Source organism: Halostagnicola kamekurae, from assembly GCF_900116205.1.
Taxonomy (GTDB): Archaea; Halobacteriota; Halobacteria; order Halobacteriales; family Natrialbaceae; genus Halostagnicola; species Halostagnicola kamekurae.
This window is the reverse complement of the sequence record NZ_FOZS01000001.1, coordinates 1120630-1344926: the sequence shown is the minus strand read 5'-3', so window position 1 is coordinate 1344926 and position 224297 is coordinate 1120630. Positions and strand designations below refer to the sequence as shown.

The window sequence follows — 224297 nt, the reverse complement described above, 5'->3', positions numbered from 1 at the left end:
CGACGGCCGTCGACATGATGCCAAGACTGTTCGGGCCGACCACGTTGAGGTCGTACTCCTCGGCGATCTCGCGAAGTTCCCGCTCGCGTCGCGCGCCCTCCGACCCGGTCTCGGAGAACCCCGCCGTGATGACGACGACGTTTTCGATTCCCGTCTCGCCGATCTCTCGCAGCGTCTCGAGGACGACCGGCGGCGGAACGACGACGACCGCCAGGTCGACGGCGGGGGCGCGCTCGAGGTCCGGATAGCACTCGTGTCCGAGGACGGTCTCCCGGTTCGGATTCACCGGAACGACCTCGCCCGCAAACCCCGTCGAGAGGTTCTCGAGGATCGCCCGGCCGACCGCGCCCTCCCGATCGGTCGCGCCGACGACGGCGACGGAATCGGGTTCGAACAGTTCGGATAGCCTTCCCATCACGACACCGTTTCACGACGAGCGAGTTAAACGTGGGTGGCAGTTCCCGGACGGGAGAAGTGCCGTCAGTGCGTCGAAATCGCCGAGGCGGAGCCGCTCGAGCCGAATACCGCGACGAGGTAGACGGCGATCGCCGTGATGACGATCGATCCGCCTGGCGGGAGGCCCTGGTTGATCGCGATCGCGTAGCCCCCGAGCACCGAAAGCTGGCCGAAAAGAACCGAGAGGAACAGCGTCTCTTTGAAACTGTGTGCGATCTGGGAGGCTCCGGCGACCGGTATGACCAACATCGCGGCGACGAGGATGACCCCGAGGATCTGCATGGCACCGACGACGACGACCGCCGTGAGCACGATCAAGAGCGTGTTGTACCAGGTGACGTTGAGTCGAGCGACGCGAGCGGCCTGTTCGTCGAACGTGATAAACAGCAGCTGCTTGTACGTGACGGCGACGACGCCGACCACGAGCAGACTGAGCGCGGCCATCAACCGCGAGCCGCCGACCGTCACGTAGGACGCGCTTCCGAACAGGTACTCCTCGATGCTCACGCCCGACAGCCCGCGACCGTAACTGATGAGGAGGGTGCCGACGGCGAAACTCCCGGTGAGCATGATCGCGATGGGGACGTCGCCGTACGCGTTCGTCCGCTCGGTCAGCCACTGGACCCCGAGCGCCCCGAGGATGCCGACGACGAGCGCGACGACGAGCAACGAGCCGTCCCAGCCGGTCGTCGCGCTGAACAGCAGGCCGAAAGCGACGCCGGCGAAGGCCGTGTGCGCGAGCGTCTCGCCGATCAGCGCCATCTCCCGGTGGACCAGATACGTGCCGACCAGCGGCGCGACGATCCCCACGAAGACGGCCGTCGCGATCGATCGCCACATGAACGAGTAGCTGAATACGTTCGTTCCCAGATAGAAGTCCATCCACATCCCGGCGATGATGAACTGCTCGTACAACCAGCCCGTGGCGGCGTAGCCCCGAAGCCACTCGAGGCCAACGAACACGAGCATGGCAACCGCGAGGAGCGCGGTCGCTCCGATTCCGACGAGTTCGGTAGCGCGTCTGAGATTCATTAGTGGTGGTGGTGTACGACCTGTCCCGACGTCCCGTACGCCTCGGTCAGAGCGTCGCTCTCGACGAACGATTCGGTGTCTCCGTGGTGGTAGAGCTCCTGATTGATACAGGCGATGTGATCCGCGCGGTCCGTGACGACGCCGATGTCGTGTTCGATCAACACGATCGTGATCCCCGATTCGTTCAGGGACTCGAGGAGTCGGTAGAACTCGTCTCGAGACTCGGCGTCGACGCCGACGGTGGGTTCGTCGAGCGCGAGCAGATCGGCCTCGGAGGCGAGCGCGCGAGCGATAAAGGCCCGCTGGCGCTGTCCGCCCGAGAGCTGATTGACCTGTTTGTCTGCGAGTTCTGAAATATCGACCGTCTCCAGCGCGTCGTCGACGGCGTCGTGATCGGCGTCGCTCAGCGGCGCGTGACCGGCGTGGGGAAATCGACCCATGGTCACGGCCTCGCGGACGGTCACCGGCATCGTGCCGCCGCGACTGGTCGCCTGCTGGGAGACGTAGCCGATCCGCTCGCCGTCGGCGAACTCCGAGACGGGTTCGCCGAACAGTTCGATGGTTCCCTCGTCGGGCGCGTGCAACCCGAGCATGAGGTGCAACAGCGTCGTCTTCCCGGATCCGTTGGGTCCGATGAGCCCGAGGAAGTCACCCTTCGAAATCGTCAGGGAGACGTCTCTGATCGCGACGGTGTCGCCGTAGGCGAACGAAACGTTCTCGATATCGACGACCGGACTCACGGATAGTTCACCCCGTACTCGGACGCGAAGGCGTTTATGTCTTCCATATTCCGTCGACTCACTCCGCTCCCAGCGCTCGTTTCAGCGAGGGAATGTTCACCGACTCCATCTGTTCGACCCACCCGTAGCCTGCCTCGTCCCACTCTTCGGTGTTCCCCTCGAGCGGTGTCAGGGGCGCGGAGTCGGTCGCGTCGGTTTCCTCGAGCAGTACGTCGACCATGGTGGGGACGTCCTCGCCCGGGTCCTGCGTCTCGAAGGGGTCGTACAGGATCGTCTCGATGTCGTGTTCTTCGACGACTTCGATCAGTTCGGAAATGTCGTCGCTGCTTTGAACCTCGTCGGGCGAGATCCCGGCCGGAGTCCGAAGCTCGAACCCGTATCGGCGTTCGAGATACCGGTAGGAGTCGTGGCCCGCGAAGACGGCGACGGTCCGGTCCGCTGCGTCGGTAAGCTCGTGCAGTTTCTCGTCGACCGCCGCGAGTTCCTCGCGGTAGGCCGCCGCGTTCGCGTCGTAGGTGTCGGCGTTGTCGGGGTCGGCGTCTGCGAGCCCCTCGGCGATCGTTTCGACGATGTCCTGTGCGATGACCGGGTCGAGCCAGACGTGCGGATCCGCGTTCTCCGGGGCCGTCGTCTCCTCGAGTTCCTCGACGACCGAAACGGTCGGCGGCTCCTCGCTCGTTTCCCAGACCGTCTCGCCGTCGGCGACGAGTTCGAACGCGACCCGGGCTTGCGCCGTTTCACTTCCGGCGAGTACCACGTGGTCCCCGTACGAATCGATCTCGAGGGCGTCGCTCGCTTCGCCGGCGAAATCGGCCGCGATCTGGAACTGCTCGTCGGTGCCGAGCGGGAGAACGCGGCCCTCGTCGTCTTCGAAGACCGCAGTAATCGCGACCTCGTCGCCGACTGGAACGTTCGGAACGCCGCCGTGCCAGTGACCCTCGTGCCAGGAGCCGACTTCCTCGCCCGTTCGATACTCGAAGAGCGTCATCCTCGCGATGTCGACGGCCGCCGCGTCGAAGTCGTGGGAAGCCGGGTCGGCGTCCGCGTCTGTTTCGGTCTCGATCGGCAACAGGTGATTCTCGAGACCGTCCATGCAGTCAATCAGCGTGATGGTGTCGTAGTTCCGCTCGAACTCCGCGGCGAACTCGCTCGCCCACGGGAACTGCTCGGTATCGAGGTAGACGAAGACTCGAGAGCTCGCGATGTCCCGCTGGAGGTCGCTTGGCGGCTCCCATCCGTGGCCCATCTGACCCGTGTCGACGGCGTTCTCGAACTCCATGGCGTCGCCCGAGACGTGGCGCGCCCAGTCCCAGAGCGGAAAGAACGCGGCGTATCCGCCCGATGCGTTGCTCTGTTCTGGTTCGCTGAGACAGCCCGCACCGGTGGCGAGTGCGAGCGATCCCATCCCCACTCGCAGCGCAGAGCGGCGTGAAAGATTCATACGAGTACCTTCGAGCAGACGAATAAAAAGGTTATTATATCCAAGATAGATGTTAATAACTCGTAGCACTTAATGGAGGTTAGTTAGTAACAATCGACGGCTGGCGACTGCTCGTCGACTCCTCCGCCACACACGCATCCTCGTCACACCGCCGTTGCTCGTCTGTGGGCCGTTCATTTCCATCGGTCGACTCGCGGAAACCGACGGCCGTCGCGAACTGCACCGCAAAAGCGTTACGACTCCAGCGATACGGACACCTGAACGCCGTCACGTCGCCGGTAGACGGGCTCTGGAGTTCGAGAAACCGAAAACGCGTCGAACCGGATCAGGATTCGCCCCGGCTCGACTGTCGCTCGACAGAGCGGGCCGCGACTCGTGAGGACGACGTACGGTGGGCTGGCGACCGGCGTCGCCGGAAGCTCGTAGCCCGCCGCTTCGACCGCGTCGGACAGTACGACCGGAAGCCGCTCGAGTATCCCCGCCGACTCGAGCGCCGATTGCATCGGCTCTACGACGTGACGACGGTCCGCCACAGAGTCGTCGTCCCACGATTCCGACACCGCGTCCGCACAGTAATCGATCCCGTCGACGATCGACTCGTGCTCTCGTTGGACGCGGCGCCGACACGCGCGAACCGGATGTGACACGAGCGACACTCCGGTATCGACGTCCATAGCTGTCCCGACTCGCGAGCGCGCTTGGCGCGCGCCTGTCACGCGGAAGGTGCTGTCCGATTCGGGACCCCGTCCGGCCGATCAGATGACCAGAACGACGGACGCCAGTGCACCGCCTACCAGAAGAACGCCGCTGGCGGCCGCGACGCGGTTTTTGAAGCGCCGGTTCGAAGCCGTTCTCACCAGCAGCGCCTTCACGACGATACTCGAGACCGTCGCCAACAGAATCGCGATCGAGGCCTCCGTCGTGCCGAGTTGGCCGCCGCGGTACAACACGACGGCAGAGGTCGTCGCGCCGGCGCTCGAGACGAGCCCGCTGGCGACGGCGGTGACGTAGAAGCCGACGGTCCCGAGCCAGACTTCGGCCAGCGACCCGAGCACGAGCACCGCGAGAAAGACCGCGCCGAATGCGAGCGCGTTCTTCATCGAAAACGGACTGACGAGGTCTATCTCGGGCGATTCGGACCAGTCCGCCGAGACGGCGGCGACGGCCACCGCGACTGCGATGACCGCGCCGAGCGGAACGAGGGCCTCCACGAGGACGTCGACGCCGCCGCCCAGCGTAAACGCGAGGGCGATCGCGAGGTTCCGGACGGCCATGGCCGCGTCCGCAAGGATGATCGCCGCAACCGCGTAGGAGGCCGCCTCGGGCCGCTGGTTGACGTGGTCGAGCATCGTGCCGACGACGGCGGTCGAGGCCGCCAGCCCGCCGAAAAAGCCGGTGACCGCGATGCCGCGCCCGCCGTACGTCGAGACGATCGCGTAGTTGACGATCCCGATTCCCGCGACGGCGACGACCATCAGCCAGATCACCTTCGGTTCGATCGGGATGGCGATCGAACCGATAGTGAGCGTCTCTTCGGCGGGCAAGAGTGGATAGATGACGAACGCGAGGATCGCGAACTCCGTCGTCGATCGCATCTCCTCGCGGGAGAGTCCCCACGCGAACTCATGGAGCTCTCGCTTGAGCACCAACAACAGGGTCGAGAGGACGGCGACGGTGACGCCCTCGAGAACGAAACCGGCTGCGACGACCGATCCGACGCCGTAGGCGACGAGCATCGAGACCGACGTGGTCAGTGAGAGGCCGGCGTCTTCGTCCTCGTCGAGGAGGCCCTTGACGGCGAGCATGATCCCCTGAACGATGACCAGCAGTCCGCCGAGGACGATCACCCCATCGCCGATTTCGGTCTCCAACACGAGGATCGTAAAGACCGCTGCGAGGAGACTGATCAGCGAGAATGTCCTGATTCCGGCCGGCCGTTTCGACCACTCGCGCTCGAGACCGAGAAAGAGCCCGAGCGCGCCGGCGAGGGCGATCCGAACGACCGTCTCCTCGAGCGGTGCCTCGACGACCTGTAGCGTCGCTCCGTTCACCTGCCGCTATTGTCCGTAGAAGTAAATAAACAAATTGCTCATCCCAATTGTCGCAGGCGACCGCCGTGAGGAAATCTTCGGGCGACGAGCGTTCTCTCCACCCTGACGAGTCGGCGTCGACGCGAAGCCAGGGTCGACGCGCCACCGGACGTCAAAACAGGCGGACCGACCCCGTCCTAGAGTTCGACGTACTGTCCTTCCCACTCCCGGCGCGCCTCGAGTTCGCGCTGCCCGCGGCGAGTGAGCGTGTAGAAGTTGGTTCGCCGATCGCGGCGTCCCTTTTCGACGAGTCCCTTGTCGACGAGGGTATCGAGGTTCGGGTACAGTCGCCCGTGGTGAATCTCCTTTTCGTAGTACTGCTCGAGTTCCTCCTTGATGGCCAGTCCGTGCGGTTCCTCCTCGCCAGCGATGACGTAGAGCAGGTCACGCTGAAATCCTGTCAGGTCGTACATTGGGTAAGTACCGGTCGTACTTACTGTCGAAATTTAATAAACATGTCGGGTTGTTTCGATCAAATTCGCCCAGTTTTCGTGTGAGCTACAGTAAACGAGGAAATCCGTACGTATTGTGCTGATGAGGGGTTTCCCGAGCGAACACACATAACGCGTGGTTCATGTTTAGCTTTCAGGTGCTTTCGAAGAGCACAATTCTCCCGGTACGGATTCGACTCGACGGTCGCGATATCGGCCGTTCGATCGGCGCTGAAGTAACTATCGAAACTGAGTGTCGCCGCGTAAACAGGAAAGCAGACCGCGTGACGGAAAAATGTCACGCGGTTGCTTGCCGCCCTGAATTGGTCCCCGCTGACGCTTCGGCCCTCCAAGCGAAGCGTCAACTGGAAAAATTGCCCGGGAGAACTTAAAGGTACCGACAATGGATCGAATCTCAATATGTCAAGCGCAATTTCCGATGGATTCAGATGTGTTCTTCTTCGAGGACCCACCCGAGCGCGCGCTTGTAGTACGTGAACATCCGCTCGACGCCGTCGTGGTTCATCTCGTCGCTCTCGAGTTGCTCCTCGAGGAACTCGTACTGCTCGCGGATCTCTTGTTCGTCTCGCATACGGGGTCGTTCCCGGTGAAGACGCAAAAAGACCGGTACAAGAAGCGACACTCGCACACGTCCTTTTCGAAGCCAGTCGGATCCAGTAGCGGATTCCGTCGGTTGGATCACGCTGGTCGACTCGACGAGTCGGTGGACCTTTTGACGTCCCGACCGAACTCGAGACTATGAAGATTCGGGGCGAGCGCGAATGCACCGAGTGTGGGACCCGCTGGTCGTACTACGAAACGGGGAACGTGAGCTGTCCACACTGTGGGACGCTCCGGAGCGTCGGCCTCGACGAACGAACCGAACACACGGACCTGCAGATCGAGTTCGATCTGACGCCGGTTCGAAACGCCGTCGAGGACAGCGCGACCGACGACCTCGCAAAGCGGTGTCGGGAGCGCTCCCGGGAGTACGTCCGCCAACGCGGATTCATCAACGGGGGCGACCTGCGCGAACTCGACGATACGTATCTCGCGGCCGCCGAACTAGTGCACGTCGCCGACGTCGTCGCGCGCGAACGGCAGCTCGCAGAGCGCGACGAACTCTACTTTCTCACGCTACTCGAAGTCGCAGATCAGGGGCGACGCCCGCCCGCATCGGAGGTTCCGAACTCGCTTCGCTCGGCTCGCGGAATTGCCGTCGCCAACGCCGTTCGAGACTACCGACGCGATATCCGAACATGGAGCGAGGAACGGACGCTCACGACCAACCAACAACGCGCCCTCGAGACGCTCGGGGACCACGTCACGCGAATCCGCATGCTCGAGGGAGATATTCGACCGGAAACCGCCGAGACCCTCGTTCGTGCGACTCGCGAACTCGCGGCGGCTCTGCAGGGCGAAACGGAAGCGATCGAGCGCGCGACCCAACAGCTCGAGGCGCTCGAGTTCGAGTAAATCGACCGTTCGAGTTCCGACACTCCCAGTGTGACCGCGATTTTAGGGGAGATCGACGTCGATTCCCTGCTGGGCGCTCGCGGCGTTGACGGTGTTGTGCAGAAGCATCGCGCGCGTCATCGGGCCGACCCCGCCCGGGACCGGGGTGATGGCGCTGGCCTTCGATTTCGCGCTCTCGAAGTCGACGTCGCCGACGAGCTCGTAGCCCTTCTCGTTGTCGGCGTCGACGCGAGAGATGCCGACGTCGATCACGACCGCGCCGTCGGCGAGCATCGACGCGTCGACGAGTTCGGTGACGCCGGATGCGGCGATCACGATGTCCGCCGTTCGCGTCTTCGCCTCGAGGTCTTCCGTTCGGGAGTGACAGACCGTCACCGTCGCGTTGCCGCCGTCGGCTTTCTGCATGAGCAGGTTCGCCATCGGTTTGCCGACGATGTTCGACCGGCCGATGATGGTCACGTCCGCGCCCTCCGTCTCGACGTCGTAGGCCTCGAGCAGCTTCTGGATCCCGTGGGGGGTACACGGTTTGAATCGGGGCTGGCCGGCGACGAGCCGACCGACGTTTTCGGGATGGAAGGCGTCGGCGTCCTTGGCCGGATCGATCCGGCGAAGCACTTCCCTGTAGTCGATGTGATCCGGGACCGGCTCCTGGACGATGTAGCCGTGGACGGACGGATCGTCGTTGAGATCCTCGATCGCGTCGTAGAGTTCGCTCGCGGGCGCGTCCCCGTCGATCTCGACGTGGGTGCCGTCGATGCCGACCTCCTCGCAGTCGCGCTGTTTCATGTTCACGTACGTCTGACTCGCGGGGTCGTCGCCCATCAGGACGGTCGCGAGCCCCGGCCGCGTCCCGGCGTCGGCGAGCGTTTCGATCGCGTCGGTCAGTCCATCGCGGATCTCGCTCGCAACGGCGTTTCCATCGATGATCTCGGTCATCACTCGAGATGCCGTGAGCGAGCGTAATCAACGCTCGGGTTTGTGCCTATTTTCCCGCCCGAACGACCGGGTATATGCACGTTCGTGGTCACTATCGGCGAACCGACGCTTTCCCTACGTCGAGCCGGCTTCGGAGACCTCCCACTCTGCGGTCTCTCGCTCGTCGGTGACGATAGCATCGTAGGTCCGGTCGTACTCGTCGTATCTGGTATCGGGATCCTCGAGCGCGGCGAGGAGGCGCTTTGCCTGTCGGTTGTGAGTCAGTCGCGCGGCTTCGAGGACCGACGCGTCGTCGGTCGAAAGCTGTGGCTCGAGTCGTGCAGCCCACTCGTCGTCGGGCACGATACAGATGCCGCGGTCGTCTACCGCAACTGGTGGGTATTCGCCGACCGCATCGGCTTCGCCGACGAGGCGTTGCCGGCTGAGTTCCTCGAGCACGCTCGAGAGGGCGTCGAAAGTGGCGTTCGTCTCGTCGACGACCGCCTCGAGTACCTCGGCGTCGATCGGCGCGTCGACGGTCTCCGGCCGCGGGGACGGGTCGTCGTCTCGCTCGTTCGCGATGGTTTCCTCGGCCACGGGGTCGCTCTCGTCGGCAACGCCCTGCAGCGGTTCGGCGCGATAGGGTTCGCCGTCGTCGAACCGAAACGGGACGAAGCCGATCGTTTCGGCGATGGAGATCGCATCGAACAGCAGCGGCCGATCGGCGTCGTAGCTCTCGAGGTCGAGACCCAGTCCCTCGGGTGGGTCGGCTCCCACTAGCGGATCGGGAACCGGCGCCGAGACGTCCCCGTCGCGGTCACGGAGTCGACGAGGATACGGCGCGTCATCGGCCTGTGCGTCGACGATCGCGGTACACACCAGCATCGGCTCGTCCTCGTACTCGTCGACGTCCCAGTCGATCCGGTCACCGCTCGAGGCCCCCATGTGCTCTGCGACCGGCGTCATCTCGAGCGCCAGCGTCGAGTCGGTCGACTCCTCGGCGCGTCGAAGCTCGAGCAATCGATCGTCGTCGAGGATGGTTCCGGTCGGGCGCGTGGACATAAACGGCGGTACGTCGAGCCGGCTGAAAAGCCGCGTGCCGGCGAGTGACAGGCGTGATAGCGCACCAAAAATCATATCACCAGACGAGTCAATGTGAGAACATGCTTTCCGAGGGCGGCCCCGAGATGACGCGACGGGGCGCAATTGTTTCAGGCTGCTTGTTGGTCGGGATCAGCGGCTGTAGCTCCCTCCCGACGTCTATCGGAAACTCCAACCTGCCCGGCGCTGACGGGTTCACCGCGGGAACAGTTCCCGCTGAAAGCGACCCACTCTTGCTGGTCCTTCCCGACGAAATGCAACCTGACTCCGCTCCGACAGCACTCGCGGTGGAGCTCCTCGAGACGCCGTCGTTTGCGGAACTGCCCTCCGGATTCGCCGGTCTCGTCGCTGGACAACCATCGGAGGTCGCTTCCGCGGTCGGAAAAGTAGCCGTGCTGGGATCAAACACAGAGTCCGGAAGCGCTGGCGTCGTCTGGGCCGAGTGGGCGGAAGACGAGCTCCTGGCGCTCCTCGAGCAATCCGGCCAAGACGCGACCGAAGCCGAGACGGCAGACGGACGGACCATTTACGAGGCCGGTGGCCAGAGCGCGGTGGTCCTCGGCGAGCACGTCTTCGCAATCGGGACGGACGATCTCGTTCGCTCTGTCGTCGACGTTTGGCACGGCGATGGCGACCCCGTTTCGGACGCCGTGTTGGGACCGTTCGAACGCACCGCTCGAGATTCGCCGATCCGGTTCGCGACGACCGGGCTCGCGTTCCACGATAGCTCGACACCGCCACGGAGGCCGGCATACGACCCGGTTACGAACACGTCGGTTTCGATCACCAGCGAAGATGGCGACGCGACCGTCGACATCGCATATCAGGTCGACTCGACCGACGCCGCCGAGTCGCTCGCCGATGCCCTACGCACGGACCTCGGCCTCGAGACTGCAGCGGACGCGATCGATCCCGTTCTTCCGCGGGGGATCCGCAACGACCTGACAGTCGATCGAACGTCGACGGTCGTATCGGTTCGATACCAGCATTCAGCCGAGGCAGTGGCTGAGTACGGTAACGATATCCTCACGACGCTAGAAGCGATAACCGGGAAACAGTAGGCGACTACGAGCGACCGAACAAGCTCGTGTAGAGTGGGATCTCTTACTCGTCTTCGTACAGCGGGTTCTCCGCACACAGCGTTTCGACTTCCTCGCGGACCTCCTCGAGAACGTTCTGGTCGTCCGGACTCTCGACGACGCGGGCGATCAGATCGCCGACGGTTCGGCAGTCGTCCTCGTCGAAGCCGCGGGTGGTCAGCGCGGGCGTGCCGGCGCGGATGCCCGAGGGGTCGAACGCCGAGCGCGTCTCGCCGGGTACCGTGTTCCCGTTGAGGACGATGCCCGCGGCCTCGAGGGCCTCTTCGGCGGTGCCACCCGAGGTGTCGGGGTGGCTCTCACGGAGGTCGACGAGCACGAGGTGGTTGTCGGTGCCGCCGGAGACGAGCGAGAAGCCGTTGTCGGCGAGGCTCTCGCCCAGCGCCTTCGCGTTGGCGACCGTTTGCTCTGCGTAGTCTTCGAACTCGGGCTCGAGGGCTTCCTTGAAGCCGACGGCCTTGCCGGCGATGTTGTGCATGAGGGGGCCGCCCTGTCCGCCGGGGAACACCGCCGAGTCGATGCCGTCCGCGTACTCCTCGCGCGTCATGACGATGCCGCCGCGACCGGAGCGGATCGTCTTGTGGGTCGATCCGGTGACGAAATCAGCGATGCCGACCGGCGAGTCGTGGACGCCGGCGGCGACGAGGCCCGTGATGTGAGCGATGTCCGCGAGGTGGTAGGCGTCGACCGCGTCGGCAGCCTCCTGAATGCGCTCCCACTCGATCTCGCGGGGGTACGCGGAGTAACCCGAGACGATGATGTCGGGTTCGAATTCCTCGGCCTGCTCGGCCAGTCCCTCGTAGTCGAGATAGCCGGTGTCGGGGTCGACCTCGTACTGCTCGACGTCGTAGAGTTGGCCCACGAAGTTCGCCGGGTGGCCGTGACTGAGGTGGCCGCCGTGGGTCAGATCGAGCGAGAGGATCTTATCACCGGGCTCGAGCATTGCGAAGTAGACGGCCTGGTTGGCCTGCGTGCCCGAGTGGGGCTGGACGTTGACGTGCTCGGCGCCGAAGAGTTCCGTCGCGCGGTCGATTGCGTGCTGTTCTACCTCGTCGGCGTACTCGCAGCCGCCATAGTAGCGTTCGCCGGGGTATCCCTCGGCGTACTTGTTCGTCAGGGCGCTGCCCTGCGCGTCGAGGACCGCCTTGCTGACGTGGTTCTCGCTCGCGATCATTTGAAGCGACGACCGCTGCCGATCGACCTCGTTCTCGAGGGCGTCGGCCACGGCGGGATCGACTGCCCGGACGTGGTCGTGTTCCATAGTAAATCCCGTGATTGGATGCTCCATAAGTGTACCTTTCCTCGGCAAGTGAGGTCGCTGCCGGGTTCCCGGTACCACGGTAGGTGCTGACAAATGAACGTATTCTGTTAACTCGATACAACTAAATTAACCGAATAACATTCAACGAATTGATGCTGCGGTGGGACGCCGTCGACGACGGGCTTCGAGTGACAGACGCCGACAACGCGACGATCGTCGTCGAAGGAGAGGCCCTCGAAATCGCGGACTCGAGTCCCGGAATCAACAGACCCGTCGACGAAACGGTGGTCGTCACGGCCGAGCAGCTCCGACTACCACACGCCGTCGTCTACGCCTCGAATCTCAGTTCCGGGACCCAACACGAACTCGATCCGCACGGCGAACCACTCTCGCTCGCGCCGGGCGAATACATCGTCGATATCGACACGCGAATTAAGACGTATCTTCGGTTCTCGGGTGCGGCCACGATTCACCGGACCGACGACATCGAAACGGTCGTCGTTTCGTTCCCGGAGCGGTCGCGACTCGTCCTCGGATTTCGGAGCCGACACGAAATCCCGGCCGACACGATCACGATACCGGACTCACCGAGCGGCCTCGCGAGCGCGATAAGCCACCTCCACGTCTCTCAGAAGACCACCAGCCCCGATCGATCCTACCCGTCCCTTCGCGGCCATCCGCCTCGAATCGAGACGGGCCAGACGCTCGAGATCCCGTCGACGGTCACGAGCAGAGCGACCGAATCCGGGATCACCATCACCGTGCCGCCGCGGTACGAGGACCTGTTCGTCGTCGCTCCGCTGGCGTACTATCTCCAGGCATCCGTCGAGACGAGTGCGCACGAACCCGCGCGACTCTCCCTTGAGGGCCACGACGTGTCAGTGCCGTTGCCGTCGATGCCCGCTCTCGAGGGCGAGGTCGAGCAGTTGCTCCGCAAAGTGTTCTTCCTCGATTGTCTGGTTCGAAACGCCGGTCCGTTCAGCACGTCCCTCTCCGAGTTGGACGTGCTCGAGGCCCTCGAGATCGACAGCGACCGCCTGTACGCGGGGACGATTCGAGAGCGACTCGCGAGCTATCTCGAGATCCCCTACGAAACGATCGAACACCGGCTCCCCGACTGGCACCTCTCGACGTACGTCGAGGCCGGGCCGGACACCGTCGAGACGCTGCCGTTCCTGCTCGATCGGATGAGTCTGATCTCGATGCCCAAGTGGTCCGAACTGTGCGAACAGGAACTCGTCGAGCGATCGCTCGACGATTTCTACCGGAGCGGAACTGCCGATACTCGATCCGGTGGACAGATTCCGTCCATCGACATCGTCAAGCCGGAACTACAGAGCGGATGCGTCCACGGCTGGATCGCCGACGGCGTCCCGATCGATGTCTTCAAGTCGATGCCAGAGGCCTACCAAAACCGCCTTCAGTACCTCGAGCGCTGGAGCGACGCATCGTCGATCGCCGTCGTGTTGAACGATCCCGAGATGGCCGGCGAACACGAATCGGTGGCGAAGATCTACCGGGAGCGTGCGGACGCACTCCCCATCGAACTCTCCGTCGAGGAGTCGCTCACGACCGGCGAGCTCGCTCGCGTCTTCGAGGCCGAACACGATTTCGTCCACTTCATCGGCCACTGCGAAACGGACGGCCTGTGCTGTCCGGACGGCACGTTTTCGACGAGTACGATCGAGACCTGTAACGCGCAGACGTTTTTCCTGAACGCGTGTGGCTCGTTTTACGAGGGGCTCGAACTCGTCGAGAACGGTAGCGTCGCCGGCGCGGTGACGCTTCAGAAGGTGTTGAACGACCACGCCGTCAAAGTCGGCTCGATGTTCGCGACGTTGCTCGTACACGGGTTCAGCATCGAACGCGCCATGGACCTCGCGCGACGCCGTATCATGATGGGGAAAGACTACGCGGTCGTCGGCGACGGCACCCACTCGCTCTCGCAGGGAGAACAGCAGTACCCGACGACCATCACGATGGAGCTGGTCGACGACGAGCAGTACCTCCTCTCTATCGAGTGTTATTCGACCGGGGACACCGGTTCGTACTACTTTCCGCACGCGGACGGAAACGACAACGCCTACCTCTGTGGATCCCCGTCGAGGCTCCTGCTCTCGGCGGACGAACTCCCTGCCTTTCTCTCGGAAGCGAACGCGTCGGTGATCTACGACGGGGACGTCTACTGGTCCGAACAACTATCAGAAAATCTGGATGAAACGTGATTACGGTCCGCCGTAGGTACTCACTCGCTTTGCCTGCAGCGTCGATAGCGTGTCCGGAAACATACCGTCGGTTACGTCCGTTTTTCTACCACGACCGATGCGACGCAGATCATGTATAACACCCATACAGCTAGCAGTATCCGTTCCTTGTATATAGTAATTACCATTACTATCTTTACCTCCAATCAGTATAGCTGGTGACCGGCCAGGAGTTTCAGTCGCCGTATGGGTGGGGGGTGCCAAGCTAGGACCGATATGTGTTTGTACCTTATCATTCCGTTGTCGACGAGGACTGGTCTTCAGGTTTCTCTCTCATTTAAGACTATTTCGGGTAGAACGAAGCACTGACCGATAAAAATTACCAATATTTGGTTGAGAGTGTAACTTATCCTGTGCGAACGGCCAACAAAATTAAGTATGGCGCATCCTTTTACTTCGGTACACAGATGGCCTCGAATTTACTCAATCATCAGATTGACGATATCCTCAGAAGCGTTCTCGAGGATGCGAGTGGAGACGTTTATATGGTGAACCCATCGCGGGACGCGATCGAAGAGTTCGTCTCGGTCGCGACCGACTTCGACGGTTCGGTGCCATCGGTCAAGATGCTCGCCAACGAACAGACGCTCAAGGAGGTCATGGGCGACTTCATCATCGCGTCGAACGCCGCCGACCTCATCAGCGACGGTGCCCTCGCGCTCCGGACGCTCGGCGAGACCCCGGAAAATTCCCTCTGTCTCACGGGAGACCGCGTCATCGCCGTCGTCCACGCCGGCGACCGCGTCGGGGGGCTTGTCACCGACGACGAGGAATTCGTCGAGGAAACGTTCTCGGCCTACGAAACCCGCTGGGAGAACGCCGACCAGTTCAAGCTCCGGACGCCGCCGATCACCGACGTTCGCGAAACGCTCTCCGAGGAGATCAGCCCCGAAGCCGAAGCGGACTTCACCGCGATTTTGAACTCCCTCGAGACGGCTCGCGGCGACGGCGACGGGCTCGACGAGGTGACGATTTCACTCGTCGTCGCCGCCAAAAACGAGGCGCTGCTGTACGACATCAGCAAGTGGGGCGAGGACGTGGGCATCGCATCGAAGGCGACGTTCTCGCGCACCAAGACGAAACTCGAGGATATGGGCCTCATCGACACCGAAAAGGTCCCGATCGACGTCGGTCGACCGCGCCTCCGTCTGAAGATCGGCGACGACCGGCTCCGAGAGGCGGACAACGGCCAGATCGCGACCGTCACCCAGTCGATCCTCAACTAGTACCGTTCCCGCGTCGATTGCCGGATATTTTCGACGATCAGCATCGACTCTACAGCTTCTCGGGTTCGCGCGGCCATTAGCCACGTCTACACGGGCGACCGACCCAATTGATCGGCCCGTTTTTGATCAAGGAGGTCCAAGGGGCCGTATGACCGACCGTGACGAGGACCTCGCGGACGCCGTCCGCGAACTCGCCGAGACCATCGACGAGCTCCGCGCCGAGCTCGAGCCGCGGCGTCGTCGCCCGCCGTTGCGTCCGCCGACGCCGCGCGAGTTGCTCCGCGTCGCAGACGACATCGCGATCCCGGCGGCCCTGGCCGTGTTGAAGGCGAACGTCCGCGCGCTCGAGGCCTTCCAGCGCGGGATCGAGCTCGTTCGAACGGAACGGGAAGCACGAGAGCGGACCAAGACGGCCGCGAAGTCGACCGAAAGACGCGCGAAGAAACTCCGGGAGACGACCGTCTCGCAACTCGATACGGTTCTTTCTGAGCTGCAACGCGGCGTCTCCGAGGGCTCGGTTCCGGCCGACGAACGCGTCGCCGACCTGCTCGAGGAAGCTCGGACCCTCCGCGACGACGTGGACCGTCGACTGCAGGAGGTCGCCGAACGAACCGAGGCGAACGAAGCGCACTCGATCGAGATCGACGGCGAAGACGGTGAGTCGGACGCCGCTGGTGAGGTCGACGTCGACGCCGTCGACGAGTCGAACGTCGACGTGGACGCCGAACTCGAGACGCTCAAAGACCAGTTCGGCGACGACGATGACGACCAGTCGGCCGAGAACGACGGCGACGAACCGCCGACCGACGATGGGGACGCTGACGACGCAGACGGCTAAGGAAAGTTTGCGACGCGAGTAGTGAAAGTGACGCCTATCGGCGGGGGAGAAGCGAAGCTTACGGCTTTACACCGGCTCGAACCGGTACCCGTCCCACGCCTGGCTCTCGGGCTCTCTGATCCCCGCACCGGGTTCTCGGAGTTCGTCGACGTAGACAGGCTCGACTTCGTCGCCCGTCTCGAGGTCGTCGCTGGTGGCCTGCCCGATCGCTCGGACCGGCTCGCCGTCGACGTCGAACTCGACGATGGCGAGCGTGTTCGGTTCGCGGACGCCGGGCGGCGTCGCCGTGCTCGTCGTCCACGTGATCACCTCGGCGGTGTACTCGCTCAGGTCGATCGTCTCGACCGGCTCGCTGCCGTCCGGGCCGACCGGGTGGCCGGGGTAGCTGATCGATCCGTCTTCGTAGCGATAGGCTTCCATGGTCATGCTGCAGCCTCCATGATGGTCGTGATGACGCAGTTTCCGAACCCGCCGACGTTACAGCACAGGCCCACGTCCGCGTCGACCTGTCGCGGTCCCGCCTCGCCCATGAGCTGTTCGTAGATTTCGACGCCCTGTGCGACGCCGCTGGCTCCCAGCGGATGGCCTTTCGATTTCAACCCGCCGGAGGTGTTGATCGGCAACTCGCCGTCCCGATCCGTGTACCCCTCCTCGACTAACTTCCAGGCCTCGCCCTGCTCTGCGAAGCCGAGTCCCTCCATCTGGAGGAACTCGAGGATCGTGAACATGTCGTGTAACTCCGCGACGTCGACGTCGTCCGGCTCGCGGTCGGCCATTTCGAATGCACCGTCGCCGCTCTCGACGACGCCGCCCATTATCGTCGGATCCGGCCGTTCGTGGACGACGTGGGTGTCAGTCGCGCCGTCGATCCCCGAGATCACGACGTAGTCGTCCGTGTACTCCGCCGCCACCGACTCCGGACAGAGCATCAGCGCGGCGCTGCCGTCGGTGATCGGGCAGAAGTCGTAGAGCCGAAGCGGGTCGGCGACGATCGGCGACTCGAGGATCGTCTCGAGGTCGACTTCCTTCTGGAACTGGGCGTTCGGATTGTCGACGCCGTTCTTGTGGTTTTTCGCCGCGACTTTGCCGAGACTCTCTCGGGGCGCGTCGAAGCGCTCGAGGTAGTGTCGCGCGGTGAGCCCGGCGAAAGAGGGGAGCGTGACCCCGTGTTTGTACTCACAGGGATGCGTGAGCGACGCGATGACGTCCGTCGCCTCGGCGGTGGTGCGGTGTGTCATTTTCTCCCCGCCGACGAGCAGCGTCATGTCGCTCGCGCCGCTTGCGACAGAGCGCCACGCCGCGTAGATCCCCGCGCCGCCGCTCGAGCTCGTCTGATCGACTCGTTCGGTGTAGGCCGGCACCGCGCCCAGGTCGTGGACGAGGGCGTTGACGACGCCCGTCTGCCCTTCGAACTCGCCGCTTGCCATGTTCGAGACGTACAGGTGATCGACGTCCGTGGGGTCGACCGCCGCGTCCTCGAGACACGCACTGCCGGCCTCGGCGAGCAGCTCGCGGATCCACTCGTCCCGCTGGCCGAACTGGGTCATCGAGGCCCCGATGATTGCAACTCGTTCCATACCGTGACAATCACGGGAAGTCGGTTTATATCGTTGGGTTGTGGGTCGATCCGCGAGAAGGAGATCGCGTTCGAAGGCTGGTCAGGCCGAGGCCGCCTCGAGTTCGCTCGCCCGCGAGCGCGCCTGCGAGATCACCATCGGTCGCGCTTCGAACGAGAGGAGAACGTCCTCGTCGCCGTAGGTGACGTCCTCGACGTTCGCGTTGTCGTGGATCCACGAGACCAGGCTCATCGTGTCGTCGGTCATCGGCAACACGAGCCGCTCGCGCTCCCAGTCGGGGAGTTCCCGATCGATCCGCTCGAGCAGTTCGTCCACGTTCGTTCCCTCGCGGGCGCTGACGGTGACCGGGTTCGGCGCGAGCGCCGAGAGGGCGGCGGCCTTCTCCTCGAGTTCCGCCTCGCTCACGGCGTCGATCTTGTTGAGAACGGTGACGATCGGCGCCTCGTTACGTTCGTAGAGCGTGTCGTGGCAGGTGACGAGTTTCTCGTGTATCTCGTCGATCGGTTCGCTGACGTCGACGACGAGCAAGACGAGATCGGCCCGGTAGACCGAATCGAGCGTCGACTTGAACGACTCGACCAGCCAGTGAGGGAGGTCGCTGATGAAACCGACCGTATCCGTCACGAGGACGTCTCGTGGCTCGAGGGCCGCCCGTCGTGTCGTCGTTCCGAGCGTCGTAAAGAGCCGATCCTGAGACTCGGCCGTCGAATCGAGATCCGGGTGGAGTTCCTCGTTCTCGTCGACGTCCAGGTCGTCCGCGAGTTGGCGGAGCAACGTCGATTTCCCCGCGTTCGTATAGCCAGCGAGTGCGACGAGGTCGAAGCCGGAGGCCCGACGGCGCTCGCGTCGGTGCTGTTCGGTCTGCTCGATCTGCTCGAGTTCGTCCCTGATCCGACTGATCTGGGCTTTGATGTCCTGTTCGCGGCTCTCGTCGTACTCGCCAAGCCCCATGAACCCGGGGTGTTCGTCCCGCTTTGCCAGACTCGTCTTGGCCTCCGCACGCGGGAGTTCGTATCGAAGCTCGGCGAGTTCGACCTGCAGTTGGGCCTTCCGGGTCTGCGCTCGCTGGCCGAAGATCTCGAGGATCAGCGTGAATCGATCGAGGATCTCGACCCCTTCGGGGAGCAACTTCCCCAGATTGTACATCTGATACGGACCGAGCCGATTGTCGAAGATGACCGTCTTCGCGTCGGTCGCTTCGGCCTCCGCCGCGAGTTCGTGGGCTTTCCCCTCGCCGAGTTGTAACGCGGCGTCGGCCGTTCGAGACTGCGTTATCTCCCCGACGACGTCGTACCCCGCGGCCCGCGCGAGGTCTCGTATCTCCGTCGTGTCCGGCGTTCCCGAATCGATCCGCTTTGCGATAAGTGCCTTCATGCGAGTAGGTGTGTCCCCTCCGAGCGGTCGTGGGTCGATATCGCGGGCGCTCGTCGCGCTCGAGCGGTGGTCCAGAACCGCGACTGGCGCTCGGGACGACTAGAGATGCCCGCCGGTCACCCCGATTGACGCTGTGGGAGTCATACGCTTCCCTACGGGTCCAACCGCCTTGAATCCCGTGGCGTCTCCCGAGGCACCGAGCGCTCTCTCTTCGGGCGTGCGAGCCACTGCCTCCATCAGTCGGTCGGTTCCGTCAGCGTATTTATCAACTGTCAACCACTCACAGCGTGCTGATACTCGAGACGCGAACACGCGGACAGTCGTCGCATCTCGAATGTCACGTACCACAACTGCTTTGATCACCGGCCCCTTCGGATCGATCGATGGTGGAAATCGATCCGACGTCGATGGGGTTCGAGTTCGCCGCGAGCGCCGTTCTCGGCGGGCTGATCGGCTTCGCGGTCAAGACCGTCGCGAAACTCGTCGCGGTTATCGTCGGCGTCGAACTCGTCATCTTTCGATACCTCGAGTCCAACGGCGTCGTGACCGTCGACTGGGACCGACTCAGCGCCGGCCTACTCGAGACACAGGAACGAGCACAAGAAGGGGCCGACTGGATCGAATCGATCGTCTCGACGACCACCGTGGGCGTCGGGTTCGCGAGCGGCTTTCTGCTGGGCTACTACCGTGCGTAGTCGGCCGTACTAGAAGGAAGTCTGCCGTACTCGTGTCCTCGAGCCGTTATCGCGTGCGGAGATCGTCTTTGTCCTTGACGACCTGCGTTTCCGCTTCGCCGCTCGTGTTCTCGTTGACGACGTCGTAGAAGTCGTTTTGCAGGCCCGCGGGGAACGTCACGACGCCGATCCACGACCCGTCGGGTTGCCACTCTTCGCTCTCGAGGTCGCCGTACTGGCGAATCTTCGCCTGCGCGCTGCCCGCGTACTCTGCCGGGATCTGGACGGCGATCGAAACCTCCTCGAACCGGATCGGAATCACCGGCCGCAGCGCGTCGAGCGCGTCGTCGACCTGTTCGCTCACCGGTTCCATCGGATCGACGGTGAACCCGGCTTCCTCGAGCGCGCTCTCGATGCGCTCGGGCGGGTGCGGCGCGTCGTCCATCTGCGGGTTGATGGCGTTTCGCGCGATCGTCGTGATGAGTTGTTTCCGTTTCTGTTCTTGCATCTCGCGGCGCTGCTCGGCCGTGATCTGGATCTCCCCTCTCTCGATCACTTCCGGAATGATCTCGAGCGGATCCGTCGTGTCGAACACTTTTTCGAGATCGTTTTCGGCGGGCCGGTCGCCGCTCGAGGCGTCTTCGAACACGTCTTCGGCGGCGATGTGGTCTTCCAGGTCGTCGTCGAACTCGCCGCGTTTGATCTCGAGTGCCGCATCGGGGTCGACAAGCACTTCGAACCGCGCCCCGTGTGACTCGAGTCGCGCCGTCACCGCCTCGTCGAGTGATATCATACCAGTGCTTACCTCCGGCCGAGTAAAAGAGCTTTTGTCGTCGGCGACGGTTTCCTGTCCGTCGATTTCGACGGTGTGGCTCTCAGGGTTCGGACGAGCCACGACGCCACGCGATCGGTTCGATGACTCGAGGTCCGGTACAACCTCCGCTCGAGGCGATGTCAACACTATCCTTTCTCGTTAACTGATGGGCGGTGTCGCACGAAAACGAAAATCGAGCGGCTACGTTACTCGTCGTCTGCTTCGTCGGCGTCTTCCTCGCCGAGGAGGTCGTTCTCCTCGAGGTGGGTCTCGATCTGGTCGAGACCAAACTGCTCGAAGGACTCTGATTCGGCGTCGACGGTCGCGAGGCCGACTTCGGACGGCAGGAGGCTCCCGTCGTTGACCGACGCGAGCGCGTCGAGCGCGAGCGAGATGCCGCCGTCGAGATCCGCTTCGGGGTCGTAGTTCTCCTCGAGGTAGTTCTGGAGTTCGCCACGGTCTGCACCGACCGCGAGCGCCTTCCACTCGTAGGGCGTCCCGGATGGGTCCGTCTCGAACAGGCGCGGTTCGCCGTTCTCGATACCGCCGACGATGAGCGCAACGCCGAACGGCCGCGCACCGCCGACCTGGGTGTACTGCTGGATGTGATCGGTGACGTTCTTGGTCAGCGTTTCGACGCCCACGGGCTCGCCGTAGCGCAGGTGGTTGACCTGGGCCTGGCGACGGGCGAAGTCGATCAGCTGTCGCGCGTCGGCGACGTGGCCCGCGCTCGCGATGCCGATATGATCGTCCGCCTTGTGGATCTTTTCGACGCTCGAGTCCTCGAGAAGCGGGGACGGGATCCGCTTGTCGACCGCGAGCACGACGCCGTTTTCCGTTCGAATGCCGATACTCGCCGTTCCGCGTTTGACCGCCTCGCGGGCGTACTCGACCTGGTAGAGTCGGCCGTCGGGCGAGAAGATCGTGATGCCTCGGTCGTACGCCTGCTGTTGGGCTTGTCCCTGCATAGTATCACACTAAATCGAGGTCTGTCGCGCCGACGAACGCGTCGTCGAGCCGGATGTCCGCGGCAGCGTTTCGTCCGACTGCGACTCGCTCAGCGTTCTCAAACACGACGTTTCTCTCTGCCGGGACTTGCCCGCGTTTACCTAAAAACTTTTCTTCAGCGGCACGGATCGTGCCACTGATCCCAGTGACGCGAATACCGACGGGAAACCCGTCGATGCGGTCGATACAGGCGAGCGCCGCTCTCGCCGGCTCCGTCTCCCCGCGGCGAACTTTGACGACCGATTCGCCGATCCCGTCGCCGAACTCGAACCTGACGACGGAGAGTTCGGCGTCCGCGCTCCCCGGATCGCCGAGGAGATTCTGCCCCGCATACCAGAGGTCGCGCTGGAACGCCCGTCGATCGATCGTCGCGTCGGGCCAGGTCTCGAGTTCGACCGCGAGATAGCGCCACCGTGGCCTGAGGTGTTTCGGCAGGTGTTTCATCTGTCGTTCGCAGGTGCCGTTCGCGCCGATTCCGGGCGCTCGGCGACGAGGACGCCGACCTGTCCGTGGACTCGCTCGACCGCGGTCAGGGAGAATCCGGCGTCGGTCAGCGCGTCGGCGAGGGTACCGACGGTCGCCGGATCGTCGACCTCGGGCGAGTAGAACGGTTCGTCGGGGTCGCGCTCGTCGAAGACCATCACGTCGCCGAGGACGAACCGACGAGGCTCGAGGGAAGCGATAACCTCGATCGCCTCCCGCTTTTCCGCGTCCCCGAGGTGGTGCATCGCGAAGTTCGACGCGACGATATCGACCGGCCCGTCGTACTCCGGCTCTCGAAAGGAGCCGCTCGCGAACGAGACGTTCTCGACGCCCCGCTCGTCGGCGTTCGCGTGCGCCTGCTCGAGCATTCCCTCGCTAATATCCCGGCCCACGACCCGCTCGGCGTCGGGTGCGAGCGCGAGTGCGATCGCGCCCGTCCCGGTCGCGAGATCGAGGACGACGTCGTCGGAATCCGGAGCGGCGTGCTCGACGACGAGCTCCGCACAGGCCTTGTACTCTGGCGATTTGTCGTCGTCGTACTCGCTCGCGATCTCGTCGAAGCGCGCGGCGTGTTCGTCAAGACTCTTCTTCATAGTGTCCACGTTCGACCCCCGGCTCAATGAACGAATCGGACTGGATCGTTCGGTTGCGCTCGGCGAGCGCCCGCCACTCCTCGAGACCCGCCTCGATCCACGCCCCGGAGACGCCGAGTTGCTCGCCCAGCGCACGCAGCTCTCGCGGCGCGCGGAACTCGAGGTGCGACGCGGGGTCGGCGCTGACGACGTAGGGCGCGTCGTAGTAGTCGACGAGTTCGCGTAGCTTCCGAAGCGACTGGATGGTTCGGACGCGTCGACCGCCGCTCTTTCGGAGGACGGCACCGAGATTGAACTCGAGTCTGACGCCGTTCTCGACGGCGGCCTTGACGAGCACGTGATTGACGTCGCCGCCTCCGGCGACCGGGTGAGCGAGCACGTCGACCTTCTCGTTTTCGACGGCGAACCGATTCATCTCGTTCGTGCCGCCGTGGATCGCGAGGAGGGTTTTCGAGGGCCGATAGTGGCCGACCGAGCCGCTCGCCTGATCCGGCGAGTCGGCTCTGATCTCGATGCCGTCGACCACGTCGATACCGTACTCGGCCTCGATGCGGTCGGCGTCGTACTCCGCGCTCGAGTCGTCGTGATTTCGGACGACCACGCCCTCGAACCCGTACGCTCTCGCGGTCTGTGCCACTCGAGCGACGGTGCTCGGGCCGTCGGGTCGCGCGTGGGCGCCCTCGTACATACGCAGGCTCAGCAGCGGCGAAAACTTGGAAGTTGCGTTTACGGGCGGCAGTCGCAGGTGTCGCGTCGGAGGGGTGGCCAAACACGAAGAACTTCGTCCGATTACGTCGAGGGGCCTCACGCGGTGAGCAGCGCCACGCCCCCGCCGCCGACGATGGCCAGGCCGCCGAGACCGAAACAGACGATCCAGAACGGCACGCGCTCGACGACCCGCAGTAGGAGCCCGATCGTCGCGTAGCCGACCACCGCGCTCGTGAGGACGGCGACGGCCGCCATCTCGAGGCCGATGCCCGGAATCCCGCCTTCGGTGACGTAGGTTAATACGCCCGCGGCGATCCCCGCGGGGATCGAAAGCAGGAAGGAGAGTCGGAACGCCGAGGGTGCCCGATAGGAGCGAAAGAGAAGCGTACTCGTCGTGACGCCCGACCGCGAGACGCCGGGGAGGATCGAGAACCCCTGTATCCCGCCGACGATCACGGCGTCCCGGAGCGTGGGTTCCGTTCGATCGGCGAATTCCACCGATTTCGAGGCCAGTTCCAACGCGCCGGTGGCTACGAGGAGAACGCCGATAGCGGCGATGAACAGACCGCCGCTGAGTTCGCTCGCGACGTCGATCGCGAGGAAGTAAATCGGCAGGCCGATCGCCCCCGTCGCGAGGGTCGCGACGATGACGAACGTCGTCACCGCGTTCTGACCGGTAAACGCCGTTCGCGGTCGCCACCGGGGCACGGCCTCGAGGCTTTCGCCGATCTCTCCGCGGTAGTAAACCGCGGCCGAGAGCGTCGTTCCGAACTGCAGGAACAGCGCGAGTTGCAGGGCGTGATCCGGCGCGACGTCGAACAGCGTGAGAAACAGCGAGAGGTTGCCCTGCGAGGAGATCGGCAGCCACTCGACGACTCCCTGGACGATCCCGGCGAGAATAGCGATCAGGAGGTCCCAGTAACCGGTCATTCGACGGTCACGCTCTTTGCGAGGGTCCGCTGTTCGTCGATCGACCGCCCCATTTCGTGGGCCGACCTGTGTGCGACGAGCTGCAACTGGACGTTCGCGAGGACGGCGGTGCGTTCGGCGAAGACGTGCTCGAGGATCGGTTTCGTCGCGGCGGGCAACATGAATTTCGGCCGATGTCTGGTCAGGGACCGAAGGCGCACGGCCTCGCCCGCGGCCAGCCCGATCGCGGATCGAACGCTCATTGGTTCGGTTGGATGAGCGCCTCTGGTGTATGTCTACTGGTTGAACGCACTGGCCAAACGGATCGTGCCACACGCGTCGAGTCACCCACCGATCGAGTGGGCCCGCTCCGAGTCGGTGCGTTTTCCCTCGCGGAGGCCCCAGTGTCGCGTATGATCGACGCGAACACGCCGGTTCTGGACAATCACATGCACCTGGACCCGGATCACGGACGGGGCATCGACGCCGTCGAGGACTTCGCCCGACTCGGCGGGACGCACCTCCTCGTCGTCAACAAACCCTCGTGGCATCTCGGCGTCGAAGCGGAGAACGGCGAGGACTTCCGCTCGGTCTTCGAGCGCACGCTCGAGGTCGTCGAAGCCGCCTCGGACGTGCTCGACGGGCGGGCGTGGCCGGTCCTCGGCGTTCATCCGGGCCTCGTCTCGCGGCTCGTCGACGAACGCGGGTACGCGACCGAGGACGCCCGCGACGTCATGCAGGGCGGACTCGACGTCGCGGCCGAGTACGTCGCGTCGGGCGATGCCCTGGCGCTGAAATCCGGTCGTCCGCACTACGAGGTCGACGACGCCGTCTGGGCGGCCTCGAACGAGGTCATGCGACACGCCTTCGATCACGGCGCCTCCCTCGAGTGTGCGGTCCAGCTACACACCGAGGCGAGCGAGTCGATGCCGGACGTCGCCGCGTGGGCTGAAGACGCCGGACTGCCGGCCCACCGCGTCGTCAAACACTACGCCGCGGGCCGACTCGAGGGGCCGACACCGAGCGTGATGAGCGAGAAAGACCGGCTCGAGACCGCGGCCGAACGCGGCGAACCGTTCCTGATGGAGACGGATTTCGTCGACGATCCCGACCGACCGGGCGCGGTGCTGGGTCCCAAGACCGTCCCCCGACGCGTCCGCTGGCTCCGAGAGGAGGGACACGAGGAGGCGGTTCGGATCGCCCACGTCGAGACGCCCGAGCGCGTCTACGACATCGATACGGTTGCGACGCTCTCGGACGCGTAGGTTTCGACCCCCGGGGACGCCTAACGCCTCGAGCCGTCCGAAATCGGCATCGAAACGGTTCCGCGCACTGACCCATGTAGAGAAAGGCATTTCAAGCGGCCGGTGTAGGTGTGAGTATGAGCAATCCCCCGACGGAGTTCTATTCAGCGGAACGATGGCAAAACTGGATCGGTCGCATTCAGGACGAGGAGATCGATCCGGAAGACGAGGATTCGGCGCGCCTGCTGTTGAATCTGCAAGACGACACGGCGATCGCCGTCGCGAAAATCGTCGCGGCCTACGACGACGGGGAGATCGATCAGGAGACCGCACTCGAGGAGATTCAGGACGTCCGCGACATCGTCCTCTCGGAGGTCGACCTGGCGGACGAGGAGAAACTGATCCTCGTCGACGGCGTCCAGACGAGTCTCGTCTGCGTCTTCTTCGCCGCCGAGGAGTACATCGCGGACGGCCCGGCCGAGGACGGCACCGTCGACGATTACGTCGGCGCTGCGGCCGACGCCGAATCCGAGGAGGACCTCGACGCGGCGCTGGGCTACGCGGCGCAGGCCGGGACGCTGATCATCGACGGTGAGGAACTCGACATGACGATGGCCGAAGAGCTCGAGTACGGCCTCGTCACCGAGTGGATCAACGGGCTGGACAGCTTACAGAGCGCGATGAGCGACCCCGAGGTCGTCGAAGAGGACGAGTGACGGCCGCCGCCGTCTGAGTCCGACTCGCCCGCCTCGAACGACGGGCACGGGGATGATTCTCCGCGGAACAGCTCGCAACTGCATCGTAACGAGGCCGAGTGCCGACAGTCGGCCTCGAGCGGTCGGGCCATCCAAGCGGCAGCTGATAGGTCCGACAATGGAACCGCCACACTCCTCCCAGCGGTGACCGGGACGGCCCGTCGGAAACCTTCGATTCGTATGGGATTCGTGACACCCCACAAATGCTTTAGGGACCCCATCGCGTACGTGGATTCATGTACGTCCGAGACGCGAAAAACAGGGAAGAGGTCTGGCTTCTCGATCAGATCGAGTCGATGGGGCTCGACGAAACATCGTTTCGCTCTCGAGACTACGTCGTCGCGGTCGACGAGGAGTCGGGATCGAAAGCGGGGTTCGCCCGGATCCGCGTGCACAAAATCGACGAGAGCGCCGACGACGGGCGGACTGAGTGCTGTGAACTCACGAGTATCGGCGTACTCGAGAACTGGCGCGGCCAGGGCGTCGGCGCGCACATCATCGAACGGCTAGTCGAGTACGCGGGCGACGACGGATTCGAAACGGTCTACGCGCTGACGAGCGAATCGGACTACCTGCGGCAGTTCGGCTTCGAGCGGATCGACGAGAGCGCGCTTCCGGAACCGCTGGTCGACAGACTCGCACAGAAGCGCGATGGCATCGATCCGGACGCGGTCCCGCTCGCGCTCGCCGTCGAATCGTTCGACCTTCCGGACCGGCTCAGGGAGGCGTTCAAGCGAGCGAGCGAACACGACGGATCGACGGAGTCAAGTACCGAGTCGCCAGAGGATTTCGGTATCGATTCGGAGTCGGCCACCTACAAGTATGACACAGGACGATGACACTCGACGGCGGATCCCCCGTCGCATCCGGGCGATTAGTCCGGATCGAATCGGGGCCGGCAATAGACGCACATTTATCAACTTTCAAGCCCCACCCGGGCGTCGATATTCATAATGTTCGATCCTGACGATCTCGAGACGATCCGCGAGGAGCGCGACGCGTGGGAGGAGTCGACCGTCGAGCCCGTGGTCGAGCGATTCGGGGAACGAAAGGAGACGTTCACGACCGACACGGGCGGGCAGGAGGTCGATCGACTCTACACGCCCGCGGACGTCGCCGACCTCGATTATCAGGAGGACCTCGGCTATCCGGGCGAGCCGCCGTACACGCGCGGCGTCTACTCGACTGGCCACCGGGGACGCCTCTGGACGATGCGACAGTACGCGGGCTTCTCGACCCCGGAAGACACCAACGAGCGCTATCACTACCTGCTCGATCAGGGACAGACCGGCCTGTCGATGGCCTTCGACCTGCCGACGCAGATGGGCTACGACTCGGACGCCGCCATGGCCGCGGGAGAGGTCGGCAAAGCCGGCGTCGCGATCGATTCGCTCGACGATATGCTCACCGTCTTCGACGGGATTCCGCTCGACGAAGTGAGCACCTCGATGACGATCAACGCGCCCGCGTCCGTCCTGCTGGCGATGTACATCGCGGTCGGCGACCAGCAGGGCGTCGATCGCTCGGAACTCCGGGGGACGATCCAGAACGACCTGCTCAAGGAGTACATCGCCCGAAACACCTACATCTACCCGCCGGAGCCGTCGATGCGGATCATCACTGACATCTTCGAGTTCTGCGCCGCCGAGACGCCGAAGTTCAACACCATCTCCATCTCGGGGTATCACATCCGCGAAGCGGGTGCGACCGCCGCCCAAGAACTCGCGTTCACGCTCGGCGACGGCCTCGAGTACGTCGAGGCGGCCATCGACGCCGGCCTCGACGTTGACGACTTCGCGCCACAACTGTCCTTTTTCTTCAACGGCCACAACAACATCTTCGAGGAGGTGGCGAAGTTCCGGGCCGCTCGGCGCATGTGGCACGACATCATGGACGAGCGGTTCGATCCCGACGATCCGAAGTCCAAACAGCTCAAGTTCCACACCCAGACCGCGGGCTCGATGCTCACCGCCCAGCAGATCGAGAACAACGTCGTTCGGGTCGCCTACCAGGCGCTCGCTGCGGTTCTGGGCGGCACCCAGAGCCTCCACACGAACGGGAAAGACGAGGCGCTTGCGCTGCCGACCGAAGAGTCCGTTCGCACCGCGTTGCGAACCCAGCAGATTCTCGCCCACGAGTCGGGGGCGGCCGATACGATCGATCCGCTTGCCGGCAGTTACTACGTCGAATCGCTCACCGATGAGGTCGAATCCGAGGCCTACGACATCCTAGAGGAGGTCGACGAACGCGGCGGGATGCTCGAGGCGGTCGAACAGCAGTGGGTCCAGCGCCAGATTCAGGACACGGCGTTCGACCGACAGCGCGAAATCGAGGAGAAAGAGCGGATCATCGTCGGCGTCAACGAGTTCGAGGTCGACGAAGAGCCAGCGATGGACGTCGAGGAAGTGACCGAGGAAGACGAGCGCCGGAAGGTCGAGGGCCTCGAGGCGACCCGCGCCGACCGAGACGAAGCCGCGGTCGAGGAGACGCTCGAGGCACTTCGTGGGGCGGCAAACGGCGACGAGAACATCATGCCGTACATCATCGACGCCGTCAAGGCCTACGCCACCGTCGGCGAGATCTGTAACGTCATGCGCGAGGAGTTCGGCGAGTACCAGGCCGCCGGCGCAGTCTAACAGTCTAAGGTACACTGGCAACTGTCGGAACCACGACCCGAACCTGCATTCGAAATGACGGATTATCTATTGTTGCCGGTTGTGTGAAACCAGACAAGAACGCTCGCCGGTCGATACCGTGCTCTAATGGGACAGATCAGTCATTCTTCGGCGCATCAGAAAGTTAGGATGGCCAGTAGAATTATTCTCGGTTAATTGCGATAGTACAATATGCGGGCGTTCATTGACAGAGTGTGCAGATTTCTAACAGAACTCATGGCGGACGAACAGAAACGGAATCCGGTTCCCGACGGCGGGACGGGAGCGATACCTTCTGCGGGAGACGAAGCCGTTCTCGAGGGAGCGATCGATGCGAGCGTACTGCTCGGGGAGGTACTCGAAAACTTAAACGAGTCAGCTATCATCGCCGACGCGGACGGTGTTATCACGCACTGCAACCACAACGCGTGTGACCTCTTCGGGGTGAGCAGCGAGCGGGCCGTCGGCTCACGTATGAACGAACTACACGAGACGACCCAATCGCTGGCCGAGGAGGTTCTCGAGAGCGGACAAGCCGTCCGCCAGCGAGAGACGGAATTGCAGATCGGCGACGAACGGGTTCCCATCAGGCGGTCGGGAATGCCCTTCGAACGTGACGACGGCACGATCATCGGTGCGATAGTACTCGACCACGACATGACCGAACTCGCGAGAGAACGCGAGCGAACGTCCTGTCTCGTCTCCTACCAAGCCCAAGTGATGAGCAATCTCCGCAACGACCTCGAACGCTTTTCGCAGGGCGATTTAACGATCGACCCGTCGGTTCCCGAACCGGATGGCGATTTCGAAGAGATCCGCGAGGTGTACGACGAGTTTACTGAACTGAACGCCTACCTCGACACCGCCGTCGAAAACGTCCGGGGAGTGCTCGAGCAGCTCACGGAGCTTGCAAACGACCTCGAGGGTGACAGCCAAACGCTGAGTGCGAACGCCGAGGAGGTCTCGAGTTCCGTCGAGGAAATCACCGCCTCAAGCGAAGAAATGACCGATGGGACCGGCGATCTCGCGAGACAAGTCGAACGAGTCGACGGAGCCGTCACCGATCTGTCGGCGTCGATCGAGGAAATCACCGCGACGACACACGAAATAGACACCCAATCAGAAAAGGCGACTAAGTTGGCTCGCGACGGGATGACAGACGCCACTGCGGCTATCGATGACATTCGGTCCGCGGTCGATGCATCGGAAGCGATTGTCAACGAGATTTCGACGCTCGAAAAGCGGATGAGCGAAATCGAACGAATCCTCGATGTCATTACGGACATCGCCGACCAGACGAATCTGCTGGCGGTAAACGCCTCGATCGAAGCGGCAACCGCAGGTGAAAGCGGCGAAGGATTCGCCGTCGTCGCCGACGAAATCAAACAGCTCGCCGAGGAATCACAGGACTCCGCTGCCGAAATCGAGTCGATCGTGACGGACGCGCAGACACAAACGTCCACGCTCGCGGACTCGATCGACGCCGCAAACGGAAAGATCAAAAATGGCGCTGACGCGGTGGAAACCGTCGTCGATCGGGTAGAAACCATCGAATCCGTCATCGAAGAAACGAGCCAAGGTGCGAAAGAGATTAGCTCCGCCGTCGAGAGTCAGGCGGAAAACGTCGACGACGTTAGCGCGCTAACGGGTGATACTGCCGCACTCGGGGAGGAAATTTCCGCTTCGGTTCAACAGATTACCGCCGGGGTCGAACAGCAGTCGGCGGCAATGGAAGACGTTGCGTCGATGGCTGAACGACTCAGCGCGACGAGCGAAACTCTCTACGAACGCCTCGACCGGTTTCAACTCGCGGCCGACGAAAGTGCGAACCTCGACCGTATCGACGAGGCAGACGTCGAAGCCGTGAACTGAGCGCGTCTCCCGAATCCATATCCGTTCGGTCGGGACATTGACTGTTACCGAGAGTCAACTACTCTTCTATCTCTTCGTCCGCCTGCACCTCGGCGTCTTCATCGGCCGCCGTTTCGTCCTCGTCTTCGTCCGCTTGCTCGTCTTCTCCTTCGTCGTCGAACGTCGCGCTCGTCGCCGGTTCGAACTCCTCGATCGGTTCCCACTCTTCGTCCTCGCCCGACCGGCGACGACGCAGCAACTCGAGTCCGACGACGCCGACGATCAGGAGTCCGACCCGTAGCAGTCGACTCGAACCTCCCGTCTCGTCGGTTTCCATCTCGGCCATCGGCTCGCCCGAATCCTCGACCGCCTCCTCGAGCGCGTCGGGTGTCTCGACGTCCTCGAGCGGCGTGTCGTCGGTGTCTAACTCGCCGCTGCCGAGGAGGTAGCCGATCGCGACGCCGAGTCCAAGCAGGCCGCCCGCCAGCGGGAGCGCCCGTCCGCCCATCGATCCGGACCCCTCGGATTCCTCGACGGCCTCGAGGATCGGCTCTCGCATCGGCGACTGCATTCCTCTGCTCACGGCTTCCTTGACCAGCAGCGTCGACAACGTGTCGTCTCCGTGTTCCATTTCTGGCATGATCTGGGCGACGAGAGCGCCGTTGATAGTTCTGTCCAACGTTCCGATCGAGTCACAGAGCGCGACGAACGGTAGCGATCCCGTACTCGAGTCCCGACGCGAATAACCGTCTCTTACTCGCACAGAAAGCGCGCGTATATCGCCGCTTCGGGCACTTACCTGTTCGAATTTTCAACTGGTCGAGCGTTCATCTACCCGGGTGTCCGACTGCTCGAGTGTACGAACCGGACCGCTCAGTCCTCGCGGAGTGTGTGGCAGTGACGACAGCGCGCCTCGTAGGATTCGGCCGCGCCGACGAGGATCGTCGGATCGTCGACGTGTGCCGGTTCGCCGTCGACGAGTCGCTGGTTCCGCGTCGCGGGCTCGCCACAGACCGCACAGATCGCGCGGAACTTCTCGACGTACTCGGCGACGGCGACCATGTGCGGAAGCGGGTCGAACGGCTCACCGCGGAACGTCTGGTCGGTGCCGCTGACGATCACCCGCCGACCGTCGGCCGCGAGTCGCTCGCAGACGTCGACCAGCGAGTTCGAAAAGAAGTTCGCCTCGTCGAACGCGACTACCTCCTCCCCGTTGCACGCCGCGAACACGGCCTCGAGATCGGTTTCGGGGTCGATCGGCGTCGCGTCCCAGCTGCGGCCGTCGTGAGAGCCGATCGTGGTCTCGCCGTATCGGTCGTCGATGGCGGGGGTGAAGGCGACGACCTCCTGTCCGGCGATCTCGGCGCGGCGCAACCGACGCAGGAGTTCCTCGGTTTTGCCCGAGAACATGCTCCCCGTGATTACCTCGATCCAGCCGCCGTTCGTGATCGCGTGCATCGGTTTCAAGGGGGTAAGCCGTCGTTAAATGGGTTGTTCTTCACGCCATCCGGACGGTGCTGTCGTTTGTACTGCTCAGCGAGTAATAATGATGCCATAACGAAACCCCAACTATCCGAAACCGAAGACAGCAATGAGCGTCATCAGTCACCCCGAGGCCCTCGGCCGCACGGCGAGACGGCGGGTGCGCTGGATGACCGCCGCGGCGTGTTCGACCGCGATCGAGGCCCTCGCCGTCGGCGCGTGGTTTCTGCTCGTCGTCCTCGAAACGCGAACCGCCGCGACGGCGCTCGTCGGCGTCGGGATTCTCTTCTGCGGATCGGTGCTTCGAGCGTCGATTTTTCGCGCGACGACGAGCGAACGCGGCGACGTCCTCAAGCCGAGTCGACTCTGTACCGCGGTCTTCGTCACCGCCGGCTGGGTGTGCTGGTTGCTCGTGGCGGAGTCGATCGGCGGGGCTCGCGGCGTTCTCGCCGCGGGGATCGTTCTCGTCGGCGCGGTACTCGCTCGATTCACACTCGAGCGGCGAGTCTTCGACGGAAAACGATCGGACCGCGGGAGGTCAGTCGTCTGGTGTCAGTTCGTCCCCGCGGTGCTCGTCGCCGCCGGCGCGAGCGCGTTGCTCTCGTCGGTCTGGTTCGTCGACTGGTCGATTGCCTCACCGCCGATCTCGCTCGTCTCGAGCCGGTTCGTCCTCCACGTCGAGGCCGCCCAGATCGGGTTCGCGCTGTTCGGACTCATCACGTTTCTGGCCTACCAACAGCGGTTTCGGACCGCGCTCGAGACGTGACCGCATCGTCACCGGTCTCGGTCGTAGCACGAACTCTAGACAAACGTCCGTCACTCCCGAAGTCCGACAGTTCATGTTCCTTCGCGGAGTCTGTGAAGATAGATAATGTCCGAATCGTCCGATACCGAACCGTCGGATACCGAGCCGTCCGGGGCCTCACTTTCCTATCGGAAAATCCTCGAGCGCGAGATGGAAAGCGCGCTCAAGGAGATCAACCGGCCGCCGAAAGGGGTCTTTCTCTCGGGGCTGTCCGCGGGGCTCAACCTGAGTTTCGGCGCGATGCTCATGGCGATGGTGCTGACCTATTCCGGCGGGTTCGAGTCGCGGCTCGTCCAGCAGGCGGCACTCGGCGGCGTGTCCTCGATCGCGTTCCTGTTCGTCGTCATCGGGCAAACGGAGCTTTTCACCGCCCACTCGACGATGGCGATCCTTCCAGTGCTCGACGGGAGAGCGACGTTCCAGGAACTCGGTCGCGTCTGGGGAGTCACGTACGCCTCGAACCTCGTCGGATGCGCGTTGTTCGCCGGACTCATCACGCTCGTCGGGCCAGCGCTCGGAATTTTCGACGCGAGCGCGTTCGGGACGTTAGCGACCGCACTGGTCCCCTATCCGGGGTGGGTCATCTTCGCGAGCGCGGTGATCGCCGGCTGGCTCATGGGGCTGGTCACGTGGCTGTCGGCGGCCAGTCGGGACACCGTCAGCCGGATCCTGTTCGTGCTCATCGTCACGGCCGTGATCGGGTTCGGCCCCTTCCACCACAGCATTCTCGGCACGACGGAGGTTCTCACGGCGATCCTCCTGGGACAGGGCGTCTCGATCGGCCAGTTCGCGCACTTTCTCACCTGGACGACGATCGGCAACATCGTCGGCGGGGCCGTGTTCGTCGGACTGTTAAATTACGGTCACGTCGCGCTGGCCGGCGAAAAACAGGACGTCGATTTCGAGGCGGCAAATCGGAACGAGTGATCGGACAAGCCAACGCGAAAACGATCGGGGTGAAATAGTTCAGCCAGTCTGAACCGGCCTATCGAAGGCGAACGATCGTTCGATCGCTCCGTTTCTCGACTTGGACGAGACCGTCGTCAGAAAGATCAGAAAGGAGGCCCCGAAGCCACTCCCGCCCGTGCTCGCCGTCGGGCGCGTAGTCGACGCGAATTCGATGGCCGAGCGTGTCGAGCTCCATCTCGTCGTGCTCGTCGAGGAGTCGAATCACGCGTCCTCGGAACTGTCGGCGGCTCCCCTCGAAACTCGGCTGGGTGGGAACGTCGGGAGCCGTGAAGTCGCCGGTCTGATAGGCGTGACACCACTCGCGCCACGGACACCCGGCCTCGTCACAGCGGGGCGTCTTTTCACACGCGACGCCACCGAGTTCCATGATGGCGTTGTTCCAGACCCTCGAGCGGCCGTCGGGCATGAGTCGGTTTGCGGCCGTTTCGAACGCATCGTCGTCGTCTGGGATATCGAACGCGCGGTAGACGACCCGCTTTACGTTGGTATCGACGACGGCGTCGCCGGCGTTGAACGCGAAACTCGAGACCGCGTTGGCGGTGTAGGGTCCGACACCCATCAGTTCCTCGAGTTCGTCGGGCGTCTCGGGAAACTCGCCGTCGTACTCGGCTTCGACCTGCTGGGCGGCCTCGTGGAGGTACTTCGCCCGGTTGTTGTACCCGAGGCTGTGAGACGTCCAGAAGCCGACGACAGCGGATCGATCCGCTGCGGCCAGATCCGCTGTCGTCGGCCAGCGTTCGAGAAACGCCTCCCAGGCCTCAACGACGCGACCGAGTTGGGTCTGCTGGCTCATCACCTCGCTGACGAGGATCTCGTAGGCGTCGTCGGTCTCGCGCCACGGGAACGAACGGTGGTCGTCCGCGTACCACTCGATCAGCGCCGTTCGGACGGCCTCGAGGTCCTCCGGAAGCGTCCACGCCGTCTGGCGACCCTGCTCGGCTGGCGCGTCTGTCATCGCCGGGAGTTAGGGAAGCGACGGTTTAGGCGTGGTGATCCGCGAGACCGCTGCGATGTCGGACGAGCACGAAAGCCCTATACGACCGACTCGAGTCCACCAGTATGTGACTCTCGACGACCTCAACGACGAGATTACGGAATCGTACTCGAGTCTGGGCGACGAACTCGAGGTGGCGCTAGACCGGGAGACGAGAAACGAACTTGCGCTGCTCGAGACCGCCATGGAGCCCGAATCGACGGACGAACTCGTCCGACGCGCGGTCCACATGCTCTTTCAGACGACGGTCGAATCCGGGAACCTCGATTTTCACCTGCGCTCCGGATTCGACGTCACCTACGACGAGTACCTCTCGGGGATGACCTTCGACGAGATGACCGGTGCCGACAACTATCCGTCGATGGACGACGAGCGCCGGTACCAGTTCTGAAACCAGTCAGCAACCGTTCGGTAGTCACGCGGCCGCGTGAGAGTACGCCCACCCGATCGACCGTCGCGGTAGCGTTGGAGCGACCGTCACGACAGCGTCGACTCGAGGAGACCGATCCGCTCGGCATTCCCGAAGTAGGCGGGAGTGTGCTCGTGGAGTGTTTCCGGCGTGCGGTCGAGGATCGATTTTTGACCGGTCGAGGACTGGCCGCCTGCGGCTTCGACGATGTACGCGATCGGGTTCGCTTCGTACTGGAGTCGAAGGTCCCCGCTCGGACTCGTGGTTCGCTCGGGGTAGCCGACCACGCCACCGTCGACGAGTAAATGGTTGATGTCCGCAACCATCGCTCCCGTGTACCGAAGTTTGTGCTTCCGATGGAACTCGCTCCAGCAGTCTCGGACGGCCTCCGGCCACTCGTTCGTCGAGCCGGCGAACCCGCAGATGTCGCCCTCGTCGGGGATGGCCACGGGACTCGAGTCCACGATACGTCCGTCGTCGACGACGTGTCGCGTGACCGTCCCGTCGACTGCGACCGTTATCGTCGTGTACGGTCCGTAGAGGAGCACCATGCTGGCGACGAGATCGCGACCGCTGGCCGGAAGCGGCCCGTCGTAAATCCCAACGACGGTTCCGACGATGTTGTTCGATCGGAGATTCGACGACCCGTCGAGCGGATCGATGGCGACGCTAAACCCGTCGCCGACGTCTTCGACGGCCTCGCGTTCTTCGCTCGCGTACGCACCGACCGCCTCGAGGGCGCTCACCCGCTCGCGAAAGAGCCGGTCGATCTCCCGGTCGGCGGCCGACTGAACGTCGCCACTCGGGTTTTCCGTCGCCGTCTTTCCGCGGGCCGTACGCAATTTCTCACGGACGTCGGGGACGCTCGAGACGAGCGCATCGACGATCGGGTCTACCGCCGTCATCGATTACACCCGCTCGTCGCGGCTTCCGTCGGCTCGCGGTCCGCTCCGTCGATACGTAACGCCCGCTGCGTTCGTCTCGAGTTCGGCGGCCAGCTGGCCACTCACGAGAATAGCCTCCGGAGCCGGGCGAAGAGCCCTTTCGATGGGTCGCCGCCGAGCTGTTTGGTGTCGGCATCGGTATCGGTCTCTCGAGCCGACGTCGTCTCTTCGTTCTCCGCTGCCGTCCCAGCGCCATCGCCCGTCTCCGAACCGGCGTCGCGGTCGCTCGCTTCGACGGTGCCCGTCTCGCCGCCCTCGGCGAGTTGCACTGCGTCCTCGATCAGTCCCTCGGCGTCGTTGACCCCGTCCTTGACGGTTCCCTCGACGACGGGCTTGTGATCGAAACGGTCCTGATTGACGGCCGTGTCCGCGGCGATGATAACGGCATCGGCGTCGTCGATATCGTCGGCCGTAAGCTCGTTTTCGGCACCCATCGCGCCCTGGACCTCGACTTGGATGTCGTGGCCTTGCTCGCGGGCGGTGGTCTCTATGTTCTCTGCTGCCATCTGGCTGTGTGCGATACCTGTCGGACAGGACGTAATTGCGACGAGTTTCATTGGTCGGTGTTGCGTTGGATTCGGTCGATAACGTGCTCTCTGGTCGGTGCCTCGAGCGCCCGAGAGGCGTACTCCGTCGCCGTCTCGGTTTCGATCGATCGGACGGTCGCTTTGACGTCTGGAACGGTGACCGCGCTCATACTGAGCTCGTCGAGTCCGAGACCGACGAGGAGTTCGGTCAGATCCGGGTCCCCGGCCATCTCCCCGCACATGCCGACCCACGCATCGTTTTCGTGGGCGGCCTCGATCGTTCGGGCGATGGCCCGCAAGACGGCCGGTCGACGCGGATCTCGGAGCTCCGCGACGCGTTCGTTTTCGCGCGCTGCGGCCATAACGTACTGGGTGAGATCGTTCGTTCCGATGCTGAGGAACTCGACCCGTTCGGCAAGCTCCGGCGCGGCGAAGACGGCGCCGGGGGTTTCGATCATCACGCCGAGTTCGGGGATCGAATAGTCGACTCCCTCCGCCTCGAGCGTCTCCGCGACCGCCTCGACTGTCTCGAGTGCGGCGTCGAGTTCCTCGGGCGTCGCGACGACTGGGAACATAACCGACAGCTGTCCGTCACCATCCGCAGCTGCTCGAAACAGCGCTCGAAGCTGCGTCTCGAACAGGTCGGCGTCGGGACCGAGCGAGCGTCGGATCCCCCGCTCCCCGAGGAAGGGATTCTCCTCGTCGGGCAGGTTGAGGTAGGGAATCTGCTTGTCGCCGCCGATGTCGAGCGTCCGGACGACGACGCGACCGTCGGGGAACGTCTCGAGGGCGTCCGTATACGCTTCGTACTGCTCTGTCTCGTCCGGTGCCTGCTCGCGGTCGAGAAATAGGAACTCCGTGCGGTAGAGACCGATACCGTCGGCCCCACGCGCCTTCGCGCCCTCGAGTTCGGCGGGCTGGCCGACGTTCGCGGCGACTTCGACGGCGGTCCCGTCGGCGGTCGTTACCGGGTCTTCGTGGATCGTCTCCTCGTGGGTGGTCCGTGCCGTCTCCCGGCGCTTGTCGCTCGGATCGACGACGAGTTCGCCGGCGTCGCCGTCGACGACGACCGTCGCGTCGCTTTCGACGTCGCGGAGGTCGTCACCGACGCCGACGACGGCCGGAAGCGCCAGCGACCGGGCGAAGATCGCCGCGTGCGAGGTCCGTCCGCCCGTGGCGGTGGCGAACCCGGCGACGCGATCTGGATCGAGCTGTGCCGTGTCGCTCGGCGTGAGCCGATCGGCGAGCACGACCGACCCCTCGGGAAGGCTGCCGAGATCGACTCGATCGCCGTCGGTGAGCAGCCTGACGAGCCGATCGCGAACGTCGCGCAGGTCGTCCGCTCGCTCGGCCATCCGGCCGTCCATTCCCTCGAACTGTTCGATCGGGTCGGCGAACGCCCGCGTTACCGCGTTCTCGGCCGGGAGTCCGTCGTCGGTCGCGCGCTCGACGCCGTCTTCGATCTGCGGGTCCGCGAGGAACTGCAAGTGGGCATCGAAGACCTCGGCTTCCTGCTCGCCGACGCGTTCTTCGGTCCGTTCCCGTTCGGCCTCGAGTTCGTCTCGAGCCATCTCGCGTGCGTCTTCGAACCGTTCGCGCTCGCTCTCCGGATCGACGGAAACGGAATCCGGGTCCGGAAGGTCGGTCGATGTACTGTACCAGACGACCGTCCCGACGCCGGATCGTGGCGTCGCCCCCGTTCCAGTGAGTGTGCGTTCCGGCATCGATCTAACTGTCTGCATCTGCGATCTCGTCCTCTGGTGTGGTCAGAACGCGCTCGAGGGCATCGAGCGTCGTTTCTTCGTCCGGTCCGTCCGCGACGAGTCGGACTTCTTCGCCAGCTTCGGCACCGAGGCTGGTGACCGCGATCATGCTTCCGGCGGCGATGAGGTCGTCCTCGTCGGCGAGGCCGACCTGCACGTCCGACTCGTGATCGTTCACCGTTTCGACGAATTTCGCGGCCGGTCGCGCGTGCAATCCGGCCTCGGGAACGATTGTCACGGTTCGTTCTGCGCTCATGCGATCGCCTCCGTGAGGACTGCCTGTACGTCTTCGGGTGTCTCCGCGGCGTACAGCTCATCGCGCGTCTCGTCGTGCATGAGCGCTCGAGAGAGCGTACTCAGGATCGAGAGGTGTTCGTCCGCGCCGGATTCGGGGACAAGAATCATGAAGATGAGACGGGCGGGTTCGCCGTCCATCGAGCCGAAGTCGACGCCCTCCTCCGAGCGGGTAAACGCCACGGACGGCTCGCTGACGGCTTCGGTCTGGGCGTGGGGGATCCCGATACCCATGCCGACGCCGGTCGTCGTCTCCTCCTCGCGAGCCAGTAGCGCCTCGAGGGCCGTCTCGCGGTCGTCGACCCGGTCCGCCTCGACGAGCAGGTCCAGGAGGTATTCGATGCAGTCTCGTTTGTCGGCGGGCGGCGACTCGAGCGAGATGTGTTCGGTGGGGGCGAGCGTCTCGATTCTATCTTCGGAGAGTGTTTCAGTCATGGTGAATGCGTGTTGTCTAGCGGTGAGCGGTTGTTAAACGTAGGGCGATCAGTCGTTCGTCTGGGCCGCCTGTGCGGTCGGGCCCGTTTCGGCATCGACGTCGGCGACCGTTTTCTCGAAGTCCGGTTTGATAGCCGTTGCGACGGTCGCGGTCACTATCGTGCCGAGTGCGATACACCCGAGGAAGACGAGCGCTTTGCTCGAAAGCAGGAACACGAAGATGCCGCCGTGGGGCGCGGGCATGGTCACGCCGAGCCAGAGCGCGGTCGCACCGGCGGTCGCGCTCCCGATCATACAACTCGGGATGACGCGGAGCGGATCGGCCGCGGCGTAGGGAATCGCACCCTCGGTGATGAACGCGAGACCGAGGGGCACCGCCGCTTTGGCGTTCTCGTACATCTCGGCGGAGTACTTCTGGGGGGCGATGAAGTTAGAGAGCGCCAGACCGAGCGGCGGCGTCATGCCGGCGATCATCACGGCGGCCATCGGTCCGAAAATCTGGTCGCCGACGAGCGCGGTGGCGAACACGTACGCGACTTTGTTGATGGGGCCGCCCATATCGGCCGCCATCATCGCACCCAGAACCGCCCCGAGCAGGAGCGCGTTCGCTCCAGTCATAGAGCCGAGGACCGTCGTCAACGTGTCGTCGACGATCGCGATCGGAACCCCGAGTCCGACGACCACGAGCGGTGCCAGAAGCGCGGTCGTTAACACCGGGATAATCAATACCGGCATCATGGGTTCGACGACGGACGGCACCGACCAGCCCTTGATCCACCGAGCGACGTACCCGGCCAGAAGCCCCGCGATCAGTGCGCCGAGGAATCCGGCGGAGGCACCGTCCGCGGTGAAGCCGACGAGCGAGCCGGCGGCCCCGATGATCGCTGTTTGCTGGACCGCCCACGACAGGATGAACCCTGGTGCCAGTCCTGGCCGATCGGCGATCGCGTAGGCGATGTACGCCCCCAGAATGGGGACCATCATCGTCAGACCGAGTCCGCCGATTTCACCCAGATACCACGGAAGCGTTCCCGTCGATTGGAAGACCGTCTCCGTCGTTGCTCCCGCGCCGGGCAAGGTAACGCCGAGAACGCTATCGGGAAGCTCGGCGACGGCGTACGCCAGCGCAGTGAATATTCCCCCGATCGTGACGAACGGAATCATGAACGACACGCCGGTCATCACGTCCTCTTTGACCGTGGTGACGTGCGACCGGAGTGCGGTTTCTGCTTTGTCTGCTGATGGCATGGTCTATATAACCTCTGTATTAATCAATATAATCTTCGAATACGATTGTTTCTGGATATAAAATCCGGATAAAACACTAGCGCGTTCACGAAGTTTATCGAACTGCCTACCGAAAATCGGCTTCGAATGTGTGTTAGATTCAGCATGTAGTCGGAGTCCGAACTCGAGCATCGATCGATCAGAGTCGAGCACGCGAACATCGATGGAGTCCATTCGATCATAACTGATCGTGAACTATCTGGAGCGGTCGGCCGACGCCGAAACGGCGACGCGATCGGTCGTCCCGGCGAGTTCGTCGAGCGGCGGAATATCGGTTCCGGGAACCGAAACGACCCGCGAAGCGACTGCAACGCCGGTTCGTAACGCTTCCCGGTCCGTCGCTCCACCATCCAGCGCAGCCAGAACGCCCGCCAGCAGCGAATCGCCGGCACCGACCGTGTCGACGACCTCGGTCTCGAGCGCTCCCGCGTGGATGCGCTCTTCCGGGGTCGACATGATCGCGCCGTCTGCACCCAGAGACGCGATAACCCGGTCGTACCCCATTCGACGAAGCGTCTCGACCGCGTCGTAACAGTCCTCGAGCGAGTTCACCGGGCGGCCGGTCGCCGTCGCGAGTTCCTCGCGATTGGGTTTACACAGCGCGTACGATGCCTCGAGCGCTTCGAGTATTGATCCGCCGACGTCGACGACGGTCTCCCAGTCGCTAGCGCGGGCGATTCGATCGATCGCGTCGGGGCCGAGACCCGGCGGCAGACTGCCGCCGACGACCACGGTGTCGGGTGCGTTTCGCTCGATCGTCTCGAGGAGTTCGTCGATTGCGTCCGCCGAAACCCGCGGTCCGTCGTGGTTTATCTTGAACTCCGCGTCGTCGGTCAGGATCGTCGTATTGAGCCTGGTTCGACCGTCGATTTCGACGAAATCGCCCTCTATTTCCCCCGCAGACAACCGATCGCGAACGAACCGACCGAGGAAGTCGCCGACGACGCCCGTCGCGACCGTCTCGGTCTCGAGTTCGGCGAGATATTTCGAGACGTTGATCCCCTTTCCGCCGGGATCGACGCGAGCGGCGTTCGCCCGTGCGACCCGGTCGGCCTCGGGGAAGTCGTCGACGGTCAGCGTGTGATCGACCGCCGGGTTGAGCGTCACCGTCAGAATCACTGCTCGACCTCCTCGATTACCTCTACGTCGGCGGCGTCGAACGGTTCGTGCTGTTCGTCGGTCAGCTTCGCGTCGGTGATAAACACGTCGATATCCTCGACCTCGGCGAATTTCACGAAACTCTGTTTGCCGAGTTTCGACCCGTCCGAGACGAGGACGACCCGTCCCGCGTTCTCGATCATGAGCGACTTGAGCCGGGCTTCGTCCTCGTTTGGCGTCATCAATCCCTCGGGTGGTTTGATCGCGTTCGTCCCCAGGAACAACACGTCGAAATTCGTGCGTTCCATGAACCGCTCCGCGCTCGGCCCGGTGAGCGCTCGCGTCTCGTGGCGAAGCGATCCGCCGGTGAGTTTCACGTCCTTGGCCTGTTCGCCGAGCTCGAGGGCGAGAACGGGCGAGTTGGTGACCGCGAGGAACGACCTGTTCTCGGGGGCGTTCTTGGCCACCTGCATCGTCGTCGAGCCAGCGTCGAAGAACACGACCTGATTCTCGGTGATTTCCTCGGCGGCTCGCTCGCCGATTCGCATCTTCCCGTCGAGGTTCTGGACTTCCTTTTGCCCGTAGGTCTGTTCGTTCCCGACGGTCGTTACCGGCACCGCACCGCCGTGTGAGCGCTCGATTAACTTCCGGTCTTCTAAGTCGCTTAAGTCACGGCGAATCGTCGCCTTCGAACAGTCCATCTCCGCGGCGAGATCGCCGACTGAACATTCGCCCTCTTCGGACACCAACTCGACGATCTCGCGTTTTCTGACTGCGGGGAGCATAGCTGTCTGTCTGCTCCCAACTACTGCGGATGCGTTCATATTTCTATCTGATTGTGTTCGTTTCTGCTCGAGTGCTTTTGGCGGGCGATACGAGAGTTGTGAGTGCCGTTCGCGCGATAGATCGCTCGAGCGGCCATCACTCGGCAAGCGCCTCGTCGGCCGTTGCCTCTTCGAAGACGACCGCCTCGAGCGCGTCGAGAATCTGTTCGGGATTTTCGCGTTGCCAGACGTTGCGACCGACCGCCAGGCCGCTCGCGCCCGCGTTCATCGCCGTCTCGACCAGCGAGAGGAACTCGTAGTCGTCGGTCTTGGAGCCGCCGCTCAACACGACGTTGACGTCGCCGGCCGCCGCCACCGCGTCGGCCATCGCCCGGCCGCTGCGCGGGTACTTCACCTTCGCGATGTCAGCGCCGAGCTCGAGTGCGATTCGAGTCGCGTACGAGATGACCGACGGTTTGCGGTGTTCTTTGAGCGCCTGTCCGCGCGGGTACGACCACATGGCGACCGGTACGTCGTGTTCGCGAGCCTGCTCCTGAACGTCCCGGAACTCCTCGAACATCTCCGGTTCGCGGTTGGTCCCCGGATACACGGTGTAGCCAACCGCGTCGGCACCGAGCTCGAGCGCGTAGTCCACCGAGCACGTCTGGGGCGAGTACGGTTCGCCCATCCAGAGACCGCTCGTCCCGTTGAGCTTCGCGAGCAAATTCACGTCGTCCTCGTAGGACGGGTAGTACGTCTCCGCCAACCCCTTCTGTACGGCGAACCCGGTTACGGCGTCGTGGGTCGCGAGTTCGAAGACCGATCGGGGATCAAGCCGTTCCGGAACCTCGTCGAACGCGGTCGGCCCGTGCTCAAGTCCGTGGTCGTGGGCGAGAATGATCGATTTGCCGTTCCGTACGAGCGGTGAGTCGGTAAGCTGTCGCATTCAATCATAAATGAGTAGACATAGTGGCTAAGTAGTACCGTTTGTGATTGTTTTCTATTGTTATATATGCAATTAATAGTGTGACAAACAATAGCTCTCGAACGCGGGAGTCACACTCGCGACTCGTTGTCGACTCGAAGTTCCCTTCGGGTCCTTCACCACCGACCGAAAGAATGTGAAAACGGGACTCCAGGCGTTCGTCGCTACTCGAGCGAAACCGAATCGGCGCGGCTCAGTCGTCGATTGGCGCCGCGGCCGAAAGCTCCTCGTCGATGTCGGCTTCGGCCATCTTCTCCACGAGTGCGTCGATCACGTCCTCGCGTTTGCCCTTGACGAACTTGATCGAACCGACGACGAGGTGACCGCCGCCGGAGACGCCCGCACCCGGCACTTCCTCCTCGAGTTCCGAGACCATCACGGGAATGTCGAGGCGGACGCCGTCGCTGCGCAGGACGGCGAAGTCCGGGCCGTAACCGACCGTGATGACGGGGTCGCCCGTCTCCTCTATCTTCCGGTCGTGAATCTCGCCCGTCGTCTTCCCGGGGGCTGGGTAGGTAAACCGGTGGGCGTAGTTCTCGACATCGATCCGGTAGAGGTGCGCGCCGTTCGCGAGGTCCTCGTGCTCGAGGTGGGACATCGCGGCCTCGAGTTGCTCGTCGACTTCGGTGCGAGCGCGGTCGGAGAAGAACTCGACGAGTTCGCGGTGACGGGCCTCGTCGTCGCAGTCGATCTGGAGGAGATCGGTGATCAACTGGTCGCCCGAGTTGTAGCGAAGCCAGAACGCGGCGTAGTCGAGCGCCTCGCTCAGGTCCTGCAATCGCTGCTCGTCGTAGCCTTCCTCGTCTGCGAGCGCGAGGTAGTCGTCCATCGCGTCGGCTTTCGACCGATCCGAGAGGCCGGCGACGGCCGGGATGTGTCGCAGTTCGTCGGTCAGTTCGGGGAAGATCATCCGCGCGAGTTCCACACAGAGCATGCCCGTCGTGATCCGGTAATCCTCGTCGTGGAGGTACGGATTGACGTGAGCGTCGAGCAGTCCTTCGACCGCGTCGGGATCCGGATGGTGGTGATCGATAGCGACGATCGGAATGTCGTAGTGGGCGAGCGTCTCGTAGGCCGGAACGTCCTCGGCCGTCGAGCCGTTGTCGAGCATCAACAGGAGCGGCAACTGTTGGCCGTGTTTCTCCCGATCCTCGAGCGCGAAGTTCAGGTCTCGCGTCGCGTCTTCCATCTCGTAGAACGGCGCTTTCGCCGGCAGGCGCTTGATGAGGTGCTGGGATGCGTCGTCGTCCTCGTGAACCTCGGCGATGAAGCGCTCGAGTGCGATCTGGACGGGAACGGCGGCACACATCCCGTCGCCGTCGGCGTGGTGGCGAACGCGGATCGGACGGCCCTCGAGAACCGTTCGGCGAAGCCGCGTGGCGACTTCTTCGAGGTTCGGGCGAAGTTTCTCGAACGCGGGCCAGTCGATGAGCGGTTCGACGTCGTGTGGCTGGGCGCGCTCCTCGAGGGCGGCCTCGAGTCGCTCTCGCGCTTCGGCTTCGATCTCGCCGTCGAGTTTCGTGAGCCCATCGACTTCGATCTGGACGGTCCCCTCGTGGCGCTCCGGACTGCCGGTGACGCGAACGACGTCGCCGACCTCGATCGACGGATAGGCGCGGACGCCAGCTTCCTCGAACGCGGCACAGGGGACGACGCCGTACTCGTCGCTCACGTGGAAAATCGTCGGGCCGCCGGTCTGTTTGACCTGCACGACCTCGCCCTCGAGGTGGATCTGGTCGCCGACGTTCGCCTCGAGTCGGTTGGTGCCGGTGAGCGCGTAATCGTGTTCGACCGTCTCGAGCGTGTAGCTCTCGGTGTCGGACGGTTCGAACGCGAGGTCGCCGTTGTCGCGTACGCTCTCGAGTTCGACGACGAGTTCGTCGCCGACCCCGTAGGTGCCGTCGAGGACGGACTCGTGGACGAGTCCCGAGACGGAGTCGGAGACGTCGACGAACACGCCGTACTCGACGATACCGTTGATTTCGGCGAGATACGAGCGTCCCTCTTCGAGATCATCAGCGGTGCAATCGGCAGCAAGATCATATACGACGGAATCTCCGTCGTCGTCGCCGGGGCCCCCGGCAGACTCACGTGTCATCTTGCCCCGGTATTTGAGATGGGCGCGTATAACCCTTGTCAAGACGCGAGACGAACCGCAGTCCGGTCGAACGGCGACTTGATGCGGACTCGAGTTCGACTCGAAATCATCCCGATCGAACGACCGGGGGCGGATGCAAGCCGGTAGTCACCGTCGCTGTGCGTCGACGGTGGCGACGGCCGCGAGGTTGACGATGTCGGTGACTTCGTCGTCGCGCTGGAGGACGTGAACCGGTTTGTCCATGCCGACGAGCATCGGGCCGATCGCCTCCGCACCGCCGAGTCGCTGGAGCAGCTTGTAACAAATGTTACCCGCCTCCAGGTTCGGGAAGACGAGCACGTTAGCCGGCTCCTCTAGGTCGGAGAACTCGTAGGTGTCTGTCAGCATGTCTTCGACGACCGCGGTGTCGGCCTGCATCTCGCCGTCGACGGGGAAGTCGACCGCCGGATCCTCCGAGAGCAGTTCGGCGGCGCGACGCGGTTTGCGCGTCCCGTCGTTGTCTACGCTCCCGAAGTCCGAGTACGAGAGCAACGCCGCGCGGGGTTCGACGTTGAACCGCCGAGCGAGCGCCGCCGTGTGTTTCGTTACCTCGGCCAGCACCGCCTCGTCCGGGTTCTGGTTGACCGTCGCGTCGGCGACGAAGATCACGCGGTTCTTGAACGCCAGCAGGTAGACGCCGGCCGCATAGTCGGCGTCCTCGGCGGTGCCGATGACCTGCAGCGGCGGGCGAAGCGCCGACGGGTAGTGGTGGGTCAGTCCCGTCAACATCGCGTCGGCGTCGCCGCTCTCGACCATCGCGGAGGCGAAGTAGTTGCTCTCTCGAATCATCTCCTCGGCCTCGGTGCGGGTGACGCCCTTTCGCTTTCGGTCGTCGTACAGCGTTTCGACGTAGCGATCGTACGATCCAGTGGTCGGATCGGCCACGTCGGGATCGAACTCGAGACCGAGTTCCTCGACGATCGATCCGATCTCGTCCTCGTCGCCGATCAACACGGGATCGGCGATCCCGCGGTCTGCGATCTGGAAGGCCGCTCGAACGATCTTCTCGTGGTCGCCCTCAGCGAGGGCGAGCCGCTGTGGCTCGTTCTGGGCCTTGTTGAGCACGATCCGCATCATCTCGCGGGACTTTCCGAGTCGCGCCTCGAGTCGCTCGACGTACGCCTCGAGATCGATGTCGGTTCGAGCAGCGCCGGTTTCCATCGCGGCCCCGGCGACGGCGGGTGCGACCTCGAAGAGTACCCGCGGATCGAGCGGTTTCGGGATGATGTACTCGGGACCGAACTGGAGCGGCTGGTCGCCGTAGGCCTTGCGGACGGCGTCGGGAACGTCGCGTCTCGCCAGGTCGGCGAGCGCCTCGGCTGCGGCGACTTTCATCGCTTCGTTGACCTGCCTCGCTCGCACGTCGAGCGCGCCCCGGAAGATGAACGGGAAGCCGAGGACGTTGTTGACCTGATTCGGGTAGTCCGACCGGCCCGTGGCCATGATGACGGTGTCGTCTCGGGCGGCCTTCGCTCGCTCGTAGCCGATTTCGGGGTCGGGGTTGGCCATCGCGAAGAGGATCGGATCGTCGGCCATCGAGCGGACCATCTCCTGTGAGACGATCCCGCCCGCCGAGAGGCCGACGAAGACGTCGGCGTCGACCATCGCGTCGGCCAGTTCCTCGCCCGAGCGATCGGACGCGAACTCGCGGTTGTACGGATTTAGATCGCCCGCTTCCGCCCGTTCGGTCGTGAGTATCCCGTCGATATCGCACATCGTGATATTCGCGCGGTCGATCCCGAGCGAGACGAAGAACCGGGCGGTCGCCACCGCCGCCGCGCCCGCGCCCGCGAAGGTGACCTCGAGATCGGAGAGATCCTTCTCGACGAGTTCGACGGCGTTCAACAGCGCGGCCCCGCTGATGATCGCGGTCCCGTGCTGGTCGTCGTGAAACACCGGCACGTCCATCCGCTCGCGAAGCCGCTCCTCGATGCGAAAACACTCCGGCGCGGCGATGTCCTCGAGATTGACGCCGCCGAAGGTCGGCTCCATGGCCGCGACCGCATCGACGAACGCGTCCGGGTCCTCGAGGTCGAGTTCGACGTCGAACACGTCGATATCGGCGAAGCGCTTGAAGAGCACGCCCTTTCCCTCCATGACCGGTTTCGACGCCTGCGCGCCGATGTCGCCCAGGCCGAGCACGGCGGAGCCGTTCGAGACCACGCCGACGAGGTTCTCCTTTGCGGTGTACCGATAGGCGTCGTCGGCGTTCGTCGCTATTTCGCGACACGGCCCCGCAACGCCCGGCGAGTACGCCAGCGAGAGATCGCGCTGGGTGTTCGTCGGTTTCGTCGTTCGAATTTCGATCTTTCCGGGCGGGTCGTCGCTGTGATAGTCGAGGGCGTCCTCTTCGAGTCCCATGGATAGCCGTTTGTCAGGGCGAATTTAAAGTATTGATCTACAATGGATGTAGAATGTGTATATTCGACACGGTTTCCGAAACAAGCTACGCAATCGGCTGTCCGTTTGCAGCCGTTCGGTCGTGTGAGCGTGTCGAGCCGCTTGAGAGGGCACACACAGCCATTCGGCGAGGAAGCGAAGCGGTTCGCCGGGAAACGGACCCCTTCGTGCTCCATTCGGAACGTTTAGCAACCGCAAGGCCGGATAGGCGTGTATGGGGCTGTTCGACGCGCTGTTTCGCTCGAGCGAGGTCCTCGGAATCGCCGAGGAAACGCTCGAGTTCGCACTCGAGTCCTCGGCGGAGACCCATCCCAACGAGTACATGGGCTTTCTCCGCGGGACCGAGGCGAGCGCGCTCGGACTCGAGCGAGACGGGCTCGTCATCACCGACGTGCTCGTCGTTCCGGGGACCGAGACCAACAGCGTCAGCGCGACCGTTCGAACGAACATGATTCCGAACGACGTCAAGGCGCTCGGGAGTATCCACTCCCACCCGAACGGCGTCGTTCGACCGAGCGACGCCGACCTCGAGACGTTCGGCCGCGGCAGCGTCCACGTCATCATCGGCGCGCCGTATCAGCGCTCGGACTGGCGGGCGTTCGATTCGCAGGGAAAACCGACGCAGTTGAACGTCCTCGAGGTCGAGCTACCCGACGCCGAGGAGTTCTTCGATTTCACACAGGCCGACATCGACGAGGATCTGCAATGGGAGTGATTCGCACCGACGCGCCGACGGCGGACGTATCGAAGCCGAACCGACGCCTCGAGCGATCGAACCGTCCCCGAACGAGACCGGGAGGCGAACGATGACGCGGAGCGACGCGGACGAGGGTGTCAGATCCGCTCCCCAGACGGTGGTCGCGCAAGGGACCTTCGACATCCTTCACCCCGGACACGTCCACTATCTGGAGCAAGCGGCGGCGATGGGCGAGCGACTCGTCGTCATCGTCGCCAGAAAGAGCAACGTCGACCACAAGGAACGGCCGATCTGCAGCGCTCGCCAGCGTCGCGACGTCGTCGACGCACTCGAGGTGGTCGACGAGGCGATCCTCGGCCACGAAGAAGACATCTTCGTCCCGATCGAGGAACTCGAACCGGACGTAATCGCGCTCGGTCACGACCAGCACCACGACGACGAGGCGATCGAAGCCGAACTCGCGCGACGGGGCATTACCTGCGAAGTCGAACGGGCCGATCCCCGAGAGCCGGCCCACGACGACGAACTCCTCTCGACGCGGCTGATCGTCGACCGGATCCTCAAGCGTCGCGGCTGATCGTCGACCGGGTTCGTACGGAAGCGCGAATCCGCGAGCGGACGCCGTTTCTTGCACCGGCCGCCGTCCGACCGTCAGTTGCGAGACACGACCGGCGGCGGGAGCCGGAGCGAGTCGATCGAGTGACCGGTTTCCACGAAGTGTTCGATCGCCTCCCTCGAGGCCTCCGCTTCGGTGTAGTCCATGGCGTCGCTGACGTGCCACTCGCACTGGAGACAGTATTTAGACATGACGTGTACTGGAGACTCCGTTCTAGAGGCTCGAAAACCCGCTGCCAGAATTCGAAAGTCCAACCGGTCGAGGCCTATCGGCGACTCGTCGCCGGGGCGTCCGATCACCAGTCGTCCTCGTCGAGCCACTGGTCCGGCGTCGGCACGAACTCGTCGGAACCGTCGTCATCGTCGGTGCCATCCGTTCCGCGATAGGTGTAGACGCGGCCGTCTCTCTCCTCGGCGACTCGCGCCTCGAGATACGACTGGGCGGCGCGCCTCGAGAGCGCGCCCATCTCGATGGCGTCCGCGAGGACGGTCTTCGTGGCGCGAAACCAGACCGGAAGCGTCCGACCGTCGTCGGCAGACGGCACCTCGACGATGGCTCCCCGGCCCTGCTGGCGGCCGTCCCCCCACTCGAGCCAGCAGACGCGGTAGGATCTGACCTCGAAGTCCGTCGAGACCAGATAGAGCGCCTCGTACGCGCAGGGATCGAGATAACCCGTGAGGACGCGCTCGAGCGCGACCGAGTCGGCGAGCACCGCCGAATCGACGGTGCCCGATCCCAGCGGCGCGTCGGCGTCGATCCGAGCTGCCACCTCGAGGTCGGCCGCGCCCCAGTGACTGTAACGGAGGTCGTAGAGGTGGTCGGGCCGTCGGTAGGCGACGAGCGCTCTATGTCCCATTCGCCTCGGGAAGCGCGTGTGGATACTCCGAATCGATGCGAACAATCGGTCGTTCGTGGGGCTCCATCACCGGGCTTGGTGCCGCCACCCTACTTGAACGTCAGGACGAGGTTAGCCGCGCAGCGATCCGCTCGGCTTCGTCCGCGATTCCGCCTCGGTTCGGTGCCGAGATGCGTTCTCGACTCGCGTCTTGAGCGCGCGGTTCATCGCCCGAAATCCGCGTTCGATTCCGTCCCGATCCAGCAGTACCGGGACGAGCGCGCCCCGAAACGTCTCGCGCTGGAGCAGCCGCGTCCGTCGCCCGTCGTCGAGGGCCTCGAGCCTGAACTCGTGGTAGCCGTCGAATACGAAGGGAACGCCCAGCTCTCCGCGCCACGCGAGCCGTCGGTTCGTCTCGACGGCGACGACCTCGGGCGTGAACGTCATCGCGCGCCCGCCGGGCGGCCGAACGGTAACCACCAGGCGTTCGCCTTCGACCGGGAGCCCCACTACCGAGCGGACGAACGGATTCCAGGCGGGATAGCTATCGAACGCGAGGAGGGTCTCCCAGACGGCCGCTCGAGGCGCGTCGATCTCCTCGAAAGCCTCGACAGTTATCATGGTGCTCTCTACCACTCGAGAGGCAATGCGCCTGTCGCCCCGGCAGACGCCGCCCCGAGTTCTTTCTCACTCGAAGTCGACGACACCGTATGACAGCTATCGCGATCACGGGCGCGTCGGGACGCGTCGGCCGGGAAGCGATCCGAGCGTTTCCCGACGACGCGCTGACGCTGTTTTCCCACAGCGAGAGCGACGACCTCGAGACGACGACGCTCGAGATCGAAGACCGGGCGGCGTTCGCGGCGGGGCTGGCCGACGAGGACGTGTTGATTCACCTCGCCGCGAACGCCGATCCGCGGGCCGAGTGGGACGAGGTTTCGGGACCGAACGTCGAGGGCGTCTACAACGCCTTCGAGGCGGCCGCGGAGAACGGGCTCGAGCGCGTCGTCTTCGCGAGTTCGAACCACGCCGTCAACATGGGAAACACCGTCTCGCCGATCCGCCCGGAGTCGACCGTCGGGAATCCGACCGCAATCCGACCGGACGACCCGCCGGCCCCCGACACCTACTACGGCGTGACGAAAGTGCTCGGCGAAGCGATGGGCGAGTACTACGCCGACCGGACTGGGATAGAGGTCGTCAGCCTCCGAATCGGCTGGCTCCTCAGCCGCGAGGAGTTGCGCGCCGAGTGTGCCGACCGCGACGGCGCGGGCGAGCGCTACGCGCGTGCGATGTGGCTCAGTCCCGAGGACTGTCGGCGCGTCCTCCGGCGTGCGGCGACGTGTACGCTCGAGGCGTCGCCGGTGGTCGCACACGGCATCTCGCGGAACGCGGATCGATTCCTCTCGCTGACAGAAACGATGCTCGCGCTCGGTTACCGTCCGCGAGACGACTCGAGCGACGTGCTAGACGATGAACCCGACGATCGGGCCGGTCTCGAAACCGGCTAGGCGAGCGATCGCCCCTCGTCTTCGAAAAGGGGATTACTGTGGGTCCGCAAGCGACACGTATGGCTACCGACGTGTCCGAATCGACGGGCTACGGACCGAACTTCGAGATGTCGACGCTCGGCTACATCGTCGCCGTGTTGATCGCGATTTTGTTGTTGCCGTTGTTGCCCGTGGTCGTCGTCGGGTACGTCCTCTACCGGGTGTTGTCTACGGACGACGACGAACGATCGCGGCGCGGCTGGAAACGGAATTTCGGCGGCGCGGGCGATAGCTCCTGAAGCGAGGCTCTGGCCGATTTCGACAGTTTTCCGTCGTTTACCTCGAGTGGGGTCGCGTTCTGTCCCGCTCGCGGAGACTCTGCGGCAGTCGGTGGTGGGGACACCAACAGCTAACAGGACAGAACCACGTAGATACGATCGTTCATGACTGACGTAATCGTCGTCGGCGGCGGCCCCGCCGGACTGAGCGCAGCGATGTTCACACAGAAAAACGGCCTCGAGACGACCGTGTTCGACACCGACGGGACGTGGATGCACAAGGCCCACCTGTTCAACTACCTCGGGCTCGGCTCGGAGGACGGGACGGCGTTCATGGCGACGGCCCGCCGTCAGGTCGAAAGCTACGGCGTCGACCTCCGGCAGGGCGAGGAAGTGACCGACGTCTCCGAGACCGACGACGGGTTCGCGGTCGAGACCGAAGACGACTCGTTCGAGTCGGACTACGTCGTCCTCGCGACGGGAGCCAACCGCGAGCTCGCCGATTCGCTCGGCGTGGCGTTCGACGGCGACGTGGTCGACGTCGATATCACGATGGAGACGAGCGTCGAAGACGCCTACGCGACAGGAGCGATGGGACGCGCCGAGGAGTGGCAGGCGGTTATCTCCGCGGGCGACGGCGCGGCGGCAGCCCTGAATATTCTTACGAAGGAGAAGGGCGAACACTACCACGACTTCGACGTGCCCGCCGACGCCGACGCCGCGTTCGGTGGCATGGTCGACGACGAGTAGGATAGCTGGCGACGAGTAGAACGGCTGACGACGGTAGGTTTCGGGCGGCTACTTGATCCTGAACGGATTGTCGTCGCCCGTCCCGTCGGACTCTTCTTCATCGCGTTCCGCGTCGTCCTCGTAGGGTTTTCGCGCCGTGAGCGTGATCGTCGCCTCGGGATCGTTCGAGTCCTCCCACGGGCTGTCGTAGGCCGACAGTTCGACGTCGGTGACGTCCCAGCCCTCCTCGCGGAGCAGCGCGACCAACCGGGCCTGATCCTCGAGCATGTCCTCGTTCATGGCGAGTCCTACAGTTCGTTCCGGGGTATGTCTTGTGTCGAACTCGATCCGCTAGTTCGTCGCGTCCGGCTCGACGCCCTCGACGGCGTCGCCGTTCTCGTCGTGACCGATCGTGACGGCTTCCTCGACGAGCGAGCGATGCGCCCGCCGGAGCCGCTCGGAGAGCGCCTGATGGGAGATGTCGAGTTCGTCGGAGAGCGACTCCATGTCTGTATCCCGCGGGATCTCGTAGTAACCGCCCTCGAGCGCCGAGACGAGCGTTTCGTACTGAGCGTCGGTCAGGCCGTAGCGCCCCTCTCGGCCCTCCTCGAGTTGGTGGATCTTCTGGATGTCGAGCGAGAATCCCTGCTCGCGCGCGAAGTCGTATGTGTTCGCCAGCGACTCCCGTTCGGGAAAGAGCACGCGAAACTGCCACCACTGACCCTCGCTTGCCGCCTGTAGGACCGTCGCCTTCTCCTCGGTCAGGATGTGGACGATCACGGTCACGTCGTCGATCCAGTTGAGCCGGTAGAGCCGTTCCTCGTCGAGATCGGTGAGGAGGTCGGCCTCGTCGACGCTCGGATCGTCTTCGAGGAGGGCATCGATATTCGCCATCGACGATTCGTCCCCGGAGATCCAGAGGTAGGGCATGACGCTATCGGGACCGTGGGCGACGACGCGTTCGATCTCGACGGAGATGTCGTCGACCGACTCGAGGGTTTCCCGAAGCGCGAACTCGTCGGTCGGAATCGTTAGTTCCGCAATCGTACTCATACGCTGAACTACGCGGACCATACTCAAGAAAGACTCCCCTAGGTGCGATCGCTACCGCCCGTCTGACGTAACTGGTTTAGGTTACGATACCCGCTATTTCCCGGCGTCTTTAAGCGGATCCGTCTGCAACGTGTGAACATGCTCACCGACGAGTTCGGACGCGACGTGACGGGGGTTCGCGTCTCGCTCACCGATCGGTGTAACTTCGACTGCGTCTACTGTCACAACGAGGGACTCGGCGACACCCGCGGACCGATGGACCCGCAGGACGACGAGATGGGGACCGACGACGTGGTCCGCTTTCTCGAGGTCGCCGCGGAGTTCGACGTAGACGCGGTGAAGTTCACCGGCGGCGAACCGATGCTCCGGCAGGACTTAGAGGAGATCATCGCTCGAACGCCCGATTCGATGGAAGTCTCGCTGACGACGAACGGAACTTTCCTTCCCGGTCGCGCGCCCGACCTCGTCGAGGCGGGCCTCGAGCGGGTCAACGTCTCGCAGGACGCCCTCGACCCAGAGGACTTCGCGGCGGTCACCAAAAGCGGCGCCTACGAACGAGTGCTCGAGGGCGTCGACGCGGCGCTCGAAGCCGGACTTGACCCCGTCAAGCTCAACATGGTCGTCTTCGAGCACACGGCGGGCTACGTGCCAGGAATGGTCGACCACGTCGCCGAAAACGAGGGCCTCCAGCTCCAGCTCATCGAGTACATGCCGGAGTTGACCGGCAATCCGGAGTGGGCGATCGATATCGAACGAGTCCACGACTGGCTCGCAGAACGGGCCGACGAGATCGAACACCGGGAGATGCACGACCGAAAGCGCTACTGGATCGCCGCCGATGACGCGGGTGCCGAAACCGATGACGCGGGCGACGAAACGTCGAACGAGTCGGAAACCGGCCGCGGCATGGTCGAGATCGTCGACCCCGTCGAAAACCCGACGTTCTGTGCGAACTGCCACCGAGTACGGGTCACTCACGACGGCTATCTCAAGGGCTGTCTCAACCGCAACGACGACCTCAAACCGATGGGAGAGATGTCCAAACCCGAGATCCGCGACGCGTTTCGCGACGTCGTCGAACAGCGGGTCCCCTACTACGGCGAGTACATGGTCCGGAACGACGACGGCCACTGGGTGGTAAACGAGAGCTACCTCGAGGACGGTCCCGACACCTCGGCGGCCGAGAACTAACGACGACGGGAGCTAGAACTCTCCGTCCACTCGCCGCCATCGCGACTCGAGCCCAGCGCGACCACGAGAGCGGCCCCCGCAAGGACGAACAACACGACCGCCGCGATCGGCTGGCCGCCGGCCGCGAAGACGTAGACGCCGTAGCCGAGCGTCGCCGCGACGAGACCGATCAAGAGACTCGAGAGGACGTGGACGCCCTCGAGGCGCGCCGTCTCGGCCTCTCTGCCGAGCTGTTCGCCGAGGTCCGTCGCGTCGTGGCCGAGGTCCCACGCGAGGACCGTTCCGATCGTCGCGAGGACGGTCAACTCGACCGATTCTCCCTGTAATCCACCGGCGACGACGCCGGCGAAGATTGCCAGCGAGCCGACGTCGATAGCGTCTCGGTTGCCCCATGCGAGTCCGAGCGCGAGCACCGCCAGGCCGACGACGCCGATTCCGAAGCCGTATATCGACCCCATCGTCGCGGCCAGTACGGCGACGATCGCACCGCCGATAGCGACCGCCCGCGAAACCGCCGTGGGCCGTCGGGTGACGTCGCTCATCTGATATCACCCGCGTCGACGCGAGCGAAGGCGTCGTCGATCGACTCTCCGGCCGCCCAGTCGACGACTGGAACCCCGGCGCGTTGCAGGTCGAACTGCCGGATGCGTCTCGCGACGCCCGCCAGTTGCTGGGCGGTCGTTCGATCCGTCGTTGGATCCGGCGAAACGACCGTCACCGGGTAGCCGCGTGCCTCCAGTTTCTGGGCGATCTCGAGGCTCCCCGCGTCACACAGTGGCGAGAAAAAGAGGATCTGCGTTTCCGCGGAGAATCGCCGACGGAGCGTTCGAAGCTGACCGAACCACTGTGTCCCGCGTTTGGGCGCTACGGCGGAAAACTGCGAGTGGGTCGCGAGCAGCCGTTCGAACTCGACGCGGTGGTGTCGCCCCGCCGCCGGAGCGAGCCAGCAGGGCTCCTGTTTCGAGGAGGCCCCCTCCTCGGCCGTCGATCGTCCGGGGCCTATCGCGGCGAGTCCGACGGTGTCGCCGTTCTCGAGGAGCGTCGCCGCGGTTCGTCCCGCAGCGGCGACCGATCGATCGACGGCGTGTCGGTCGTCCGGTGACGGCGCGAGATAGGCGTCGATCCTGGTGTCGAGCAGGAGAACGACTCGTGCCGCCCGCTCCTCGTGGAACTCCAGGGTCGCGAGTTCGCCCGTTCGGGCGTGGCGGTTCCAGTCGATCCGGTTGAGCGGATCGTTGCGCCGGTACTCCCGAACCGAGTGGAACGCGGTTCCGGTGCCACCGTCGGTCGTCTGGAGGCGACCCGCGAACGACGCCGCCGTCGCCCGAAGCGGGACGGGCGCAGCGATCGGACGCAAGACGGGTGCGGAGACGATCGACGTTTCCTCGCCGACGTAGACCTGCCGCTCGTTCGCTCGCGACGGGTCGCGCGTGAGCACGAGCGCGGGATCGAACTCGTGAGTGCCGCGACGAGCGGTGACGGTGTACTCGAGCGCGACCGACTCGTTCGGTCGCAACGCGGTTCCGATCCGGGCCGTGCCGTCGGTGACGGTCAGCCCCGGCGGCACGCCGTCGACGAGTCTGAGATCGGGGAGCAACCGATCGGTCTCGTTGGTGACCGTCAGGCTCACGTCCACTTCGTCGCCGGGTTCGGGTGACTCGTTCGACACCGTTCGGTCGAGAGCGATCCGCGGGACCGGGGGGTCGAACGCGCGAGCGAAGCCAGCGTATCCGACGCCGACGACGCCCGCGAGAACGACCGCCGGGGACTCGGCGAGAGTGCCGATACCGACCGCGAGAAGCGCGACGGCCCCGACGCCGGTCCAGTACCCGGTCGAACGCTCGCGAGCGTGTTCGGTTCCGCGAACGCGTTTGCTCGTCGTCCGCGGATCCCGGTCAGTTTGCGTGGTATCGGTTTCCTCGTACTTCGGTAGCGAATTTGGGTCGGAACCGGTCGATCCGTCGCCGTACCCGATACGTGCGATGCTCGCACCGGTCCGTCGAATCCCGTTCCGAAACGTCGTCTCGCGATTGAGCGCGGCCGAGAGGCGTCGCCGGACCGAACTCGAGGGCGGGTCGACCGATTCGGAGAGGAACGCCGCCGCCCGCCGGTCGTCGGTCCACTCGCCCGTCTCGAGTCGATCCTGCGCCTCCTCGACGGGCCGCCCTTCGAAGCGCGTGAGCACGGCGACGACGGCGGTCCGAAGCCCGTCGACGAACCGTCGACTGTGGGCGGTGTAGATCCCTTGGGTCTCTCGAAGTTGCCCGATCGCGTCCGCGAGCGACGACCCGGGGGCGGGTACGCGATAGGTGCGTTCGGGATCCGGCGTCCCGGTCTGTTCTCTGTTACCCCGACGTCTCGAGAGCGTCGTAACGGCCCCGAGCAACAGGCCGCAGGCGACCGTGACGAGAGTCCCGTGTCCGACCCCGAGGCCGATAGCCCCGGTCAGCACGGCGACGCCGCCGAGAAAACTGAGAAGGCCCAGAGCGAGCCATCCGGTGCGCACGCTCATCAGGTACCACCTCCGGTCTGCCCGTCAGTGCCTCCATCCACGTGGTCGGTGCTCCCATCTCCATCGTCGGCGTACTCGGTTTCGATCTCGCGGAGGACGGCGACGGCACGCGCTTCCATTTCGGCCGTCGTCTCGACGCCGCCGTAGCGGACGGCTTCGAACAGCCGAGTCAGGTCTTTGACGTGCTCGCGGGCGAGACCGGCGTCGATCGCCGCGTCGGCGAACTCGCCCGGCGTGCTGGTCTCCGGGCGATCGACCTCGAGAAGCTCGGTCATCTCCTCCCAGGCCCGGTACACCTCGTTGTCGACGTCGTCGTCGGCCGCCTCGATCCGCGTCGCAGCGCGACCGGCCGCTTCGCCGACGGCCGCGCGTTCGATATCGTCCTCGAGGCCGGACTCCTCGCTCGCAGCGAGTTCGTCGCCGTCGGACCGCCGGTTGGTGAGCACGAGCGCGCCGGCGAAGATCGCGGTGATGACCGCCAGCACACCCACCAGCGGTCCGATCGAAATCGGAGTGCGCTCTCTCTCTCCCTGACCTGGATTTCCTCCGCCCTGGCCCGGTTGTGACCCGGCGCTGCGGTTCGGCGGCTCGAGGTTCGGGTCCCCGCCGAGCTCCATGAACAGCCACACCAAAAGGACGAGAACGCCAACGACCGCGATCACTGCTGCGACCATCCCGAGGAGCTCCCGCCGATGAAAGAGCAAGTACCAAGCGATGGCAATCGCGACGACGATGAGGAGCGCATACACGAGGTACTCGAAGAACTCCGGGACGCTTTCTCCACCTCCCGATTGGAATCCCGATTGCCCACCTACACCGGAACCGCCATCTTCACCCCCGCCGGATCCACCGGTGCCGCCCGTTTCCAGCGGTGATCGGATCGTGGCAGCAACCAGTCCGATCGAGACGATAGCGGCGAGGGCGGCACCGATTCGGAGGGCGAGGTCGTTTCGGGACACCTGTTGGTCCGCGTTTTTCACGGATCACAATAAGTTCAATCGGTTCACAATTGCTCGTAGCCGCGTTGATGGGTTCAGCGACGAGACGGGTCGAATTGGCCGATCCACGAGGCGGTCGCGAAATTCCTTTCGTTGCCCTTAAGTACTCGACGGGGGTAGCTTTCGATGCGATACGTGTAGGGGACCGATCCCCGAGTCCAGACGGGCGACGATAACAGACACGGTGTCGTGGTAGCCAAGCGGCCCAAGGCGCATGGTTGCTAACCATGTGGCGTCAAGCCTCCGGGGTTCAAATCCCCGCCACGACGTCGGATTCACAGTACTGGCGCGCTTGCGTCAGCCTTCCGTGCGCGCACGAAAGACAGAGATACACGACATATGAGCGAGGAAGAACCACAAGAACAAGAAGAGGATGAAGACCTTCAGTACTTCGTCCGCATCGGTCAGACCGACCTCGACGGGACGAAATCCGTCGAACGGTCGCTGTCCGAACTGAACGGCGTCGGTCGTCGGACCGCGCGTATCATCGCGGAGGAAGCTGAAGTCGACCGCACCGCAACCTTCGGTCGACTGGACGAAGACGTCATCGACGAGGTCGTCGAGGTCGTCGAGAACTACGCCGACGAAGTCCCTGACTGGCTCGCGAACCGCCAGAACGACTTCTACACCGGCGAAACCACTCACGAGATCGGTAACGACCTCCAGTTGACCCGACAGCAAGACATCAACCGGATGAAGATGATCGACTCCTACAAGGGCGTCCGCCACAAGCGCGGCCAGAAGGTTCGCGGACAGCGAACCAAGTCCACCGGTCGTACCGAGGGGACGATCGGCGTCAACGTCGAGGAGATCCGGGAAGAACAGGCGGAGGAAGCCGCCGCCGAGGAGGATGACGAATAATGCCACTCGGAACGGACACCAAAAACTACGAGACGCCGAACCATCCCTACCAGGGCGAGCGCATCGCAAGCGAGCACTCGCTGCTCGATCGCTACGGCCTGACGAACAAAGAAGAGCTCTGGCGTGCACAGTCCCAGCTTCGCTCCTACCGGCGCGAGGCCCGTGACCTGCTCGCACAGTCACAGGACGAGGCGGCAGTCGCCCGACGAACCGAGGAGTTCCTCGGCCGACTCGCCCGCGTCGGCTACCTCGACGAGGCCGACGAACTCGGCGACGTCCTCTCCTTAGAGATCGAGGACGTTCTCGAGCGTCGTCTTCAAACCATCGTCTACCGGAACGGACTGGCGAACACGCCACAGCAGGCCCGTCAGTTCATCAGTCACGGCCACGTCGTCGTCGGCGACCGTCGACACACGATACCGTCGTACGTCGTCGACGTCGACGAGGAAGACGACGTCGAATTCGACGAGAACAGTCCACTCGCGGACGAACTCCACCCAGAACGAGCGGAGGAACAATAAATGGCAGACGACGATAAATGGGGCGTTGCCCACGTACACGCATCGTTCAACAACACCATCATGACCGTGACAGACCTCACGGGCGCGGAGACGATCGCGAAGTCCTCCGGCGGGACCGCGGTCAAGCAAAACCGCGACGAAGCGTCTCCCTACGCCGCCATGCAGATGGCAGAAGGGGTAGCCGAAGAGGTCAAAGCAGCCGGCATCACAGGTCTTCACGTCCGCGTGCGCGGCCCCGGTGGCAACTTGCAGAAGTCACCCGGTCCCGGCGCCCAGGCGACGATTCGCGCGCTCGCCCGCTCCGGCATCGAGATCGGTCGCATCGAGGACGTCACGCCGATCCCACACGACGGATCGCGTGCCCCGAAAGGAAAGGGCGGATACTAGACCATGACCGCAGAGTACGACGTCGAGTTCGTCGAAACCGGGGATCGAAAGGCTCGATTCCTCGTCCGCGGGGTCACCCCCGCGTTCGCGAACGGCCTCCGTCGAGCGATGGTCGCCGACGTGCCGACGATGGCCATCGACGAGGTCCGCTTTATCGAGAACTCGTCGGTGATGTTCGACGAACAGCTCGCGCTTCGACTCGGGCTCGTCCCGCTTACGACTCCGCCCGAAGGCGAGTTCGTCGACGGCGACACCGTCACGCTCTCGATCGACGTCGAGGGACCGCGAACGGCGTACTCGGGCGATCTCGTCTCGAGTGACAGCCTCGTCCAGCCGGCCGAGGACAACGTTCCGATCATCGACCTCAAAGACGACCAGCGTCTCGAGGCCGAGGCCGACGCCGTCGTCGAGCGCGGGAAAGACCACGCCAAACATCAGGGCGGCGTGGCCGTCGGCTACCGCCATCTCCAGCGCGTCACCGTCGACGGCGACCTCCCCGAGTTCGAGGACGAACAGTCCCGGATCGTTCGCGGCGTCATCGAGGACGACGGCGAACTGATCCCGACCAGCGAGTTCGACGACGACCTGTCGAACCGGTATCCCGGCAAGGAAGTGACCGTCGAAGACGTGCCGAACGCCTTCGTCTTCCACGTCGAGACCGACGGATCGTTCACCGTCGCCGAACTCGTCACGCGAGCCGTCGACACGCTCGAGGCCCGCGCGACGGAACTCGAAGAAGCAGTACAGCTATAATCAACGGATGACACTACCCCAACCCCCCGCAACCCAGATGATGGCCGCCGCCGCCGGCTACGAGAGCGGCGCGCCGACAGTCACGCGAACCGAAAGGGGTTTGAAGGGGCGAGGGGTAGACGGAAGTGCGGGCAGGGATAGCCAAGTCAGGCCAACGGCGCAGCGTTCAGGGCGCTGTCTCGTAGGAGTCCGCAGGTTCAAATCCTGCTCCCTGCATCACTTCTCCGCGACTCTCACGTCGAGAGTCGCACCTTTGCAGCATTTGGAGGACACCAATGAGTAGTAAAACCAATCCGAGGCTCAACGATCTTATCGCCGAGCTGAAGTCCGCCTCGCGAAGCGCGGACGCAGACGTCTGGCGTGATATCGCGGACCGTCTCGAGAAACCCCGTCGGAGTCACGCGGAAGTGAACCTGGGGCGCATCGAGCGGTACGCGCGAGAAGAAGAGACCGTCGTCGTTCCCGGCAAGGTGCTGGGTTCGGGCGCACTCCAGAAGAACGTCACCGTCGCCGCCGTCGACTTCTCGTCGTCGGCAGAGACGAAAATCGACCAGGTCGGCGAGCCAGTACCGCTCGAGCAAGTGCTCGAAGAGAACCCAGAAGGAAGCGACGTCCGGGTGATCGCATGAGCTACGCAGAGTTCGATGCGGACGTCGTCGTCGACGCTCGAGACTGCATCCTCGGTCGCGTGGCCAGCCAGGTCGCACAGCGCGCACTGGACGGCGAGACGGTCGCCGTGGTCAACGCCGAAGATGCGGTCATCACCGGCGACAGAGACGACGTTATCGACACCTACCGGACGCGAACGCAGCTCAGTTCCGATCAGGGGCCGGCATACCCACGCCGTCCCGACATGATTTTCAAGCGGTCCATCCGCGGGATGTTGCCGCACAAGAAACCACGCGGCCGCGAGGCGTTCGAAGGCGTCCGCGTCTACGTCGGCAACCCCTACGAGAACGACGACGACCGCGAGGCCGAGATCCTCGAGGACACGTCGCTCGATCGGCTCTCGAACATCCGTTTCGTTCACCTTCACGAAGTCGCAGAACAGTTAGGTGCTAACGTCACATGGTAACGAACACAAGTGGTAAGAAGAAGACCGCGGTCGCTCGGGCGACCGTTCAAGACGGCGAAGGTCGCGTCAGAATCAACTCCCAGCCGGTCGAGCTGGTCGAGCCGGAGATGTCCCGGCTCAAGATGCTCGAACCGTTCCGCATCGCCGGCGACGACCTCCGGGACGGAGTCGATATCGACGTTCGCGTCGAGGGTGGCGGCATCAGCGGGCAGGCAGACGCCGTCCGAACCGCCATCGCTCGCGGGATCGTCCAGCACGCAAACGACGCCGAACTCCGAGACGCCTACATGGAGTTCGATCGGTCGTTGCTCGTCAACGACGTTCGCCAGTCCGAACCCAAAAAGTGGGGCGGCCCGGGCGCTCGGGCGCGCTACCAGAAGTCCTACCGCTAAGGTGATTCAGATATGATGGTACCGGTCCGGTGTTTCACGTGTGGTAACGTCGTCGCCGAACACTGGGAAGAATTCGACGAACGAGCGAACGAGGGAGACGAGGATCCGGAAGCAGTGCTCGACGAACTCGGTGTCGAGCGCTACTGCTGTCGGCGCATGCTCGTCTCACACCGCGACCTCGTCGACGTCGTCTCACCATACCAGTAATGCAACAGCAACACCACAACCGATACGAGAAGGCACGAATTCTCGGCGCTCGAGCACTGCAGGTGTCGTATGGAGCGCCCGTTCTGATCGACACCGACCAGACCGAGCCGATTCTCGTCGCCGCCGAAGAGTACGACGCCGACGCACTGCCGTTTACGGTCAAACGAGGGAAGCAATGACGCTCATCACCGACGTTCGCCTCCGACGGATCCTCGACTCGCGGGGGAACCCGACCGTCGAGGCCGACGTGCTGACCGAAAGCGGCGGGTTCGGTCGCGCCGCAGCTCCATCGGGGGCAAGTACGGGCGAGTACGAAGCGATCGAGCGCCCGGCCAGCGAGGCGATCGCTGCGGCGCGCGAACACGCCGTGCCGCGACTCGTCGGTGAGGTCTACGCGGGGAACCAGCGCGAAGTCGACGGCGCGCTCCGCGCGGCCGACGGAACGGACGACTTCTCGAAGATCGGTGCGAACAGCGCCGTCGCCATCTCGATGGCCGCGGCGAAAGCGGGGGCCGACGTGCTCGGCGCGCCGCTGTTCCAGCATCTCGGCGGGACCTTTCGGGGCCGGGACTTCCCGACGCCGCTCGGGAACGTCGTCGGCGGCGGCGAACACGCCGCCGACGCGACCGACATCCAGGAGTTCCTCTCCGCACCCGTCGGCGCGCCGAGCGTCGCCGACGCCGTCTTCGCGAACGCGGCCGTCCACGCGAAGGTATCGGACCTGCTGGCGGAACGCGGCGTCGCCTGCGGCAAGGGCGACGAGGGCGCGTGGGCACCGTCGATCGACGACGACGAGGCGTTCGAACTCGTCGACGAGGCCGTCTCTGCCGTCTCCGAGGAAGTCGGCTTCGAGATCGGTTTCGGACTCGACGTCGCCGCCGCGGAGATGTACGACGACGAAGCCGGCGTCTACGAGTACAGCGATACGACCTGTACGACCGACGAGCAGATCGAGTACATCGCGACGCTCGTCGACGAATACGATCTCGTCTACGTCGAGGATCCGCTCGACGAGAACGACTACGGGGCGTTCGCCGAGCTGACCGACAGGGTCGGAGACAAGACGCTCGTCTGCGGTGACGATCTGTTCGTCACCAACACCGAGCGACTCGCCACCGGCATCGACCGCGGCGCGGCAAACAGCATCCTGATCAAGCCGAACCAGATCGGGACGCTCACCGACGCCTTCGACGCGATCGAACTCGCGACCGAGCACGGCTACGATTCGGTCGTTTCCCACCGGTCGGGCGAGACCGAAGACGCGACGATTGCACACCTCGCCGTCGCGACCGACGCCCCGTTCATCAAGACGGGTGCCGTCGGCGGCGAGCGAACCGCAAAGTTAAACGAGCTTATCAGAATCGCAGACGACGCGACATGACTGACAACGACGCACAACAGGAAGGGCTCGACGCCGCCGAGGAGGAGATCGACGAGGAGCCGGCCGAAGGGGCCGGTCCCGCCGCCGATCCCGCCGACGACGTCGAGCCAGCAGACGAACAGTCCGCCGACGCCGACGAACCGGCCGAGGCCGAACCAGACGAGGACGCGGGACCGACCCTCGACGACGACGTGATGTCCGACGAGGAAGCGGACCTGCTCATCCCCGTCGAGGACTACCTCGGTGCCGGTGTCCATATCGGTACCCAGCAAAAGACCGCGGACATGGAGCGGTTCATCCACCGCGTCCGGACCGACGGCCTGTACGTCCTCGACGTCTCGAAGACCGACGGCCGCATTCGGACGGCCGCGGACTTCCTCTCGAACTACGACGCCGAGCAGATCCTGGTCACCTCGAGTCGCCAGTACGGTCGGTTCCCGGCGGAGAAGTTCGCCGAGGCCGTCGGCGCTCGAGCGCGAACGGGCCGATTCATCCCGGGGACGCTCACCAACCCGAAGTACGACGGCTACATCGAACCCGACGTCGTCGTCGTCACGGACCCGATCGGTGACGCCCAGGCCGTCAAAGAGGCCATCACCGTCGGGATTCCCGTCATCGCGATGTGTGACTCGAACAACCAGACCAGTAACGTCGACCTCGTCGTTCCGACGAACAACAAGGGTCGAAAGGCCCTCTCAGTCGTCTACTGGCTGCTCGCGAACGAAGTCCTCGACAAGCGCGGCGCCGAGCCGTCGTACTCACTCGAGGACTTCGAGAGTATGGTCTGATTCGACGCGAATTTTCTCGTTTCGGTTCCGATCCGGAGAGCGCCGCCAGCGGTCGCAACTCGCACTCGAGAGAACGATTTCCTCGATACGCGGTTAGCTTTAGCCCGAGGCGATTTCGACGAGTTCGTGCAGTCGGGCGGCGGCGTCGGTCGCCGTCGCGCCGAAGACGAACGTGATCGGCTCGATGCCGAACGCGCCGCGGTGGTATGCGACGCGGGGAACGCCACTCGCTTCGGCGAAGCGCGTCTCGAGGCGATCCGCCCGCTCCTCGTAACTGGCGTCGAACTCGAGCGGATCGTATCCGAGTTCGCTCGCGGCCTCGAGTAAGCGGTCGTCTGTCGCGATGTTGATCGCGCCGCGGATTTCCGGATCGACCGTGTTCGCTGCGAGCACGGCCGTCGCGACGTGGCTCGAGGCGCCGAACTCGGGATTGGCCGGCACCTCGACGCGCCCGCTCATCGAGTAGATTCGGCCGGGAATCGCGGCGACGTCGGTTTCGTCGCTCGCGTCCGGGAGGGCCATTCCGACGTTGGTTCCGACGTTCGGAACGTACTCGGCCATACCGGAAATGGTTGCGAGCGTGCGCGCGGCCGATCGGACGTCCGCGAGGACCTCGCGTTCGGCCCGAACGTCCGTGTCGAGCCCGCGAACGCAGAGGTCACAGCCGAGTCCCTGCAGTTCGGGCATCTCCTCCTCGTGAAGTTCGCAGATGGGGCCTCGATCCTCGAGGCGCTGGATCAACGCGAGGAGTTCGGCGAGGGCGTCGTAGCCGTCCATCTCGCCGGTGTGGATGCCCTCGGCGAGTCGGTCGACCGTCGCCACCGTATCCGGATCGGTCCGGAACCGTTCCTCGCCGCTCGCCTCCCCGGCGACGTACTTGCTGATCGCGGCCTGGGTGACGCTCAGTTCGATCGCGATCTCGTTCTGGGTCATCCCACGTTCGGAGAGCCGTCTCGCGAGCATCGCCCTGACCGTCGGAAGGAATCGGTCGACGACGAGTTCGCTCGGCAGGACCAGCGACATGTTCTCGGTGGTTGTGCCGTCAGTGCCATAAATTCGACTACACTGCGCGAACCGAACGCACCGTCGAGTCGAGCATTCCAGTCGGATCGGACACCGTGCTCGAGCCGAACACGTCGTCCGGATCGATGAACCAGCGAACCCGCGCGAAACAACGAAAGACATACCCGTCGAGACTCGACAGTGAACGTATGAGACAGTACCTCTTCACATTCGAAGAAGAGCACCTCCCGCCCGCGGTGATGTTGGCCGTTGGTCTGCTGTTCGCGATTTTCGCGGCCGGGATCGTCTACCAGCTGCTCGCTGCGCTCGTTCTCTAAATCGGACCCGACAGTATCGGTCCGCGTGACAGTGTTGGTCAGTTACACAGAATCTCCGGAAGACAGGTATTAAGCCGAGAGACACGAATCTGTCGATAATGGCACTCTCGAGCGCTCCCGGGAAGGTGTACCTCTTCGGGGAGCACGCGGTCGTCTACGGGGAGCCCGCAGTTCCCTGTGCGATCGAACAGCGCGCACGCGTCGGCGTCGAGCGCCGCGACGACGAGAAGATTCGAGTCAACGCGGAGGATCTCAGCCTCGACGGGTTTACCGTCGAGTACGGCGGACGGACCGAGGACGAACCTGATATCGACGTCTCCGAGTCGCTGCTGGCGGCCGCGACGGGCTACGTCGACGAAGCAATTGCGCAGGTCCGGGCCGTGACCGGCGAGGAGGACGTCGGCTTCGACGTCACCATCGAGAGCGATATCCCGCTCGGGGCGGGTCTGGGCTCCTCGGCCGCCGTCGCCGTCGCCGCGATCGACGCCGGAACGCGCGAACTCGGGACGACCCTCGAGGTCGAGGAGATCGCAGATCGCGCGTTCAGAACCGAGTACGAGGTTCAGGACGGACAGGCATCGAGAGCGGACACGTTCTGTTCGGCGACCGGCGGCGCGGTCAGGGTCGAGGGCGACGACTGCCGGACGATCGACGCGCCCGACCTGCCGATCGTGATCGGCTTCGACGGCGGCGCGGGCGACACCGGACAGCTCGTCTCAGACGTGCGCGACCTGCGCGAGGAGTACGAGTTCGCGGCGAACACCGTCGAATCGATCGGAAACATTGTCCGGAACGGCGAGCAGGCGCTGGCCGATGGAGACGTCGAAGAACTCGGTCGGTTGATGAACTTCAATCACGGTTTGCTCTCGGCGCTCGGCGTCTCGTCTCGGTCGCTCGACGCGATGGTCTGGGCGGCCCGGGACGCAGATGCATACGGCGCGAAACTGACGGGTTCGGGCGGCGGCGGCTGTATCGTCGCGCTCGACCCGAGCGAAGCGACCGAAACGGCGCTGAAGTTCACGCCCGGCTGTGAGGACGCGTTCCGGGCGGAACTCGCCGACGAAGGGGTGTGTCGGCTCGAATGAGCGCGACGATCCTGAAACTCGGCGGCAGCGTCATCACCGACAAGGAACGACCGGAAACCCTCGACGGACCGGCCCTCGAGCGGTCGGCGGCCGCGGTCGCTTCTGCACTCGAGGGGGGGTCGCTCACGGACGGGCTGGTCGTCGTTCACGGCGGCGGCAGCTTCGGCCACCACCACGCGAGCGAACACGGGGTCACGACGACCGAGGGGACAGACGAGATCGAGGCGGTGGTCGACATCCACGGCGCGATGGAGACGCTCAATCAGTTCGTCCTCTCCCGACTCCACGCACAGGACGTGCCCGCCGTTCCCGTCCATCCGTTTTCGACTGCCTCCCGAGACGAGACGGGCGCGCTCTCGCTGCCGACCGCACAGATCGAGGCGATGCTCGAGGCGGGGTTCGTCCCGGTACTCTACGGCGACATCATCGCGACAGCGGGGGCGGGAGTGACGATCATCAGCGGCGACGAACTGGTCACGGAACTCGCTCGAGCGCTCGGCGCGGACCGCGTCGGACTCTGTTCGACCGTTCCTGGCGTGCTCGACGACGACGGCGCCGTCGTCGATCGGATCACGTCGTTCGAAGACGTCGACGCGATCCTCGGCGAGAGCGAGGCGACGGACGTGACCGGCGGCATGGCGGGAAAGGTCCGGACGCTGCTCGAACTCGAGGCTCCCGCCTCGATTTTCGGGCTCGAGTCGATCGACTCGTTTCTGGCCGGCCAGAGAGTCGGAACGTCCATCGAGTGAGCGTCGTTCTTTTCCCGCCCATGGGAGATCGTGACAGTCGCCGAAACAGCCACTGACAGCGAGATATTCCAACCCACTGCGTTTTTAACACCCCGGCGTGTACAGTGAGATACCGAAACCCGCGGGCAAGTGCGTTCGCGACTCACGGCGATCGTGGGTTCGAACGGAGGAAACGACCTCCGCGAGCGCATAGCGGGATGGCCGACGTGCTGTAAGACGCCGGGGCCGAGAAAACAGGAGTCCGCGGACCGTTTCGTTGAGAGTCCACGCGGCTTTCAGTGCTACAACCATGGAAATCGAAATTGCAACTATTGGCGGTTACGAAGAAGTCGGACGGCAGATGACTGCCGTTCGCGCCGGAAACGACGTCGTCATCTTCGACATGGGTCTGAACCTCTCGAAGGTTCTCATCCACGACAACGTCGAAACCGAACGGATGCACAGCCTCGATCTGATCGACATGGGAGCGATCCCCGACGATCGGATCATGTCCGAACTCGAGGGCGACGTCCAGGCGATCGTCCCGACACACGGCCACCTCGACCACATCGGTGCCATCTCGAAGCTGGCTCACCGATACAACGCGCCGGTCGTCGCGACGCCGTTTACGATCGAACTGGTCAAACAGCAGATCGAAGGCGAACAGAAGTTCGGCGTCGAGAACGACCTCGTCAAGATGAGCGCCGGCGAGACGATGACCATCGGCGACGAGGGCGTCGAACTCGAATTCGTCAACGTGACCCACTCGATCATCGACGCGATCAACCCGGTCCTCCACACGCCCGAGGGCGCGATCGTCTACGGCCTCGACAAGCGCATGGACCACACGCCGGTCGTGGGCGACCCGATCGACATGAAGCGGTTCCGAGAGATCGGCCGCGAAGGCGAAGGCGTTCTCTGTTACATCGAGGACTGTACCAACGCGAACAAGAAGGGGAGAACGCCCTCCGAGAACGTCGCGCGCGAACACCTCCGCGACGTCCTCTACAGCATGGAGGACTACGACGGCGGAATCGTAGCGACGACGTTCTCGAGTCACATTTCGCGCGTGACCAGCCTCGTCGAGTTCGCCAAGGACATCGGACGTCAGCCGGTCTTGCTGGGCCGGTCGATGGAGAAGTACTCCGGAACCGCAGAGCGACTCGACTTCGTCGACTTCCCGGACGATCTGGGCATGTTCGGCCACCGCAAGTCAGTCGATCGGACGTTCAAACGGATCATGAACGAAGGCAAGGAGAACTTCCTCCCCGTCGTGACCGGCCACCAGGGCGAACCGCGTGCGATGCTCACCCGTATGGCCCGGGGCGAAACGCCGTACGAACTGGACGACGGCGACAAAGTCGTCTTCTCCGCTCGGGTTATCCCGGAGCCGACGAACGAGGGCCAGCGGTATCAGGCCGAACGCCTGCTCGGTATGCAGGGCGCGCGAATCTACGACGAGATCCACGTGTCCGGCCACCTCAACCAGGAAGGTCACTACACGATGCTCGACGCGCTCGAGCCACAGAACATCATCCCGGCCCACCAGGACCTCAAGGGACTGTCGGGCTACGTCAACCTCTGCCAGGGCGAAGGCTACAAGCTCGGACGTGATCTGCACGTCTCGAGCAACGGAAACCTCATCCAGCTAGTCGATTGATATGACCACTTCAGAGGCGAGAGAACAAGCCGTGCTCGAGGGCGTTCGCAAGCGCCGAGAACGGGTCAACGAGGCGATCCCCGACGAGTTGCCGATTCAGCGTCCCGAACGCCTCTACGAGGCGTCGCGGTACTTGCTCGACGCCGGCGGCAAGCGGCTCCGTCCCGCTGTGTTGCTGACGGCTGCGGAAGCGCTCGCGGACGTCGAGCCGCTGTCGACGCCCTACCGAGAGTTTCCGACGCTGACCGACGGCACCGTCGACATGATGGCCGCCGCGGTGAGCGTCGAAGTGATCCAGTCGTTCACGCTGATCCACGACGACATCATGGACGACGACGACCTCCGTCGCGGCGTCCCGGCCGTCCACAAGGAGTACGACACCGAGACGGCGATTCTCGCCGGCGACACGCTCTACTCGAAGGCGTTCGAGATCATGCTTGAGGCGGGCGCCGAACCGGACGCCATCGTCGAAGCCCTCGACATCCTCGCGACGACCTGTACGAAGATCTGCGAGGGCCAATCGCTCGACGTCACCTTCGAACAGCGCCGAGACGTCACACCCGAGGAGTACCTCGAGATGGTCGAACAGAAGACCGCGGTGTTGTACGCGGCGTCGGCGTGCCTTCCGGCGGTGTTGATGGGTGCCGACGAAGACACCGTCGACGCGCTGTACGGCTACGGACTCGACATCGGCCGCGCGTTCCAGATCCAGGACGACGTTCTCGATCTGACGGTCCCGAGCGATAAACTCGGGAAACAGCGAGGCAGCGACCTCGTCGAGAGCAAACAAACGCTGATAACCGTCCACGCGCGCGAGCGCGGCGTCAATGTCGAGGAACTGCTCGAGTCGGTCACGGTCGAAACCGTCACTGAAGCCGAAATCGACGACGCGGTTTCGGAACTCGAGTCGGTCGGGTCGATCTCGTACGCCAACGAGACGGCTCGAGACCTCGTCATGCAGGGGAAGAATCGATTGGACGTTCTCGCGGACAACGAGGCGCGCCAGCAGCTGTGTGAGCTGGCCGACTACCTCATCGAACGCGGTTACTGACCGAGTCGAGTGTCGGTTTCACCGCGGTCGCTTTACTGACCGGAATCGATACGCCTCGAGCGGCCGGACCGACACCGCGACAGTTTTGGGTCGGCGCGAACACCCTCTCCTCATGGACGACGATCTGCGCGAACGCGTCGAGCGCGAAGCCGAAAAACACGCGCTCTTGAACGCGGTGAAACACGAGAGCGACGCGAACGTCGGGGCGGTGATGGGGCCGCTGATGGGCGAGAACCCGGCGTTTCGAGAGCACGCCGACGCGATTCCCGGCGTGGTCGGCGGCGTCGTCAGCGAGGTGAACGGGCTCGGACACGACGAGCGACGGGCGCGTCTGGAGACGCTGGCACCCGAGCAGTTAGCCGAGATCGAGGCCGAAGACGAGGGCGAGGACCACCCGCTCGGGGACTTGCCGAACGTCTCCGAGTACGACGAGGTTCGGATGCGCTGTGCGCCGAATCCGAACGGCCCGTGGCACATGGGCCACGCGCGAATGCCGGCGGTCATCGGGACCTACAAGGAACGATACGACGGCTGGTTCTGCGTTCGCTTCGACGACACCGATCCCGAAACCAAGCGTCCGGACCTCGACGCCTACGACGCCATTCTCGAGGACACCGAGTACCTCGGGTTCGAACCCGACGCGACGTTCAAGGCCAGCGACCGCCTCGAGATCTACTACGACCACGCGCGGAAACTCATCGAGATGGGCGGGGCCTACACCTGTTCGTGCTCCGGCGAGGAGTTCAGCGAGCTGAAAAACGACGGCGAGGCCTGCCCGCACCGAGACAAGGACGCCGAGACGGTCCTCGACGAGTTCGAAGACATGATCGCGGGCGTCTACGACAGCGGCGAGATGGTCCTCCGGGTCAAGACCGATATCGAACACAAGAACCCGGCGCTCCGGGACTGGGTCGCGTTCCGGATCATCGACACCCCACATCCGCGCGAGGAAGCCGCGGAGTTTCGCTGCTGGCCGATGCTCGACTTCCAGTCGGGTATCGACGACCACATCGTCGACATCACCCACATCATCCGCGGGATCGACCTGCAGGATTCGGCCAAACGCCAGCGCTTCGTCTACGAGTACTTCGGCTGGGAGTACCCCGAGGTCGTCCACTGGGGTCACGTCAACGTCGATGAGTACGATTGCAAGATGAGCACGTCGACGATCAAATCGCTGATCGAAGCGGGCGAACTCGACGGGTGGGACGATCCCCGAGCGCCGACGCTGCGAAGTCTGCGCCGGCGGGGAATCCGCGGCGAGGCGATCACCGAGGCGATGGTCCAGTTGGGAACGTCCACGAGCGACGTCGACCTCGCGATGAGTTCGGTGTACGCGGCGAACCGGGATCGGATCGACGAGGAGACCGATCGGCGCTTTCTCGTCCGCGAGGGCAATCAGGTCCCGCTCGGTGGTAGTCCGCCCGATGAGGGCAACCCACCGTTGCACCCGAACCACGAGGAACGCGGGGTTCGCGAGATTCCGGTCGGCGATAGCGTCCTGCTCGAGCCCGACGATCTCCCGGAACCCGAAGAGCGCATCTGGCTGAAAGGGCTCGGCTGCTTCCAGTACACTCGCGGAACGCTCCAGTACACGGGCGAAGATATCGACGTGGTGCGAGAGGGCGACGTCGACGTGATCCACTGGGTGCCGGCGGCCGAGAGCGTTCCGGTGCGCATGCGGACCATCGACGGGGACGTGACCGGCCGCGCGGAACCCGCGGTCGCCGACCTCGAGTCCGACGAGATGGTCCAGTTCGAACGGATCGGATTCGCGCGGATCGACCGCCACGACGAAGAGGAAACGGTGGCCTACTACGCACACCCGTAGTCCGGATAGATTACGCCGTTTCGTCGCTCATTTTGGCCGTACCGCCGCTCGTCGGTCGTTGCGTGATTTACGTGTACCACCTATCGTTTCGGTTTTCGATACTATTCGAGCGTCTCGTCTACGTCGTCTGGTAACGGGTCCGGAACGATTCCCTCTTCCTGGGCGAGCACTCGAGCGTGCGGTGCGCAGACGGCCCGATTTTCGTCCCAGGGGATGTGCAGGAGAACCGCGGCGATCTGATCGCACCCGTCTTCGGAACAGATCATACAGTGAAGTGAAACTATCACATATTTAGTTTTTCCCCGGGCAGGTCTCGGGCGTTCGTTCGCGTCGTCTGAGCGGATTCGGTCGCTGGGTCCGATTCAAAAGAGGACGACCGCGACCGCGAACCCGAGCAGGACCGACGCCGTGAGCAGGACCTGTACCGCCGTCGAGGCGAGGACGCCAACCGTCGCGTACGACGCGGAGCGAACGCTTCGGTCGAACGCGCCGTCGCGGACGAACTCGAGGACGAAGACGGTGCCAAAGAGACCGGCCAGCAGGCCGATGGGGCCGGTGACGACCATCAACAGAATCCCCGCGATCGCGGCGATCGCGGTCGTCTGCCAGGACGCGCCGCCGGCTCGAGCGGCGATCGCCCCGCCGACGAGTTCCGCGACGACGGCGAGCAGCGCCAACGCCGCGAGCACGGCGAGCGCCAGCACGCCCGGTTCGGTAAAGCCCGAGTGCCACCAGTACACGAAGAGTCCGACCAGCGAGAGCGTCCCGCCCGGGAGGAGCGGGACGACCGTTCCGACGACGCCGCCGATCAGCAGCGCGACCGCGAGCAGCGAGACGACATCGACCATACAGAATGCGGGCGGGGAGTCCCCAAATTACTACCGCCTCGGACAGATTCGGTACGTCGCGGGGTAGCTGAACCGATCGCGGGGTTCGACTCGCTGAATCGCTCGTGACGGCCTGTTAGCTGAATCGGTCGCGTACCTCGAGTGCGGGGTCGGTTCCGTACGCTTCGACGAGTGGGACCAACGCGTCCCCGAGCGCCCGTCGACACTGGCCCGCAGAGTGGTACTCGAGCAGTTCGGCGACCGATTCCCACGCTCGGCCCTGCAAGACGCGGGCGACGAGAAGCCGCTCGTCCGCCGCAGCGAGATCCGTCGGCGTCGAATCCCCCACGAGGCCGCGACAGACGACCTCGCGAAACGGGCCGGGATCGACGTCGAACCGGCCCGGCCCGTACGCGGCTCCGGCGACGACTCGCCACTCGTGGTCGGAGAGCGCGAGCGACGGCGATGCGTCGACCGTCCGGAGGACGGCCCGGATCACGTCCGGGTCGACGTCGGCGAGCGAATCCGAGACGAACGCCGGCAGGCGACGGATGAACCGGGCTGCGTGTCTGTCAGCGAGTTCGCGCCCGCGCTCGCTCGTCGGCGCGAGCATGAACGTCGAGTGCTCGCCGCTCGCGGCGTTTTTCGTCGTCGAAACGTGGACCGCCCCGAATCCGTTGTCGCCCCAGAACTCGAGCAGGCCCGGGGTCGCACCGAAGGCGGTTCCGAGCCAGTCGACTTCCTCGCCAAATTCCTCGCGAATCCGCTCGAGGAGCGCCGAGCCGAGTCCGCGCGAACGCGCGGCGTGGTGGGTCGCGATGCGAACCACCCGGAGTCCGGACGGTTCGCCAGCGTCTTCGTCGCGGAGTTGGCTGGCGAGAACGTCCGGGAGAAGGTTGCCGCGAACCCGGCCCCCCTCGTACATCTCCGCTCGAGTCTCGCGTGCGAGCCCGCCCTCGCTTGCGAGCAGGGCGACGCTGACGACGTGGCCCTCGACTGTCAGCGCCCGCGCCGTGAGGTTCGGCGCGTCGAGCAAGCGAGCCAGATCGTTCGGCTCCGTGCGATAGTGGGCCTGCACGAGGAGTCCGAACGCCTCCCGAAGCAGGGATTCGTCGGCCAACAGCGCCGACGGCTCGAGCGCCCGATATCGCGCGCGATCCGGCGTCGCGTCGTCGACGAGCGGTGCGACCGGCGGTCGGGCGTCGAGGCCGAGCGCGCGAAACGACCAGACCTCGAGCGGGTCGCCGGCGGCGTAGCGGATCGGATCGGTCATCGATCGGTTGACCACCTCGTGACTGGCCTCCTCGAGTCGGTCCCGGAAGCGAACCGAAAAGCCCCGTCCCGCGCCTTCGTAGCCGTGTATCGTGGTCGCGAAGGCGACGCGGTCGGTCTCGAGAAACCCCTCGAGGGTCGACACCGGCAGCGCGGCCGCTTCGTCCACGATGACGATGTCAGGGTCCAATGCCGCCGCTCGATCCGAGCACTCGCCGCCGGTACGTATCGTCCGGACGGCGGCGTCCGGATCGCGGAACCGCACTCGGCCGCCCGCGCTCGTTCGAACGTCGAGCCCGTCTCGAGTCGCGTCGACTGCCGGTTCGGAGTCCGGTTGCTCACGCTCGAGCGAGTCGATGATCTCCCGCGTGCGAGCGAACAGTTCCGTCGCGTTTCTGGCGGCCGGTGCGGTGACGAGCACGTCGGAACCCTCGAGCGCGAAACACCCGGCGGCGATCCCCGCCGCGCTGGATTTTCCCCGGCCGCGGTTCGCCTCGAGGACGACGGCCCGATCGGGTTCGAACAGCGACTCCATGGCGGCAACCGCATCGGCCTGGTCGCCGGTCAGGCAGGCCTCGTAGGCGGCGGTCGGAAAGCGCATCGGCGACTCCGTGCTCGCTCGGCGCTCGAGTGGCGTGGCTGGCTCCGAGGTCCTTAGCTGGAGCGGTGCCGGCTCGACGAGACCGTCGTCGACGATCGTCTCGCTATCCGCATCGACGATCGCGATACCTCGGTGGGCCCGAAGCGTCTCGGCCACCCGGCCGACGAACCGGCCGGTCACGTCCGCGAGCGAGGCGGGCGGTACGGCCATCGACTCCGAAAACCGGCCCCGTCGATCCGGCCACTCCTCGAGCGGCGGGGTGAGCAGGACCAACAGTCCGCCCCCGTCTACGGCACCGACGACCATTCCGAGCGCGTTCGGCTGGAGGTCCGCGTGCGCGTCGAGGACGAGCAGCTCGCGGGTCGTCCCGAGGAGCTCGTCCGCGCCCGTCTGCTCGACCTGTTCGCACCGGAGTCGGTCGTCGGGACCGACGAGGGTCGTCTCGGTGATCCCCACCGACAGCGCGTCGAGCACCGACTCGAGCAGGTCGTAGCCTCGCTCGCGCTCACCGGCGATGACGAGCGCCCGGCGCTCGTTCGTCGCAGCGGCCTCCCGACGGAGGGCGAGAGCGAGAGAGACGAGATCCATACCTCTCGAGTGGTCGCCGCGAGTGTAAAAGGTCTCGACCGCAGATCGGTAGCGTCGCCCGGCACCTGCTTGCGAGTGGCTGGCACGGCGTCGTTCGTTTGGACACGCTTTTAAGGGGGGCTACGCTACTGATGCGTACACCCTACGCGGGGTTGATGATGCTCCTAGCCCCACAGGACTTTTGCCGGATCGACCGGCCCGGGTTGTGGGTATCGGAATAGGTCCGACACTCCAACAGCGACCCAGCGCCCGGATGGCAGGGGAGCGAGAGCCCGCGCGTAGGAGAGGTGAACAACCAATGGCAGTCTACGTAACAACAGAAATCCCAGCCGACCTCGCAGACGACGCCCTCGAGGCGCTCGAGGTCGCACGAGACACAGGCCGTGTAAAGAAAGGAACGAACGAAACCACCAAAGCGATCGAGCGCGGCAACGCCGACCTCGTCTACGTCGCGGAGGACGTCAGCCCCGAAGAGATCGTGATGCATCTCCCGGAACTCGCAGAGGAGAAGGGCATTCCCGTCGTCTTCGTCGAAACCCAGGACGACGTCGGACACGCCGCCGGCCTCGAGGTCGGCTCGGCCGCTGCGGCGATCGTCGACGCCGGCGAGGCCGGAGACGACGTCGAGGACATCGCCGGGAAGATCGAGGATCTGGACTGAGGTGACCCAAGATGAGTGCTGAAGAGGGAGAAAGCGGCTCGACGCCCGCCGAAGTTATCGAAGTCGTCGGCAAGACCGGAATGCATGGCGAGGCCATGCAGGTCAAGTGCCGAATCAAGGAGGGCGAGAATCAAGGTCGCATCATCACCCGAAACTGCCTCGGACCGGTCCGCGAAGGAGACGTACTCCAGCTCCGCGAGACCGCCCGCGAGGCCGACTCGATTGGAGGACAGTAACAATGGTCGAGAAACGAACCTGCGATTACACCGGCGAAGAGATCGAGCCCGGAACGGGCATCATGTACGTTCGCAACGACGGCAGCGTACTCCACTTCGTCGACTCGAAAGCGGAGAAAAATTACAAGCTCGGTCGCGAACCGCGCGACCTCGAGTGGACGGAGGAAGGCCGAAGCGGGAAGGGGTCTGCCCAACCCGAGACGACCACCGAGGACTCCGAGACGACCGCGGACGACGAAGCGCCCTTCGACGACGAATTCGAGGAAGCCGAAGTCGTCGACGAGGACGATACCGAGTCAGACGATTCGGATACGGACTCCGACGAGGAGTCCCTCGAAGACGACGCGGACGCTGAAGACGACGAGGACGACCAATGAGCGACCACGAACGCACCTTCGTGATGGTCAAGCCGGACGCGTTCGCTCGAGGCCTCGTCGGCAACGTCGTCTCCCGACTCGAGGACCGCGGTCTCAAACTCGTCGGGATCAAGGTCATCAACATGCCCGAAGAGCGCGCCGAAGAACACTACGCCGAGCACACGGACAAGCCGTTTTTCGACGATCTCATCGAATTCATCACGGCCGGTCCGGTCGTCCCGATGGTCTGGGAAGGCCAGGACGCGACGCGACAGGTCCGCCAGATGATCGGCGATACGGATCCGCTCGAAGCTGACCCGGGTACCATTCGCGGTGACTTCGCACTCGACCTCGGCCGGAACGTCGTTCACGCGGCCGACCACGAGGACGAGGGCGCGAACGAACGCGAGATCGCGATCCACTTCGACGACGAAGAACTGATCGATTACGATCAGCACGACGCGAACTGGCTCTACGAGTAACGCGTCGGTCGAACGACTCGAGTTTTTGAACGTCGTTCAAATAATTACAACTGCTGACAACTCACCTTGAGTTCACAGACTGTCAGGTACGACACTGGTGGGAAGTTATATTGGCTATACTGCGGTCACAGGCGGTAGCTGGCGACGGATCGTATCGAGAGAAAACCTCAAACAACAGATGTGTAATATTACCGAAGGGCGTAACATCTAATGTGTCCCCTGCAATAGGGGCTAGTGGTGGTTTCGAATGGTAACGTACGGTAGGTGGTCACTGGATGGGTAAAACAGAGCGTGAATCAACAGCGATGCGAGCGACATCGTCTCCGTCGCTCGATCTGGTGTTCAACCTGCTTTCGGTCCGCAGGCGACGATACGCGCTGTACTATCTCGCAGAGCAAACCGATGGCATCACGACGTTCGACAAACTCGTCGACGACGTACTCGCTCGAGAGGCAGGTTCCGAAAACCGGGACGAACACAGACAGCAGATCCAGACCTCTTTACAGCACGTTCATCTACCTCGCCTCGAGGACGCGGGGATTTTAGAGTACGATGCCCGGAGCGATACTGTTCGCTACTGGCAACAGCCGACGCTCGAGGAGTGGCTCGAACACGCACGGCACAAGGAATTTATCGACTAAATCGATCGAGTGCGCTCGACTCAACACTCGAGTGGACGACCTATCGTACTGTCGAGGTATTCGTTCGGTGCCTGAAAGTTTTAACAGCGCATTCGTGGTGAACGCACGTGGGAGTGAGCGCCTGTACGCCCGAGATCACGACGTTCGTGATCCGTGGTATCATTTCACTCCTTAAAGCTTAACAGGTTAGCGACCGAGAAACAACGTAGAGGTGACCAACGATGACTGATCACGAACTTCCACCGCTTCCGTACGATTACGACGCGTTAGAACCGGCACTCTCCGAGCAGGTGCTTACGTGGCACCACGACACCCACCACCAGGGATACGTCAACGGCCTCAACAGCGCCGAGGAAACCCTCGCCGAGAACCGCGAGAACGGCGACTTCGATTCGACGCCCGGTGCGCTCAGCAACGTCACGCACAACGGCTGTGGCCACTATCTCCACACGCTGTTCTGGGAGAACATGGCCCCCGACGGCGGCGGCGAGCCCTCGGGCGACCTCGCCGACCGCATCGAAGAAGACTTCGGCTCCTACGAGGCCTGGAAAGGCGAGTTCGAAGCGGCGGCGGGTGCCGCAGGCGGCTGGGCGCTGCTGGTATACGACCCGGTCTCGAAACAGCTTCGCAACATCGCCGTTGACAAGCACGATCAGGGCGCGCTCTGGGGATCGCACCCGATTCTCGCACTCGACGTCTGGGAACACTCCTACTACTACGACTACGGCCCAGACCGCGGAAGCTTCATCGACAGCTTCTTCGACGTCGTCAACTGGGACAAAGCGGCCGAGGAGTACCAGACCTGCCTCGACCACTTCGAATAGACCGACACGCTCCATTTTTCGCCGCGAGAGCGGTTTCTTGATCGATAGTCGTCGACAGTCTGCGAGTTGTGGCCGACCGTGTTGTCCACCGACCGAAACCAGACGGTTTACCCGCGGGTCCACCCTACCCTCTTCCATGCCCGTTCCGAAATCCGAATTCGACAGCTTGCCACCGTGTGATTTCTACACGCCGGCCGAACTGCTCGAGACGGACCGGATGTACACCGTCTACGAGATCGCCCGACTCCTACAGGGACTCGAGCCGGACGCGGACATCGATCGGGAGACCGAGGACATCCTGCTCGACTGGGCGATTCCGTGGGTGATGACTAACGCAGACGATCTCGTGGTCGCCGAACCGCGCGACGAGGACGAGCCGGGCTACTACGGACTGAAAGAGTGATCTCGCCGGATTAACGAAGCCCGATCCACTGGTAGCGATATGGCACGATCGATACGACGATCGCGCGTCGCTTTGCCGCCCGTCTCAGTCACGTTTCCGTTCGTCTCGAACCGAATCGAACCGTCGAGCGCGTGCGAGGGGAGGCGAGAGCCGTGAACGTTCTCGTCGCCGGCGGGGACCGCGTCGACGCCGGCAAGACCACGTTCTCGATGGGGCTGCTCGAGCGAACCGGTGCGCTCGGGTACAAACCGCGCGCGGCGAACGACTACTGGTTCGACCACGACGACTGTCTCGAGGCGCTTTCCCAGGGACGACTCTACGGCAAGGACGCGGCGAAGCTTTCCGGCGCGGAGCGAGCCGAGAGGGCTCCGGAGGCGATCAACCCGGTCCACAGGCTCTGGCAGCCCTCGGCCGACGACTCGGCCGGCATGTTGGGCCGTCGCGACCGCGAATTCGTCGTCGATCGGGTTGCTCACCCCGACGGCGACGAGCCGCTGTACGTTCACAACGGAACCGTCGAAGTTCCGGAACTCGTCGCGGAATCGCTGCCGCTCGAGGACGCGGTGACAGTCGACTCGCTCGCGGAGTTGAACGATCTGATGGAAGGGGAGTATCTCCCGGCGTTTCGTGCGCTCTCGGAGGAGATCGCGGCAACCGAGTTGGCCGTCGTCGAATCTTACGGCGACGTCGCTCGTCCGCTCGAGTCCTTAGTGGAGGACACGGTCTCGGCGGCCGTGGTCGTCGAACCGGGACGCGTCCGGATCTACGACGGCGGTCGATTCTGTCGGGCCTGTTCGGTTGCCGGCTCGAGTTCGGGCGCTGGAACGCTCGAAACGCGGGTTCCAGACGTCGTCGATTCGATCGAGCCGATCGCGACGGCGTCGTTACCGCCGCTTTCCGGCGAGGATCGCACCGATCCGACGGCCGTCGCCGAGGCCTACGAGTCCGCGTATGCGGCGCTGCTCGAGGCGGTCTAACTCTGCGGTGGGTCCTCGGCGTCGTTGAGCGCCTCCTGTGCCGACAGGTCTACGGAGCCGTAAGGGTTCGTCGCCACGCGCTGGCCGTGTCCCGCGTACATGACCTGCAAGTCCTTCTCGATCATATCGAGGACGTCGTGGATGCTCAGAACGAGCTCCTGGTGGTCTCCCTCGGGGAGATCGGTCCGGCCGTAGCTTCCGTGCTCGAAGATCAGATCGCCGGCGAAGAGAACGCCGGGTTCGCGGGCGTACAGACAGAGGTGGTCGTCCTTGTGTCCCGGCGTGTGCATCGCGACGTACTCGTGATCGCCGAGGACGACGGTCTCCTCGTCCGCGATTTCGTTGTCGACGCCCTCGACCGACGTATCGAATCCCCATGCTTCGACGTCGAAGGCATCCTTCACTGCCTCGAGGTTCGCGACGTGGTCTTTGTGCGTGTGTGTGAGGACGACGGCGTCGATGTCGTCGACGTGAGCCTCGATCTCGGAGACGACGTCGAAGTTCGCACCCGCGTCGACCAACACGGTCCGGTCGCCGGTCACCAGGAATACGTTGCTCGTGAACGCGTGAACGTCTTCGGCGAGGTTCTCGATCATACCGACCCTACGGGACCGGTCACTTTGTGCGTGTCGACATCGGTGAATCTCCCGTTCGTGCACGAACTCGCCGAGACGGACGGAGCGAGGCGTGTCGATCGGCTCGAGTCGGCGTGAGCGTGGTTTCAAGATCGACCGGCCAGGAGCGGATGAATACTGATCAATTGCTGTGAGCGTCCGTAAGTCACTTCACAAGGACTTTTAGCACTGGCACGTAGTAGTAGACGAATGACGCGGTCGCTCCTGGTTGGACTTCTCGTCCTCGTCCTCGTCCTCGGGACTCTTAGTGGCTCGGCGCTTGCGAGTGAGGCGGTCACTTCGACGCCGAGCAGCGACATCGCTCCGGCGGTCGACGAACAGCCGACCGAACCCAGCATCGAACCGGCTGGGACGAGTCAGGAGTTCGATGACGTCACGTTCGAGATAACGATCCACGAGAACGGAAGCGCCACCTGGACGTTCCAGTACGAACGCGTCCTCGAAAACGAGAGCAACGTAGAGACCAACGAGTCTGAGAATTTCCGAGAGTGGGCCGACGACTTCGAATCAGGGGAGACCGAACTCTACGAGAGCTTTCAATACCAGGCCGAGAGCCTGACCGAGTCGGGCGCCGAACGCTCAGGACGAGACGCATCGGCGACCAACTTCCATCGAGAGGCCTACGTCGAACAGGCAGGCATCAACAATATGGGCAACGAAACCGGCGTCGTAGAGATGTCGTTCGTCTGGAACGGGTTCGCGGAGGTCGAACGGGACGGCACAGTTCGCGCCGGAGACGTGTTCGACGAGTGGCCCCTCCTCGAGAACCAGCTCCTTACCGTCTCGGCCGACGACCCGCTCGTGTTCCAGTCGGTCCACGAAGGGGGCGAATACAACGGCGAAACGCTCGCTAACGCAAACAGCGTTACCTGGTCAGGCCAAATGAAGTTCCTCCCCGGCGAGCCACATATCGTCCTCGAGAACACCGAGCGCTCGAGTGCGACGGGGCCGGCCGGCGTGCTAGACTGGTTGGGATCGAGCGGGACCGGTTCGCTGCTGATACTCGCCTTGATTATCGCCGGACTGATCGGAGCGGGGACGCTCGCTCGATCGCGGGATATGACCCGTTCCGACGAGTCTACAGCCGAGGCCGACTCGAGTCGGTCGGAGGGAGCGCCGACGGCCACACAATCCGATGCGAACGAGGTTCAGGAGGCGGCGCTTTTGACCGACGAGGATCGCGTCGTCTCGATGATCGAGGACAACGGCGGGCGAATGAAACAGGTCGATATCGTCGAGGAAACTGGCTGGTCGAAATCGAAAGTTAGCATGCTCCTCTCGGAGATGGAAGACGAGGGAACGATCAGCAAACTCCGCGTCGGCCGCGAGAACATCATCAGCCTCGAGGGCCACGAACCCGAGGCGACGAAATCCCCGTTCGACGAGTAGGTTCGTGTGCCATCGGTGGCCACCCCGCCGTCGAAACGGAATGCTTAAACGACAGTCGGCGGTACAAACGAATGCGCTCCGATGGTGTAGTCCGGCCAATCATATTGCCCTCTCACGGCAATGACCTGGGTTCGAATCCCAGTCGGAGCACTCCTTTCCCGACGCCTTCTTGTGGTTTTGGTCTGCGGAGGTCACCAATGTTCGACTCAACGCTCAGGCCAGTAGATTCGAAGGATTCACATACAGCTACGTCGTCTTGCGGTTTTCAGGTTTTGCCGGGCTATGCGATTCACAGGACTCACACGGCATTCCGGTTCTGTCGGGTGATTCCAGAATTTGCCCATCATTAGCGGATTCGCAGGGCTATACCCAAAACCGCACGACGGAGGCGCGAGAATGATCGACCTCGATGATTACCCGATTGTCACTGAAGATTCGGAGTCGTACCTGACAAACGGCAGCTGCTCGACTACCGCTCCGAGCGCGAAGAGTGATTAGAGTGGCTGCTGATGTTTGGGAAGAAACCGGTCGAGGCTGTCGGGTACGCACCGGGGACCGTGATACCTCGCTGCTACCACATGGATCGGTTCTATCGCTACGTCTGGGATCTCGAAAGCGGTTGTACGGGCTCTGTTGAAATTCTATTGGTTTGATATTTTCCCCGCTGAAACCGAACCCAGAGGTGTCAATCCCGTCGTTGGTCGGAAGAAGCGTGACTGAGAGGTTGAGAAGAACCCGCCAAACAGCCATATCGAACCGGTTGAACGACTCACACAACGTCGAAGGAGACGGGGAGTTCCTCAAGAGCGAGAGCGTTGCGATCCGAGGCGTCTCGATACGTTCGTCGAGAAGAGTCCGGTACGTTGTATTCTTCCGCACCTGGAGGCAGAGCAAGACGATGTGTTGATGGAGTGTATACCGCCGTTTCGAGAATTTCGAAGAGTAGCGAGCGACAGCTTGCTGAGACAAGTGATACGTCCGCTCAACAAACCGGAGTAACCGAGACTTCGGGAGCGCTTCCATCTGGTTAGACCACCGGGACAACTTGTAACTCTCTGAGGATTTCAACAGAGCTATTATCGATACAAAAGCGCCAGTAGCACGGCACAGAGGCCAGTCACGGTTACGAGTCCACGTGCTATCAGAATATCTCCTGTGTCCGCTCCTGCGATGTTCGCGACTGAAACTGCCAGGAATACTCCTGTCGTCAGAAGCCCGATCCCGAGAGCGAGTAAGCGCATCTTCGGGGCGTCATTTCGTTTGAAGCCGCGATAGGCCAGCACTGCGACGAACAGACCGATGAGTGCGGTCAATCCTCGCGAGAGCCAGGCAATACTGCCGGGCGAGAGAACCTCTGTACCCAGAGACACAGGTATCACTGGGACCCACCTCCGTAGATCGTCCAGAGGATGATTCCTAACCCGGTAAGCTCACTCCCGCTCACGAGTACAGACCGGCCGGCTGTACCCACGCCCGTGAGAGTCGGCAGTCCGACTCGGAGGAGTTCCGGAACGGTCGTGAGCAGAACCAGGCCGAGCGCGAGATACAGCATTCCTGGGTGTCCTGGCCCCCGACGATAGCCGCGAATGAGTACGAGGGCGATTCCGACAGAGAGACTGATCGACAGCAGCGTCAGGAGAACGACGGTGGCTACCATCACCGGGTCCGACGATGGCGAACGTAGTTGTAACAATACGTCCAGCATTCAGGACAACCCCTCGAACAGGTCCGTGAATCTGTCGGCCGGATTCGTCGCGGATCTCGTCACGGCCACTTCGTACGCACCATTTTCGAACGTGACTGATACTTCGTCTACGGTCGCCACGTATCGTTTGTAGTGGTGGCCATCTGGGTCGATCATCTGTTTTTCAGCCACGAGATCGGCCTCCTGTAACCGTTCGAGGCGTCGGTACGCTGTCGGATCGGACATGTCACAGGTTGTGCAGAGTTCGGAGGCAGACATCGGTTCTGTGGTGAGTTCGGCGAGGATGGCTCGCGCGTACTCGTCGTCGAGCAACGCGAGGAGTTCATCGTCGCCGTCCTCGTCCATACTGTCTCCCTGAGAGTGGTTGCAAATAAAAACCCCTCCCGACTTCTGGACCGGAAGCCGATACTGGGGTGCTACTATGATGCCAGCTCTCCAGTTGAGTATGCCCTCGACAGAGACCCAAGGCAAGCCTACGTGGCGCGTCCGGTACTGGCTTACCTGGCCGGTTTGGAACCACGACGATCAACGACTTCGGGCCCCGCTCCGGGCGCTGTTACCCCTCATCCTGACGTTTCTGGCTCTCGCGGTCATCCAGACGGCGGTTCGAGCCCGGTTCGAGCATCCAATCCGCGAGTTGCTTGAGTTGAGCGGCTTGATAGTCGTTCTCTCGGGGGGACTCCTCGTCGCCACGAGGCTCCTCGATCGACGTCCGGCCGTCGATTACGGTCTGTCGTTCGACCGCGATTGGTGGAAAGCGGTCGCCGTTGGGTGCGTGACGGGCCTCGCAGTCAACGCCGGGGCTCTCGTGGTGTCCCTTCAGACTGGCTGGGTTTCCGTGACAGGATTCGCCGAAGCCCCCGGTGTTCTCCCGTTCGTTCCGGCAGTGATCATCACGTTCGCGTATATCGCTGTCGCAGCAATCTGGGAAGAATTCATCTTCCGAGCGACCATGTTGAAGAACCTCGCAGAAGGCGGAGCAGGATATGTTGGCCGGAAGCCAGCCGTACTTCTGGCCGTCCTCCTCAGCACGCTCATCTTCGCGACACTACACGGCGGGAAGGTAACTCACATCAGTCAGTATGGGTACTATGTGATCTCTGGTCTCGTGCTCGGGAGCGTATACGTGCTCTCCGGCGATCTCGCACTTCCTATCAGCTTTCACGTGTTCTACAACTTCTCACAGGGATTCCTCGGTCTCGGAGTCTCCCAAGTCACGCCCGAACTCGTCGTTCTCGAGATCGTCGGCTCCGACATATGGATCGGCGAACAGGGACTCGTCCACGTCATCTTTGCCCTTCTCGGTGGCCTATTACTTCTCGCGTACATCCGCTTGCGAGACGGACAGTTACAAATCGACGAACGTGTGACACAGTGGAATCCACTCACTGAGCAGTAGGACGACAGTAGGGTGCGGTTCTTCGAAGTGTTCGAGAGGCAATCGGATTCACGAATCGGACTCCCAACAGAGTGGTTCGAACAGCAATTGCGTCTCCTTCCTCAAGAGCGAGTATGTCCTCAAGCGTGATGGTCTGTGTCGATTCCTTGGAAACTGTTCGCGATCGTCGTCTGGTTTATCCGGTCATTCGTAGTTTGCTTTCTTTGGTGCTCTCATAGTGGCGAGTATCCCCGAACCGATTGACACCGTTCCGTATCGGAGGAACGAGATGAGAATACCGCCAACCAGTAATACCCCTCCACTACCCAGTTGCAACTGGGCAAGTCCGATCGCCTGAACTCCCTGACCGACGCCACTAAACCACTCTATAGCTTCGGCCAGCAAGCCGCTATTTGAGCCAGGAAGTAGTTCCAGTACAAATTCTGATACGTATCCGAACGCTCCAGCAATAACCACTTGCGCCAGCTCCGGTGTAATGAGGAGTGCCGCCAACAACGCGCCGCGCAGCACAGACCGTTTCCCTTCCCTTGTCTCGCTCCTTCCTTTGTGCCGCGATGGTGGTGGTACTCGTCCTTATCTCGCACATGATCAGTGCAGTTCGTGGGTTTCGAACCGTCGTACTGCCCTGCGATAGGCGCGTCGAGCTACAAGTAGTCCAGCGACAATCAACAGCCCGCCGAATCCACCCCGGAAGGCAGTGAGCGGGAATCCCTGAATCGCCGCGCCAGCGTCGTTCAACGACGACGTGAAGGTGGTGAGTACGCCGCCGTTGGCGACTAATCCGAGAATGAATCCCGGAACGTACCCGATCCCAGAGAGCGCCAGCCGCACCAACTCCGGTGCTGCCACGAGTCCAACCAGTGCCGCGCCGGGGAGCCACATCAACACAACGTGAAGCACACCCGCGAGCAACCGGGGTGGTCGGACTCCGTCGCTGTTGCCGATGCGGATGGCGCTGTAGCGCGGGAACCACATCCCGACGATCGGTGCGAGCGTCGCCCCGACGACGGTGAGGAAGCAGCCGATCAGCGTCAGCGCTATCGCCGCCAGTGGTCCGTACCCTCCTATGAGTGCCGTCACAAGCGTGACGACGCTGACGACGGGCGCGAACAGCAGACTCGGGGCGATGAGTCCGCGGACGAACGCCTGACCCGAAACAGCAGTTAGAGTTGTCGGCAGGACGGCCCCCTCGTCGCCGAACGGGTTGAGACCGAACGCCGCGCCGGCGGTCCACCCCAGCAACACAGCGCTGGCTGGTCCCAGTATTGCGAGCGAGCCGGACCCCTGTAGCATCATATTCACTAATGCTGAGCCGCCACCGAATACCGGGATCAGCAGGAAGTTTAACCGCTGAGGTTCCCGACGGGCTCGCAACAGAAACCATTCAGCAACGTGACGGGTTGGACCGGTGATGAACGGTACGCCGAGGGGGGTAACGGCTTGCTTGAGGGATCGCTGATCGCCCTCCGTGCGGGTAGAGACGGAGGTTTTGCCAGCGTCCGAAACAGTGACCGACTCGCCAAACCAAAACGAGGTGGCAATACGCTCGGAAAGCCAGATTCCACTGATGATAACTACGCTAACCGCGACCACTCCCCCGAGAGCGTGTGTCGATGACCAGCCGATGGACGTGCCAACCACCAGCAAGTCTGCGAGCCACCCAATCGGAATCACTCCGAGTGTGGTTGGACTGATCGAGATCGGTAGTTGACGTGCTTGGAACAGGAAGTAGGTGCCGAAGAACAGCATTGCGACCGTTCCGCCCAGCACACCCTTGTGACGAGCAACGAACGGCACGGTGGCCACAAGCCATGCGGCACAATACCCCAGCAGGCGACCGACCGTGACCGCGCTGGCGATGTACAGACTGCCGACCAGCGGGACTGCCAGAAGGGTTAGTGGTGCACTGAAGGTGTACGCCCCGGCAATGGTGAGGAGAAGGCCAACCGGGAACACATACGTCAGCACTCGCAGGCTCTCGGCGACGATGCCTCCGACGACAGCAGTTCTCGGTGAGACGGTCGTCAGCACGAACGCATCGGCGACTGGTTTACTGTGCGCCGTCGTCGTCCGCTGGGCGAGCATGAATACACCGAATACCCAGAGCATGGCGAGCGTGCCTCTAACGAGCCGATTTATCGAGAACTCTAGATCCGCTCCCCGGAGTTCCGGAACGAACAGGATCGAAAATACCGTTAGCAGGAGCGTCATGAAACCTGCACCGCCAGCCAGCAAGATCAGCCGACCAGTGTCTTCCCGAATCGCTCGGACAGACCGCTGATAGTCGAACCGGCCCATCCGAATGGCATGTCCGAGCCAGCCCGACTCAGCCATCGGTATTCTCCTCAACGACCCTCTGGTTAGCGGTATTGGCGGCGCTGGCCTCACTGTCGGACTCTCCTGCGGTGTCGCGCTCGTCGGTCGTGAGCTCGAGGAAAGCATCCTCCAGCGAGCGCGTCTCACCAGTCTCTGCGCGGCGTTCGAGATCAGCGGGCGACCCTTCGGCGACCAACTCACCGTCGTAGAGGATGCCCACGGTGTCGGCAATCTCCTCGACGACGGGAAGGATGTGCGTCGAGAGGAAGACCGTCGTCCCCGCATTGGCGAGATCCGTAATCATCTCTCGGAGCGTCCGCGCAGCGCGTGGATCCAGCCCGGATGTGGGTTCGTCGAGGAAGACGACGTCGGGTTCGTGGAGGATGGCCTGGATGTAGGCGGTCTTCTGGCGCATTCCTTTCGAGTACTCCGCGATCCGCGTGTTGGCATCTGCCGTAAGATCCAGTTCGTCGAGGAGTCTATCAATTCGTTCTCGTGTCGCCTCCGCAGGGAGATCGCGGAGGCCAGCGGCGTATTCAAGCTGTTCGTAGGCCGTCGCGTGGTCGTACAGCGGCGGTTCCTCGGGCAGGTACCCGATGTGCGTGCGGAGGCCGTCCCGATCCGTGATCGAGATGCCGGCGACAGAGCCAGTCCCACTGGTCGGACGCGTGAGACCGGTAAGCATCCGCATCGTCGTGGTTTTCCCCGCGCCGTTCGGGCCGAGGAAGCCGTAGACGACACCCTCCGGAATCGAGAGAGTTAGGTCGTCAACGGCGAGTGTGTTTCCGTAGCGTTTCGTCAGTTCGGTCGTGTCGATGGCAGTCATGGTGGAATCGGTCTGGGTGTTAGTTGCGGATGAACAGCGAGTAGAGGATACAGCCAAGGCCGCAGATTTCGAGGAGCCGACTCGCTACCGGGAGGTAGAACGTATAGAGGCGTGGGCCGAGCCCGAGCGAGTTGCCGAGTGATGCTCCTAGTATAGAGAGCGCGAAGGGGGCGAGTGTAAGGAGGGCGAGGCCAATGGCTAAGAATAGGATCCGCTGGCTGTCATTGCGTCGATACCCTCGGAAGGCCTGGAAGACGATGTAGAGCGCCAACATCATCGCAATCAGCGTGACGGCGAGGTGGATGAGATAATCCGTGTATGCTTGCGCCACTCCAAACTGTAGCAGCATGGTTAGATGTCCTCCCACATGTCGGTGAAGCGATCCGCCACGTCATCCGCGGGGGTCTCTTCGACGTCGACGTGTAGTTCACCGTCATCGAGTTCGACGGTGAGTCGGTCAAGTCGTGCCTCATAGACACTGTAGTGGTGGCCATCCTCGACAACTTCCGTCCGTTCGGCGAGGAGCCCACACTCAATGAGGCGGTCAGCGCGTCGGTAGACGGTTGGGAGGGAGGCGTCACATTCCTCGCTGAGGGTTTTGGCGGACATCGGTTGGGTACTCGTTGCAGTGAGGATTGCCCGCGCGTACTCATCGTCGAGGAGCGCAAAGACCTCGTTCGGAGAGCAGTCCTCACCCACGTGTATCGGTCTTCTTGGAGTGAGGTAAAATACGTATTCGATTTTCTGGGCTGGAAAAACGGCGACCACCTATACGGATATCTCACTCATTGAGTGAATTTTCGCTCATCAGGTCCACTGATCACGGCTCTCCAAGCCTCTCGAACAGTTATCTGTATCTAGCGTGGATGGTCGTCTCTCTCATCGATAACATGACGAATATCCGTCTGTACAGTGGTTGGTAATTTGGTTCCTTTATTCAAAACGAGGTCTGAACTGAATCGCTCAATTTAGCAAGTACACGTGCGTGTGTATCACTTGTCCCGCGCGACGTAGCGATTATGAAGCGACCACGGAATATCAAGTACTATCACCAGCACAACCGCAACTCCGAGTCCCGTAAAGAAATCATCAGTAAGACGAAGCGCAATGAAGATAGCAACGATACTCCCAACGAGCCTCGTCACTCGGCTCGGATTCAAATTGAGGTCGTCGAACTGCATCGTTTCGTCAGGCCGGTGTTTCGACCACTTACATCACGACGAGTGAGTGTCTCGGATTGCAGCCGGGTCGGCTAAAGTCGAGATACCCTAATGAGAGTGGAATAAACAGTCAGGACGCGACGACGATGACCCCTCGAAGTCGGGCGGTTAGATTACCCACCCGGTCAAGAGGTTGTACAACTGCGAGAGAACCAACAGTCCGACGGGAATCCAGACCGCGATTGCGGCCCCACGGGATGACAGGTTACGTGCGTGTTTCGTGGCATGCATCCAGATGATACCCTGCCAAATCAGGAGTGCGATGGCGATCAGTACGGCGATCCGAACAGCCGTCTGACTTTGGATCGCCGTCTGAAAGCTTACCAGTGCTTCGGTGAACTCGGCAGCGTTCTCTGAATTGAGGTTTTGCGGGAGGTCAGGGACACTGACGTTTTGAAGCGCAATGAACTGGGCGATAGCGGAGATGATTCCTGCGAAGATCGCGGGGGCGAATCCCCATCCGTTCAGCTTGAACGTATCGCCGAGTGAGCCCTCCCCGCCGACCACGATTGAGAGGAGGTAGAATACGAGCGCAAAGATGACCCATGCGAAGAACTGTCCGAAGAATCCGAAAATCACACTTCCTGCGAGGCTGAGGGAGGCAAGCGGAGGTGCGCCCGTGGCCACGAATTCCCGATAGGTGAGAAGTGGGGCGAGAACGCTGGCAATGGCGGCGAGGAAGACGATACCGAGTGGCCAAAGGAGACCGGGGTTTTCGGCTCGTTTGCGGAACGATTCGTCCGGATCGGTAATGACGTTGGTGAGTGACATTGTGTTATTGTTGGATGGTGTGTCGTTCATACGATGGCGTTTCTATCTTCGAAGTGATACTGATTGTTAGAGGTCGGTTGAGTTGAATCGGTAGTATCCAAGCATAAGTGGGACAACGATCCACGCAGCAAGGATCACGAACCCGAACGAGGGGGCGAGATAGAACGGCACGTCGCCCCCAGCACCGGCAAGTGGCCCGCTCGTGAGATCGGGGATCAATACGTGGAGCACGTTCGAGTATGCGGCTGTCGGATCGAGCTGGACGAAAAACTGTGCCCACTCGGGTTGAGTCGCCATATCCAGCGTCAGAGGCGTGTACTCGTTGAGGATAAACCGAACGAGTGTCGGGATGAGGCTCCAGATCACCGGGAAGATGAACAGGCTGGTAAGCGCGCCCGCGCCGACGAGCGAAAGGGTCGAGGAACGCGTCGCCGCCGAGAAGCTAACTGCGAGGGATACGAACGTTAACGCGAGCGCGAGCGACGCCAGCACGAACAGGACATAGCTGCCGAACGAGAGGGACCCGGACAGCACCACGACGACGCCAGCGGCGATGAGAAACCCGACGATGGCGGAGACGAAGACAACTCCCGTCCGTCCGAGCACTTTCCCGAGAACAACGTCGCGGCGGGTATGTGGTAGCGAGAGCAGTAGCGCGATACTGCCACTTTCGCGCTCGGAAACGATTGACTTGTAGCCGACGATCAACCCGATTAATGGGATGAAAAACACAGTCAGCCCGGAGAGGAAGTTGATGAGCGCAAGCGAAGAGACCTGTTCTCCGCCACCACTGCCACCGATCGCGCCGAGCGCGATGTAGACGTAGGCTGCACCGGCTGTAAAGACGACGAATACCGCGGTCAACCCGAGCAGCATCCACGACCGGATCGCGTCTTGAAAATCCTTCTGTGCGATTGTGATCGCACTCATGGGCGGCCCGCCGTGTCCTCGTCAGTTGATCCATCGGCCCCGGTAGCCGACTGGACGGTCGCACCATCGGATTGATTATTTCCGTCTCTCGACTGGTCGGCTTCATCCGCTGGTCGATGGTGCCCATCGGTGGTGTACGACGCGAACAGGTCTTCGAGTGAGGCGCTCTCCGTCGTGAAGTTCTCAACTGACACCCCAGCATCCTCGATGGTGTCCAACACTACCGTCTTCGAGGAATCCTCGCACGACACCGTGATCGTGGTGCCCTCGGCACTCGCCTCCGAAACCTCCACGAGCGTGCGTACCTCGTCGAGAACTCCATCAGCCACTCGATCAACCTCAACCACCAAGGTCGCCTCGGTGCTCGTCGTATCGCGGAGCCCCTCAATGGTGTCCTGAGCGACGAGTTCGCCCTCAAGCAATATGCCTACCCGGTCACAGACCGCCTCAACCTGACTGAGGATGTGCGAGGAGAAAAACACTGTCGCGCCGCGATCGCGCTCTGCACGGATGATTTCGCGCATCTCGCGCGCACCGTTAGGATCGAGTCCCGTTGAGGGCTCGTCGAGGATCAGCAAGTCTGGTTTGCCAACCAGCGCCATCCCGAGGACAAGCCGCTGAGCCATTCCCTTCGAGTAGCCGCCCGCCTTTCGGTCGATCGCGTCGGCTATTCCGACTCTCTCGGCAAGTGCGTCGGGGTCGTCATCGCTTTTCTTCGACTTGATGGTGAAGTTGAGGTGCTGGCGGCCGGTCAGCCGGTCGTAGACGTCGAACCCCTCGGGGAGCACGCCCACGCGCTCGCGGATGCGCTTGCTTTCGGCCTGTGCGTCGTGGCCGAGAACTTCAGTGTCTCCGGACGTTGGTCTGGCAAAATCAAGTAAGATATTGATTGTTGTTGACTTTCCGGCCCCGTTTGGTCCCAGAAAGCCGTAGATCTCGCCTTCTTCGACCGTAAGGTCGAATCCCTGAAGCGCGGTTACACCCCCGTACTGCTTCGTCAGGTTCGTGAGTTCGATGGCGGACATGGCTACGCACCCACCTCTGGATTCTGAAAGCAGCAGCCTCGCATTAGTGCCCGTTGCGGCGGCTGATTTACGTGTTCAGTGTTCGGCTGCCGTAGACGGGGGGAAGTGCGGAACGTTCGTACTGGACTACAACAGCCCACATATGTGCAGAGGGCTGATGGTATCGTGTATCCATTCAGTTTCATACACTCAACCGGACAAACCCAGAGACATTAAACGGATGATCCAATTTTCCGAGCCAGAAAAACGGCATGTACCGATACGGCGAGCCAAAGCATCAAGCCAACTGCCGCTCAGCAATCCTACTGTCATAACCCTCAAATCCTTCGAACAGTCATCGGTACAGAGCATGGATAGTCGGTGTTTCCCATCGAAATCATGGCGATTAAGACAGCCCTTTGCGTGACTACCACTATGACCCTCCGCGTTCGTACGGCACTCAAGAACGGCCTTCGCCGGGCGTTTACCCGGAACGGTCTCCTTCTGGTGGGTGTCTACCTCGTCGTCAATTTGCTTCAGGGCGGGCTCGTCTACGCTGTCACAACAACGGTGGTTCCGCTTGGACCGCCGACGATTCCAGGAGAAACCGGTGGCGTCAGCCCGACGCCTGGGTCACAGTTACCGGCGCTTGTGTCCCTCCAAGCGGCACTGCTGGTGTCATTCACAGGTGGGTTGCTCACGATCCCGATTCAAGTGATCGCCCACCGGACGTTCGTCAGTGAGTGGACAGACCAGATCCCTGACGAGTTCATCTTCCATCGATTAGGCTGGACGACGCTCAACAGTTTCGTCGGGAGCTGGCTGGTTTCACTATCATTTCTCATCGTCGCTGGGCTCTGCGTGGGCGTCGGCTTCTGGGGGCTCTTTTCGGTCGCTGTCCCGTCAACAACTGCGTTTTTACTCGGTGACTGGCTGGGCCGGCTTCTCTTAGCCGTATTCGGCCTTGTACTTCTCGTGCCGAGCGTGCTCCTCGGCGTGAGCCTAATTTTCGTCGGTCAGGAGATTGCGGTCCGGGACAAGAACGTTATCAGTGCGCTCGCCAGCAGCTGGCGACTCACGCGAGGCCACCGTCTTCGACTCCTCATGTTGGCGGTGCTCCCAATGATTTTACAGTTGGTTGTGTCGTATGGTCTCTTCGCGGTGCTTCCGCCACTCCCGGCGCAGTTCATCGCACTCATAGAAACGGGAGTCGTTAATCTCGTTGTGCTCGCAATCATGGCACGGGCGTACGTACAGACCGAAGATGACGATGGCGGACCGTCTCAGCAAACCGGCGTACTGAGCGATGTTCTGTTGGGACCAAGTTAGGCTGACTACTCTGACGAGTGAACCCCCTCGAGGTCGAGTGATTCGAGACGCCAAAGGCGTCTCGTCATCATGGAAGACCGATGGTCTGCCAACCGACTCAGAGACATTCGGCCTGCTCCGCTTGTAGAGACGGCTTTCGAAGACTCCAACTTGGAATGTGAACTCGGCAGGAACAGTCGAAGGCGTCGCTGTCCATCGGTTCCCCGTTCTTAACTGAATACGAATAGAGCAGTAACAGATGTAGGAATCCTAGTTTTGAGGCGTGAACAAGAGGTTCCAAATATAGTCAGAAAGTGTTATACCTAGATATCCCCCGACAACGATTACGACAAATGGCGTGAAAGCGCCGGAGATGGTCTCAACCCCAAACAAATTCAGACCTACAAGGTCTACAGCGATTGCGAGTGCAGCTAACACGATCAGTTCTACGAGTAATCGGGGGCGAACCAAGGAGTTCGTTGCAGACATATAAGTCAACTATTGTATCTACTGACAATAAGTAAGTGAGGCAATTTTCTGACCCGGAAAATCAATGAGGGGCACTCATACTACTAGGTATCCGATGAGATAATAACCAACAGAATGACGACTGACCGACGACCACAGGATTACGCTCAGTGTCGCGATCGTCGCTTATCGCGAGAGTTGATCAAACTCTATTCAAGTACGCTCTTCGGAAGCAGGTTGTTGGTTGAGTAGAGCTGGCGCTGGAGAAGCGTAGCGGGCAAGGGTGACGCTGCCGCGTCACCCGAATGCAATGTTCCCATTTGAATTGCTGAGATCAGAGGCGAGCGCCGCGAACCTGCTCCAGCAGGTTCTCTGGCGCAACGGGCTCTACTGCCCGCGCTGACGGTCTGAGTCAATGATCAAACACGGCAGCTATCGAGAGCATCAGCGGTATCTCTGTAAGGATTGCGACCGCACGCGATTTCACTCGTTCAGCGGCCTACGCGTACTATGGTGACGTGCATACAGAGCTCTGTACGGACTTCCTCATTAAATCTGTTACCTGTCCTGGACACGGCGAGCTCATCACCACCGAGGGTATTGGCAAAGCAGAATTCGTCTCGTTTCTCGATGAGGCAGAATAACCGCGTTAGTCCTGGAGGTCCGCGACGGTGCGTCCGAGCTCCTGGGCGTGTTCGCTCTGGCTTACGTCGTACCGCTCTTCTATTGATCGGAGTCGTTCTTGGAACGTCGTTGTTGGGCCTCCAGTTGCGTCTACTGTAAATAAAGCAGTTCCCGCATAAGAACCATTTCCCAGTCGTTCAAGCGAGAACAAGTCGTCGCTCGGTTGTGTTGAGAAAGAGCATCCAGAGTCCGCTTCTCTACTCAACGAAGTGATGGAGTTTGTATTCAGATCAGATTAGATTCTGTGTACGTCTACCGGCCTATGATCCGCTTTTCTCAAACTATATTTCAAGACGCATTTATCACTGATGCGATTTAGAGTCTATGAACGCTGAGCCGCTATGAGGTCAACAAGTGGCGCAGAGATTCAACGAAAGAGTCTGTCGACCCGTGAGTCGCAGACATTGTCACGGCTCGCCGGGAGGTGCCCTTGCTCTCTTCGATTCCACAGCGACAACTGAGCAGTGTCAACAATCTCCTACAGAAGAGCGTATGGTATAATATATTACAGCAACACGTGTAAGGTTCCGATCTCTCTCAGGGAAAGCTGAAGGTGTTTCTTGAGTTCCTGAGTAGTAGGTGTCAGCATTGCGTACAAAATATGGGGGCGGATGTTGTTCTCTGTCGTTCTATGCGATCGAAATTGCTGCACCGGCGAAAAATACGGCGGCAGCGAATCCAAGAACAGCCACAGAAGGCCGGTTGCGCCCCACCGCATCTCGTTTGAACGTGTCCCATTCAAGTAGAATCCCGAGACCGATAACGATAGCAGCACAACCACCAATGAAACCGGGGACCGACCACAGCGAAAGTCCGTTTTGAACGATCGTGCCGGCTGATTGGAACGCGAGCAAAATTCCTGTGATCAATGGCGCAGCTCCAACTGTCTTTTTAGAGGGCATACAATAAGAACTTCAAAACACAGACACATAATGCTTTCTATTAGACATTAAAGCCGATCTGCTTGATACACAGTCCTACCTAACGGCCGTTTCAGTGGGAAAGCTGTCGAACCAATAGGATTTCAACAGAGTCGGATTCAGACCTACGTCACTCCGGAGCAACGTCCCCCTATCGCTCGTACGAAGAATATATGCCACCTTCGAGAATCTTTAGAGATGAATGTCCCCGTCATTCCACCGCTCTGTCCCATTAGTATGGCGATTCGAGTTCATTGGCGCACTCGATTCTCTCCCGATCACGGTTCTCGTAAACTGGCTTCCGAATTCCGAGGCAAACATTACGGGCGACATCATGATATTCGGTGCGTTCATCGGAGAGGTGATCGCCACAATCCGTTCGACAGATCCAGATGCCGCTGGCCTTCGTGCAGGTCTTCTCGGTGGGATCCTCGGCATACTCACACCGTTCGTCATGGCGGATAATCCCGCTATCGAGACAATGGTCACTTGGCGTCATCGTCCAGATTGGTGATTTTCGGCAGAGTAGTGCTTGTTCTCGTCGCTCTGTTCGGTCTGGTATACGGTCGAATCGGGGGTTGGGTAGTAACCACGGTCACTACCTGATGAACAGCAATCTCATCGGTACAATAGTAGGTTGACTGTTCATCGCCCACTCTGTATCGAAAATTGAAAAATCTTAGTGAGATATGGTGTCAATCGTACCTCATTCGGTGTCATTTCCGAGAGCTACTCCCAAAGCATGACTCACCATACCCCGTTATATTTCAGAAGTGATATTTATTCTTGATTGTGATACAGGTGACCTATGGAAATTGCACAAGCCGTCCTAGATTTAGACTTAGATTCTAATAAGGCGAGAAGTTATAGAAGCGGATTCACAGCGCCTCTACTTACTGGCTTTCTTGTGCTCTGATATCAGTACTGGACTATCGGTGAGTTAGCAATTGAGACAACGGATATTTTCTTTTCCGCTCGTTCGCATTCATACTATCACAATTCATCTACACTCGCGGTCAGTGAATTGTCTATACTGACTGTAGGGGGTGCACCCCCAGCATAATAGAGGAGTTCACAGAGCCAGAGCTGTTTGTGTTGCTCACCCCTCATTCGTCTCCTCGGCTACATCATCAACTGTATCTGGCCGAGCGACCATTACCACACCGAGCACTGCCAGTAGAACTCCCGAAATATACGTGTCAGCTTCAGCGCCGCTTCCAACACGAAACACGAGCCATTCAAGAACTACGAAACTACCGCCGACTAGAATAGCTACCCCACCCATAGCCCTTGTCGAAATATCCACATATGGCGATACGAGGAGTGCACTCATATATAGGAAGAATACCCCAAACGTAGCGAGCAATTCGTTCGAAAACGGATTTTCTGTAAGCACGATAAGGATTCCCGCAGTAACTGCGCCGACGAAGAATAGTAACACGCCAGCTTTCGGATTCTGAAGGTTCGGACTCACGATCCGGTAGCCAAACAACAGACACAGAACCACCACTCCACCGACTGCCCGAAGCATCTCGGTGAACGAAGTAGCGTCGATAAGCGTCCGAAGAAACATTCCCATGATAATGATCGAAATCAGTACTCCAGCCACAAGTTGTGACGTGTCCAGCGGTTCCCAAGGCGGCCATTCCACGGTACTGGACAGGTAACAAACAAATGCTAAAAATAGTTTTGACTCAACCAACCAGATAGCAGATTAGTGCATAGAGAGCACCCGAACCCCAGCTCTGTGGAGCACTCCTTTGGTCGAGTCTCTTCATATATTACGCGATCATAAGGAATCATTATGAAGTTGAATACTATTTGTGATAGTCGGGACTACCTTGTCCGAAAATGCCGACTTCCTCCCGAAAGTCGACGACGGACCCGGAGTTATCATTTGCTGAGTGTTTTCCGCTCCGTTGCAGTCCGTAGTGACTACTACTCCCACGACAGATGTACAATCCACGATGTTTACGATTCAACCTCGTGTCATCATCGCATCGTGAACTGGTCTTCGACGTGTCCTACTCGTTCTTCTTCAGGACCGCAACATAGCATGCCCCCGTGACAAATATTTGTGGTGGTATGTCTTTCTCAGATGGTTCGGCACGGAACGTTAGAAATACGTCGGTGAGTTGATCGATAGTTTTAACAAGAGATGTAAACCATGTTTTACTGTAAAGGAGTGTTTACACCGAGTGATTGACCGACTACGAATGCTGCCGTACCCTGAATTAAGCCACCAAATCAGCCTGCCGCCCTCCATCAGCGGCGCAACACAACGATAATGAGAGTGACCGAATCATGACCGATCACGCGATCATCGCGGACGGACTGACGAAACAATACGGTACCGAACATGCCGTTGATGACCTTTCCCTTTCTATCCCACAGGGAACCGTCTACGGATTCCTCGGTCCGAATGGAGCCGGGAAAACCACGACGATGCGAATGCTTGTCACACTCACCGAACCAACAGCCGGTACTGCACAGATTGCTGGCGTTCCGATTACAGATCGCCCCCGCATAACGCAGCGAATCGGTTACCTCCCAGCGGAGCCACCAGTCTTCGACGAATTAACCGCCTGGGAACAACTCCGCCACGTCGCACGCCTCCACGGTATCCCCGACGACGAGGCTGACAGACGAATTGAAACACTGCTCGATCGCTTCGGTCTGCTCGCTGACGCCGACAAACGCATCGAATCCTACTCCACTGGGATGACCAAGAAAGTCGGGATCATCGCAGCGTTGTTTCACGACCCGGATGTGGTGTTCCTCGACGAGCCGACGAGTGGCCTCGATCCCCGTGCCGCACGTACCGTTCGGGACACGATCGCTGACCTTGTCACCCGCGAGATGACGATTTTCCTGTCGACACACATCCTCCCAATTGTCGATGAGCTCGCAGACACCATCGGCGTCATCAACGACGGGACGCTCGTCGCAGAAGCCCCACCCGCGGAGCTCAAATTTCGGGCAGACGAGTCACCTGATCTCGAAACCGCCTTCTTGGAGGTCACTTCCGAACGGGACACGACGGACTCTGAACGGTCACAGGCGACCGACAGCGATGCCACCGGCTCGGAGGAGCAGCCACATGTCTGAAGAATCCTCAGATCTCTCAGAGCCGTCGTCATCAACGACAGTCAGAACCGGCAGTCATGGATCGCGCCAACACAGTTCGTTCACAGGCGTTTTCCCGTCTTCAAGTCGGAGCCGGGAGATCGCCCGAATCGAGTTACTTCGTGGCTACCGGTGGGTGAGACATCAGGACTTCTGGCTTGTCTTCACCGCCCTCATGGGTATTATGAGTGCATTCTTCCTCTTGCAAACGTTCGATGCTGCCCGATCTGTCGGTTTGGCGCTCGCTGCTGGCGAGGGACTTCCAGCGTGGCTCGTGACCGCGACGAGTGTCCTCTGGGTGTTCCTAACGATCCTGCTCGTTGGTGATGGATTCGGGAGCAACGGCAACCTCGATAATGACGGACAGTATCTCACGATTCGCCCGGCAGCCGACGTCGCCGGGGGGCTGTTGCTCGCAGCCGCCGCCAAGTTCTCGGTGTACACGATCGGACTCGGGCTTGCTGCTGGCGCAGGACTGGTCGCCGGGACTGGCTCGATTCTCCCGCTGCTGGGTATCACCGCCGCAGCGATCGGGATCCCAGCTACGGCCGCAGCGATCGGCTACCCGATCGGGTTCGCGCTCAAAGGATTCGTTCGTCGCTCGGAAAACCTCGGCCAACTTACGACCGTTCTCGGCGTCGTACTCGGCATTGCGTACGTCACACTTTCTGTCACCGGAGAGTTGTTGACTGTCGTTGAGCGACTGGAGCCAGTCTTACAGTCCCCGCCGGTCGCGTGGTTCGGACACCTCGCGTTTGTGACGACACCGAACGCCGGCGTCGATCTGACCGGCCCGCTTTTCCTGCTCGGACTCATGCCAGTCCTCGTTATTGGCGGAACGGTGCTTGCGGTTCCAGCGGCCCGATACGCGTGGCTGGCTGATACCGCTCGGACGAGTACTGGTGAGGGGACGAAACTGCCGTCCGCGCCGGATTCACGTGTCGATGCGGTACTTGCCGTTGTCTGCCGAGCGCCCGCGACACGTGGCATCGCTAGTACGACACTTCATCGAGCGGTCCGCTCGCCGTTCCAGTTCGTGTTCGTTGCGCCGCCGCTGGTGGCCGCGATCGTCTTCATTGAGGGGGCTGTGACAACCGGTTCGGTTCCCTGGTACGTGCCGTGGTTCGTCGTGTGGTATGGTGCATGGGTTGCCGGGGCCGTGTTGCCGCTGAATCCGCTGGGGAATCAGGGTTCAACACTCCCGACGCTGCTGACGGCTCCGACACGCGGCCGACATGTCGTTCACGGGAACGTCACCGCGGCAGCACTCGCCGGTGTCCCCCTGACAGCAGTGGTGGCACTCGCTGCAGGCTATCTCGCTGGCAGTTCTCCGCCTGTGTTGGGTGCGCTCGGAGTTGCGAGTGTCGTCGCAGTCACTGGAAGTGCGATAGTGGCGACCGGCATCGGGTCCGCATTCCCACGCTTTGACACGGTTAGTTTCGATGGTTCTCGACAAGCGGTGCCGCCAAGCAAACGTGCATACAGTCTCTTTTCGGTGACGTTGAGTCTGATTGTGATCGCCGTTGCGTTCGTCGCTGATGAGACTGCGCGCGCAGTTGGTGTGGTACTCCTCACGCGGTGGCTTCCCTTCGGACTCGACATCGGTGTCGAAACACTGGCAATCCTCAGTAGGGCTGTACTCGTTGGTGGTATTGTCGGAATCGCCGCCGCGTATCGGGTTGCGATTCACCGCATCGAGACCTATGAAATTTAGTGAGGGCCTGTTTGATGGAATTCTCGGCGAGCGAGCGGGTTCCTTGATTCGTCATAAAAGCCCTCTCACAGTGTTGATAATAGCAAATCCTATGATAAATAGGTCGATAAATCGGTATGCAAACGGACCGTTCACGAATAGCTACCGAACAATCAAATTTTTTATCTTTATGTGGGTAGTTTAAGCTATGGAACTCCGTGACTTGGTTGTTACTCATCTTCTGAAGGCAGTAGGCGCATCGGCCATAATATTGCTCTTCAACATCTATACTGAGGGAATGACTACTCCGATACGACTCGGCACCGAATTTCTACTCCCTATCCTTGCAATCTTTGTCGGTTTTATAGTTTTCAGTTCTGTTAAGATCGATCATCTGGCCAAATGAGTTAACCCTGATTGAGAGTGTTATAGGGACGACAGTGATGAAACCGAGACCACAGGTGAGGGACAATATCCGGATGCTGCTGTTCCGCTGGTATCCCTGATAGGCGTGGAAGACAATGAACAGCGTCAATCCGAGAGCGATAAGGGATGCAGAGAGCAGTAGCAAATAATCGGACGACGGCTGTGTTTCGGCCGTCTGGATCACGAACATCATAATCCCTCCCCACATATCAGTAAAGTGATTAGTGAGGTCGCCAGTTGCCTTCTCTGAGACCGTTATCTCAAATCCCTCAGCAGTGAGTAACGGTAAGTTCATCCAATCATGCTTCGTATAGACTATAGTGATTTTCATCAGGTTGTGGGACGCGTCGTTCAGCGAGAAGTCCGCATTCAAGTAGTCATTCTGTCCGTCGGTAGACAAGAACCACAGAAACAATACTGACCGAGAAATCACTCGTCAGGTCTTCTTTGAGACGTACCCTGAACGACTGGTTGTCGGATATGTATCTACGTAGGTAACTGGATAGAAATTTATCCGCATTCGCTGACTCAGTGAATCAGCATGCTTCTGTAGGACCTGTTGTGATTATCTGTCACTAATTGCTTATTTCAATAATATATAGTTAATAGATTATAAATTCACTCGAAAGAATGTTATTTCTGGAGACTATCTGGCGATTTTGTTCTCGTTAGCTGCCAGAAGCAGTTTTTCAAAATGGCAGTGTGAGCAGCTGAGTGGCGAATCCGATGGCTACTTTCCGGCGACGGGGTGTTCACCAATAATCTGCTTCACAAGAGCGTGTATTAGAGTCGTTATTCATCGGCTGGTTCGGCCGTTCGCTTGGCCACGAAGTTGTCTTCGGGACCCTATCTTTCACTCAGGAACATACTGATTGAAGCGGCGGACAGCGGTCTGGTACAAGAGATAGGAGCAGAGGACTCCACCGAGAAGTAGGAATCCCCCACCGGCGAGTTGCAGTTGGCCGGGATCAACTGCCTGAATACGCTCTCCAATCGTCCGGAATGTTTCAGCGGCCGTTGCTAGTAGTCCGTCAGCAGAACCGCTGAGGAGTTCAAAGAGAACAGTAGGAACAAGGCCGAAGACGCCGGCAAGGACCGCTCGGGCGGTGCGTGGTGCAACAACGAGCGCAGCTAGTAACGCACCAGGAAGGGCAGTGAGGAGTGCATGGACGGCAACTGCAGTCATTCGTGGTGGCAGTACATCTTGACTTTGGCCGACACGAATCGCGCTGAACCGAGGAAATACCATGCCGATTGCCGGGGCAACCGTGGTGGCAATACACGTGAGGTAGACGCTCAGGACGACTAATCCGAACTGTTCACCAATCGTATAGGGTGAAAGAACTCCTGCAAGACCAGTCACGAGCAGAATAATTGGGAGACTGAACACCAATCCGGGTATGATGAGGCCACGGACGTACTGTGTCCCTGACACAGCTGTGAGTGTTACCGGGAGGACGGACCCCTCGTCACCAAGCGGGTTCATTGCAAAGAGCGAACCAGCAATCCAAGGGAGGGCAACAGCGCTCAGCGGGGCAGCTATCGTGCCAATTGAGCCGGATTGTACGGCTGTATTGACAAGCGGACTTCCGATTGCGAATACGGGGATAAAGAGAAACATCAACCGGTTCGGGTCACGGCGCGTCCGCATGATCGCCCATTCTGCGACGCGGCGAACTGGTGTCGAAACAAATTGCGGAATAGTGAGCGGCGCGACAGCATCTGCAAGTGTATCACGGGTTCGTGGCCGGGTGGTTTTGTTCCCAGTAGTCTGGTCAGGGAGGGGTTGGTCACCTGCTGTCTGCGGATCCACCGGTTCAATAAACCAGAACGCGACCGTTGCGCGTTCGATGAGAAGGCCACCACTGACAAGTAGTGCTGCGCTTCCGGCGAGGACACCGACGGCTCGAATAGTCGAGCCGACAAACGGCGTTCCCACGACCGCAAGATCAGCGAGCCATCCGAGTGGGAACCACGCGAGCGCGGCTTGGCTCAGACCACCAACCTGTGGGTAGAGAAAGAGGAAGTACCCGCCCATTGCAAGCAGTGTCGCGGCCGTTCCAAGTATCGTTTTATGCCGGGCGACGAACGGCGACGTCGCAACGAGCAACGCAATCGCGTATCCCACCAACGACCCTGTGACGACAACGGTCGCAGCGAAGAGAACAGCCACGACCGGGAGCAGAAGGACACTTACGGGAGATCCCAGTAGAGCCACACTCACGCCAGTGAGTACAAGGATGGAAATGGCAGTGTGGGCGAGAAGTCGCAGCATCTCTGCGATGAGCAATCCGAAGGCAGCAGTTCGTGCTGAGACTGTCGTCAGCATCAGCGGTTCCGCGTCAATGCGTGGTCGTGCTGAAACGACACGCTGAGCGATGAGATAGACACCGAACAACCAGAACAGCGCGATCATACCGCGAGCCATATCTGGAACGGCAACCCCACTGATCTCGCGTATCGCATCGGCGAACAGGTAGACAACTGCCAGCGTGATGAGTGACGGAACTATCGTTCCGAGTGCCATCAACGCAAACCGAACTTTATCATGCCACAGTGCGCGTACAGACCGGCGGAATTCGAACACGCCGATACGCAGCGCATGTCGTGGCCAGTTTGATTCAGCCATCGGTTGCCCTCTCATCGGCGGCGGGATCAGTACTCGTCAGTTCCAAAAACACGTCTTCAAGTGTTTGTGTCTCGCCGGTTTCTGCGCGTTGTGTGAGTGTCTCTGGAGCGTCTTCAGCAACGAGTTGTCCGTCGTAGAGGATGCCGACTGTATCTGCGACTTCTTCAACGACAGGGAGAATGTGCGTTGAGAGAAACACAGTCGTTCCCGAATCAGCGAGATCCGTAATCAGTTCTCGAATCGTGCGAGCCGCGCGTGGATCCAGTCCGGACGTCGGTTCGTCTAAGAAAACGACATCTGGTTCGTGAAGGACGGCCTGGATATACGCGGTTTTCTGCCGCATCCCTTTCGAGTAATCCGCGATTCGTGTCCCGGCATCAGCCGTGAGATCGAGCTCATCAAGTAATGTATCGATGCGCTCTCGGGTCGTCTCTGCGGGTAAATCACGGAGTCCAGCGACGTATTCGAGTTGTTCGTATGCGGTGGCATGTTCGTATAGTGGTGGTTCCTCAGGGAGGTATCCGATGTGAGATCTCAGTCCGTCCCGATCTGTGATCGGAACGTCAGTGACAGATCCGGTACCACTCGTTGGTTGAGTGAGACCGGTGAGCAGTCGCATTGTCGTCGTTTTTCCTGCGCCGTTCGGCCCAAGAAACCCGTAGACGATGCCCTCTGGAATCGAGAGGTCTAAGCGATCGACTGCGAGTGTCTCACTATACCGTTTCGTCAACTCATTCGTTTCAATTCCAACCATTGGTTGTTATTTTTGAATGCTTGAGGAGTATCGTGGTTATTAGATCTGACTGCCACCACCGGAACCTCCGAAACGGTTGCCGAAGCCTCCCGTGGACGGTGGTTTGTCACCGCTAACACCACTGAAGTCCATATCGTCGAAGAACTCTGGTGCCGTACTCTCGGTCGCATAGACATCCAGTGCTGTTTTTGCGACACCGCTGAGTGCTTTGCCGATCAACAGGCCGAAGATGAACGCGGTGCCACCGATCAGAACAGTTGCTGGCAGTTGGATTGCTCCCATGCCAGCAGGCACGACAAATGTGAGGACGCCGAGAACAAGGCCGAGAAGTGCCAAGAGGAACGAGAACATGTCGATCGTGTCCATTGCTCCGAGCGACTCGCCCCATGTATCTTTGAACGTGCTTGCACTCTCTGAGAGCATTCCCCGAAGCGAGGGATTGCGGAAGACGATCACTGGAACGACGAAGTAGGTCATCACGCTCCACGCCACGGCGAAAACGCCTGCAATGATTTGCGCAACAAGATTTCCTTCCGATTCGATCATTCGGATGAAGACGCCGATGATCGCGGCGATGAGCGACCAGATTATGAGTGGCAGTTTTCGTTGCCACGCGACGGCAAGCGCTCTGCGAATTGATGGTTCCTCGCCCTCGAAGACAGTTCGTGTCGCGGCGACCAATGCCGCGGTGAAAAACGACGCGATGAACGTTTCCACGAGATAGGCAACGAACAACGCACCGTACACTACCACTCCGGGTTCCTGGAAGAACGAGTCCGTAACGTACAGACTCCCGAACAGCGTTACGAGGAACGCGATCCCCGAGAGTCCGCCGACGAGCGGGAATATCAACAGTTTTGGATGAACTCTGAGTGCGTGGCTACTTCGGCGTACCATACCGAATCCGGTTTTGAGGCGACTAAACAATCCCATAGTGAGTTGTTACCGACAGGTAGTTAGTAGGATACTCCTCACTGTCCTGATTCGTGAGTTCGTCGGCAGTGGTTGTGGTCGTCATCATAACTATTTCACTCTCAACAGAGTTGTGGAGGATCATTGGTTGTAACGTCTCTATTGACACTATAGCGGATTTATTGGGCATATCGGACATCCGGGGAATCAGGCATCTGGGTGTATACATCCCTTTTATATCCTGTGTTAAAACTGTCGATGAAGCCATTTCCCCGCTGTTCATGCCCATTACTCTCTTTCGAGTCCTGTGGTTTAATGGTCCGACTCTGGTTCGAATATGTCTTCAATACTGCAGTCGAAGTGGCCAGCCAACTTGAATGCGAGTTCCAGTGACGGGTCGTATCGGTTTCGCTCGATCGCATTGATCGTCTGACGGGTGACATCGACAGCTTCGGCGAGTTCGCCTTGGCTGAGCCCTTCATCCTCGCGCCGGTTGGTAAGGTTGTTCTGCATAGGTTAGATACGCCGTTTAGCAATTCCGAAGCACACACCGTACGACAGGAAGAGCGCGGAGAATGTGAGGATCACACCTGAGACGACACCAGTGATTTCTAGATGATTCCCAGCTTCGAGGACATATAGGGCTGGTAGAATACTTAGTCCAAGAACCATCGTGATTCCAATCAAGATACCACTGGCACGGTTGTGTAACTCCCAGTCCCGCTCATCTTGGAGTGTCGCCTCACTCCACATTGGTGCAAGAACGGCAATTCCGCCGGCAGCCCATGCCCCAAGCATGTAAACGAGAGCCCCAGCAAAGTGTTGATTGAGTACAATCCCGGCGAGTAAGCCGAGGATCGCTACCCCGCCAATTCCGTATACGAGCCCCCGATACCGTTGGCGAGTGAGTTTTGAGTTTGTGTTGGTGGCCGTCATAGCGTAACTCTCGCCAGGTGGTAAAGTATGTTTTACACTAAGTATTAAAACTGGCGATCATTCCCTTGTGAGACTATCTCTGGAGCAAATCGGCGGTTTGTGCGGCTGATCGGCCGTCAAAACACTTTATGATCGAACACTCAATTTTAAAACTAGTTCATATTATAAACCAAAGAAGAGTGGGTAGCTTACATGAAAGCAGTATCAGGCTGATTCCGTCCCTTTGGCTCTGTTGAAATCTATTTGAGCGACAACATTCAGAGGGGACATCAAATCAGCCGCCCTACAGCTACGCGTTCTCAACGGTCGGTCAGCCAAAATATTTCTTCAATTGAAACACCAAAGTGATCAGCGAGTTTCAGAGCCAATTCTAAACTCGGATTATACTTACCTGTCCCAATAGAGTTAATTGTCTGACAGGAAACACCCATCTCAATTGCTAGCTCCTCTTGCGTGAGATCGTGCTTCGCACGGTAGACCTTCAGTTCATTTTTGACTGACATCTACAACCCATAGAAGTGATAGTACGCTAATAATACGAGATAAACTACAAAACCGCAGATGAGGGTAACTGGCCACGCAAGCTCGAGTCCTCCCCATTGTGTAATTTAATCGGTGATGACTTCGGGGAGGAACATGGCGAACGCGGCATACAGTGACAGTATAAGTACCATTAACCAGAATGCGTGGCCTTGTTTAGACGAAGTAAGCCACCAAATTGTTTGCGTTGGCAATGTTCCGAACCCAGCATTCAGCAGATCTACGTAGCGGTCAAGAGGTCGCCCAATTAGACTGCATCGCGTTCGATTTTGATATGCTCGACATACGTCTCTACGACGTTCTGGATGATGACTTCTCCTGCATCGGTAGTTGCCTTCGTCGGATCGCCAAGAACACCGTTTTCGGTAATCGTCTTGAATCCCTCGCTCAGTAGCCTAGCTGCCGAGATCTCTCCTTCGGGGCCGGACTCAATGTTTTCCGTCCTGACGAGGCCTTCGTCGATGGCTAATACCATTGCCGTCTCGGCAGCTCCGGCGTGGATTACATCCTGATTGTACTCAATGCCCGCTTCGCTAAGCCCCTCGTTCAGTAATTGCATATGTTCGTCAAGATTGGCAAGTGCAATCACCGTGGCGTCGAGTTCACGGGCGATGTCAGGAACCACAGTCTTGACCGGCCCGAAGTTCCCACCGTGGGTCGGGACCAAGACGATATGCTTGAAGTCATGTTTGTCAAGGGAACGGCAATACGACCGGATCACGTCCATCAGCGTCTCGGGTGGAACAGTGATCGTGCCGGGGAACTCCATGTGATGGCCTGAACATCCGGGGCGAATTGTAGGGGCGGCGACGGCATCGCCCAGCTCTGTCGCAATGCGGCGTGCAAGCTCGTCCCCGTCCAGCGTATCCATATTCAACGGCAAATGTGGACCATGCTGTTCAATCGACCCGACGGCCACGATTGCTGTCCGTGTTCCGTTTTCGATGGCAGATTTGACCTCCGGCCATACCATCTCCTCAAGGCATACTGCTTCACCAGAAGGCATGTGTTAGCAACTATCTTGTCGGAACAAAGAACGTTGTGAATATGTGCTATCAGACCACACGGGAACTACCTACAGCCTCTATACCAACCGAACTCAAGAAGCAAGTTCGACATTTCTCACAGCCGCTTTCAGTACGAGATCACGGAATTGCCCGAACCACGTCCGTGCTCGGAGCGTGTCGCCGAATCGCTGCTTGAGTGCAAAAAATACTGCCTCAATGTTTGACCGTTGGTGATAGGTATCGCCATTTTGGCGGGCGTTGTGCGCCATATCTAGCGGGAAGAACTCTCGATGTTTGATTAATGGCCGAACGTCAATCTCCCGGAGTTCTTCTCGCAGATCGACCCAGTCATACCCTTTGTCACCGGTAATGGTCTGTAGTTGGTCGAGTTTCGTGTGAATACCTGTCGCCCGACGTGGGTATCATGCCGCTGCTTCATTGAACAGTGTATATCCAAGACAATACTGGTTTCGCAGTCTACCAACGCTGTCGTCTTGACCGATCTCAAGGTGTAGTCTGTCCGGTTTGCGTAGTGACGGCTAACCGAGTGGTGGTCGAAGCCAGTAGCACCGATAGCCTACACGTTTTCGGCATCATGAAGATCAGCAGAGAGTCGCAGGAAAGTTCGCCAGACCGCCATCTTGAGCTGCTGTTTCCGTGTGCAGACGGTCGTGAAGTCCGGTAATTCGCTCGGTTCAAGATTCAGTTTCTCTACGACCCCATGCATCTCGTGGAGAACGTCGAGGAGCCGTCGATATGGAGGGTCAGGGTATTCGCGGAGTCCATGGATCACAACGATTACCCAGTCAGCGTAGCCACCATCACCTTTCTTGACCGCTGGTGCAGGATCGCCAGACTGAGGGTGACTGACGGGAGAATTCGAATTGGCTGTTTTTGTGTCTATCTGTGTCGGAGTCGAGCACTGTCCGTTCAAGTTGCTGAGTCGCGGCAGTTCAGTGGATCGACGGGGACTCCGATCGATGAGAGTCCGAACTCACTAATCGCCGTAGTGCACCATGATCAGCGCTTAACTTAACACGACCCACTCCACGCGACCGACACGATTTCGTCGTCGATATCGTCCTTCGCCTCGACCGCGTCGCGGAGGGCGGTAATCCCGAACCCGGCTCAGTCGCGTACTGATCCACGAGTTGGTCCGTGAGCGCAATCCGCCGGCATTCTTCGGCCTCAAAGAGCTCGTCGCCGTCAAACGTGAAATGAACATCGTAGTGACGGACTCGTCTATGCCGGAGGGGATCTGAAAGCGGCGGTTACGCATCCGCCGCTGCCGACCGACGACCACCCGTCACGGTCGCTCTCCTGAGCTGGCGAGACGATTGGTTTACTGTCGTTGTATAACACGCGCTGACGGACGCTCGAAAAGAATCTGATGGGCGGGACGGCACCGACACACTACTCGTCGGCATCAGCTGACGGCGTGGTTGTCTCCCTACCACCGACTGACGGGGCTCTCGCATCGTCACCGTCTGGAGGCACGTTAGTCCCGTCGTCGGGTTCGAGACCTGGAACCGTGACCGTAACGTTCCCGTTCGTTCCCATGGCAGTTGCGCCGGCGACGAACGACTGGTTGCCGCCGAACACGACGACAGTCTCCGGAGCCACGCGAGCATGTCGAAGGTGCGTACCGGTTCGGTTCTCCAGCGTCGGCTCCAGATCCGAAAGGGCTGCGTCAAATTCGTCGGCCTCGCCCGGCGCGTCCCAGCGCACTGTCCACGCGAGCGAGACGTTCCCGGTTCCGCCCTCGAACGTGGCGACGCGAGCATTGCCCCACCCAGTCGCGGCGGCGTCGACGCGCCCAGGGGACAGCCCCTCGGCCAGCCAGGTCCGAAGCGACAATTCCCCGGTCGGAAAGCCGACCAACGCGGGCGACTCCCGGTGGTTGAAGGCCTTCGACTCGTCGACAGTCACCGACAACGGCGCGACCGGTTCGGCCGCCGGCGTCATGCCGTGGACGAGTTGTTCGGTCGTGTTCGGTGCTGTCTTCAAGGCCATGGAGAGCGCCGACGGCCCGTCGATTCGCTGACCGAAGTATTGTCCGCCGTAGTAGTAGTCGCCGTTGACGAGCTTTCGCATCCCCCGCGTCTGCTCGTAGACGCACTTGCGAAACTCAACCGGTCGATTGCCGCTCCAACGCACGTCGTGACGCTGGGCATAGGTGTCGGCGACAAACACGGCGCTCCCCTCGCTCATTGCCTGGCTGATGTGCAGGTTGTCGACGGCCGTCGCGTTCTGGAATCCCTCGACACGGTTCTGGAGGGTGTGAGCGTACTCGTGGGCCAGAACGAGTTCGACCGTCGACGCCGAGAGATTCTCGCCCGTCACCGGATTGACTGGCGAGATTGTCACCGCTCCATCGGTGGCATAGGCGCTGGTAATGGCGCCACACGCCTGGACCGACCGCGTCGTGTTAGCGAACCCGAGTGCCTGCCGGACTGGCGACGGCGATAGGCCAACCGAACTCGATCGGTTCATGCGCTCAACCCTAACGTCGGGTGCCGACGCATTCGTGTCCATCAGTCGCTCGACACGCTGGTAGATCTGCGTAGCGTCGACGGATAGAGACCCGTTGACGGTCACCTGTCTGCTCTCGCCAATTCCATCGTCGTGGGGCGTTTTTCCTGCTGGCGTCGACGATTCCGTGCTGGGATCGTCAGTAGTCGGGTCGCCAGTCGGGGTTGACGGCCCAGATGGGGCGGAACAGCCAGCGAGTACCACCGCGACTGCTAGGACGACAACTGCGATTGGAGGGCGACGGACCATAACAAACCTGAGTCAGATCTGGCCGCCACCCGAGTCACCCAACCGATCCCCGAGAGTCCGCGCGGATTCCGAGTTCTCACCGGCAATCTCACTGAAATTCATGTCGTCGAAGTACTCCGGCGCGGTGCTTTCGGTCGCGTAGACGTACAGCGCGGTCTTGGCGACGCCGCTGAGAGCTTTCCCGATCAGAAGCCCGAAGACAAAGGCAGAGCCACCGATCAGCACGGTCGCCAGCAGCTGGATGCCCGTGCCGCCGGTCAGGACGAACGTGAGGATGCCGAGCCCAAGGCCGACGAGTGCCAGAAGGAGCGAGAAGATATCGATCGTTGCCATCGCGCCAACTGACTCCCCCCACGTGTCTTTGAACGTGGTTGCACTCTCTTTCAGCATCTCCGTGGCCGAGGGGTCGCGGAAAACGATGACGGGGACGACGAAGTAGGTCATCACGCTCCACGCGGCCGCGAAGATGGCCGCGGCGATTTGGGCCCCGATTCCCTCTTCGGACTGGATGAGTCGGATGATAACGCCGACGGTTGCGGCTACGAGCGACCAGATCACCAGCGGAAGTTTTCGCTGCCACGCGGTGCCTAGCGCCTTACGGATCGACGGCTCCTCACCATGGAAGACGGTGCGCGTCGCCGAGACGAGCGCCGCCGTGAAGAACGACGCGACGAACGTTTCGACGAAGTAGGCGACGAACAATGCACCGTATAGTATCATCCCGGGCTCCTGGACGGACTCCGTGAGGTACAGACTTCCGAATAGCGTTGCGATGAACGCGATACCGGAGAGTCCGCCGATGAGCGGGAACACCAATAGTTTTGGATGGGATCTGAGCACGCGGCCGCTCCGGCGTGCCATGCCGAACCCAATTTTGAGACGACTGAATACTCCCATTGTACAACAGCATTCCGAGCGGATGATATTAATGGCTTTGATCATACTATATCCATACACCAGGAACCTGTATTTCCTGTAGACGGCAGTTTTATGGGTTGGAGAATACTATATCGATATACAGATGCCAACCTCAGGTGCTTCACTCTTAACTGAAAAACAACGCGAACGGGTCCAGCGTGGATTCGACGGATACGACGATGACGCCAAACGGTCGCGCGACCGCCAACAAATTCGAGATCGCATCGCACGGGGTGTAATTGATTTTCAGCGATTACAAGAGGCTGGATATAGTGACAAGGAACTCAAACTGGTTTTTGGGGAGGTGCGTGCTGACGATAATCTGGCACAGGGATTGATTGATATGGCCGTATTTCACCGACGTGCAGTCTACCGTTCTCATCTGGATTACGATGCAGTCATGAAGCAGGCCGATGCTAAAACATCTATAGCTGATCAACCACACCAGGAACGATCGCCTCTGGGTTACGACCACTCTCCTCACTTATCCTCTGGCTCACCGGGTAGCCGCCTTGAAGGGAATGGTCCTGATAATCACGAAGAGAACAATTCCCAGCAAGACATTGAGGACCAGTCAGGCAGCCAATCTGCTGGTGCTGATGACCAGCCTCCACATGCTGTTGGAGAGCCAATCACGCGGTTGCAGTTCCTGAGTACGATGATCGGACTTGGGTATCTTGTCCTTGCAACGACGCTTACAATCCCACTCCCAGCGATTATTCTTGGCGGTTTCGTTGTGTTCACTTTCGTCCTGTTCTCATTTGTATGGCCAGCCGGTGGCTGGTTTCAAAAAGTAGCTGGTTCAGCGCCAACTACAGCCACTGATCATGAGGAGTCGGGGTGAACGCTAATGGGACTTCTTTCCCGAGTTCGAACGGGTTTTACACTCACTCGCCGCAGCTTCTCGGTTACACGACATAATCCGACACTTGCCGTGTATCCATTACTAATGCTCATCACAGTTGCCGTTGCCACAGCAGCACTATTCTATGCCCTAGTGGCGAGCCTTGGTTTCGGTGTTGAGCACGGGATTGTCAACCTAGATCAATCTGATCGGCTTGTTAACGCTCTGTTGATAGCTGGACTATTTATGTTTTATCTCGTCCTCACGTTCATCTCCACATTCTTCTCGACAGCGTTAGTTCACGCAAGCCATGACGCATTCGCTGGAAGACAACCGGACACATATCGAAGTCTAATATTAGCGAAAGAATCAGTCGGTTCGATTTTTGTCTGGTCAGTAGTGTCCGCAACGATTGGCGTCGTTCTCCAACTGGTTGGCCGTCGAATTCAAATCACGTCGCTGCTCTTTTCGATGGCATGGGCAGCAATGACATTCTTCATCGTCCCGGTAATCGCCCTCGAACAACCCTCGATAAGAGGAATGCTTACACGAAGTGGAGCGGCCTTCAAAGATGCCTGGGGCGAAAGTGCGGTCGGCGCAACCGGAATCGGGATGGTTCAGGGAGTAATTGTCCTGATCGGCGGACTTGTCGCGGTGAGCGTCTCGGTTACGACTGGAAACAGCCAGCTAGTTCTGACAATAGGAGCTATAACGATGATTATGATGCTTCTCCTTGGATCAACTGTTGGCGGGATCGTCAAGACTGCCCTGTATCTGCACGCCAACGAAGGTGAGTTGCCTGGTGAATTTGCGGGGATAAATCCTGACGAATTGGTCACGGAAACCAATCAGTCGCCGACTTCGAACTTCGAAACGGATTTGAAATCTGATCAACTGTAGGCATGCACTTTTCAGAAATTATTTGAGACGATATGGAGCCATCATTTAGACGCGACTCACTCATTTTTATTATTACATATGTAACAGGCCTCATAGCTGTCGGCGCTCTTGGAGCAGTTTTGTTCGAACGCACTCCCTCCGTGTTTCTTCGTAATTTATTCACTGACCCTATCTGGCTATTCAACTGTGTGTTACTGATAGTCATCTGGTTTTTGATGTATCCAAAACTCCGAAGAAGCCACGAGAGACGAACCAGCTAATTCACCGCTGCACCAGTAACTACTTGACATGTACTTATCGTGAATTTAATGGCTGACTCTGAATAAAGAAACCACATTATCAACTACTGTTAATGAATATCATTTCAATATAGGGCCGTGGTGAATCGCCAGACGTAGCTTGATTTGACGGGTTCAGAGACTGCTTGATGTTGTGGATGATACACATCAGAATGAAATTCACCGTATCAGGATCGCGCACGCACGGCGTTGCCGAGCGTGCGCTTAATAGTCGAGAAGACGGTCTCACACATCGCTCGTTGGTGGTAGCGAGGCCCATCGATCACGCGCACAACGCGCGGATCTATGGGCCGGAACTCTCGATGCTTGATCAGCAGTCTCACGCCATCTTCACGGAGTTTGTCGCGTAACTCCATCCAATCGTAGCCTTTGTCCGCAGCGAGGCTGCCGAGATCGCCCGCGTTGCGGCGGGCGACATGCCAGCCGAGCTGTGTGTCGTGGCGTTTCTCTGTCGTACAGTGAACGTCCAGAATGGCTTGGGTTTCTGTACCGACGAGAGCTGTTGCTTTGAGCGTCTGAACCCGGTAATTCGTTCGACGGCAGTAGTGTTTGCTCGCGTTTTCGCGGTCGAAGAACGTCGCGTCGATGGCGGCGTGACCGCTCGGTTCGTGCAACTGCGCCGACAAGCACAGCAGCACTCGCCAGAGTGCTGCCTTGATTCTGTCAAACCACTTGACTAGCGTGGAGTGGTCGGGGAGTTCGGCCTTGAAGCGGCCGATCTCCCCGAGAATATGTGGCTTCTCGTTCAGCAAATCTAACGCTTCTCGGTAGGACTTCTCAAGTAAACCCGCAGACAATGCAGCGATACGACGGCGTAGTCGGCGACTTCGCCTCGACCACCAACAGCATTCAACGATCATTTTGAGGAAGACAAACCGGCATATCTCGGAGTTCGGGCACCGGAAAATAGCGAGATGATGTGTCAGTGTAGATTACGGAAAGCGAGACGACATCGATGGAACTGGTCGTAAACGTTGATCTCGACGAAGGTTCCGTTGTGTTGGTTGAAGAGGTCCTCACTGCCGATACGGTACAGAAAATCGATCTCAACGCAACCTCGGTCACGGTCGATGAGGATGACTCCGAGATCGACTTCGAGTCTGGCAATAAAACAGCAGATACCGGAACCGATGACCCGATAGAAATTGCCAGCGATGAATTGTCGGTAACGAATCTGAACGAGACTGAGTATACGATATCGGTGGCAAGCGAGAGCGAATTCTAGCGAGCCAGTTACGGAACGAGTACACGTTCCCCTGTTTCCCTCAATTCTTTTTTGCCGCGTCGATGCGCAGGTCGAGAAAACTGAACTGAAGTTGCTGCTGGTAGCCGGTCGTTCACCGTCCAAAATCCGAAAGACTCTCGCCGACGCGAAAGCCGATCGGCTCGTCGACTTCTCCAGAACCGAGTGCAGCTGCGAGCATTAGTTCGTCGGGGTCATCGATGGTCACCGTCTCGCTGGCCTGTGCTTGCCCGTCAATCTCAGTGCCGTCTACCCTGACAGTCGCCTCGTAGTCTCCCGCCCCATCCCACACATCGTCGTACGTTGCGACCGACTGTCCATCGTCCTCGGAGCTAGTTCCGTCATCATTCTCTGAGGAAATGAGATCGAACGTGCCATCGAGTACAGTCTCACCAGCAGGGCTCTCGATCGTAATCGAACCGGCGATTTTCCGATTCGTTTCGTTGAACACGTTGACCTCCTCGAGCAGTTGATCCCCGATAAAGTCCACGACAGTCGTGCAACCCGCTGTCGCAGCCAGCACCGTGGCACCGCTTGTAGCGAGAAACGTTCGTCTCGATCGGGACCCATCGCCCGGATTCTGCGTAGTCATGGAAAGCTATCTGAAATCCTGGAGCGAAAATAGTAAACGTTCGTGGCAGTTCTCTCGGTGAGAAACGCCGATACCCAACCGAGAGAGCGTTGTACAGACTGACTCTAGTTCCCTTCGATAGCGTCGATAACCATTGCAGCAACCACGACTGGCTCTCGAGGGACCGAGCTTGCATCATCGATGTCCACGTCGTAACGATCCTTCATCGAAAGCTGCCCCGATATCGTTCCAACGTGGTCGCCAGTTGCATCAGTGATCTCGTAGTGGTGTGGGATCAAATTACCTAATAGTCCAGTCCGGAATAGCCCGACGAACTTTCGGGACGTGATCTCCGCCAGCTTGGTGTCGATGTCCACGTCGCAGATTTTCCAAGTCGCTCCCGTTATCTGCTCGAGTATTGAGTACTCGTGCTTGAGGACGACGATGTCGTCCCCACTCTGGGCGTCCGTGAGGACGTACTCACCCTCGTAGTCACGAATCTGTTGTGCTTTGACGGTGAAGACCTCCATTCCATCCGCATTGACGAATGGGAACTCGTCTTTGAGCGCGAACGTCTTTTGCTTTCCCTTGAGAACGGTGTTCCCATCGTCGTCGAACGCACGGTACTTGTTTCGAACCAGATTTTGTTCGACAGTGTAGTGGTCGTCAGATAGATCGAGCCCGCCGATATCGTACTCTCCACATGGCATAAACGACTAATACGAACATGGCAGGAAAAATTCGATGGCGATGTCTCTGTTCCCGAAACAGCATCGTTCTCACCACGATACAGAGGGGAATATCCCTCCAGAATCGTATTCTTCTGGGTGGGTGTTTCCATGGCTGAGATCCCGGCTTCGGATCTATTTCATTAGCCTCCGTTCGACCGAGTATGGAGAAAGCCAAGACGAAAATCGCGAGCATCGTCGTCGCCGCAACCGTAATCGGATACGCGCTCTACCGGCTTCGATCAACCTCCCGCTGATACCAATGGCCACGAATGCGACCTCCGACGACGAAAGCCACTATCTGGCGATTGCAGATAAGTCTCTGCCAGTCGCAATCGTACTCGGAATCATACTTTCGCCGGTCGCGTACTACTACGTTGGCCGGACAAAACTGGCCGTGATTAACTTCTTCACGCTCAACTATCTGATGTTGGGGCTCCTACTCGTCCCGATTCACGTCTACAAGATCATTTCCGGCGCACGGAGCCGGGAGGGTGGAAAGCCCGCTGGCTCGAGCCTTTAGTATACCCACCGTGGCATCCACATCAGACTAACACTATCCGAAAACCGCCAGTCTCATTCCCCGTTATCGGTCGGGTATGAATCAGATGCGGCGGCCTGCGGTTCTCCGAGGTCGCGATCCGAGGCGTTCGGTTGGTCTGCCCGTACAGATGGATCGTCACAACGCTTCCCGTCGGGTCCTTGTCAACTGGACATGAGTTCGCCGCCCAGTTGCGTGACGGCCCAATTAACAAACCAGAGTCCGATACCGGTTCCGTGTTCGAGTTGCGTTTCCGCTCCGGAGTCGAGTATTGCTCGCTTGCGACCCGGGATTCTCGGGCCCTCGTCTGCGACAACGAGTTCGGTGCCGTCGAGACGACGATAGGTAGTCACCTGATGGACAGCAACGGAGGACGTTTCGATTGCTCCTCGATGACGTGGGGTATCGCTCGTGGCCAGTACTTTCGAAGACGAGAGTGAGTCGGTCGGGTCACAGTCGAATCCGTGAGGTATCTTCTACTGGCGATAGCACTCAGTCCTGAAGTTTATGTTGTATGCTCACTCTTGCCACTGTATGGGGACTCTTGACGATGTGTTCGTTGTCGACGCCGTTTCCCACGCGTACAACCAGGCCGAATCGAACTTCCGCGTTCCGAGGTATGCGGAGCAAGTCGCAGACATCGGGATCGGACTCGAGGACGCGATGCCCGAACAATACAAACGGACGCCGGAGACGTTTCTGAGCGATTGGCCGGTCGAATACACCGAGGACGTGCTGTTCCGGGAGAGCCAGACGGATTTCTCGGTGTTTCATCCGCAATCGATTACGGTCTTTCACGACGGGTTGACGGCCCTCGAGAAAGCACAAGCGTTCGTCGAGCGCAACCCGACGCGGGGCGCTGCCCTGGGAAGCATCGACGCGGTGGGACTCGACGACCCACAAGCCGAACTGACACGACAGGTCGAAGCGTTCGACCCCCACGGCGTGAAAGTCTACCCCTCCTACTGGGAGGAAAGTGGGACCCACCACAAGTTCACGATGGACGACCCGGAGGTGGCGTTTCCGCTGTGGGAACACGTCGCCGATCTCGGGCTCGACGTCGTCGCCGTCCACAAGGCGATGCCCTTCGGCGCGGTTCCGATGGACTCCTACGAGGTCGGCGACGTCGAGGAGGCCGCAGCGAGCTTTCCCGATCTCACCTTCGAAATCGTCCACGGCGGCCTGACGTTCGCTCGAGAGACCGGCTGGCAGATCGCGCGGTTCCCGAACGTCTACGTCAATCTCGAGTTGACCCTCGCGGAGGCGGTGACGACGCCGAAGACGTTCGCGGAGACGATGCAGGATCTCCTCTACGCCGGCGGCAAACGCGCGATCGACAAGATCATCTGGGGAACCGGCGCGCCGCACTTTCATCCACAGCTGTTGCTCGAGCGATTCTGGGAATTCGACTTCCCGGAGATGGAGAGCCTCAGCGGGAGTTTCACCATCACGCAGGCGGACAAACGAAAGATCCTCGGCGAGAACTTCGCTGACGCGCACGGGTTCGATCTCGACGAACTCGAGGCGCGGACGACCGACGACGAGTACAGCGACGCGGCGTTGGTCGAGGAGCCGTGGTCGACCACCGGATTCGAGGTGGCGTCGCCATGACGACGGTTCGTGCGGTACGGGAATCGCTTCGGGAGATCGTCGACCCGTGCAGCGCCGCGACCGGATCGAATCTCGATATCGTCGAGATGGGACTGGTGAAGTCCATCGACGTGTCCGGGAGTCGCGTGCAGGTTTCGATGCGGCTGACGACGCCGGCCTGTCACATGGTCCCGTACTTTTTCGAGGAGGTCGAGGGCCGGGTCGGTGGGCTTCCCGGGGTCGAATCGGTCGAACTCGAGACCGACGGCGGGTTCGAGTGGTCCGAGGAAATGCTCTCCGAAACGGCGAAACGGAAGCGACAGGCGGTGCTAGACGAGCAGGAAGCGCGATATCGAAAGGAACAGCTTGCAGTGAAGAGTGACGACTAGCCGTCTCGAGAGGTCACTTTAATCGGATTCAGCCGCGCGTACTCACTTGAGGGCGGTTATCTCGCCGTCGACGGTCACCGTGTCGAAATCGAGGACGATGGGCGTTCCGATCGCGAGTTGTCTCCCCCGAAAGCTCGTCCCGGTCTCGGTTTCCGTCGTCGCCAATTCGACCGTCAGCGTCACGTCCATATTTCGGGGATGCTCTCGCTCGTAAATATTGCCGCCGTCGCTCTCGAGGACGACGGTCGCCGGTTCGCTCTCGACCGACTGGAGCGTCGCGACCGTCTCGCCGCGAACGGTTTCGGACATCCCCTCCTCGAGTCCGTCTGCAACCGCGGGAGTAACGTTTCGGAGTTCGACTTCGGCGTCGGTCGTGGTTTCTTCGGGCGCGAGCGCGTCTTCGTCCGAGTCGAGGGCAGTTACCGTCCCGCTCGTGGCGTACGTGCCCAGATCGAGTCGGAGTTCGCTCCCGAGCGTGAGCGGGGTACCGTCGACAAGAAACGCAGTTCGTTCGCCGTCATCTTCGGGGGCCACCCCCTCGAGTACGACGCGAACCGTCACGTCCGCCGAGGCGTTCGTTTGGTCTCCGGTTGGGGGGATAACGGAGACGTCCGTCACCGTCACGTTCGCCGCTGCCCCCTCGGAGTCCCAGCCCCGGGCGAGGGCGGTATCGCCCTCGCTGAGGTGCTCGACGACGTAGTCCGGTTGGTCACCGAGTTCGACGGTCGCGTATCTCGTTTCCGGTTCGTCGAGATCCGCCGATACATTTGCCGATCCGCTGCCATTTACGACGAGCGCGACCCCCGCGACGAGCACGGCGAGCAACACGAGAGCGACGAGCGCGTCGACGACGTTGACGACGCCGAAGAGATCGCCGTCGTCGTCGATCAGTGGCATCTGTTACTCGAGCGACCGTTCGTTCGAGGCCGTCTCGCCGACCGACTGGACCGCGCGAATCGTTCGTTTTGAGACTGGAGATCGTCTCCGCTGGAGCGGGTGAGCGGGCACATAGGGCGTGAAACGAGATCGACCACTATAATTAGCAAACGCCTACGGATGGGCTCGAGCGGCAGTACATCGACTTCGCCGTCGACGGTTCCCTTCACAACCGGCGTTCTCGCGATCGCGGGTATCTGAAAACTGGCGATGGCATTCGCCGCGGAACTCACCAAGAAGTGAAGCCTCGGGGGACAAGCCCCGAGGTGCTTCACCTGATTCAACGCACCCATCGAAAATACACTGCCTTCCTCCTCCGGTTTTTCTCGATTTGGCAGTGCCGGCGAGAAAACTCACTGACAGAACGTCGGATCGTCACCACTCTATCGGACCGAGGCCTGAGAAGGGGGGCGTGAATCGCGTAAGCCCAATACAGACCAAAACGGGGCGATGGCCCAGTGAATATCAGATATTAAGGCCGACTAACAGTCTCGTTTGTATTCGGTTCACGAATTACATTAACTGATGTCGATTCCCATCAAACATCATTCCAATCCGTGATATCTGTGACCGTCCTATCCGCGAGGTCGATATCGACAGTGTATTTCAGATCGTGTGGCGAATCTTCTCCAGGGTGTCGAATGCGCACGACAGCACGATCCTCAACGTAGCTGGGGCTACGACCAATGATTACTGACTCGTCGCTGTGGTCGTCGGTGGTGTTCACAATAGTCATATTACTGCTTGCGGTGGTATCCTTTGTCTCGTTGACTCCAATGACGGTATCGTAAGACTGGACACTGGAAGCAGAAAGGTTCAGTTTCTGAACTGGCTCGACTGAGAGTTCATACCGATCCATTTCCTCGAGTGCTTCGTTCACTGTTTCATTGGTCATCGCAATCGTCCGTGCCCGCTTGCGCTCTTTTTCATCCAGCGGTTGATCTTCTTTCGTTTGGATTGTGTACTGGCCGGAATCAGTCTCTTCGACCGTTATCTTACTCACGTTCGAGAGGTCATCCACGACGGTTTCTTGTATGTCATCTGATGTGAATGTGATGTTGTCATCGGATACGACAAATTCAGCAGGCGTGCCAGTGCTCGAGAGTGGTCCGGTCATACCGAGTGTGGTCCCGATCCCTGCTAATCCGACACCAATCACGGCAAGCCCGACCAGAACGAGCATGCGCGAGCGGATGACTTCATTCATGGTGTACTATTTAGGTGAAACATCTCATCAACACTGGGGTGGAACGCGTTTGAAACTAGTTGGAAACGCGTTTCACGGCAGTTTTAAGGCCAAATACGGCCGTGTAGATCGATGGACATAAAATCCCGGTGGCGCATGATTTCCCTATGAATTTCCGAGCCCTCCAACATACCCATCTGCTGGCAGCGGTTTTGTTTCTTGCTGCCATCCTTGTTTTAGCCATTCAACTGATCACTCCATCTCCGGTCATGGTCTCACTTGGAGGAGATGGTACACAGACGACGACTGTCGGCGAGTACTTCACCTACCGTGAAGTGGCCGTCATCGCGACCGCCGCTTTCGCCTGTGGTAGCAGTGGCACGTATCTTATCATTCATAACCAAGCACACGTGCTTACCCAGCAGAATCAGGATCAAACACACTCACCCGTCGAGATAACTAGCGGCGTCGCAGCCCCAACAGAGCAATCCAACCATACGGTTAATCCACCAGCAGACGAAGAGCGGTGGGAAAAGACACTCGAAACACTTTCAAATAATCAAGAGATCATCTACGAATTACTGATCGAGGCTGACGGGGAGTTGGCACAACGGAACCTCGTAGAGGAGACTGATCTCTCGAAGGCAACTGTCAGTCGCACTCTTGACAAACTAGAACACCGGGAGCTCGTAGAGCGAAAGCGGAGCGGCATGGGGAATACGATTCATTTGCAGTGACTAACTCTACCCAGAAACTGGCGGAAATGGCTTTCAAACCCGTTGCAAACTACTTTCGAACCTATTACAATTAATGAATATATGGTCTTTCAGACAAGGTGTGAGCAAGGCGAATCGGGGCGCCATGGCCGTGGGTCCTCCTGACCAGTAGATATCGGCCCTCCCGTCTCGGTTCGCCACGCACAAATCAAAACCATGCGAAATAACATACTCACGCTCGTGGTGGCGGGACTACTTGCTTTCGGTGCAAGCGGTGTCGTCGCTGCGTCGGTTTCCCCAGGTCCGCAGATGATGGATGCCAATCCTTCGTCCGTGGACGAGGTATTGCCTGAAAATCACACAAGTGAAGTTATCGACCCCCATGACAGACTGAGCGAACAAGAAGTGAAGGATGCTCAGCAACTCGCATGGGCGAATGAGAACGTGACCAGCTACTTTGAGGACAGCGCTTCGGTTCACTTCCAAGTTGAGGCACTTGGAGATGAACTTCAGGTGTATGTCGCACCACAAGAGACTGCAGCACCACGAGTCATGGCTGTCATTGAGATGGACTCGCAGTCGGTAGTCACTGTCGAACAACTCCAGAACGTCAAAACAGCTGACGACGTGCGAACGGCAAAACCGTCATCAGGCGACTTGGTGATCTCTGACGGACCGTCAGAGTTCATCTCCTCCGGAGAGTTCAACAAGACGCAGTACTTCGCAGAAAACACGACAGAAACGGAAAGCGGGGAGTCGGCCACGTTCGTGTCCTCTGGAGAGCTTAGTAGTACACAGATCTCCACAGAGAACATGACCGTACTTGAAAACGGAGAGGACATCACGTTTGTCTCAGAGGATGAGATGAACTCTCAAGAGGTGTCGTCGGAGACCATCAAGGAGGGGTTCTCTAACGAAGAGTAAGGCAAAGCCAATCCCCCCTGATATCCGTTCGTTTTCTTATCCCACTAGGAACTCTCAGTACCTCACAAAGCGTCTATGCCACTTGGACTGAAGCCACAGTTTCATCCTGACCGGTAGTGATTGACGGTAGTTCTGACCAAAGATCGGACAGAGCCGTCGCTGTCGGCGGCGGTCAGCCGCCGCCGCGACAGCGTTGCCACTCGCAGGAAGGATGGCCCAATCGGTCATTAGCGGTGGAACCGATCGTCCGGTGGCCGATTTGCAGGGACGGCCCGACGTACCGCGAGGGCAGTCCATGCTGCCTGGCACAGCATCTTGATGAACTCCTTGAACGACCACGACCAGAGGTGACGCCCACCACGGCGGGGCGTCGCCACGTATTCCCACTGCAGATACCGCCGAGCGTTCTGTACCAGCAAACTCACAACGACGTACAACAGCCGAACCACCGGATTTGCATTGTTGTCGTTGCAATGCTTTGCTCGGAGAGCCGGTACGTCGCCTCGATACCGAAGCATTTCGTATTGTAGTTCACGGCCTGAAATCTGGGCCTCTCTCGAGGGAGCGGGACTCAACGAGGACAAGCCTGACTGTGGACGCCGGGTGTCTCCACTGGAGGTATCTCGTTGTCTTGAGTCTCCCCGGAGACATCGACGTCGGATCATCGATTTCGAAACCACACTGCGATTTCCTGCTGAAATCGATCGATCCACTCGAGATCGTCCTGCACGACATCGTACACCAGATCGTGATCGACATCACCGTATCGGGGCGCGAGATGGGTTCGAAATCCGACTGCCTCCGCGAGCTTCGAGCCGGTTTCAGTGGAAATGATCTCGACGTCGACCAGCGCTTCGGTTTCTTCGCGAGAGGTCTCGGTAGTGCCGAGGTCCTCTGTCGGTCGGATGTGGCTCGCCAGATCGATACAGGACTGCATCGCGTTCATAAGTGACCGCTCAACAGCACACTGGAGCACGATATCGTCGAGATACGCAGATTTGGATACATCTCGCATCTCCTTGCATTCGTTCGTGTACTGGTTGATCAACTCGAGTCGATCGACGACGACGTTTTCGTCGACCAGCAGACGTTGCCCTCGGCAAGTCGATCGATGAATTCGCGGCACTGTCGATCGCGTTGCTCGCTCTCAGCATCGACTTGGCGTTCGAGTCGTCGTTCATCCACCTTTCATTGCACCGTCGCCGTACAGGAGGACCCCTTCCCGGAGTGCATTCAGTGCAACAGTGTCCGGGATCGTCTCGGGATCACTGACATCCACGAACGGCTCGGCGTACGACTGGAGCGTACTATCGATTCGATTCCGCTGTCGAAATCGCTCGCGTCTCGAGCACTCGTCGGCGAATCACACGCACACGTCGAAATCCGACGACGCAGTTTCCGATCCGGTTGTATATGAACCGAACGCCACGGCGTATCGAACATCGGTCTCCGCGAGCACCGACCGCATTCCTTCGAGGTCGATGCTATCAGGAAATGTCGCAGTTGAGACGCGAGCGTCGTCTCGCATAGTTTCAGATACACGGTGGATTAACTTATAGTATCAGCCGCCGCTCGAGGAGCGACAGCTTCGACTGCACCTCTCAATTTGGTCTGGTGGTTCTCCGAAAGTTGGAATTGCAATAGGTACTACCCACCTGATCCAGACCGGCATTTACCGTCCATTTTCTAGATACTCTCGGACTTCACGGAGATATTGTACGAACCACTTGAGTTCGTTCTGGAGGTGGTGGTATAGACGGCGTCATCGATATCCTCACCGTAGTTGTGTGCGAGAATATTTCGAAACCCAGCTGCTTTCTGCATTTGCTCACTGGTTCGCTGTGACAACATGCCGCTTGCTTCGAGTTGGCTGAATCGTCCCGCGTTTGTCTCGGCCATGGGTTCGTCGATGGACGTAATCAGAATAGCTGCGATATCGAGGCACGCTTCGATTGCCGTCTGGAACTCTCGTTCGACGATCGCTCGCTGTTCTCGACTGTGTCGATACGTCCTTTCGTCGAGAGATTGCTTTCTTGCTAAGACTGTCATCGACTCTTGAACGTACTCTGTTTTCTGTAAAATACGCGCCTCGTCTTCGTCTGAGACCGTCACGCTACGTTTGCCTCGAGTTGCTCGAGTATCGAGTCGAACCGTCGCATTCGATCTTCGTGTGTTTCCTCATCAGTGGTCACTTCCTGCTCGAGTTCGTCGAAGAGCTGTTCAATCTGGTCTTTCTCACCGACGAGGACGGTTCCGGTCTGAAGCGCAGAGAGTCCAATATCGGGTCGAATCGACTCGAAATCTGCGACGTCCACCGCATCCATTTCGAGTGCTTTGGTTAATTCGACGACGAGGTCGATTCGCAACTCGAGTCGTTCCTGTGGAGATCGATCACCATCGAAAGCCACTGCAACGTCGATATCACTTTCCGGTGTCTCTATCCCTCTTGCAGAGGATCCGAAGAGAACAGCAAATTCGACTGGATACCCTCGACAACCTGCTTGACACCCTCTCACTGGACGACTCGAAGCGGGCGTCGAGTTCATTTTCGGGTAGGTATACGTTGGGACCGAGGGTGTCATAGACCCCTTCTCACGGTGTTGGTTTCGAGCAATTCCAAGCGAAATACCTACTCAGTAGGTTTGCGTCCTGACCGTTGGCGGCTCTGTCAGAAACGGTTACTGTTCAGCGCCGCGTGCGAGATACAGGGCACGTATCTCGACTGAACGGTCGAGAAGAAACCGGTCCCCTCGTGATAGTCGTACGTGAGAGATGACCTGCTGTATGAGATCTCGAACGGCGACCAGATCCTGTCAATCCCGTCCGATAACAGCGTTCACGGCTACCGAATTAGCGAGATCGTCGGACGGCATGAGGGGGACGCGGGCGGCGCTGACCTGATTTCGATCTCGACATCGGCCTATGGTGGCGATGTGTCCGATTGTCGTGTCACTTTTATCGGCTCAAATGTGGGAAGCGGACTCACCGTAGAGGCCCCGAACGGCTCCAAAATCAAAAACAACCACTTCGAGAATACCAGTGGTGTCAACGCGACTGGGACTGAAACTAACACGATCGTCAAAGACAACACGTCGTGAATCGCTCACTGCTGACCTACCATATATTACACCAACTGGTTTTACATTACGGAAACGATACATGCAGATATGACTTTCACAGACAACAGTCAGGTTACAGCGGTCAAGTTCGTTCATGATGATACATGGGACTCCATAAAGGCGACATATGTTCGTGGATCTGCGTTTTACGATGGGCAATACAAGTCCTCAGAGGAGATAGCAAAATTACTCTCAGACACCACATCAACCGCTGACCTACGCTCCGTGCTCGACCAGCTCAATGGTCATTTCGCGTTCGTCCATGAGATGGAAGGGGAGATCATCGCAGCAGTCGATCACCTCTCCAGTACTCCACTGTTTTATGCTCTCCACGATGGCAAAGTCTACCTCAGCGATTCAGCGCAGTGGATTCATACACAACTGTCATGCGGATATGACGCGACTGCAGTGACAGAGTATCTTTTCACAGGATATGTAACTGGCCAAGATACACTAAGTACAGGTGTTAATCAACTAAGGGCGGGTGAATGGGTCGTCTTCGATAACACTGGCACGCCGACTATCAACCGCCAAGAGAAATACCATACGCTGACTCTTGGAGATGGGGGTCGGAATCCAACATTCGAGGAAATTGATGGTGTCCTGATTTCGGCCTTCCGACGGTTCGTACGGGCCCTTGATGGCCGAACGGCACTTGTCTCGCTCTCTGGCGGTTACGACTCGCGCTTGATTGCGCTGATGCTCTCGAGGCTCGAATATGATAATGTTATCCTTTATACCCATGACCTGCCGTCAGGGTCGCCAACCGACGTCCAAATAGCTCAGGAGATCGTAGACAAACTCAACTACGACCATATCACGATATCGCCAACTCACAACGACTTCCGAGACTTTGCCACATCGGATGAGTGGGAGGAATTTTGCACGGAGGTGGATTATTTATCAAGTATTCCTAATATTCATGAGACGGTTGTCCTTCAGATATTACAGTCGCATTCCATCGTGCCAGACGATGCGGTGGACGTTCGTGGTCACTTGCCGATCCCGCACGGCGGCCCTTCTTTCCCCCCGCATCTCACAAATTCAGGCACGATGTCCAAATCGCAATTCCAAACAGAAATTTGGGAGTCACATTACGGAATGTGGAGTGACAACGCTATCAGCGAGAGCATGACGGACCACCTCGAAAATCGAATCATCGATGCTATCCCAACAGCCGCCTACAAGGATACACGCGAAGAGCCGGGCGAGGTTGTGGCAGAAGCACTCTCGGCATGGTACTCACAAGAGAGGACGGCGAAATATCTGGTATTCGATCACGAGTACGACTATCTCGGTTTTGATCGCTGGTTCCCACTGTGGGACCGCGAGTATCTTGACCTCCTAAAAGATGTAGAGTTGAGCGAATTGATTGACAAGCGTATTCACAAGAGATATGTCTCCAGACTGAGCGCAGACATACTCGGGAAAGACTATCCAGACTTCAATTCTGCCTCGTCACTCGCAAACGAACCATCATTTGCATCAATCATTCTGTCATCGCTGGCAAGCGGGATGGGATACCTTCCGGAGACAGCAAAGACTGCGATCCGGGAGATGTACCATGGCGTAAGGACATCTGGGATATATGACCTGTATGAGACAGACCCACGCTACGGCCTTGTTTCCGAACAGAGATTCGACGACTTCAAGCTACGCCGGGCAAGCCCGGAGACTTTCGCGTCATTATATCTATACTATGATGGGAAACTCGATATAGAGAAGGATACTGATCTGAATAGGGTGTCACCAGAATAGTTCCGCCAGATCCTCCATACCCCATACTGACCTGTAGTTGCCGCTGCTAGTGTCGCAGAAGGGAAAAACCCACTACAGAATTGAAACAATGCAACCCGTCCACGAAGCCAGTGCTCGGTGTTCCATACGAGGTTCTTGTATCTTCGACGAAAACGACGAGCAAGTCCCTGTGTGGATTACCAGAATTGAGGCGAGGATGCCCTTTCCTCAAGGATTGAGTAACGCGAGCGAGTAGGGAGGGATGAATCGCCGCACCAAACCATCAATTAGACGTGAAGGGGATGTTGGAGCAGTCACACAACGCTCGTAACAAGCAGTACGCGACGTGGCGACAGTTCCTCACTCTCTTCGAGTATAAAGGTGAATTGTACGGACGCTCTTGTGGCGGAGACTGTTGATACAGCTTCCCGTCGTCGGCTCGAGTCAAAATCTGTCCGGCAGAGCCACGAGATGTAAGCTCTCGATCTATTGTACTCGCCGCAGAATCGCAGGACTGCTCCGCATCAACAACGCGCTACACAAGAGCGTTGTACGGACCTCATGTCGGGAAAGTCGAACCAGAAGATACGAGAAAAGAGTGCGCGTCGTGTGGGTTTGAAGCAGACCGGGATGCGAATGCGGCGATGAACGTTCTGCAACACGGGATCCTAACCACAACATTTACTGGCGAAACCCTCATCGTGATCCTACTTACTGCTGTTGTCCCCTCACTACCTGACTCGATCAACTGGTGGCTTGAGTGGGGGTGACTGACTGATAGCGTTTCCCATCGTACGATTTTCGCTGGAAGTGTACTTGGCGTTTACTCACACATAATTCTCGACTCGATACTGTATACTGACGCCCATTCACTCTTTCCACTCGCCCGGAACCCGCTTTTGGTGGATGGGGTAAAATTCATCCCCGTCTACGCCGGCTGCACCCTCGCTGGTATTCTCGGGATCATCTCTTTTGCTGTGAAATACTGGTCCAAAAGCTAACTCCAAGATTGTTCAGAAAGATCCTGAGCTAGAAGTTGATCTTTAAGAGTATGGGTTCTCCTAGTGGGGTGATTGCCACCACTCGACGCAGGTTCCCCTCGTTGCGCGCCGGCCACACGCGCCCGGCAACCTCTGTTCGTCTCAGGAGTTTGCGTTTCATATGACCTCCTGAACCTCACTCTTTGAATCCTACAGCCCGTTTGACAGCCAGTCATACGGCGGCAGAGATGAGGACTGTCTCGAGTTCTCCCACAATCACCATCGAGCGTCGTGAATCGTTCTGGGTTCAGCGCAGACCTTATTCAGCGGAACAACGAATCGATTTGTGCACACCTGTAGTGTGCAAACCGTTCGTTGTACTGGTCCCTGACTCAACGTCCACCGGCTCATCTCGAGCGAAAGCATCAGTGGACAGCTGTTGTCCACGGAGACAGCACTCGAGTGCGTCTCTCAGTCTAACCGCCGACGACCGCTCGAGGAACGGACCCACGACTAGCGAACCCACGCGAACACCCGCCCGCAGCCGCGTTCTGGATTGGGACCTGAGATCTGGGTCTCTCTCGAGGGGTTCGGTCTCGGCGTGGACAGGCCTAGCCGTGGACGCCGGGTGTCCCCGGTGGGGTCGTCTCGTCGTCTCGAGTCTCACCGGGAACGTCGGCGTCGGCGGGGAGCACCAGCCGCCGTTCGGTGTACTCGAGGCCGTTCTTTCGCTCGGTTTTCCTGTGCACTGCGAGGCGGTGTTTCGAGAGCTCGAGTATCGCGTCGATCGTCCGGGAGACGAGTTTCTTCGCGTAGGCCTCGCTCGTGCCGGGCTCCCGTCTTCGGATCCAGTGTCTGAGATCGCTGGCCGTGATGTACTCGGCGACGGACTTACAGCCGCGCTCCCAAGGGTCGTCGCCGACGGCGTCGTCGGTGCGCGCCCGCCAGAGCTTCGCGGCGAGTCTCGAGGGGAGCGAACTCGTCGTCGACCGACGCATGTCTTCGTCCATCCTGGCGAGTTGCTGGATCGGGAGCAGGTCGGCGTAGGCCAGCGAGACGTGGCCGTCCGCGAGCGGGTCGGCGTGCTCGGGGAGGCGATAGTAGGCCGCGTCGTCGTCTTTGGTGACCCGCTCGAGTCGGTCGCCGGGGACCTCGAGTTCGTGGACGTCGACGGTCTCGGCCCGGAGGTGTGCGCCCTTCTCGAGTTCGCGGGCCTGGAGCTCTGCGATGCGTTCTTTGTTGGCCCCGGCCTTGTTCAGCGCTGCGTCGACGGCACTCTCGTAGTGTGCGGGGCGCAGGCCTCGTGGTGGTCCGCGCAGGTCTCGAGGCGGTTGTCGTAGCTCTCGAGCCGATCATCGTAGTCCTCGAGTCGATCATCACACTCCTCGAGTCGGCCTTCGCAGGTCTCGAGTCGGCCTTCGAGGGACTGGACTCGCTCCGTCAGTCGGTCGCGTTCGCGCTCGAGATCGTCGACCCGATCGGTGGCGGCCTCAAGCGCCGACGCGAGGGTGTCGACGCGCTCCGTGAGGGCGGCCACGCGGTCGTCACTCATCGGGCTCACCTTCCGCGTCGTCGGCGTCGGGCTCTGGGTCGTTCTCGGGGCTCGGGATCGTCGCCTCGGGGCCAGCGACCAGCAGCAGGGTTCGGTTGGTCTCCGCGCGGATCTCGCGGAGCCGCCTGCGGACTGTTCGTCGTTCGGCCGGCTCGAGATGCTCGAGGGCCTGTGAGCGCGTGGTCTCGCGGAGGAGGATCGTCGCGAGGTGGTCGACGGTCTCGAGGCGCTCGCGAAACAATCGCGTCGCGTGGGTCGATGCGTCCTGCCGGTCGGGGCTTTCATTACCCCGTGGATCGTCGTTTGACATGGCTTCCGTAGTGTGGTTACGGGAGCTTTTCGCGGACCGGTGCGGCAACACCGGTCCGCTATTCCGAACTGGTGAGCGATGGGTTCGAATAGTAGCTTCCGTACAGTTACCCAACAGATTCCATCCACTTATAGACTAGCGGATTTACGCTATTTTTGGATACAATATGGACTATGATATCACAAAACCAAACCAAGTTAATGCGCGTCGGTGGGACAACTGCTTCGAATGCGCCCCCGGCCAGAGTGGATGTCGTTGAAAGACGGGCTCATCCTCGAGTTCCTCGCGGAACACGACCTCGAGCTTCCAGCGAAGCCACTTTATCGAAACCTCAACCGCCACGGTCACGAGATCGGCTACTCGACGGTTCGCCAGCGGTTGGGAATCCTCGAGGAACACGGCCTGATCGAGAAAGTCGACGAGGGCGGCTACTATGCGATCAGCTCGAGCGGAGCGGACTACCTAGCGGGCGATCTCGACGTTTCGGAACTCGAGTCACAGGATTAGCTTCTGTTGTCGGTGGGCCAGTCTCGAGTGTCTCTGCTCGAGAGATAATTTTCACGCCGAAACAGTAATTATATGACACTACAGCACGTTGGCCCGAACGGAAGCCAGAATAGCAGAGGTGGGCGTTTCCGTTGAAATGCCCCGGGTGTGTGCGCACCCGAGACGTGGCTTCCAACCCGGAAATGGATTGGTTGCCATGATTGGATATCTTCTCCGCGGGCTTAAACATCCCGTCCGACAGATGAATCGAATTCGAACGAATCGTGTTTGCTTTTCGGTGGAGAGAGGTGACTCTCTATGACCAGTGCAGCGGCTGAACCGCTCGTCATGGAGATCGTGGACACGCTCGAGGAACACGGCCTTGCTCGAGACGCCTATCAGCTCGGGACTGAATTCGATCCCGAAGCGCTCGAGCGGCTGCTCGAGTCTGCTAGTAGTGAAGTTGCGGTTCGGCTCGAGGTTCAAGGGATTCCGCTACTGGTGACGCCTACGGAAACTCGGGTGGTCGGTGATGAGTGATGACAGTGAATCTGAATGCCCGTTCCCACCGTGTCCCTACTGCGGTGAGCCCGTCGTGATGGTCACTAGTCGCGGGCCAACCGAACACACCGCCAGTCCCTGTGGCTGTCGGGTTGGTGGGAATCTGCTCGAGTAGGGGTTCGAGCAAACATACATGCAGTCAAGATTTTTGACTACATTAGAGAGGGTGTCATAGAACGAGCAGCACACCAAAGAGCAGGGTGAACGCTGAGGTGGTATGTGTTCAGCGACCCTGTAAGATGACCCCTCGGTAGAGTCGTTCTTCAGTGTCGCGGAGACAGAAACGCTTAGCGTTGTTTGAGTACCTTTTCTTCGAGTTTCTCGAAAAGTTCGACGTGTTCACCCTGTCTGGGCCGGGGCGAACACGAGACCACGAACCATCAGAGTTGATGCCTGGGTACCTTCATTGCTACTACCACGACATCTACGGGATCGTCTCGTTGAACGAGAGCTTCAGAACACGGTCGTTTGGCTGAGCTGGAGGTTCGATCGACCGCCGTCGAGAGACGCGATCGATCGCTTTATCACTGACCTCGAACACGTCGTCGACGAAGTCTTCGACCGGTTCGTCGAGCAGGTACGGCGGGCGGCCTGCTCGACTTGACATACTGCATTGATTCAACCGATGTGAGGGCGATGCCCGCTGATCTAGATGCATCGAAGTGTTATGATCCAACCAACGACGAGTACTACTACGGCTACGCTGCATTATCGTCTCGACCGGGCAAAAGATCCCGATCACAGCGGAGTTCTCCGAGAGTAAGCAAGCGCCAAAGGAGACGGCGATGCGCGTCACACGTGACACGCTCGCCGTCGCAAAGCCAATCTGGATGGTTGGTGGCAGCGCCTACGACGCGCTCGACTCGCACGACCACCTGTTGACCGCAGTGGTCGTGCGAGTCGCTCCGTACAACGCGCGAAACACCGACGACTCGAAAGACATCGAGTACAGGTTCGAAGACCGTACCACCGAACACAGCGAGGACGGCAGCTGAAGCAATCGACGCTGGATGAGACGTATAATCACCGCACAGGAGTCGAACGAACCAACGAATCAGTCAAGGACTGCGGCCTCGGGAGAACGCACGCTCGAGGCCGCGTCCACGCACGAGCGCAGGTGTTCCTCGCTCTTTGCCTTCGCCTCGTCGTCGCTATCACCAACTACGAACGAGGAGACAATCCGGGAAGTACGATCATCACGGTGCGAGAAGAGTTCTATAACACCCTCAGCGTGTTTAACGGAGACGAGCGGAATGTTTTCCACTATTGTATACAACTCGGACGGCGGGATTGGTTTCTCCCTGGTAGGAATCTCAATCCAAATAGTAATTGACGGTTCGTTCGAGGCCCTCTTCGAACGAGTATTCCGGTTCCCAGCCGAGTGTTTCGATCTTCTTAGTTTCAAGTGCATAGCGTTGGTCATGGCCGGCGCGGTCGTTCACGAATTCAATCAAATCATCGTCCGCGCCGACGGTGTCCAGAATCGCCTCGGTGACTTTGAGATTCGTCTTTTCCGCATGACTCCCGATATTATAGATCTCTCCAACTTTACCCTTCCTGAGGACCAGATCGAGTGCTCGGCAGTTATCCTCGACGTAGATCCATTCACGGACGTTCGATCCGTCGCCGTATACGGGAAGGTTCTCACCGGTGGCGGCGTTCTGGATGAATTTCGGGATAAGTTTCTCGGGATGCTGACGGGGACCGAAGTTGTTGCACGTCCGTGTGATGATGACAGGGAGGTCGTGTGTCGTCTGGAAGCTCTGTGCTAGGAGGTCCGCACCCGCTTTCGTTGCTGAGTAAGGATTTCGGGGATTGAGTGGGTCGTCCTCGGAGAACTTCCCGTCAAGAATTTGCCCGTACACCTCGTCAGTTGAGATCTGGAGGAAGCGCTGGATATCTGCTTCGTTGGCGGCATCGAGGAGGGTCTGGGTTCCCTGGACGTTCGTCGTGACGAAGGGTTTCGCGCCTTCGATTGACCGGTCTACGTGTGACTCCGCCGCGAAGTTGACGATTGCATCGACGTCAGAAACAAGCTCCGTGACGAGATCGCGGTCACAGATGTCACCTTCGACGAACTTGTGGCGTGAGTCGTCGAGAACACTAGCAAGGTTGTCCTTCGAGCCCGCGTACGTCAACGCGTCTAGTGTGATCACTTCGTCATCCTCGTGTTGGTTGAGAAGATAATGGACGAAGTTTGACCCGATGAACCCAGCACCGCCAGTGACGAGAATTCGCATGTTATAACCATATTCGAAGTACCTATTTACATTACTGTCGGAACACTACAGTATGCAACTCCTCGTCGTCGGTTCGAACGGTCTCCTTGGCAGTAACGTCGTACGTGAAGGTCAGCAACGCGGGTGGAACGTCCGTGGAACCTACCACTCAACGCGACCGGCGTTCGACATTCCACTCACGCAGTTCGATCTCCGAGAATACGACTCGTTTGACGACATCCTCACCGAACATGATCCAGACGTGGTCGTCAACTGTGCCGCGATGACGGATGTCGATGGCTGTGAAATAAACCCGGAACAAGCCCATATACTCAACGGCGACGCACCGTGTGGGCTAGCCGCTCACTGCAATGCACACGGTGTTGAAATCGTACACATCTCAACGGACTACGTCTTCGATGGGACGAGAAGTGAACCGTACAGTGAGTTGGCGGAGACGAATCCGGTACAGGTGTACGGCGAGTCGAAGTTAGCGGGGGAACAAGCAGTTACCGAGGAAACGACGGACGCGCTCGTGGCCCGACTCTCATTCGTTTGGGGCATTCATCGAAGTAGTGGGAATCTCACGGGGTTTCCGGTATGGGTTCGTGAACGACTCCGGTCGGGCGAGGATATTCCATTGTTTACGGATCAGTGGGTGACGCCGACGCGTGCCGGCCAGGCAGCCGAAACGCTGCTTGATCTGATCGAGGAGGACGCCACTGGTCTCTTCCATATCGTATGTTCGTCTTGTGTTACCCCCTACAAGTTCGGGGAGGTGATTGCCAATCTCGTCAGTAATAGCGAGGAATTGATCAGTGAGGGGTCGATAGACGATGTCGAACGAACCGCGACACGACCTACGTACAGTTGTCTCGATGTCGGAAATGTGGAGTCAGAGCTTGACCGTCCACAACCGACGTTACGCGAGAATATCGAAACTGTCCGGGATTTGTTACATTAGATCTGGTAGCGTTCTCTGTTTCTGAGGAAGTATTCGCGTTCATCCTCAGGAAGATCCTCGAATCGAAGAACTTCCTGACAACCGAGTCCTGGACACTTCATTACACGGTCATCTTCAAGTTCGTTCGCTGCAACGACGGTGCCACAGGCCGGACAGGTAATCGTGATGATGCGCATTGTTAGAGTTTAACTTGGGAATTCTCACCGACGACGAGGCGGTGCCCTTCTGGAAGGAGACCATCCGCGCTCTCGATATTGGCGTTGCGCCCGAGTAGACTATCGACAATACGAACGTTGGCGGTAATTTCAGAATCGCCGATGACAACGCTGTTCTCGATGTGAACATCCTCCAGCGTGGAGTTCGCACCAATCGACGTGTACGGGCCGACATATGTTCCGCTCTTGATCGTGGTGTGCTCCGCGATGGACACCGGACCACGAACGACAGCACCTCCTTCGATGACCGAAGAGTCTGCAAGTTCGATGCGGCCGTCGGTCTCCGCACCGTCCTCGACGACGCCTGCTGTATTCAATTCGAGATCTTCGAGGACGAGACGGTTCGCTTCCAGAAGGTCCTCAGGTTTTCCGGTGTCTTTCCACCAGCCCGTAACGATATGGGAGTCGATTTCGGAGCCAGCACCTAGGAGGGATTGGATGGCGTCAGTGATTTCGAGTTCACCACGCCACGACGGTTCTAAGTCTTCGATAGCGTCGAAGACAGCAGGCGAGAATACGTACATCCCGATGAGCGCAAGATTCGTCGGCGGGTTATCGGGCTTCTCAATGAGTTCGGTGACGCTTCCTTGTTCATCGACGTCGGCGATGCCGAACGCCTGGGGGTTCCCTACTTCTTGCAATGCGATCCCCGCACCGTAGTTACCGGCCTCGAAGCTCTCGACGAGCTCAGTGATACCGGACTTGAGGATGTTGTCCCCGAGGTACATCACGAAGTCGTCTTCGCCCACGAATTCTCTGGCGCACCCTGCCGCGTGTGCAAGTCCGAGTGGGTTTCCTTGAATGATGTACGTGATGTCAACACCGTATTCGGAGCCATCACCGAGGAGTTCCTGTATCTCGTCTCGTCCTTTGTTACCGAGTACGACGCCAATTTCGGTAATTCCTGCTTCTTTGAGATCCTCGATCGCATACTCTAGAACAGGTTTATTTGCAACTGGAACGAGCTGCTTTGGGCCGGTATGTGTGATCGGGCGTAGTCGTGATCCAGTACCTCCTGAGAGAAGAACGCCTTTCATTGTTAGTGAGGCTGTTCGTCCCAATTTATAGGGATTTTGTCCGTGTCCGGTGGAAGGCGCTCCTCGTCGGGATCCTCGTAGTCGTAGAGGTTCGTCGGGAAATTAATGAGGATTGCCTGCTCGTTTCCGACGACTTTGAACCCGTGCCAGCAGTCACCCGGAATCCGGACAACCTTCTGGTTATGCTCGCCGATGACGAATTTATTGACTTCTCCCTGCGTGGGTGAGTCCTCCCGGTCGTCGTAGATTCCGACTTTAATACGCCCCATCGGACAAACGAAGTGGTCTATCTGACCGCGCGTATGCCGATGCCACGCCCGGATTACGCCAGGATAGGACAGAGAGTAGTAGGACATCGCCGGCTTCGGATCGTATTTTCCCCAGTCCTCACGGAAAATTTCGACGAGATGACCGCGTTCGTCTGCATTCACCTGTAGGTTTCGGGATTTAACACCTTGAATCGACGCCATGAATAACAGATACTCCGAAGTAGTTAAAAAGTATTTGCTTCGTAGGACCGCTAGACGGAGCTGGATTCCGGCGTTTTCACTCATTCGACCGATAATCAGAAATTGATAGACTGCGGTCGATTCTACGAATATCTTACCGTTCGACGAAGATTGTAGACGGCACATTTGAGATCATCTCTCGGAATTCGAGGTGCCAACTTCGCGCATGCTCGGCTCCGCCGTGCGTGCGCTTGATCAACGAGAGACGGTTTCAACCATCCAGCGACGGTTGTACCAGTGGCTACTCATTCGAGCGTTGTGAGCACGGTCCAGTGATGAGTAGATACGATGCTTAGTCAGGTGACGGATGCGATGGACGCGAAGATCGTCATGGAACGGTTTCCCATCGTAGCCTCGATCAGGAGCCAGGGACCGCAGGTCGCTCGGCGCAACGCCGAGGACCTGCGGGCCGATCTTCGCGTCGTGTTTCTTCGTAGTTGTACAGTGGACGTCGAAGAGGTACAACGTCTTCACGTCCACGCGAGCCGTGACTTTGAACGAACGCGGTAGTGTGCTCGCTGGGCATAATGACGTGAGTACTCGTCGCGGTCGAATCCAGTCGAGTCGATTGCAGCGTGGCCAGTGCGTTTCTCGGCAGATTCGCCGAGAAATGCACGATAGGTCTTCATCGAGATGATCTCGAACCAGTCACGAAGCACGGTGAAGTGAGGCAGCCGCGTCAAACCGAGATCGTCGAGGATGCCGGGCATTTCGCTCAGGAGATCGGTCGTCTGGCGGTAGGACTTTCCGAACTCGATTCGGAGAGCTTGGAGTGTGAGCATGGCCCACTCGGCGATGCCGTGCGTACGCGAGCGTGGTTTCGTGAGTTCCGAGAAATCGTCCTAAAATATGTCGTTCACAACATCAAGCGAGCTGAGACACCATGAAATCAACCGCTATATGGCGATTCACAAGAGCCGTTCAGTCCGACGCTTCAGAAGTGACGGCCCGAGATGGCGACCCGATTGAAGTGTGGGGCGGTGTCTTCTGCGACGCCGCCACTAACTCGACGGTACAGAACGACCACGTGCAACGGTTCCACGGCCTTCGCGATGCCCAGCCAACGCTATTAGAGAGTATCGAGGAGGCTGTATATCCTGATGACGGGAGCGGGTCGAACTCGGCGGGATGGTACATCACTACCGATGGCGAGGGCTCTTGGACTGGTCTTTAGTGACCAGCGTTTACGAAGCCGTTTTCTCGCTATGCAGGCCGAAAACAATCAATGCCAGTCACAGCCACAACCATGCTACTCCACGCTCTTCTCCTCGTTCTCAACTTCGCTATCAACCACCTGATTACGGATTGCCTGAAGTGGTCCCCCGATAACATATACTCCAGCAAATATTAATAGGTAATACGGCCAGATCACGCGATTAAAGTCATACCCATAGAACGAAATTGCGAGCGGGAACACAAACAGACTATAGAACGCAATCATATACGGATTCCCCCGCTTCACCTGTGCGAAGACAAGCCCATACACGAGCCCGATCACAACAGGGACCACAACCAGTCCGAGCGGGCCAAAATCAAGATACGGGATTGCTAGCATACTTTTCGCAACCCCCTTCGGGACGCCACATTGGTATTCAAGCGTGTTCGACAATCCGAGCTTTTGCAGGATTCTATTAAACGGATAAAGAGCTGTTGCGTCGAACACAGAATCCGTGCACCGTCCAAGTGGTCGAATAGACTTATCAAACGTCGTTATTGGGATGGTGAAATAGAACAGTATCCCTGAGAGAGGCCCACCATCTAATTTGTTCAGCACTGACCCCATTAATACGAAACCCCCGCCGAAGATCGCGACGAGAGAGACGACTGGTTTCACACCAACCCGATAACCGTCGAGGATTGTCTTCCGGTAATAAATTGCAGTTGTAAGAGCGAGCAAACAAAGCAACAACTTCGTCCGTGCAAGCGTGAATCCAACGCTCATTAGCCAGAATCCGGCAAAGACAGCGTACTGGCGAGCTCTAAACCCGCGCACAATCATCATCAGGACACCAACATGCAAGAACGGTAGTAGATAGCTCGCCGTCCCTAGGTCCACGTGCTGCTTCGTCCGGCCAGCCCGGATATTATAGAGGACTCCTCTAGGGCCGGATTGAGCGATCTCGTATGTATTGATTGCGCCAAGCACGAATCCGAGGAGTCCGAGCGACAAAAATACGGCGATTATTCGCGGGTCGAACCACGCACGGTGAGTATTTTCACCGTGGAACTTGATGACGTTGCTGGTGTGCTTCGTGAGAGTGTACCCAAGGAGAAACAGGAATGTAAAAAGCAACCATATCACCTCCGTCTCAGGTCTCACCCCGGCAGATGTTCCAACCGCGGTCACCAATGGCGCAATCATCGCCCCCGCAAGCACGTTTGCTGGATTCAGTATATTATCACGGATAACCGAATGGGAAAAGACGACCGCATACGCGACTAGCGTAACCAGTAGTAATAGGTCAATGAATGCGGTGTCCGGGTCCACATTCAATTTTTGACGTGAGATCTCATATTTGTTACGAATTCATTCCGTCCATGAACACAACAAAAGAACACGCCTGGTCGAGACTCAAACCCGCGAGGGCTTTGCTCTTACCGTTCAGTCTGACGCGCCATATATCACGGTCGGGGAGGGGGCAGAGGACGTGGTTGTTGAGTGGCCGACCGCCCGCGAAGGCGCGCTCGATAGTTTCCTTGGCGACTCTGAGTCGCGAACGGTTATTAACAGCGAGGGGGTGAACGCGGGCGATCCCTCGTCAACAGGCCAGTGGAACGGCCAAAGCGAGCTTGCGTACCAAGCGGGGGTGGCTATTCATGACACGGAAAACGAGGAGTTATACCGTAGACTTCCGCAGGGATGGGCGGACGATTGGCTCCAACTCAGCGGGACGTTCAAGTAGCTGATTTTTCCGAGTTTGCAGTGAAGGCGTAGCCGGCGAGAATCGCAGTGACTATGCTCCGGCCTTCAACGCCGAAGATCGTATTATTTTGGAAGAGTTGTAGAATGATCACGGTACTTAATAATCCAAGCATCACTGGCAACAACTGTGCCCACCTCAAAGCTGCTACAAACAACCCCACATACGCGAGAGCACCGCCAACGCCAAGCATCGCAAAAACCCTGAAGAAAGAGTTATCAAATGAGACGTTCCTCCACCCTGACGGAAAGGATTCCCGCAGTTTCGCAGTTGCATTGCCTGGCCCATACTCGAATAGTGGCTTTGATTGAATTAATTCGATAGCATGCGACCAGATTATTGCCCGGCTGTCGAAGTCAACCAGCCCGGGTGGTACGATCGATGGGAGGGCCCCTAGCAACATCAGGAGGTTGATAATCGCCTCCGCAAATGCGCAAGGGTTGCTGTACTACCCCCGAAAAGTAATAGGCATCCGCCTTGTGAATTTACCTAACTGTGCCTATATACAGGTATTTTTAATATAACTGTTAGTGATGTACAGACACCGAAGAATATTTTACAATATTACTCGGAGATGGATATAACAGTGCTAACTTAGAATGCCGAGTGAAGATAGCTTTTCAAAGATCGTAAAAGAAAGCGGAATAACATTTGCTGGTAGCATAGTTGGTCGGACTCTTGGCTTTCTATATATTGCAGTAGTAACACGTCTGGTGTCCCCAGGAGTGTACGGCACGTTCACACTTGCACTTTCTATTGTTATGTTACTCCGTGGTATATCAGATTTGAGTATACATCGCGCAATTGATTACTTTCTCCCCCAATATCTTCAAAACGGGAAGGAACAAAAAGCGGATAATACTCTAAGGATAGGAATCTTACTAACACTATCTACTACAGGGGCAACCGCGATTTTAGTTGTTGTTACTTCCTTTCAGTTCAGCCATATATTTGATGATCCAATGCTTTCTACAGTCCTACCGTTCCTTGCAATCGTCATTCCGTTAGCAACTTTATTGAAATTCCTTGAATCAATCTTTAAAGGGATGAGGATACTTAAACATAGATCATATATTAAGGATTTTATAAAACCCATTACTCGGCTTTCAATAACCACTTTCCTCCTTTTATTAGGTGCCGGGATTTATGGCTTAATCATTGGTCACATTGCGGGATTAGCCGTTGCGATCACCTTCGGGAGTTTCCTGTTTATCCGAGATTCCAATTGGTTCGGGTCAGGATCATTTAGAGGAGGACAAATCCGGCCGATTCTTTCGTATACTTTTCCACTAGTCTTTGCTGGGGTTATCTATGCCGTTGTTGGATATGTGGATTATTTTTTTATCGGGTATTTTCTGACCTCCTCTGAAGTCGCATATTATCAAGTAGTTTTTACTTTAGCAGCAAACACATTAATTATCCTGAAATCAGTAGCACCAGTGTTCAAACCGACTGTTGCAGGCTTACAAAATGACATGATTGAACTTTCGGTAGTATTTAAGAATTCAACCCGATGGGTGACAATGTTCACACTTCCTATCATCGCAACACTAGCCGTGGCACCAGACTTGTATATATCTACGTTATTCTCTGCTGAGTATGCTGTAGCAAGTGGCGCATTTCTCGCTCTTCTTATTGGATATTTATTCACAGTTTCTTTCGGCCTAGAGGGAATGATGCTTGAGGGCCTAGGCCATACACGCCTAACTCTATTCAACACAATTATATTAATTGTAATTAACGGAATTCTTAACTATGTTTTCATTCCAAAATTTGGTATTCTTGGTGCAGGTATGGCTACTGCCACCGGACTATCAATAACTGGGGCAGCAGGAATGATAGAAATCTACCTACTATATCGAATTCACCCATACTCTGTTGATTGGGTAAAGGTCACTGTTGGTATTGTACCTGCCACTCTTGTTGGCGCATATATGAGTTCATTTAATACCAATGATATTCTATTGTTTGTCATAGTTCCGTCAGCTATAACGCTATGCTATTTTCTAATATTGGTTTTAATAAACGGGTTTACCAAAGATGATTTAAAAATGGCAGAAAGAGCTGACAAGAGGCTAAACACGGGTATTATTAAGAGATTAGTTTCATTTGGATCATAATTATATATGGCTGGTAGTGGCACCTATTCCATATATCCTAGATCGGTCAATCGAGATGCGACCCGACCAGTTTCCTCCCGCTTCCATTCGGGAGAGACATACGATTCTGAATCTGAAGTTGAGAGCTGAAGCGTTTGAGCCAGCTGCGTGCGCAGGCTAGACTGCTCCACCAGAAGGGGTGAAAGCGGTCAATCCGCATTGAGACGGTCTGAAACCACTTTTCGACGTGGTTTCGGTCGCTGTAGTTGAGCTGCCGCTCAATTCGTGGCGCGCGAGGGCAGTCAGATAGCCGCCAGCATCGACGAGAAACTCTGTCTCATCGATTTCGTGTTTCTCGGTGAGACGGTGCAAAAATGCCGCCGCGGGTCAGTCCCGCGGCGGCTGAACACGCCGATTTCAAGCAGTAACTTCGATTCTGTATCGATTGCGGCGTACAACCACTTTTTCTCGCCGTCTACCTCGATCTGTTTCTCATCAACCGCGACCCGTGACGGCTGCGCCGTCGGCGGGTCGCTCTGGGCCTCCGACAGTTTGTGCGTTCAGTTCCAGATTGCGCCGTGAGATCGGTCAATACCCAGTAATTCGAGGATTGAGACGACCTCTCGAACCGACAATCCCATCGAATGCAGTTGCACCCCGAACGCCCTGACGGGTGTCGGGGTGTGCTCATTCTCCAAACCTCATCACAATCCACGTCTAAGGCCTCTCTGAGCAGGTTGGCGAGTTGCATTGAACACTTCTCGCTACCACCTGCTCATTCCTCAAACTCTCATCTAGACAGTGCCCAAATAGAAACTATTAATTTAATAGACATCAATGAATGTTATGGGAATCTGTATCAATGTCTAAGGACATAGACAACATCTCCATAGGTTTTATATTAGTAGGAGATGAAACAACCGCAAGCACCCGCCATAGAATCTTAGAACCAACTAAATACTTTGGAGACAAATTTGAAATAGAATTTCTCTCATTTAGGGCCCACCGTTCTGATTTCCTTGGCCGGTCCTTATCCAATATTATATTTTCAATTAAAATGGTGCTGTTTTCATTCAATAAAGACATCATATATGTGCAGAAAATACCACTGCCAGGGTATCTAGTTAAAACGCTTAGTCTAGTTTGTGGAGAAATAGTGTTTGATTTCGATGATGCATTATATACCTCTCCTGAGTGGGAAGACGACCGGCCAAGCCGACGTTCACGATTAAAGCAATCCATAGATGCGTCAAGCATCGTGATAACAGGAAATCCAAATCTCTCTAATTTCGCACGTCAATATAACGACCACGTATATACAATTCCGACATCAGTACCAAAGGAAGAACAAGTTGCAGTTCAAAATAGTTCCACTCAAGTCACAATTGGATGGATTGGTGGCCCAGGAAACTTACGGTATTTGGAGTTAATAAAGGAGCCATTGGAATCTATTTTGGAGGATTTTGATTGTGAATTGAAAATCGTTACTGGGGAAGAGCCACCAGTTACCCCACTAAAGAATCACCAGAAGGTTAGATACGCCACTTGGTCATTGCAGGATGAACAGGAGTTGATTAAGAGTTTTGATATAATGATCCGCCCTATGCCGGATACCGAATGGATAAACGGAAAGGGTGGGTATACTTCTGTGATTAGGTGTATGTCTCTGGGTGTGCCAGTGGTTGCTTCACCAATTGAACCCTTAAGCGAGATCACCAGTCCTGGTAAGTCAATTCTTTTCTCTGAAACTCCTAACGAGTGGTACGATGCTTTAGAGCGCTTAATCTGCGATGACGATTTCCGAAAGCAATCAGGACTAAAAGCTAGACATGAGGTAGACACTCAAGGACTTTGGACAGAAGATTACGCCCGTGAAATACAGGAGATATTGGAATGTTTGCACACACAATGACTGATAAGAAGTGCCTTTATATCTCCTACACTGGTTTGACCGAACCATTAGGGAAGTCTCAGATCCTCGGATATCTTGAACAGATAGATACGGATTTGGATATACACATTCTATCTTTTGAAAAAAGTCCAGAGAGAACAGATTTACAGAAAGTTGAGTCGAGGATTCAAGACCAGAACATCGAATGGCATCATATAGAGAGATGTAGGGGACCAACACTATTGTCTACGTTTATGGATATTTTCGTTGGGTTTCTTTTGTCATTGTATATCTATGCTAAAAATGGATTTGATCTCGTCCATGCTCGGAGTTATATTCCAATGATGATTTCTCTTCCGTTAGCAGTATTCAGTACGACGAATATTATATTTGATATACGAGGCTTTTGGATAGATGAACGAGTTGATAGGAATTCCATAGACCCAGATGGCAGATTATACACGTATTTGAAAAGGATTGAACACCTGCTTTTTCAGCAAGCAGATGTAGTTATAGCACTAACTAAGGCAAGCAGAGATATTATCACACAGAAGTATTCTGTCAAGCCAGATAATATATATATAATCCCAACTTGTGTAGATACAGAAAAATTTGAAATGTCTGATAATTCTCCAGATGGGCCATTTCTGCTCGGATATGTTGGTACTGTGAATGAGTGGCATCATTTTGATGAAGTGCTTGACTGTTATCACCTTCTTTCAGAGCAAGTTGATGAGTCTTGTTTTAAAATTTATAATAAAGGAGATAGAAATAAAATCCAACGGGAGATTGAAAAATATCCCAAGAATATGGATAATATTGAAATCAAGTCTGTTTCGCACTCGGAGATGCCAAAAAAGTATTCCGAATTAGATGCCGGCATATTCTTTTATAAAGACACATATTCGAAAAAAGCTACTTGTCCGACTAAGATGGGGGAATTTCTATCTACTGGAACACCTTGTATTGGAAATAGCGGAGTCGGTGATGTTGAAGATATCCTAGAGCAAAATCAGGTCGGGGTTGCAATCTCTGAATTTTCTGAGAAGGAAAAAAGAGAGGCAATTACAGAACTCCTTGAAATCATTGATGATCCCTATAGTAATCAAAGATGCCGGAATGTGGCCATCAATCAGCTCTCTTTAGAATCTGGTTCGAATATACTTCAGGATATCTATACCCAGCACCACACAAAGTCGGTTAGTTAGAACGTCTGCTTACTGATGGTGTGTTCAAGACCAAGTAAGAAGACAGTGAAATCCACGAAGACCAGTTCTTTAACTTTCTCGTCAACACGCTCAGCGGTGAAATTGGTATTGACCTCAACGCTAATGCGGAAATCGTACGTGTTTAGAGTTGAGCTATCGCTTATCCGAGCAAGCGATAGTGACGACAACAATGCGAGACGCACCGTGAGACTGCTGTACGTCGTGGTGAGCCTGTTGTTGCAGAACGCGTGGCGGTATCTCCACTACGAATACGCAGCGACGGCTCACCAAGACAGGCATCGCCTCTGGTGGTGGCCGTACAAGGAATTCGTCAATATAGTTCGACGGGTTGTGGGGTCAGCCCAACGTACCGCGAGGGCCGCCCCGCGAACCGGCCACCCGACGACCGGTTCCACTGGTAATCACAATCCGAGGACGCCACTTCGTGAGTGGCTACGCTGTCGCGTCGGCGGCTGACCGCCAGCGACAGCTTCCGCTTCGATTAGTGTTGCTTAACCGTTACCGACGACTCATCACAACAGAACAGATAACTCAGGCCGGGCTAACCAACGATGCTTTGTGAGGTACTGATACTAAGCTATAATTTTTCCTCGAGGAGTTCTTCTAGTTGGTCTGCTACACTTGATTCCGAGCAATGCTGGAGAATGTACTCTCGTGCGCGTAAGCCAATAGTTGAACGTTTGTTTGGGTTTTTGAGAAGATCCGATACTGTAGATGAAATCCCTTTGGCGCTGGGTTCACCAATACACACACCACCGTTACTGTCCATAACTAACTGCTTTAATCCACCAACATCAGTAACGACAATTGGAATTCCACAGGACATTGCTTCTAACGCGGCAAGCGGATAATCCGCAGGTCCCATAGTCGTACGAAATGGAGCCACAAAAATATGACTTTCTGCTAAGAACTTCGGGACATCATCTACTATTCCATTTACGTCTATATCTGGATTTTCTTCAATTCGTTTAGCTAACTCACTTCCTGACTCTTTAGATCGGACCTCCAAGCCTAGTCGTAGCTGACAGTCAAATTCTTCTTGAATATCCACAAACGCGTCCACAAGGAGGTCAAGTCCCTTCTGCTCATTAAGGCTACCCAGATACGAGATCGTCGGAACTTCCGCCTTTCCTAATTCTGGGACTGGAGTATATATATCTGTATTAATAGCTGGTAGTATCGTCTGTATATTATCCTGATTCGTTAGATTACGTAACGAATCACTCACTATAGGTGAGATTCCGACTAGTTCATCTGCACCTGACAGATAGCGTCGTATAAACCATGGGTGGTTAAGATAATCATATATGGATTCCCCAGATATTTGATCAACTGGACAATATTGAACGTGTATAACTGGACAGTCTGTTAAAATATTTGCCGCTGTTCCGACGAGGCCCCATAGCGGGAATCCAGCATGGACAGTAAGCACATTAAGTTTGTTCTGCTGTCGGAGTTTAGCTACTGTTCGAGTTGCATAGGCGCTGAATGATGCAAAATACCCTGGTGTCCCGTGATCAAATCGAGGAGAATATTCGTAGACTGTTGCCCAATCTATATTTGCGGTCGGGTTTGGCGCAGTATCGCGGGGGGTAGTTGTTATGATTATTATGTCGTGCCCTCGTTCCGCAAGCGCTTGTGAGACCGTGATCACGTTGTTCACATTCCCGCCCATATATGCACCCCCTTTTTGCAGTCCAATTTCAGTAGCGATGAATCCGATTTTCATTCTTTACGAGCGAGAACGAATGGAGACACACAGATATTTGACATAATCGGGTTGCCAGATATTTCCTCAGTCATTCGTGATGCGGGAACCGTTATTTTTGGTAATATTTTCACTGGTAAAAACCGGTCGCCAATGCAGGCTTCAATATTGTATCCCATGCTTTTGAGTGTTCGCTTTACTTCGAATATATTAAACCATTTCGTATACACTCCCTTTCCGACATTTCGGTTCTGGTTGTTTACGTACATCCCAATCGGGAATCGGTTGCTTAGGATATTTGGGTAATTTGCGAGGAACTTCCCGCCAGGCTTTAAAACACGCTTCACGTCCGCAACTACGTCCCAATGACCTGGAATATGATTGAGTGCATTAACGGTCACACAATGATCTATTGAGGAAGGTTCGAATGGTAATTCCGAGGCAGTTCCATGGACAAACTCTGCCTCTGGAGTCCGTTGCCGGTTCTCCTCTAGCATCTCCCGAGCGATATCGATAACGATTACTTTTGCGTCTTGAGCGGCTAATACGTGAGTGAATCTTCCCGTTCCTGCTGCAATCTCTAAAACTGTATCTCCACTAATGTCTCCTAACTGTTCTAATATGATTGAAACTTGTCGATTGTGAATATATTCCCCTGCAATCGACTCAAACCGTTCGTCATAGGTACTTGCCTCCTCCTCATAGAAATCAGCAACGTCCTTTTGTGAATTATTGTAATCGGTCATATCTGGTCTCAACTCAAATATTTGTCGGTACTTGACCTTATGTCTTCAGTTATTGTATTACTACCGTTTCTCACTCCTTTGAGAATGTCTACTTGTTGTTCAGAGTCGCTATAGAACTGCTACTCAATCTTGGTAGTAATATCTTCTAATACTTGTGTCGTTTCTTCGACCGTATTCTGCCAACGAAATTCATTGAGGACTACTCGGCGACTATCTAAGCTAATTCCCTCGTCCCAATCAAGGACGTCTCTTAGTGCGGTCGTATATCCAAAAATATCCGCTATTGGAACCGTTTTTCCGGCCTTTTGAACGACAGGTGCAATGTGCTTTAGATGACTTGACACAACCGGTAGACCTGACGCCATCGCCTCCAGTATCGTCCGCGGCAATCCTTCGGCACGGCTTGGCAATATTAATGCGTCTCCTGCCCGGTAAATCTCCGGCATCTCCTCGTAGGAGACCTGTCCAATGAACTTTACTTGGTCGCTAGCCATTTCCTCTAGTTCAGAGCGCATCGGCCCATCTCCAACCATGTATAGCTTCACGTCATCAGGTAGCCGTGACACCGCCTGCACCACGTCCAGTGGCCGTTTTCCCTCAACCAACCTGCCCACAAACAGCACTACTGACCCGTCGTGATCAATCCGGCTACTGACTTCTCCTTCTGGTGTAAACCGCTCCGTGTCCACGCCGTTCGCCACCACCTCAATACATGAGTCAACTCCGAACTCGCGGACGCGATTACAGTCCTCGTCGGTGTAACAGAAGATAACATCCGCTTGATTGAATGTCCACTGGCCCACAGATCGCAGGTACAAATCGAGCGTCCACTCGGGGGCATTCTGGCTGTAAAGTCCATGATTTGTGATCGCCAAGGGGATCTCACCGAGACGACGTTTCAGCGCGGCGAGATTCGTCGAGAAATACAAATGCGAGTGCGCATGGATGACGTCGAACTCATTCGCCTGCCGAAGGAACCGCGCCACACCGGTCGAGATATCGTTTCCCAGTAGATTAACGGTCGGCGACCGGCGGACGACCCTATACCCGTCGCGTCGCTCCTCTCGCGGGAGATCATCGTTATCGCTCACGGTGAGAATGGTCACGTCGTGACCCATCGCGGCCTGATCGCGACTCATCGCGTGGACGTGGTACGCCCCGCCGCCGTTCACGTCGGGGTAGACCTTTTGTGCGACTCGGAGGATCCGCATCGTGCGTTCGGTTCTCGAGTCACCGGTTATGTTATTCGGTTCGAAACGATGCTCGAACGCCACCGCTCGACGCGCCCAGACGGACGTCGGCTCGAGTCAAACGAAGCATCGACCCGGGGCGCGCGGTGAGCGATGCCGACGGAGCCACGGTGGCATACGAACGGGTCACCAGTCCGCTCGAGGACGAGCGACGAGGCCGCGTGGGACGAAGACACCAATTGACACGCGGCCTCGAGTGACGAGCGAAAAGGCGACTCGTCTGCCACCTTTGCACCCACAAAGCGGGCTTTGCGGGCGCAAACCCCCGCTATCCGGCCGCAAAATTCTCCGCGGTGATTTATCGGTCGCGATTCGTGACTGACCTGTAGCTATGAATCAACGACAGCGGCGGATCGTCCGCGAGGAACTGCTGCGAAGTATCGTGTGGATCGGGCTCGGACTCGTCGGGTGGCCGATCGTGATTTCGGAGGTGGCGTGGTTGGACGCGACCGCGCTGACGGTCTTCGGACTGCCCGTACTCACGTGGGCGCTATTGACGACGGTCTTGATCGGGATTCGAACTGCGACGTCCAGCGAGTTACAGGTGCGGACATCGACTGGGGTGTGGATAAGCCTGGGCCTCGGAATCGCCCTCGGCGGCGTCGGCGCGGTGTACCTCGTCACGGCGGGCGGCTATCCCGTCCTCTGGGTGACGGCCGCGTACGTCGTCACGACGGTGGGTGTCGTCCTCTGGTACTGGTACAGGCGTGTGCCCGACCGGGTCTCTGAAATGGCCGTCTAGTCCCGAATCGCCCCTGCTGTCTGACGAACAACGCCTGCGCTCGACCGGCGGTGTGGCAGTCTCGCTGTCCACCGTCCGAACCCTATGCGAAACCGATAATTTGTCACCGATGCTCGAGCAACGTATGACGCTTCCGCCGTGGATCGCAGAGAAAGTAGAACGGGACAGGACGGTGAACACGAAACTCACTCACCGCCACGTCGTCGAGACGATGTACGACGCCGAGCGTCCGTTCTTCTCGCTCCAACAGATCCAGCGACGTATCAAGCCGGACGTCTCGAAGGTCACCGTCCGTAACCGGTTGGACGACCTAGAAGAGCAGGGTGTCGTCGCGACGGAGGCGTATTCGGACTCACTGACGCTGTACTATATCAACCATCCGGAGTCGGAGTGGCCGCTGTCACCGGAAGGAGAGCAAGCATTAAAACGAGAGTCAACCGGGACCCAGAACCCGCTCTTCGAGTTCCTAAAGCGCCCGCAGGTCCGCCTGATCCTGCGCGAAGAACTCCTGCGGAGCATCGCGTGGGCCGCGTTCGGGCTGGTCGGCTGGGCACTACTCGTCACCTCCTCCGAGCAGTTGCCCGCAAACGTCTGGACGGTTCTCGGACTGCCCGTCCTCACGTGGGGGTCGCTCACGGCCGGACTGATCGGCATTCGACTCGCTACTGACAGCGACATGCAGATTCGAACCAGGGGTGGACTCCATCTCGTTACGCTCGGCGGCGTCGTCGGAGGCGGGTTCTGGGTCGCGTTTTTGATTTTCGTTCTGGACTGGTCGCCGGTTTTCACTGCCGGGCTCTACGGCGTCGTCACAGCCACGTATCTCGTGTACTACGCTCGAGTGGTGCTCCCGCGATTCGACGCAGAAGCCGACGGGTGATCGCATTGTGACCCGCCGAGGACAGACCCCACTCCCGAACGTCTCTCGTTCGCTCAGAACCGTGTAAGCTGACCCGATCGCCCGCCGAACGGTTAGAGTGCGAACGAACGGAGACGATCCCTCGAGACGAAACGACAACGAATTCGACACCCGGGATCGACAGGGACGACTACCCGTTTCCGATCGCTGTCGTTCGCTCTCGAGTCGCCGGTTCCGGATCGGCGCTCCCGACCAGCTCGCCGACCTCGCGGGTGGACGGCTGTCGGGTAGCGTCTTTCTCGAGAACGAAGTCGTCGACGACGAGCAGGTCGAGTCCCATCCCGTAGAAGTCCTTGATCGCCTCGATCGGTTTGTCGACGATCGGCTCGCCGTTGTCGTTGAAGGAGGTGTTCAGCAGGACGGGAACGCCGGTGCGCTCGCCGAACGCCTCGATCAGCCGGTAGTAGCGCTCGTGTTGGTCCTCGCGAACCGTCTGGGGGCGGGTGGAGTCGTCGGCGGGGTGGACGACCGCCTCGAGCTCGCTCGCTTTCTCGGGGTCGACGTCGTAGGCCTCGATCATGAACGGCGACGGGCGACCGTCGATCAGGTACTCCTCGGCGACGTCCTCGAGCATCGACGGCGCGAACGGACGCCACCCCTCGCGGTGCTTGACGAACCGGTTGACCCGGTCGCGCGAGTCGGCCGTGCGCGGGTCCGCCAGGATGCTGCGAGAGCCGAGCGCCCGCGGGCCGAGTTCGGACCGGCCCTGGAACCAGCCGACGAGCGCGCCGTCGGCGAGGCGGTCGGCGACGTACTGCTCGACGTTCGCGGGCTCCGCGTAGCTGAGTTTCGACGTGTCGAGGGTCTCCTCGATAGTCTCCTTCTCGTAGGACGAACCGAAGTACACCGTCGACAGGTCGTCGACGGTCTCGGGCGGCCGCCCGACCCAGCCCGCACCTAGCGCCAGCCCCGCATCGTTGGCGACCGGCTGGACGAAGAGGTCGCCGACGCAGGCCGCCTCTCGAACGCGCTTGTTGAGTTTGCAGTTGAGCACGACGCCGCCGGCGAGCGCGACGTTGTGCGAGCCGACGGTGTCGGTGTGGGCCTCGACGATGTCGAGGACGATTTCCTCGAGCAGCTTCTGGGCGGTGTGGGCGAAGTCTTTCTCCCACTGATCGAACTCGTCGGTATCTGCTTTGGGCGGACGGCCGAATACCTCCGAGAGCAACTCGAGGCCGTGGCCGGTTCCCCAGCGCTTGGTGAGTTCGGTGACGTCGTAGGACGTTCCCACGTCGATCAGGTTCCGCAGCCGTCGTTCGATCTCCGGGTTTTCCTCGCCGTAGGGGGCCAGGCCCATGACCTTCCCCTCGCCGTTGAACATCCGGTAGCCGAGGTACTCGGTGACGATCGCAAAGAACAGTCCGAGGCTGTTGGGGTGCTCGTAGGTTTTGACCCGCTCGAGGCCGTGTCGATCGCCCCGCCAGACGACGGTCGAGTCGTACTCGCCTTTCGCGTCGATCGTGAGGACGAGCGCGTCGTCGAATCCGGAGGGGTGAAACGCGCTGGCGGCGTGACAGCGGTGGTGTGAGAGGCGCTCGATCGGCGGCACCAAAGAGCCGATCGACTCGAGGCGGGACTCGACCTGTCGCGTCGGAAAGAACTGGCTCTGGATCTCCGTCACGAGCGTCTGCTCGAGCGCGGAGAGCTTTCGCGGGAGGGTCGGCGCGCGGACGGCGTCGCTGAGGTAGTGCGAACGGATACGCGAGCGGAGGCTGGGGTCGTACGGGAGGAGGATCTCGTCGACGTCGCCGAGCTCGAGGTCTCGATAGTCGAGACAGGCGTTGATCGCGTTCGTCGGGAACGTGTCGGGGGCGTGTTTCTCGCGGGTGAGTCGCTCCTCCTCGATGCCGAAGACGGGCGTTCCGTCGTCGAAGAGGACGGCACTGGGGTCGTGCTGTCCGTACAGACCAATTGCAGGTTTGAACGCTAGCGTGTAGCCGTTCATGATCACACGGAATCTATCTATCACCGATAATATGGACGTGTTAAACGATCGGTGAGGCGTCCTCGAGGTCGAAATCGGCCGAGCCGAACGGTCGGGATCGCTGTCCGGGTCGAAACGGGACGTTTGGGGGAGACCTAATCGCCACGCGAGTCGACAGCTGCGAGGACGCCACGATCAGGACCGGAGACCCTTCCCAGAGTGATTTCCATCGGCGGTTCCGCTCGGAAACTGAGATCCGTTCGCGAGCTGAAATCGTCTTATCGGCCGCATAGTGAACCACCCAGGGAAGAAACCGTCGAACGAATGTACGAAACGATGTCGTCACCGATCGCACTCGAGTCTCCCGCGGGGTGGCCCGTTGGTCCCTCGAGTCCGAGCACGACTCGCAGAGACGGACCGACGAGCGCCGAATCGGCGCGTGCGCTTTCGCCGCGAGTGAGGGGGGACGCACCAAACGCTCTGGCAATCGCGAGCCGATAAGGAGGTAGAAGATGTCTTCCAGCGGTCGCCAGACGAATTCGCGGACTCGCTCGATGCAAAGTGGCGTCCAGATACTGCTGGTTGTCGCTGGCGTCGCCCTGTTAGTCGCAGGGGTCGCGCTCACGGCCAGCGGCGTCTCGATCGACGACGCGGTCGAGACCGCCGCCGACCGGCTCGGTGATTCCCAGCCGACCGACGAGGGAACGGACGGCGGCGGGGGTGACGACGGCGGCGCGGTCGAACCGCAGCCCGAAGACGGCTCGGACAGTTCCGAGAGCGACGCCGACGGCGGGGGTGGTGACGGCGGAAACGAGGACGAAACCGACGGCGACTCCGAAACGGGTGACCAGTCGGGCGACGACTCCGATGGCCAGGACGGGGGTGGGGACTCGAGCGGCGATAACGACTCGAGCGGAGACGACGGTTCGAACGGCGGTGACGGCGGCGATTCGGACGAATCGTACACGCTCACCACGGATATCGAGTCCGAGGACGGCGACGAACTGACAGACGCCACGGTCACGGTCGAGTCGGCGTCCGGCGGAAGCGGCAAAACGACGACCGGTGCCGACGGATCGGCGGTCTTCGCCGTCGATGACGGCGGCGAGTACACGGTGACGGCGAACGCGGACGACTACGAGGAGGCGACCACCGATGTCGAGATCGACGGCGACGACGAAGAAGTCACCCTCGAACTCTCAGCGACCGGTGACGACGAGAACGATGATGGAAACCAGAACGACGACGGGGGCCAGAGCGACGACTCGAGCGGTGGGCCCTACACGCTGACGACCGTCGTCGAGGACGGGGACGGAGAGGCGCTCGAAAACGCGTCGGTCGAAGTCGAGGACGCCGACGGCGGCATCTTCAGTTCCTTCGACACGGACCAGCAGAACGTCGACGACGACGGCGAAGCCGAGTTCGAACGCGAGAACGGCGAGTACACGGTGACGGCGAACGCGGACGGCTACGAGGAGGCGACCACCGACGTCGAGATCGACGGCGGCGACGAGGAAATCACCCTCGAACTCGAAGAAGAGAACTGACTGGACGCCAGACTCGGTGACGCCTTCTATTACTGATATTCGGCCGGTGACGTATCTATCTCGGCTCGGAGATGTCCTTTCTGGCCGCGAAACGGTGCTCGAGTCGAACACACTTCGAGACGAGAGTCAGCTCACGTTCGCGGACTCGAACGCGTAGTACCCGATAGCGACCGAGAGGACGATCCACGCGGACAGAACGACGGGCATGAACGTCGGCTGGACGAAAAACGGCGCGTCTGCGGGTGGACTGGTGACTGGCCCGTTCGGTTCGGCGACGGCGGTGGCACCGTAAAGGAGCGCTTCGGGCGGCACTAGAAGCGAGACGAACTGGTAGAGGAGGGGGGATTCGCCGAGCCCGAGGACGTCGGCGTGTACTGTGCGGACGAGAGCGCCGGGCGACGCGAGGAACGTGCCGACGTTGAGGACGAAGTAGAGGCCGAATCCGGCGGCCGCCGCGCGGGCTTTGCTCGCGACGGCGGCGGAGATACCGATCGCGAGCGCGACGTAGACGACGGCATAAAGCGTCAACAGCCCGAGCATGACGAAAAACGGGACGATCGGGACGAGCGGATAGAACAGCGCGAGCAAGATGGTGACCCCGAGCGCCGCGCTCGCGAGACCGAGGCCGATCACGAGACACCGACTGAGAAATTTGCCGACGACGATATCGCGGCGCGTGTTCGGCAGGCCGAGCATGAACTTCAGACTCCCCGTCTCGCGTTCGCCCGCGATAGCGAGGTAGGCCGCGACGAACGCGACGATCGGAACCAGGAACGAACCGAGCATGAGGACGCCGTTCAGAACGCTCACGACGCCCGCCCGAGCGCTCTCGAAATACGGGATCTGGCTGGTCTGGAAGTACACGAACAAGCCGGAGAATCCGGTCAAAATCGTAACGACGAGCCACATCATCTTCGACCGGCGGACGTCGAGGAAGTCCTTCCGGGCGACTTCGACGACGCTCATGCCGTCACCTCGGCCGGGGAGGGGGCCTCTTCGTCGGGGGCGTCGGCGTCGCCCGTATACCTGTTGAACAGCTCCTCTAGGGACGGCTCCTCGGAGACGATATCAGTTATCGTCGCCCGATCGTCGACGTACCTGACGACTCGCGGCTTGACGGTCGTCGCTCGACAGTCGACGTGAATCTCGGATCCATCGACCTGAACGTTCGTGACGCCGTCTAGGGTCTCGAGGCCGAGCTCGTCCGGCACCGATCGAACCGCCAGGGTGATCCGCGACGAACTCGTGATCTCGTCGCGCAGCGTCTCGATCTCGTCGACGGCGACCAGCCGCCCGTCGTTCATGATCCCGACGCGGTCACAGACCGCCTCGACCTCCGGCAACACGTGACTCGAGAAGAACACGGTCGTCCCGGTGGCGGCTTCCTCCCGGATGATCGCCCGCATCTCTTGCATTCCCGTCGGATCAAGGCCCGACGATGGTTCGTCGAGAACGAGGAGATCCGGATCGCCGACCAGGGCCATTCCGAACGCGAGGCGTTGGCGCATCCCCTTCGAGAATCCGCCGACGCGGCGATCCGCCACGTCGCCGATGCCGACCCGCTCGAGAATCTCGTCGGGATCGTCGTCTGCGCGTTTGGTTCGGGCGACCCAATCGACATGCTCGCGGGCACTCAGCCGGTCATACAGACTGTATCCTTCCGGAAGGACGCCGATTCGATGCCGGGTCTGTGCGAACTCGCTTCCCTGTACGTCCTGCCCGAGGACGCTAACACTGCCGGCGGTCGGGTCGACGAACCCGAGGAGGACGTTGATCGTCGTCGATTTCCCGGCACCGTTCGGCCCGAGGAACCCGAAAATCTCGCCCGATTCGATCCGCAGGTCGAGGTCGTCGACCGCGAGGACGTCACCGGGGAACTCCTTGCTGAGGCCATCGATTTCGATAGGGACCATACCGACACACGTTTTGTATCCAACAAATTCTTTGCGGAACGCTATTAGAAGCTCGATCGCGATGCACTGGTCGACGGAGGACCTGCGGTAGCGTTTCGATGTGATCTCGCAGACGGACGGCTTCGGTCCGACGAGTGAGTGTCTAGATCGACGACGGTCGGACCGGCGACGACGGCTGGACGACGATCACGACTGAACCGACGACTACAGTTGAACCGATGAGTACGGCTGGACGACGACTACGGCAGCGTCGACGAGCGACTCTATCCGCTCGAGTCGATCGGCAAAAAAGCGGTTACTCGACCGTGACGCTCTTGGCGAGGTTGCGCGGCTTGTCGATCGGTCGCTCGAGGAGCTTTGCAGCGTGGTAGGAGACGAGTTGCAACTGGACGTTGGCGAGCAGGCCTGCCCAGACGGGATGGGTATCCGGAACCGAGAGGTGGGTGTCTGCCGCGTCGGCCAGCGAGTGATCGTCGGGGCCGACCGCGACGATCGGCGCGCCGCGCGAGCGGGCTTCGATCGCGTTCGTCTTCGTCTTCTCGTCGCCCCTGCCGGAATAGACGGCGAAGATCGGCGTCTCGTCGGTCACGAGCGCGAGCGGCCCGTGTTTGAGTTGGCCCGACGCGAACCCTTCGGCGTGTTCGTAGGTGATCTCCTTGAACTTCAGCGCGCCCTCGAGCGCGACCGAGTGGCCGAGGCCGTGCCCGATGAAGAAGTACGATTGGCTGTCGAGTCGTTCCCGGGCGATGGCCTCGGCCTGGCTCGATTCGAGCACCTCTTCGACGTGCTCGGGGAGGTCCCGAAGCGACTCGAGGAGTTTCGCTTTGTCGGCCGCCGGCTCGCCGCCGGGGACGTCGCTCGCGATCTGCTGGGTGAGCAACGCGAGCGTGACCGCCTGCGAGGAGTACGTCTTTGTCGCCGCGACGCCGACCTCCGGGCCGGCGCGAATGTAGACCGCGTCGTCGGCGGTTCGAGCAGCGGTCGAGCCGACGACGTTGGTCACCGCGAGCGAGCGGGCCCCTCGGCTGGTCGCTTCGCGGACGGCCTCGAGGGTGTCCGCGGTTTCCCCGCTCTGGGTGACGGCGACGACGAGCGTGTTCTCGTCGACCGGTCCGGTCGTCGATTCGTACTCGCTCGCTCGAAGCACTTCGGTTCGGACGCCGGCCGACCGGAGCAACTGGCCGCCGTACATCGCGGCGTGATAGGACGTTCCGCAGGCGACGAACTGGACGGCGTCGACGTCGCTGAACGTCCCCTCCGTCAGGTTCTCGAAAGTGACCTCGCCGTCGTTCGCTCTGCCCTCGATCGTATTCGACAGGGAGGATGGCTGGTTGTAGATCTCCTTTAGCATGTAGTGGTCGAACTCGCCTTTCCCCGCGTCCTCCGGGTCCCAGTCGACGGTGTCGCTCGAGCGTTCGACGGGCGTCCCCTCGAGGTCGGTGATCCGATAGGAGTCCGGCTCGAGCACGACGAGGTCGCCTTCCTCCAGGTAGATCACCTCGTCGGTGTAATCGAGGAAGGCCGGGACGTCGCTGGCGAGGAACCACTCGTCGTCGTCGAGGCCGAGCACGAGCGGCGACCCCTTTCGGGCGGCGTAGACCGCCTCCTCCCCGTCGACGATGGCGGCGATCGCGTAACTCCCCTCGAGCGTCGAAACGGCCTTTCGGACGGCCGTTTCGGTGTCCCCGGTTTCTCGTCGATACTCGTCGATCAGGTGCGGGATGACTTCCGTGTCGGTGTCGCTTTCGAACTCGTGGCCCTTCGATCGGAGGTCGGCTTTGAGTTCGTCGTAGTTGTCGATCACGCCGTTGTGGACGACGGCGACGTCACCGACGGTATCGGTGTGGGGGTGTGCGTTCTCGTCGGTCGGCGGCCCGTGGGTGCTCCAGCGGGTGTGACCGATGCCCATGTTCCCGTTCGGACGCGCCTCGAGCTGGGACTTGAGCTCGGATACCTCGCCCGAGCACTTGTGTACCTTGACGCCGGAGCCGTTCTGGACGGCGATGCCGGCGGAATCGTACCCGCGGTACTCGAGGTTCTCGAGACCTGTGAGCAACGTTTCGGCGGCGTTTCCCCGGCCGATCCGGGCGATGATCCCGCACATCAACGAGACACCCCCTCGACCGACGGCGACCCGGCCGTCCCTCGGAGCGGCCCTCGGGTCGGGAGCGCCACTGACCGGCAGTCGGAGACGCCCCCGCTGGTGAGGGGGGCCCTGACCGTTCGGTTCGACGACGTCGCTTCGAATAGACTGGTAGTTCGTATCATGGTTGTCTCGTACCCGTTTACGGCGTCCGCAGCGGGACGGCTCAGGTATCTACTTGGATCTCTCTCCGTTCGGGCATTACTATACCGCGGATAAGTCGCCACCTATCGTTTGTATAAGCTAGCATCCATCCAGTATATCTCATTAAAATAACAAATAGTTGCTGTTTTGTCCGGAAAATAGCAACTATTGTTGAGTTTCTGTTGGAGTTTGCGTCAGACGATGTTCTATCGGTAGAAAATAGTTGCACTGTACCGATATGGCACTCAAGGAGGCCTCTCGACGGCCTTATCAACCGAATAAGCCGATGCGACGGTCGATCGAGAAAGGATGGCAAAACGAGTGTCCAAGCGCTCGAGCGATCAGGCGACGGGGTTGCCGACGTTGTCCGAGTCGGATTGATTGGGATCGTTCGCGTCCGCCTCGGCCAACGTGATGACGTTCTCTCGGCCGAGCGAGGTCTTCTCGATCGTGCCGTTGTCGTGCATCTTCGAGAGCGTGCGGCTGACTTTCGATTTCGACCAGCCGGTCTCGTCGGCGATCTCGTGTTGTCGGATGCGGCCGTGATTCTCGACGAGCAATCGGACGACTTGCCCCTCGTCGCTCAAGAGTTCGGGCGGTGTCTCGGCGGAGACAACGCTTTCGTAGGCTGGTGCCGCCGCGGCTTGCGGTTCATCTTCTGGTGGCGGATCGCGTCGGTCGTCTTCGGACGAGCGCTGGGTCGGAACCGAAACCTCCCGATCGGAGATGGCGTCTGTCACCCGAACCCCGACGAGTGCGGCGATCAGGACGAACAGGACCGCGATCAGGACCGACTCCAACACGGAGATCGACCGGACGAGCTGGATCAGTGGCATATCTCCGACGGACGGGACGGTAATTTCGACGACGCGGGCTGTCGACCCGTCCGGAACGGCGAGGTGAGATCCCGAATCCAGGACGGTATCGGCAGCCTCGAGTCGAGTCAGTACGGCGTGAGCAACGCTGTTATCGGGCTGTAAGCTGGACACCATAGTTTCGCCATGTGCTGATCGTGCGGAGCCGAACGTGTTGTCCCGGCATCACGCTGATCATACTATGTAGCGGGCCTATAGCACCTTCATTATGAGTTTACACAGCTTCGTTTAACAGGCTGCTAACGCGAGAGCCGACGAAAATCGCAGAATGAGGGGGATAATGGCGTTTCGCCCCCTCTCTTGTCGGATCTCGAAACGGGTGAGCGCGAGACAACTGTTTATCTGCGGTATAGTAAACCGATCAAGCCTGCTTGTCGAGTCTGACGCCGGTTCCACGAACGCGGGACCACGAGCGTGGTTCCGTCGCACGATCGCGTGCGCTGGACCTGCAACGAGAGAGCATTCATGACTCCTACAATTAGCGATACCGAGGAACGAACTGGCGAGCAAGAGACCGACGGACCGGTCAACCCCGGCCAGGACAGCGCGTCGCTCGAGCACGTTCGGGAGACGGCAGCGGACAAACCGACCGTCTGCGTGGTCGGACTTGGCTACGTCGGACTCCCGCTCGCGGTGGGATTCGCCGAGTCCGACTACCGCGTGATCGGTTTCGACGTTGACGACTCGACCGTCGAAACCCTGCGGAATGGCACCGACACGACCGGTGACCTGAGCGACGAGGCGGTCCAGAACGACGAGCTCACCTACACCAGCGATTCGACGGCGGTGAGTCAGGCGGAGTACGTGATCATCGCGGTTCCGACGCCGGTTCGAGACGACGACCGACCGGACCTCAGCTTCGTCGAGAGCGCGGCGACCACCGTCGGCTCGAAGATCGATACGGGAACGACGGTCATCCTCGAGTCGACCGTCTACCCCGGCACGACCCGCGAGGTACTCGTCCCGGCGATCGAACGCGCCTCCGGGATGACCGCGGGCGAGGACTTCTCGGTCGGCTACTCGCCGGAGCGAGCGACGCCCGGCGACGCCGAACACGGGCTCGAGGACGTCGTCAAAGTCGTCAGCGGACAGGACGAGGAGGTCCTCGAGGACGTGGCGACGCTGTACGAGTCGATCGTCGACGCCGGAGTGCACCGCGCGCCGTCGATCGAAGTCGCCGAGGCGTCGAAAGTCGTCGAGAACTCCCAGCGGGATCTCAACATCGCGTTCGTCAACGAGCTCTCGATCGCGTTCGAACACATGGACGTCGACACGCAGGCGGTGCTCGACGCCGCGAGCACGAAGTGGAACTTCCACGGCTACCGACCGGGACTGGTCGGCGGCCACTGCATCCCGGTCGATCCGTACTTCTTCACGTACCGATCGGCCCAGGAAGGGTTCGATCCCGAACTGATGGAGACGAGTCGGAAGGTAAACGAGTCGGTGCCCGACCACGTTGCCGATCTGACGATCAAAGCGCTCAACGACTGCCAGAAGGCGCTCAGCACGAGTCGCGTGCTCGTCCTCGGACTGGCGTACAAACCCGGCGTCGGGGACATTCGGAGCTCGAAAGTCGCCGACGTCATCGAGTCGCTCGAGGAGTACGACATCGATATCGAGGGGTACGACCCGTTCGCGGACAACGACACCGCTCGAGAAGCCTTCGGGATCGACGTTCAGGAGTCGCTGTCGTTCGAGGATTTCGACGCGATTTTGCTCGCGACGCCACACGCGGAGTTCGAACGCATCGACCTCGCCGCCGTCGCCGACGAGGTCGCCGACGATCCGGCTCTCGTCGACGTGATGGGCGCACTCGAGAGAGACGACGCGACGGCTGCGGGCTTCGAGTATCGGAAGCTATGACCGATTCGGGGGATACAGCCGTCGTCGAGGGAATCGACCGGGGGGAGCCGCGGGTCCGGAGTACCGGCTCGGTGCGACCGACGGCCTCGCGTTGTGCGTCGGCCGCTCGAGCGGGTCCCGTCCCCACTGAGAGCCAAGCGGTCACCAACGAGGGAGACCACGAGTGAAAGTCATCGTCACGATCCAGCACCCGGGTCACGTCCACTTCTTTCGCAACGCCGTCGCAGAACTCGACTCGCGCGGGCACGACGTCTTCGTGTTCGCACGCGAGAGCGAGGTCGCGACCGACCTGCTCGAGGCCTACGGGATCGAGTACGAACTGCTGGCGGGCGAATCCGACTCGATGCTCTCGCTGGCGACCGTCCAGGCGACCTACGAGGCGCGGTTGCTCCATCGGGCGCGCCGGATCGAACCCGACGTGATCACCGCCATCGGCGGCGTCGCGGCGGCTCACGTGGCGACGCTCCTGCGGACGAACAGTCTGGTGTTTTACGACACGGAACACGCGACGCTCATCCAGCGGCTGGGGTACCCGTTCGCCGACGTCATCTGCACCCCCGAGTGCTACCGCGGGGAGATCGGCGACAAGCAGGTCACCTACCCCGGCTACCACGAGCTCGCGTACCTCCACCCCGACCGGTTCGACCCCGATCCGTCGGTTCTCGATGCCGTCGGGCTGGAGCGCGAGGAGACCTTCGCCGTCGTCCGTCTGAGCAGCTGGGACGCCTCCCACGACGTCGGACAGGGCGGATTCGCAGACCCGCGAGCGGTCGTCTCCCGCCTCGAGGACGCCGGTGCGACCGTGTTGCTCACGGCGGAAGGCGACCCGCCGCCGGATCTCGAAGCCTACGAGTTCACCGCCCCGCCGGAGCGGATGCACGATCTGCTCGCGTTCGCCGACCTGGTCGTCGGCGAGGGCGCGACGACCGCGGCCGAAGCCGCCGTGCTCGGGACCCCCTCGGTGTACGTCAACTCCCAGTCGCTCGGCTACACGAGCGAGCTCGAGGACGAGTACGGCCTCCTGTTCGCGTTCGACGGCGACGATCGCCACGCTCGCTCCCTCGAGAAGGCAGTCTCGATTCTCGAATCGACGACGCCGGAGACCGACAGGTGGGAGCGACGGCGCGAACGGCTGCTCGAGGAACGCATCGACGTGACGTCTCTGATCGTCCAGCAAATCGAATCGGCGGCGCGCGCGACCGACGCCGACCGGTCCGCCGTCGCCACGAACCTCGGATAGCAATGAAGGTACTACAGTTGGTTACGTCCCCGCGACCGTTTTTCGAACAGCAGGTGTCGGTCCTCGAGGATCGCGGCGTCGAGTGTACGGTGCTCGGCGTCCCGGGCGAGTACGACGGCGACGCGGGCCGAACGCCCCTCGAGTACGCACGATACTACCCGCGGATCCTCTCGCGGGTCCGAGCGACCGACTTCGATCTGGTCCACGCGAACTACGGCCTCACCGCCCCGTTCGCGCTCGCACAGCCGCTCCGGCCGGTCGTGCTCACCCTGTGGGGAACCGACCTGATGGGCGATCACGACTGGCTCCGAGCGATCAGTCGGCTCGGCGCCCGCCGATCCGACGCCGTGATCGCCCCAAGTCGGGCGATGGCCAGGCGACTCGAGGCGGACCACGAACTGATCCCCTTTGGCGTCGACACCGACCTGTTCAGACCGGTATCGCAGATTCGAGCGCGCGAGCGGGTCGGCTGGGAGACCGACCGCCCGATCGCGCTCTTTCCCTACGACGAGGACCGCTCGGTCAAGGACGTCTCCCGCGCTCGCGAGCTCGTCGAGCAGACGAACACAGACCTGGAGTTGCGGACGGTACACGGCGTCGACCACGACAGAATACCAGATTACATGAACGCAAGCGACGTTCTTCTCGTCACCTCGAAACGCGAGAGCGGACCGATGGTCGTCAAAGAGGCCGCCGCGTGTAACCTGCCGGTCGTCTCGACCGCGGTCGGGTTCGTCCCCGAAACCGTCGGTGACGTGTCGAACTGCGTCGTCAGCGATCGCGACGAAACACTGATCGCCGGTCTCGAGACCATCGCCGAGGAGCGTCCGCGTTCGGACGGCCGCGAGGCGATCGACGGCCTCAGCCTCGAGTCGATGGGCGAGTCGATCGCCTCTCTCTACCGGGCCGTTCTCGAGACGGACGGATCGGCGCGGGCGAGCGGAGGTGTCGCGCGTGGGTCTTAGGTCGCTCTCGGAACACCGGCCGTTTCGACTCGATACGATCGCTGCGATCGCCGGCCTCCTGATCGCGCTGGCGCTTTTACCCCTACAGCTGCTCGTTTCCGAAGTCTACCTCGAGACGGTGCCGATAATGCTCGCGCTCGCCTGCGGGTTGTATCTCGTCTCGCTGTACCAACAGACCGGCGCGGACGCCCTGCCGGCGCTGCCCTCGAGCGTCGCGATGAGCCTGCCGTCGATCGTCCTCGTCGGGCTCTCGGCCATGGTGGTACTGCCGGTTATGCAGGGCGAGCGAACTATCCCCTTCTTCGCGCTCTCGGCGGTCGTCGGGACGCTCGTTCTCGTCCAGATCCTCTGTACCGCCGATCGGGACTTCAATCGGGGCGTCGTGCTCTTACAGATCGTGTTGTTCGCGCTCGTCTTTCGCTTTACCGCCCTGTACGTGACGCCCGGGTACATCGGAATCGACATCTGGACGCACATGGAGTTCATCGAACAGATCCGCGACGCGGAGATGCTCGGCGCGATCTCCCACGACAAGCACTACGGCTCACCGTTTTACCACCTGCTGGTCGTCGCGAGTTCGTTCATCTACGACGTCCCGCTTCGCGGGGCGCTGTATCTCTCCGTGGGACTCGTCATGCCGCTCTCGGTGGTGCTCGTCTACGCGACGGCGAACCTGCTCGTCTCCGCGCGGTGGGCGACGCTCGCGACGGCGCTCTTTGCGTTCGCCAACTACGTCTCGATGTGGGGAATGCAACTCATCCCGACCAGTCTCGGGCTGTTGTTCTTCCTCGGCATGCTGTACGCGCTGATCAGGGTGATGCGCGTCGAGTACACCGGCCGGGACTTCTCGCTTCTGATCCTCTTTAGCATCGCGATCATCCTCACCCACCAGGTGTCGACGTTCATCATGCTGGTCTTGCTGCTGGCCGCGTTCGCCGCGCAGCTCATCTTCGTGATCGGTCCCGTCGGACTGACGCGACTCGATACCAGCGTGTTCCGCGCGAAGAAACCGGTCAACCTGATCGGACTCGTCGTCTTCAACTTCGGGCTGACGATCTTCATCTGGTCGCTGACGCCCTACGGCGAGAACTCGTTCCTCGGGACGGTGTTGCAGTTCTTCACCGAAACCCTCGAGGAAAGCGCCGGCTTCCTGAACATCGCGGGCGGCTCGACCGGCGGGGCTGCAAGCGGGGCCGAGGCCGCGCCGACGCTACTCGAGCAGGTGCTGCCGTACATCGAAAACCTCGGCTTTCTGCTCTTGCTCTGTGTGACGTTCGCCGGGTGTCTGTACGTCGTCCACAGGCGGCGGGCAGAGCAGTCGGTCTTCACGCTGTTGATCGGTGCAGCGGTCATGCTCGTGTTCATACTCGTCCTGCCGATGTTCGGGATCCGGAACTTCATCCCGACCAGGTGGTTCGCGTTCCTGTTCGCGCCGATGGCGATCCTCGGCGCGATCGGAGTCCGATCGCTCAACCGAAACCTGTCGCCGCGGATCGTCGTCAGCGTCCTGCTGGTGCTCGCGCTTATCTATCCGGGCGCGATGATCGTCGCCGTCGAGAGCAACGCCGAGAATCCGATCTTCTCGGACCAGCACGAACGTCTCGCCTACGACGAGTCGGAACTGACCGCGGTCGAATCGATCGGCGAGCTGACCGGCTCGCCCGACGGGAGCGAAATCCGGCCGGATCAGCAGTTGTACACGGATCACCCCTACCAGACGGTGTTCAGTCGAACCGGGGCGTATCCGTCGACGGAGCCGGCGACGATACACCAGAACGGGTCCGTCCAGCACCGGTACACCGTCTATCGAACGGCCCAATCGACCGACGCGACGTACTTCGTAGACGAGAACGGTCGCCAGCAACTGGCCTCCGTCTCCGAACAGCAGCTCTGTCGACCCGGACAGGCGGTCATGTACACTAACGGCGACGTCTCGCTGTGTACCCCGTCGCCCGTGACGAACTCTGCCTGAGCCACCGAACGCTCGAGTGAGCCGATCTGAGTTCGATCCGGTTCGACCGCTCGGTTGTCTCGGTCCCATCGGCGAGACGCTCCACTCGAGCCTCGCTATCTCTCCTCACGAGCCGACCACGAGACGCTCGAGCGGACGATGGTGAATTAGCGCCACAGTGGTTGGCTGAGCGGCTGATAAATCGAACGAGTAAAAGAAGGACTCGCGATGGCGAGGCGCTCAGTTACTGTCTGATCGGCTCAAACTCGCGAGTACTCCACGATCGCTGCACCACGGTATCGATCGTGTACCGGTCTCGAGCAGCCTCGAGCCGCTACCGGACGACCCGCTGTCTCTCGACTCACGGAGATTCCAGAGCGCTGAGAATCCTTCGAACTACAGCCGCTACAGGACGACAGTCCGATCGTCAGACAGCGCCGTCCGCCGCAGAACGCGACTCCGATCCCCGAAATCGGAGCGACGAATTCGCAAATAGTGTGGACTGGTACCGAGCTGCGCTTATTCGGTTGTTAGCGTACCGGTTGTCGCAGCTAGCCGGGCCAGTCGCCCGCTCGTTCGACTGCATTGTGTCGCCTGCGGTCGGCGACGACTCGCCTTGAGGCCGCTCGGTTCGCGGGAAGAACTCGAGAAAGCACCGGGTTTCACAGACGGATGATTACCGCTCTTCGTTCGCGGCTCGTGACCGATGGCTCGCACGAATCCGGATCTACGATACGGCGATCGCTCGAAAACCGAGAATCACGCTTCGAATGCTCGATAGCAGCCGTGTCGAACCCCGACCCCGATAAACGACGGATACGGTCGCCGGGATGGAGTCCGACCGGATTGGCTCCTCGAAATAGAATCGGCCCGTCGAACGTCGAATACTGGTACGTCTCGAGCGATACTTATTGCACTTCGATCGGAAGCCGGAGGGATTCGTACGCGTTTTCGGGAGTCGGGTTCGCCGGCGGGTCGCCGGTGTACAACAGGAGGGTGAGCCGCCGGTCCTCACCCGCCGACGGCGGCGTGACCTCGAGCGATTCGTTTCGGGTTTCGCCGTCGGCGACGCTGATCGACTCGTTGGTGAGGACCGACCGCTCCGTGACCGACGCCGAGTTCTCGGTCCCGTTGCCGTACTCGACCTGTTCGAAGAGCGCGACTACGGTGTAGGTCTGATCGCTGTGTTCCTGGTTCGTGATCGAGAGCGGAACGGTGTACGGTTCGCCGGCGGTCGCCGTCGAATCGTACATCGTCTGCATCTCACCGTCTAGCTCCGATCCTTCGACGGAAAACTCGGTGAAGCCGTCGTGTTGGACCGGATTCGCGACCGCGAACCCGGCACTTGCGACCAGCAGGACCAGCCCCAGCGCGAGGGCGACGTTGTACGGCCGGGTGTTCGTTTTCGTGTACGGCGACGAGTGATCCCCACCAGTTAGCACGGGTAAGACTAACATGTTCGACGGAACGAATCGATTCGAGGGTGGAACACGGTACCGAGAGACGATCGCCACGAGCGTGAGACAGACCGTCAGTATTGAAACCCCGAGGAGCACCGGTCTGGAGGTAATACCCCATGGGGTTACGGTCGCAATAAGGGGAACCACGGGGACGAGCGCGACGCTAAACGCGATCGACAGAATGAGACGCTCAATCGGCTCAATTCCCCCGCTGAGCAGAACCGCTCGTCCGAGCCCCGTTCGGTCGTCGTCGAACGATCGCTGATCGTCGCCGACCGTATCCGGGAACAGGATTGCGACGAGTGCGTATCCGGGGAAGAAGACGACGAGCGGAATAGCCAGTAGAATACGCAGATAGCCCGAAATCCCCGCGAACAGTCCGATCGTGATAGCTCCAGCACCCGCGACCACGAGTGCGAGGTCGAGGAACCACCAGTTGGTATCACTCATACACGACTGAACGGCGTGAACACGGTTTATTATCACTCTCGTAAGCCCGGAAAATCATGGTTATTTGGGGGTCGATATTCGATCTCATATAAGGAATATGGTGGGAATTTCTCAGATAAGAGTTTCGCCGGTTCTGTACCGTTTCGAAATCGGAAATGACCGTAAATTCGGGAGGAAGGTCCGACCGTATTATCGCCAGAATAGGCGAAATTCGACTCGAAATGAGAATCCTATCAACCGGGTAATCACAGGATAGAGCCGATATAGCTGTAGAATAAAATGAATGAAAATCGCATTCGCATTCATGAACTGAACGAAAATAAATTCCCACGAGATGTACGGTTCCAATCCTTTATTATCTCCTTCTGATTAGAGGGAATCACTACGATGAAGTCGACATATATCAGTTCGGAAGAACAGGGGGAACGGGACGAAGACATCGAGGGTGACGCTCAGGCGGAGACCGATACCGTCACGAGCGCCGACGAGTCGTTCCCGAAGGACGAAATATTCCATCTACTGCAAAACGAACGCAGACGTCTCGTACTCGAGTATCTGCGCCAAACTGAGGGGCCCGTACGTATGCGAGACGTTGCAGAGCAGGTCGCGGCGTGGGAACACGAGACCACCGTCGAAGAGCTGACGTCGACCCAGCGCCAGCGCGTCTACATCCCGCTGTACCAGTCCCACCTCTCGAAACTCGATAAGGCGGGAATAATCGACTATCAACAGAACCGCGGAATCGTCGAGCGCAAACCGCTAGCAGACACCGTCGATCGCTACCTGCAGGTAGATCCGACCACGGACGAACAGAGCGACGAGGAAGAAGCGGAATCGAACTGGGACGATTCGTACCTCGGCGCGACAGTGCTCTGTTACGTGTTACTACTGGGAGCAGTGTTCGAGTTGCCGGTCGTCTCGATAATCTCTGGGATTGGGCTCAGCGCGCTCATACTACTGACGTTCACGCTGTTGACCGTGCGACGAATCTTCGAGTAACGAAGTTCCCGTCGACTCGCTCTAGATAACTAAGAAGAGAACGATCACTACCAGAATCGAAACGGCGCCAACGAGCACTCGAGTGGCTATCGTGTGCCCATCAGCATCGGGTTCGAGGACGGTCACCGTCCCCCGATCCCGATCGAACGCGATCTCGCCCGACGCCTCGAGGTCGGGTAGTCGCTCTTCGTAGAGCCGTTCGTGGACGTCGGCCCAGGTTTCGATCGGCGGGTTCGCCGGCTGTATGAGCTGATCGGTGATTTCGTCCACGGTAGCTGGCGTTTCCATTTCCTCGAGTATCGCACAGAGAGTGGGATCTGACGCGGGGAGAAACTCCGATGCGGGTGTGTCAGTGAACCGATCCCCGGGCTCGGAATATTTCAGTTCCTTTTCACTCGTCAGACGCATAGTTTCTGGTAATTCGCCCCGATGTATAAATATTCCCACGCTTCAGCACCTCGCGTCCGAAAAATAGTCGATTGAGTAACCGTTGCAGTTTCGTTTCCGACCGCGGGATGGAGTTGTGATCTTGCGTGAGTATATAGGAGTGGCAAAAACCGTTGTCGAAATGGAACGCTTAGACGAAAGATGGGTTCCCGGCCCCGAACCACGACAGCAGCGATCCGTCGCTGTCCGACCAGCTTCGGAGCCACCCCTGCACATCGTTCAGCCGGAGTTTATGTCGCGGTTGGAGGGTGTGGGCGCACTCGAGGTCGGGAAGCAACTGCTGGTCGGCATAGTACTGGTCGAAGAGGGTTTCGCGGTTTGGCCAGGGCGGATCGAACGAGGATAGGAACGGCGTCTTTCGCCGGATGAACCGCTCTGTCTCGTTGAGGAGGGGAGAATCGTACGGTCGATCCGGCGGTCGATGACGCAGGACATCCTCGTCTATTTGTTCGCACGCACGGAGGAACGTCTCCGTCGTACGGTGTTCTGGCGGTGTCTGAAGGTGCCACTCGACCAATTCAGCGTCCGTCGCGAGAAACGCGGTGAAGAAGTTGTCCGAGAGGTGGTTGTGGAACGGGATTGATGGCTGGTTCGCGATGCCACACGCGGTGAGTTCGTTCTGGGGCTGGTCCGCCCGATCCGCGACCGCGTCGACCGCGTCCTCGATCGCGTTCTCGAGATACGCCTCGACGTCGTGTTCGAACGGCATTCGGTCCGCGAGTTCGAAACTCGTCTCGGGAACGTACCCGTATCGAGAGAGCAATACCTCGACCGGGTCCGGGTCCGGATCGAGCCGATCGAAATTGATCCGCTTGCCGAACACATCGATACCCGCCTGTTCGGTAAAGTGGCCTCGGAAGAACGTGTCACAGAGGAGGCCGTGATAGACCGTGTCGGCGGTTATTTCGTCGGTGTATCCGGCGTGGTGGATGTGCAACGACTCTTTGATCCCCTGTGAGTAGCGGACCTTCGATTCGTCGGCGCGGAGGTATCGTTCGTCCGGCGGAAACGCCGTATGCTCGACGTCGTACTGGTCTGCAAGCCGTTTCGCGCCGTCGACTTCCTGCCCGTCCGGATACCCGACCGTGTAACTTCGTTCGATCGACGGCACTTGCGAGAGGATGATGCGCGAATCGTACCCGGCAGACAACAGGAGCGCACCTTCGCCCGGAAGTATCGACCGCCGCTCGAGTGCCCGCTCGAGCCGGTCGGCCAGTTCGTCGACGTAGTCGAACTCGCGCGGGCGGTAGACGAACCGGTCGAGTTCGTCCACCGAATCCGCGGTGAGCCGGCTGTCGATCGGCAGTCGAGAGAGGTGCTCGACCCAGGTTTTCTCGCCGAGAGTCACACCCAGATGGAGGAAATCGAGAACGCCGTTCGGGTCGAGCGAAGGAGCAGGTAGCGTTCGACCTACCTCGCCCGAATCGGTCCCGAAGACGCGGACACCCGGCTCGTCGGTATAAAAACAGGATCGGGACCGAACCATGTCGGTGGCGACGAACGCTTGCTCGGCGCTGTCGATATCGAGGACGACGAGGTACGAGCCGTTGAGGGACGCGAGCGCGTCGGTCCCGGCGCTGGGGTACTGCTCGAGGACCCAGCGCGCGGCGTTGGTTTCCGCGCCGGGCACGTACGCCTCCCCCCAGACGAGACAAATGCCGTCGTCGGTTTCGTGGGTCGCGCTCCATCCCGGCGCTCCGAGTCCGGAGTCTCTGATACCGGCTGTGATCCGTTCTCCCTCGAGTATTGTGTCGAACTCGTCGTTCGACCGGAACCGATTGAACGCCTCGATACTGCCAAATACGCCGAAGAGTTCCTTGTTCATCGTCTATAACAACCGTGGTGAACGAGCGGGCAGCGGTCGATCGAACCTGTCGCTGTCAATCCGACGTTCGGCGAGCACCTGTAAACGTGCACCTCGTTAGTTGATCATCGGGAGAGCGACCAATAATTATGGCTCAGTTAAGCATTGAAACGTCTGAAACAGCCATTTTGACCATCGTCGGTCTTCGTTCGCTCTGATTGTGACTGGAGACACCTCGAACACCCCGGATACCGACTGGGAAATATTCTACCGAGACTATAATATCAAATTGCTGTTGTGGAACGGGGTAAAAACATCATGGAATATTGGGAACGAGTCGGTTCTCGATATCGACTTCCCGTGAGGATCACGTACCGTGCCGAGAGTACCGAAGCACTGCCAGAACTGCGGTCTAACGCACCACAGGAAAATCAAACATTCCTCGAGAGGGCTACGAAACAACGGATAAACTCGGTCGACCGACCGTACGAAATCCTGAACTATCGTCTCACTCGAGACGTCGTCGCGAGCGAAGCGTCCGACCGGCGACCGCCGCGAGGACGAGTCCGCCGAGCACCGTCGTGACGACCGGGAGCGGATTGCGCCGAAGGCCCGCTCCGGCGGCCCAGCACAGCCCCGGGTAGTTGCGCGGCGAGGCCGACGCCGTGCGAAGATGCCAAAGCCCTCGAAGCGGCTTCCCGTCCGCGAAGTAGCGTTTCGCGACGATGAGGTCGTGGCTCGCGCGGATCTCGAATCCCCGATCTTCGTATCGGTCGACCGTTTCCTCGTGCATCTCGAGGTACTGATCGCTGGCCGCGTGGACGACGGAAGCCGGCGGATGACCGGTCTCTTCGCGGACGACCAGCGGCTCGTCGACGTAGGCGAGTTTGCCCTGCTTGAGGACGCTGATGCAAAACTCCGGATCCTGGAATCGATCGAGTTCTTCGGAGAAGCCGCCGACTTCGTCCGCGACGGTGGTCCGAACGAGCAGCGTCGACCCCGCACCCGGCTGGACGTTATCGGCGAGGATTTCGCCGATCAGTTCGTCGTCTCCCTCCAGCGTCGGCGTCTCGTCGCGGGTGGCGAGCACGCTCGCCGCGGTCGTTCGCAGTCGCCCGTCCGTCCCGGAGAGCTCGAACCGCGAATCGCAGTAGACGCCGACCCACTCGCTCGAGCGGCCCTCGAGCGCCCCCAGCTGTCGCTCGAGTTTCGCCGGGAGCCACGTATCGTCCGAGTCGAGAAAGGCGACGTACTCGCCGTTCGCGTGGTCGATACCGGTGTTTCGGGCCGCGTTGGCACCCTGATTCGTCGCGTGAACGACCGGCCGAACTCGCGGGTCGTCGTACGCCGCGAGCACGGCGCTCGTATCGTCGGTCGAGCCGTCGTCGACGACGACGACCTCGAGATCCTCGACCGTCTGCTCGAGCGCGCTATCGATCGCACGGGGAAGCGTTTCGGCTCGATTGTACGTCGGAATAATGACGCTGACGCGTGTCATTCCGGTATCGATTTCGGGCGGGGCGGGTTTATTATGGCACCGCTAAGCGCCGCTCGATGCCGGCTTCGTCGCCCCCGCGAGCGCTTCGTCGATCGTCTCCCCCCTCGACGTGGTCAGGTCCAAGACGCGGTCAGCAACCGTACAGGCCGGTGACAGACCTCACCGATCGTCTCGAACGCCATCCGGGAAGGAGTTGTCTTCAAGCGAGACGGATCCCGAGTCGGCGTATATGTGCACGGAGTTGCTCTCTGACGACCGGGCGACCGTATCCTCGATCGTGACGTCGCTCGCACCGGTAATGGCGATCGCCGTGTTCGCAGTCTCGAGGTTACTGTCTGCGATGCGGTAGTCGTCCCCACTGAGATAGAGTCCTCCCCGTTCGTCGCTTCCTGTTTGCTCGAGCGTGAGTCCCTGGAAGGTCACGTCATCGCGCTCACAGAGGATCGCGTGACGAATCGGGATCCCGCTGGCATCGCCCGTGACCGAGACGTCCTTGAGCGTGACGGCTCCGGGATCGTCCCCGAGTATTCTGAACGCGTAGGCGCTGCCGTCGATGTCGACGTCGACGTCCGAGAAGGTCGCAGTCCCCGACCCCGAATCGAGTCGAATGGCCGAACTTCCGCCTTCGCCGACGCTGACGTCTGTGTCTTCGATCGTAACGTCTTCGACATCGCTCATGACCCGAATCGCCTCGCCGTTCGGTTCCGGAGCGTCGATGGTGACGTTCTCGATGTGGAACGTCTCTCCGTCGTCGATTCGAATCGCGTGCTGGCCCGACGCGTCGTCGGGGTTGTCGTCAACGGTGATCGACGCGTTTCTGATAGCGCCGCGCGAGCCGCTGAGGCGAATCGACGCGGTACCGCTGTTTTCGAAGTGGCCGCCGTCGATACCGATCTGTCCGTTCTCGGTGAACCCGTAAAGCCCGTTGCCCGGGAAGCCACCGAGTTCGCAGTTTTCGAAGATAAGCGTTCCATCGTGGTATTCGTTGACGTGGATTCCGGTCGGCCCCTTCCACATATTGCCTTCGTTCGGCGTCGAGTCCACGTGGACGCCGCCGTCGGGCGCCTTGAAGCAGTCGACGTGTCCCTCCCCGTCGGGGTCGACGATATTGAAAAGTCCCGGCCCCCACGTTCCCGCGTCGTGGATACCGTTGACGACGACGTCCCGGACGAGCAGTCCGTCCTCGACTTCGGCGTTGATGACGCGGATTCCGGTATTCGCTGCCGTCTGGTCGATTTCGAATCCTTCGAACCGCAGATCTCGCCCGGGCGCTGTCCGGGTCCCCAGTCGGAACAGTCGATACTGCGGGCCGTCGAACTGGTAATAGTTCGCTGGGACGAGCGTCGCGTCGTGGCCGACGAACCCCACGTTGTCGAAGTCAGTCAATCGGAGCTGTTCGTCCATCGCGTACCGCCCTTCCGGGAACTGTATCAGCGTATCGTCGTCGACCACCTCGCGCAAGACGGGTGTGATCGGCGTTTCGCCGGTCGGATCCGCGCCGGCGTCGACGATGTCGACGACGTTGCTGTACTCCCTCTCGAGATGGTCGGCCGAAGCGACACCGCCGAACGCGAGTGTCGATCCGACGCCGACGAGACAACCTTTCAGGTACGATCGACGGTCTATCGAACGAAATCGTGAGTTTCCTCGCATCGCATCGGAGCGTTACGAGAGGGGGGTTATACATATATGAGTGGTAACTTTCTGTGAAATTATTGGCGCACTGAATGAACAGAGAGCAACTGTTTCACGGGAAACAAACAATCGTTCGATCCGATAGCTTCGCTGATGAATTCTCCCGGTTATCATCGTGATAATCGCGTCTCCGTCGCGTTCCGACCGGAGAACGGGCCGGAGCGCGCTGGCGCTTAACACACGGATAAGAAAGGTCAGACGACTCGTTGTCCCAGTCGATGACGAAGCGCAATCGACGATCGTTCATAGCCGCGGCCGCTGTCGGCGCGACGGCAGGGCTTGCAGGGTGTGTTTCAGAGGTACGCGAGTCGCTTCCGTTCCAGACGGACGACTCTGAGACGGGTGGGAACGGTGACGAAGACGACGATGGTGGGAACGGCGACGACGACGAGCAATTACCCGGGGAATCGATCGCGACCTTCGAGGACCTCGAGCAGTGGGAGCCCATGCTCGAGAACAACGGACTCGAGGCCGCCTCGGACGACTCGTACGCGGGCTCGCAGTCTGCGAAACTCACCGCGGACGAGTCTACAGAGTACGCGGGTATCGAGCGAACGATCACCGGTGGAATGGATCTCAGCGGCCGCAACCTCTCGCTGGCGGTGAAGTTTACCGGCCGCGAGCAACTCCACCTGACGGTGGACTTGTTGGCTCCCGGTTCGAACAGCGTCCACTCGTTGACGCGATCGCTCATCGGCCCGCGCAATCGGTGGGTTCGCGTGGACCTCGGGACCACCGGCGTCGATTCACACACCGATCTCAGCTCCGTCCACGAGATCCGCATCGCCGCGCGCCGCCGGGGCGGCGAGGACGGCGCACTCGAGTGTCAGATAGACGACCTCCGGTCCGTCTCGCGTCCGGAGAAAGGCAAGGTCATGTTGCTGTTCGACGGGACGCTCGAGAGCCATCGCTCGGAGGCGTTCGAACCGATGCAGGAGCACGACTTCGTCGGGGTCGAGTCCGTTATCCCGGATACGGTCAACAACTCCGGTCGACTCTCCTACTCGTCGTTACAGGAGCTCTCCGAGGGCGGGTGGGAAATGGTCGCACGTCCGGGAACGGGATCGTCCCGACTGCCCGATTACTCGGCCGAGGAACAACGCCAGATGATCGGAGAGACCCAGTCCTACCTCGAGAGCCGCGGGTTCGAAGACGGCGCGCGCCACTTCGTGACTCCGGGCAACGTCCTCGGTCCGAACACGATGGACATCCTTCGAGAGCAACACGAACAGGCGTTCAGGTACGGCGGGAGTCCGAACGCTCTCCCCCTGACGGATCCGCATAACATCGGTGTCTTCCCCGGCAACGAAGGCGACGTGACCAGAGAGTACGTCGGATACGCTGCCGAGTACGGCCAGCTCGCGGTCCTTCGCTTCGAACAGATCGGCGACGGCGGGATGGCCGCCACCGAGTTCGAGGATCTCCTGACGTACATCGACGAACAGGACGTCGAAGTCGTGACGGCGAGTGACCTGCTCGAGACATGACCAATTGGGTTCCGATCGCTCGCTCGAGGACCGTTCGCACCGGCGCGATCGGTGAGCGCTGATGTACCGCGAAGCCACCGTCGGCGTCGTCCTCCCCGCGTACAACGAGGAGGGGTTCGTCGGCGACGTCATCCGGGAGATCCCCGAGTACGTCGATCGGATCTACGCGATCGACGACCAGTCGACCGACGGGACGTGGGAGGAGATCCTCGCGGCCGCTCGAGCGGAGTCCGGAGCGCAGACCGGAGCGATCTCGTCGACAGTCGTCGACGGCGATCACTCTCGCGGAGGGGACGATCAGCCCCACGCCGCGGACGACCACTCCCGCGCCGCGGCCAATCAGCCCGGCACCGAGGACGATCAACCCCGAGCCGACGGCGGGCCGGAGCCGCTTACCACCCGGGCGACCCTCCACGATTCGATCGGGCGGGTCCTCCCGATTCAGCACCGAGAGAACATGGGAGCCGGCGGCGCGATCAAAACCGGCTACCTCGCCGCGCTCGAGGAGGGCGTGACCGTGACGGCGACGATCGACGCCGACGGGCAGATGGACCTCTCGCAGCTCCCGCGACTGCTCGATCCGATCGTCGAGGGACGCGCCGATTACGCGAAGGGGAACCGGTTGCTCGACCGAGAGTACCGCGCGGCGATGCCGCGGTTCCGGTTCGTCGGGAACTCGATGTTGACGTTCCTGACGAAGGTCGCCTCGGGGTACTGGAAGACGATGGACCCACAGAACGGCTACACCGCGATCTCTCACGAGGCACTCGAGGCCGTCGACGTCCCCTCGCTCTACGAGTACTACGGCTACTGTAACGACCTGCTAGTCAAACTCAACGTCGACGAGATGCGGGTCGCGGACGTCGGAATGCCGGCGGTCTACGGCGACGAGGAGTCGAGCATCGAGTACTCGACGTACATTCCGAACGTGTCGTTGATGCTGCTTCGGGACTTCCTCTGGCGGTTGAAGACGAAGCATCTCGTGACCGATTTCCACCCGTTGGCGCTGTTCTACCTCTTCGGTGCGGGGACGACCGCACTCGGCGTCGTCGCCGCGTGCCTGACGGTCGTCGATGCCGTCGGACAGAACGGCCCGGTACTCGCGAGCGGTATCACGAGCGCGCTCGTCTGCTGTCTCGGCGTTTCGCTGTTGCTGTTTGCGATGGTGTTCGACATGGCAGAGAGCGAGCAGTTGGAACAACAGTTTCCGCAGTGAGGTTAGAACGATAGTTTCCGCAGTGATGACTGCCATCGCGTAAACGAGCACGCGATGGCTTCGACGCACGGCCGCTTCGAACACGATCGCTTCCACTCTCTTTTCTCGCGCTCGTCTCGAACTGCTCGTTGATCCGCCCGGCGAACGCCGGGGAGATTCGAATCAGAATCGCAGGCTTTCGATGCCGGATCCGAGCAGGCCGACGAAGAGGCCGGTCACGAGCAGGGAGACCCCGACCAGGATGAGCAGGCGCTGAACCCAGTTTATCGGGATCGCGTCGGCATCGAGTCCGTCGAAGCGCCGATACGCCGCGTCGGCCCAGCCGCCGACGGGGTCGGGTGCCGCCGCGAGCGCTTCGAAGGGCACCTCGAGGTCGACGGCCCCGACGAGAACCCCGAAGCCGAACACCAGCGCGAGCGCGACCGGAGGAACGATCGCGACCGCGAGCCACCCGTTCGTGATCGCCGCCGAGAAGCCGACGGCCGGAACCGCCGCGAGCGCACTCGCCAGAGCGGTCCGCCCGAGTCGAGCGCCGGCGAGCGGCTCGAGATCGAGCGCTCGAGCGCTCGCGAGGTGAAACGCGAACAGCGATCCGTAGCCGATACTGGTCGCGGCGGCTGCGCCCTGTACACCGAAGTTCGGGATCAGTACGAGACTCGCCGCGACGAAGAGCCCCGCCGCGCCCGCTGTCGCGGCGACCGAGTACCGGCGTCCGTCGTCAGCCCTGACAGCCGTTTGCACGGGCCCGGCGAGCGCCGCCCCGAACGCGCCGGGTAGCATCACCACGAGCGGCCCGACGGCACTCGTCGCCGCGGGGCCGAAGAGAGCGGGGACCACGACGTCCGCGAGCGACGCGAGGACGACCGCGCTCCAGGCGGCCAAGACGAACGTGTATCGAATCGTCACGCCGACGGGATTGGACCGGGGCCCCGCTCCGTTCCGGGACCACGATTCGGCGCGGGAATCAGCAGACAGCGGTCGGAGTACGAGCGGAACGACGAAGAGTATCGACGCGAGCGTAAGCGCGATGCGGTACGTGCCGGCCGCTGCGGCGTCGACGAATCGGTACAGGAGCACGACGCCGACGTGAGCGAGTGCCACCAACACAACGGTGCGAACGGCCGTCAGCGGGTCGAGCCGAATCTGCTCGAGCCAGGATCCGGATCTGGATCGAGCGCCCAGCTCGGAAAGCGACACGCGTCGGGCGATGAGGCGGACTCCCGCGATAGAGACGAAGACACTCGCCACCAGATGTGCCGCGAGCGCGCCGAAGACGTCGAATCCGACGGCGACGAACGGGAGGACGACGACGGCGACGGCGACCGACTCGAGTATCGGGAGCCGTTCGGCCTGGGCCTCGAGACCGAGTCCGGCCAGCGTCTGTCTGGTGAACTCTCTAATCTGGGTCGTGATCACGAGCGCGCTGAACACGAAGAAATACGGCCTCGCACCGGCGCCGAAAATCGTGTCGAAGACGGCGGTTCGGGTAGCGAGCGCGAGCGCGACTGCACCGAGCACTGCCAGCCCGATCGCGGCGAGTGCGTGCGCGACGACGAGCCGTCCGCTCGAGTCCGTCCGTCGGTTCGCGGACAGGGTGGTCCGGATCCCGTCGGGAACGCCCACGCTCACCGCGGCGGTATAGATCGCGAACACCGCGAGCAGAAACGAGTACTCGCCGAACGCGGCGGTGCCTAACAGCCGGTACAGAATCGGTGACAAAGCGACGGTACTCAGGAGAGCGCCGACGCTCGAGCGGCCGACCGGGATAACGTTCGTCACGAACTCATCCACCGGAAGTCGATCCGATCGATCGCCCCCACCGTCGACGTTCGGTCGCGTTCCGGAACAGACACGGTATCGGCTGGAGCTACACGCGACCCGGTCCTTATTATGTCCGGGTTAAACGCCCGACTCGAGGCGATCGCACGGTCACGACCGAGGGTGAACGAACAGACGATCACCCTCGGGCGACCTCGAACCGTCGCGTCTCGACCGGTACCCGCCGAACGGTGACGGCGCTCGATCGACCGACGGCGGGCGAGCGTGGTTCGTCCGCGCTCGTCGGGGTCCGGGCGGGCGGCTCGATCGGCTCGAGCACCGACTCGACGCTTAACCGACATATAAGTAGGTAGGGTGGGGCCGACGTGGAGAACAGTACATGGATTCCGAATCGAAACGTCGCCAGTTTCTCGGCGCACTCGCGGCCGGGACCGTCTCACTGACGGCCGGCTGTACAGACGCGTTGAACGAAATCCGGTCGTCCGAAACCGAAAGCGACGACGGTTCGCCGGGCGACGGCTCGAGCGACGGTAACCGGGACGTTCCGAACATCGACGGCGGCGCGGTCGTCTTCGTCTACGACGACGGGCCCATGTCCGACTACGAACTGGCGTTTCCGGTCCATCAGGAGTTCGATATTCCCGCCAGCACCGGTATCGTCACGGAGTGGATGGACCGCGAGGACTTCAACGGCGGTAACTGGATGGGAGAATCAGAACTCACCGAACTCGCCGACGCCGGGTGGGAGATCATGGCTCATACGACCGGGCACAACGCCCTCGGTGAGTTCGAACTCGTCGAAGACGTCGATCCTGGCGACACGCGAATTTACCCCGAAAAGCGAAACCACGGCTTTCACCAGATATACGACCTCGAGATCACCGACGGGGAAAACAGCGTTCGTCGGACTATCACCGCCTCGTCAACCGACGAGACGGGGCCATACATCGAGTTCGAAGAGGAGATCGGAGAATCGTTCGCGGCCGGCGAAACCGTCGAACGCTACCCCGAGGACCTGATGAACCAGTTCCTCGGCGACTGCAAGGAGCAACTCGAGTCGATGGACTTCTCGGTCGATACGCTCCTCGCTCCGTACGACATCGTCGACGAGTGGGCCCTCGAGTTCGCGACCGACCACTACGACGGCATCGCGAACGTGAACCCGGGTTCGATGCTCAATCCGAAAGACGAGTTCGATCCGTTCGACACGAACCGGAACTTTTTCATCGAGTACACCACCACCGAGAATACCAAAGCACAGCTCGCAAACGTCGAACGACAGGAAGCGATAGCGATCATCGGCGCGCACACGTTCAAAGAGACCGTGACCGAATCGAAGCTTCGAGACGTTCTCGAGTGGGTCGACGACAGCGACCTCGAGCCGGTCACCTTCCGAGACGCGATCAGAGCGACCGCGGACGGCTCCGAGTAGTCGTTACAGCCAGCCACGTCCAAACGGACCGACTGCTCTCGACGGGCGAGCGTTCGACCGACTATGGCTCGTTGTGCCAACTGCTGACCGACGAGGCTCCGAGGTCGTCGATTCCGTTGGCGATCTTATTGTACTGGAGCGTCGGTTCCGAGGCGGTCGAGTACAGGCGCGCCCCCTCGAGGTCCTCGTCGTCGGAGATCATGACCGAGTTGCGAATGTGGTTGTTGTGGCCCTGATCGATGTAGGGGTACTGACTCGCGTAGAACTCGCCGCGATAGATCTCCGTGTCGTCGCCCGTTATCATGATGCCGTTTCGGTTGACGTCGCCGCGTCCGGGCTGATCGACGACGAAGGTGCTGAACCGACAGTTGTTTCTGCCACACCAGATGCCGTCGCGGAACCCGCCTTCGACGCCGGCCTCTCCCGAGATGTCGACTCGCTCGACGAGAATGCGGTCGTCGCTTTCGGAATCGCGAATCCAGATCGGATAGCCGCCCAAGGTCTCGTGGACGATATCGACCTTGTTAATCCACGCTTCGCCTGCCTGTGGGGAGACGACGATGCCGTGGTTCACCCGATCGCCCCGCATGTCGATCGAACAGTTCTCGAGCTGTAAGCCGTTGCACGTGTTCATCACCGAAACGGCGTGACTGTTCGGGTGCGGGGCCGTGATCGAGATGTCGACGTTGTCGACGTATACGCCGTCGCTGTTTTCGATACGAAGCCCGCGCTGGCCGAGACCGTACGATGGCTCCTCGTCGACTTCGATCGTCACGTCCCTGACCTCGCTGTCTCTACCGCCGATGCGGAGACTCGCGGTGCCGTTGTTTCGGTACGTTCCTCCCTCGACGAGGACTCTTCCGTCACTGCCGGACGCGTATAGTCCGGTACTCGGGAAACCGTCGAGCTCGCAGTCGATGAACTCGAGGGTCCCCTGGTTCATGTTCGCCTCGATCCCGATCGGCCCCTTCCAGGTGTTTCCCGCATTCGGCGTGTAGTCGCCGAAGAGACCGCCGTCGGGCGCGCGGAATCGTTCGACGATGCCCTTGCCGTTCGGGTCGGAAATCCCGAACAGGGCCGGCCCCCACGTCCCGCTCTCGTGTTGTCCGTGAATCGTAATATCACGCACTTCGAACTGATCGGTGACGTTCGTCCCGATCACTCGAATACCCGTATCGGGCGCGGTCTGGTCGATATCGAAGCCCTCGAACCGGAGCCGTTTCCCCGGGTTGAGGTACGTCCCGAGCCGAAACAGTCGGAACTGCGGTCCGTGGAAGTCGTAGAAGTCTGCCGGAATTATCGTCGCACCGTGGCCGAAAAACCCGATGTTTTCGTAGTTCGTAAACCGGAACTGCTCGTCCATGTAGTACTCGCCTTCCGGAAACTCGAACGCGGTGTTGTCCGCTCGGATGTCCTCGAGAACGGGCGTAATCGACTCCGATCCGGTCGGATCGGCCCCAGCGTCGACGACGTTTACGATGTCGTCGTATTCCTCGTGGTGTGCGCTCGCGGCCCCGCTGGCCGCTGTGAGTGCTCCCAGCGACGCGATACCGGCAACCGCACTGGCACGAAGGAATGATCGTCTGGATTGGCTCGTTGTAGATTCCTGTACAGTCGACTCCGAATCGTCGGTGTGTGAGGGATGGGTCGATGTTTTTTCGTGGTTCGAAAATTGGTAACCGCTTCGTTTCGCCATTGATGTTCACTTTAACAAGAGTAACACCGTCCCCAGTATCTGTGGATTCGGATATCCAGCGTTTAAGTATTAAATAATACTCCACTGACAGGATCAATCGATAGTCGCACTCTATGAAACGGTTTCTCTCTCTAAAATCCGGTGAGTAATGTGATATTTCTTGCCGATGGCTGTGCTCGAAGAGAAGCGACGGCTACAGTTCGAACCGATATTGGTTAGTCGTATCGACCAGAGACCGGAACTCGCCTTGCAGTCGTCTCAGAACAGCCCGTTGTGCGACGGGAGAGTGTCTCGAGGAGACCGCGGAACGTAGCACGTGCCGGCCTCACACGGTACTTCGAAGATCGACGACGAAACGACGCTACGAACGCGGTCGCTGTTGCTCCTCGAGCACGACACGGAGTAACTGTGCGATCGCACGCCGAAGGCGCTGTGACACCGCGGAGTTCGAAATCTCGAGTCGCTCGGCGAGGTAGTCCTGTGAAACGGATCTGGGGATGTCGTAGTAGCCGGAGAAGTACGCTATCGAAAGGATCTCACGTTGTTGTTCGGTAAGAAGGTAGGACTCTCCGGTCGAGGCCGTCGATTCGTAGAGCTGTTTGATCCGAAAGGAGACGCCGTACTCCCGGCAGTACTCCTGAAAATCGGCCAGCGCCGATCGGTCCGGAAGGTGGAGTCGAACGATCCAGCCGGGATCGCCGCTGACGATCGAGAAGACGTAGATACCGCGTTTGATACATGCATCGGGAACGATATCGGGGCCCGCGTCGGCCGTGACGCGATAGATCGCTCGGTTTTCGAACGTGGCGACGCGCTCGGACGCTGCCACTGTCTCGTCTGTGACCATCGTCTCCTCGAGCGCGTCGTAGTCTTCGGTGAACACCGACACGAAGTATAGCCTCGAGCCGTCGACGACGGTGTCGTGCTTGTACTTGATCGTCGCCTCCGGATGTCGCTTTATCGTTGGCACTAACAGCAAGTCGTCGTGGACGACGTGCACCTCGGAGATAAATCCCATTCAGATCCCTGCCCGGTTCCGGCTGTCTATCGATCGAGTATACCTATAGACGCATTAAGACAGTTTCAGTGAACGCAACGTACTTTCGGTGAGTGAAACTGCCGGCGTTAGTCCATGTAACCGAGATCAGCGAGACGTTCCGTTACGTCTTCGTCCGTCCCAGGTCGATCTACGGATTCCGTCTCCGAGTAGTCGGGGTACGAGACTGGCTCGACCGGATCGACGACCGGCACGACGTCCCCGTCCATGCGGTCGCTGTGTGGAATCCCCATCGCCGCCAGCACGGTCGGTGCGACGTCGTAGAGGTGAGCGCGGTCGATCGTCGCCTCGTCGTCGATGCCGGCACCGGTGGCGGCGAAGATACCGTCGAGTTTGTGATTCCATGGCTCGGCCGGGCCGAAGTAGCCGTCACCGCCCAGCTGCTCGGTCAGCGCGTGCTCGAAGTCCGCGGGTATCGTGACGATGTCGACGGTCTCCTCGACGCAGTCGCCGTGGAAGTACTCCTCTCGAGGCGCCACCGTTTCGAAAATCGGTTCCCCGTCGGGCGTCTCGACGTCCTCGAGTGCGTCGATCAGTTCCTCGCGGAGCGGTTCGTACCGCGAGGGCGGGACGACGCCGTTCGGATCGCGTCCCTCGAGGTTGATCCGGACCCCGAGTTCGGTGCGAGCCCGAAGATAGGCTGTCGATTCCGCGAAGTCGACCTGCTCGTTCGCGGTTCGAGAAACCCCACCGGGCGCGTACTTGATCGCGATGTCGGCGAGGCCGACCCGCTCGAGGGCCTCCCTGATGCGAGTCGCGGTCACGCCGAACTGGGCGGCGATGGACGCGGCGCGGGCGGTCGCGCCGGGTTCCCAGGTCTCGACGTCTTCGCCCTCTCGGAGTCGGCGTCGCATCGGCGTCCAGGACGGCATTCCCTTCCCGCCGGTCATGGTCTCGATGTAGCCCTCGTCGCGGAGGAACTCGTTGAGTCGGAACTCGTAGCCCTCGTAGGGCCCCATCCCGTGATCGCTCACGAGAAAGACCCGGTCTGGGTCACAGGCCTCGAGCGTCTTCGCGATCTGTTCGTCGGTCCGCTCGTACACCGCATCGACTTTCGACTGCTCGCCTTCGAACTCGTGAAAGACCGTGTCCGTCTTCTGGAACTGGAGGAACCCGAAGTCGGGATCGAACTCGTCGACGAGGTAGCGAAACGCGTCCCCGCGCATCTCGACGAGGTTGAGGTACTCCGCGATCTTTTCGTCGTCCGAGACCGTCTCGTCGTCGCGGGTGTAGTTCGGATACACCCGGTAGTCGCCGATCACCTCGCGGACGTCCTCGAGCACGCCCGTCGGGTGACACGGCGGGTCTTCCGGCCCAAGAAATCCGGGGATGACCGCGCCGTCGAACTCGTCCGGCGGGTGGGTGACCGGCGCGTTGACGATCACGCTCGAGCGGCCGTGTCGGTCCAGCAGGTCCCAGATCGTGTGTTCGCGGACGTCCTCGTTGCTCGAGACGTGGTAGTCGTAGCCGTCGTAGCCGACAAAGCCGACGACGCCGTGCTGGCCGGGATTGACGCCGGTGTAGATCGACGGCCACGCGCTCGGCGTCCAGGGCGGGATCTGGGACTCGAGAGGCGCTCGAACGCCGTCCGCACAGAGTCGGTCGATAGTCGGAATGAGATCCGCATCTGAGAGGCGGTCGAAAACCGGAATGCAACCGGCGTCGATACCGATGAGCAGCGTGTCGAGCCCGCTCGACGCCTCGTTCTCGATCGATGCACCGTCGTCTTGGTCTGACTCTCTAGTCATACTTCGCTCATAGGTCGCACACAGCGGCTTCGTCCCGGTGTCAACCTGAGACACGGGGACTCGATTCGAAGTGCCGTCTCGGTTTGAGACTGGGAAGTCGGTCACTTCATTATCACTCCGTTAAACGCGCACAGACCGCGGAGACGGGCCGAGATATCGGCCGAACGGCCACGAGTCGTGACTGTCAGAGCCGCTGACATCGACTCGGTACAACTGTCCAACCTCTTCCCACAGGCAGATGTCTTCCCACAGGCAGGTGAGACTGAAAGTTCTCAGTGGGCCGCCCCGTCGGTCGAGGCGACCTCGGGAGTACCCGCGGAGTCACCGATCGAGGATGCCGCGTCCTCGACGAGGGCGACGCCGTCCTCGAACAGCGTCCGGGCTCGAGTGTCGGATCGGGCTTCGGCCGTGACCCGTACGAGCGGTTCCGTCCCGCTGGCTCTGAGGAGAATCCAGCCGTCGTCGGCGTCGACGTAGACGCCGTCGAGCGTATCGACCTCGTCGTAGCGCTCGCGGACGCGGTCGCGAACGCGGTCCATCACGTCTTCCTTCCGATCGGTTTCGATGGAGGTCCGCTGGATCGGATACGTCTCGACGCCGTCGACGAGCGACGACAGCGGCCCGCGGTCGGCGACGAACTCGACGAGTTTGCAGGCCGCGAGCGGGCCGTCCGGGCACATCGCTTCGTCGGGCCAGATCCACGCGCCGCTCGGCTCGCCGCCGAAGACCACGTCGTCTCGAGTCGCTCGCTCGGCGACGAACACGTCACCGACCCGCGTTCTGGTCACCGACGCTCCGACGCCCTCGAGGGCGTCGTCGACGGCCAAACTCGTGTCGACGGGAGCGGCGACGCACGCGCCGTCCGTGTCGGTGGCGGCGCGGCGCGCGAAGAGCGCCAACAGCACGTCTTTGGGGACGAACGACCCCGTCTCGTCGACGGCGACCATTCGGTCCGCGTCGCCGTCGTGGGCGATTCCGAGCCGCGCGTCCGTCGTTTCGACGAGCGCGGCGAGCGTCGAGAGCGTCTCTGCGGTCGGCTCGCTCGGCCGACCCGGGAACCGACCGTCCTGCTGTCCGTTCAACGTCTCGACGTCACAGCCCGCGCTCGCGAGCGCTCGAGCGGTGATCGCTCCGGTCCCGTTGCCGACGTCGACGACGACGCTCGGCGGGTCCTCGAGTGACACGCTCTCGAGCAGCGCCGATTCGTGTCGCTCGAGGACGTCGCCCGCGGACTCGAGCGAGCCGTACTCGTCCCACCCGCCTACCTCGTAGGATTCGGTCTCGATCCGCCTCGAGACGGCCGCACACTGGTCGGGATCGAACGCGGAGCCGTCCGCCGACCAGAGTTTGATCCCGTTGTCCGTCTTGGGGTTGTGCGAGGCCGTAACGACGACGCCGGCATCCGCCTCGAGCCAGTCGACCGCCCTGGCGACCGTCGGCGTCGGCGCGACGCCGGCCTCGAGCACGTCCGTCCCGCACTCTCGCAGCCCCGCGGTGAGCGCGTCGCACAGCACGTCGCCGCTCGCTCGGGCGTCTCGCCCGACGACGACGCGGTCGTACCCCTCCGAGGCGACGGCGCGACCGACGGCCAGCGCGAGGGCGGCCGTGACATCGTCTCCGACGACTCCTCGTATTCCGCTCGTTCCGAACATGGCGTGGTCGTTCGTCTATCGCCGGTTTACTATGAAGGTACTAAGAGAGTCGAACCGGCGAACGATGGTCGTGTCACCGGTCTCGAGTCGGATGCAGAAAAGGGTCCTCGAGTTCTTCACGCCGAGATGTACACTCCGGCGGATATCGGCCCGTTATCGATCGAACGTGACGGTTTCGCCGGGGGTCGTCGTCGCTCCCTCCGAGAGCGAGACGCCGGCGTTCAGACTGGTGTTGATCCCCGTCTTGACCCTGTCGCCGAGGACGACGCCGAACTTTCGGCGGTCGGTCGAGACCGGATCGCCCGAAACCGTCATCGTCACCGGGCGCTCGTCGTGTCTGAGGTTCGCGACCGTCGTTCCGGCACCGAGGTTCGCGTCGCGGCCGACGACGCTGTCGCCGACGTACGAGAGGTGATTGACGCTCGCGCCCGCCATCAGGACGCTGTTTTTGATCTCGACCGCATGGCCGACGGACGCCCCTTCGTCGATCAGTGTTGCCCCGCGGACGTAGGCGTTCGGTCCGACGGTCGCGCCGGATCGAATCAGCGCCGGCCCCTCGACGACGACCCCGGATCGGACAGTCGCGCCCTCCTCGACGACGACCGGACCGGAGAGTTCGGCGTCCGGGCTGACCGTCCCGTTGACTGCCGTCTCGAGCTGTCCCAGCTTCCACTCGTTCGCCTCGAGCAGCTCCCAGGGGCGGCCGACATCGAGCCAGTCGTCGAGTTCGACGTGACCGACCGCGACGTCGTCGATCACTCGAGCGAGGATGTCGGTGATCTCGAACTCGCCGCGCTCGCTCTTGGGAACATCGAGATGCTCGAGCGCCCGCTCGGGAAAGACGTACGCGCCGGCGTTCGCGAGGTTCCCCGGCGGGTCGGCCGGCTTTTCGACGATGCCGGTGACGGTGCCGTCGACCACGTCGAGAATCCCGTAGTTGGAGGGGTTCGAAACGCGCGTCGAACCGACGCTCGGGGCCGCCTCGAACAGCGCCGCGAGCGATTCCTGACGGTAGACGATATCCCCGTTCAAGACGGCGAAGGGTCCGTCGACGTGCGCACTCGCGGCCCGGAGCGCGTCGGCGGTCCCCTCCTGAGAATCCTGTGTCGCGTACCGGACTGGCACGCCCTCGAACGTGTCGCCGAACGCGTCGCGGACCGTCTCACCCTCGTAGCCGACCACGAGAATCAACTCGTCTGTGCCCGCCGCAACCGCCGCCCGCATGTTGTGTTCGACCAGCGAACCGTCGGCGACCGGCAGCATCGGCTTCGGCAGCGATTCCGTAAGCGGCCGCATTCGAGTGCCCTGCCCCGCAGCGAGAACGATCGTTTGCATTGACTCACGATGAGCACACCGAGTTTTTGCTTATACGGACGATAATGGGACACGCGCGATACGTTCGGCGGCTGGACGTTGGAACTCCAACGCGTTCGACGGGACGACACCGGCGTCCCGTCAGCGCCGCGGTCACCCGCTCGGTCCGAACGCTTCGAATGAACGCACTCGCTGTTTGTCCGCTATTGAGTACAACAATAAATAACATAATAAACAACAATCGTTTTGCAGCCAATTCTGAAGACTGTTCGAAATAACTCTAAAACACATATAACGGGATTTGAGAAGGTATCACCCACAGCACCATATATTCGACGATCGACGAATGACCGTACAAACAATAATCGTAGTAAAGATTTCAATTCCATCGACTTTTTCAAGGGGGAGGATCACAACCATGTTATGGACCTGCACAACAGGGACGTCCGACAGGACGTGCGCGAGCTGGGTGCACTGCTCGGTGACGTCCTCGAGCAACAGACCTCACGGCGGGCGTTCGACACGGTCGAATCGTGTCGACAGACCGCGATCGAGTACCGCTCCGGCGATCTCGAGAGTCGGGATCCGCTGATCTCCGAACTCGAGGGGCTCTCGCCCCACCAACAGCGGATCGTCGCCCGCGCGTTTACGACGTACTTCGAACTGATCAACCTCGCCGAGGAGCGAGAGCGAGTCCGGTCGATCCGAGAGGGATCACAGGAGGGCTCGCTCGCGGACAGCCTCGAGATGGTCGCCGAGGAGCTCGGCGAGGAGGATCTCGAGACCGCACAGCAGATCCTCGACGACGTGCTCATCGAACCGACGTTCACCGCGCACCCGACCGAAGCGCGGCGGAAAACCGTCAAATCCAAGCTCCGGGCGGTCGCGAACCACCTCGAGACGCTCGACGAACGGCTCCTGACCGACAAGGAGCGAAGCCAGGTCTGGCGCGACGTCGACGCGGAGGTGACGAGCCTCTGGCAGACGCCGCAGGTTCGCAAACGCCAGCCCGAGCCCGAAGACGAGGCCCGAAACGTGCAGTGGTACCTCGAGAACACCCTCTTCGACGTCGTCGGCGAAGTCTACGACGAGTTCGGCGTCGCGCTCGAGGAGGAACTCGAGGGGGACGTCGACCTGCCGAAGCTGTTCGAGTTCCGGTCGTGGGCCGGCAGCGACCGCGACGGCAACCCCTACGTGACCCCAGAAGTCACCGCGAACACCTTAGAGCGCCAGCGCTCGGTCGTCTTAGAGCGGTACCGCGAACAGCTCAAACGCCTGTCCGGCGTCCTGAGTCAGGACGGCAGCCGCCTCGAGGTCGACGGCCCCTTCGAGGCGAGCCTCGAAACCGACCGCGAGCGCCTGCCCGGCAGCGCACAGACCGCGGAGACCCGGTATCCGGGCGAACCCTACCGACAGAAGTTGAAGCTGATGCGCGAGCGACTCGACCGGGTCGGTGACGTCCGTCCGGGCGGGTATTCGGACGCCGACGAACTCCTGGGCGACCTCGAGTTGATCGCCACCAGCCTGCGAGAAAACGGCGCGGAAACCGTCGTCGAGGCCCACGTGGACCCGATTCTCCGGCAGGTCGAGACGTTCGGCTTCTCACTTGCCAGTCTCGACCTCCGCGAACACCAGGCGAAACACACCGACGCCATCGCCGAGGCCCTCGAGCGCGAGGGGATCGACTACCGCGGGCTCTCGGAGGACGAGCGCGTCGAGTTCCTCACTGACGCCGTCTTGCAAGACGAGACGGTGATCGACCTCGAGGCCGTCGAAGACCTCTCGGACGCTTCGACGCGCGTGCTCACCCTCTTCGACGAACTCGCGGACTGGCAGACCGAGTACGGCGTCGAGGCGATCGACACCTACGCCATTTCGATGACCGACGAACCGAGCCACGTCCTCGAAGTGCTCTTTCTGGCCGATCAGTCGGGCATCGTCTCGCTGCCCGAACACTGCGGCATCGACATCGTCCCGCTGCTCGAGACCGAGTACGCCCTCTCGGGTGCCCGCCGCATCATGGGGACGCTCTTCGAGAACGAGGCCTACGCCCAGGCCCTGAAAGCCCGCGGGCGAACCCAGGAGATCATGCTGGGGTACTCGGACTCGAACAAGGAGAACGGCTTCCTGGCGGCGAACTGGTCGCTGTATAAGAACCAACGCCGACTGGGTGAGATCTGCGACGATTACGACGTGACGATGCGGCTGTTCCACGGCCGCGGCGGCTCGATCTCTCGGGGTGGCGGCCCGATGAACGAGGCGTTGCTGGCGCTGCCGAACAGCACCGTGACGGGGCAGGTCAAGTTCACCGAACAGGGCGAGGCGATCGCCGAGAAGTACGGCAACCCGCGCATCGCCGAGCGAAACATCGAGCAGATGTTAAACGCCCAGCTTCGCGCGCGCCGAAACGCGATTAACCAGCCCGAAGAGGAGATCCGCGAGGAGTGGTTCGAGGCCATGGAGACCATGGCGACCGCCGCGCGACGGGAGTATCGCGACCTCTTAGAGAGCGACGGCTTCGTCCAGTACTTCGAACAGGCGACGCCGATCACCGTCATCGAGGATCTGGACCTGGGCTCGCGGCCCGCTTCCCGAAGTAGCGAGCGGACGGTCGAGGACCTGCGGGCGATCCCGTGGGTCTTCTCGTGGACCCAGTCGCGGTGTATCCTCCCCGGCTGGTACGCGATCGCCGCGGGGGTGAGCGCGTACCTGGACGAGGGCGGCTCGATGGAGACGCTCCAGGAGATGTACGACGAGTGGCCGTTCTTCCGCTCGACGCTCGACAACGCCGCGCTCTCGCTGTCGCGAACCGAACTCGAGATCGCCGCGGAGTACGCCGATCTCGCCGACGAGGAGCTGCGCGAGGAGTTCTTCTCCCGCCTCAGCGACGAGTACGAGCAAGCCGCCGAGTACGTCACGACGATCGGTCGGCGCGACCAGTTACACACTCGCGACTGGCTCGGCGAGAACTTGGAGCGACGGAACCCCTACGTCGATCCGTTGAACGTGCTACAGACGTACCTGCTGGATCAATCCCACAGAACCGACGTCGAGGAGCGAACGCTCAGACTGACTGTCAAGGGAATCGCGGCCGGAATGAAAAACACCGGATAATTCGCCGATCAGTTCAGTGATCGTCGATCATCTGACTCGGCGGCTCATTCAATCAATCGTCTGAGTTCGCGGCCCGTTCGGTTTCCGCCGTCGAGTCGTCGGTTCTACTGCGACGGCGGAGCCACTCGAGTGCGAGGCCGCCGCCGACGAGTCCGGCACCGCCGGTGAACCCGGGGGTATCGTCGCTCGCGGCACCAACCCCGTCTCCACCGTTGGAACCGTTTGCGCCGCCTTCGCCGGACGCGTTCGAACTCGCGGGCGGCGACTCGTTCGCGCTCTCGTCGCCGCCGGTTATCCCCCCTTCACTCCCGTTTGCAGCCGTCCCGCTCGAGCGGTTCGACGCGTTCGTTGGTCCGCTCGCGTTCTCGGAACCGGTCGTTTCGGTCTCTGATTCGATGATGTCCTCGAGGTCCGTCACCTCATCGTCGGTTCCGTTATCCCCGTTCGCGCCGCCGTCGACGCGCTCGTCGGTCGCGTTTTCCCCGCTGCCGTCAGGTCCCGCGTTTTCGTCCTCCGCGTCCGTCGAGTCTGTTTCGCGTTCCTCGCCGTTGGACGGCCGTATCGCGACGACCTGGTTGGGGCTGGTAATGTAAACCGTCTCCTCGGTCGTGACGAACGAGTCGCTCGGCCAGTTCAGTTCGTCGAGCGTGTTGATGTCGAACTCCCCGACGCCGAACGCCCAGCGACGGCTTCCGTCCGCGATATCGAACGCGAATATCGCCGGTTCGTCGGCCATCAGATGCGAGGGGACGACGACTGTTTCGCCGACGATCACGGGTCGGCCCCACTGGTCGACCGAGCCGCCGATCGACCAGCTCTTATCGGTTTCGTAGTGTGTCACTTGCATGCTGTGTCGGTTCGTTCTGGCCCGAACGTCGTCGGTCACAGCCAGCGGAAATCGAAACGAGATGTTGGCGACCCGTTCGCCCGTCTTCGCGTCGAGGACCGGATTTTCGGCCGCGTCCGAGATGTCTCCGGTGTAGAGGTGCTCGCCCGTCGCCACGAGGTAGCCGTGAGGATCGCTCGAGTACTCCCACCAGTGCGACCACTCGCGTTCGCCCGTCGTCGCATCGAGCGCGACGAAGCCGGCGTCACCGACCGCCGCGTATACGAGCTCGTTCGCGGCGGCCACCGGAATCGGCTCGAAAGGCAGTTCCTCGGAATCGGTTGCCGTCTCGAGTTGGACCGTCGATCGCTCCCAGGCGATCGAACCGTCTGCCGCGTCGAACGCGTAGAGGGTGTCTTCGACGACGACGTACACCAACTCGTAGGCGACGGTGGGGTCGGGAACGGTCGCCCCGTCGTCGAACTGTTCTCGCCAGCGCACGTCGCCGGTATCGGACTCGAGGGCGGTCAACTGCTCGCCGCCGACGAAGACGCTTTCTCCCGCTACTGCGGGGGTCCCGTCTGCGCCAATTTCCCCGCCAACCCACAGCGCTTCGCCCGTCTCGTCGTCGATCGCGTGGACCTCGTTGCTCGTCCGGAGGTACACCGTCCCGTCGACGACGGCGATGTCGCCTTCTTCGCCGTACGACCAGGCGACTGCTCCGGGTTCGGGGATCGGCTCGTCTGCCGGCACGGACGCTGTATTTCCGGGGCCGCCGTGATAGGACGACCAGCCGTCGGCCGCTGGCACCGTTCCGTCGGACGACTGTGCGCTCGCAACGCTGGCACCGATCGGAGCGAGCAACCCGCTCGCTACGAACGCGCTGCCGGCACCCAACACCGATCGTCGACTCCATCTAGTCATACCTTAACTGACTGATGAGCGCTGATTCCTATCCCCACGGTAAGTGAGTTTCAGTGGCCGAAACTCGAGGTGAGCGCCGCGCTCTGCGAGGCGACCGCAACTTGACTGGCGTCGATCATCGAAAACAAAACGGTTGTGAGCGCCTCACTCGAGGGTCGGAACCGGGACGGACTCGAGGACGCTCTCGACGATCGCCGACTTTTCGACGCCGTTGACGGTCGCGTCGGGGGTGAGAACGAGTCGATGCGCGAGCACTGGTTCGGCCACGCGCTTGATGTCGTCCGGCGTGACGTACTCGCGACCCGCGAGGGTCGCGCGAGCGCGGGCGGCCTCGAACAGGCGCTGGGTCCCCCGCGGGGAGACGCCGACTTCGACTCGACCGTCCGATCGCGTCTCACGGACGAGCGCGACGACGTACTCGAGGAGGTCCTCGTCGACGCGAACCGATTCGGGAACGTCGCGGATCGCCGAGACGGTTTCTGGCTCCAACACCGGATCGACGCTCGGGCTCATATCGTCCCGGCTGGCTCGCCGTCGGAGCAGCTCTCTCTCGCCGTCTTCGTCCGGATACCCCATCGACGTCTTGACGAGGAAGCGATCGACCTGCGCCTCCGGAAGCTGAAAGGTGCCTTCCTGCTCGACGGGGTTCTGGGTCGCGATGACGAAAAACGGCTGTGGCAACTGCCGCGTTTCGCCGTCGGTGGTGACCTGTCCCTCCTCCATCGCCTCGAGCAACGCGGCCTGGGTTTTCGGCGGCGCGCGATTGATCTCATCGGCGAGGACGATGTTCGCGAAGATCGGGCCTTCGTTGAACTCGAACTCGCGCTCGCGTTCGTTGAACACGTGCGTGCCGGTGACGTCGGCGGGCAGGAGGTCGGGGGTAAACTGAATGCGCGAGAACGAGAGCCCGAGCGCGGTGGCGACGCTGCGGGCGGTCAGGGTCTTTCCCGTCCCGGGGACGTCCTCGAGCAGGACGTGTCCCCGTCCGACGACGCCGACGAGGATCGTCTCGAGAAAGTCTCGCTCGCAGATGACCGCGTCGCCGATCTCCTCGAGAACCGACTCGCACTCCGCGCTCGCCTGTGTGAGATCCATAGCGGTATGCAGCGACGGAACGCTCAAAGCTTTTCTGTTTATTTGTCACGTCGGCGCGGGAACACCTCGAGCGAAAAATCGAAACCCGTAAAAACGTTAGCCGGATACTACGAGGTGAGCCGAGATAGCCTAGCCCGGCCAAGGCGGTAGATTCGAAATCTACTGTCCTCACGGACACGGGAGTTCAAATCTCCCTCTCGGCGTTCTTCCGCGAACAAGTTGACGAGCACCGCGTAGCGCGTGCTCGCATCCGTGAGCGGAAGTCGATCACCGGGTGATTTGAACGAGACCAGTCGCGCGCAGCGATAGCGAGCACGTCTGGCCGTTGTTCAAATCTCCCTATCGGCGCTTTTCACGACGACAACCACGGTGAGCGAAGCGAGCCGTCCGTCGTCGTGAAAACGGTATAGAGGAGTTTGAACGAGAGAAGACGCAGCGCTCGAGCGCGGCGAAACGATCGTCTTCGCGTGGTTCAAATCTCCCTCTCGGCGCGTCCCCTCTCGGTTTAGGAGCAAACACAGCGAGCGAACCGCGAGAGCATCCAAAGGTACTTCCTCAGTATCGACCAACGTCGACCAGATGGACCAGCGCTGGTTGCAACGCCACCAGATCGGCGTCTACGCGCTCGCAGTCGGCGCTGCAGCCGGCATCGGACTCACGCGACCCGACACGGCGTCGGCACTCGAGCGACTCATCAATCCCGTGCTGGCGGTCTTGCTCTACGTGACGTTTCTCGAGATCCCGCTCGTCGAACTCCGGAACTCGCTTACGAACCGGCGGTTCATGGCCGGTGCGCTCGCGGTGAACTTCCTCGTCGTCCCGGTCGTCGTCTTCGGCCTCGCTCGAGTGCTCCCGGACGATCCGGTCATCCTCGTCGGCGTCTACATGGTGTTGCTGACGCCTTGTATCGACTACGTGATCGCGTTCACGGACATGGCAGGCGGCGACGCGGGGCAGCTCACCGCCACGACGCCCGTGTTGATGTTCGTCCAATTGCTCTTGTTGCCGGCATACCTCTGGGCGTTCATGGGTCGGGAGATCGCGGCGGCGATCGAGCCGGGGCCGTTCCTCGAGGCGTTTCTCTTTCTCATCGCCGGGCCGCTGACGCTCGCGTGGCTCACGCAGCTGTGGGGCCGGCGCGCCGACGCTGGCCACCGGTGGGAGGAGCTCATGGGGTGGCTCCCCGTTCCGATGATGGGAGCCACGCTGCTCGTCGTTATCGCGTCGCAACTGCCCCGCGTCCGGGACTCGCTCGAGCAAATCGCGGTCGTCGTTCCGGTCTACGTGGCGTTCCTGTGTCTCATGCCCGTTCTCGGACGGCTAGCGGCGACCGCCCTCCGTCTTCCCGACGGGGAGAGTCGGGCGCTCGTGTTCACGTCCGTTACGCGTAACTCGCTGGTCGTGTTGCCGCTTGCGCTCGCGCTCCCGGCGGAGTACGCCATCGTCCCGTCGGTCGTCGTCACGCAGACGCTCGTCGAACTCACCGGGTTGCTCGTGCTCACTCGACTCGTCACCTCCCGCGTCTGGGAGCGCTCGGAAACGATGCTCCGAAACGTCGGATCCCAGTGATCGACGACCAAATCGGCTACTCGCGTTTCGCGACGAGCGTGAAAACCGGCTTCTAGAGTGTGTCATAGAACGGTCCACAGCCAATCTATATAATCTCGTTCTATCGAATCAGCGGGTGAGGCCAGGGAAAGGACTCCCCGTCCCGCTGGAAGATCAACGACTCATATCGATCAACGCTACGCCTGTGAATCCAACGACTATCGTAACCACCATGCAAAGTAGTACGATTAGATCCTCAGCCAGTGCCGATGAGACGAGATGAACACCAAACAGTTCACCGATCGAGATCCCCAGCGCTGTTACAATCGGCGCAGCAACGAAGCCGTACCACGGATTGTTCCACCCCTCGTGATCGAATCGAAATAACCTCCGTTTCAACCCTTCTTTCATACGTCTATATCATATTCAAATGAAATAAATTTAGGGGTCAGTCGCACACCGAGTTGCCGTTCAGTAGAGAGCGTGGATCTTACGCGCTTGTTTTCTCGCCGTTCAGAAACGTCCAGACCAGCAATCCACCCACTGTGAGTGTCCCAACCCACCACGCACCTGCGCTGAGAGTTGTTCCATCGGTAGCGAGGTCCGCCGAAAACGCGAGGAGGAGCAGGATACTGGCATAGAAGAACGCCTCCCTAAAGCGTCTCTGCATAATCTGTTTTCATTCTAACTAAGCAAGTACGTGCCGATAATAAATACTCCTAACGTGTCAGAGAAAGGCCCGTAGACCGTTTTGTTCACCTCTCTTTCCGAATCCGACCGTGCGTAGAATGGGCGTATGATCGTTTCTACGATACTGTATTCTACCGACTCGAGCGCCACTCACTCCTCGATCGTCGCACCCGCCCGAGACGGCGACGCGAGGATGACCTCGCCCTTGAGCGAGCGCTCAGCGAGCGCCCTGCGCGCGGCGGCGGTGGCCTCCCGGCCGTAGCTCTCGTCGGTGACGCCGTAGACGACCGGCCCCCACGACGACTGACCGACGCCGAACAGGACGGGACAGGACTCGAGCGATTCGACGAGTTCGCCGGCGGGCGGGCGGAAGACGCCGCCCTGGGCGTCGGCGTACCAGGCACCGTTCTTGCGCCCGATTTCGGCGACGGCGTCGCCGAAGGCCTCGAGTCGTCCTTCAGCGGCGGCCGGAAGAAGCTGGCCGGTGACGACGCTCGCGAGCTCGTCCGCGACCGCGGGATCCGCGCGTTCGACGACCGTGCGCATGCTCTCGTCCTCGCCGGTGCCGCTCCGTCCCGGGTCGGCGTCGGGAACGACGACGAGAAAGCGCCAGTCGCGCGGCAGGTCGTGTCTGGCGACCACCGGCGGCACCGTCCACTCGCCCTCGGCGGGCGGTTCCGTGGTGAACCGGCCAGTGGGGTGTCCGGCGTCGACGACGAAGCCGCCGTCTTCGAACGTCGCGACGCCGACGCCGCTTCTGCCGCCTCGGCCCATCGCAGGCGCTCGCTCCCGGACTTCGGGTTCCTTGTCGTAGGCCATCGCCGTCGCCGCGAGAATCGAGAGCGCGAGTTGCGTCCCGCTTCCCAGTCCGACGTGTCGATCCAGCCGGTTCCCGGTCGATATCGAGACGCCCGGCACGTCGAGGACGTCGGCCGCTCGAGCCGCGTACTCGCCGACGAGCGGATCTCCCGCGACGATATCGTCCGCTCGTTCCGCAGAAACCGTCAGGCGCGGCTCCTCGAGGCCGATACCGATCCCGCCGTAGAGGCGCTCTCGAGCGAGCGAGAGGTTCTGAAAGCCGACGTGAAGCCGAGCACCTGCGCGTACGGTCGCCATGAAAGCGGCTATGGACGCGTTGGGGAAGGGGGTTACGGCGGTGGCAATGGCCGCCAGCAGCCGAATCGACTCTCGCTTGGACGAGATACGCACCGGTCGCCGAACGGTGCCCGTCGCGCGGACTCGAACGTCGAATCCCGAGGATCGTCACACGAGCAGCGGCCCTCGAACCGGATTCCGAGCGCGCCGAGAGATCGGCTGTGCCACCGTTTAATGGTGTGATAAGGCGGCCGTTCCGAACTAACGAACGCATAATAAACTGGGAGTGAACGCTATCGATCGATAGTTCGGTGAAAGGGGTTACCCGCCGATTGAACCCTCGAACGGTCTCGAGCGAGACGGCCGGCGGATCGTTTCGGTCGCCCCGACGGTGTCGGTGACGGACCGTTTGGGCCTCCGACGAGTGCCGAAGCGTCGCGCGGATCCGGAACTGACGAAAGTTCGGGTCGTGGATCGACGAGAGGTGACCCGTAGAACGCGGGTCGGGATGGGGCCGCTCGAGACCGCAGTGGTTGCCCGTCGACGTCCCGGTGAATATAGGATATGATCTGTAGACAGCAAGCGGTGATTCGATGAAGCGAAGCCTCACGAGCGGTATCCTCACCGTCGCAAGCGGGAAGTTCATCACCCTCTTTCTGGGGATCATCTCCTCGCCGCTGCTCTATCGCTGGATGGGTCCGGCCGATTACGGGGCCTACGCGACGGTGCTTTCCGCGCACTCGGTGATCATGATCTTCGTCAGCACCGCCGTCGCCGACGGCGTCCGCAAGTACGTCGCAGAGGACCGCTCGGTCGAGGGCTGGGAGCGATCCGTCGTCGGGTTCTATCTCCGTCTGGCGACGCTCCTCGTGGTCGTCGGCTCGGCGGTTCTGGGCGTGCTCACCTACGCCGGCGTCTTCGAGTTCGTCTGGGGGCCGGAGTTCACGCGTTACTCCTACGTGATGATCGGGATGGTGATCGCCTCCCAGTACATGATGTTCGCCCGCAAATCGCTGATGGGATTCGGCCTCGAGAAGTACTCGGAGCCGCTCAAGGTCCTCTATAACGTCTCGTTCGTCGTCGTCGCGGTACCGCTGGTCTACTACGGCTACGGCGTCGTCGGCGCCTTGCTCGGGCAGGTGATCGCGGCTGGGCTGGCCGCCGCGCTCGGCCACGTCGTGTTACACTTCCACCAGTCACTGCGGAGCGTGTTCGAACGCGACGACGGGGCGCTTCCCAAGCGAGAGATGATGTCGTTCAACACGCTCTCGATCGTGCTCGTCTTCTTGCTGATGTCGTTGTACCACATCGACGTGATGATGTTGCAGGCGTTGGGAACCCAGGCCGAGGTCGGCCACTACAAAGCGGCGCTCGTGTTCGCGGAGTTCCTCTGGTTCGCGCCGATCACGTTACAGACCGTCTTCGTCCACTCGACGTCCGAACTGTGGTCCCAGGGCGAAAACGAACGCGTGTCGAGGCTGGCGGCGAAGACGACGCGGTACACGTTCTTGCTCACCGCGGTCATGGCGATCGGCATGGCCGCGCTGGCCCACGACGTCGTCCCGGTCTACTGGGGGCCGGAATCGGAGCCCGCGGTCGAACCCCTCCTGTTGTTGTTGCCGGGCGCCGTCGGGTTCGCGCTGGCGCGGCCGATGCTCGCCATCGGACAGGGGAAAGGAGAGCTCCGATACCCCATCATCGCGACCGGTCTGGCCGCGGGTATCAACGTCGTTCTGAATACGGTGCTGATTCCGCTGTACGGCATGCATGGAGCGGCCGTCGCGACCTCGATCGGGTACGGGTCGATGGCGGTGTTCCACGTCTGGAGCGCCTGGCAAGTCGGCTTCGATCCGGTCTCCGATGCTCGATACGCGCGCGTACTTGCAACGGCACTCGTCGCGGCGGTCCCGATTTTCGCGATGGCGAGCGTGCTTTCAGTCCCGATCGCAATTCCCATCATCGGGTCCCTTCCGCTCTCGGCGTTCGTCGTTCCCCCCGTCGGTCTAGCAGTATTCCTCGCCATCGCCGTCGCGTTCGGCGCGCTCGATCTCACTGAGATCTTCCGCGTTCTGGCCCAGTTCCCGGATCCGATCGGGTCGAAGGCGAAACCGGTCTGTCGCCAACTCCAGAACCGCGATGGTGAGGGTCTCTTCTCGCAGTACTTCAAGTTCTAACCTCCGACCCGTGACGTTATGGCGCTCGTCGCCCACTCCCCACCTGTGTCAGCCGATCGCTCTCTCGGTGCCGTCGTTCTCGCGGGCGGCTACTCGAGGCGCTTCGACGACGGCGACAAGGCGCTCGCCGAACTCGAGGGAACGCCGATGATACGCCGGGTCGTCGATCGGATCGGCGCGGTAACCGACGACGTGGTCGTGAACTGCCGATCCGACCAACGGGACTCCGTAGAGGGGGCTCTCTCGGGCGCAGACGCCACGATCCGGTTCGCGATCGATCCGGTTCCGGACCGGGGCCCCGTCGCCGGGATCCACGCCGGACTCGAGGAGTGCGAGCGCGAGTACGCCGCCGTCGTCGCCTGCGACATGCCGTTCGTCGATCCCGCGCTCATCGAGACCCTCTTCGACCGCGCTCGCGAGCGGGACGGTGCCGTCGTCGAACTCGAGTCGGGGTGGCTCCAGACGACCCAGGCCGTGTACCGAACCGCCGCCATGGCTCGGGCCTGCGCCGAAACGATGGGGGCCGAGGACAACCGCGTCCTCGCGGCGCTCGAGAAAATCGACTGCGTGACGCTCTACGAGAGAGCCCTCGAGGGAATCGACCAGCGAACGTTCGAGAGCATCGATACGCGGGAATCCCTTCGGGCCGCCGAGAAGCGCGTCGAGTAGTCGATCGGAATCGTGAAAACGGAGGGACGGGCGACACTCTTCCCGGCGGCCGGGAGCAGAAAGGGTAACTTATGACCCTTCGAGTGCAGACTCGAGTATGAGCAGCGATACGTTCGACCACGACAAAGACGAACGGCTGCAAAGCCGCGACGTGACGGAGGGTGCGGAGAAGGCCCCGCACCGGGCGATGTTCCGGGCGATGGGCTTCGACGACGAGGACTTCGGTTCGCCGATGATCGGCGTCCCGAACCCGGCGGCGGACGTGACGCCGTGTAACGTCCACCTCGACGACGTCGCCGGCGCGGCGCTCGATGGCGTCGACGAGAACGGCGGCATGCCGATCGAGTTCGGCACGATCACCATCTCCGACGCAATTTCGATGGGCACAGAGGGGATGAAAGCCTCGCTCATCTCTCGAGAGGTTATCGCCGACAGCGTCGAACTCGTCGCATTCGGCGAGCGGATTGACGGCCTCGTGACGGTCGCGGGCTGTGACAAGAACCTGCCGGGAATGATGATGGCCGCGGTCCGAACCGACCTGCCGACGGTCTTTCTCTACGGCGGTTCGATCCTGCCCGGCGAACACGAAGGCCGAGACGTGAGCATCGTCCAGGTCTTCGAGGGCGTCGGGGCGTACGGCACCGGCGACATGGACGCCGACGAACTCGACGAACTCGAGCGCCAGGCCTGTCCCGGCGCGGGCTCCTGTGGCGGTATGTACACCGCGAACACGATGGCCTCAATCTCGGAGGCCATCGGTCTCGCCCCGCTCGGAAGCGCCTCGGCACCGGCCGAAGACGAGGAGCGCTACGAAGTCGCCCAGCGGGCCGGCGAACTCGGTGTGGAAGTCGTCGAGGAGGACCGTCGGCCCTCCGATATCATCACTCGAGAGTCCTTCGAGAACGCCATCGCCGTCCAGACGGCCATCGGCGGCTCGACCAACGGCGTGCTCCACCTGCTCGCGCTCGCCCGCGAAGCCGGGATCGACCTCGACATCGAGGACTTCGACGAGATTTCCCGGAAGACGCCCAAGATCGCCGACCTCCAGCCCGGCGGCGACCGCATGATGAGCGACCTCCACGAGATCGGGGGCGTCCCGGTCATCGTCCGACGGCTGCTCGAGGCCGGCCTGCTCCACGGCGACGCGATGACCGTGACCGGCCGCACCCTCGAGGAAGAACTCGAGACGCTCGACCTGCCCGACGACGACGAGATCGACGCGGACTTCCTCTACTCGGTCGACGAGCCGAAGGAGGACGAGGGAGCGATCAAAATCCTCTCTGGGAACCTCGCGCCCGACGGCGCGGTCCTGAAGGTGACCGGCGACGACGAGTTCTACCACGAGGGTCCCGCCCGAATCTTCGAAAACGAGGAGGACGCGATGGCCTACGTCCAAGAGGGTCACATCGAGAGCGGCGACGTGATCGTCATCCGTAACGAGGGGCCGAAAGCCGGCCCTGGAATGCGCGAGATGCTCGGCGTAACCGCGGCCGTCGTCGGCGCCGGCCACGAAGACGACGTGGCGCTCATCACCGACGGACGCTTCTCCGGTGGTACTCGAGGCCCGATGATCGGCCACGTCGCCCCCGAAGCCTACGTCGGCGGCCCGATCGCGTTCCTCGAGGACGGCGACACGGTGACCGTCGACATCCCGGAACGGGATCTCGAGGTGGACGTCGACGACGCGGAACTCGAGGCACGACGAGAGGAGTGGGACCAGCCAGAGCAACCCTACGACAACGGCGTGCTCGCGAAGTACACCCGGGACTTCGGCTCGGCGGCGAACGGCGCCGTCACGAATCCGGGCCTCAGAGAAGAGTAACGACGACTCGTTTTCGCTGTCGATCCTTCCTGCTACAAGTCCGTTTTCGCTGTCAGCCTTTCCTGCTACAGTCCGTTACCGCAGTCAGCTCACTCGTTCCAGCGCGCGTCCGCGAGCGTCCGCTGGACGATCTCGTCGCCGACCGCCTCCGCAAGCGTCTCGAAGCCCGTCCGCTCGGTTCGATCCGTCGCGTTCGCGACCAGCCTCGAGACGATGAACTCCGGGGTCGAGCGCCCGACGGTGTTGAATCGGGGCTGGTAATCGACGAGCAACTCGAGGTCGGGATCGAGCCCCTCCGCGAAGATACCGTCGACGCGGGCCGCCTCTGGCAGGGGCTCTAAGTCGTCCGCGAGGTGCGTGACGAACACGCCCATCGCGTCCCTGTCGACCGAGAGCGTGACGAGCCCGTGTAATAGATCGGCCGCGCTGCCGGGTTCGGTGATCGCCTCGAACTCGTCGACCAGCATCAGCGTTCGGCCGCCGGACGAAAGCGGCGGCACGATCGACTTCAGCGTCGACTCGAGCACGCCGGCGTTGAAACTCGCGTGGCGTCGGTGAAAGACCAGCGAGTCGACGGGGGTTACTTCCGCCCGATCGGCCGGAACGGGCAGCCCCATCGACGCCAGCAACACGACCTGACAGAGCGTCTCGAGCAGCGTCGTCTTCCCGCCGCTGTTGGCCCCCGTGAGGACGGCCACGTCTTCCTCGCCGGGGACGGAGCCGACCTCCTCGGGGACGCTCGTCACGCCGTGAGATCCGAGGCCGTACGTGACCGGCTGGACGGACTCGTCGTCGCGCGCCTCGAGCGAGAGGTTTCGAGCGTTTACCACCGAAATCGCGTCGTCGTCGCTCCGAGCGCCTTCGTCCCCGACGAACGTCGGTCGCGTACAGTCATAGGCGATCGCGAACCGCGCGAGCGAGAGGTGTAAGGCGATCTCGTCGACCGCGGAGACAGCTTTCTCGACGGCCTCGTCCGCCGCCTCGAGCGTTTCCTCGAACTCCGCCGCGACGGCCGCCTCGCGCTCGTCGACGGCCCCGGTGAGGTTCGATCGAAGCTCCCGAAGCGTGCCGCCGACGAAGTCGGTGGCGTCGCTGGCGTCGGTCGGCATCGCGTCCCGAACCTGCTCGACCGTGACCCCCGTCTCGCTCAGCAGCCGATCCTCGAACGCGTCGCGGAAGCCCTCGACGTCGTGGACGCCGTCGTCTCGAAGCTCCTCGATGAGTTCGAGCGCGTTCGCGTCCATGTCTTCGACCGCCCCCAGGGCGGTCCGGAGCCGATCGAGTTCGTCGTCTGCTCCCTCGCGAACGCGCCCGCCGGTCAACGCGCCGAGCGCGTCGGCGGCCTCCGCGAGCGTCTCGCGGTCCAGTTCGGCGATCGTCTCGAACGGCCCGGAGTCGACGCCCGCCTCGAGCAGCGCGAGCGCCGCTTCGACGGCCGCGTGTTCGCTCTCGTCGCGCTCGTCGTAGCGGTCGTAGGCCTCGAGCACGCGGTCTTTGTCCGCCTCCTCGAGATCGGTCCAGGCGTCGCGGGCCGCCAGAACGCCGTCGAGCCGGTCGGTCATCTCCTCGCGGCTGGTTCGGGGCGTGAGCACTCTGATCCGATCGGCCGCGCGCTCGGTGACCGCGTGTTCGACCGCCAGATCGAGCAGTTCCTTGTAGGCCGTGCGCGCGTCGCTGGTCGCCAGCACGTCCATTCCCGCGCCGCCGGTCGCCCGCCGGAGAATGCGGGTCGCCCGACCGCGGGGCAATCCCGCCTCCGAGAGGGTCCGAACGTCGCCGCTCTCGATCGCTCTGATGGCTCGTTCCCTGCCGAGTTCCGCGACCAGCGTCTCGCGGGTCTTCGGCCCGACTCCCCAGTACTCCTCGAGTCGCATACGCGAACGTTCGAGGGAACTGTCTTGAACGCTGTGGCACGGCTCGGGTCGATCGACTGGCTCCGTCCCCGCCAAACGGGAGACGTCTCGAGTACGCTCGAGCGAACCCATCGAAGAAGGAGCACAGCTCTGGCTGCGCCGAGACAGTGCGTGCGACGGAACCAGCCTACAGCAGTTCGAGAACGGTCAGCGTCTCGAAGGGAAACGACTCGTCGGCGACGGCGACGGCGCTGAAGCCGTTCTCGCCGGCGCGCTCGACGACTTCGTCGACGCCGGTGAGACTGCTCACGAGCAGGAACACGACGCCGTCGGGGGCGAGCACGCGGGCGACCGTATCCAGAAACGGATCGACGACCTCGCGCCCGTCCTCTCCGCCCGAGAGCGCCCGCTCCATCCAGTCGTCCCACTCGGTGTCGGATTCCGTCGGGAGGTACGGCGGGTTGAACGCGACCGCGTCGAAACGGCCGTCGGCGAACGGTTCGACCAGATCGGCCCGAACCGGCTCGACGCCCTCGCTGCGAGCCTGCGCGAGGGCATGGGGGTTCACGTCGGAGGCGATCACGCGCGCACCCGTCTCCTCGGCGAGTCGGTTCGCGACGTAGCCCGAGCCGGTGCCGACCTCGAGCACGAGGTCCTCCTCCTCGAGCCGGTCGCAGGCGGCGTCGGCGAGCAGCTCCGAGTCCTCCGCCGGCTGGTAGACGTCGGTCTCGAGGTCGCGTCGGTCGGCGAGATCCATCTATCCGTCCTCCGAGGGCGCGACTCGTTCGCCGTCCTCGTCGGACTCCGAATCGGAGCCGTCCCCGTCCGAGTTCGCGTCGCGTCCCGAATCGGAATCGGCGCGTTTCGAACGGGCGTCGGTCCGTTCGTCGTACTGTGCGGCGTGCGATCCGGACGAATCATCGTCGGAGTTCGCGGCATCGGCGCTCGCCGGTTCGATCCCCTCGTCGTTGGCTAGCACGAACCCGCCCCGTTCAGCGCGTCCGGACAGTTCGCGCTGTGGATACGGGATCTTGATGCCCTCCTCGTCGAAGGCGTCCTTGATCGCCGTAACGCCCGCGGTCCGTGCGCGCCAGCGTCGGCGCGCGCTCGGCTTGTCGATCCAGAATCGCGCGCTCAAAAGCACCGCGGAGTCGCCGAACCCCTTCGAGACCACGTGGGGAGCCGGTGCCGTCTGGGCGATCTCGAGGTCCTGCAGCGTCTGTTCCGCTAGCTCGGCCGCCCGCTCGACGTCGGCGGTGTAGTCGACGCCGATCTCGATTTCGACTCGCAGTCGCCCCCGCCGCGAGCGGTTGATGATCATGCCCGAGGCGATGATGTCGTTGGGTACCATGATGTACTCGCCGTCGAACGACTGGATCCGCGTGTTGAAGATCGAAATGTCGGTCACGGTCCCCTCGCTGTCCTGTACTTCGATCCAGTCGCCGATCTCGAACGGCCGCGAGAACATCAGGACGAATCCCGCGAGGACCGAACTCAGCGTCTGCTTGGCCGCCATTCCGAGCCCCGCACCGAACAGGCCCGCGCCGACCAACAGCCCGTTCAAGTCGTCGATCCAGACGCCCAGAATCACGACCATCGTGAGCGCCCAGATCGCCACCTGTGTAAGGCGATGGGTGACCTCGCGCTGGTGGTCGGTGACGGCCGTCGACGAACTGAACAACTCCTGTATGACCCGCCGGACGAAACGCGTCACGATAAACCCGCTCAGGAGGAGGATCGCGGAGATGACGGCGCGAGCGATCTCCGGTGACTGGGGGTTCAGACGCTCGAATTCGTTCGTAATCAGTGTCGTTTCCTGCCAGACGCCGAGGATGACCGCGAGCGCGACACCACAGGCACAAAAGAGGAGAAACATCGTGACGAAATCGGCGTACAGCGCGCGTGTTCGGGTGGAAAGCCAGTTCTGTATCCGCTGGTACGACACCACGACGTAGAGCAACACCCCAACCGTCGCGATCGTCACGACGAGGCGCTGGGTCGACGTCGAAAACTGCTCCCCCAACCAGTCGAGCCCGAAGAGTACCTCGAACATCTCTGTCCCTTTCGATCGTTTCGTCGTTGGACCCACCTGTATCCGTCGGTCGACCGCGGTGGAAACTGTCCGCGAGAACTGTCGGTACTCTGCCGTGAGAGCGTCGCTTCTGATACTCAGTCGCCGTCGGTTTCGGTACTCAGCCGTCGGTTCGATCGCTCACGTCCGTCGCGAGGTTCGCGAGCGCGGCGAACTCGGCGGGCGTCACGGCGTCGGGGCGCTTTCGAAGCAGGTCCTCGTCGGCCGCGTCGACGACCGCGTCGGGATCCGCGAGCCTCGAGATGTGGCCCGTGTTCCGAACGGCGTTTCGCATCGTCTTCCGGCGCTGCGTGAAAAGCGCCTTGACGAACCGGAGGAAGAACCCTTCGTCGTCGACTTCGTACTCCGGGTCGCGCGGCGCGAGCCGGACGACCGCGCTCTGGACCGCGGGCGGCGGCGAAAACGCCTCTTTCGGGATCGTTTCGACGAGTTCGACGTCCGCGTAGTGCTGGGTCGACACCGACAGTCGGCCGTACTCGGACGCCCCGGGCTCGGCGACCATCCGTTCGGCGAACTCCTGCTGGAACATCAACACGAGCGGCCGGGATTCCGGCAGCAGCCGAAACGTGATCTCACTCGAGACGCCGTAGGGGAGGTTCGAAACGGACGCCGTAAACCCGGGTAACTCGACCTCGAGTGCGTCCCCTTCGACGACCGTCAGTCGTCCGTCCTCGATTTCGTCGGCGAACTCCTCGCGAAGGAACGCGGCCAGCTTCCGGTCGCGCTCGATCACGGTCACCGCGTCGGCGACCGCGAGCAGCCGATCCGTCAGCGCGCCGGTTCCGCCACCGATCTCGAGCACGTGGGACGTATCAGCGTCGATTTCTGTCAGATACGTCGGCAGCCGATCGAGCACGCGGTCGTCGATCAGAAAGTGCTGGTCCCGGTCCGGATCGCCCCGAACGCCGGCTCGAGCGATCAGGCCGTCTGGGTCTCTCATCGCTCGGCGCTTCGAGTTCCCGGCGTGTAAACGCACCGTCTCGGCGTCAGAAAGCGGACGCTACTCCTGATCGCGTTGGCCCACGAACGTCTTGTACTTCAGATCGTCGTCGCGCAACTCCTGAATGATCCGTTCGACGAGGATCTCGTCCGGATCGTGCAACCCGGAGACCCGATCTGCCAGTTCCTCGAAGTCGTCGAACGGCTTGCGCTTTCGTTCGTCGAGGATGCCGTTTCTGAGTTTCTTCCCGATGCCCGGCAGGAGGTTCAACTGGTGGAGCCGTAACGTGATCGGCTGTGCCTCGTTGTAGAAATCGACGAAGCGCTCTTCGTGGTCTGCGACCAAGTCCTGAACGACGTACTCGAGTTCGGACTGTGCACCCGACGACAGGTCGTCATACTCGACCTCGCGCGCCTCGACCACGATGTCCCGCTCTTCGGCGGGTTCGACGACGACCTCGCTTCCGATCGTGAGTCGTTCGTCCTCGTCGAACGCGACCTCGTAGAGGGAGAAGTCCTCGATGTCCATCGCGTACCCCGCTGGCGACTTCGCGTACTGCGGGCGGCCGTCGTCGGAGAGGCCGTGTGCGAGGTAATCAAGCACAACCGTCCGGCGTACGTTCGTCTCGTCGCGCTCGGCTTCGCTCATTAAGGTTCGATACGGTGACGGCGTACTTAAAGAGTCGGCTCGCTATCACACAGTTCCCGAGTCAGGCGTACCGGGCGATGGTGTTGAGAATCTCGTCGAGTTCGTCTCCCGACAGCGAGTAGCGCTGCTGTGCGTAGACCGATCGGAGTTCGTCTCGGTCCTGTGGGAGGAGGTTCGTGATCTTGTAGGCGGTTTCCTCGTCGACTTTCTCGTGGTCCTGGAGATCCTCGACCAGCGCCTGTGCGTCCTCGGGGTCGAGGACGGCGAACCGGTTGACGTGCTCGATCGTCCGCGCGAGCTCGTAGCGAAGCTCTCGGTCCTCCTCGAGCGCGCGTTCGGTCTCGATATCGGCGAGGTGTTCCTTCACGTCCGAGACCGTCAGGAACTCCTCGTCGACGATCTCTTTGAAGATCGTCATTCCTGCGCGCTCATGTGCGCGGCCGAGACGAGCACCGTTTTGTCCTTGCCGCCGTCGTTGATCTGGACTTTGAACGCGCTCCCCTGTTTCCCGACGACGCGTCCAGTCTGCCCGTCGAATCGCGGATGGAAACGTCCGTCAGGAATGCTCGGGTCGATCTTCAGGTGGACTTTCTGTCCGTCGTCGTAGTCCTGAATCGCCCGCTGTGGCGGCGACGTACCGCGGTCCCGAGGATCGTTCGCGAGTTTTCTCCGAGTTCCTTGGCGTGGCCCATTAGATTTCGGCATAGTCGTACGACTGATTTGAGCGGTGACGGTTATAAAACGCACGTCTTCGCGCGACGAGTACCACGCCCGCTCTCTCACCCGACCCGCGAAGCGGAAATCTCATCGGTCCGGGCCCGATAGGACCACTCATGCAAATCGAACTGCGCGTCTGCCAGCACTGTCTCGACGGCGACCACGGCAACGACAAGCGGACCGACGTCATCAACGACATGGTCAACTGCGCCGAACAGATCAAAGAGTACAAGGACATCATCGATCTCGACGCAGTCCACATTCGAAAGGTGCGCGAGGACGAACAGGGGAAACCGACCGCGCTGCCCGTGGTGGCCGCGTCCATCCAGGACAATCAGGTCGCGTTGAACGACCTGCAGCTCGTGACCGAAGGCCAGGACGGCAACATGTTGATCTACATCGATCCGCAGGACGTTCTGACGGTTCTGGCCGGAAACCTAGACGAGATCAGCAAGGCCGTCTCCGAGGACGTCACGGTCGACCTCTCGCCGACCGGCGCGCAGATGGTATCGGAAGCCGACCTCGGCGCTCGAGGGCCGGACAACTGAACGACTCGGATCGAAGCCGCACGAATCACCGGTTCGATCGCCCCGTCGCTTTTCGTGATCGGGAGACGAACACATCACAAAACAGTGACACGAAACCGTCTAAAGGCCGAGAGCAACCGTCGAAGGATAGTCAGCTGTCTCGGGAGCGGGGCGCTCATGGAACGATCCGCCGCTCGAGAAATCGAAGTACCGTTTCGAAATCGACTACCGCGTTAGATTCGACCGACGTTCTCCACGCCGACGCTCTCGACGCCTTCGACGTCGCCGAAGCTCTCCTCGACGGTTTCGGTCCCGCCCGCGCCGTCGGGGACGATGACCGTCGCGTACAGGGCGACGAGACCGAACGCGACCTCCTCGCGTTCGGTGCCGTTGATTTTGGCGCCCTCCGGGAGCGCGCTCTCGAGGCGCTCTTGGAGCGCGTCGAGGTCGATCTCGGGACTGTTCGGCATGACCTTGATTTTGGCGGCTACTTTCCCCATTGTCGTACTTAAGGTCCGGTGAACCCGCAGTCGTCACACTCGTAGAGGTTGCTCTGTTTCCGGCACTTTGCACAGCGGTAAATCTGGTTGCCACATTCGGGGCACTTGAACGCTGCAGCGTTCGTTCCCGAGATGTTGATCCCACAAGAGACACAGGAGCGCGTCTCTCGTCTATCCGTGGAACTCATACCGCTACCTTTCCGCCCGCCGCTTTTAACGGTTGTCTTTCGATACTCGCCCGCGAGTCGGCCGAAACGGGGCCTCTCGAGGCCCGACCGTAGCTGCGTTCACGACTGGCCGACGCCGTCGGTCAATCGTGCGGGTGGAATCGTCGCACCGCGGATCGAACGGCGTCGTCGCGACCGATGAAGGTCACGTGGTCTCCCTCCTCGAGGACGGTGTCCGCGTTCGGAACGTAGGTCTCGCCCTCTCGAGCGAGCACAGCGACGATACAGCCGTCGGGAATCTCGGCGTCCAGTTCGGCGATGGTCGAGCCTGGCAGGTCCGTGGCCGTGACGGTAATCTCCTGTGCGTCGTGGCCCTCGCCGAGTTCGGTCATCCAGTGGGCCAGCGCGGGGCGTTCGATCTCGTTGTCGATCGACCACGCCGTCGCGCTCGAGACGTCGATCGCGCGCACGCCGAGCGTCTCGAAGGCGTCGACGTTCTCGGGGTCGTTGACGCGGGCGACGACGGTTTCGACGTCGAACTTCGTCCGCGCGAGCTGTGAGACCAGCAGGTTCGTATCGTCGTCCGCGGTCGTCGCGACGACGATCTTGGCGTCGTCGATACCCGCATCTCGAAGAGCGGAGTCGTCGGTTCCGTTCCCGGCGGCGGCCGCGAATCCCGCTTCCTGTAACCGGGTAACGACCTCGGGGTCCCGATCGACCAGCACCACGTTTTCGCCTCGTTTCTCCAGTCGCGTGGCGAGGGCCCGACCGATTCGGCCGCCGCCGACGATTATCGTGCGCATTGGAATCACCTGAAAGTACTCCGCGATCTGGCGAGCGAAGCCCGCCTGGATGACGACGGTGATGAAGATCACCAGAAACACCGTTCCCGCGAGCGTCTGGGAGGCCTCGAACTGGCCCGCGGCCTCGAGTTCGAGCGCGAACAGGGTCGCGACCGACGCGGGGACGATCCCGCGGGGGCCGACGAACGAGAGGAAGAGCCGTTCCTCGCGGCTGAACCGACGATCGGTCGTCGAGAACGCGACCAGAATCGGACGGATGAAAAGCGTCACCGCGACGACGACAGCGATGCCGCCGGTGCCGAGTCCGAACAGGGAGTCGAAGTCGATCAGCGCGGCCAGCGAGATGAACACGAACGAGAGCACGATCAGCGTGAGATCGCGGTTGAACTCGAGGACCGACGCCCGGTGTGGGATATCGACGTTCCCGAGGACGATACCGGCGGTCGCGGCGGCGGCGACGCCAGTCTCCGGAAACACTGACTCGGCGAGGCCGAAGGAGACGATCGCGCCCGTCACGGTCACGAGCCGAGCGATCTGCGGCGCGCTTCCGGCCGGTTGGTCGACCGAAACCAGCAGGTAGCGGACGATACCGGCGACGACGATGCCGATGCCGATCCCCGCCGCGAGCCGCTGGAGGAACGCCGGCGGGACCAGCGCGGGCGAGTCCCCGACGACGACGGTCTCGAAGATCACGATCGCGAGGATGGCGGCGGTCACGTCGTTGACGATCCCCTCGGCCTCGAGCGCGGAGGTGACGTGTTCTCTGACGGTAATCACCTCGAGGATCGGCGTGATGACCGTCGGCCCGGTCGCGACGAGCAACGCACCGATCAGAAACGCGAGGCCCCAGGAGGTCCCGAGGAAGTACCTGACCGCGACGCCGGTTCCGAGGAACGTAAGCAGCGCGCCGACCGTCGTCAGCCTGAAGATGGCTCTCGGCGCCAGCGCGAGTTTCTCTCGCCGGAGGTGAAACGCGCCGTCGAAGATGATGATGGCGACGCTGAGTCCGACGATCGCCGAGAGTCCGTTCCCGAACGTCTCCGGGGTCACGAAAGAGAGCCCCTCCGGCCCGGCGAGCACGCCGATGACGATCAGAAACAACACGCTCGGAACCTCCAATCGCTTGGCGAGAACCTGCGCTCCGATGCCGAACGCGAGGATGCCGACGGCGACGAAGAGGATCTCGTCTGCCACTACCGTAGCGGAGCACGAGCGGTGTGTTAAATGGTACCACCGCGTTCGGAGTTCCGATCGCGAACTCAACATTCAAACCCGGTCCGGCCCTACAGCCGGTAATGCGCCTCGACGACTACATCGAGGAGTTAGAGCCCGACGAGGAAGCCGAGCGACGGCGGCTCGCGAAGGAGAAGTCCTACGCGATCACGGACCACCTCGAGGACTTCGAGCGGAACTTCGAACAGTCGCTTTCGGGCGATACGCTCGTCGGGTCGACGGCCCCCTCTATCTTCGTCGGGCGATCCAACTATCCGGACATCCCGATCGGTCTGCTCTCGCCCGTCGGCGACGAAGATCGGGCCGAGGAGTACGTCACCGACGGGGCGTGGTACCAGCAGGGCTACGCCATCGACGACGTCCTCCAGCGCCGAACCGGGCTGTTGAACTCGAGCAAATCCGCCAACGTCGACTCCCCGAGCATCGCGAGTCGGCTCGCGCCGTCGGTCGACGACGTCTGGGACGGCTTCGTCGGCGTCCAGCGCGAGGTGGCGATCTCGGACCGGCCGGTCGACCTCGAGATCGGACTCGACGACACGCCCGATCTCGGCCTCGACGCGGGAACCGACGTGGCGACGCCGCGGGGCCCTCGAGCCAACGCCAGAGACGCGGACTTGCGGGAGAATCCCCACGTTCCGCGAGCAGTGAAAAAGACCTTAGAGGACGACGACTGGCAGGCCCAGGGGGCGATGACCTACCTCTATCGCCGCGGGTTCGACGTCTACGAGATCAACTCGATCCTCTCGGCGGGCGCGCTGGGCGAGACCAAACAGCGCCGACTTGTCCCGACGCGGTGGTCGATCACCGCCGTCGACGACACCGTCGGCCAGTTCGTCCGCGGGCAGATTCGGACGAATCCGAGCATCGACGAGGTACAGGTTTGGGCCAACGAGTACATGGGCAATCGGTACTGGATCGTCCTCGCACCCGGCCGGTGGGAGTTCGAACTCGTCGAGATGAAAGCCCCCGGCAGCATCTGGAACCCCGACCCACACGACGCGGTCTGGATGGCGAGCGCGAGCGAGGGCTACGAGGGCCGAACCGGCTACGTCGAGGAGACCGCGGGCGCGTACTACGCCGCGCGACTCGGCGTGCTCGAGCACCTCGAGTCGATCGGCAGACAGGCCAAGTGTCTCGTGTTGCGCGAGGTCAGCGACGACTACTGGGCGCCCGTCGGCGTCTGGCAGGTCCGCGAGAGCGTCAGGAACGCCTTCGAGGGCGCGCCCGGCAGCGCCGACGCGAACGGCCCCGGCGGCCGCGAATCGATCGCCGGCGAGTACGGCGAGGCCGAAACGTTCCACGACGCGGTCGCACACGTCGCACAGCAACTGCCCGTCTCCTACCAGCGACTCCGCAGGAAATCCGAACTCGCCGCCGGGTTGCAGTCCAGTCTCGACGCCTTCTCGAGCGGGACGTAGCGCCCGAAGCACAACGCGATAATCAGTCTGCAGCCTCGAGTGACTACTCTTCGAGCGCGACTGCGGCGAACCGAAGCCGCCGATAGTCTGCGACCCAAGAGCCGTCCTGAAACAGCGTCGGCCTGAGTTCGTCTTCGACCGCGGCGACGATTGCATCCCGTTCGTCGGCTGGAACCGATTCGAAAAACGAATCGCCGAACATCGTGAGCCAGTCTTCGAGGCCCTCCTCGCCGTTCTCGAGTTCCGTCGGTCGGTCGAACAACCTCGCCGAGCGAACCTCGAAACCGTGTGTCTCGAGTCGCGGCGCGTACTCGCCGATCGAGGGGAAGTACCATGGGTTCGCGGCTTCGTAGCCTCGTTCGCGCAGTTCCGTCTCGAGCGCGTCGACGATCGATCGGACGTTGCCAGCGCCACCGAGTTCGGCCACGAATCGGCCGCCCGGACGGAGCGCGTTTCGAATCGATTCGAGGGCGGCGTCTTGGTCGCTGATCCAGTGTAACGCCGCGTTCGAGAAGACGGCGTCGAACGGCTCGTCGAGATCAAACTCGGTCGCATCCGCACGGACGAACGAACAGTTCGAATGCGACGACCGCGCGCGCTCGATCATCGCTTCGGAGGTATCAATTCCGACGACACCGGCTCCTCGGGAGGCGATCTCTGCCGATAGCTGTCCCGTTCCACAACCGACGTCGAGTACCCGGTCGCCAGGTTCGGGATCGAGCCACTCGAGCAGGTCTTCGCCGTACTCGGAGACGAACGAGTGTGAGCCGTCGTACGCGTCAGGGTCCCACGCATGTCCGTTTCGGTGTAATTCCATCGTGTGGCCGTCAACGAACGGAACTACTTTAGCCGGTTCGACACAGAACGAGCGTATGATCGCTCAGGGACCCCTCCCGCCCGACCTCCTCACCGCGCTCGCGGCGCTGTTCCTGTTGTTCGGCGTCCCGCTGGTCCTGTTCGGGCTCATCATGCTCTACACGGGCTACGTCCAATACGACGGCGAGCGCTACATCGAGGAACTCGAGGAAGAGGCCGGCCTCGCCGAGGGCTCGAACGGGCCCGCTGAGGGGCCAAACACGCCCGCTGAGGAGTCGAGCGCTGGTGTCGACGAGCCCACCACACCTGAGGACGAGACCGACTCGAGCGAGCCGTGATTCTCGTCTGAACTCCCTCGCTCCACGGCGATCGGCGGGGGACGGGTTCGAAAAAAGCGCGATCTAGAGGTTCGAGTACGCGGTATCGACCATCTCGCCCGTTTCGTCGACGATGTCCTGCCAGTTCTCGTCGTCGGGGGCGATGCCGAGCAGGCGAGCGATTTTCATGATCGAGATGTGGTAGACGACCTGTCGTCCCGGCGATTCCTCCCAGATGACGACGTTGCAGGGAAAGAGCCCGCCCATCTTCTCGGTCACGTCGAGGACCTGATCGGCAATATTCGGATTACAGGCACCGAGGACGTAGTAGGGGTCCCGATCGGCGTCGACTTTCTCGTTGAGCAGATCCGACGGCGAGAACTCGGCCGGGACACCGAACCCCTCCGCCTCGAAGACCTCGCGCGTGTGCTCGATGGCTTCCTCGTGATCCATCTCGAGGACTGCCTTGTGTTCGCCGTAGTCTTCGGGATCGATAGCGGTCGGATCGATTGGAAGCGCCATGGACGATAGTTCGCGTTCGGGCCTGAAAAATCGTGCCGAATCGAACACCCTCCCGAACCGAATCCTCGCTCGAGATCAGATCCGTGTGTTGACAACGGCAACGCAACTCGACCGGGAAACGAATTCGAATCGCTCACAGCGGAACGGGGAGCCAGCTAATGGCCTCGAGGAGTGGTGCCGGGTCGAAAAGCGGCTCGTGTAACACCAGCCAGTCGAGGAAGACGAGACCGACGCCGTGGGCGATGACCGACGGGAGTATCGACCCAGAGTTGTAGTCGACTGCGCCGAAGAGGACGTCCGTCGGCCCGGAGAGTAAGAACTCGATCGGCGGCTTCGAGGAGTGGTGAATCATGTAGACGATCGGGCTGATGAAAATCGCCTTGTATCCGAGCTCTCGCACCCCAACACAGAGCAGTCCCCGGTAGTACGTTTCCGCGGCGAGCGCGAGCGTGAAGAGTTTGATCGCGTGCGGAACGAACTCGCCGAGGGCGGCCGACGTCTCCCACATCGGGTAGAAGCTCCGGATCGTCGGGAGGGTCGATCCCACGAGATAAAACGGCAGGACGAAAAGCGAGAGCGCGACGGCGTTTCGGATCGCCGCTCGGTCGACGGTCCAGCCGATGCGCCGGCCGTGGGTCAGCCCCAGCGCGAGCGGGCCGCCGATCAACAGGACGCTGTCGACGACGACGCGCTCGCCCAGCTCCGGCGGAACGACCCGCATCCAGATGATCGTCAGTATCGCGCCGAGTAGCAGCGACTTCTGGACCCACGAGAGGCGGTCGAACTGATCGCGAACCCAGCCACCGGCAGTCGCGTCTTCGGTCGCCACGGGTGGTTACTCGTCCGCCGTCTGGATGGGGCCGGTCCCGATGACGTCCCTGACGTGCGTTTCGAACTCCTGGTAGCGCTCGAAGTAGGTCTCGTCCACGTCGGCGAGTATCTCGGAGAGTTCCCGCGGACCGTCCGGCGTCCGAACGACGCTGTCGCCCTCGAGTCGGTCGACCTCGCTCTTTTCTTTGGGCCAGGTGAGCCGAGAACTCACGCGGGCGAGGGGCGCTCCGTCGACCGCCGTTCGTTCGCCGAGTGTCACCGCTGGTTCCTCCTCCTCCTCGTCGCTCATGGGTGGGACTTGGCAAGGCCGTCGATTCAAGCTTTCGCTTCGGTCGGTATTCGACGGGGCCGCAGCATCCGCGCGCGGCGACGAGCGCGCTCGAGTGCCCACACTGGCGCGGTTCCCATCCTCGAGCACTGAGTCTCGTCTCCAGACAGTCGGTTCGTCTTCGAGCGGGACGCGAATCCGTCTCGAGTGGAAAGCGAATCCGACTCGAGTCGGGCAAACGTCCAACGCGAGTGATCGATCGAGACGGTCAGTTCCCCCAGAATTTCGAGACTTGTCTGACGTATCATTTTTTGTGGCCCGAGTACCAACCGCTGTATCATGACCAGCCTGACGGAGGTCTATCGAGGAAACGAACGGGAGGTGTCGAGCCTCCGACGGCTGTACGCGGGCGCGGTGCTCGTCGCTCTCGGGGCGATGCTGGCGGTCGTCGCCGTCTTCGTCGCGACGACCGACTTTTTCTCGTCGTACTTCCCCCATCCGCTGGGGCCGATTCGCGGGGCCGGAATCATGGCCGGCATCGGCGTCCCGACCGCGTTCGTCGGCGTCTTCATCGTCTTGCCCGCCTCGCGTCGGGTCAAGGCAGCGGCCGCGATCGGGACGAGTCTCTGCACGCTCGGCGTCGCCATGTTCGCGTACGCGTATCCGTACCACTGGCGGGGACACGGCGAACAACTCACACTCCACGTTTCGGTCGTCTATCTCCTCGGTCTGTTCATCACCGTCTGTTGTCTGTTCATCGCCGTCGTCAACTTCAAGACGCGGAACGATCCAGGCGGGATGCTCGAGATGAACGTGACTCGACGGGGCGAAACGAAAGTCGTCGAGGTGGACAACTCGAGCGGCGGCGCGCTCGGCGGCGTCGGCCTCTTCGGGGCCGATCCCGACGGCGACGTCGAGACGCAGACGAACGTCGACGGCGATTCGAAGATGCGCTCGGCCGGCGGGAGTGGAACGAACGGCGCGCCAGCCGGACCGGGGGCGGTCCCGACCAGCGACGGCGGTTCGGAACCGGAATCGCTCGAGTCGCCGCTCGAGACGGGCGACGGCCGGGACGCGGAACTCGTAGACACCCCCGTCCAGCCCGAGAGCCCGGTCGAACCGGCGGACCGGTACTGCGGAAATTGCCACCACTTCGAGTACGTCCGGACCGACTCGGGCATGGTCCCCTACTGCGGCTACCACGACGGCGGGATGAAGGACATGGACCCTTGCCAGGAGTGGACGCCGAACCAACACGACGCGGACAGCCAGTAGTTCTCAGGGTGTACCAATCGCGGCGCGTTTCGCATCCGCCGCTGACGTGCCGATCGTCTCCTCGATCTTCTGAACGTTGCTCTTCTCGAGGTGTGGCAGTCGAATCGTCCGTTCCCCGTTTTCGAGATCGATGCGAAGCGTCGTCGTTCCTAGCAGTCGATCCGGGGTGGAACTGTCCTGCTCGAGTGACTCGATCCGATCGAAATCGAGTCGCCAGTGCGGCCCGGCAGACCGCGCGCCGTAGCAGACGAGATCGTCGGTTTCGTCGAATTGGTACCTCGTCCACCAGTGCCTGAGGACATGATCGAAGACGCCGAGCCCGCCCAACAATGCGAGGGCGACCGCGAGCCACTCGAGAACCACGAGGTCGGCGCCCATCACGAGAACGAAGCAAACCCACCCGCCGAACAGGCCCACGAGCGTGCCCGCCAGCGACCGGACGCCGTTCGTCACCCCGCCGAGAAGAACACCGAGTCTGTGCGATCGAATCGAGTCTGTAGGACGTGATTCCTCGAGCGGGCGCGGGTCCCACTCGTGACCGGTTCCGGTCTTGTCGACCTCGAGCGAGCCGCCGAGTTCCTCCTCGAACGACAGCATCGTCCCGTAGAATGTCCAGACGAGATCGAACGCGAACTTCACGACGAGTAGCGAGGCGAGAAAAAGGAGCGCCGTTATTTCCCCAGCGACGGTGGGTGCGACGACGATAATGACAGTCCCGAGAGTCCACAGCGGCCAGAGCGCATCTTGGAGGACTTGTTGTGCGTTTAGCTCACGGTACCGCCGGCCACTCACGTAGGTCGACATCGTCTTCCAGCCGTTACCGACGAAGAGACTGATTCCGACGACAAGCACCGAGTAGAGGGTCCCGGATCCGGGTTGGACAACTTCCTGAAACCCAGGCATCTGTCCGATAGCCAGCAGGCCGATAGTAATCCACGCGCCGCCAAAGCCAACCCCTGCAATGGCGACTATCGGAAGATTGTGAAGGTACCACACGAGATCCGTTCGCGGAATCGAAACGCCGCCCCTTCGGTACCGGAACGCACCGAACAGAAACATCTCCGACGAATAGTCGGCGGGTCGCTCGGCGAACCCGGCTTTGAGAGTCGCCCAGAACAGTCCGATTCCGATCTCGAGCCAGTAGACCGAGACCAGCGTCGTAACGTCCCAGTTCCAGAGCAAAACGCCGAGGAACGAAAGCGCGTTCGAGAGCACGGCCCACCAGAGCAGCGCCTGCCTCCCGAACATCGTGTCCCGCGAGAGCTGCATTGAGTCAACGCCCGCATTCGTGTCACCAAACTGTTTCGATATGGGTCTTCGGTCTGGGCGAACAACCACTCTGCTCGAGCGTCGTTGCCGAGGACTGCGATGGCGACGATGGCCTCGTTCCGAGGGCTATCCAAGCACGGTTCCGATCGCCTGTCCGCCCAACTCGAGACTCAACTGCGGAATCCGGTAGATGATGATCGCGGCGACGACCAGTTCCGCGCCGGTGACGACGACGGTCACCAGATCGGCCATCCTGCTCTTGACGGCGACGCCGACCGGAAGTCCGAACTCCTCGGACCAGAGCGGATAGAAGAGCGCGATACCGCGCTTGCTCCCGGCGACGTCGAGCACGTAGTGGGTGAGGATCCCGATCCAGACGTACTGGAGGTTCTCGAAGAAATACGGGAATGCGACGAACGCGACCAGAATCGGCAGGTTATGCAGCGTCTTTCGGTGTTTTCCGAACGCGGTGTCGACGTCGGGAAAGAGCGCCCCGAGGGTGACGGGAACGCCGATCATCAGAACCGTCGCGAACGTCTCTTCGGTCCCCGACGGCTCGAGCAGGTACCCCAACCCGATGCTCAACAGGGCCGCATTGAGAACGTGTCCCTTCTTGTTCATCTACCGGAGGCTGGGAACCGACGGACGGAATAGCTTTCTGTCGAGACGCGCCACGGCCGACCCTGTACGAGTCACTCTCAGTGAATTCGATCGATCGCGGCGATCAGGTCCTCGAGCGCCTGTTCGACCGTTTTCGCTCGAATGACCGCCCGATCGCCGTCGAACTCGTAACGGGAGACGGTCGCCTCCGAGGTATTGGTTCCCCACGGTCCGGCGTAGGAGACGCCGACGTAGACGGTCCCGACGGGGTCGGCGTCGGTTCCGCCGGTTGGGCCGGCGACCCCCGTTACCGAGAGTCCCCACGTCACGTCGGTCACGTCTCGAACGCCTCGAGCCATCTCGAGCGCGACGGGTTCGGAGACCGCGCCGTGTTCGTCGAGCGCCTCGCGGCTCACCCCGAGGTGGCGGCGCTTTGCGTCGTACGCGTAGGTCGTCAGCCCGGCTTCGAAGTAGTCGCTGGCGCCCGGAATCGCCGTGATCGTCGCGCCGATCAGCCCGCCGGTACAGGATTCGGCCACGGCGAGGGTCTCCTCGGCGTCTCGGAGCGCGTCGCCGACCCGCATCGGAAGCTCGCGATCGATGTCGTCGTTCATACTCGAGTGGTCGAGAGCCGGCAGTTTGAATGAACCGGTGAGGTGGGTCCGCCGTCGAGTTCGGCGGTACCTGCCTCCCTCCCGCGTGTCGAAAGATCCACGACCCGTCGGCGCTCACACGAACGCATGGACTACGAGACGCCGCTTTTCTTTCGCGTGATGCAGTACGCGGCCGATGCCGACGGCGACGTCATCGACATGGTTAGCGGCAACCCGGACTGGGAGCCACCCGCGGCGCTTCGAGAGGGGCTCTCCGAGTACGCCGGCGCCGACCCCGAGCAGTTTCAGTACCCGCCCAGCGACGGGCTCCGCGAGCTGCGCGAGGAGATCGCCGCGCGCCGGAACGTGGACGTTTCACAGGTCGTCGTCACCAACGGAGCCGGCGAGGCGAACTACCTCGCGATGGCCCGTGCTCTCGAGCGGGACAGCGGGTCCGAGGTCATCCTGACCGATCCGGTCTACCCGTACTATCCCGGGAAGACGACCATGCTCGAGGGGACCCAGACCTACGTCGAAACCGACGACGCGGGACGGCTCGACCCGGACGACGTTCGATCGGCGGCGAGCGCCGAGACCGCCGCCATCGTGGTCAACTCGCCGAACAACCCCACCGGTGCGGTCTATCCCGAGGAGACGGTTCGCGAACTGGTTTCGATCGCCGAGGAAAACGACGCGGTGCTCGTGAGCGACGAGGTCTACGATCACTTCGACCTCTCGGGGGCCTTCGCCAGCGCGCTCTCGGTCGACTCCGATCACCGGATCGTTACCAACTCGTTTTCGAAGTCGATGGCGATCACGGGGTTTCGAGTCGGCTACGCCGTCTTCCCGAAAAATTTGGTCGAGAGCGCGAGAAGTCGTCACATGCTGGTCAACGTCGCCGGCAGCCGGCCCGCCCAGCACGCCGTCTTGCACGCGCTGCGTGAAACGGGCCCCGACTACTACCAGGCCAATCGAGACCGTCTTCGCGAGCGCGTCGAGACGTTCACCGCCGCCCTCGAGCGGGCGGGTGCGACGTACACGAAACCCAGCGGTTCGTTCTACGTGCTGGTTCGATTCGACGGCTTCCCCGGCACGCTCGAGAACGTCGAACGACTGATCGACGAGGCGGGCGTCGCCGGCATGCCGGGGAACGCCTTCGGAAGTGCGCGCGAGGACTGGCTTCGCTTCGCGCTCGTGACGCCGCGCGTCGAGGACGCGGCCGACCGACTCGTCGAGTACTTCGGGTGATCGGGCGTCTCTCCGCTCCCACCGCCGAAGCGGGCTATCGGAGCGACCCCGACCAGTCACACTGCGAACACGCGAACAGGCCGGCGCCGTTGACCGTCTCGGTGCCGCAGTCGGGGCAGGCGGTCGATCCGGTCGGCCCCGCTCGTCCGGCGCTCGAGTGGAGAGCACGGGGAGACCGCGTGTCGGTCCGAGTCGCGAGTGGGGTCTCGAGGCCGCGTTCGGACACGGAACCGGCGTACGGAAACGGGCCCGCGTCTCGAGCGGCGCGGTCGGGCCCGGTAGCGCGTTCGAATTCGGTAGAGCGTCTGGGGTCGGTCGTTGTGGGGATGGGTGGAGTCGTCATTGAACGATCGGTTCGCGTCATCGGACCACGATCCCGCATATAACCGTATCCCCTAGACGAACAGGTTCGTTTACCGGTGTTAATACACCTAGTACGCCTCAGCGACGGGATATCGATGAGGGTATGCTCACGCGAAACGGCGGTTTGAAGACGGTTCGATTCGCCCAGGCCGTCTCTCGCAACTGCGGTGAGCGGCGCGATGAAAACGGACCGACGGGTACTCGTGTCTGGACGGGATACCCGCAGGTATGAGCGGACTCGACGTCGACCCGGTCGAGGAGACGAACGAGGACGACGACCACACGATCGAGGTGACGCCGACCGATTCCGTCGCGGAGGAAGACCAGCGCCGGACGGTCGACGTCGAACCGAGCGACGAACCCGTAGACGGGCCGGAGTACGTCCTCTACGGGGGGAAAGGCGGCGTCGGCAAGACCACGATGGCGGCGTCGACGGCCCTAGACAGCGCCCAGCGCGGCGTTCGCACGCTCGTCGTGTCGACCGATCCCGCCCACTCGCTCTCGGACACCTACGAGACGGATATCCCCGCGGAACCGACCCGGATCCGCGACGACGCGCCGCTGTACGCCGCCGAGATCGATCCCGAAGCGGCGCTCGAGGACGCCGATACGATCTTCTCGCAGGGAGACGGCGGCGGCGAGCCCGCAGCAGACGCCACCGGAACGACCGCCGATTCGAGCGGATCCGACGACCCGTTCGGCGGTCCCGACGGTCCGATGGGCGGCATGGGCGAATTGCTCGGCGGCGAGTCCCCGATGGACGCCATGCTCGGCGGCGACATGCCCGGCTCCGACGAGGCGGCGGCCGTCCAACTCCTGTTAGAGTACATGGACGACGACCGATTCGATCGGGTCGTCGTGGACACGGCGCCGACCGGACACACCCTCAAGCTCCTCCGATTGCCGGAGCTGATGGACTCGATGATGGGCAAAGTGATGAAGCTCCGCCAGCGGATCGGCGGGATGCTCGAGGGCGTCAAGGGGATGTTCGGCGGCGCGGACGACGCTGAGCAAGAGCCCGGGATGGAGGATCTCGAAGAGCTTCGCGAGCGGATCGAACGCCTCCGAGACGCGCTCAGCGATCCCCAGCGGACCGACTTCAGGATCGTGATGGTTCCCGAGGAGATGAGCGTCCTCGAGTCAAAACGGCTCCGCGCGCAACTGCGGGAGTTCGACATCCCGGTCGGCACGCTCGTCGTCAACCGCGTGATGGAACCACTCTCGAACGTTACCGACGACGTCGAGGGCGACTTTCTCGAGCCGAACCTCGACGACTGCGAGTTCTGTCAGCGCCGCTGGGACGTCCAGCAGAAGGCGCTGACGGAGGCACAGGAACTCTTCCGCGGCACCGACGTTCGCCGGGTCCCGCTGTTCGCGGACGAAGTCCGCGGTGAGAACATGCTCGAGGTCGTCGCCGCCTGTCTCCGTTGATTCCGAGGAGAACACGGCAAGCAGATAGACGAGCGCCGATTCTCGAACGATCCGCGACAGGTATCGTCGCACTTCTCAGACGAATTTCTGGAGGAGTCCGTAGGCCGCGTCGCGAATTCGATCGGGCAGGAATCGCGCGTAGGAGCCGTACTGGGCCATCGGGCCCACGGGGTATCGCGCCGGCGGCTCTCGAGCAGTCCCCGCCTCGACGATCGCCTCGGAAACGTCCGTCGGCTTCAGCGCGAGCGGTCCGCCGCCACCGATGAGCTGTGCGTCGTCGTAGATCTCGTAGAGCGTCTCGTAGGCCGGCGTCCGGTTTTCGGGCAGTTCGTCGTCCGTGCGTTCGACGAACTCCGTCTCAACGGTGCCGGGTTCGATCAGGACGACCTCGATGCCGAACTCCTCGACTTCCGCCCGCAGCGAGTCGCTCATCGCCTCGAGGGCGTGTTTCGAGCCCGAGTACGGCCCGGTGCCGGCAAAGGAGAGACGGCCGAGGACGCTCGAGACGTTGATGATCCGGCCCTCGCCCTGCGCTCGCATGTGCGGTAAGGCGGCGCGAGCGAGTCGATGCGGACCGTAGACGTTGACGTCGAACTGGCGGTGGAGGTCGAGCGTGGAGACGTCCTCGATCGGCCCCATCTGGGCGTAACCCGCGTTGTTCACGAGACAGTCGATCGCGCCGCCGAGCTCGACGGTCTCCTCGACGACTCGAGCGACCTGATCAGGCTCGGTCACGTCGAGCTCGAGGGTCGTACACCCCGCCTCGGCGAGGTCTGAGATATCGTCGGTGTTTCGGGCCGTGGCGACGACCTGCCAGTCCTCCTCGAGGAACGCCTGAGCGGTCGCTCGCCCGATACCCGACGAACAGCCGGTGATGAGGACGCACTTCTTGCGGGTGTAGCGGTCGTCGGCGCTGTCGGTCGTCGTGCGCTCTCGGTCCTCGCTCGAGGCGGTCGGTTCGTCACTCGCGGTGTCAGTTCCGCGCTCGTCGCCTGCTCCGGAGGGATCCTGTCCCCCGTCGTCCGTTTCCTCGGCTTCCTCAGCAATGGCCATACAGGTTGGGTTCGTGAGACGTCACCTAAGTACCGACGGTTTTTCTCGACAGTCGGTCGCTCCGGTGATCCTGTCGCCAGACCTTGCACAGCCCCGAGAACTCGAGTATACGGGACGGACAGACGAAAATCCTTCCGAGAGATTGCGAGAGAGACCACCGGAAAATTGTAACAACTCGCCGAGGACCATCGTGTTTAGTTACGCGAATTCCACCAGACGGCAAAGGCTTGTAGCCACGTTTCGGCGGTCGCTGGATCGACGTGACTAAATCTATTGCTAAATGAGGGATTCCGGCGTTTTATTTCTCTAAAGACACGTTCGACAGTGTTCCGATTTCCATGTCGTTCGGGTCGAAATCGGAGCCCGGCTCGTTGCAATGCAGCCGCTAGATGGTGTGCGTGATCGACGAGAAACACGGCGTCCTCGACGTCGTGTTTCTCACGAAGCTCTCGCAGAAACCGTTGCGTCAATGCCGTCGTAGTCGTCGTAAACAGCCGTAAATGCAGAAATTCGTTCGTCTTGGGATCGACAGCGGCGTGCAGCCAGAACTGCTGACCATTGATTCGGATCACCGTCTCGTCGAGCGCGACGTGATCCGGACTTGCGTTGCGAGCGGGCTGTAGATTTGCCTTCTGCACCCAGTCGTGAACAGCTTTCTGCGACCGGTTGACACCAACTTCTCAAGTTCTGAGATGGTATTCGAAAGCGATAATCCGCCAAGATGGAGTCGAATACCGCCTCTATAATTGAGGGGTTCGGGGTCAAACGCTCTCGGAAGGCCGTTCATGACTGGGTGCAGAAAGCCGATCTACAGCCAGTAGATGATGCAAGTCCGGATCAATAGCCAGCAGTTCTGGCTGTACGCCGCCGTTGGTCCAGAGACGAACGAATTCATGCATGTACATCTGTTTATGACGACTACGACGGCGTTGGCGCAGCAGTTCCTGCGGGAGATTCGTGAGAAACACGACGTCAAAGACGCCGTGTTTCTCGTCGATCACGCCCAGCATCTCACGGCCGCACTACATCAATCAGGACTCCGATTTCAGACCGTGCGTCACGGAAATCGGAACGCTGTCGAACATGTATTCCGAGAAATAAAACAACATACATCCGTATTTAGCAATAGTTTCGGCCACGTCGATCCGGAGACCGCCAAAACGTGGTTGCAAGCCTTCGCCGTCTGGGGAACTCACTTAACTAAACACGATATGGGACGGAACGCGACCTACCGGTAGATAAATCTTGGCCAGAAATTACTATATTAACCCTATACGTTCAGAGATAATTATAAAGTAGGTTTCACACCACTATGTTCGTAATGGGTAGTGAATACCGGACACTGTCGGGCGCAGACAGCGGAGATCGGAGAGTACACCGCCGACGAATTCGAGATTCGAGTCCGATCGGCGGCGACCCGGCGGGCGAGTCGTGAGCGATCGAGCGTCGTTCCTCGTACAGACAGCCGAAACAATCACTCGACGCCGCGGGAGACCTGTCGGACGCGAGAAACAAGAGTGATTTATCCCGCCCCTCCAGTACCCCGTATGCACCACGATTCAGCCACAACTCTCCGCGAGTGCTACGCCCACGCCAGAGACGAGAACTACGGATTCTTCGCGAGCAACGTCACGCACTTCGAAGTGCTCGCCGGCCTCCTGCGAGGAAGTGCGCAAGCGCGCTCGGATCTCGTCGTCCAACTCGGCAAGGAGGAAGCGGCGTTCTTCGGTGACGGCGACTCGACCGTCGGCGTGCGCGTATTCGGCGCGTGCCTCGACGCCTTCGCCGAGCGCTACGACATCAACGTGTACTGCAATATCGACCATGTCCATCTCCCAGAGAGCGTCAGCTTCCTCGAGGCTGCAGTCGACTCCGGTGTCCCCGACTCCGTGATGGTCGACGCCTCAGACGCGGCCTTCGAACGCAACGTCGAGTTGACCGCTGACGCTGTCGAACGCGTCGGGGACGACGTGCTCGTCGAAGCCGAACTCGGCCGCATCGCCGGCGTCGAGGGCAGCACGGAGACGCCAGACGACGAGGCGTTCTACACGGACCCCGAGGACGCCGTCGAGTTCGTCGAGCGAACTGGCGTCGACCTCCTCGCGGTATCCATCGGCACCCAGCACGGCGTCGCGTCCGGTCGCGACCTCGACGTCCGCCCCAACCTCGCCGCCGATATCGACGCCGCGCTCCGCGACGCCGGTCACGAGACCGGCCTCGTCGTCCACGGCGCGTCCGGCCTCTCCGACGAGCGCATCCACGAGCTGCTCGAAGCCGGCGTCTGCAAGTTCAACAAGAACACGCGCTACCAGTACGAGTTTGCACGCACGCAAGCGGACTTCTACCACGAGCACGCGGACGCGATCCGCCCGCCTGAGGGCGTCCCCGACGACCGTGAGAGGTTCTTCGCGGAGAGCGACTGGTCGCCCGAGAAGGCTCAGTTTCACCCGCACGTCGTCTCCGAGGCGGTCCGCGACCGCATCGCGTCGGTGATGGCCGACCTCTGCGAACTGACCGGGAGCGCGAACGAGACGCGCTACAGCGAACGATGAGCGAGGCAGAGACCG

224 protein-coding genes, 4 tRNA genes and 13 pseudogenes (2 of these 241 only partly in view) are annotated in these 224297 nt (G+C 60.8%); 101 read left to right on the top strand and 140 right to left on the bottom strand.

Annotated features, from left to right (window positions below; genetic code table 11):
* The 8 genes from BM348_RS06935 to BM348_RS21210 all read right to left on the bottom strand — a co-directional run.
* Positions 1-415, bottom strand: the beginning of a protein-coding gene (locus tag BM348_RS06935) for an acetate--CoA ligase family protein (RefSeq protein ID WP_092903220.1). It extends 1682 nt beyond the left edge of the window; the window shows 415 of its 2097 coding nt (coding positions 1-415); it begins with the start codon at positions 413-415; its stop codon lies off the left edge, out of view.
* A 65-nt stretch (positions 416-480) separates the two neighbouring features.
* Complete coding sequence (locus BM348_RS06930) at positions 481-1488, bottom strand: metal ABC transporter permease (RefSeq protein WP_092903218.1); 1008 nt, start codon at positions 1486-1488, stop codon at positions 481-483.
* Positions 1488-2228 (bottom strand): metal ABC transporter ATP-binding protein, encoded by a 741-nt coding sequence (locus BM348_RS06925; protein ID WP_092903216.1) that lies wholly within the window; start codon positions 2226-2228, stop codon positions 1488-1490. Before BM348_RS06925 ends, BM348_RS06930 begins: the two co-directional genes overlap by 1 nt.
* 58 nt (positions 2229-2286) lie before the next feature.
* Entirely contained in the window at positions 2287-3669 is a 1383-nt protein-coding gene (locus BM348_RS06920) for a metal ABC transporter substrate-binding protein (protein ID WP_092903214.1), read from the bottom strand.
* Positions 3670-3902: 233 nt separating this feature from the next.
* Positions 3903-4316, bottom strand: coding sequence for a hypothetical protein (locus tag BM348_RS06915; RefSeq protein WP_092903672.1), 414 nt, complete (start codon positions 4314-4316; stop codon positions 3903-3905).
* A 108-nt stretch (positions 4317-4424) separates the two neighbouring features.
* On the bottom strand, positions 4425-5720 hold the full coding sequence (locus tag BM348_RS06910; RefSeq protein ID WP_092903212.1) for an MgtC/SapB family protein: 1296 nt from the start codon (positions 5718-5720) through the stop codon (positions 4425-4427).
* A gap of 176 nt (positions 5721-5896) precedes the next feature.
* Positions 5897-6172, bottom strand: coding sequence for a PadR family transcriptional regulator (locus tag BM348_RS06905; RefSeq protein ID WP_092903210.1), 276 nt, complete (start codon positions 6170-6172; stop codon positions 5897-5899).
* A gap of 463 nt (positions 6173-6635) precedes the next feature.
* Positions 6636-6782 carry a hypothetical protein gene (locus BM348_RS21210; RefSeq protein WP_175507122.1) on the bottom strand — a complete coding sequence of 49 codons (147 nt, stop codon included), beginning with the start codon at positions 6780-6782 and terminating at the stop codon, positions 6636-6638.
* A 167-nt stretch (positions 6783-6949) separates the two neighbouring features.
* Here BM348_RS21210 and BM348_RS06900 point away from each other — a divergent pair, with 167 nt between their 5' ends.
* Complete coding sequence (locus BM348_RS06900) at positions 6950-7666, top strand: DUF7117 family protein (RefSeq protein ID WP_092903208.1); 717 nt, start codon at positions 6950-6952, stop codon at positions 7664-7666.
* A 42-nt stretch (positions 7667-7708) separates the two neighbouring features.
* Here the strand turns inward: BM348_RS06900 and BM348_RS06895 are convergent, their stop codons facing one another.
* Positions 7709-8602 (bottom strand): bifunctional methylenetetrahydrofolate dehydrogenase/methenyltetrahydrofolate cyclohydrolase, encoded by an 894-nt coding sequence (locus BM348_RS06895; protein WP_092903206.1) that lies wholly within the window; start codon positions 8600-8602, stop codon positions 7709-7711.
* Between the two features lie 114 nt (positions 8603-8716).
* Positions 8717-9643 carry a hypothetical protein gene (locus BM348_RS06890; protein WP_092903204.1) on the bottom strand — a complete coding sequence of 309 codons (927 nt, stop codon included), beginning with the start codon at positions 9641-9643 and terminating at the stop codon, positions 8717-8719.
* 101 nt (positions 9644-9744) lie between these two features.
* On the opposite strand from BM348_RS06890, the gene BM348_RS06885 reads away from it, so the two are divergent.
* The gene (locus tag BM348_RS06885) at positions 9745-10743 is read left to right on the top strand and encodes a hypothetical protein (protein WP_092903202.1); all 999 of its coding nucleotides are present in this window, start codon (positions 9745-9747) and stop codon (positions 10741-10743) included.
* A gap of 43 nt (positions 10744-10786) precedes the next feature.
* On the opposite strand, the gene glyA is transcribed toward BM348_RS06885, so the two are convergent.
* Positions 10787-12040 (bottom strand): serine hydroxymethyltransferase, encoded by a 1254-nt coding sequence (gene glyA, locus BM348_RS06880; RefSeq protein WP_092903200.1) that lies wholly within the window; start codon positions 12038-12040, stop codon positions 10787-10789.
* 152 nt (positions 12041-12192) lie between these two features.
* Here glyA and BM348_RS06875 point away from each other — a divergent pair, with 152 nt between their 5' ends.
* The 3 genes from BM348_RS06875 to BM348_RS06865 all read left to right on the top strand — a co-directional run bounded on the left by BM348_RS06875 (position 12193) and on the right by BM348_RS06865 (position 16368).
* On the top strand, positions 12193-14265 hold the full coding sequence (locus BM348_RS06875) for a hypothetical protein (RefSeq protein WP_092903198.1): 2073 nt from the start codon (positions 12193-12195) through the stop codon (positions 14263-14265).
* A gap of 446 nt (positions 14266-14711) precedes the next feature.
* Positions 14712-15530, top strand: a complete 819-nt coding sequence (gene tbsP, locus BM348_RS06870) for a transcriptional regulator TbsP (RefSeq protein ID WP_092903196.1) — start codon at positions 14712-14714, stop codon at positions 15528-15530.
* A 148-nt stretch (positions 15531-15678) separates the two neighbouring features.
* Entirely contained in the window at positions 15679-16368 is a 690-nt protein-coding gene (locus tag BM348_RS06865; RefSeq protein ID WP_092903194.1) for a DUF7547 family protein, read from the top strand.
* 66 nt (positions 16369-16434) lie between these two features.
* Here the strand turns inward: BM348_RS06865 and BM348_RS06860 are convergent, their stop codons facing one another.
* The 3 genes from BM348_RS06860 to hflX all read right to left on the bottom strand — a co-directional run bounded on the left by BM348_RS06860 (position 16435) and on the right by hflX (position 19319).
* Complete coding sequence (locus tag BM348_RS06860) at positions 16435-16794, bottom strand: nucleic acid-binding protein (RefSeq protein WP_092903192.1); 360 nt, start codon at positions 16792-16794, stop codon at positions 16435-16437.
* Positions 16791-17945: a thiolase family protein gene (locus tag BM348_RS06855; protein ID WP_092903190.1), complete on the bottom strand. Its 1155-nt coding sequence runs from the start codon at positions 17943-17945 to the stop codon at positions 16791-16793. The genes BM348_RS06860 and BM348_RS06855 overlap by 4 nt, the downstream gene beginning before the upstream one ends.
* Before the next feature lie 81 nt (positions 17946-18026).
* Positions 18027-19319: a GTPase HflX gene (gene hflX / locus BM348_RS06850; RefSeq protein ID WP_092903188.1), complete on the bottom strand. Its 1293-nt coding sequence runs from the start codon at positions 19317-19319 to the stop codon at positions 18027-18029.
* A gap of 383 nt (positions 19320-19702) precedes the next feature.
* Between hflX and BM348_RS06845 the strand changes: the two genes are divergently transcribed.
* The gene (locus BM348_RS06845) at positions 19703-20014 is read left to right on the top strand and encodes an FUN14 domain-containing protein (protein WP_092903185.1); all 312 of its coding nucleotides are present in this window, start codon (positions 19703-19705) and stop codon (positions 20012-20014) included.
* A 46-nt stretch (positions 20015-20060) separates the two neighbouring features.
* On the opposite strand, the gene BM348_RS06840 is transcribed toward BM348_RS06845, so the two are convergent.
* The 7 genes from BM348_RS06840 to BM348_RS22290 all read right to left on the bottom strand — a co-directional run bounded on the left by BM348_RS06840 (position 20061) and on the right by BM348_RS22290 (position 24771).
* Complete coding sequence (locus tag BM348_RS06840) at positions 20061-20786, bottom strand: ribosome assembly factor SBDS (protein WP_092903670.1); 726 nt, start codon at positions 20784-20786, stop codon at positions 20061-20063.
* Positions 20787-21013: 227 nt separating this feature from the next.
* Positions 21014-21775, bottom strand: coding sequence for an archaeal proteasome endopeptidase complex subunit alpha (psmA, locus tag BM348_RS06835; protein WP_092903183.1), 762 nt, complete (start codon positions 21773-21775; stop codon positions 21014-21016).
* A gap of 4 nt (positions 21776-21779) precedes the next feature.
* A complete protein-coding gene (locus BM348_RS06830; RefSeq protein WP_092903181.1) occupies positions 21780-22259 on the bottom strand; it encodes an Rpp14/Pop5 family protein in 480 nt (159 codons plus the stop codon).
* A complete protein-coding gene (locus tag BM348_RS06825) occupies positions 22256-22891 on the bottom strand; it encodes a class I SAM-dependent methyltransferase (protein WP_092903179.1) in 636 nt (211 codons plus the stop codon). Before BM348_RS06825 ends, BM348_RS06830 begins: the two co-directional genes overlap by 4 nt.
* Positions 22875-23579, bottom strand: coding sequence for an RNase P subunit p30 family protein (locus BM348_RS06820; protein ID WP_092903177.1), 705 nt, complete (start codon positions 23577-23579; stop codon positions 22875-22877). The genes BM348_RS06825 and BM348_RS06820 overlap by 17 nt, the downstream gene beginning before the upstream one ends.
* A 116-nt stretch (positions 23580-23695) precedes the next feature.
* Positions 23696-24529, bottom strand: a complete 834-nt coding sequence (locus BM348_RS06815; RefSeq protein ID WP_092903175.1) for an undecaprenyl-diphosphate phosphatase — start codon at positions 24527-24529, stop codon at positions 23696-23698.
* On the bottom strand, positions 24526-24771 hold the full coding sequence (locus BM348_RS22290; protein WP_092903173.1) for a sugar phosphate nucleotidyltransferase: 246 nt from the start codon (positions 24769-24771) through the stop codon (positions 24526-24528). The genes BM348_RS06815 and BM348_RS22290 overlap by 4 nt, the downstream gene beginning before the upstream one ends.
* A gap of 150 nt (positions 24772-24921) precedes the next feature.
* On the opposite strand from BM348_RS22290, the gene BM348_RS06805 reads away from it, so the two are divergent.
* The 5 genes from BM348_RS06805 to BM348_RS06785 all read left to right on the top strand — a co-directional run bounded on the left by BM348_RS06805 (position 24922) and on the right by BM348_RS06785 (position 31033).
* Positions 24922-25773 carry a TatD family hydrolase gene (locus tag BM348_RS06805; RefSeq protein WP_092903668.1) on the top strand — a complete coding sequence of 284 codons (852 nt, stop codon included), beginning with the start codon at positions 24922-24924 and terminating at the stop codon, positions 25771-25773.
* A gap of 116 nt (positions 25774-25889) precedes the next feature.
* Entirely contained in the window at positions 25890-26468 is a 579-nt protein-coding gene (locus tag BM348_RS06800) for a DUF2150 family protein (RefSeq protein ID WP_050049714.1), read from the top strand.
* 275 nt (positions 26469-26743) lie between these two features.
* Positions 26744-27346: a GNAT family N-acetyltransferase gene (locus BM348_RS06795; RefSeq protein ID WP_092903171.1), complete on the top strand. Its 603-nt coding sequence runs from the start codon at positions 26744-26746 to the stop codon at positions 27344-27346.
* Positions 27347-27460: 114 nt separating this feature from the next.
* Entirely contained in the window at positions 27461-29143 is a 1683-nt protein-coding gene (locus BM348_RS06790) for an acyl-CoA mutase large subunit family protein (RefSeq protein WP_092903169.1), read from the top strand.
* A 255-nt stretch (positions 29144-29398) separates the two neighbouring features.
* On the top strand, positions 29399-31033 hold the full coding sequence (locus tag BM348_RS06785; RefSeq protein ID WP_175507121.1) for a methyl-accepting chemotaxis protein: 1635 nt from the start codon (positions 29399-29401) through the stop codon (positions 31031-31033).
* 58 nt (positions 31034-31091) lie between these two features.
* Here the strand turns inward: BM348_RS06785 and BM348_RS06780 are convergent, their stop codons facing one another.
* Complete coding sequence (locus BM348_RS06780) at positions 31092-31652, bottom strand: hypothetical protein (RefSeq protein WP_092903165.1); 561 nt, start codon at positions 31650-31652, stop codon at positions 31092-31094.
* Positions 31653-31885: 233 nt separating this feature from the next.
* Complete coding sequence (locus tag BM348_RS06775; protein WP_092903163.1) at positions 31886-32470, bottom strand: thymidine kinase; 585 nt, start codon at positions 32468-32470, stop codon at positions 31886-31888.
* Between the two features lie 133 nt (positions 32471-32603).
* Between BM348_RS06775 and BM348_RS06770 the strand changes: the two genes are divergently transcribed.
* Together BM348_RS06770 and BM348_RS06765 are read left to right on the top strand one after the other, a co-directional pair.
* Entirely contained in the window at positions 32604-33260 is a 657-nt protein-coding gene (locus BM348_RS06770; protein WP_092903161.1) for a hypothetical protein, read from the top strand.
* Between the two features lie 105 nt (positions 33261-33365).
* Positions 33366-34226: a formate/nitrite transporter family protein gene (locus tag BM348_RS06765; protein ID WP_217641995.1), complete on the top strand. Its 861-nt coding sequence runs from the start codon at positions 33366-33368 to the stop codon at positions 34224-34226.
* Positions 34227-34284: 58 nt separating this feature from the next.
* Here BM348_RS06765 and BM348_RS06760 read toward each other — a convergent pair whose 3' ends face one another.
* Positions 34285-35223: an A/G-specific adenine glycosylase gene (locus BM348_RS06760; RefSeq protein ID WP_092903159.1), complete on the bottom strand. Its 939-nt coding sequence runs from the start codon at positions 35221-35223 to the stop codon at positions 34285-34287.
* Between the two features lie 106 nt (positions 35224-35329).
* On the opposite strand from BM348_RS06760, the gene BM348_RS06755 reads away from it, so the two are divergent.
* Complete coding sequence (locus tag BM348_RS06755) at positions 35330-35653, top strand: hypothetical protein (protein WP_092903157.1); 324 nt, start codon at positions 35330-35332, stop codon at positions 35651-35653.
* Between the two features lie 86 nt (positions 35654-35739).
* On the opposite strand, the gene BM348_RS06750 is transcribed toward BM348_RS06755, so the two are convergent.
* The 11 genes from BM348_RS06750 to BM348_RS06695 form a co-directional block, all read right to left on the bottom strand.
* A complete protein-coding gene (locus tag BM348_RS06750) occupies positions 35740-36576 on the bottom strand; it encodes a class 1 fructose-bisphosphatase (protein ID WP_092903155.1) in 837 nt (278 codons plus the stop codon).
* Between the two features lie 101 nt (positions 36577-36677).
* The gene (locus BM348_RS06745; RefSeq protein ID WP_092903153.1) at positions 36678-37172 is read right to left on the bottom strand and encodes a PTS fructose transporter subunit IIB; all 495 of its coding nucleotides are present in this window, start codon (positions 37170-37172) and stop codon (positions 36678-36680) included.
* On the bottom strand, positions 37169-38866 hold the full coding sequence (ptsP, locus tag BM348_RS06740; protein WP_092903151.1) for a phosphoenolpyruvate--protein phosphotransferase: 1698 nt from the start codon (positions 38864-38866) through the stop codon (positions 37169-37171). The genes BM348_RS06745 and ptsP overlap by 4 nt, the downstream gene beginning before the upstream one ends.
* 4 nt (positions 38867-38870) lie before the next feature.
* Complete coding sequence (locus tag BM348_RS06735; RefSeq protein ID WP_092903148.1) at positions 38871-39161, bottom strand: HPr family phosphocarrier protein; 291 nt, start codon at positions 39159-39161, stop codon at positions 38871-38873.
* A complete protein-coding gene (locus BM348_RS06730) occupies positions 39158-39634 on the bottom strand; it encodes a PTS sugar transporter subunit IIA (RefSeq protein ID WP_092903146.1) in 477 nt (158 codons plus the stop codon). The genes BM348_RS06735 and BM348_RS06730 overlap by 4 nt, the downstream gene beginning before the upstream one ends.
* 48 nt (positions 39635-39682) lie before the next feature.
* On the bottom strand, positions 39683-40882 hold the full coding sequence (locus tag BM348_RS06725; RefSeq protein WP_092903144.1) for a PTS fructose transporter subunit IIC: 1200 nt from the start codon (positions 40880-40882) through the stop codon (positions 39683-39685).
* A gap of 234 nt (positions 40883-41116) precedes the next feature.
* Positions 41117-42040, bottom strand: a complete 924-nt coding sequence (gene pfkB / locus BM348_RS06715; protein ID WP_092903141.1) for a 1-phosphofructokinase — start codon at positions 42038-42040, stop codon at positions 41117-41119.
* Entirely contained in the window at positions 42037-42804 is a 768-nt protein-coding gene (gene glpR / locus BM348_RS06710) for an HTH-type transcriptional regulator GlpR (protein WP_092903139.1), read from the bottom strand. The genes pfkB and glpR overlap by 4 nt, the downstream gene beginning before the upstream one ends.
* Positions 42805-42940: 136 nt before the next feature.
* A complete protein-coding gene (locus BM348_RS06705) occupies positions 42941-43729 on the bottom strand; it encodes a class I fructose-bisphosphate aldolase (RefSeq protein WP_092903137.1) in 789 nt (262 codons plus the stop codon).
* A 232-nt stretch (positions 43730-43961) separates the two neighbouring features.
* Positions 43962-45866: a DHH family phosphoesterase gene (locus BM348_RS06700; RefSeq protein ID WP_092903135.1), complete on the bottom strand. Its 1905-nt coding sequence runs from the start codon at positions 45864-45866 to the stop codon at positions 43962-43964.
* Positions 45867-46013: 147 nt separating this feature from the next.
* Positions 46014-48266: an NADP-dependent malic enzyme gene (locus tag BM348_RS06695; protein ID WP_092903133.1), complete on the bottom strand. Its 2253-nt coding sequence runs from the start codon at positions 48264-48266 to the stop codon at positions 46014-46016.
* A gap of 253 nt (positions 48267-48519) precedes the next feature.
* Here BM348_RS06695 and BM348_RS06690 point away from each other — a divergent pair, with 253 nt between their 5' ends.
* Positions 48520-49020, top strand: coding sequence for a Mov34/MPN/PAD-1 family protein (locus BM348_RS06690; RefSeq protein WP_092903131.1), 501 nt, complete (start codon positions 48520-48522; stop codon positions 49018-49020).
* Between the two features lie 91 nt (positions 49021-49111).
* Positions 49112-49579, top strand: coding sequence for an adenylyltransferase/cytidyltransferase family protein (locus BM348_RS06685; protein ID WP_092903129.1), 468 nt, complete (start codon positions 49112-49114; stop codon positions 49577-49579).
* A 74-nt stretch (positions 49580-49653) separates the two neighbouring features.
* Here BM348_RS06685 and BM348_RS21200 read toward each other — a convergent pair whose 3' ends face one another.
* The 3 genes from BM348_RS21200 to BM348_RS06675 all read right to left on the bottom strand — a co-directional run bounded on the left by BM348_RS21200 (position 49654) and on the right by BM348_RS06675 (position 51074).
* Positions 49654-49809, bottom strand: coding sequence for a hypothetical protein (locus BM348_RS21200; protein ID WP_175507120.1), 156 nt, complete (start codon positions 49807-49809; stop codon positions 49654-49656).
* 104 nt (positions 49810-49913) lie between these two features.
* The gene (locus BM348_RS06680) at positions 49914-50474 is read right to left on the bottom strand and encodes a DUF6735 family protein (RefSeq protein WP_092903127.1); all 561 of its coding nucleotides are present in this window, start codon (positions 50472-50474) and stop codon (positions 49914-49916) included.
* 111 nt (positions 50475-50585) lie between these two features.
* Positions 50586-51074 carry an SRPBCC domain-containing protein gene (locus tag BM348_RS06675; RefSeq protein ID WP_092903125.1) on the bottom strand — a complete coding sequence of 163 codons (489 nt, stop codon included), beginning with the start codon at positions 51072-51074 and terminating at the stop codon, positions 50586-50588.
* An 89-nt stretch (positions 51075-51163) separates the two neighbouring features.
* Between BM348_RS06675 and BM348_RS06670 the strand changes: the two genes are divergently transcribed.
* The 3 genes from BM348_RS06670 (at position 51164) to BM348_RS06660 (ending at position 52971) form a co-directional block, all read left to right on the top strand.
* Positions 51164-51964, top strand: a complete 801-nt coding sequence (locus BM348_RS06670; protein WP_092903123.1) for an NAD-dependent epimerase/dehydratase family protein — start codon at positions 51164-51166, stop codon at positions 51962-51964.
* Positions 51965-52023: 59 nt separating this feature from the next.
* On the top strand, positions 52024-52242 hold the full coding sequence (locus tag BM348_RS06665; RefSeq protein ID WP_092903121.1) for a DUF7535 family protein: 219 nt from the start codon (positions 52024-52026) through the stop codon (positions 52240-52242).
* A 144-nt stretch (positions 52243-52386) separates the two neighbouring features.
* Positions 52387-52971 (top strand): NAD(P)/FAD-dependent oxidoreductase, encoded by a 585-nt coding sequence (locus tag BM348_RS06660; protein ID WP_092903119.1) that lies wholly within the window; start codon positions 52387-52389, stop codon positions 52969-52971.
* 48 nt (positions 52972-53019) lie between these two features.
* Here the strand turns inward: BM348_RS06660 and BM348_RS06655 are convergent, their stop codons facing one another.
* Both BM348_RS06655 and BM348_RS06650 read right to left on the bottom strand, forming a co-directional pair.
* Positions 53020-53250 carry a hypothetical protein gene (locus BM348_RS06655; protein ID WP_092903117.1) on the bottom strand — a complete coding sequence of 77 codons (231 nt, stop codon included), beginning with the start codon at positions 53248-53250 and terminating at the stop codon, positions 53020-53022.
* A 51-nt stretch (positions 53251-53301) separates the two neighbouring features.
* Complete coding sequence (locus BM348_RS06650; protein WP_092903115.1) at positions 53302-54003, bottom strand: helix-turn-helix domain-containing protein; 702 nt, start codon at positions 54001-54003, stop codon at positions 53302-53304.
* Positions 54004-54141: 138 nt separating this feature from the next.
* Here BM348_RS06650 and moaA point away from each other — a divergent pair, with 138 nt between their 5' ends.
* On the top strand, positions 54142-55194 hold the full coding sequence (gene moaA / locus BM348_RS06645) for a GTP 3',8-cyclase MoaA (protein ID WP_092903113.1): 1053 nt from the start codon (positions 54142-54144) through the stop codon (positions 55192-55194).
* Here moaA and BM348_RS06640 read toward each other — a convergent pair.
* From BM348_RS06640 to BM348_RS06630, 3 genes are read right to left on the bottom strand one after another with little or no spacing between them, the layout of a single operon-like run.
* Positions 55191-55736 (bottom strand): DUF7519 family protein, encoded by a 546-nt coding sequence (locus BM348_RS06640; RefSeq protein WP_092903111.1) that lies wholly within the window; start codon positions 55734-55736, stop codon positions 55191-55193. The genes moaA and BM348_RS06640 overlap by 4 nt on opposite strands.
* Positions 55733-57706, bottom strand: a complete 1974-nt coding sequence (locus BM348_RS06635; protein ID WP_092903109.1) for a DUF58 domain-containing protein — start codon at positions 57704-57706, stop codon at positions 55733-55735. Before BM348_RS06635 ends, BM348_RS06640 begins: the two co-directional genes overlap by 4 nt.
* On the bottom strand, positions 57706-58686 hold the full coding sequence (locus BM348_RS06630; RefSeq protein WP_245779408.1) for a DUF4129 domain-containing protein: 981 nt from the start codon (positions 58684-58686) through the stop codon (positions 57706-57708). The genes BM348_RS06635 and BM348_RS06630 overlap by 1 nt, the downstream gene beginning before the upstream one ends.
* A 204-nt stretch (positions 58687-58890) precedes the next feature.
* On the opposite strand from BM348_RS06630, the gene BM348_RS06625 reads away from it, so the two are divergent.
* The 13 genes from BM348_RS06625 (at position 58891) to rpsB (ending at position 65069) form a co-directional block, all read left to right on the top strand.
* Positions 58891-58973 (top strand) — tRNA-Ser (locus tag BM348_RS06625).
* A gap of 70 nt (positions 58974-59043) precedes the next feature.
* Entirely contained in the window at positions 59044-59565 is a 522-nt protein-coding gene (locus BM348_RS06620) for a 30S ribosomal protein S13 (protein ID WP_092903107.1), read from the top strand.
* A complete protein-coding gene (locus BM348_RS06615; protein ID WP_092903105.1) occupies positions 59565-60086 on the top strand; it encodes a 30S ribosomal protein S4 in 522 nt (173 codons plus the stop codon). The genes BM348_RS06620 and BM348_RS06615 overlap by 1 nt, the downstream gene beginning before the upstream one ends.
* Positions 60087-60473, top strand: coding sequence for a 30S ribosomal protein S11 (locus BM348_RS06610; RefSeq protein ID WP_092903102.1), 387 nt, complete (start codon positions 60087-60089; stop codon positions 60471-60473).
* A 3-nt stretch (positions 60474-60476) separates the two neighbouring features.
* Entirely contained in the window at positions 60477-61226 is a 750-nt protein-coding gene (locus BM348_RS06605; protein WP_092903100.1) for a DNA-directed RNA polymerase subunit D, read from the top strand.
* Positions 61227-61357: 131 nt separating this feature from the next.
* Positions 61358-61442 (top strand) — tRNA-Leu (locus BM348_RS06600).
* Between the two features lie 59 nt (positions 61443-61501).
* Entirely contained in the window at positions 61502-61855 is a 354-nt protein-coding gene (locus BM348_RS06595) for a 50S ribosomal protein L18e (RefSeq protein WP_050050695.1), read from the top strand.
* The gene (locus tag BM348_RS06590) at positions 61852-62301 is read left to right on the top strand and encodes a 50S ribosomal protein L13 (RefSeq protein ID WP_092903098.1); all 450 of its coding nucleotides are present in this window, start codon (positions 61852-61854) and stop codon (positions 62299-62301) included. Before BM348_RS06595 ends, BM348_RS06590 begins: the two co-directional genes overlap by 4 nt.
* Entirely contained in the window at positions 62295-62693 is a 399-nt protein-coding gene (locus tag BM348_RS06585; RefSeq protein WP_092903096.1) for a 30S ribosomal protein S9, read from the top strand. The genes BM348_RS06590 and BM348_RS06585 overlap by 7 nt, the downstream gene beginning before the upstream one ends.
* A 12-nt stretch (positions 62694-62705) precedes the next feature.
* Entirely contained in the window at positions 62706-62900 is a 195-nt protein-coding gene (locus BM348_RS06580; protein WP_049952956.1) for a DNA-directed RNA polymerase subunit N, read from the top strand.
* Positions 62900-63079: a DNA-directed RNA polymerase subunit K gene (locus tag BM348_RS06575; RefSeq protein ID WP_050050698.1), complete on the top strand. Its 180-nt coding sequence runs from the start codon at positions 62900-62902 to the stop codon at positions 63077-63079. Before BM348_RS06580 ends, BM348_RS06575 begins: the two co-directional genes overlap by 1 nt.
* Entirely contained in the window at positions 63076-64281 is a 1206-nt protein-coding gene (gene eno / locus BM348_RS06570; protein WP_092903094.1) for a phosphopyruvate hydratase, read from the top strand. Before BM348_RS06575 ends, eno begins: the two co-directional genes overlap by 4 nt.
* The gene (gene rpsB, locus BM348_RS06565) at positions 64278-65069 is read left to right on the top strand and encodes a 30S ribosomal protein S2 (RefSeq protein WP_092903092.1); all 792 of its coding nucleotides are present in this window, start codon (positions 64278-64280) and stop codon (positions 65067-65069) included. The genes eno and rpsB overlap by 4 nt, the downstream gene beginning before the upstream one ends.
* A 99-nt stretch (positions 65070-65168) precedes the next feature.
* Here the strand turns inward: rpsB and BM348_RS06560 are convergent, their stop codons facing one another.
* A complete protein-coding gene (locus tag BM348_RS06560) occupies positions 65169-66092 on the bottom strand; it encodes a thiamine-phosphate synthase family protein (protein WP_092903090.1) in 924 nt (307 codons plus the stop codon).
* 188 nt (positions 66093-66280) lie between these two features.
* Between BM348_RS06560 and BM348_RS22165 the strand changes: the two genes are divergently transcribed.
* The 6 genes from BM348_RS22165 (at position 66281) to BM348_RS06525 (ending at position 72764) form a co-directional block, all read left to right on the top strand.
* A complete protein-coding gene (locus tag BM348_RS22165) occupies positions 66281-66409 on the top strand; it encodes a hypothetical protein (protein WP_281244672.1) in 129 nt (42 codons plus the stop codon).
* Positions 66410-66507: 98 nt separating this feature from the next.
* On the top strand, positions 66508-67494 hold the full coding sequence (gene mvk, locus BM348_RS06550; RefSeq protein WP_092903086.1) for a mevalonate kinase: 987 nt from the start codon (positions 66508-66510) through the stop codon (positions 67492-67494).
* Positions 67491-68243: an isopentenyl phosphate kinase gene (locus tag BM348_RS06545; protein WP_092903084.1), complete on the top strand. Its 753-nt coding sequence runs from the start codon at positions 67491-67493 to the stop codon at positions 68241-68243. The genes mvk and BM348_RS06545 overlap by 4 nt, the downstream gene beginning before the upstream one ends.
* A 289-nt stretch (positions 68244-68532) precedes the next feature.
* Positions 68533-69882, top strand: coding sequence for a ribonuclease J (locus BM348_RS06540; RefSeq protein WP_092903082.1), 1350 nt, complete (start codon positions 68533-68535; stop codon positions 69880-69882).
* A 1-nt stretch (position 69883) separates the two neighbouring features.
* Positions 69884-70933, top strand: a complete 1050-nt coding sequence (gene idsA3 / locus BM348_RS06535; RefSeq protein WP_092903080.1) for a geranylfarnesyl diphosphate synthase — start codon at positions 69884-69886, stop codon at positions 70931-70933.
* Positions 70934-71045: 112 nt separating this feature from the next.
* A complete protein-coding gene (locus BM348_RS06525) occupies positions 71046-72764 on the top strand; it encodes a glutamate--tRNA ligase (RefSeq protein WP_092903076.1) in 1719 nt (572 codons plus the stop codon).
* A gap of 101 nt (positions 72765-72865) precedes the next feature.
* On the opposite strand, the gene BM348_RS21195 is transcribed toward BM348_RS06525, so the two are convergent.
* The 3 genes from BM348_RS21195 to tmcA all read right to left on the bottom strand — a co-directional run bounded on the left by BM348_RS21195 (position 72866) and on the right by tmcA (position 76052).
* Complete coding sequence (locus tag BM348_RS21195; RefSeq protein ID WP_175507119.1) at positions 72866-73030, bottom strand: hypothetical protein; 165 nt, start codon at positions 73028-73030, stop codon at positions 72866-72868.
* 96 nt (positions 73031-73126) lie between these two features.
* On the bottom strand, positions 73127-73612 hold the full coding sequence (locus tag BM348_RS06520) for a DUF456 domain-containing protein (RefSeq protein WP_092903074.1): 486 nt from the start codon (positions 73610-73612) through the stop codon (positions 73127-73129).
* A gap of 115 nt (positions 73613-73727) precedes the next feature.
* Entirely contained in the window at positions 73728-76052 is a 2325-nt protein-coding gene (tmcA, locus tag BM348_RS06515; RefSeq protein ID WP_092903072.1) for a tRNA(Met) cytidine acetyltransferase TmcA, read from the bottom strand.
* 298 nt (positions 76053-76350) lie between these two features.
* Here tmcA and rpl7ae point away from each other — a divergent pair, with 298 nt between their 5' ends.
* From rpl7ae to BM348_RS06475, 8 genes are all read left to right on the top strand, one after another.
* Positions 76351-76713 (top strand): 50S ribosomal protein L7Ae, encoded by a 363-nt coding sequence (gene rpl7ae, locus BM348_RS06510; RefSeq protein ID WP_050050709.1) that lies wholly within the window; start codon positions 76351-76353, stop codon positions 76711-76713.
* Positions 76714-76724: 11 nt separating this feature from the next.
* Positions 76725-76949: a 30S ribosomal protein S28e gene (locus BM348_RS06505; RefSeq protein WP_050050710.1), complete on the top strand. Its 225-nt coding sequence runs from the start codon at positions 76725-76727 to the stop codon at positions 76947-76949.
* Between the two features lie 2 nt (positions 76950-76951).
* The gene (locus BM348_RS06500; RefSeq protein WP_092903071.1) at positions 76952-77326 is read left to right on the top strand and encodes a 50S ribosomal protein L24e; all 375 of its coding nucleotides are present in this window, start codon (positions 76952-76954) and stop codon (positions 77324-77326) included.
* The gene (gene ndk / locus BM348_RS06495; protein ID WP_092903069.1) at positions 77323-77787 is read left to right on the top strand and encodes a nucleoside-diphosphate kinase; all 465 of its coding nucleotides are present in this window, start codon (positions 77323-77325) and stop codon (positions 77785-77787) included. The genes BM348_RS06500 and ndk overlap by 4 nt, the downstream gene beginning before the upstream one ends.
* Positions 77788-78062: 275 nt before the next feature.
* On the top strand, positions 78063-78428 hold the full coding sequence (locus BM348_RS06490) for a DUF7344 domain-containing protein (RefSeq protein ID WP_092903067.1): 366 nt from the start codon (positions 78063-78065) through the stop codon (positions 78426-78428).
* 221 nt (positions 78429-78649) lie between these two features.
* Complete coding sequence (gene sod, locus BM348_RS06485; RefSeq protein WP_092903065.1) at positions 78650-79252, top strand: superoxide dismutase; 603 nt, start codon at positions 78650-78652, stop codon at positions 79250-79252.
* Between the two features lie 136 nt (positions 79253-79388).
* Positions 79389-79655 (top strand): DUF5827 family protein, encoded by a 267-nt coding sequence (locus BM348_RS06480; RefSeq protein ID WP_092903063.1) that lies wholly within the window; start codon positions 79389-79391, stop codon positions 79653-79655.
* A 152-nt stretch (positions 79656-79807) separates the two neighbouring features.
* Positions 79808-80632 (top strand): ATPase, encoded by an 825-nt coding sequence (locus BM348_RS06475; RefSeq protein WP_092903061.1) that lies wholly within the window; start codon positions 79808-79810, stop codon positions 80630-80632.
* Here BM348_RS06475 and BM348_RS06470 read toward each other — a convergent pair.
* Positions 80629-81228, bottom strand: a complete 600-nt coding sequence (locus tag BM348_RS06470; RefSeq protein ID WP_092903059.1) for an MBL fold metallo-hydrolase — start codon at positions 81226-81228, stop codon at positions 80629-80631. The genes BM348_RS06475 and BM348_RS06470 overlap by 4 nt on opposite strands.
* A 228-nt stretch (positions 81229-81456) precedes the next feature.
* Between BM348_RS06470 and BM348_RS06465 the strand changes: the two genes are divergently transcribed.
* Positions 81457-82656, top strand: coding sequence for a helix-turn-helix transcriptional regulator (locus tag BM348_RS06465; RefSeq protein WP_092903057.1), 1200 nt, complete (start codon positions 81457-81459; stop codon positions 82654-82656).
* A gap of 75 nt (positions 82657-82731) precedes the next feature.
* Positions 82732-82806, top strand: a tRNA-Glu gene (locus BM348_RS06460).
* Positions 82807-83328: 522 nt separating this feature from the next.
* On the opposite strand, the pseudogene BM348_RS06450 reads toward BM348_RS06460, so the two are convergent.
* The 4 genes and pseudogenes from BM348_RS06450 to BM348_RS06435 all read right to left on the bottom strand — a co-directional run.
* Positions 83329-83679: pseudogene (locus BM348_RS06450) on the bottom strand (IS5/IS1182 family transposase); the annotation flags it as partial.
* A gap of 53 nt (positions 83680-83732) precedes the next feature.
* Positions 83733-83939 (bottom strand): DUF7521 family protein, encoded by a 207-nt coding sequence (locus tag BM348_RS22565; protein WP_449272238.1) that lies wholly within the window; start codon positions 83937-83939, stop codon positions 83733-83735.
* A 92-nt stretch (positions 83940-84031) separates the two neighbouring features.
* Positions 84032-84313: a hypothetical protein gene (locus BM348_RS06440; RefSeq protein ID WP_217641994.1), complete on the bottom strand. Its 282-nt coding sequence runs from the start codon at positions 84311-84313 to the stop codon at positions 84032-84034.
* 48 nt (positions 84314-84361) lie between these two features.
* Positions 84362-84706 carry an ArsR/SmtB family transcription factor gene (locus BM348_RS06435; protein ID WP_092903052.1) on the bottom strand — a complete coding sequence of 115 codons (345 nt, stop codon included), beginning with the start codon at positions 84704-84706 and terminating at the stop codon, positions 84362-84364.
* A 100-nt stretch (positions 84707-84806) separates the two neighbouring features.
* On the opposite strand from BM348_RS06435, the gene BM348_RS06430 reads away from it, so the two are divergent.
* Positions 84807-85760 carry a CPBP family intramembrane glutamic endopeptidase gene (locus BM348_RS06430; protein ID WP_092903659.1) on the top strand — a complete coding sequence of 318 codons (954 nt, stop codon included), beginning with the start codon at positions 84807-84809 and terminating at the stop codon, positions 85758-85760.
* Between the two features lie 183 nt (positions 85761-85943).
* Here the strand turns inward: BM348_RS06430 and BM348_RS06425 are convergent, their stop codons facing one another.
* From BM348_RS06425 to BM348_RS06385, 8 genes are all read right to left on the bottom strand, one after another.
* A complete protein-coding gene (locus BM348_RS06425; protein WP_092903050.1) occupies positions 85944-86270 on the bottom strand; it encodes a hypothetical protein in 327 nt (108 codons plus the stop codon).
* Positions 86271-86348: 78 nt separating this feature from the next.
* On the bottom strand, positions 86349-88094 hold the full coding sequence (locus BM348_RS06420; RefSeq protein WP_245779407.1) for a hypothetical protein: 1746 nt from the start codon (positions 88092-88094) through the stop codon (positions 86349-86351).
* Positions 88087-88902, bottom strand: a complete 816-nt coding sequence (locus BM348_RS06415) for an ABC transporter ATP-binding protein (protein ID WP_092903048.1) — start codon at positions 88900-88902, stop codon at positions 88087-88089. The genes BM348_RS06420 and BM348_RS06415 overlap by 8 nt, the downstream gene beginning before the upstream one ends.
* Before the next feature lie 19 nt (positions 88903-88921).
* On the bottom strand, positions 88922-89251 hold the full coding sequence (locus BM348_RS06410) for a DUF7521 family protein (RefSeq protein WP_092903046.1): 330 nt from the start codon (positions 89249-89251) through the stop codon (positions 88922-88924).
* A gap of 2 nt (positions 89252-89253) precedes the next feature.
* On the bottom strand, positions 89254-89601 hold the full coding sequence (locus BM348_RS06405; protein WP_092903044.1) for a winged helix-turn-helix domain-containing protein: 348 nt from the start codon (positions 89599-89601) through the stop codon (positions 89254-89256).
* A 629-nt stretch (positions 89602-90230) separates the two neighbouring features.
* Positions 90231-90923 carry a Yip1 family protein gene (locus BM348_RS06395; protein ID WP_245779406.1) on the bottom strand — a complete coding sequence of 231 codons (693 nt, stop codon included), beginning with the start codon at positions 90921-90923 and terminating at the stop codon, positions 90231-90233.
* Between the two features lie 36 nt (positions 90924-90959).
* Positions 90960-91823: an ABC transporter permease gene (locus BM348_RS06390; protein WP_092903037.1), complete on the bottom strand. Its 864-nt coding sequence runs from the start codon at positions 91821-91823 to the stop codon at positions 90960-90962.
* Positions 91820-92848 (bottom strand): ABC transporter ATP-binding protein, encoded by a 1029-nt coding sequence (locus BM348_RS06385; protein WP_092903035.1) that lies wholly within the window; start codon positions 92846-92848, stop codon positions 91820-91822. The genes BM348_RS06390 and BM348_RS06385 overlap by 4 nt, the downstream gene beginning before the upstream one ends.
* 414 nt (positions 92849-93262) lie before the next feature.
* Between BM348_RS06385 and BM348_RS06380 the strand changes: the two genes are divergently transcribed.
* Positions 93263-94156, top strand: a complete 894-nt coding sequence (locus BM348_RS06380; protein WP_139231156.1) for a hypothetical protein — start codon at positions 93263-93265, stop codon at positions 94154-94156.
* A gap of 757 nt (positions 94157-94913) precedes the next feature.
* Positions 94914-95081, top strand: a pseudogene (locus tag BM348_RS06375) (transposase); the annotation flags it as partial.
* A gap of 835 nt (positions 95082-95916) precedes the next feature.
* Here the strand turns inward: BM348_RS06375 and BM348_RS20575 are convergent.
* Positions 95917-96189: a hypothetical protein gene (locus BM348_RS20575; protein ID WP_139231153.1), complete on the bottom strand. Its 273-nt coding sequence runs from the start codon at positions 96187-96189 to the stop codon at positions 95917-95919.
* 1117 nt (positions 96190-97306) lie between these two features.
* Entirely contained in the window at positions 97307-97858 is a 552-nt protein-coding gene (locus tag BM348_RS06355; protein WP_139231152.1) for a hypothetical protein, read from the bottom strand.
* Between the two features lie 653 nt (positions 97859-98511).
* Between BM348_RS06355 and BM348_RS06350 the strand changes: the two genes are divergently transcribed.
* Positions 98512-99315, top strand: coding sequence for an ABC transporter ATP-binding protein (locus BM348_RS06350; RefSeq protein ID WP_092903025.1), 804 nt, complete (start codon positions 98512-98514; stop codon positions 99313-99315).
* The gene (locus BM348_RS06345; RefSeq protein WP_245779405.1) at positions 99308-101047 is read left to right on the top strand and encodes a hypothetical protein; all 1740 of its coding nucleotides are present in this window, start codon (positions 99308-99310) and stop codon (positions 101045-101047) included. Before BM348_RS06350 ends, BM348_RS06345 begins: the two co-directional genes overlap by 8 nt.
* A gap of 310 nt (positions 101048-101357) precedes the next feature.
* Here the strand turns inward: BM348_RS06345 and BM348_RS21190 are convergent, their stop codons facing one another.
* The 12 genes and pseudogenes from BM348_RS21190 to BM348_RS06280 all read right to left on the bottom strand — a co-directional run bounded on the left by BM348_RS21190 (position 101358) and on the right by BM348_RS06280 (position 111872).
* A complete protein-coding gene (locus BM348_RS21190; RefSeq protein WP_175507118.1) occupies positions 101358-101852 on the bottom strand; it encodes a hypothetical protein in 495 nt (164 codons plus the stop codon).
* 453 nt (positions 101853-102305) lie between these two features.
* Positions 102306-103979: a hypothetical protein gene (locus BM348_RS06335; RefSeq protein WP_245779404.1), complete on the bottom strand. Its 1674-nt coding sequence runs from the start codon at positions 103977-103979 to the stop codon at positions 102306-102308.
* 94 nt (positions 103980-104073) lie between these two features.
* Entirely contained in the window at positions 104074-104835 is a 762-nt protein-coding gene (locus BM348_RS06330; protein ID WP_092903020.1) for an ABC transporter ATP-binding protein, read from the bottom strand.
* Positions 104836-104874: 39 nt separating this feature from the next.
* Positions 104875-105732, bottom strand: a complete 858-nt coding sequence (locus BM348_RS06325; RefSeq protein ID WP_092903018.1) for a DUF6159 family protein — start codon at positions 105730-105732, stop codon at positions 104875-104877.
* Positions 105733-106059: 327 nt separating this feature from the next.
* Positions 106060-106260 carry a helix-turn-helix transcriptional regulator gene (locus BM348_RS06315; protein ID WP_092903013.1) on the bottom strand — a complete coding sequence of 67 codons (201 nt, stop codon included), beginning with the start codon at positions 106258-106260 and terminating at the stop codon, positions 106060-106062.
* 3 nt (positions 106261-106263) lie between these two features.
* On the bottom strand, positions 106264-106683 hold the full coding sequence (locus BM348_RS06310; RefSeq protein WP_092903011.1) for a DUF2178 domain-containing protein: 420 nt from the start codon (positions 106681-106683) through the stop codon (positions 106264-106266).
* Between the two features lie 299 nt (positions 106684-106982).
* Positions 106983-107186: a helix-turn-helix transcriptional regulator gene (locus tag BM348_RS06305; RefSeq protein WP_092903009.1), complete on the bottom strand. Its 204-nt coding sequence runs from the start codon at positions 107184-107186 to the stop codon at positions 106983-106985.
* A gap of 284 nt (positions 107187-107470) precedes the next feature.
* A complete protein-coding gene (locus BM348_RS06300; RefSeq protein ID WP_092903007.1) occupies positions 107471-108229 on the bottom strand; it encodes a creatininase family protein in 759 nt (252 codons plus the stop codon).
* Between the two features lie 93 nt (positions 108230-108322).
* Positions 108323-109134: pseudogene (locus tag BM348_RS06295) on the bottom strand (IS5 family transposase).
* Positions 109135-109265: 131 nt separating this feature from the next.
* Positions 109266-109468 (bottom strand): annotated as a pseudogene (locus BM348_RS22400) (hypothetical protein); the annotation flags it as partial.
* Between the two features lie 175 nt (positions 109469-109643).
* Positions 109644-110597 (bottom strand): hypothetical protein, encoded by a 954-nt coding sequence (locus tag BM348_RS06285; RefSeq protein ID WP_139231151.1) that lies wholly within the window; start codon positions 110595-110597, stop codon positions 109644-109646.
* A gap of 426 nt (positions 110598-111023) precedes the next feature.
* Complete coding sequence (locus tag BM348_RS06280; RefSeq protein ID WP_245779403.1) at positions 111024-111872, bottom strand: DUF6159 family protein; 849 nt, start codon at positions 111870-111872, stop codon at positions 111024-111026.
* 160 nt (positions 111873-112032) lie between these two features.
* Here BM348_RS06280 and BM348_RS20570 point away from each other — a divergent pair, with 160 nt between their 5' ends.
* Positions 112033-112773 carry a hypothetical protein gene (locus BM348_RS20570; protein WP_139231150.1) on the top strand — a complete coding sequence of 247 codons (741 nt, stop codon included), beginning with the start codon at positions 112033-112035 and terminating at the stop codon, positions 112771-112773.
* A 6-nt stretch (positions 112774-112779) separates the two neighbouring features.
* On the top strand, positions 112780-113673 hold the full coding sequence (locus BM348_RS06270) for a DUF6159 family protein (RefSeq protein WP_139231149.1): 894 nt from the start codon (positions 112780-112782) through the stop codon (positions 113671-113673).
* Positions 113674-114081: 408 nt separating this feature from the next.
* Here the strand turns inward: BM348_RS06270 and BM348_RS06265 are convergent.
* Positions 114082-114825 (bottom strand): annotated as a pseudogene (locus BM348_RS06265) (IS5 family transposase); the annotation flags it as partial.
* A gap of 102 nt (positions 114826-114927) precedes the next feature.
* Here BM348_RS06265 and BM348_RS06260 point away from each other — a divergent pair.
* Positions 114928-115197, top strand: coding sequence for a hypothetical protein (locus BM348_RS06260; protein WP_092902997.1), 270 nt, complete (start codon positions 114928-114930; stop codon positions 115195-115197).
* A gap of 112 nt (positions 115198-115309) precedes the next feature.
* Here the strand turns inward: BM348_RS06260 and BM348_RS06255 are convergent, their stop codons facing one another.
* Positions 115310-115807 carry a hypothetical protein gene (locus BM348_RS06255; protein WP_245779402.1) on the bottom strand — a complete coding sequence of 166 codons (498 nt, stop codon included), beginning with the start codon at positions 115805-115807 and terminating at the stop codon, positions 115310-115312.
* Between the two features lie 104 nt (positions 115808-115911).
* A complete protein-coding gene (locus tag BM348_RS06250) occupies positions 115912-116496 on the bottom strand; it encodes a hypothetical protein (protein WP_092902993.1) in 585 nt (194 codons plus the stop codon).
* A gap of 280 nt (positions 116497-116776) precedes the next feature.
* Between BM348_RS06250 and BM348_RS06245 the strand changes: the two genes are divergently transcribed.
* The 3 genes from BM348_RS06245 to BM348_RS06230 all read left to right on the top strand — a co-directional run bounded on the left by BM348_RS06245 (position 116777) and on the right by BM348_RS06230 (position 119034).
* On the top strand, positions 116777-117037 hold the full coding sequence (locus BM348_RS06245) for a hypothetical protein (protein ID WP_092902991.1): 261 nt from the start codon (positions 116777-116779) through the stop codon (positions 117035-117037).
* A gap of 552 nt (positions 117038-117589) precedes the next feature.
* Positions 117590-118666, top strand: a complete 1077-nt coding sequence (locus tag BM348_RS06235; protein ID WP_092902987.1) for an amidohydrolase family protein — start codon at positions 117590-117592, stop codon at positions 118664-118666.
* Positions 118663-119034 (top strand): metal-sulfur cluster assembly factor, encoded by a 372-nt coding sequence (locus BM348_RS06230; RefSeq protein ID WP_217641993.1) that lies wholly within the window; start codon positions 118663-118665, stop codon positions 119032-119034. Before BM348_RS06235 ends, BM348_RS06230 begins: the two co-directional genes overlap by 4 nt.
* Positions 119035-119076: 42 nt before the next feature.
* Here BM348_RS06230 and BM348_RS06225 read toward each other — a convergent pair whose 3' ends face one another.
* Entirely contained in the window at positions 119077-119931 is an 855-nt protein-coding gene (locus BM348_RS06225; protein ID WP_092902983.1) for a DUF4330 family protein, read from the bottom strand.
* Positions 119932-120508: 577 nt separating this feature from the next.
* A complete protein-coding gene (locus tag BM348_RS06220) occupies positions 120509-121177 on the bottom strand; it encodes a hypothetical protein (protein ID WP_092902981.1) in 669 nt (222 codons plus the stop codon).
* Between the two features lie 146 nt (positions 121178-121323).
* On the opposite strand from BM348_RS06220, the gene BM348_RS06215 reads away from it, so the two are divergent.
* A complete protein-coding gene (locus tag BM348_RS06215; protein WP_092902979.1) occupies positions 121324-121893 on the top strand; it encodes a helix-turn-helix transcriptional regulator in 570 nt (189 codons plus the stop codon).
* Between the two features lie 195 nt (positions 121894-122088).
* Positions 122089-122796 (top strand): hypothetical protein, encoded by a 708-nt coding sequence (locus tag BM348_RS06210; RefSeq protein WP_092902977.1) that lies wholly within the window; start codon positions 122089-122091, stop codon positions 122794-122796.
* A gap of 227 nt (positions 122797-123023) precedes the next feature.
* Here the strand turns inward: BM348_RS06210 and BM348_RS06205 are convergent.
* The 5 genes and pseudogenes from BM348_RS06205 to mntA all read right to left on the bottom strand — a co-directional run.
* Positions 123024-123319: pseudogene (locus BM348_RS06205) on the bottom strand (ISH3 family transposase); the annotation flags it as partial.
* A gap of 138 nt (positions 123320-123457) precedes the next feature.
* Positions 123458-123922, bottom strand: a complete 465-nt coding sequence (hepT, locus tag BM348_RS06200; protein ID WP_245779401.1) for a type VII toxin-antitoxin system HepT family RNase toxin — start codon at positions 123920-123922, stop codon at positions 123458-123460.
* A 237-nt stretch (positions 123923-124159) separates the two neighbouring features.
* A complete protein-coding gene (locus BM348_RS21800) occupies positions 124160-124324 on the bottom strand; it encodes a hypothetical protein (protein ID WP_245779400.1) in 165 nt (54 codons plus the stop codon).
* A gap of 158 nt (positions 124325-124482) precedes the next feature.
* A complete protein-coding gene (gene hepT / locus BM348_RS06190; RefSeq protein WP_092902975.1) occupies positions 124483-124908 on the bottom strand; it encodes a type VII toxin-antitoxin system HepT family RNase toxin in 426 nt (141 codons plus the stop codon).
* Positions 124905-125342, bottom strand: coding sequence for a type VII toxin-antitoxin system MntA family adenylyltransferase antitoxin (gene mntA, locus BM348_RS06185; protein ID WP_092902973.1), 438 nt, complete (start codon positions 125340-125342; stop codon positions 124905-124907). Before mntA ends, hepT (BM348_RS06190) begins: the two co-directional genes overlap by 4 nt.
* A gap of 219 nt (positions 125343-125561) precedes the next feature.
* Between mntA and BM348_RS06180 the strand changes: the two genes are divergently transcribed.
* From BM348_RS06180 to BM348_RS21795, 3 genes and pseudogenes are all read left to right on the top strand, one after another.
* The gene (locus BM348_RS06180; RefSeq protein ID WP_092902971.1) at positions 125562-125894 is read left to right on the top strand and encodes a hypothetical protein; all 333 of its coding nucleotides are present in this window, start codon (positions 125562-125564) and stop codon (positions 125892-125894) included.
* 69 nt (positions 125895-125963) lie between these two features.
* Entirely contained in the window at positions 125964-127673 is a 1710-nt protein-coding gene (locus tag BM348_RS06175) for a hypothetical protein (RefSeq protein WP_092902969.1), read from the top strand.
* Positions 127674-127939: 266 nt separating this feature from the next.
* Positions 127940-128047 (top strand): annotated as a pseudogene (locus tag BM348_RS21795) (RNA-guided endonuclease InsQ/TnpB family protein); the annotation flags it as partial.
* 1196 nt (positions 128048-129243) lie between these two features.
* Here BM348_RS21795 and BM348_RS22390 read toward each other — a convergent pair.
* From BM348_RS22390 to BM348_RS06155, 3 genes are all read right to left on the bottom strand, one after another.
* Entirely contained in the window at positions 129244-129642 is a 399-nt protein-coding gene (locus tag BM348_RS22390) for a hypothetical protein (protein WP_394328086.1), read from the bottom strand.
* Between the two features lie 245 nt (positions 129643-129887).
* Positions 129888-130184: a hypothetical protein gene (locus BM348_RS22385; RefSeq protein WP_394328085.1), complete on the bottom strand. Its 297-nt coding sequence runs from the start codon at positions 130182-130184 to the stop codon at positions 129888-129890.
* Positions 130177-130494 (bottom strand): hypothetical protein, encoded by a 318-nt coding sequence (locus BM348_RS06155; protein ID WP_092902967.1) that lies wholly within the window; start codon positions 130492-130494, stop codon positions 130177-130179. Before BM348_RS06155 ends, BM348_RS22385 begins: the two co-directional genes overlap by 8 nt.
* Positions 130495-130743: 249 nt before the next feature.
* On the opposite strand from BM348_RS06155, the gene BM348_RS06150 reads away from it, so the two are divergent.
* Both BM348_RS06150 and BM348_RS06145 read left to right on the top strand, forming a co-directional pair.
* Positions 130744-131001 carry a winged-helix domain-containing protein gene (locus BM348_RS06150; protein WP_092902965.1) on the top strand — a complete coding sequence of 86 codons (258 nt, stop codon included), beginning with the start codon at positions 130744-130746 and terminating at the stop codon, positions 130999-131001.
* Between the two features lie 297 nt (positions 131002-131298).
* Complete coding sequence (locus BM348_RS06145; protein ID WP_092902962.1) at positions 131299-131520, top strand: hypothetical protein; 222 nt, start codon at positions 131299-131301, stop codon at positions 131518-131520.
* 445 nt (positions 131521-131965) lie between these two features.
* On the opposite strand, the gene BM348_RS22380 is transcribed toward BM348_RS06145, so the two are convergent.
* Positions 131966-132148, bottom strand: a complete 183-nt coding sequence (locus tag BM348_RS22380) for a hypothetical protein (RefSeq protein WP_092902960.1) — start codon at positions 132146-132148, stop codon at positions 131966-131968.
* A gap of 219 nt (positions 132149-132367) precedes the next feature.
* Between BM348_RS22380 and BM348_RS22375 the strand changes: the two genes are divergently transcribed.
* Positions 132368-132874 (top strand): transposase, encoded by a 507-nt coding sequence (locus BM348_RS22375; RefSeq protein WP_092902958.1) that lies wholly within the window; start codon positions 132368-132370, stop codon positions 132872-132874.
* On the opposite strand, the gene rfbB is transcribed toward BM348_RS22375, so the two are convergent.
* Positions 132855-133781 (bottom strand): dTDP-glucose 4,6-dehydratase, encoded by a 927-nt coding sequence (gene rfbB, locus BM348_RS06130; protein WP_092902956.1) that lies wholly within the window; start codon positions 133779-133781, stop codon positions 132855-132857. The genes BM348_RS22375 and rfbB overlap by 20 nt on opposite strands.
* Positions 133782-133833: 52 nt before the next feature.
* On the opposite strand from rfbB, the gene rfbD reads away from it, so the two are divergent.
* Positions 133834-134724, top strand: a complete 891-nt coding sequence (gene rfbD, locus BM348_RS06125) for a dTDP-4-dehydrorhamnose reductase (protein ID WP_092902954.1) — start codon at positions 133834-133836, stop codon at positions 134722-134724.
* Here the strand turns inward: rfbD and BM348_RS22370 are convergent.
* From BM348_RS22370 to BM348_RS06105, 4 genes and pseudogenes are all read right to left on the bottom strand, one after another.
* Positions 134721-134900 carry a hypothetical protein gene (locus BM348_RS22370; RefSeq protein WP_092902952.1) on the bottom strand — a complete coding sequence of 60 codons (180 nt, stop codon included), beginning with the start codon at positions 134898-134900 and terminating at the stop codon, positions 134721-134723. The genes rfbD and BM348_RS22370 overlap by 4 nt on opposite strands.
* 2 nt (positions 134901-134902) lie before the next feature.
* The gene (locus BM348_RS06115) at positions 134903-135976 is read right to left on the bottom strand and encodes a glucose-1-phosphate thymidylyltransferase (RefSeq protein ID WP_092902950.1); all 1074 of its coding nucleotides are present in this window, start codon (positions 135974-135976) and stop codon (positions 134903-134905) included.
* A 2-nt stretch (positions 135977-135978) separates the two neighbouring features.
* A complete protein-coding gene (locus tag BM348_RS06110; protein WP_092903653.1) occupies positions 135979-136446 on the bottom strand; it encodes a dTDP-4-dehydrorhamnose 3,5-epimerase family protein in 468 nt (155 codons plus the stop codon).
* Between the two features lie 122 nt (positions 136447-136568).
* Positions 136569-137285 (bottom strand): annotated as a pseudogene (locus tag BM348_RS06105) (IS5 family transposase); the annotation flags it as partial.
* On the opposite strand from BM348_RS06105, the pseudogene BM348_RS20560 reads away from it, so the two are divergent.
* Positions 137274-137372: pseudogene (locus BM348_RS20560) on the top strand (IS5/IS1182 family transposase); the annotation flags it as partial. The pseudogenes BM348_RS06105 and BM348_RS20560 overlap by 12 nt on opposite strands.
* A 362-nt stretch (positions 137373-137734) precedes the next feature.
* Here BM348_RS20560 and BM348_RS06095 read toward each other — a convergent pair.
* A complete protein-coding gene (locus BM348_RS06095; RefSeq protein WP_092902946.1) occupies positions 137735-138973 on the bottom strand; it encodes an oligosaccharide repeat unit polymerase in 1239 nt (412 codons plus the stop codon).
* A gap of 407 nt (positions 138974-139380) precedes the next feature.
* Entirely contained in the window at positions 139381-139809 is a 429-nt protein-coding gene (locus tag BM348_RS06085) for a hypothetical protein (protein ID WP_092902942.1), read from the bottom strand.
* A gap of 196 nt (positions 139810-140005) precedes the next feature.
* Here BM348_RS06085 and BM348_RS06080 point away from each other — a divergent pair, with 196 nt between their 5' ends.
* Entirely contained in the window at positions 140006-141526 is a 1521-nt protein-coding gene (locus BM348_RS06080; protein WP_092902940.1) for a flippase, read from the top strand.
* A gap of 46 nt (positions 141527-141572) precedes the next feature.
* Here BM348_RS06080 and BM348_RS06075 read toward each other — a convergent pair.
* A pseudogene (locus tag BM348_RS06075) lies at positions 141573-142256 on the bottom strand (IS6 family transposase).
* A 111-nt stretch (positions 142257-142367) separates the two neighbouring features.
* Here BM348_RS06075 and BM348_RS06070 point away from each other — a divergent pair.
* The 3 genes and pseudogenes from BM348_RS06070 to BM348_RS06060 all read left to right on the top strand — a co-directional run.
* Complete coding sequence (locus BM348_RS06070) at positions 142368-143417, top strand: glycosyltransferase (protein WP_175507116.1); 1050 nt, start codon at positions 142368-142370, stop codon at positions 143415-143417.
* Positions 143399-144604: a glycosyltransferase gene (locus BM348_RS06065; protein WP_092902936.1), complete on the top strand. Its 1206-nt coding sequence runs from the start codon at positions 143399-143401 to the stop codon at positions 144602-144604. The genes BM348_RS06070 and BM348_RS06065 overlap by 19 nt, the downstream gene beginning before the upstream one ends.
* Before the next feature lie 142 nt (positions 144605-144746).
* A pseudogene (locus BM348_RS06060) lies at positions 144747-145026 on the top strand (ISH3 family transposase); the annotation flags it as partial.
* A gap of 176 nt (positions 145027-145202) precedes the next feature.
* Here BM348_RS06060 and BM348_RS06055 read toward each other — a convergent pair.
* The 3 genes from BM348_RS06055 to BM348_RS06045 form a co-directional block, all read right to left on the bottom strand.
* Entirely contained in the window at positions 145203-146354 is a 1152-nt protein-coding gene (locus BM348_RS06055; RefSeq protein ID WP_092902934.1) for a glycosyltransferase family 4 protein, read from the bottom strand.
* Positions 146351-147079 carry a class I SAM-dependent methyltransferase gene (locus BM348_RS06050; protein ID WP_092902932.1) on the bottom strand — a complete coding sequence of 243 codons (729 nt, stop codon included), beginning with the start codon at positions 147077-147079 and terminating at the stop codon, positions 146351-146353. Before BM348_RS06050 ends, BM348_RS06055 begins: the two co-directional genes overlap by 4 nt.
* 119 nt (positions 147080-147198) lie before the next feature.
* Entirely contained in the window at positions 147199-148290 is a 1092-nt protein-coding gene (locus tag BM348_RS06045; RefSeq protein ID WP_092902930.1) for a glycosyltransferase family 4 protein, read from the bottom strand.
* A 370-nt stretch (positions 148291-148660) separates the two neighbouring features.
* Here BM348_RS06045 and BM348_RS06040 point away from each other — a divergent pair, with 370 nt between their 5' ends.
* Both BM348_RS06040 and BM348_RS06035 read left to right on the top strand, forming a co-directional pair.
* On the top strand, positions 148661-149071 hold the full coding sequence (locus tag BM348_RS06040; RefSeq protein ID WP_092902928.1) for a hypothetical protein: 411 nt from the start codon (positions 148661-148663) through the stop codon (positions 149069-149071).
* 124 nt (positions 149072-149195) lie between these two features.
* The gene (locus BM348_RS06035) at positions 149196-149951 is read left to right on the top strand and encodes a hypothetical protein (RefSeq protein WP_092903651.1); all 756 of its coding nucleotides are present in this window, start codon (positions 149196-149198) and stop codon (positions 149949-149951) included.
* A 169-nt stretch (positions 149952-150120) separates the two neighbouring features.
* Here the strand turns inward: BM348_RS06035 and BM348_RS06030 are convergent, their stop codons facing one another.
* A complete protein-coding gene (locus BM348_RS06030) occupies positions 150121-151935 on the bottom strand; it encodes a carbamoyltransferase family protein (protein ID WP_092902926.1) in 1815 nt (604 codons plus the stop codon).
* A gap of 491 nt (positions 151936-152426) precedes the next feature.
* Here BM348_RS06030 and BM348_RS06020 point away from each other — a divergent pair, with 491 nt between their 5' ends.
* On the top strand, positions 152427-153461 hold the full coding sequence (locus BM348_RS06020) for a carboxypeptidase regulatory-like domain-containing protein (protein WP_092902922.1): 1035 nt from the start codon (positions 152427-152429) through the stop codon (positions 153459-153461).
* Positions 153462-153587: 126 nt separating this feature from the next.
* On the opposite strand, the gene BM348_RS06015 is transcribed toward BM348_RS06020, so the two are convergent.
* The 4 genes from BM348_RS06015 to BM348_RS06000 all read right to left on the bottom strand — a co-directional run bounded on the left by BM348_RS06015 (position 153588) and on the right by BM348_RS06000 (position 158650).
* The gene (locus BM348_RS06015; protein ID WP_092902920.1) at positions 153588-154427 is read right to left on the bottom strand and encodes an ABC transporter permease; all 840 of its coding nucleotides are present in this window, start codon (positions 154425-154427) and stop codon (positions 153588-153590) included.
* Positions 154424-155374: an ABC transporter ATP-binding protein gene (locus BM348_RS06010; RefSeq protein WP_092902918.1), complete on the bottom strand. Its 951-nt coding sequence runs from the start codon at positions 155372-155374 to the stop codon at positions 154424-154426. The genes BM348_RS06015 and BM348_RS06010 overlap by 4 nt, the downstream gene beginning before the upstream one ends.
* A 295-nt stretch (positions 155375-155669) precedes the next feature.
* Positions 155670-157478 (bottom strand): glutamine--fructose-6-phosphate transaminase (isomerizing), encoded by a 1809-nt coding sequence (gene glmS, locus BM348_RS06005; protein WP_092902916.1) that lies wholly within the window; start codon positions 157476-157478, stop codon positions 155670-155672.
* A gap of 524 nt (positions 157479-158002) precedes the next feature.
* Positions 158003-158650 (bottom strand): helix-turn-helix transcriptional regulator, encoded by a 648-nt coding sequence (locus BM348_RS06000; RefSeq protein WP_245779398.1) that lies wholly within the window; start codon positions 158648-158650, stop codon positions 158003-158005.
* Between the two features lie 351 nt (positions 158651-159001).
* Here BM348_RS06000 and BM348_RS05995 point away from each other — a divergent pair, with 351 nt between their 5' ends.
* From BM348_RS05995 to BM348_RS05980, 5 genes are read left to right on the top strand one after another with little or no spacing between them, the layout of a single operon-like run.
* Entirely contained in the window at positions 159002-160399 is a 1398-nt protein-coding gene (locus BM348_RS05995) for a nucleotide sugar dehydrogenase (RefSeq protein ID WP_092902912.1), read from the top strand.
* A complete protein-coding gene (locus BM348_RS21180) occupies positions 160396-160566 on the top strand; it encodes a hypothetical protein (protein WP_175507115.1) in 171 nt (56 codons plus the stop codon). The genes BM348_RS05995 and BM348_RS21180 overlap by 4 nt, the downstream gene beginning before the upstream one ends.
* Positions 160563-161639: a DUF354 domain-containing protein gene (locus BM348_RS05990; RefSeq protein ID WP_092902910.1), complete on the top strand. Its 1077-nt coding sequence runs from the start codon at positions 160563-160565 to the stop codon at positions 161637-161639. Before BM348_RS21180 ends, BM348_RS05990 begins: the two co-directional genes overlap by 4 nt.
* A gap of 2 nt (positions 161640-161641) precedes the next feature.
* A complete protein-coding gene (locus tag BM348_RS05985) occupies positions 161642-162604 on the top strand; it encodes a glycosyltransferase family 4 protein (RefSeq protein WP_092902908.1) in 963 nt (320 codons plus the stop codon).
* Positions 162594-164576 carry a DUF2206 domain-containing protein gene (locus BM348_RS05980; RefSeq protein ID WP_092903649.1) on the top strand — a complete coding sequence of 661 codons (1983 nt, stop codon included), beginning with the start codon at positions 162594-162596 and terminating at the stop codon, positions 164574-164576. The genes BM348_RS05985 and BM348_RS05980 overlap by 11 nt, the downstream gene beginning before the upstream one ends.
* Positions 164577-165463: 887 nt before the next feature.
* Here the strand turns inward: BM348_RS05980 and BM348_RS05975 are convergent.
* Complete coding sequence (locus BM348_RS05975) at positions 165464-166465, bottom strand: DUF1616 domain-containing protein (protein ID WP_092902906.1); 1002 nt, start codon at positions 166463-166465, stop codon at positions 165464-165466.
* Positions 166466-166852: 387 nt separating this feature from the next.
* Here BM348_RS05975 and BM348_RS05970 point away from each other — a divergent pair, with 387 nt between their 5' ends.
* Complete coding sequence (locus tag BM348_RS05970; protein ID WP_092902904.1) at positions 166853-167464, top strand: DUF7344 domain-containing protein; 612 nt, start codon at positions 166853-166855, stop codon at positions 167462-167464.
* 21 nt (positions 167465-167485) lie between these two features.
* On the opposite strand, the gene BM348_RS05965 is transcribed toward BM348_RS05970, so the two are convergent.
* The 4 genes from BM348_RS05965 to BM348_RS05950 all read right to left on the bottom strand — a co-directional run bounded on the left by BM348_RS05965 (position 167486) and on the right by BM348_RS05950 (position 172866).
* A complete protein-coding gene (locus BM348_RS05965) occupies positions 167486-167872 on the bottom strand; it encodes a hypothetical protein (RefSeq protein WP_092902902.1) in 387 nt (128 codons plus the stop codon).
* A 169-nt stretch (positions 167873-168041) separates the two neighbouring features.
* Positions 168042-169736: a hypothetical protein gene (locus tag BM348_RS05960; protein WP_092902900.1), complete on the bottom strand. Its 1695-nt coding sequence runs from the start codon at positions 169734-169736 to the stop codon at positions 168042-168044.
* A gap of 487 nt (positions 169737-170223) precedes the next feature.
* Positions 170224-171213, bottom strand: a complete 990-nt coding sequence (locus BM348_RS05955) for a glycosyltransferase family 2 protein (protein ID WP_092902898.1) — start codon at positions 171211-171213, stop codon at positions 170224-170226.
* Between the two features lie 159 nt (positions 171214-171372).
* Complete coding sequence (locus tag BM348_RS05950) at positions 171373-172866, bottom strand: right-handed parallel beta-helix repeat-containing protein (protein WP_245779397.1); 1494 nt, start codon at positions 172864-172866, stop codon at positions 171373-171375.
* A gap of 260 nt (positions 172867-173126) precedes the next feature.
* Here BM348_RS05950 and BM348_RS05945 point away from each other — a divergent pair, with 260 nt between their 5' ends.
* Positions 173127-174395 (top strand): polysaccharide deacetylase family protein, encoded by a 1269-nt coding sequence (locus BM348_RS05945; protein ID WP_092902896.1) that lies wholly within the window; start codon positions 173127-173129, stop codon positions 174393-174395.
* 61 nt (positions 174396-174456) lie between these two features.
* Complete coding sequence (locus BM348_RS05940) at positions 174457-175611, top strand: glycosyltransferase family 2 protein (protein WP_092902894.1); 1155 nt, start codon at positions 174457-174459, stop codon at positions 175609-175611.
* 162 nt (positions 175612-175773) lie between these two features.
* Here the strand turns inward: BM348_RS05940 and BM348_RS05935 are convergent, their stop codons facing one another.
* The gene (locus tag BM348_RS05935; RefSeq protein WP_139231147.1) at positions 175774-177390 is read right to left on the bottom strand and encodes a polysaccharide biosynthesis C-terminal domain-containing protein; all 1617 of its coding nucleotides are present in this window, start codon (positions 177388-177390) and stop codon (positions 175774-175776) included.
* A 178-nt stretch (positions 177391-177568) separates the two neighbouring features.
* The gene (locus tag BM348_RS21175; protein WP_175507114.1) at positions 177569-177709 is read right to left on the bottom strand and encodes a hypothetical protein; all 141 of its coding nucleotides are present in this window, start codon (positions 177707-177709) and stop codon (positions 177569-177571) included.
* Between the two features lie 60 nt (positions 177710-177769).
* Here BM348_RS21175 and BM348_RS05925 point away from each other — a divergent pair, with 60 nt between their 5' ends.
* Positions 177770-178822, top strand: a complete 1053-nt coding sequence (locus tag BM348_RS05925) for a polysaccharide deacetylase family protein (RefSeq protein ID WP_092902888.1) — start codon at positions 177770-177772, stop codon at positions 178820-178822.
* A 61-nt stretch (positions 178823-178883) separates the two neighbouring features.
* On the opposite strand, the gene BM348_RS05920 is transcribed toward BM348_RS05925, so the two are convergent.
* The 5 genes from BM348_RS05920 to glmU all read right to left on the bottom strand — a co-directional run bounded on the left by BM348_RS05920 (position 178884) and on the right by glmU (position 186310).
* On the bottom strand, positions 178884-180518 hold the full coding sequence (locus tag BM348_RS05920) for a right-handed parallel beta-helix repeat-containing protein (protein ID WP_139231146.1): 1635 nt from the start codon (positions 180516-180518) through the stop codon (positions 178884-178886).
* 361 nt (positions 180519-180879) lie between these two features.
* Positions 180880-181536: a helix-turn-helix domain-containing protein gene (locus tag BM348_RS05915; protein WP_092902886.1), complete on the bottom strand. Its 657-nt coding sequence runs from the start codon at positions 181534-181536 to the stop codon at positions 180880-180882.
* Positions 181537-181643: 107 nt separating this feature from the next.
* Positions 181644-183323, bottom strand: a complete 1680-nt coding sequence (locus BM348_RS05910; RefSeq protein WP_092903643.1) for an alkaline phosphatase family protein — start codon at positions 183321-183323, stop codon at positions 181644-181646.
* Positions 183324-183595: 272 nt separating this feature from the next.
* The gene (glmM, locus tag BM348_RS05905; protein WP_092902884.1) at positions 183596-184975 is read right to left on the bottom strand and encodes a phosphoglucosamine mutase; all 1380 of its coding nucleotides are present in this window, start codon (positions 184973-184975) and stop codon (positions 183596-183598) included.
* Positions 184976-185128: 153 nt separating this feature from the next.
* Positions 185129-186310, bottom strand: a complete 1182-nt coding sequence (gene glmU, locus BM348_RS05900) for a bifunctional sugar-1-phosphate nucleotidylyltransferase/acetyltransferase (RefSeq protein WP_092902882.1) — start codon at positions 186308-186310, stop codon at positions 185129-185131.
* Positions 186311-186712: 402 nt separating this feature from the next.
* Here glmU and ppc point away from each other — a divergent pair, with 402 nt between their 5' ends.
* On the top strand, positions 186713-189403 hold the full coding sequence (gene ppc, locus BM348_RS05895; RefSeq protein WP_092902880.1) for a phosphoenolpyruvate carboxylase: 2691 nt from the start codon (positions 186713-186715) through the stop codon (positions 189401-189403).
* 52 nt (positions 189404-189455) lie between these two features.
* Here the strand turns inward: ppc and BM348_RS05890 are convergent, their stop codons facing one another.
* The gene (locus BM348_RS05890; RefSeq protein ID WP_092902877.1) at positions 189456-191153 is read right to left on the bottom strand and encodes a PQQ-binding-like beta-propeller repeat protein; all 1698 of its coding nucleotides are present in this window, start codon (positions 191151-191153) and stop codon (positions 189456-189458) included.
* Positions 191154-191297: 144 nt separating this feature from the next.
* Positions 191298-192248, bottom strand: a complete 951-nt coding sequence (locus tag BM348_RS05885) for an AAA family ATPase (protein WP_092902875.1) — start codon at positions 192246-192248, stop codon at positions 191298-191300.
* Positions 192249-192366: 118 nt separating this feature from the next.
* Between BM348_RS05885 and BM348_RS05880 the strand changes: the two genes are divergently transcribed.
* Both BM348_RS05880 and BM348_RS05875 read left to right on the top strand, forming a co-directional pair.
* Positions 192367-192451: transfer RNA gene (locus tag BM348_RS05880), tRNA-Ser, on the top strand.
* A gap of 376 nt (positions 192452-192827) precedes the next feature.
* The gene (locus BM348_RS05875; protein ID WP_092902873.1) at positions 192828-193817 is read left to right on the top strand and encodes an arsenic resistance protein; all 990 of its coding nucleotides are present in this window, start codon (positions 192828-192830) and stop codon (positions 193815-193817) included.
* Positions 193818-193970: 153 nt separating this feature from the next.
* On the opposite strand, the gene BM348_RS05870 is transcribed toward BM348_RS05875, so the two are convergent.
* Both BM348_RS05870 and BM348_RS05860 read right to left on the bottom strand, forming a co-directional pair.
* The gene (locus BM348_RS05870; RefSeq protein ID WP_092902871.1) at positions 193971-194207 is read right to left on the bottom strand and encodes a hypothetical protein; all 237 of its coding nucleotides are present in this window, start codon (positions 194205-194207) and stop codon (positions 193971-193973) included.
* A 429-nt stretch (positions 194208-194636) separates the two neighbouring features.
* The gene (locus BM348_RS05860; protein ID WP_092902867.1) at positions 194637-195602 is read right to left on the bottom strand and encodes a beta-ribofuranosylaminobenzene 5'-phosphate synthase family protein; all 966 of its coding nucleotides are present in this window, start codon (positions 195600-195602) and stop codon (positions 194637-194639) included.
* 572 nt (positions 195603-196174) lie between these two features.
* Here BM348_RS05860 and BM348_RS05850 point away from each other — a divergent pair.
* From BM348_RS05850 to ilvD, 3 genes are all read left to right on the top strand, one after another.
* Positions 196175-197755, top strand: coding sequence for a lipopolysaccharide biosynthesis protein (locus BM348_RS05850; RefSeq protein WP_092902863.1), 1581 nt, complete (start codon positions 196175-196177; stop codon positions 197753-197755).
* 45 nt (positions 197756-197800) lie between these two features.
* A complete protein-coding gene (mobA, locus tag BM348_RS05845; RefSeq protein ID WP_092902861.1) occupies positions 197801-198424 on the top strand; it encodes a molybdenum cofactor guanylyltransferase in 624 nt (207 codons plus the stop codon).
* 97 nt (positions 198425-198521) lie between these two features.
* Positions 198522-200246, top strand: a complete 1725-nt coding sequence (ilvD, locus tag BM348_RS05840) for a dihydroxy-acid dehydratase (RefSeq protein WP_092902859.1) — start codon at positions 198522-198524, stop codon at positions 200244-200246.
* An 89-nt stretch (positions 200247-200335) separates the two neighbouring features.
* Here the strand turns inward: ilvD and BM348_RS05835 are convergent, their stop codons facing one another.
* The 7 genes from BM348_RS05835 to BM348_RS05805 form a co-directional block, all read right to left on the bottom strand.
* Positions 200336-202120: a MutS-related protein gene (locus tag BM348_RS05835; RefSeq protein ID WP_092902857.1), complete on the bottom strand. Its 1785-nt coding sequence runs from the start codon at positions 202118-202120 to the stop codon at positions 200336-200338.
* A 166-nt stretch (positions 202121-202286) separates the two neighbouring features.
* The gene (locus tag BM348_RS05830; protein WP_092902855.1) at positions 202287-202856 is read right to left on the bottom strand and encodes a HemK2/MTQ2 family protein methyltransferase; all 570 of its coding nucleotides are present in this window, start codon (positions 202854-202856) and stop codon (positions 202287-202289) included.
* The gene (locus tag BM348_RS05825) at positions 202857-204152 is read right to left on the bottom strand and encodes a mechanosensitive ion channel family protein (RefSeq protein ID WP_092902853.1); all 1296 of its coding nucleotides are present in this window, start codon (positions 204150-204152) and stop codon (positions 202857-202859) included.
* Between the two features lie 139 nt (positions 204153-204291).
* The gene (locus tag BM348_RS05820) at positions 204292-205131 is read right to left on the bottom strand and encodes a 16S ribosomal RNA methyltransferase A (protein WP_092902851.1); all 840 of its coding nucleotides are present in this window, start codon (positions 205129-205131) and stop codon (positions 204292-204294) included.
* A 60-nt stretch (positions 205132-205191) separates the two neighbouring features.
* A complete protein-coding gene (locus tag BM348_RS05815) occupies positions 205192-205779 on the bottom strand; it encodes a DUF655 domain-containing protein (protein WP_092902849.1) in 588 nt (195 codons plus the stop codon).
* Positions 205780-205840: 61 nt separating this feature from the next.
* Positions 205841-206197, bottom strand: coding sequence for an RNA polymerase Rpb4 family protein (locus BM348_RS05810; protein ID WP_092902847.1), 357 nt, complete (start codon positions 206195-206197; stop codon positions 205841-205843).
* Positions 206194-206484 (bottom strand): 50S ribosomal protein L21e, encoded by a 291-nt coding sequence (locus BM348_RS05805; protein WP_092902845.1) that lies wholly within the window; start codon positions 206482-206484, stop codon positions 206194-206196. Before BM348_RS05805 ends, BM348_RS05810 begins: the two co-directional genes overlap by 4 nt.
* A 128-nt stretch (positions 206485-206612) precedes the next feature.
* Here BM348_RS05805 and BM348_RS05800 point away from each other — a divergent pair, with 128 nt between their 5' ends.
* Complete coding sequence (locus BM348_RS05800) at positions 206613-207044, top strand: hypothetical protein (RefSeq protein WP_092902843.1); 432 nt, start codon at positions 206613-206615, stop codon at positions 207042-207044.
* Between the two features lie 212 nt (positions 207045-207256).
* Here the strand turns inward: BM348_RS05800 and BM348_RS05795 are convergent, their stop codons facing one another.
* The 3 genes from BM348_RS05795 to BM348_RS05785 form a co-directional block, all read right to left on the bottom strand.
* Positions 207257-207523: an elongation factor 1-beta gene (locus BM348_RS05795; RefSeq protein ID WP_092902841.1), complete on the bottom strand. Its 267-nt coding sequence runs from the start codon at positions 207521-207523 to the stop codon at positions 207257-207259.
* Positions 207524-207531: 8 nt separating this feature from the next.
* Positions 207532-207711: an HVO_2753 family zinc finger protein gene (locus tag BM348_RS05790; protein ID WP_082146759.1), complete on the bottom strand. Its 180-nt coding sequence runs from the start codon at positions 207709-207711 to the stop codon at positions 207532-207534.
* A 122-nt stretch (positions 207712-207833) separates the two neighbouring features.
* Positions 207834-209687 carry a cation:proton antiporter domain-containing protein gene (locus BM348_RS05785; RefSeq protein WP_245779396.1) on the bottom strand — a complete coding sequence of 618 codons (1854 nt, stop codon included), beginning with the start codon at positions 209685-209687 and terminating at the stop codon, positions 207834-207836.
* 101 nt (positions 209688-209788) lie between these two features.
* Here BM348_RS05785 and nreA point away from each other — a divergent pair, with 101 nt between their 5' ends.
* Positions 209789-211144, top strand: a complete 1356-nt coding sequence (gene nreA / locus BM348_RS05780) for a DNA repair protein NreA (RefSeq protein WP_092902837.1) — start codon at positions 209789-209791, stop codon at positions 211142-211144.
* A gap of 43 nt (positions 211145-211187) precedes the next feature.
* On the opposite strand, the gene BM348_RS05775 is transcribed toward nreA, so the two are convergent.
* On the bottom strand, positions 211188-211961 hold the full coding sequence (locus BM348_RS05775; protein ID WP_092902835.1) for a class I SAM-dependent methyltransferase: 774 nt from the start codon (positions 211959-211961) through the stop codon (positions 211188-211190).
* A gap of 55 nt (positions 211962-212016) precedes the next feature.
* Here BM348_RS05775 and BM348_RS05770 point away from each other — a divergent pair, with 55 nt between their 5' ends.
* A complete protein-coding gene (locus tag BM348_RS05770; RefSeq protein WP_092902833.1) occupies positions 212017-212298 on the top strand; it encodes a hypothetical protein in 282 nt (93 codons plus the stop codon).
* A 63-nt stretch (positions 212299-212361) separates the two neighbouring features.
* Here the strand turns inward: BM348_RS05770 and BM348_RS05765 are convergent, their stop codons facing one another.
* The 3 genes from BM348_RS05765 to BM348_RS05755 form a co-directional block, all read right to left on the bottom strand.
* Entirely contained in the window at positions 212362-212799 is a 438-nt protein-coding gene (locus BM348_RS05765; protein WP_092902831.1) for a DUF302 domain-containing protein, read from the bottom strand.
* Between the two features lie 133 nt (positions 212800-212932).
* Complete coding sequence (locus BM348_RS05760) at positions 212933-213628, bottom strand: CPBP family intramembrane glutamic endopeptidase (RefSeq protein ID WP_092902829.1); 696 nt, start codon at positions 213626-213628, stop codon at positions 212933-212935.
* Positions 213629-213634: 6 nt separating this feature from the next.
* On the bottom strand, positions 213635-213919 hold the full coding sequence (locus tag BM348_RS05755; protein ID WP_092902827.1) for a DUF5789 family protein: 285 nt from the start codon (positions 213917-213919) through the stop codon (positions 213635-213637).
* Positions 213920-214237: 318 nt separating this feature from the next.
* Between BM348_RS05755 and BM348_RS05745 the strand changes: the two genes are divergently transcribed.
* Positions 214238-215173, top strand: coding sequence for a DUF7139 domain-containing protein (locus BM348_RS05745; RefSeq protein WP_092902823.1), 936 nt, complete (start codon positions 214238-214240; stop codon positions 215171-215173).
* A gap of 3 nt (positions 215174-215176) precedes the next feature.
* On the opposite strand, the gene BM348_RS05740 is transcribed toward BM348_RS05745, so the two are convergent.
* The 3 genes from BM348_RS05740 to BM348_RS05730 form a co-directional block, all read right to left on the bottom strand.
* Positions 215177-216442 (bottom strand): DUF6498-containing protein, encoded by a 1266-nt coding sequence (locus BM348_RS05740; protein WP_092902821.1) that lies wholly within the window; start codon positions 216440-216442, stop codon positions 215177-215179.
* Between the two features lie 126 nt (positions 216443-216568).
* Positions 216569-217063, bottom strand: coding sequence for a metal-dependent hydrolase (locus BM348_RS05735; protein ID WP_092902819.1), 495 nt, complete (start codon positions 217061-217063; stop codon positions 216569-216571).
* A 77-nt stretch (positions 217064-217140) separates the two neighbouring features.
* Positions 217141-217656, bottom strand: a complete 516-nt coding sequence (locus BM348_RS05730; protein ID WP_092902816.1) for a CinA family protein — start codon at positions 217654-217656, stop codon at positions 217141-217143.
* A 126-nt stretch (positions 217657-217782) separates the two neighbouring features.
* Here BM348_RS05730 and BM348_RS05725 point away from each other — a divergent pair, with 126 nt between their 5' ends.
* Positions 217783-218883 (top strand): pyridoxal phosphate-dependent aminotransferase, encoded by a 1101-nt coding sequence (locus tag BM348_RS05725; protein WP_092902814.1) that lies wholly within the window; start codon positions 217783-217785, stop codon positions 218881-218883.
* 34 nt (positions 218884-218917) lie between these two features.
* Here BM348_RS05725 and BM348_RS05720 read toward each other — a convergent pair whose 3' ends face one another.
* Positions 218918-219226, bottom strand: a complete 309-nt coding sequence (locus BM348_RS05720) for a hypothetical protein (protein ID WP_139231145.1) — start codon at positions 219224-219226, stop codon at positions 218918-218920.
* 248 nt (positions 219227-219474) lie between these two features.
* Here BM348_RS05720 and BM348_RS05715 point away from each other — a divergent pair, with 248 nt between their 5' ends.
* Positions 219475-220677 (top strand): ArsA family ATPase, encoded by a 1203-nt coding sequence (locus BM348_RS05715; protein ID WP_092902810.1) that lies wholly within the window; start codon positions 219475-219477, stop codon positions 220675-220677.
* A gap of 75 nt (positions 220678-220752) precedes the next feature.
* On the opposite strand, the gene BM348_RS05710 is transcribed toward BM348_RS05715, so the two are convergent.
* Complete coding sequence (locus BM348_RS05710; protein WP_092902808.1) at positions 220753-221730, bottom strand: SDR family oxidoreductase; 978 nt, start codon at positions 221728-221730, stop codon at positions 220753-220755.
* A 194-nt stretch (positions 221731-221924) separates the two neighbouring features.
* A pseudogene (locus BM348_RS05705) lies at positions 221925-222517 on the bottom strand (IS6 family transposase).
* On the opposite strand from BM348_RS05705, the pseudogene BM348_RS05700 reads away from it, so the two are divergent.
* The 3 genes and pseudogenes from BM348_RS05700 to BM348_RS05690 all read left to right on the top strand — a co-directional run.
* Positions 222458-222968 (top strand): annotated as a pseudogene (locus BM348_RS05700) (IS6 family transposase); the annotation flags it as partial. The pseudogenes BM348_RS05705 and BM348_RS05700 overlap by 60 nt on opposite strands.
* Before the next feature lie 309 nt (positions 222969-223277).
* Entirely contained in the window at positions 223278-224282 is a 1005-nt protein-coding gene (gene fba, locus BM348_RS05695) for a class II fructose-bisphosphate aldolase (protein ID WP_092903641.1), read from the top strand.
* On the top strand, positions 224279-224297 hold the start of the coding sequence (locus tag BM348_RS05690; RefSeq protein ID WP_092902806.1) for an FGGY-family carbohydrate kinase. The gene runs 1481 nt beyond the window's last position; the window shows 19 of its 1500 coding nt (coding positions 1-19); its start codon is at positions 224279-224281; its stop codon lies off the right edge, out of view. The genes fba and BM348_RS05690 overlap by 4 nt, the downstream gene beginning before the upstream one ends.

What these genes read in the sequence shown, in the direction of transcription:
- BM348_RS06215 (WP_092902979.1), top strand. Translation starts at nt 121,324, where the DNA reads ATGAATTTCCGAGCCCTCCAACATACCCATCTGCTGGCAGCGGTTTTG.
- BM348_RS06175 (WP_092902969.1), top strand. Translation starts at nt 125,964, where the DNA reads ATGACTTTCACAGACAACAGTCAGGTTACAGCGGTCAAGTTCGTTCAT.
- BM348_RS06070 (WP_175507116.1), top strand. Translation starts at nt 142,368, where the DNA reads ATGTCTAAGGACATAGACAACATCTCCATAGGTTTTATATTAGTAGGA.
- BM348_RS22380 (WP_092902960.1), bottom strand. Translation starts at nt 132,148, where the DNA reads ATGTCAAGTCGAGCAGGCCGCCCGCCGTACCTGCTCGACGAACCGGTC.
- BM348_RS06085 (WP_092902942.1), bottom strand. Translation starts at nt 139,809, where the DNA reads ATGTTGCTAGGGGCCCTCCCATCGATCGTACCACCCGGGCTGGTTGAC.
- ptsP (WP_092903151.1), bottom strand. Translation starts at nt 38,866, where the DNA reads ATGCCGGAACGCACACTCACTGGAACGGGGGCGACGCCACGATCCGGC.
- BM348_RS05790 (WP_082146759.1), bottom strand. Translation starts at nt 207,711, where the DNA reads ATGAGTTCCACGGATAGACGAGAGACGCGCTCCTGTGTCTCTTGTGGG.
- BM348_RS06815 (WP_092903175.1), bottom strand. Translation starts at nt 24,529, where the DNA reads ATGACCGGTTACTGGGACCTCCTGATCGCTATTCTCGCCGGGATCGTC.
- BM348_RS06615 (WP_092903105.1), top strand. Translation starts at nt 59,565, where the DNA reads ATGCCACTCGGAACGGACACCAAAAACTACGAGACGCCGAACCATCCC.
- BM348_RS06335 (WP_245779404.1), bottom strand. Translation starts at nt 103,979, where the DNA reads ATGGCACTCGGAACGATAGTTCCGTCACTCATCACGCTGGCAGTTGTC.
- BM348_RS06765 (WP_217641995.1), top strand. Translation starts at nt 33,366, where the DNA reads ATGTCCGAATCGTCCGATACCGAACCGTCGGATACCGAGCCGTCCGGG.
- BM348_RS05830 (WP_092902855.1), bottom strand. Translation starts at nt 202,856, where the DNA reads ATGGATCTCGCCGACCGACGCGACCTCGAGACCGACGTCTACCAGCCG.
- glmS (WP_092902916.1), bottom strand. Translation starts at nt 157,478, where the DNA reads ATGTGCGGGATCATCGCCCGGATCGGCCGGGGAAACGCCGCCGAAACG.
- BM348_RS22290 (WP_092903173.1), bottom strand. Translation starts at nt 24,771, where the DNA reads ATGAGCGTTCGATCCGCGATCGGGCTGGCCGCGGGCGAGGCCGTGCGC.
- BM348_RS06155 (WP_092902967.1), bottom strand. Translation starts at nt 130,494, where the DNA reads ATGTCAAACGACGATCCACGGGGTAATGAAAGCCCCGACCGGCAGGAC.
- idsA3 (WP_092903080.1), top strand. Translation starts at nt 69,884, where the DNA reads ATGACCACTTCAGAGGCGAGAGAACAAGCCGTGCTCGAGGGCGTTCGC.
- BM348_RS06590 (WP_092903098.1), top strand. Translation starts at nt 61,852, where the DNA reads ATGAGCTACGCAGAGTTCGATGCGGACGTCGTCGTCGACGCTCGAGAC.
- BM348_RS05800 (WP_092902843.1), top strand. Translation starts at nt 206,613, where the DNA reads ATGCAAATCGAACTGCGCGTCTGCCAGCACTGTCTCGACGGCGACCAC.
- BM348_RS06700 (WP_092903135.1), bottom strand. Translation starts at nt 45,866, where the DNA reads ATGACACGTGAGTCTGCCGGGGGCCCCGGCGACGACGACGGAGATTCC.
- BM348_RS06890 (WP_092903204.1), bottom strand. Translation starts at nt 9,643, where the DNA reads ATGTCCACGCGCCCGACCGGAACCATCCTCGACGACGATCGATTGCTC.
- BM348_RS05775 (WP_092902835.1), bottom strand. Translation starts at nt 211,961, where the DNA reads ATGGAATTACACCGAAACGGACATGCGTGGGACCCTGACGCGTACGAC.
- BM348_RS05910 (WP_092903643.1), bottom strand. Translation starts at nt 183,323, where the DNA reads ATGACTAGAGAGTCAGACCAAGACGACGGTGCATCGATCGAGAACGAG.
- BM348_RS06895 (WP_092903206.1), bottom strand. Translation starts at nt 8,602, where the DNA reads ATGACCGAGATCATCGATGGAAACGCCGTTGCGAGCGAGATCCGCGAT.
- BM348_RS06115 (WP_092902950.1), bottom strand. Translation starts at nt 135,976, where the DNA reads ATGAAAGGCGTTCTTCTCTCAGGAGGTACTGGATCACGACTACGCCCG.
- BM348_RS05975 (WP_092902906.1), bottom strand. Translation starts at nt 166,465, where the DNA reads ATGAGTGATACCAACTGGTGGTTCCTCGACCTCGCACTCGTGGTCGCG.
- BM348_RS06490 (WP_092903067.1), top strand. Translation starts at nt 78,063, where the DNA reads ATGGGTAAAACAGAGCGTGAATCAACAGCGATGCGAGCGACATCGTCT.
- BM348_RS06775 (WP_092903163.1), bottom strand. Translation starts at nt 32,470, where the DNA reads ATGCACGCGATCACGAACGGCGGCTGGATCGAGGTAATCACGGGGAGC.
- BM348_RS06325 (WP_092903018.1), bottom strand. Translation starts at nt 105,732, where the DNA reads ATGGTACGCCGAAGTAGCCACGCACTCAGAGTTCATCCAAAACTGTTG.
- BM348_RS06680 (WP_092903127.1), bottom strand. Translation starts at nt 50,474, where the DNA reads ATGGGACATAGAGCGCTCGTCGCCTACCGACGGCCCGACCACCTCTAC.
- BM348_RS06040 (WP_092902928.1), top strand. Translation starts at nt 148,661, where the DNA reads ATGAATCAACGACAGCGGCGGATCGTCCGCGAGGAACTGCTGCGAAGT.
- BM348_RS06790 (WP_092903169.1), top strand. Translation starts at nt 27,461, where the DNA reads ATGTTCGATCCTGACGATCTCGAGACGATCCGCGAGGAGCGCGACGCG.
- mntA (WP_092902973.1), bottom strand. Translation starts at nt 125,342, where the DNA reads ATGAACTCGACGCCCGCTTCGAGTCGTCCAGTGAGAGGGTGTCAAGCA.
- BM348_RS05850 (WP_092902863.1), top strand. Translation starts at nt 196,175, where the DNA reads ATGAAGCGAAGCCTCACGAGCGGTATCCTCACCGTCGCAAGCGGGAAG.
- BM348_RS06080 (WP_092902940.1), top strand. Translation starts at nt 140,006, where the DNA reads ATGCCGAGTGAAGATAGCTTTTCAAAGATCGTAAAAGAAAGCGGAATA.
- BM348_RS06875 (WP_092903198.1), top strand. Translation starts at nt 12,193, where the DNA reads ATGCTGCGGTGGGACGCCGTCGACGACGGGCTTCGAGTGACAGACGCC.
- BM348_RS06900 (WP_092903208.1), top strand. Translation starts at nt 6,950, where the DNA reads ATGAAGATTCGGGGCGAGCGCGAATGCACCGAGTGTGGGACCCGCTGG.
- BM348_RS05965 (WP_092902902.1), bottom strand. Translation starts at nt 167,872, where the DNA reads ATGCGTCTGACGAGTGAAAAGGAACTGAAATATTCCGAGCCCGGGGAT.
- BM348_RS06805 (WP_092903668.1), top strand. Translation starts at nt 24,922, where the DNA reads ATGATCGACGCGAACACGCCGGTTCTGGACAATCACATGCACCTGGAC.
- BM348_RS06430 (WP_092903659.1), top strand. Translation starts at nt 84,807, where the DNA reads ATGCCCTCGACAGAGACCCAAGGCAAGCCTACGTGGCGCGTCCGGTAC.
- BM348_RS05925 (WP_092902888.1), top strand. Translation starts at nt 177,770, where the DNA reads ATGGATTCCGAATCGAAACGTCGCCAGTTTCTCGGCGCACTCGCGGCC.
- hflX (WP_092903188.1), bottom strand. Translation starts at nt 19,319, where the DNA reads ATGAAGGCACTTATCGCAAAGCGGATCGATTCGGGAACGCCGGACACG.
- BM348_RS05970 (WP_092902904.1), top strand. Translation starts at nt 166,853, where the DNA reads ATGAAGTCGACATATATCAGTTCGGAAGAACAGGGGGAACGGGACGAA.
- BM348_RS05950 (WP_245779397.1), bottom strand. Translation starts at nt 172,866, where the DNA reads ATGCGAGGAAACTCACGATTTCGTTCGATAGACCGTCGATCGTACCTG.
- BM348_RS05955 (WP_092902898.1), bottom strand. Translation starts at nt 171,213, where the DNA reads ATGACACGCGTCAGCGTCATTATTCCGACGTACAATCGAGCCGAAACG.
- BM348_RS21195 (WP_175507119.1), bottom strand. Translation starts at nt 73,030, where the DNA reads ATGATCTGTTCCGAAGACGGGTGCGATCAGATCGCCGCGGTTCTCCTG.
- BM348_RS06150 (WP_092902965.1), top strand. Translation starts at nt 130,744, where the DNA reads ATGTCGTTGAAAGACGGGCTCATCCTCGAGTTCCTCGCGGAACACGAC.
- BM348_RS06030 (WP_092902926.1), bottom strand. Translation starts at nt 151,935, where the DNA reads ATGAACGGCTACACGCTAGCGTTCAAACCTGCAATTGGTCTGTACGGA.
- BM348_RS21800 (WP_245779400.1), bottom strand. Translation starts at nt 124,324, where the DNA reads ATGCGAGACGACGCTCGCGTCTCAACTGCGACATTTCCTGATAGCATC.
- BM348_RS06770 (WP_092903161.1), top strand. Translation starts at nt 32,604, where the DNA reads ATGAGCGTCATCAGTCACCCCGAGGCCCTCGGCCGCACGGCGAGACGG.
- BM348_RS06065 (WP_092902936.1), top strand. Translation starts at nt 143,399, where the DNA reads ATGTTTGCACACACAATGACTGATAAGAAGTGCCTTTATATCTCCTAC.
- BM348_RS05835 (WP_092902857.1), bottom strand. Translation starts at nt 202,120, where the DNA reads ATGCGACTCGAGGAGTACTGGGGAGTCGGGCCGAAGACCCGCGAGACG.
- BM348_RS06585 (WP_092903096.1), top strand. Translation starts at nt 62,295, where the DNA reads ATGGTAACGAACACAAGTGGTAAGAAGAAGACCGCGGTCGCTCGGGCG.
- nreA (WP_092902837.1), top strand. Translation starts at nt 209,789, where the DNA reads ATGCGCCTCGACGACTACATCGAGGAGTTAGAGCCCGACGAGGAAGCC.
- BM348_RS06660 (WP_092903119.1), top strand. Translation starts at nt 52,387, where the DNA reads ATGACTGACGTAATCGTCGTCGGCGGCGGCCCCGCCGGACTGAGCGCA.
- BM348_RS06305 (WP_092903009.1), bottom strand. Translation starts at nt 107,186, where the DNA reads ATGTCAGTCAAAAATGAACTGAAGGTCTACCGTGCGAAGCACGATCTC.
- BM348_RS06310 (WP_092903011.1), bottom strand. Translation starts at nt 106,683, where the DNA reads ATGACGGCCACCAACACAAACTCAAAACTCACTCGCCAACGGTATCGG.
- BM348_RS05725 (WP_092902814.1), top strand. Translation starts at nt 217,783, where the DNA reads ATGGACTACGAGACGCCGCTTTTCTTTCGCGTGATGCAGTACGCGGCC.
- BM348_RS06230 (WP_217641993.1), top strand. Translation starts at nt 118,663, where the DNA reads ATGACGACGGTTCGTGCGGTACGGGAATCGCTTCGGGAGATCGTCGAC.
- BM348_RS06520 (WP_092903074.1), bottom strand. Translation starts at nt 73,612, where the DNA reads ATGGTCGATGTCGTCTCGCTGCTCGCGGTCGCGCTGCTGATCGGCGGC.
- BM348_RS06640 (WP_092903111.1), bottom strand. Translation starts at nt 55,736, where the DNA reads ATGAGCGACGTCACCCGACGGCCCACGGCGGTTTCGCGGGCGGTCGCT.
- BM348_RS06650 (WP_092903115.1), bottom strand. Translation starts at nt 54,003, where the DNA reads ATGAGTACGATTGCGGAACTAACGATTCCGACCGACGAGTTCGCGCTT.
- sod (WP_092903065.1), top strand. Translation starts at nt 78,650, where the DNA reads ATGACTGATCACGAACTTCCACCGCTTCCGTACGATTACGACGCGTTA.
- BM348_RS22390 (WP_394328086.1), bottom strand. Translation starts at nt 129,642, where the DNA reads ATGGACGAAGACATGCGTCGGTCGACGACGAGTTCGCTCCCCTCGAGA.
- BM348_RS05815 (WP_092902849.1), bottom strand. Translation starts at nt 205,779, where the DNA reads ATGAGCGAAGCCGAGCGCGACGAGACGAACGTACGCCGGACGGTTGTG.
- BM348_RS05885 (WP_092902875.1), bottom strand. Translation starts at nt 192,248, where the DNA reads ATGGATCTCACACAGGCGAGCGCGGAGTGCGAGTCGGTTCTCGAGGAG.
- BM348_RS06390 (WP_092903037.1), bottom strand. Translation starts at nt 91,823, where the DNA reads ATGAGTGCGATCACAATCGCACAGAAGGATTTTCAAGACGCGATCCGG.
- BM348_RS06820 (WP_092903177.1), bottom strand. Translation starts at nt 23,579, where the DNA reads ATGTACGAGGGCGCCCACGCGCGACCCGACGGCCCGAGCACCGTCGCT.
- glmU (WP_092902882.1), bottom strand. Translation starts at nt 186,310, where the DNA reads ATGCAAACGATCGTTCTCGCTGCGGGGCAGGGCACTCGAATGCGGCCG.
- BM348_RS06210 (WP_092902977.1), top strand. Translation starts at nt 122,089, where the DNA reads ATGCGAAATAACATACTCACGCTCGTGGTGGCGGGACTACTTGCTTTC.
- mvk (WP_092903086.1), top strand. Translation starts at nt 66,508, where the DNA reads ATGGCACTCTCGAGCGCTCCCGGGAAGGTGTACCTCTTCGGGGAGCAC.
- BM348_RS06785 (WP_175507121.1), top strand. Translation starts at nt 29,399, where the DNA reads ATGGCGGACGAACAGAAACGGAATCCGGTTCCCGACGGCGGGACGGGA.
- BM348_RS06595 (WP_050050695.1), top strand. Translation starts at nt 61,502, where the DNA reads ATGAGTAGTAAAACCAATCCGAGGCTCAACGATCTTATCGCCGAGCTG.
- BM348_RS05820 (WP_092902851.1), bottom strand. Translation starts at nt 205,131, where the DNA reads ATGAGAGACCCAGACGGCCTGATCGCTCGAGCCGGCGTTCGGGGCGAT.
- BM348_RS05995 (WP_092902912.1), top strand. Translation starts at nt 159,002, where the DNA reads ATGACTCCTACAATTAGCGATACCGAGGAACGAACTGGCGAGCAAGAG.
- tbsP (WP_092903196.1), top strand. Translation starts at nt 14,712, where the DNA reads ATGGCCTCGAATTTACTCAATCATCAGATTGACGATATCCTCAGAAGC.
- BM348_RS06015 (WP_092902920.1), bottom strand. Translation starts at nt 154,427, where the DNA reads ATGAGCGTCGTCGAAGTCGCCCGGAAGGACTTCCTCGACGTCCGCCGG.
- BM348_RS06525 (WP_092903076.1), top strand. Translation starts at nt 71,046, where the DNA reads ATGGACGACGATCTGCGCGAACGCGTCGAGCGCGAAGCCGAAAAACAC.
- rpl7ae (WP_050050709.1), top strand. Translation starts at nt 76,351, where the DNA reads ATGGCAGTCTACGTAACAACAGAAATCCCAGCCGACCTCGCAGACGAC.
- BM348_RS06415 (WP_092903048.1), bottom strand. Translation starts at nt 88,902, where the DNA reads ATGACTGCCATCGACACGACCGAACTGACGAAACGCTACGGAAACACA.
- ilvD (WP_092902859.1), top strand. Translation starts at nt 198,522, where the DNA reads ATGAGCAGCGATACGTTCGACCACGACAAAGACGAACGGCTGCAAAGC.
- BM348_RS06690 (WP_092903131.1), top strand. Translation starts at nt 48,520, where the DNA reads ATGGGGCTGTTCGACGCGCTGTTTCGCTCGAGCGAGGTCCTCGGAATC.
- BM348_RS22165 (WP_281244672.1), top strand. Translation starts at nt 66,281, where the DNA reads ATGAGACAGTACCTCTTCACATTCGAAGAAGAGCACCTCCCGCCCGCG.
- BM348_RS06675 (WP_092903125.1), bottom strand. Translation starts at nt 51,074, where the DNA reads ATGATAACTGTCGAGGCTTTCGAGGAGATCGACGCGCCTCGAGCGGCC.
- BM348_RS05770 (WP_092902833.1), top strand. Translation starts at nt 212,017, where the DNA reads ATGATCGCTCAGGGACCCCTCCCGCCCGACCTCCTCACCGCGCTCGCG.
- BM348_RS06145 (WP_092902962.1), top strand. Translation starts at nt 131,299, where the DNA reads ATGACCAGTGCAGCGGCTGAACCGCTCGTCATGGAGATCGTGGACACG.
- BM348_RS06670 (WP_092903123.1), top strand. Translation starts at nt 51,164, where the DNA reads ATGACAGCTATCGCGATCACGGGCGCGTCGGGACGCGTCGGCCGGGAA.
- BM348_RS20575 (WP_139231153.1), bottom strand. Translation starts at nt 96,189, where the DNA reads ATGCCCTCTAAAAAGACAGTTGGAGCTGCGCCATTGATCACAGGAATT.
- BM348_RS06620 (WP_092903107.1), top strand. Translation starts at nt 59,044, where the DNA reads ATGAGCGAGGAAGAACCACAAGAACAAGAAGAGGATGAAGACCTTCAG.
- BM348_RS21200 (WP_175507120.1), bottom strand. Translation starts at nt 49,809, where the DNA reads ATGTCTAAATACTGTCTCCAGTGCGAGTGGCACGTCAGCGACGCCATG.
- BM348_RS06050 (WP_092902932.1), bottom strand. Translation starts at nt 147,079, where the DNA reads ATGACCGATTACAATAATTCACAAAAGGACGTTGCTGATTTCTATGAG.
- BM348_RS05805 (WP_092902845.1), bottom strand. Translation starts at nt 206,484, where the DNA reads ATGCCGAAATCTAATGGGCCACGCCAAGGAACTCGGAGAAAACTCGCG.
- BM348_RS06905 (WP_092903210.1), bottom strand. Translation starts at nt 6,172, where the DNA reads ATGTACGACCTGACAGGATTTCAGCGTGACCTGCTCTACGTCATCGCT.
- BM348_RS06760 (WP_092903159.1), bottom strand. Translation starts at nt 35,223, where the DNA reads ATGACAGACGCGCCAGCCGAGCAGGGTCGCCAGACGGCGTGGACGCTT.
- BM348_RS06730 (WP_092903146.1), bottom strand. Translation starts at nt 39,634, where the DNA reads ATGACTGAAACACTCTCCGAAGATAGAATCGAGACGCTCGCCCCCACC.
- BM348_RS05730 (WP_092902816.1), bottom strand. Translation starts at nt 217,656, where the DNA reads ATGAACGACGACATCGATCGCGAGCTTCCGATGCGGGTCGGCGACGCG.
- BM348_RS06505 (WP_050050710.1), top strand. Translation starts at nt 76,725, where the DNA reads ATGAGTGCTGAAGAGGGAGAAAGCGGCTCGACGCCCGCCGAAGTTATC.
- ndk (WP_092903069.1), top strand. Translation starts at nt 77,323, where the DNA reads ATGAGCGACCACGAACGCACCTTCGTGATGGTCAAGCCGGACGCGTTC.
- BM348_RS06500 (WP_092903071.1), top strand. Translation starts at nt 76,952, where the DNA reads ATGGTCGAGAAACGAACCTGCGATTACACCGGCGAAGAGATCGAGCCC.
- BM348_RS06735 (WP_092903148.1), bottom strand. Translation starts at nt 39,161, where the DNA reads ATGAGCGCAGAACGAACCGTGACAATCGTTCCCGAGGCCGGATTGCAC.
- BM348_RS06345 (WP_245779405.1), top strand. Translation starts at nt 99,308, where the DNA reads ATGTCTGAAGAATCCTCAGATCTCTCAGAGCCGTCGTCATCAACGACA.
- BM348_RS06540 (WP_092903082.1), top strand. Translation starts at nt 68,533, where the DNA reads ATGGAAATCGAAATTGCAACTATTGGCGGTTACGAAGAAGTCGGACGG.
- BM348_RS06395 (WP_245779406.1), bottom strand. Translation starts at nt 90,923, where the DNA reads ATGAACGACACACCATCCAACAATAACACAATGTCACTCACCAACGTC.
- BM348_RS06705 (WP_092903137.1), bottom strand. Translation starts at nt 43,729, where the DNA reads ATGCGACAGCTTACCGACTCACCGCTCGTACGGAACGGCAAATCGATC.
- tmcA (WP_092903072.1), bottom strand. Translation starts at nt 76,052, where the DNA reads ATGGATCTCGTCTCTCTCGCTCTCGCCCTCCGTCGGGAGGCCGCTGCG.
- BM348_RS06420 (WP_245779407.1), bottom strand. Translation starts at nt 88,094, where the DNA reads ATGGCTGAGTCGGGCTGGCTCGGACATGCCATTCGGATGGGCCGGTTC.
- BM348_RS05735 (WP_092902819.1), bottom strand. Translation starts at nt 217,063, where the DNA reads ATGAACAAGAAGGGACACGTTCTCAATGCGGCCCTGTTGAGCATCGGG.
- BM348_RS06020 (WP_092902922.1), top strand. Translation starts at nt 152,427, where the DNA reads ATGTCTTCCAGCGGTCGCCAGACGAATTCGCGGACTCGCTCGATGCAA.
- psmA (WP_092903183.1), bottom strand. Translation starts at nt 21,775, where the DNA reads ATGCAGGGACAAGCCCAACAGCAGGCGTACGACCGAGGCATCACGATC.
- BM348_RS06830 (WP_092903181.1), bottom strand. Translation starts at nt 22,259, where the DNA reads ATGAAACACCTGCCGAAACACCTCAGGCCACGGTGGCGCTATCTCGCG.
- BM348_RS06435 (WP_092903052.1), bottom strand. Translation starts at nt 84,706, where the DNA reads ATGGACGAGGACGGCGACGATGAACTCCTCGCGTTGCTCGACGACGAG.
- BM348_RS06920 (WP_092903214.1), bottom strand. Translation starts at nt 3,669, where the DNA reads ATGAATCTTTCACGCCGCTCTGCGCTGCGAGTGGGGATGGGATCGCTC.
- rpsB (WP_092903092.1), top strand. Translation starts at nt 64,278, where the DNA reads ATGACTGACAACGACGCACAACAGGAAGGGCTCGACGCCGCCGAGGAG.
- BM348_RS06270 (WP_139231149.1), top strand. Translation starts at nt 112,780, where the DNA reads ATGGGACTTCTTTCCCGAGTTCGAACGGGTTTTACACTCACTCGCCGC.
- BM348_RS06840 (WP_092903670.1), bottom strand. Translation starts at nt 20,786, where the DNA reads ATGATATCACTCGACGAGGCGGTGACGGCGCGACTCGAGTCACACGGG.
- BM348_RS06470 (WP_092903059.1), bottom strand. Translation starts at nt 81,228, where the DNA reads ATGATCGAGAACCTCGCCGAAGACGTTCACGCGTTCACGAGCAACGTA.
- BM348_RS06685 (WP_092903129.1), top strand. Translation starts at nt 49,112, where the DNA reads ATGACGCGGAGCGACGCGGACGAGGGTGTCAGATCCGCTCCCCAGACG.
- BM348_RS05920 (WP_139231146.1), bottom strand. Translation starts at nt 180,518, where the DNA reads ATGGCGAAACGAAGCGGTTACCAATTTTCGAACCACGAAAAAACATCG.
- BM348_RS05795 (WP_092902841.1), bottom strand. Translation starts at nt 207,523, where the DNA reads ATGGGGAAAGTAGCCGCCAAAATCAAGGTCATGCCGAACAGTCCCGAG.
- BM348_RS06250 (WP_092902993.1), bottom strand. Translation starts at nt 116,496, where the DNA reads ATGCCATGTGGAGAGTACGATATCGGCGGGCTCGATCTATCTGACGAC.
- BM348_RS05715 (WP_092902810.1), top strand. Translation starts at nt 219,475, where the DNA reads ATGAGCGGACTCGACGTCGACCCGGTCGAGGAGACGAACGAGGACGAC.
- BM348_RS06330 (WP_092903020.1), bottom strand. Translation starts at nt 104,835, where the DNA reads ATGGTTGGAATTGAAACGAATGAGTTGACGAAACGGTATAGTGAGACA.
- BM348_RS06885 (WP_092903202.1), top strand. Translation starts at nt 9,745, where the DNA reads ATGCTTTCCGAGGGCGGCCCCGAGATGACGCGACGGGGCGCAATTGTT.
- BM348_RS06845 (WP_092903185.1), top strand. Translation starts at nt 19,703, where the DNA reads ATGGTGGAAATCGATCCGACGTCGATGGGGTTCGAGTTCGCCGCGAGC.
- BM348_RS06795 (WP_092903171.1), top strand. Translation starts at nt 26,744, where the DNA reads ATGTACGTCCGAGACGCGAAAAACAGGGAAGAGGTCTGGCTTCTCGAT.
- BM348_RS05710 (WP_092902808.1), bottom strand. Translation starts at nt 221,730, where the DNA reads ATGGCCATTGCTGAGGAAGCCGAGGAAACGGACGACGGGGGACAGGAT.
- BM348_RS06035 (WP_092903651.1), top strand. Translation starts at nt 149,196, where the DNA reads ATGACGCTTCCGCCGTGGATCGCAGAGAAAGTAGAACGGGACAGGACG.
- BM348_RS06300 (WP_092903007.1), bottom strand. Translation starts at nt 108,229, where the DNA reads ATGCCTTCTGGTGAAGCAGTATGCCTTGAGGAGATGGTATGGCCGGAG.
- BM348_RS06045 (WP_092902930.1), bottom strand. Translation starts at nt 148,290, where the DNA reads ATGCGGATCCTCCGAGTCGCACAAAAGGTCTACCCCGACGTGAACGGC.
- BM348_RS05985 (WP_092902908.1), top strand. Translation starts at nt 161,642, where the DNA reads ATGAAGGTACTACAGTTGGTTACGTCCCCGCGACCGTTTTTCGAACAG.
- BM348_RS06255 (WP_245779402.1), bottom strand. Translation starts at nt 115,807, where the DNA reads ATGACTACGCAGAATCCGGGCGATGGGTCCCGATCGAGACGAACGTTT.
- ppc (WP_092902880.1), top strand. Translation starts at nt 186,713, where the DNA reads ATGGACCTGCACAACAGGGACGTCCGACAGGACGTGCGCGAGCTGGGT.
- moaA (WP_092903113.1), top strand. Translation starts at nt 54,142, where the DNA reads ATGCTCACCGACGAGTTCGGACGCGACGTGACGGGGGTTCGCGTCTCG.
- BM348_RS05720 (WP_139231145.1), bottom strand. Translation starts at nt 219,226, where the DNA reads ATGACGACTCCACCCATCCCCACAACGACCGACCCCAGACGCTCTACC.
- BM348_RS06800 (WP_050049714.1), top strand. Translation starts at nt 25,890, where the DNA reads ATGAGCAATCCCCCGACGGAGTTCTATTCAGCGGAACGATGGCAAAAC.
- rfbB (WP_092902956.1), bottom strand. Translation starts at nt 133,781, where the DNA reads ATGCGAATTCTCGTCACTGGCGGTGCTGGGTTCATCGGGTCAAACTTC.
- BM348_RS06750 (WP_092903155.1), bottom strand. Translation starts at nt 36,576, where the DNA reads ATGACGGCGGTAGACCCGATCGTCGATGCGCTCGTCTCGAGCGTCCCC.
- BM348_RS06055 (WP_092902934.1), bottom strand. Translation starts at nt 146,354, where the DNA reads ATGAAAATCGGATTCATCGCTACTGAAATTGGACTGCAAAAAGGGGGT.
- BM348_RS06010 (WP_092902918.1), bottom strand. Translation starts at nt 155,374, where the DNA reads ATGGTCCCTATCGAAATCGATGGCCTCAGCAAGGAGTTCCCCGGTGAC.
- BM348_RS20570 (WP_139231150.1), top strand. Translation starts at nt 112,033, where the DNA reads ATGCCAACCTCAGGTGCTTCACTCTTAACTGAAAAACAACGCGAACGG.
- BM348_RS06245 (WP_092902991.1), top strand. Translation starts at nt 116,777, where the DNA reads ATGGCCACGAATGCGACCTCCGACGACGAAAGCCACTATCTGGCGATT.
- BM348_RS06385 (WP_092903035.1), bottom strand. Translation starts at nt 92,848, where the DNA reads ATGTCCGCCATCGAACTCACGAACCTGACGAAGCAGTACGGGGGTGTA.
- BM348_RS05870 (WP_092902871.1), bottom strand. Translation starts at nt 194,207, where the DNA reads ATGAAAGAAGGGTTGAAACGGAGGTTATTTCGATTCGATCACGAGGGG.
- BM348_RS06665 (WP_092903121.1), top strand. Translation starts at nt 52,024, where the DNA reads ATGGCTACCGACGTGTCCGAATCGACGGGCTACGGACCGAACTTCGAG.
- BM348_RS06350 (WP_092903025.1), top strand. Translation starts at nt 98,512, where the DNA reads ATGACCGATCACGCGATCATCGCGGACGGACTGACGAAACAATACGGT.
- BM348_RS06860 (WP_092903192.1), bottom strand. Translation starts at nt 16,794, where the DNA reads ATGACCATGGAAGCCTATCGCTACGAAGACGGATCGATCAGCTACCCC.
- BM348_RS05825 (WP_092902853.1), bottom strand. Translation starts at nt 204,152, where the DNA reads ATGTTCGAGGTACTCTTCGGGCTCGACTGGTTGGGGGAGCAGTTTTCG.
- BM348_RS05740 (WP_092902821.1), bottom strand. Translation starts at nt 216,442, where the DNA reads ATGCAGCTCTCGCGGGACACGATGTTCGGGAGGCAGGCGCTGCTCTGG.
- BM348_RS06380 (WP_139231156.1), top strand. Translation starts at nt 93,263, where the DNA reads ATGACCCTCCGCGTTCGTACGGCACTCAAGAACGGCCTTCGCCGGGCG.
- BM348_RS06280 (WP_245779403.1), bottom strand. Translation starts at nt 111,872, where the DNA reads ATGGCACGCCGGAGCGGCCGCGTGCTCAGATCCCATCCAAAACTATTG.
- BM348_RS06580 (WP_049952956.1), top strand. Translation starts at nt 62,706, where the DNA reads ATGATGGTACCGGTCCGGTGTTTCACGTGTGGTAACGTCGTCGCCGAA.
- BM348_RS22370 (WP_092902952.1), bottom strand. Translation starts at nt 134,900, where the DNA reads ATGCGCATCATCACGATTACCTGTCCGGCCTGTGGCACCGTCGTTGCA.
- BM348_RS05755 (WP_092902827.1), bottom strand. Translation starts at nt 213,919, where the DNA reads ATGAGCGACGAGGAGGAGGAGGAACCAGCGGTGACACTCGGCGAACGA.
- BM348_RS05890 (WP_092902877.1), bottom strand. Translation starts at nt 191,153, where the DNA reads ATGACTAGATGGAGTCGACGATCGGTGTTGGGTGCCGGCAGCGCGTTC.
- BM348_RS05810 (WP_092902847.1), bottom strand. Translation starts at nt 206,197, where the DNA reads ATGACGATCTTCAAAGAGATCGTCGACGAGGAGTTCCTGACGGTCTCG.
- BM348_RS06695 (WP_092903133.1), bottom strand. Translation starts at nt 48,266, where the DNA reads ATGGGACTCGAAGAGGACGCCCTCGACTATCACAGCGACGACCCGCCC.
- BM348_RS05945 (WP_092902896.1), top strand. Translation starts at nt 173,127, where the DNA reads ATGACGAAGCGCAATCGACGATCGTTCATAGCCGCGGCCGCTGTCGGC.
- BM348_RS06440 (WP_217641994.1), bottom strand. Translation starts at nt 84,313, where the DNA reads ATGGTAGCCACCGTCGTTCTCCTGACGCTGCTGTCGATCAGTCTCTCT.
- BM348_RS06410 (WP_092903046.1), bottom strand. Translation starts at nt 89,251, where the DNA reads ATGCTGCTACAGTTTGGAGTGGCGCAAGCATACACGGATTATCTCATC.
- BM348_RS06220 (WP_092902981.1), bottom strand. Translation starts at nt 121,177, where the DNA reads ATGAATGAAGTCATCCGCTCGCGCATGCTCGTTCTGGTCGGGCTTGCC.
- BM348_RS05960 (WP_092902900.1), bottom strand. Translation starts at nt 169,736, where the DNA reads ATGAACAAGGAACTCTTCGGCGTATTTGGCAGTATCGAGGCGTTCAAT.
- BM348_RS05745 (WP_092902823.1), top strand. Translation starts at nt 214,238, where the DNA reads ATGACCAGCCTGACGGAGGTCTATCGAGGAAACGAACGGGAGGTGTCG.
- BM348_RS06575 (WP_050050698.1), top strand. Translation starts at nt 62,900, where the DNA reads ATGCAACAGCAACACCACAACCGATACGAGAAGGCACGAATTCTCGGC.
- BM348_RS06780 (WP_092903165.1), bottom strand. Translation starts at nt 31,652, where the DNA reads ATGCCAGAAATGGAACACGGAGACGACACGTTGTCGACGCTGCTGGTC.
- BM348_RS06745 (WP_092903153.1), bottom strand. Translation starts at nt 37,172, where the DNA reads ATGAAACTCGTCGCAATTACGTCCTGTCCGACAGGTATCGCACACAGC.
- BM348_RS06480 (WP_092903063.1), top strand. Translation starts at nt 79,389, where the DNA reads ATGCCCGTTCCGAAATCCGAATTCGACAGCTTGCCACCGTGTGATTTC.
- BM348_RS06560 (WP_092903090.1), bottom strand. Translation starts at nt 66,092, where the DNA reads ATGTCGCTGGTCCTGCCGAGCGAACTCGTCGTCGACCGATTCCTTCCG.
- BM348_RS06545 (WP_092903084.1), top strand. Translation starts at nt 67,491, where the DNA reads ATGAGCGCGACGATCCTGAAACTCGGCGGCAGCGTCATCACCGACAAG.
- BM348_RS21180 (WP_175507115.1), top strand. Translation starts at nt 160,396, where the DNA reads ATGACCGATTCGGGGGATACAGCCGTCGTCGAGGGAATCGACCGGGGG.
- eno (WP_092903094.1), top strand. Translation starts at nt 63,076, where the DNA reads ATGACGCTCATCACCGACGTTCGCCTCCGACGGATCCTCGACTCGCGG.
- BM348_RS06855 (WP_092903190.1), bottom strand. Translation starts at nt 17,945, where the DNA reads ATGGAACGAGTTGCAATCATCGGGGCCTCGATGACCCAGTTCGGCCAG.
- BM348_RS06635 (WP_092903109.1), bottom strand. Translation starts at nt 57,706, where the DNA reads ATGAGCGTGCGCACCGGATGGCTCGCTCTGGGCCTTCTCAGTTTTCTC.
- BM348_RS06315 (WP_092903013.1), bottom strand. Translation starts at nt 106,260, where the DNA reads ATGCAGAACAACCTTACCAACCGGCGCGAGGATGAAGGGCTCAGCCAA.
- BM348_RS05940 (WP_092902894.1), top strand. Translation starts at nt 174,457, where the DNA reads ATGTACCGCGAAGCCACCGTCGGCGTCGTCCTCCCCGCGTACAACGAG.
- BM348_RS06930 (WP_092903218.1), bottom strand. Translation starts at nt 1,488, where the DNA reads ATGAATCTCAGACGCGCTACCGAACTCGTCGGAATCGGAGCGACCGCG.
- BM348_RS06605 (WP_092903100.1), top strand. Translation starts at nt 60,477, where the DNA reads ATGACCGCAGAGTACGACGTCGAGTTCGTCGAAACCGGGGATCGAAAG.
- BM348_RS05875 (WP_092902873.1), top strand. Translation starts at nt 192,828, where the DNA reads ATGGACCAGCGCTGGTTGCAACGCCACCAGATCGGCGTCTACGCGCTC.
- BM348_RS06235 (WP_092902987.1), top strand. Translation starts at nt 117,590, where the DNA reads ATGGGGACTCTTGACGATGTGTTCGTTGTCGACGCCGTTTCCCACGCG.
- glmM (WP_092902884.1), bottom strand. Translation starts at nt 184,975, where the DNA reads ATGTTCGGAACGAGCGGAATACGAGGAGTCGTCGGAGACGATGTCACG.
- BM348_RS05860 (WP_092902867.1), bottom strand. Translation starts at nt 195,602, where the DNA reads ATGGCGACCGTACGCGCAGGTGCTCGGCTTCACGTCGGCTTTCAGAAC.
- BM348_RS05915 (WP_092902886.1), bottom strand. Translation starts at nt 181,536, where the DNA reads ATGGGATTTATCTCCGAGGTGCACGTCGTCCACGACGACTTGCTGTTA.
- BM348_RS06725 (WP_092903144.1), bottom strand. Translation starts at nt 40,882, where the DNA reads ATGCCATCAGCAGACAAAGCAGAAACCGCACTCCGGTCGCACGTCACC.
- BM348_RS06225 (WP_092902983.1), bottom strand. Translation starts at nt 119,931, where the DNA reads ATGCCACTGATCGACGACGACGGCGATCTCTTCGGCGTCGTCAACGTC.
- BM348_RS21210 (WP_175507122.1), bottom strand. Translation starts at nt 6,782, where the DNA reads ATGCGAGACGAACAAGAGATCCGCGAGCAGTACGAGTTCCTCGAGGAG.
- fba (WP_092903641.1), top strand. Translation starts at nt 223,278, where the DNA reads ATGCACCACGATTCAGCCACAACTCTCCGCGAGTGCTACGCCCACGCC.
- BM348_RS06110 (WP_092903653.1), bottom strand. Translation starts at nt 136,446, where the DNA reads ATGGCGTCGATTCAAGGTGTTAAATCCCGAAACCTACAGGTGAATGCA.
- BM348_RS06260 (WP_092902997.1), top strand. Translation starts at nt 114,928, where the DNA reads ATGGAACTGGTCGTAAACGTTGATCTCGACGAAGGTTCCGTTGTGTTG.
- BM348_RS06825 (WP_092903179.1), bottom strand. Translation starts at nt 22,891, where the DNA reads ATGAAGAAGAGTCTTGACGAACACGCCGCGCGCTTCGACGAGATCGCG.
- BM348_RS06865 (WP_092903194.1), top strand. Translation starts at nt 15,679, where the DNA reads ATGACCGACCGTGACGAGGACCTCGCGGACGCCGTCCGCGAACTCGCC.
- BM348_RS06465 (WP_092903057.1), top strand. Translation starts at nt 81,457, where the DNA reads ATGACGCGGTCGCTCCTGGTTGGACTTCTCGTCCTCGTCCTCGTCCTC.
- BM348_RS06655 (WP_092903117.1), bottom strand. Translation starts at nt 53,250, where the DNA reads ATGAACGAGGACATGCTCGAGGATCAGGCCCGGTTGGTCGCGCTGCTC.
- BM348_RS22385 (WP_394328085.1), bottom strand. Translation starts at nt 130,184, where the DNA reads ATGAGTGACGACCGCGTGGCCGCCCTCACGGAGCGCGTCGACACCCTC.
- glyA (WP_092903200.1), bottom strand. Translation starts at nt 12,040, where the DNA reads ATGGAACACGACCACGTCCGGGCAGTCGATCCCGCCGTGGCCGACGCC.
- BM348_RS05765 (WP_092902831.1), bottom strand. Translation starts at nt 212,799, where the DNA reads ATGGCGCTTCCAATCGATCCGACCGCTATCGATCCCGAAGACTACGGC.
- BM348_RS06610 (WP_092903102.1), top strand. Translation starts at nt 60,087, where the DNA reads ATGGCAGACGACGATAAATGGGGCGTTGCCCACGTACACGCATCGTTC.
- rfbD (WP_092902954.1), top strand. Translation starts at nt 133,834, where the DNA reads ATGCAACTCCTCGTCGTCGGTTCGAACGGTCTCCTTGGCAGTAACGTC.
- glpR (WP_092903139.1), bottom strand. Translation starts at nt 42,804, where the DNA reads ATGCTCCCCGCAGTCAGAAAACGCGAGATCGTCGAGTTGGTGTCCGAA.